The organism is Pseudomonas peradeniyensis, from assembly GCF_014268935.2.
GTDB classification, from domain to species: Bacteria; Pseudomonadota; Gammaproteobacteria; order Pseudomonadales; family Pseudomonadaceae; genus Aquipseudomonas; species Aquipseudomonas peradeniyensis.
Genome location: NZ_JABWRJ020000004.1, coordinates 230,687 through 461,372, shown reverse-complemented (window position 1 = coordinate 461,372; position 230,686 = coordinate 230,687). Strand labels below are relative to the sequence as shown.

Here is a 230,686-nt window from a genome sequence, read left to right as displayed (position 1 = left end):
CCCCGAATTCCACGAAGACTTCGACCCCGAGGCGGACGCCTACGGGGCGCTGGATGAAGTCGAGGAGGATGAAGAATCGCTCGACGACTTCGACGATGAGGACGACCATCCGGCCTGGCACGACGACTGCGACGATTGATGTCGCCGCCATCGCGCTCAGCGACGGTCGAGGGAGAAGCGCCCGGCGCCGGTGAGGGCCAATAGCAGCAAGCCGCCGACAATGGCGAGGTTCTTCAGGAACTGGGTCATGTTGGCGCTGCGCTCGGGCTCGACCATGTTCCAGAACGGGTGCCCGAGCAGCGCGGTGCCCAGCACGAACAGGGCGAACAGCAGGGCCAGCGGGCGGGTGTAGAAGCCCAGGATCAGCAGGATGCCGACCAGCAGCTCCATGATCACGGCAACGGCCGCCGCCAGCATGGGCGCCGGTGCGCCGAGGGAGGTCATGTAGCCGACCGTGCCTTCGAAACCGCTCAGCTTGCTCCAGCCGGAGAGCACGAACAGGATCATCAGCAGGATGCGGGCGAGCAGCAGGATGACGTCGCGTTGACCGTCGAGCAGGCTATAGCGCATGGCGGCGCTCCAGTGGACAGGGACAGGTTCCACTCTAGCAGCTGCGCGGCGGTTTTCCGGCGGGCATGAAAAAGGCGCCGCAAGGGCGCCTCGATCGACAGAAGATGGTGCGAGTGGCGGGACTCGAACCCGCAAGGCTCACGCCGACAGATTTTAAGTCTGCTGTGTATACCAATTCCACCACACTCGCACGATTGACCGGCATGCTACATAGCAGCAGGGCCAAGGCAATCAGGCGCGCTTTATAACCCATTGTTATAGAAGCGTCAACCGGCCCCAGGGTTCAGGGTTCGATGCTGCGGGCGATGTCGCGCATCTCGCAGGCCGAGTGGCGCAGGTCATCGACATGCCCGTCCATGGCCTTTGCATCGGCCTGGTGGATCGAGTGGCGCAGGTACCTGGCATGGCCATCCAGGGCCTGGCACAGTTCTTCGAGTTCGCCGGCGCTGCGCACCAGGTCGTCCTGCAACCCTTGCATGCGAAGGTTAGAAGTCATGGCGCTTCCTTGTAGGGTCGGGGCGGGGCCACTATAGGTCAATTGACAGGATGCCGCCATTACGCCACTGTTCAGGCATTGGATCCAACTGGTCGTGTCGCCATGTCATCGCGCTCCCCCGACCCAGAGGCAGTCCGGCGTGTACGGCCGAAGCTGTTCTGGCGTCTGCTGTTCCTGCTTGTCTGCCTGCTGGCGGCATTCCTGTACGCCGGTTTCATGAGCCTGGGCGGCTACCTGCTGATGCTCGGGCTCGATCAGGAACACCCCGAACCGCAGCGCTTGCTGGCATTGGGCGGCGGGGCGTCAATCCTGTTGCTGGGGCTGTGGTTGCTGAAGGTGGCGATGCCACGCCGGCTGGTGCCGACGGTGGTGGAGCGCGAGCACTGACGATCGTCGCCTGAAGGACGGTGTAGGCGGGACTTTTGACTACGCTCAATATGTCCTTTCGCGGTGCTTGTGGAGCTTGCATGGTGTCGACAGACCGCCCCACCCATTCGGTGATGCCCGAGGCGCGCTACGAGCAGTTGGTCCAGGCAGTGGTGGACTATGCCATCTACATGCTCGATCCGACCGGCCATGTGGTGTCGTGGAACGCGGGTGCGCAGCGGATCAAGGGCTATCGCGCCGACGAGGTGATCGGCCGGCATTTCTCGTTGTTCTTTACTGACCAGGACCGTGCCGAAGGCCGTCCGCAACAGCTGCTGCACCAGGCCTTGGAAGAGGGCAAGGTGCAGGACGAGGGCTGGCGCGTGCGCAAGGATGGCACGCAGTTCTGGGCGCTGGCGGCGCTGGATGTCATTCGTGACGAAACTGGCGAGGTCATCGGCCTGGCCAAGGTCACCCGTGACATCACCGACCGCCGCGAATCCGCCCTGCAACTGGACGCCATGCGCGCGCAGCTGTTCCAGGCGCAGAAGCTCGAGGCCCTGGGGCAACTGACCGGTGGCCTGGCCCATGACTTCAACAACCTGCTGACGATCATCCTCAGTTCCGCCCGGCTGGCCTGCGGCAGCCACGATCCGGCACGGGTGCGGCGCCTGCTCGAGCATATTCTCGACGCCGGCCAGCGCGGTACCCAACTCACCCAGCAACTGCTCAGTTTTGCCCGGCATCGGCAATTGAACGTCACCCGCATCGCCCCGGCCCAGGTGATCGACACCACCCGCGGGCTGGCGGAGCACGCGCTGCCCAGGGACATCGAACTGCTGCCGCAGGTGCAGCCGGACCTGCCATTGATCGAGGTGGACGCCGGTCAGTTGCAGATGGTCCTGCTCAACCTGGTGTTCAACGCCCGCGACGCCATCGCGGCGACCGGGCAGATCCACCTGGCGGTCGAAAGCGTTCGCCTGGCCGGCGAGGTGGAGGGCCTGCACGGGCACTTCGTGCGTTTCGATGTACGTGATGACGGGCAGGGCATCGACCCCCAGGTGTTGCCGCGCATCTTCGAGCCGTTCTTCACCACCAAGGCTTTCGGCAAGGGCACCGGCCTTGGGCTGAGCCAGGCCTATGGCTTCGCCCGCCAGAGTGAGGGCGCGATCAGCGTCTCCAGCCGCCCCGGCGAAGGCACCTGCATGAGCCTGTACCTACCCGCCCGAACGGGCACCGATACCCCAGCGAGCGACGGATAGACGACCATGGTAGAGCAACTCAAGCGGCTGGCCACCGGCATCGAAGGGCTCGATGCGCTGCTCAAGGGCGGGCTGGTGGTCGGTGCCTCCTACATCGTCCAGGGGCATCCGGGCTCGGGCAAGACCATCCTCGCCAACCAGCTGGCCTGCAACCATGTGCGCGACGGAGGCCGGGTGCTGGTGGCGACTTTGCTCAGCGAGTCCCATGAGCGCCTGTTCCAGTACCTGTCGACGCTGAGCTTTTTCGACCCGGCGCTGGTCGGCGACAGCATCCAGTTCGTCAGCGCCTTCGACACGCTCGAGCAGGATGGCCTGGACGCGGTGGTCAGGCTGTTGCGCCAGGAGATCGCCCGGCAGCAGGCCACCTTGCTGGTCGTCGATGGCCTGCTCAACGCCCGCTCGCGGGCGGAAACCAGCCTGGACACCAAGAAGTTCGTCTCCGAGCTGCAGGGGCATGCGGCGTTCGCCGGTTGCACGGTGTTGCTGCTGACCAGTGCCCGGCTGGAGGAGGGCAGCCCCGAGCACACCATGGTCGATGGCGTGATCGAGCTGGGTGAGCATCTGGTCGGCAGTACTGCGGTGCGGCATGTCCAGCTGCGCAAGACCCGTGGCAGCAGCGCGCTGTCCGGGCGCCACGAATGCCAGATCGATGAGTCGGGGTTGCAGGTCTATCCGCGCCTTGAAGCGCTCTACAGCCGGCCCAGCCAGCAGGATGCGCAAACCCTGGCGCGGGTCGCCACCGGGGTCGCCGATCTGGACGGCATGCTCGGTGGCGGGCTGGCCGAAGCCTCGGTGAGCCTGCTGATGGGGCCATCCGGCGTGGGCAAGACGGCCTTGGGCATCGCGTTTCTCGCTGCCTCGACGAAGGCCGCGCCGGGCCTGCATTTCGGTTTCTACGAGACGCCGGCGCGGCTGCGCCTGAAGGCGGCCGCGCTGGGCTACGATCTGTCGGCATTGGAGCGCGAGGGGGCGGTGCAACTGAGCTGGCAGCCGACCACCGAAGGCCTGCTGGACCAGCTCGGCGCCCGTCTGCTGGCGCAGGTCGAGGCATTGGGCGCGCGGCGCGTGGTGATCGACAGCCTGGGCGCCTTTGGCCGCCTGGCGCTGGAGCCCGCCCGCCTGAACGCGTTCTTCCGCGCGCTGACCGGCGAATTGCGCGCCCGCGGCGTCACGGTGCTGCTGACCTGGGAGATGCGCGATATCTTCGGTTCGGAAATCACTGCGCCGGCTCCGGACCTGTCGAGCATCGTCGACAACCTGATCCTCATGCGCTTCGCCGAGCTCGATGCACAACTGCACCGTGCCCTGTCGATCATCAAGGTACGCGACAGCGACCACGATCCGGCCCTGCAGGCGTTGAACCTGGGGCCCAAGGGCATCAGCCTGGCGCGGGCGTTCGATGGCGCCAGCGGCGTGCTCAGCGGCTCGGCGACGACGCCAGGAGATCGCTGATGGGATGAACAGCATCCTGATCGTCGACGACGAGTACCTGATCGCCGATATCCTGGGTTTTGCCCTGGAGGATGAGGGCTACCTGGTGGAAAAGGCCAGCAATGGGCGCAAGGCCCTGGAGGCCCTGAGAGAAAAGCGCGTGGACCTGGTGATCACCGACTACATGATGCCGGTGCTCAATGGCGAGGAATTGCTGAACGCGATTCGTGACGAGCTGCAGCTGGCGGATTTGCCGGTGATTCTCATGAGCGGCGCCCAGGCCAGCCAGGGTCGGGCCTGCCCCGGAAGGTTCGCGGCGGTGTTCGACAAACCCTTCGACATGGACCGGATGATCACCACGGTGCGCGAACTGCTCGGCACCTGAGGTTCGGGAGAGGCTCCCCGCATGGGCGGGCAATCGATCAGGCGCATCCGTGCGGCATGATGCGGTTGGCTTGGGGTTACTCGTCGTGGCTCTTCTCCGGTGCCGGGCTGCCGGCCTGGATCCGCTTGTAGATCTCTTCACGGTGCACCTGGACATCCTTCGGCGCATCGATACCGATCCTCACCTGCATCCCCTTGACGCCCAGAATGGTGACTTTGATGTCGTCGTCGATGACGATGCTTTCGCCAACCTTGCGTGTGAGTATCAGCATGTAGTTCTCCTTGGTGATGTAGAAAACCGCCGAGCCTGATGGTCTGCGGTGGGAGCCTGTCCCTCTTCCTTCTCATTAAAGACGCTTTCGGCGGATAGTAATTCCCCGACAGACAAATTCTGTTATCGATCTTTAGTTGCAGGTGCCAGTGGGGGTGCTACGCATTCCACTGGCCAAGGTGCTCGGTGGCAAGGATAGGGTGCTTGGCGCCATATGGGAAATTTCTCTGCTCGATGAACTAAATAGTGGGGCTCAATGATCGTTCTGGCGCTGCAGGGCCTGGAGGAAGCGCAGCAGTGACACTTCCTCGATTTCCAGGCCCTTGCGCGCATGGGCTGGAGCACAGTAGTAAGCATCACCAGCGTGGGAGCGGGCTAGCCCCGCGATCACCGGCGAAGCCGGTGCCATACACCCCATCGCGGGGCAAGCCCGCTCCCACGCTGTCCCAGTTAACGACGTAGTGCAGGGCGGCAGGCAGCGGGCAGTCGGGCATGGGTGCGGTCCATGGAGGGCACTGTTGCTGCAATGGACCGCGCCCGTTGCGGCATTGCTCAACCCAGCAGCGCCACCGACTTGATCTGCGCCCACAGCATCTGGCCCGGTTGCACTGCGAGCTGGTCTGCCGAATAGCGGGTGATGCGCGCCAGCAGGGCGTTGCCGGCGGCATCCAGGCTGACCAGTACATGGGCCGGGTTGTCTGCTGGGCGGCACTCGCGGACCCGCACCGGCAGGCGGTTGAGGATGCTCGAGGCGCCGTCTGCGGTCAGTGCCAGGCTGACATCCCGGGCCTGCACCTTGAGCCGCAGGGTGCTGCCCATGTGCAGCCCGGGGTGGGCGATGCGCAAGCGCTGGCCGTCACCGCCGGGCAGGCGCAGCTCGAACAGCTGGTAATGCGGATCGTGGCCCACCACCACGCCTTCGAGCACCACGCCGGCATCCTCGCCCTGTGCCAGGGGCAGGTCGAGGCGTGCCAGGGTCTGGCCGATCGGCCCGCTGGCCACGGCCTTGCCCTGTTCGAGCAGGACCAGGTGGTCGGCCAGGCGCGCCACTTCGTCCTGGGCATGGCTGACGTAGATCAGCGGGATATCCAGCTCGTCGTGCAGGCGCTCCAGATACGGCAGGATCTCGCGCTTGCGCGCGCTGTCGAGCGCAGCCAGCGGTTCGTCCATCAGCAGCAGCCGTGGGCTGCTGAGCAGGGCACGGGCGATACCGACCCGCTGCGCTTCGCCACCGGACAGGGTCGCCGGCTTGCGCGCCAGCAGGTGGCCGATGCCCAGCAGCTGACAGGCCTGCTCCTGGTTGATCTTGCGCGCCTCGGGGGCGATGCGGCGCCAGCCGAACTCGAGATTGCCGCGCACCGACAGGTGCGGGAACAGGCTGGGCTCCTGGAACACATAGCCGACCGGGCGCTGGTGCGGCGGGATGAAATGCCCACGCGCGCTGTCTTCCCAGACCTGGCCATTGACCTCGATGTAGGCGCTGGCGGCCCGCTCCAGGCCGGCCAGGCAGCGCAGGCACGAGGTCTTGCCCGAGCCGGAATGGCCGAACAGGGCGCTGATGCCGCGTCCGGGCAGGTCGAGGTCGACGTCCAGGGTGAAGTCGTCACGCGCCAGTTTCAGGCGCGCCTGTATCGATGCGCTCATGTCAGCTCCAGCCAGCCTTGCCACGGCGGCCGGCATAGAGCATCAGCAGCACCAGGAACGAGAACACCAGCATGGCCCCGGCCAGCCAGTGCGCCTGGCTGTATTCCATGGCCTCGACGTGATCGAAGATCTGCACCGAGACCACGCGGGTCTTGTCGGGAATGTTGCCGCCGATCATCAGCACCACGCCGAACTCGCCCACGGTGTGGGCGAAGCCGAGGATGCTGGCGGTGATGAAGCCGGGGCGCGCCAGCGGCAGCACCACGTGGATGAAGGTATCCCAGGGGCTGGCGCGCAGGGTGGCGGCCACCTCCAGCGGGCGCTGGCCGATGGCGCCGAAGGCATTCTGCAACGGCTGTACCACGAAGGGCATGGAGTACACCACCGAGCCGATCACCAGCCCGGTGAAGCTGAACACCACGCTGCCCAGGCCCAGGGCCTGGGTGGCCTGGCCGATCCAGCCATGGGGGCCGAGGGCCAACAGCAGGTAGAAACCGATCACCGTCGGTGGCAGCACCAGGGGCAGGGCCACCACCGCGCCGATCGGCCCGCGCAGCCAGGAGCGGGTGCGCGCCAACCACCAGGCGATGGGCGTGCCCAGCACCAGGAGGATGGCGGTGGTCAGGCTGGCCAGCTTGATGGTCAGCCAGATTGCGCCCAGGTCACTGGCGTCAAGCGGCATCAGAGCTCATAGCCGTAGGACTTGATCACCGCGGCGGCCTTCGGGCCCTTGAGGTAGTCGACCAGGGCCTTGGCGGCCGGGTTGTCCTTGCCTTTGTTGAGGATCACCGCGTCCTGGCGGATCGGGTCATGCAGCTCGGCGGGCACGATCCAGGCGGAGCCTTCGCTGACCTTGCCGTCCTTGTAGATCTGCGACAGGGCGACGAAGCCCAGCTCGGCATTGCCGGTAGACACGAACTGGAAGGCCTGGGTGATGTTCTGGCCTTCGACGATCTTCGCCTTGGTGGCTTCGGTCAGCTTCAGCTTGTCCAGCACCTGGGTGGCGGCCAGGCCGTAGGGCGCGGCCTTGGGGTTGGCGATGGACAGGTGCTTGTATTCGTTCTTCTTCAGCACCTCGCCCTTGGCGTCGACGTAGCCCGGCTTGGCCGACCACAGCGCCAGGGTGCCGATGGCGTAGGTGAAGCGCGAACCCGCGACGGTCTCTTTCTCCTGCTCGAGCTTGGCCGGGGTGCTGTCGTCGGCGGCGAGGAACACTTCGAACGGCGCGCCGTTCTTGATCTGTGCGTAGAACTGGCCGGTGGCGCCGTAGGCGGCGACCAGCTTGTGGCCGGTGTCCTTCTCGAAGTCCTTGGCGATGGCCTGGATGGGCGCTGTGAAGTTGGCCGCCACGGCGACCTGGACCTCGTCGGCCTGGGCGGCGTTGACGGTGATCAGGGTGGCAAGGGCGCTGAAGGCCAGGTGGGACAGGCGAATACGCATGCAAACGGCTCCTAGGGACGGCGGGTTATCGTTATGGCTTGGACTATATAGCGATACGCCATCTGTCGGGAAGAGGGGGTCTGAAAATTTCCTGATCTACGAGTCAGCTTTTGTTGTCTGCCCGGCAATCAGGCGGGTCAGGTCGCCAGCTGGCATATGCCGCCCGAGGCGCAGCGCCTGTCCAGACCACAGGTTGCTGAAGTCGGCGTTGCCCTGTGGATCGGTGATCGCCCGCAGTGGCATCAGCGCGCCGCCGGCCAGCGGGAAGCGTGGGGCGAGGGCGCTCATCGGCCCCAGTTCGCGCATCAGGCGGTTGTTGATGCCGCGGGCCGGGCGGCCGGTGAACAGGTTGGTCAGCGCGGTATCGCTGGCGGACGCGCTGTCCAGGGCGCGGCGGTGTGCCGCAGACACCTTGGCCTCGGGGCAGAACAAGTACGCGGTGCCGACCTGCACCGCCGAAGCCCCCAGGGCCAGGGCGGCGACCAGGCCGCGATGATCGCCGACACCGCCCGCCGCGATCACCGGCAGCTTCACGGCATCGACCACCTGGGGCACCAGGGCGAAGGTGCCGATCTGGCTGGTGATGTCGCTGCCGAGGAACATGCCGCGATGGCCGCCGGCCTCGTAGCCCATGGCGATGATCGCGTCGCAGCCGTTCTGTTCCAGCCACAGCGCTTCCTCCACCGTGGTGGCGCTGGACAGCACCTTGGCCCCGGTCGCCTTGACTCGACACAGCAACTCGGGCACCGGCAGGCCGAAGTGGAAACTGACCACTTCCGGGCGCAGTTCCTCCACCAGCTGGCAGCTCAGTTCGTCAAAGGGGGCGCGGTTGGACACTGGCGTCGTCGCCTCGAAATCCGCGCCGACTTCCTCGTAGTAGGGCTTGAGCGCCTGCTTCCAGCGGGCGTCGCGCTCGGGATCGGGCGTCGGCGGCTGGTGGCAGAAGAAGTTCAGGTTGAGCGGGCCCCGGCAGGCGGCACGGAAGGCCTCGATCTCTCCGCGCACCTGTTCGGCGCTGAGCATGGCGCAGGGCAGGGCGCCCAGGCCGCCGGCGTTGCCGACGGCAATGGCCATGGCCGAACCGCTGGCGCCGGCCATGGGGGCCTGGAGAATGGGCAGCTCGATACCCAGCAGGTCGAGGATGCGGCGGTCTTGCCAGGGGCTCATGGGCGACTCCTTGAGTGCGGGGCGTGCTGCGTGGTTACAGGGCCTTGCTGACCTGGATGTCGCTGATCTTGTCGGCGTCGTCGCCGTGGATCTTGCGTAGGGCCTGCTGCGCCTGCTCGAGGGAGGCGTCGGGCATCTGGGCGAAGTCCCAGCGGCGTTCGCCGTCGAGCTTGTACTTGATCACGTACTTGATGGTCTGGGTCATGCGGCTATCCGAGTGTTATCCAAGTTTCGACGACGAGCGACGGATGATCTTGATCTTGTGGCTGAGGGCCGGCTTGCGCGTCACCGAGATCGGGCGGGTGGTCACGGTGTCGATGGTGATGTTCCAGAAACCGGTGCTGGGCACGGTGATCTTCGCCGGGAAGCGCTCGAAGTGGCCGCCGTGGTAGGTGTGGCGCCCGCCATTCTTGAAACTGCGGAAGTTGGCGTCGTTCATCAGGCGGATGTTGCAGCGCTGGGAGCACTCGATGACGACGATGTCGTCCTCGTTCAGGTGCTCGCGCTGGTGTACGAATTTCATGGGGTGCTCCGCAAGGATTGTTTCAGCAAACGCGAAAGATACCACGATGTGAGGTTACACTTGCGCCCGGGCTGGCCAAGCCAAGGAGATTTCTGCCAGACGTGGGAGCAAAACCGCCTGGATGTGGTCAGAGGATGACTTTGCAGATGTTGGAGATGATGTAGATGAAATGGGTGGTAGCCGCGGTATCGCTGGCATTGGGTGGCTGTGTCAGCGTGACGGAACTTGAGCAGTCCCACGCGACGCTGGATGTGATCTCCGGCAAGACGCCGCGCGAGTATGCCGACTGCGTGAAGCGCAAGCTGGCCGATACGCGTGATCCCTTGCAGGAAGAGGTGCGCGGTGATGGCTTGCGCCTGACCGTGCCGCAGAAGGTGTCGGCCGGCGTCGGCCCGGCGGCGCTGCTTGATATCGACAAGCGTGGCAGCGGCAGTGCGATCAAGGTGTACGAGCGGTTGAACAACTTCCCGCTGCGCCTGGGCGATGTGCGCACCTCGGCGACCCAGTGCATCTCCGGTTCTTGATCCAGCTCAGTTAATCGGCAATTAGCTGGCGGTTTGCCACTTTCCTTCCCGGTGACGCGTTGTCGCACGTCGGGGAATAGGCCTAGTATTTCTGGGCTTATATCGTTTAAGCCTAAGCTTATAACAAGGAAATGGAGCCTCCGTGATGAAACCCCTGAGCCATGTCGTGATCGGCAGCCTGCTGATCTTGGCCTGGCCCTCGGCGCACGCTGCCGATGGCCAGAAAATCTTCAACCAGGGCGGGCAGAACCCCGCCGCCATGGCCTGCCTGGGCTGCCATGGGCCGGATGGCAAGGGTATTGCCGCCGCTGGTTTTCCCCGTCTTGCCGGCTTGCCTGCCGGCTATCTCAGCAAGCAATTGCATGACTTTCGCAACGGCAGCCGCAAGCAGGCGGTGATGGAACCCTTGGCCAAGGCCTTGGACGATGCCGAGATCGAGGCGGTCAGCGCCTACCTGGCCAAGCTGCCGGCCGATGCCGCGGCGGACACGCGTCGCCAGCAGATCGCCAACGATCCGGTGGCCCGCCTGGCCATCTATGGCGACTGGAACCGGTTGATCCCCGGTTGCGTGCAGTGTCACGGCCCGGGCGGCAGTGGCGTCGGTGAGCACTTCCCGCCGCTGGCCGGACAACCCGCCGGTTACCTGGTGGCGCAACTCAATGCCTGGCGCGATGGCAGTCGCAGCAATGATCCCAACCAGTTGATGGTCAACGTGGCCAAGGCGATGACCGATGCCGAGGTCAAGGCGGTCGCTGACTACTTCGCCCAACCGGCCAGCCAGGAGGTCAAGCCATGAAAGTCCTGATGCCAACCCTGCTGCTGGTGGCCATGGGCACTGCCCAGGCCGCGCCCATCGCCATGGAAGACCAGTCCCAGCTCAAGGTCCCGGGTGTGCAGGCCGCCCCGCAGTTCGTGCCGCCTGCGGAAAGCGCGATCCCGGACAACGCCTTCGGCAAGATGGTCCGTGAAGGTCACGCGCTGTTCGTCGATACCCGCCGGCTGATGCCCGACGCGGTCGGCAACGGCTTGAACTGCAGCAACTGCCACCTTGACCAGGGACGCCTGGCGCATTCCGCGCCGCTGTGGGGCGCCTACCCGATGTATCCGGCGTATCGCAAGAAGAACGACAAGGTCAACACCTTCGCCGAGCGTATCCAGGGCTGCTTTACCTTCAGCATGAACGGCAAGCCGCCGGCGGCCGACAGCCCGCAGATGACCGCCTTGAGCGTTTACGCCTACTGGCTGTCGACCCAGGCGCCGACCGGTGTGGAGATCGCTGGTCGCGGCTACCCGGAAGTGCCCAAGCCGGAGGGGGGCTACGACTTCAAGCGCGGCAAGCAGGTTTACGAAGAGCAATGCGCGATCTGCCACGGCGGCAATGGTGAAGGACAGAAGGTGGCCGGGGAATACGTGATGCCGCCGCTGTGGGGCAAGGATTCCTATAACTGGGGCGCCGGCATGCACCGGATCAATACTGCGGCGTCGTACATCAAGTACAACATGCCACTGGGCAAGCCCCGCAGCCTGAGCGATCAGCAGGCCTGGGACGTGGCGGCGTGGATCAACCGCCATGAGCGGCCGCAGGATCCGCGGCTGGTCGAAGGCTCGATCGAGAAGACCCGGCTGAAGTTCCATGCCAACGACGGGGTCAACCTGTATGGGCAGAAAGTTGATGGCGTGTTGATCGGGCAGGGGATCGGCGGTTGAGCTGAAACCCTCGCGGGGCAAGCCCGCTCCCACGCCCAGCAAGGGACGATCGTGGGGGTGGGCCCGTCCCGCGATGGTGTCGCCGGTCGCCTGAAATTCACGGTCTGGCGGAACTATCTACACTGGAATGTCTCTATGATGGCATCGGCCAGCGCGGGGGGCATTGTAAGGTGACCGCCGCCTGATTAGACTGCGCCGAATTTCGTACGCAAAGCCCTTGTTAAGGACGTATATGATCAAGAAATGCTTGTTCCCGGCAGCCGGTTACGGCACCCGCTTCCTGCCCGCTACCAAAGCCATGCCCAAGGAAATGCTGCCGGTGGTCAACAAGCCACTGATCCAGTATGGCGTTGAAGAAGCACTGGACGCCGGCCTCAACGAGATCTCCATCGTCACCGGCCGTGGCAAGCGTGCCCTGGAAGACCACTTCGACATCAGCTACGAGCTGGAAAACCAGATCAAGGGCACCGACAAGGAGAAATACCTGGTCGGCATCCGTCGTCTGCTCGACGAGTGCTCTTTCGCCTACACCCGCCAGACCGAAATGAAAGGCCTGGGCCACGCCATCCTGACCGGCCGCCCGCTGATTGGCGACGAGCCGTTCGCCGTGGTGCTGGCAGACGACCTGTGCGTCAACCTCGACGGTGACGGCGTGCTCGCGCAGATGGTCGCGCTGTACAAGAAGTACCGCTGCTCGATCGTCGCCATCCAGGAAGTCGATCCGCAGGAAACCAACAAGTACGGCGTCATCGCCGGTGAAGAGATCAAGGACGGCATCTTCCGTGTCGACGCCATGGTCGAGAAGCCCAAGCCAGAGGACGCACCGTCCAACCTGGCGATCATCGGCCGCTACATCCTGACCCCGGACATCTTCGAGAAGATCGAGCAGACCGAGCCGGGCAAAGGTGGCGAGATCCAGATCACCGACGCGCTGATGAAGCAGGCCGCCGAAGGTAACGTGATCGCCTACAAGTTCAAGGGCAAGCGTTTCGACTGCGGCGGCGCCGAAGGCTACATCGAGGCAACCAACTTCTGCTTCGAGAACTTCTACAAGACCGGCAAGGCTTACTGAGTCCCCGGCGTTGTCTGGAAAAGCCACCTTCGGGTGGCTTTTTTGTTTGCGGCGGCCAACGGCGCTATGCTGGGCGCCTGCCTAGGAGACTCAATGCATGGCTTACGATTTTGATCTGTTCGTGATTGGCGCCGGTTCTGGCGGTGTACGCGCGGCGCGTTTCGCCGCAGGCTTCGGCGCCAAGGTGGCGGTGGCTGAAAGCCGTTATCTGGGGGGCACCTGCGTCAACGTCGGGTGCGTGCCCAAAAAACTGCTGGTCTACGGCGCTCACGTCGCCGACGAACTGGAACAGGCTGCAGGCTTCGGCTGGACCCTGGAAGAGGGGCATTTCGACTGGGGCACGCTGATCGCCAACAAGAACCGCGAGATCGAGCGCCTCAACGGCATCTACCGCAACTTGCTGGTCAACAGCGGCGTCACCCTGTTGCAGGGCCACGCACGCATTACCGGCGCCAATGAGGTGGAGGTCGAGGGCCAGCGCTACAGTGCCGCCAACATCCTCATCGCTACCGGCGGCTGGCCGCAGGTGCCGGACATTCCGGGCAAGGAACTGGCCATCACTTCCAACGAGGCGTTCTACCTCAAGCAACTGCCGCGACGCGTGCTGGTGGTGGGCGGGGGTTACATTGCCGTGGAGTTCGCCGGGATCTTCCAGGGCCTGGGCGCCGACACCACGCTGCTGTATCGGGGCGATCTGTTCCTGCGTGGTTTCGACGGCTCGGTGCGCACGCACCTGAAGGAAGAGCTGGAAAAACGCGGCCTGAACCTGCAATTCAACGCCGACATCCAGCGCATCGACAAGCTCGACGACGGCAGCCTCAAGGCCACCCTCAAGGATGGTCGCGAGCTGGTCGCCGATTGCGTGTTCTACGCCACCGGTCGCCGGCCGATGCTGGACAACCTGGGCCTGGAGAACACCGGCGTGGAACTGGACGAGCGTGGGTACATCCGCGTGGACGAGCAGTACCAGACCACCGCCCCGTCGATCCTGGCCATCGGCGACGTGATCGGCCGCGTGCAACTGACCCCGGTGGCGCTGGCCGAAGGCATGGCCGTGGCCCGCCGCCTGTTCAAACCCGAGCAGTACCGCACGGTCGACTACCAGAACATCCCGACCGCGGTGTTCAGCCAGCCGCCAATCGGCACCGTGGGCCTGACCGAGGAACAGGCGCTGGCCGCCGGGCACAAGGTACAGGTCTTCGAGAGCCGCTTCCGGGCGATGAAGCTGACCCTGACCGATATCCAGGAAAAGACCCTGATGAAGCTGGTGGTCGATGCTGAAACCGACAAGGTGCTGGGCTGCCACATGGTCGGGCCGGATGCCGGCGAGATCATCCAGGGCCTGGGGATCGCCCTGAAGGCGGGGGCGACCAAGCAGCAGTTCGACGAGACCATCGGCGTGCACCCGACGGCCGCCGAAGAGTTCGTCACGATGCGCACCGTCACCCGCTGATAGGCGTTATCCCCGATCGCGGGGTAAGCTCGCTCCCACGCCTGACACCTTCCCGGCGTGGGAGCGGGCTTGCCCCGCGATGCATTTTGCCCTCGCAATCCTTTGCTCAGCCCAATCCCTTCTATTAATAATCCCGCCTTATAGCCAAAACCAATCACCAGCATGAGCTTTGCCAATGAGCCTTCATCGGGACCAGCGGTTAGGATTCTCTCCGTCAACCGAATTCAACCCATGAAGGAGCGTCTCTCATGCCAATCATCAACAGCCAGGTCAAACCGTTCAACGCCACTGCTTTCCACAATGGCGAATTCGTCCAGGTCAGCGAAGCCGACCTGAAAGGCAAGTGGTCCGTCGTGTTCTTCTACCCGGCCGACTTCACCTTCGTCTGCCCGACCGAACTGGGTGACCTTGCTGACAACTACGCCGAGTTCCAGAAGCTGGGCGTGGAAATCTACGGCGTGTCCACCGACACCCACTTCACCCACAAAGCCTGGCACGACACCTCGGACACCATCGGCAAGATCAAGTACCCGCTGATCGGTGACCCGACCCACGTCATCTCGCGCAACTTCGACGTGCTGATCGAAGAAGCCGGCCTGGCCGATCGCGGTACTTTCGTGATCAACCCGCAAGGTCAGATCAAGATCGTCGAAATCAACGACGGCGGTGTCGGCCGTGACGCCAGCGAACTGCTGCGCAAGGTCAAGGCTGCCCAGTACGTTGCCGCCCACCCAGGCGAAGTCTGCCCGGCCAAGTGGAAAGAAGGCGAAGCCACTCTCGCTCCGTCCCTGGACCTGGTCGGCAAGATCTGAGGCCATGCGTCAGATGCGGGCGGTGAGCAACCGCCACTTCTAAGTTGTCACCGCCCCGTAAAAACGCCCGGGCGATCTCGCCTGGGCGTTTTTGTATCCGAGTTTTGAAAAAGGAATCGCCCGTATGTTGGACGCCACGCTTAAATCGCAACTGAAAACCTACCTGGAGCGGGTCACCCAGCCGATCGAGATCGTTGCCTCCCTCGACGACGGCGCGAAGTCCCGCGAACTGCACGACCTGCTGGTGGAAATCGCCGGCCTGTCGAACCTCATTACCTTCAGCGCGGATGGCAACGATGCCCGTCGTCCTTCGTTCTCGCTGAACCGCCCGGGGGGCGATATCAGCCTGCGTTTCGCCGGCATCCCCATGGGCCACGAATTCACCTCGCTGGTGCTGGCGCTGCTGCAGGTCGGCGGCCACCCCTCCAAGGCCAGTGCCGAAGTGATCGAGCAGATCCAGGCGCTGGAGGGCGAGTTCACCTTCGAAACCTACTTCTCGCTGTCGTGCCAGAACTGCCCGGACGTGGTCCAGGCGCTGAACCTGATGGCGGTGCTCAACCCCAATGTGCGCCATGTGGCCATCGACGGCGCACTGTTCCAGGATGAAGTCGAAGCCCGCAAGGTCATGGCGGTACCGAGCATCTACCTGAACGGCGAAGTGTTCGGCCAGGGCCGCATGGGTCTGGAAGAGATCCTCGGCAAGATCGACACCAGCGCCGGTGCCCGTCAGGCCGAGAAGATCAACGCCAAGGACGCCTTCGACGTGCTGGTGGTCGGGGGTGGCCCGGCTGGCGCCGCCGCCGCGATCTATGCCGCCCGTAAAGGCATTCGCACCGGTGTCGCCGCCGAGCGCTTCGGTGGCCAGGTGCTCGACACCCTGGCGATCGAGAACTTCATCTCGGTGCAGGAGACCGAAGGGCCTAAGCTGGCCACGGCCCTGGAAGAGCACGTCAAGCAGTACGACGTCGACATCATGAACCTGCAGCGCGGCGAAGCGCTGATCCCGGCCACCGATGGCGGCCTGCATGAAGTACGCCTGGCCGGCGGCGCCTCGCTCAAGGCCAAGACCGTGATCCTCGCCACCGGCGCCCGCTGGCGCGAGATGAACGTGCCAGGTGAACAGGAATACCGTGCCCGTGGCGTGGCCTACTGCCCGCACTGCGACGGCCCGCTGTTCAAGGGCAAGCGCGTGGCGGTGATCGGTGGCGGCAACTCCGGCGTGGAAGCGGCCATCGACCTGGCCGGCGTGGTCGCCCAGGTGACCCTGATCGAGTTCGACAACCAGCTGCGCGCCGATGCCGTGTTGCAACGCAAGCTGCATAGCCTGCCGAACGTCAAGGTGATCACCAGCGCGCTGACGACTGAAGTGGTCGGCAATGGCGAGAAGGTTACCGGCCTGCGCTACAAGGACCGCACCAGCGACACGCTGCATGACCTGGCGCTGGAAGGCATCTTCGTGCAGATCGGCCTGCTGCCGAACACCGACTGGCTCAAGGGCACGGTCGAGCTGTCGCCGCGTGGCGAGATCATCGTCGATGCCAAGGGCCAGACCAGCATCCCCGGCGTGTTCGCCGCAGGCGATGTGACCACGGTGCCGTACAAGCAGATCGTTATCGCCGTGGGCGAGGGGGCCAAGGCGTCGCTGGCGGCCTTCGATCATCTGATCCGCACTTCGGCGCCGGCCTGACGGCAGCGGGGTGTAAACGTGAAAACGCCGCCATTCCTTCGGGGATGGCGGCGTTTTTGTGTTGGGGCTATCGCGGGCTAGCTCGCCCCATGTGGGTGATCCTGGTCAGGCTGGATTACTCAGCGCCTCGTCTGCGGCCTTGCCGCGCCCGCCCAGCCATACCAGCAGCAACCCGGTCGCCGCCAGCAGGCCACCGGCCATCGGCACCGCAGCATAGCCCAGGTCCAGGCTGATCACCGCGCCACCCAGGGCGGCGCCGACGGCATTGCCCAGGTTAAATGCACCCACGTTGATCGACGACGCCAGCCCCGGCGCCTCGGCCGCGGCGGTCATCACCCGCATCTGCAGCGGCGGCACCACGGCGAAGGTGAACACGCCCCATACCAGCAGCGCCAGGGCGGCGCCGACATGGCTGCCCAGCACCAGCGGCATCAGCAGCATGATTGCCGCCAGTGCGCCGAGGAAGATCCGTGCGGCACCGTCCAGCGACCAGTCGGCCAGCTTGCCGCCCAGGCTGTTGCCGAGGGTGAAGCCGACGCCGATCAGTACCAGGCCGAGGGTGACGAAACTGTCCGAGGCGCCGGTCAGTTCGGCGAGCACCGGGGCGACATAGGTGTACAGGGTGAACATGGCGCCGGCGCCCAGGACCGTGGTGGCCATGGCCAGCAGCACGTTGGGGCGGGCGATCACCGCCAGCTCCTTGCGCACATGGGGCACGCTGCCGCGCTCGCCCTTGGGCAGGGCGTACCACAGCGCCGCAATGGCCAGCACGCCGAGCGCCGCGGTGCCGGCAAAGGCCATGCGCCAGCCGACCTGCTGGCCGAGCCAGGTGGCGGCTGGCACGCCGCCGATGTTGGCGATGGTCAGGCCCATGAACATGGTAGCCACGGCGCTGGCCTGCTTGTCCCGGGGCACCACGCTGGCGGCCACCACCGCGCCAAGGCCGAAGAAGGCGCCGTGGTTGAGGCTGGTGATCAGGCGCGAGAGCAGCAGGGTGTAGTAGTCCGGCGACAGGGCCGAGAGCAGGTTGCCGACGGTGAAGATGCCCATCAGCATCATCAGCGCGGCGCGCTTGCCGAAGCGGCTGAACAGCAAGGTCATGATCGGCGCGCCGACCATCACGCCGATGGCATAGGCGGTGATCAGCATGCCCGCGCTGGGGATGCTGGCACCCACGCCATCGGCGATCACCGGCAACAGGCCCATGGGGGTGAACTCGGTGGTGCCGATGCCGAAGGCGCCGATGGCCAGGGCGAACAGCACCCGTTTGGGGGAAAGCGTGCTCATTGGGAGCTCCGAAAAAGCGGTTGAGAGCGGGGCGCTGGGCCTCCAGGCCCGAAGGATATCAGTCCCAGGCTGGCGCCAGGCCGTCCGGGCTGACTTCGCGGCCGTTGCGTTCCAGGGTGGCGATGCGCGCCATGTCGTCGGCGTCCAGGCGCAGGCTGCGGGCAAGCAGGTTGCTGGCCAGGTTCTCGCGTTTGGTGGACGACGGGATAACCGCATAGCCCAGCTGCAAGGCCCAGGCCAGGGCCACCTGGGCCACGGTGGCCTTGTGCTTGGCGGCGATCTCGGCCAGCAGCGGATCCTTCAGCACCTTGCCGTAGGCCAGGGTCATGTAGGAGGTAGTAGTGATGCCCTGTTCCTGGAGGAAGGCGGTCAACTTGCGGTTCTGCAGGTATGGGCTGAGTTCGATCTGGTTGGTGGCGATCTCGCCCTGGCCGACCACGGCGATGGCCTGGCGGGTCAGCTCGATATTGAAGTTGGAGATGCCGATCTCGCGGGTCAGGCCCTGGCGCTTGGCTTCGGCCAGCGCCTGCATGTATTCGGGCAGTTCGACACCGTTGCCCGGCGCCGGCCAGTGGATCAGCAGCAGGTCGACATGGTCGGTGCGCAGTTTGGCCAGGCTTTCGTGCAGGCTGGGGATCAGCTTGTCGGCGGCGTAGTGGTCGACCCAGATCTTGGTGGTGATGAATAGCTCGTCGCGTGGCACGCCGCTTTCGGCGATGGCCTGGCCGACCTCGGCCTCGTTCTTGTAGATCTGCGCGGTGTCGATGGCGCGGTAGCCCAGCTCCAGCGCCGACTTGACCGAATCGATGACGGCCTGGCCGGTGAGGCGGAAGGTACCCAGGCCAAAGGATGGAATGCTCATGCAACTGCTCCTGTCGAGTGAGGTGATCGAGGCCCGGGCAGTGGGGCACGGGTTCGAACGGGTAGGCGCAGTGTGCGGTGTTCGGCGGGATTGATTAAGGCGTCGACGCGCCAAGGTCCTTTGACCTGGAGTCATGAATACAGGGTTGGATTGTGAGCGGGGCGAGGCAATAGCGGCTATTGCCGCCATTGCGGGGCAAGCCGGCAGGGGCTGCGCTGACGGCTCTCAGCGACAGCGCAGCCCCGGAGCTCAGCAGTGCTGTCAGGCGACCGGAATCAGCGGGTCGGCCGCTGCCAGTGCGGTGGCCCGGTCCGCTGCCGGCGGGTAGATCCACACCGAGTTGATCTGCTGCTTGAGCTGCTTGGCCTCGAACTTGTCGGTCGGTGGCGAGACGGTGCGTTCCCAGCCTTCGGTGTACACCGCGCCCCAGGCGCCGAGGTCCAGGCAGGTGACGTACTTGGGCTGGCTGTAGGTCATCGGTGCCACGCCGATCAGCTCGGCGGCGGCGTTGTTGCCGGCGTAGCGCCCCAGGGGGATGGCGTGCTGGCAGGACATCACGGCAAAGTTGCCGGCCTCGTCGCAGGCCGCATAGGCCACATCGCCCGCGGCATACACATCCGGGTTGCCGATGACCTTGAGCTGGCCGTCCACATGCAGGCGGCCCTGGCGATCGCGCTCGCCGGTGATCTGCTCGGTCAGCGGGTTGGCCTTGAAACCGACGGTCCAGACCACCGTGTTGGCGGCGATGCGTTCGCCGTTGTCGAGCAGCACGCCGCCGGCATCCACCGAGGCCACCGTGGCGCCGCAGACCCACTCGATGCCCAGCGCCGCCGAGGCCTGCTCGATGGCCGGGCTGATACCTGCGCCCAGGGCGGCGCCGATCTTCGCCCCGCGGTCGACCACGACGATGCGCGGCGTGACCTTGTCGCCGAGGATCGCCCGTAGCCGGCTGGGCAGCTCGGTGGCAGTCTCGATGCCGGTGAAGCCGCCGCCGGCCACCACCACGGTATTGCGCGCCGGGCTGTCAGGGCGGGCGGCCAGGGACTTGAGGTGTTCTTCCAGGCGAGTGGCCGACTCGATCTTGTCGACGTCGAAGGCGTGGCGGTCGAAGCCTTCCAGCGCCGGGCGGTTGAGCAGGCTGCCGCAGGCCATGATCAGGCGGTCGTAGCCAAGCCTGGCCTCGATGCCGCCGGGCTGGCGGTACGCCACTTCACGGCTGGCCTGGTCGATGTGGTAGGCGCTGCCTTTGACGAAGCGCACGTTGACCGCGTCGAACAGCGCCTGCAGCGGCGCGCCCATGGTGTGCACGTCGGGTTCGTAGAAGCGTGGGCGGATGTGCAGTTCCGCCTGGGGCGCGAGTACGGTGATCAGCACGTCGTCGCGTTTGTGCAGGTCGAGCTGGCGGGCGGCGCCGAGGGCGCTCCACAGCCCGGCGAAGCCTGCGCCTATGATCAGGATCTGTTTCATGAGGGTGCTCCTGAATGCCGCGATTGTCGATGTTGTCGCTGCGGCAGTGGGAAAAGGGTACGCCTTGCGGGAGGACATGGACCGTGGCCCGACAGGCGTGCTGCAGATGCTAAGCGCGCCCCCGTTTTGCCTCTAGGCCAAAGAACCCTGGATTTCGGCCAGCGGCACGCTGCGGGCGAAGCGCGCCCGGTAGTCCCGCGGGGTCACCGCCAGGTGGCGCTGGAACGCCAGGCGCATGCGCTCCTCGCTGCCGAACCCGCAGTGGCGGGCGACCTGCTCGATATGCTGGTCGGAGTTCTCCAGCAAGCGCCGCGCCGCCTCCAGGCGGAACACCTCGATGGCCTTGGCCGGGGTGCGGCCGGTCTTGTGCTTGTACACCCGGGTGAAGTTGCGCAGGCTCATGCGCGCCTGCTCGGCCAGCCGCTCGACCGTCAGGCGCGGGTCGCCCAGGTGCTCGTTGAGCCACAGGTGCAGGGCCTCGAAGGCGGCGCTGTCCTCGCCCTGGGCCTTGAGCAGTTCGCTGAACTGCGCCTGGCCACCGGGGCGCTTGAGGAACACCACCAGCTCGCGGGCCACCTGCATCGCCACCTCGCGGCCACAGTCGGCCTCGACCAGGGCCAGCGCCAGGTCGATGCCGGCGCTGACCCCCGCCGAGGTCCATACCTGGTCCTGTTGCACGAAGATCGACTCGGCGTCCACTTCGATGGCCGGGAAGCGCCGGTGCAGCGCATCGCACATCGCCCAGCGGGTGGCTGCCCGGCGCCCGTCGAGCAGTCCGGCGGCGGCCAGCAGGAAAGTGCCGCTGCATACCGAGGCGGTGCGTCGGGCGCGTTGGGCGGCCTGGGCCAGCCAGGCGACCAGCTCGGCATGGTCGGGGAGGGTGCGGACGATCTCCGGCGCGCCCGGCACCACCAGGGTGTCGAACGGCTCGTGCAACCAGGGCTCCAGTGGCTCGGTACCTACCGCCAGGCCCTCGGCGGTGGGCACCAGGCCGCCTTCGAGGCTGGCAGTGACCAGGCGGTAGCCCGGCAGTCCGCGCGCGGCGCGGGCCTTGGTCGCCGCCCAGAACACCGTCTGCGCGCCGGTGAGGTCGAGCAGGCCCATCTGCGGGTAGGCGAGGAACAGCAGGGTGCGCGGCTGATCCAGGGCGTGCACGGGCGGGGTGGGGATCTGCGGGATGTCGGTCATGGCGCACTGCTTGTGACGGAGGCGTAGAACTAAGTCGAGCACCTGGCGCGGCGCCGATCAAGCACCGCGCGACAGGCGCGGGAATCGACGCCGGCCTCAGAAGCTGTAGTCGACCGTGGCGAAATACGAGCGCGGCGCGCCCAGCAGCCATTGCTCGCCGCTGTAGCTGGACTGGGCGTACTGGCGGTCAAACAGGTTGTTCAACTGCAGGCCGAGGCGCACGTCGGGCAGCACCTGCCAGCCCAGGTTGGCATCGACCACGGTGTAGCCCGGCACGCGCTCGTCGTTGGCCGCGCTGGAGTAGCGCTCATCCACGTAGCGCAGGCCGATGCCCGCATCCACAGCCTGGCCGAAGCCCTTGCTCAGCCACAGGTTGGCGGTGCGCCGCGGCACGTCCTGCGGGCGGTTGCCGGCGCGGTCGTGGACCGTGCCGTTGTTGCCTTCCTCGAGGAAGTCGTCGTACTTGGCCCGCACCAGCGCGGCATTGGCCGAGAGCTGCCACTGGGTGCCCAGCGCCAGTTCCAGGCTGGCCTCCAGGCCGTCGGAGGTTTGCTGGCCGGCCTGCTGGCTGTCGTGGGTGACCGGGTTGTACACCGGCAATTTCTTCTTGACGATGTGATAGGCCGCCAGTGTCCACTCGCCACGCGCATCCCAGAAACGCTGCTTCAGGCCGATCTCGGTCTGCTTCGCCTCGGTCAGGTCCAGGCGCTTGTTCGGGCGCTGGGTGAGCAGGTCGCCGACGCCGTCCTCGCTGGTGGAGTACTGCCCGTACAGCGACAGGTCGTCGGTGAGCGCGTACACCAGCCCGGCACGCCAGTTGCCGCCCTGCAGGCTGCGGTCGCTGCGGCTGTTGTTGACCAGGTCGTCGCGGTCGATGTGATTCTGGTCGCGGCGGATGCCGGTGACCAGCGCCAGTCGGTCGGTCAGCTGGGTGCGGTTCTCGGCGAACAGGGCGAAGGTGTCGACCTTGGACAGTGTCTGCGCCCGGGTCGGGCTGAGGCTGTGGAAGCCACCCGGCGCCGGATGCCACGGGTCGAGCGGATCGCTGCCGCCATCGCGGTAGGGCGAGTTGCTGTCGACGTTGAAGCGAATCCGGTTGTAGTCGGCGCCGACCACGGTCTTGCTGGCCAGGCCGAACAGCCCATGGTCGAAGGTGAAGCTCTGGCGGTCGCCGAGCTGCTCCTGGTTGTGGCGGATCTCGAGGAAGCTGCCGCGCTGGATCACGCCGTTGGCGGCGTCCCAGGCGTAGGACTCGGCATTGCGCCACTGACGGCGGCTCTTGATGTAGTACAGCTGGTTGCTGGCGCTGACACTGTCGCTGAGGGTCCAGTCGGTGGTCAGGCGCGTCCACTCGTCGTGGTAGCGCTGCTCGTCGTTGCTGACGTTGTAGTTCTTGCGGCGCACGCTGCTGCGCAGGTGCCCGTCGATCAACGGGGTGCCGTAGTAGTTGGCCGGTTGCGCATCGCCGCGTTCGTGGGCGAGGGTGAAGCTCAGGTCGTCGCTGGCATCGAAGCGCAGGGCGGCGCTGAGGGCCAGGCTGCGCGAGTCAGTGCGGTCGACCCAGCCGTTGCCGGCCTGCTGGTTCAGCGTGACGCGGTAGCTCAGGCGCTCGCTCAGGCTGCCGCCGCTGTCCAGGCCCAGCTGCTGGCGGTCCCAGGAGCCGTAGCCCAGGCGCAGGTGGTTGCGGATGTCGCCGGCGAACGGTTTCTTCGGCACCACGTTGACCACCGCGCCGGTGGCGCCTTCGCCGTACAGCACCGAGGCGGGGCCGCGGATCACGTCGATGCGCTCGACCATCCACGGATCGACCGGGAAGGTCAGGGTGCCGGCGCCGGCGTACAGGCGCGAGCCGTCGAACAGGGTCATCACCGAACTCTGCCCGGTGAAGCCCCGCGCCGACAGGCCGGTGCCGCCGTCGCCCGGGGTGCCGATGAAGGTGAGGCCCGGCGAGCGGGTCACGGCGTCCTGCACGGTGAGGTTGTTGCGCTGCTGGATCTGCGCCTCGGTCAGGCTGCTGGTGCTGGCCGGGGTGTCCAGGGCGCTGAGATTCAGGCGCGATCCGGCCGGGGTTGGCGTGGCCAGGTCGATGGCCTGCGGTTCTCGGGTGTCGGTGATCGCCGTGGAGGGCAGGGTGAGGGGCACCACTTCATGGTCGTCGGCCAGCGCCGGCAGGGACACGGCCAGGCAGGCCGCCAGGGTGTGAAGCTTGTTGAGTCGGGACATGTCGTTCCACTGCTGCAGGAAGGAATGGATCCCGGTGGAAAACACGCAACGGCGAAGCGCGCACGCAGGCGCGCACGCGGATACCGGCCTGCGCCCGCCCACCGCGGGTTGCCAAGTAGAGCCTCAGGCCGGTCTCCGGGCTTGCGAGGGGCGTGAAGCCTTCACCTTCCCATGCGTGCGCACAGTGGTCTGTCGAAGGATTCGCTCGCTTACCGTTGCGGGGGCAGCGCCGGACTTGTCGTGACAACGACGCACCGGCTTCCCGTTTCACCCTGCGCGCGGCGGCGCAGGACACCTGAAACTGGCGCGCATCTGACCATCGAATGGGGGGCGAGTCAATCGTCTGGGTGGTAGGGAAATATCTGCTGGGGCAATGGGTTAGCTGCAATTGCGTTGTCGCTGATCGCGGGGCAAGCCCGCTCCCACGGCGATACCCTGGCAGCTCCAGGTAATCGGATCGTGGGAGCGGGCTTGCCCCGCGATGGGGTCAGCGCCCGCGCCGACGCGACACCCGCGCCTCGATGTTCTTGCGCCCGATCAGCAGCGCCGGTTTTTCCACCACCGGCTCGTCTGCCAGCCACTTGTACATCACCAGGCAGTCCACCAGGCCCAGTTCGGCATGGCGGTAAGCCTTGGGCAGGCGCCCGACGGTCTCGAAGCCGAGCTTGTGCCACAGCGCCACGGCCACCTCGTTGCTGGCCACTACCGAGTTGAACTGCAGGGCCAGGAAGCCCTCCTGGCGCGCCAGCTTCTGCGAGTGGTCGCACATCAGCCTGGCCACGCCCCGGCCACGGGCCTGCTCGCAGACCATGTAGCCGCAGTTGCCGACATGTGCACCGGGGCCGGCGGCATTGGCCTTGAGAAAGTACGAGCCGAGCAGCACGCCATCGTCCTCGGCCACCAGGGTACGCAACGGGGTTTCCAGCCACAGCTGGCGCGCCTGGTCGATGTCCAGGGCCGGGTCGAAGGCGTAGGTCTGGCGGGCCTGGACGATGGACTGGAAGGTCGGCCAGAAGCGCTCGAAGTCTTCCGGGGTCATGGGGCGGATCTGGATCATGGCGGTTCCTGCACGGGCTGAGGCGCCAAGTCTGGGTGTCGCGGCGCCTGCGCGCAAGGGCGCCGGCGCCGCAACCTGCTCAGGCGCCGGCCTTGCCCACGGCGTCCAGCGCCCTGGCCGAGTAGACCAGCGCGGCGCCAGCATTCATTGCCACCGCCACGCCCAGGGCCTCGGCGATCTCCTCGCGGGTGGCGCCGTGCTTGACCGCCTGCTGCGAATGCACGGCGATGCAGCCGTCGCAGCGGGTGGTGACGGCCACGGCCAACGAGATCAGCTCACGGGTCTTGGCGTCCAGGTGGTTGGTCTTGGCCCCGGCGCCGCTGGCGGTCGCGTAGCCGGCCACGGTATCGGGAGAGAGTTGCTTGAGATCGCCGATGCCGGCCATCAACTGCTTACGGTAGGCGTCCCAGTCCATCATGCTCATCGTCTTCACCTTGTCAGGTTGGCAACAGGAGCATTCAGGCTAGTCGATATTTTGCCGCAGGGGCTGCCTCCAGAGAGGATGGATCAAGCCCAGGATCTGTTCGAAACACGGGTCAATCAGTCGGTAACCGGCGCAGCGCCGCCGCCAACGCGACGGTCAGTGCCACGGCCAGGCCCATGGCGAGGCCGATGGTCACGGCAACCCCCAATCGCTCCAGCAACCCCGCCATCGCCAGGTAGAATGCAATCACTCCCACCGCACCAATGGCATTGCCCCGCACCATCGCCGCCATCCCGGCCCGGCCACCCTGCACATGGGCGAACACCACCAGCGGCCAGGCAATCACCGGAATTGGCGCCAGCATGCCGCTGGTGGCTGGCCCCAGCCAGTTGGCCAGGCTGGTGGTGACCATCAGCAGCGAGGTGGCGGATACCATTCGCAAGGGAATCTCCCAATACCGCTGCCGGGGGCGGACGAGGGTGTCGGGCCTGGGCTCGCGGCCACTGACGCGGATCAGCACGCCGATCAGCAGCAGCGCCACGGTCACCGACAGGTACAGCCCACCCCAGTGGGTGAAGGCATAGGCCGCCAGGCCATAGAACAGGAGCGCCAGCAGCACGGCCGGAGCGATATCGACCCGGCGTGTGGCGAACAGGTAGAAGGTGTAGGTGGCCTGCACCGCCGCCAACCCACCCAGCGCGCCGGGTACCGCGCCCAGGGCGAAGCCCGTGCCTTGCTCCAGGCACAGGAAGGTCATCACCAGGGCCGAGGTGATCGGCAGGCCGGACAGCAGCCCGCCGAGCAGGCCGCCCCAGCGCCGCGAGGCGAGGGAGATGGCCCACATCAGCAGCGGGGTGACCAGGAGTTTCAGGTAGAAAAGGGTCATTGCGTGGGGTTCCGGTTCTACAGGGTACGCGCCCGCCGTCGGCATTGGGTGGGGCGCGGGTCGATCAGCCGCGACTGGCCTCCAGGGCCTGGGCGAGGTCGGCGATGATGTCGTCGCTGTGCTCGATGCCGATCGACAGGCGCACCATGTCTCGCGGCACGCCGGCCTTCTCCAGTTCTTCGTCGTTGAGCTGGCGGTGGGTGGTGGAGGCGGGATGGCAGGCCAGCGACTTGGCGTCGCCGATGTTGACCAGGCGCACCACCAGTTGCAACGCATCGATGAAGCGTGCCCCGGCGGCCTGGCCGCCCTTGATGCCGAACGACAGGATCGCCGCCGGTTTGCCGCCAGTGTAGCGCTGTGCCAGTTGGTGTTCGGGGTGGTCGGGCAGGCCGGCATATTTCACCCAGGCCACCTGGTCGTGTTCCTGCAGGTAGCGGGCGACCTTGAGCGCATTCTCGGTATGGCGCTCCATGCGCAGGGCCAGGGTCTCCAGGCCTTGCAGGATCAGGAAGGCATTGAACGGCGACAGCGCTGCACCGGTGTTGCGCAGCGGCACCACGCGGCAGCGGCCGATGAAGGCGGCGGGGCCGAAGGCCTCGGTGTAGGTAACGCCGTGGTAGGACGGGTCGGGAGTGTTGAGCAGGGCGAAACGTTCCTTGTGATCGGCCCAGGGGAACTTGCCCGAGTCGATGACGATGCCGCCGATGCTGGTGCCATGGCCGCCGATGTACTTGGTCAGCGAGTGCACGACGATATCGGCGCCGTGCTCGAACGGGCGGCAGAGAATCGGCGTGGCCACGGTGTTGTCGACGATCAGCGGCACGCCATGGCGGTGGGCCGCCTCGGCCAGCGCGGCGATATCGACGATGTTGCCGGCGGGGTTGCCGATCGACTCGCAGAACACTGCCTTGGTGCGCGCGTCGATCAGCGCCTCGAGGGCGGCGATGTCGTCGTGGGCGGCGAAGCGGGTGGTGATGCCCATGCGCGGCAGGGTGTGGGCCAGCAGGTTGTAGGTGCCGCCGTACAGCTTGGCCACCGAGACGATGTTGTCGCCGGCTTCGGCGACGGTCTGGATGGCGTAGGTGATGGCGGCCATGCCCGAGGCCACGGCCAGCGCGCCGACCCCGCCCTCGAGGGCGGCCATGCGTTGCTCGAGCACGTCGTTGGTGGGGTTCATGATGCGCGAGTAGATGTTGCCCGCGACCTTGAGGTCGAACAGGTCGGCGCCGTGCTGGGTGTCGTCGAAGGCGAACGAGGTGGTCTGGTATATCGGCACGGCCACCGCCTTGGTGGTCGGGTCGGGGCTGAAGCCCGCGTGGATGGCGAGTGTTTCCAGCTTCATGCGGTCGTTCCTTGAGCGTGGGATGGAAGCGGTCGAGCATGGGCCGGGGCAGCGCTGGTGGTCAAGGGTCGAGGTTCAACGTTGCGCCGAGGGCACCTGGCGCCGTTGTGTTTCTTCCTCGAGATAGCCGATCAGCGCGGTCACTTCGGTTTCGCCCAGGCGCATGTTGGGCATCGCCAGCTGGTTGTACTGCGCGTACAGCAGCATCGCCAGCGGGTCTTTCTCCGCCAGCATCCGGTCCGGCTCCATCAGCCAGCGTTTCAACCACTGTTCCTCGCGCTGGCGGGTCACCCCCAGCAGGTCCGGGCCGATGCCACGGGTGGCGCCGGGCTCGGCATCGCCCAGGGTATGGCACGACGAGCAACGGGTACGGAACAGTTGTTCGCCGGCGCTCGGCGGGCGGATATCCGGGGCCTGGGTGTAGTCGCGGCGCTGGGCGCTGGCGGTCCTCCAGTTGTGCAGGCTATTGGCCAGGCGGTCGGCGAGGATGTACGGGCTTTCGAAGGGCGAGGCCTTCATCCAGCGGCCGGTGGCTTGGTTGCCGATGATCAGGCTGAGGTTGTGGTCCTTGCTGCGGCCGTTCTCCAGGCCCTCGATGTACAGCCCGAGGCTGCGGCGCAGCTGCTCGATGTCGGCGGCTTCGCCGGTGAGCAGGGTCCAGCCGGGGCCGATGGCGAACTTCTCGGCGTAGCGTTTGAGGGTGGCGGGAGTGTCGTTGTAGGGGTCGATGCTGATCGAGTAGATGAAGATGTCCTGGCCGACGCGCTCGCCCAGCAGCTTCTGCACCTGGCGCAGGCGCGCGGTTTCCACCGGGCAGGAGTCGCCGCAGCCGGTGAAGATGAAGTTGATGGCCACCACCTTGTCCTTGATCAGGTCGTCGAAGAAGCGGACCTGTCGGCCGTCCTGGGTGAGCAGGGGGATGTTGGGGAAGTAGTCAGCGCCCCAGGGGGTGGAGGGCGTTGCGCGGGTGCCGGGGGGCAGCGACCAGGCGAGGCTGAGTGTGAGCAGCAGCAGGAGCAGCAGGTGGCAGAGGCGGGGCATGGTCTGACCCTCTTAGGTTGGTATGAAAGGGCCGCGTAGCGGCCCCTTGCACGACGTCACTTGATACTCAGCGGCACCGTCACGCTCTGTCCCAGTGCCGACTTCACCGTTACCGCCGGTGGCGAGGCCGGGCCGCTGCCGGTGGTGGTGACCGATAGCTTCCAGCGCGCGCCGCTGCCGCTGGTGGTCAGGGTCGCCAGGCCCAGGTCAAGCGGCCCGCTGGTGGTGTTGGTGGAGACCCGGATACTGTTGCCGGCGGCCACCGAGGTGGTCCCGGCGATTTCCCAGGTCCAGCGGCTGTTGCTGCGCAACTGCACCGTGGCGCTGCTGACCTGGATCTGGTCCATCGGTAGCGCCGGCGAGACCGCAATGCTCACCGTGGCCGGCGCCAGCGACTCGAGGCCCTTGGCGTCGCGCGCGGCGTAGGTGAAGCTGGCGGTGAACGCCGTGGCGACCGTGGCCGGCGGGGTGTAGGTCAGCTGGGTGCCGTTGCTGCTCACCGTGCCCTGGCCGGAGTCGGGCTGGGCCAGGCTGCTGATGCTCAGCGGCAGGTTGCCGTCGGGGTCGGTGTCGTTGGCCAGCACGTTGAGCACGATCGGCTTGCCGGCCGAGGTCGCGGCACTGTCGTTCACCGCCACCGGCGGCTTGTTGCCGTCGTTGCCGCTGCCACTGCTGGCGGTGCGGAAGGTCGGCAGGGCGGCGGAGTTGACGTACTCCACGCCATCCCAGCCGGGCAGCGGCGTCGGCATCATCTGGAACTGGCCGGGGTGTTCCAGGTCCCAGCGCAGCAGCATCGAGGTGTCCTCGTGCTGGGTGTTGTGGCAGTGCTCCATGTAGGTGCCGGCGAACTCGCGGAAGCGAATGGCCATTTCCACTTCTTCCGACGAATCAGCGTCCGGGCCGATGCGGTAGACGTCCTTGCGCGCCCATTTTTCCCATTCCGGCGGTGCCTTGCCGTCACGGCTGAGGATCACCCCTTCCTCGAAGTGCACATGCACCGGGTGGCTCCAGCCGTTGCCACCGTTCTTGATCTTCCACACTTCCAGGGTGCCGTCGCCGCTGAAGCCCGCGTCGGTGGCTTCGTTGGCCAGTTGCGGGGCGGCGCTGATGCGTCGCGGGTCCATGGTGAAGCCGAAGCCGCCGTCGGTCTTGATGGTCCAGGGCGTGCTGTCGGTGCCGTCGGAGCGGCCGAAGAGGAACTCGCGGTGGCGCGCGGCCTTGATCTTGACCTGATCGCTGGCGCTGTTGCGGTCGATGGGCAGGGGGATCATCACCAGGCCCGCGGCCTTGCCGGGCTTGGCCGGTTCATACAGGCTCGGGTCCATGCTGACGTCCTGGCCGGTGTAGGGCTGCACGATCAGTTGCATGAACTTGCCGACCACCGGGTCGCCGCCATCCCATTCCGGCCCGTTGCTGGTCTGCTTGATCACGGACTTGTACTTGCCCGACAGCACGTCGGCCAGGGCGATGGGTTGTTTCGGGCCCTTGCCGGTCTCGTGTTCCATGAGGTTGACGAAGTACAGCTTGTCGCCGACCTTGATCCCGTTCTTGGCGAAATTGATGATGATGTCGTAGCGCTCGGCAATGCCCTGCAGCGGCATGATGGCGTTGTTGTCCTGCAGGTTGCCGTCGCCGTTGAGGTCCAGGGTGCCGTCGAACGGTACGGCGTGTTCCATGATGTTGCCGTCGTTGGCGATCATGTGGAACGGCACCCGCGCGTAGGAAAGGTTGGAGCCGGTAGGGCCCTTGAACTCGCCGCTGGTGCCGGCGATTTCACGCACCACGGCGAACTTGAAGTAACGCGACACCGAGCCGTTGAGGATGCGGAAGCGGTAGCTGCGCGCGCGCACCTTGAGCTTGGGCTGGTACTGCCAGTTGACCAGGATCTGGTCGCCGAGGAAGCCGTCGGTGTTGAACGGGTTGAACCACAGCTGGCCGTTGGCGTCCCAGGCCTTGTCGGCGATCAACAGGTTGACGTCGTAGTCGCGGTTGCCCCAGGGCATCGCCGCGCCACTGGGGAAACGCAGGTTGACGCCGTCCTGCAGGGCTTCGTTGCCGCGGTCGATGGCCGAGTAGTAGTTCATCATCACCGCGTTGCCCTTGTAGACGTTCTGCGCGGTGAAATCGAGCATGTGGTCGTGGAACCAGTGGGTACTCATGGTTTCGCGCCAGTCGCCGCGGATCTTGATGCTGCCGTTCTCGCAGGTCTTGAGGCCTGGGGACGCATCGTTGACGAACAGGGTTTCGCCCGGCGCGCAGGGGAAGGCGGCGCGCGGGTCCTGGGCGCGGGTGTTGATGGTGTCGTAGCCGGCCAGCTGGATCGGCCAGCGGTAGTCGTAATACTGGCCGGGGAAGAAGTAGGCGTTGGCGAAACCGTCGCTCTCGGCCGGCGAGTGGCCGTTGTGCTCGTGGGTGGAGATAGTGTGCAGGCCGAAACCGTTGTTGGCCGACGGGTCGATCGGCAGGGCGTTGTAGTGGCGCATCAGTACCGGCTGGCCGTAGCGCACCATCAGCAGCTTGACCGGGAAGGTGCCGTCGAAGGTCCATAGCGCCTTGTGGCCCTGCAGGGGCATTTTCGGGTGGAAGCGGGTGTCGATGCCCTTGGTGGTGCCCAGGGTGGTGGGGATGTCGGAGGTCTGGTAGTACAGGCCGCCGGGGGCGAACTCACCCTTGGCGTAGTTGTGCAGCTGCTTGCGGTCGCGCAGGCCCTGGTTGATGCGCGCCCCGGCCTGGGCGGTCTTGAACGCGGCCTGGGGGTAGAACTCGTTCCAGCGCTGGTGCGACCAGCCCTTTCCTGGCGGACGGCCTTCGGCGGGCGAGCCGACCCCGCTGCGGTTGAGGAACATCTCGATCTGCGCCTTCCACGGGTTGCGGTCGAGCACGTTGGCGTACTGCGACGGGAACGGCGTCAGCCCCGGCTGGGTCAGGAACGCTTCCAGGGCATTGCCGTTGGGGCCGCTGCGGGCGGCGTAGTCGGGGTCTTGGGCGGGGGGCGCGCCGATCACGGGCGGCGGGAAGGTCATGGAGTAGGGCGGGGTGGCCGGGTCGAGTTTCTCCGGGCCGAATTCTTCGAACAACAGCAGTTGCTGAGTGAACGGCTCGGCGCCGAACAGCGGGCTGGGCTTGCCGTTGGTGGGGTACTTGCGCGAAGTCTGCAACGCGGGGGGCAGCGCGTTGTTGCTGGTCACCGTGGCGCGGGTGCCGTAGACGCCATTGGTCAGCTCCAGCGAGCCCTCATTGGCCTCGGGCATCGACTTCAGGGCCTCCAGCGCCGCCGCCTGGTCCGCTGGCGTGGCGGGCGGGTCGCTGTAGGCGGAAGGATCGGTGGGTGGTGGCTGGCTCACGTCGTCGAGCGACCCGGCGAACGCGCTGGCCAGCCCCAGGCTGAGCAGCAGTGCCGTGAGGGAGGACAACCTGAACACCTGGGTCGATGTTGCAGCTGGTTTCTTCATTGCCGTATGCCCCGTGTTGTGCAGATTGGCATCTGTTGCCGCTCGATAAGCGGCGATGTGCCTTGAACAGGGGTCAGCAACGGCTGTGCCAAGCGGTAAATGGCCAAACGCCAGTTGTTTCAAGATGTTGCAGTGTTGCGAACGAGAAACGCTCAAGGTGTTGCCGCAAACCTGGGGCTGGACACCCATTGCTGGGTGGGGAATGCTCCCCAGCCGATGTCATCGATCGTCGCAGGGAGCCCACATGGATCCGCTCTATCTCATCGCCCTTGGCGCCATCGTCGCCGGTTTCGTCCAGGGCCTGTCGGGCTTTGCCTTCGGCATGGTGGCCATGTCGTTCTGGGCCTGGGGACTGGAGCCGCGGGTAGCGGCGGTGTTGACCGTGTTCGGCAGCCTTACCGGGCAGCTGATCGCCGTGTTCAGCGTGCGTCGGGGCTTCAGCTGGACGCTGCTGTGGCCCTTCGTGCTGGGCGGGCTGGCGGGGATTCCGCTGGGTGTGTGGGTACTGCCTTACCTGGACATGCTGTGGTTCAAGGCGGTGTTCGGCACGCTGCTGGTGGTGTGGTGCCCGCTGATGCTGCTGGCGCCGCGCCTGCCGCGTCTGCAGGGCGGGCGCCTGGCCGATGGCGCGGTGGGCATGGTCGGCGGGGTGCTGGGCGGCATCGGCGGTTTTACCGGTACCGTGCCGACGCTCTGGTGCACCCTGCGCGGGTTCGAGCGCGATACCCAGCGGGCGGTGATCCAGAACTTCAACCTGTCGATGCTGGCGGTGACCATGCTCACCTACCTGGGCAGCGGGCTGGTGACCCCGGCGCTGCTGCCGGCGTTCGCGGTGGTGGCGTTGGCGATGGCAGTGCCGACACTGCTGGGTACGCGGTTGTACCTGGGGATCAGCGAACTGGCGTTTCGCCGGATCGTGCTGGGGCTGCTGACGCTGTCCGGGGTGGCGATGCTGGTGGTCGCGGTACCGGGGTTGCTGGCGCGGGGTTGATGCGGCCGTTCCTACAGGGACACGCGTACATGCCGGTCATCGTTCAAGTCCGCTTCATCACAGGCAGCCAACCCTTGCCCGAACCCGGTGTTCTTGGCACCCTTGCCTGCCTTGCCTCTCGTCACGCCCGTAAAACAAGGAACCCTCAAGGTGAATTGGGAAAAAGTCGGTAAATCCCTGGTGGGCCTGCTCGCCCTGGTCATCGTCGCTGCCACGCTCTACGCAGTACTGCGCGACGACGACCGCCTGCAGGCGCGCCTGACCTACGCCCATCTCACCTACCCGGGCCAGTTCAACGAGCGCATCAGCCAGGCCAACGATCTGCTCAAGTACGAGCGGCTGCACACGCAGATCAGCGAGATCGGCGCCGGCGCCCTCAGCCATCCGCAGATCGACAAGCTGGTCGACCTGGCCCAGGCTCCTTACCTGCAACTGTTTGCCAGACCGTTCGAGGCCGGGTTGGTGGATCACCGTACCGGCCTGCTCATCGAGCTGTACAACCCCGCCCAGGCGCCGCTCAAGGCCGTGCACATCCGCTTGCCGGCCAAGGGCCTGGTGCAGGTGCGCGACGCCGCCGGCAACGACACGCTGGTGCCGACGCCCACCAGCAGCATCGACCTGCCGGCCATCGACGGGGTGAGCGAAAGCAAGGTCTGGGTGTACTTCGACGCCGACTACTCGCAGATCCGCCAGGGCGGCATCAGCATCCGCGATGCCGACGGCAGCGCCGATATCCAGGTGACCCGCGAGGTGGTGGGGTTCCCGGCGCTGCTGGCGCGCTACAGCCAGGTGGTGGTGGCGGTGTTTGCTGCACTGGTGCTGGGGTTGCTGGCGTTGGCATATGTCTGGCTGGGGCGGAAAAGGCATGCGGGTCTTTCGCATTCCCTTTAACCGGCCAGGCTCGCTTGGGAATTCCCTGGTTGACACCAACACGAGATTAATGACGGGTCGAGTTGGATGGCTTGAAAGCTCGCTTTTCCATCCTTGCCGCTGGAGGACGCGTCAGTCGTTGGTGCTTTTGCGGATGGCATAGATCAATGGTAAGAAGAGGCCACTTTTCTTGCTTTGTAGTCGTTCGCTCAGATAGTTATCTGGCAAAAACGACGCTGGCTGGAAATTAAGCGAGTAGCCGACCTGATTCATTATGATTCCATATTCATGCGCTGGTTGGCTTTTGAGATCGGTGGCTCCCTCATTGGTGGGGTTGTAGAAGACCTCACCGAAAAAACCGATAGTGGGTTGATCGAGTTCATTGGCAAACGCGTGCGCGATAGAGGTCTGGCCGGGCTCAGTCGGCATGTCTGCGCTGTAGCAGAATGCTGCGATGCCTTTGAGTCCGAGCGCTTTGTGTTCTGGTCTGACGACCTTGCTGATTTCGCTGGACCAGATATACGTGTCATTGCTGTCGGGGCTTATCATTCCCTGCACGAATCCTGGACCACCATGTCCATTGTAGGCAATATGGGTCTGCATCCCTGCGTTTGCCGAGATGAAGCTGGTGAGCCCTGATACGATCCTGAAATCTGCTGCCAGGATGCTCTGCAACCTGTACATGTACTGCGTTGCATGTCCGCTGGGATCGCTGAAGTTGGTGGGGCTGTTAAGTGCGAAGCAATAACAGTTGATGCCCCCGCGGTCGAACGGAGAATAGCTGTCCGGGCTGTTGAACCGCATCAGCGCGGGATTATAGGCACGGTAACCATTACCCAGCAGGTAATGGCCGGTCGAGAGTTCTACCCGTTGGCCTTGAAAGCCATCGTTGTCCGTTGGCTGGTGCTGCGAGTAGCCAAAAGCTGTGTAGGCATGTGATCTGAACCCACAGCGTGAGCGTGCCATGAGCGTTGAACGCTGAGTATCCGTAAGCAGCAATGTGCAGGTCTGGTCTGGATACGGGCTCACGATATTGCTCCCTGCGAAGCCGATGCCGGAGCATCAAGCCTGGGACAGATCGCGCGCAACTGGCAAAAGTGCCAGGCAATCTTGCCCATGTTGTTTCTGTGCGCATCCGAATGCCATGGGATTGATGTCTGTCGATGGGCTGTCTATAGACCTCGACGAGGTGAGCGTGAACAAGGTGCATTTCGATGCCGGCTATTCGCAGGTCTGCCAGGCTGGGATCAGCATCCGCGATGCCGACTACAGCGCAGTGACAATCCAGATACAGACCCGCATCAGTAGCAAGTCGGGATTACGTCGAAACGACTATTGACACTGCCCCCTGTTGCGAACGTGCTTGACCAGCACCTTCTCCAACAACTCCCACATCGCCGGATCCGCACTGAACGCCACGTTGAAGCGCATCCACCCGGTGGCCTTGGCATCGACCATGAATAGCTGCCCGGGCCCGAGCATGATGCCTTTCTCCAACGCATCGTCCAGCAGCGCGGCGCTGTCGGGGATCGCCGGGTGGCGGGTCCAGATGTACATCCCCTCGTCCGATTCGATGAACAGCTCGAAGCCCAGCCGGTGCAAATGCCGGCCGACTTCCTGATGCGCCTCGGCCAGGCGCTGGCGCAGGCGCTTGAGGTGCTTGCGCCAGCGACCATCGATGATCGCGGCGTACACCACCCGCTCCATCACCTGCGAGGTGGTCAGGCCCGAGCGCATCTTCAGGTGCAGCAGTTGCTGGGTCAGCTCGGGGTTGGCCAGCAGGTAGCCGACCCGCACGTTGGGCGAGATGCTCTTGGAATAGCTGCCGACGTACACCACCTGCTGCAGGTGGTCGAGGCTGGCCAGGCAGGGTAGCGGGTCGGCGATCATGTCGGCGTAGAGGTTGTTCTCCACCAGGCGGAAACCATGCTGGCTGGCCAGTTGCAGCAAGCGGTGCAACTGCGCCAGCGGGGTGCGCGAGCAGGTCGGGCTGTGCAGGTGCGGCTGGGTGAAGAACGCCGTGGGTCGGTGGTGGGCCAACAGGCGCTCGAGCTGGTCGAGGTCGTAGCCCGCCGGGGTGCGCGGCACGCCCACCAGGGTGGCGCCCTGGGTGCGCAGGATGCTCATCAGGTTGGGGTAGCCGGGGTCGTCCACCAGCACCACGTCGCCGGGGCGTACCAGGGTGCGCACGGCCAGGTCCAGGGCCTGGCTGGCGCCGTGGGTGAGCATCAGCTGCGCCGGGTTGGCGACGATCGACAGTTCCTGCTGCAGGTTCTGCGCGGTCAGTGCGCGCAGCTCCGGCAGGCCCAGGGGGTCGCCGTAGCCGGACAGCTCAAGCGGGCTGCCTGCCACCTGGCGCAGGCCACGACGCAGGCCTTCCTCGTACATCCAGTCGTTGGGCAGCCAGCCGCAACCCGGCTTGAACGGCAACTGGCGGATCTCGAAGATCTGCTGCAGGTACCACTCGGAATTGAAGGTGGGGCGGCTGGTGTCGACCTCGACGTTGTGCTTGTCCAGCAGCTCGTTCGCCGCACGATTGACGAAGAACCCCGCATTGCCCTTGCTCACCAGCAGGCCTTGGGCCACCAGCCGGTCGTAGGCCTCGACCACGGTGAAGGTGCTCACCGAGTAGGTCGAGGCAAACGCCCGGATCGACGGGACCTTCGCCCCCGGCTTGAGCGTCTGGTCGTCGATCAGCGCGCGCAGCCCGTCGATGATCTGGTTGACCAGCGGGGTGGAGGAGTCCGGATGGAGCTGGAGCATTCGGGGGCCTTCAGGTGTGCGCGGCGACAGGCGCCTGCAGGGGTATCGCGGGTGTATTGCATCGGCGGCCTGTACAGTGCAGTGCGTTTTTCATGCCGCTGTGCATGGCTCTATGTGTTCGACATTTTTACATTACGTGTCAGATATAGCCAACACAGCACGTACCAGCGCCATGAATAATCACAACATCGCTGCTTTGCCGTCGGGGTTTGCCCCGCACCTTCCTTTCGCCTGGCCGGGCGCTTCTTGCCCGTCCCCAGCATGGTTCAGTTCGTCCAGAGGATTGCCTCTGGTCGCGTAAGCAGGCCGCCACGGATGGCCTGCGTGTGCTCCGCACACCTCCCTGCCCGCAGTAGCACTGATGTACAGGTGAGACCGATAACCATCGGGGTTTCACAGTTTTTCCTTGGATAAAAAGAAGCACGGGGTAAATAACTGATGGACGCAACATCCACATCCACCACCGCGAAGGATGGGCACGAGAGCAAGCTCAGTGCCTCGCTCAAGTCGCGCCACCTGACGATGATGTCCATCGCCGGGGTGATCGGCGGCGCCTTGTTCGTCGGTTCCGGCAGCGTGATCCACAGCGCCGGCCCGGCTGCTGTGCTGGCATACCTTGCCGGCGGCATCCTGGTGGTGCTGATCATGCGCATGCTCGGTGAGATGGCGACCTCCTCGCCGGACACCGGCTCGTTCTCCACCTACGCCGACCGCGCCATCGGCCGCTGGGCCGGCTTCACCATCGGCTGGCTGTACTGGTGGTACTGGGTGATCCTCATGGCCTGGGAGGCCTATGTCGCGGGCAAGATCCTGCACGGTTTCTTCCCCGACGTGAGCGTCAACGTGTTCGTGCTGGCCACCACGCTGGTGCTGATCACCGTCAACTTCTTCAACGTCAAGCACTACGGCGAGTTCGAGTTCTGGTTCGCGTTGATCAAGGTGGTGGCAATCGTCTGCTTCCTGGTGGTGTGTACCGCCGCGGTGATGAACATCTGGCAGTTCGGTGAAGTGCGCGGCATCACCCACCTGACCGCCGAAGGTTTCATGCCCAACGGCATCACCACGGTGATCGGGGCCTTGCTGGGGGTGATGTTCGCCTTCCTCGGCGCCGAGATCGTCACCATCGCCGCCTCCGAGGCGAAGGATCCGGCCACCCAGATCGTCAAGGCGACCAACTCGGTGGTGTGGCGGGTGTGCCTGTTCTATGTCGGCTCGATCTTCCTGATCGTCTGCCTGGTGCCGTGGAACGACCCGCAGCTGGGCGTCTCCGGCTATGGCGCCTACCGCCGTACCCTGGAACTGCTGGGCGTGCCGTATGCCGAGCTGCTGATGAACTTCGTGGTGCTGACCTCGGTGAGCAGCTGCCTGATCTCCGGCCACTACACCGCTTCGCGCATGCTGTTCTCCCTGGCCCAGCGTGGCGACGCGCCGCGCCTGTTCAAGTTCACCCGCACCGGTACCGGCGTCCCGGTGAACGCGATCATCGGCTCGTGCCTGGTGGCGGTGTTCTGCGCGCTGATCAACTTCAGCGAGACCCTGCGGCCGAAGGACGTGCTGGAAACCCTGATGAACACCACCGGCATGATCGCCCTGCTGGTGTACCTGGTGATCGCCTTCTCGCAGCTGCGCATGCGTCGCAAGCTGATCGCCGAGGGCAAGGAAGTGCGCCTGAAGATGTGGCTGTTCCCGTGGCTGACCTACCTGGTGATCCTGTTCATCGTGGCGGCCCTGGTGACCATGGCCTTCATGCCTGACTACCAGATCCTGGTGATCTCCACCGGCATCGCCGCGGCGATCGTGGTGGCCATGGGCGTGGTGCACCAGATCCGTAGCGCCAAGCGTCACTGATTGCGCTAGTGCCTCTGTCAACGGCCGGTCTCCTTTGAGGGATCGGCCGTTTTTGTTTGTGGGCAAAGCCTTGTTTGCCAGTCAGATCATCCTTACGTTGCAGCATGCCAACATGGCTTATGCTGCACACAATTGCCCCACGAGGAGTCGCCCATGGCCTGGTCCGCCACCCAGTATTCGTTGTTCGAAGACGAACGCACCCGCGCCGTGCGCGATCTGCTGGCCGCCGTGCCGGCGCGCCCGGTGCGTCACGCCACGGACCTGGGCTGCGGTCCGGGTAACTCCACCGAGGTGTTGCTGCAGCGCTGCCCCGATGCCCAGGTCCTGGCCCTGGACAGCGATCCAGACATGATCGACAAGGCCCGGCAACGGCCACGGCTGAGCATTCCGCGGGTGCGCTGCGAGATTGGCGAGATTGCCAGCTGGACGGCCCACGAGCCTCAGGACCTGATCCTTGCCAACGCGTCGCTGCAGTGGGTGCCGGACCACGCCAGCCTCTACCCGCACCTGGTGCGGCAACTGAGCGAGGGCGCCAGCCTGGCCGTGCAGACGCCCGACAACCTCGATGAGCCGGCGCACCGGCAACTGCGCGAGATTGCCAGCCAGGGGCCCTGGGCCGGGAAGTTCGCCGATTTCAGCCTGCCGCTGCGGCACAATGCCGGTTTCTACTACGACCTGCTCAGCCCGCTGTGCGCGCGGGTGGATGTGTGGCGCACCACCTACCACCACCCGCTGGTTGGTGGTGCCGAGGCGGTGGTGGAGTGGTTCAAGGGCTCGGCGTTGCGGCCTTACCTGGCGCGGCTGGATGAGCAGGAACAGGCGAGTTTCCTGCAGCTTTACTTGCAGGCCATGCAGCGTGATTACCCGCCGGCCAGTGATGGCAGGGTATTGTTGCCGTTCCCGCGGTTATTCGTGGTGGCGACGCGCTAGGCGCCAGATCACGCAGGCGTAGACGCCGAGGTTGAGCAGCAGTACGACGGTGCCCAGCCACAGTTGGATCTGTGGGGTCAGGCCGGCGGGGTAGATGACCGGCCAGATGTAGTGTTCGACGAAACCGCCGTGGTAGCCGGCGTCGCCGGCGGCATTGCGCAGGTGGTTTTCCCAGTCGGTCAGGGGGCACTCCAGGTGCAGGCCTTCCACGGCCAGGCCCCAGGCGAGGGCGGGGAGATGGATCAGCAGGGCGCGGCGGCGCCAGAGCACCAACAGGCCGCCGAACAGGACCAGCAGGATGAACGAGAGGTGGAACAGGACCAGGGTGTCGGCGGCCAGGCGGTAGAACATGGTGGGTGGGGCCTTGCTGTTGGAGATGGGTTAGTTTGTCATGGTTTTTTGTTTCTGAGTTTGGGCGATGATTGTTTTTATAGTTGTATGCGCATTCTTTTGCGATGTCGACGCTTATTCACCTTTCCGCCCTTACGTGAACTGACCCCCGAAAGTTGGACAGGGTACGCTATGGGTTCAGCGCTTGGGTCCGAAATTGTACCGGACTCAAGCCATTTAGTCTGAGACTGATGCGTTCTTGGTTGTAGTAAGCGATGTAATCCTCTAGCCCTGATGCCAGTTGTTCAACACTCTCAAACGATTCCAGATAAAAGAACTCGCTCTTGAGCGTGCCAAAAAAGCTTTCCATCGCGGCGTTGTCCAGGCAGTTTCCCTTTCGCGACATGCTCTGCTCGATATTCTTCCCGGCCAACATGTGCCGGTAAGCTGGCTGCTGATACTGCCAGCCTTGATCGGAGTGCAATATTGGTTTGTCATCTTGATTCAGCCGCTCGAAAGCTTGCTCCAGCATTGTCGAAACCATCCTGAACTCAGGGCGTCGGTTGATCTGATAAGCGAGGATCTCGCCGTTGTACAGGTCCATCACCGGCGAAAGAAATAGCTTCTGGCCCTTTACCTTGAACTCTGTCACGTCGGTTACCCATTTTTGATTAGGGGCCTGCGCCTTGAATTCACGCTTGAGCAAATCAGATGCAACAAGCCCCTCGGAGCCTCGATACGAGCGATATTTCTTCACTTTGACTAGCGATTTGAGGCCCATCAACTGCATCAGCCGCTGCACCTTCTTGTGATTGATCACCTCGGCATTGTGCCCAAGAACCGCAGTGATACGGCGGTAGCCATACCGCCCCTTATGCTGGTGATAGACCCTGTCGATGCGTTCCTTGAGGGCAGCATGCCTGTCGGTCTGCAACACTTTGCTTTGGTAGTAAAAGGTACTGCGTGCCAGGCCTGCAGCGCGCAACAGCAGAGCGAGTCGATGCTCACGCCTTAATCCTTGGACAGCTTGCGTTTTCTTGCCTGCGCAGTGCGTGGGTCCGCTTGGATCAAGGCATCGAGCTTTTTTAGATAGGCATTCTCCGCGCGCAGATATTCCAGCTCTTCGAGCATTTGCTCAGGCGTGAGCTCACGATCCGAAGGTGCAGAAGGTCCTGCGCTGGATTGCTTTGATGGCTTGCGGGGCATGTTTAACTCTCGGGCACGGTTCGGATGAAGGGCTTCTATTCCGCCTTCATCGTACAGCCTTTTCCATTGCCTGATGCTGCTCGGCCCACGGATATCAAACCTTACGCATGCTTGCTGAGCAGACAGCCCGTCTTGCTCGATGCATTGCAAAACCTTTAATTTGAACTGAGCATCGTAGTGACTGTACTTGGGAATCAAACCGGCTGCGCCGTGTTTCTCATAGCCCTTTACCCAGCGGCGCAGCAGCGAAGGGCTCAGCTCATGCTTCAGTGCCACTTCATGAACACTGCGGGCAGAAAGGCACTCTTCGATGAGTGCCTGCTTGAGCGCCAGGTTGTATTTCGTCATGGAACACCCTCCAAGGGATAAGGTGTCCAACTTTCGGGGGTCAGTTCAACGGCGGGTCACTTTTTGTCAAACGCGACAAAAAGTAACCAAAAAACGCTGCGCTCCATTCATCCGGCCCTCCGCTTCGCTCCGGGTTCCCTCACTCCGGCCTTGCTCCCGGGAGGACCGCGCTGCAGGGCCCATCCTGGGCCCCAGCGCTTGACGGGCATCCATGCCCGTCACCTCCCTCCGCAAGACCTCCGTTCGGCCTCCTGAAGTCGCGAAGTTACGGGCGGCGTCTGGACTGGCGTAGCTGTCGCTAGTTGGTTTTTAGTTAATCTCATGATCGTATCGCGGGGCAAGCCCGCTCCTACACGACAGTCGCTGTTATATAAATCCCTGTAGGAGCGGGCTTGTCCCGCGAAAGGGCCGGAATAACCAATACATAACTAATGGTCTCTAACTTCGCGCTTCTTGCTCTTGCTCTTGCTCTTGCTCTTGCTCTTGCTTCTAAGCGCGCAATAGCCCAGGCAACACCAATTGCGACTTCAGGAGGCCGAGCGGAGTTCTTGCGGAGGGAGGTGACGGCCATGGATGGCCGTCAAGCGCTGCGCCCCAGGATGGGGCGTTCAGCGCGGTCCTCCCGGGAGCAAGAACGGAGCGAGGGAACCCCGGAGCGCAGCGTAGGGGCCGGATGAACGGAGCGGAACGGTTTTGCCTACTTTTCCCTAGAGAAAAGTAGGTCGCCGTAAAGGCGAAAAGGTGACTAAATGTCGATATCGTCTACGAATGTGCATATAAAAACCAAAACAGTCACTATAGACCCAGACCCAGACCCAGCCCCAGCCCCAGCCCCCAGCCCTAAATCCCCTCCAAAACCATCTCCAAAAACGTAGCCACCACCCGCCGCGTCCTCTGCTCACTCAAACAAACCAACGTCTCAGTCAGATGCCGCCGACAATCCACAATCGGCAAAGCACAAACCCTCGCATCAGCCCCGAACTCCGCCGCCGAAACCACCCCAACGCCAATCCCCACCACCACCGCCTCCCGCGCCGCCTCCCGCCCCTCGACCTGGATCGCCGGCCGAATCCGCAACCCGGCCCGCTGCATTTCCTCCTCCAGCGTCTGCCGCGTCACCGACCCCGGCTCACGCAGCACCAACGGCGTGTCGTCCAGGTCCGCCAGGCTGATCTGCCCGCGGCTGGCCCACGGATGGTTGTGCGAAACGAACGCCACCATCGGGTCACGCCGCATCGGCACGCAGAACAACCGCTCGTCATCGACATCGCGCCCGAGCAGGGCCAGGTCCGCCTGGTAGCTGAACAGCCGGGCCAGCGACTCGTCGGTGTTGCCGGTCTCGATCTTCACCTGGATCCCCGGATAGCGCTGGCAGAACCGGGCGATCTGCGGCAGCACGTGCACCGGCGCGTCCACCGCCAGGGTCAGGCTGCCGGTGTGCAGGGCGCGGGAGTCCTGCAGCAGCTCCACGGCCTCGGCCTCGCAGGCGAACAGGCGCTGGGTCACGCCCAGCAGGCGCTCGCCAAGGTCGGTCAGTTGCACAGAACGCTTGTTGCGCTGGAACAGCAGCACGCCGAAGCGCTCCTCGAGCTTGCGCACCTGATCGGACACCGCCGGCTGGGTCAAAAACAGCTTCTGCGCCGCACGGGTGAAGCTGCCCTGTTCGGCGACTGCATGAAAGGCCTTGAGTTGAGCATGGGAGACCGACATCGAACACTCCGCTTACAAGCTGGGCTTATGTGTGAAATACGATAAATCGATTTTATTTATCAATCAGCAGCTGTTTCCATGTGTTTCAACCCGACCACGCCGCCACGAGCGGCGCCATGTCGGCCATGGCGACACCACCGCCATCTGACCAGGTGACGTCCCTCCGTCACGCAGTGCGCAACACAACAACAAGACAGGCGTTTCTTCACATTCTGCCGGCACACTCAAGCAAGAGGTCAGAGTCAATGAATCAATCCCTGGGCGCCATCAAGCGCTGGCGCGTGCAGATCTTCGCAATCACCTGGCTGGCCTATGCCGCCTTCTACTTCACCCGCAAGGCCTTCTCGGTGGCCAAGCTCGGCATCGGCGAGGATCCGAATTTCATGCTCGACAAGGCCGCCATGGCCAACCTCGACGCGATCTACCTGGCCGCCTACGCCGTGGGCCAGTTCACCTGGGGCATGCTCGCCGACCGTTTTGGCCCCCGCGTGGTGGTGCTGGGCGGGTTGCTGATCTCGGCGGCCGCCGCAGTGGTGATGGGCAGCTACGCGACCTTCCCGATCTTCGCCAGCTGCATGCTGATCCAGGGGCTGGCGCAGTCCACAGGCTGGGCGGGGCTGTGCAAGAACATCGGCAGTTTCTTCCCCGCCTCCCAGCGCGGACGGGTGCTGGGACTGTGGAGTTCGTGCTACGCCTTCGGTGGCCTGGTGGCCTCGCCGTTCGCCGGCTGGTGGGCCTACACCCTGGTCGGCACCTGGCATGCGGCGTTCTTCTCCAGCGCCGTGGTGGTGGCCGCGGTAGCGGTGCTGTTCTTCATTTTTCAGCGCAACAAGCCCGAGGACGTCGGCCTGCCGGCGGTGGAGCCCGAGCCGCAGAGTATGGCGCCGGGGGCGAACCTGTGCAGCGTCTGGGCACCGTTGCGCGAGATCCTGCGTAACCGCACGGTGCTGACCCTGGGCCTGGCCTACTTCATGCTCAAACCGGCGCGCTACGCCATCCTGCTATGGGGCCCGGTGATCGTCTTCGAGCAAATGCCGTCGGTGGGCAAGGTCGGCGCGGCGATCATCCCCACGGCCTTCGAACTGGCCGGGCTGCTCGGGCCGATCCTCATCGGCCTGGCCTCGGACAAGCTGTTCGGCGCCCGGCGCATGCCGGCCTGCGTGATCAGCCTGGTGCTGCTGACCCTGACCCTGGCCGGCTTCATGGCGGCGATGCACAGCGGCAGCGTGCTGCTGGTGGTGGCCCTGCTGTTCGTGATGGGCCTGACCCTGTACGGCCCGGACTCGATGATCAGCGGCGCCGCGGCCATCGACTTCGGCACGGCCAAGGCCGGCGCCACCGCGGCCGGTTTCGTCAACGGCTGCGGCTCGGTGGGTGCGGTGCTCGGCGGCCTGCTGCCTGGCTACTTCGACAGCGTCACGGTGTTCATCGTCTTCGCCGGCACCGCGCTGTTCTCCGCCCTGGTGCTGCTGCCGCACTGGAACAGCCGACCAGCGACCGCCGTGCAGGCCAATGACGTGGCACCCAATACCAGCATGGCGATCAAGCCACTGCGTACTTAAAGGAAAGCGAGTAGATGAGACCCTTCTGGCTGCAACAGGCCCTGGACCAGGAAGACGAGGCGCTGTGCCCGCCGCTCGCCGGTGACGTGCGCTGCGACGTGTGCATCGTCGGTGGTGGCTACACCGGTCTGTGGACCGCGCTGATGATCAAGGAACAGGCGCCGCAGCTGGAGGTGTTGCTGCTCGAGGCGGATATCTGCGGCGCCGGGGCCAGCGGGCGCAACGGAGGTTGCGCGCTGTCCTGGTCGGCCAAGTACTTTACCCTCGAGCGATTGTTCGGGGTGGCCGAGGCGGTGCGCCTGGTGCGCGAGTCCGAGCGCAGCATCGGCGCAATCGGCGAGTTCTGCGCGGCCAACGGCATCCGCTGCGACTACCGCATGGACGGCACGCTCTATACCGCCACCAACCAGGCCCAGCTCGGTGGCACCGATGCGGTGATCGCCGCGCTGGAGCAGCAGGGTATCAATTCGTTCCAGCGCCTGGCGCTGGAGCAGGTGCAGCGCCTGGCCGGCTCCGAACGGCACCTGGAGGGCTGGTACTCGCCGGCCGCGGCCACGGTGCAGCCGGGGCGGCTGGTGCGCGGCCTGCGCCGGGTGGCCTTGCAGCGCGGCGTGCGCATCCACGAGGGCACGGCGATGACCGGCCTGGAGCACGGCGCGCCGGTGCAGGTGCGTACCCGCGCCGGCACCGTCCGCGCCGACCGCGTGGTGCTGGGCCTCAATGCCTGGATGGCGCGGGCCTTCCCGCAGTTCGAACGCAGCGTGGCGATCGTCTCCAGCGACATGGTGATCACCGAGCCGTGCCCCGAGCTGCTGCGCCGGATCGGCCTGGACAGCGGCGTCAGCGTGCTCGACTCGCGGATCTTCGTGCACTACTACCACAACACTTCCGATGGCCGGCTGATGCTCGGCAAGGGCGGCAATACCTTCGCCTACGGCGGGCGCATGCTGCCGGTGTTCGACCAGCCTTCGCCGTACCAGCCACTGCTGCGCGAGAGCCTGGGCGAGTTCTTCCCGGCGCTGGCCGAGGTGCCGCTGGCGGCGAGCTGGAACGGGCCGTCGGACCGTTCGGTGACCGGGCTGCCGTTCTTCGGTCGGCTCGATGGGCAGGGCAATGTGTTCTATGGCTTCGGCTACTCCGGCAGCGGGGTGGGGCCGTGCCACATGGGCGGGCAGATCCTGTCGTCGCTGGCCTTGGGTCTGGACAACGCCTGGACCCGCTCGCCGCTGGTCAAGGGGCCGCTGGGACAGTTCCCGCCGGAGCCGGTGCGCTACCTGGGGTCGCTGCTGGTGCGCAACGCCATCCGCCGCAAGGAGCGCGCCGAGGACCGCGGCGTGCGACCGCGCAGGCTGGACGTGCGCCTGGCGAAGTTCGCGGCGGCGGCGGGGAAGGCGGACAAGGGCTGACCCGCTCTCACGCGGGATACGCGATTTCTTGTCGAACCCGGTGCGCAGGGCGTATAAACTCTCCCCACTTTAAGGCCGGTCGCTTCCTGAACCGGCCGCTGAAACAAAGAGAGTCGATATGGGCGCACAGTGGAAAGCCAAACATAGAGAAACAGCGGCCAATGCCAAAGGCAAGGTCATGGGCAAGCTGTCCAAGGAAATCCAGATCGCGGCCAAGTCGGGTGCCGACCCGGACATGAACCCGCGCCTGCGCCTGGCGATCATCCAGGCCAAGAAAGCCTCGATGACCCGTGAGACCCTGGAGCGCGCGATCAAGAAGGGCGCAGGCCTGGACGGCGAGGCCGTGCAGTACCATGCGGTCAGCTATGAAGGCTTCGCCCCGCACCAGGTGCCGCTGATCGTCGAGTGCCTGACCGACAACATCAACCGTACCGTGGCCCAGATTCGCGTGCTGTTCCGCAAGGGTCAACTGGGCGCCAGCGGTTCGGTGGCCTGGGACTTCAACCATGTCGGCCTGATCGAGGCCACCCCGGAAGGTGATGCCGACCCGGAAATGGCGGCCATCGAAGCCGGTGCCCAGGACTTCGAGGCCGGCGAGGAAGAGGGTTCGACCCTGTTCATCACCGACACCACCGACCTGGACGCCGTGCAGAAAGCCCTGCCGGAGCAGGGCTTCACCGTGACGTCGGCGAAGATCGGCTACACCCCGAAAAACCCGGTGAGCGCCGCCAGCCTGAGCGCCGAGGCCCTGGCCGAGGTCGAGGCGTTCCTCGAGGCGATCGACGAGAACGATGACGTGCAGAACGTCTATGTCGGCCTGACTGACTGAGCCGAGCGTCATCCTCGCGGGGCAAGCCCACTCCCAGCATATCTTTGGGAGCAGGCTTGCCCCGCGATCATTTCCGGACCTGTGCCATGCCCCCCACCTTCGCCTCCCTCAGCCTCGCCCACCTTCGTACCCTCGACTGCCTCCTGCAACTGAAGAACCTCAGCCACGCCGCTGAGCGTCTGGGCTGCAGCCAATCGGCCCTGAGCCGCCAGCTGGCCAGCCTGCGCGAGGCCTTCGACGACCCGCTGCTGGTGCGTCAGGGCCGCGGCTATGTGCTCAGCGAACACGCCGAGGCGCTGGTCGAGCCGTTGCGCCAGGTGCTGGAGGAGCTCAACGCCCTGCGCCAGCCCGCGGCGTTCGACCCGGCGCGCTGCGAGCGGCGCTTTTGCCTGGCGGCCTCCGACTACGTGGCCGAACACATGCTGCCGCAGCTGGTGAAGGTGCTGGAGCAGGAGGCGCCGGGGGTGTCGCTGGAGTACCGCACCTGGCAGGCCGGGCAGTACGCCTTGCTCGCCAGCGGCGAGATCGACCTGGCCACCACGCTGTTCGACGAGTCGCCGCCCAACCTGCATGGCCGGTTGCTGGGCGAGGACCGGGCGGTGTGCCTGATGCGCCATGACCATCCGCTGAGCGTCCGCGCCGAGCTGAGCCAGGACGACTACCTGGCCTTCAAGCACGTGCGGGTGTCCGGGGGCGGCGACAAGGACAGCTTCATCGACCGTCATCTGCGCGCCCAGGGGCTGCAGCGGCGCATCAGCCTGGAGGTGCCGTTCTTCAGCGCCATGGTCCAGGTGCTTGGTAATGGCCAGGCCCTGGCCACGGTGCCCGAGCACATCGCCCGGCAACTGGCGCGGCTGCATGGCCTGAGCTGGCGGCCGATGGGCTTCATTGACCACACCCAGCGCTACTGGGTGGTATGGCACCAGCGCCTGCAGGCCTCGGCCGAGCACCGCTGGTTGCGCAACCGGGTGTTCGAGGTGTGGCGCCAGTCGCAGTTCGGCGTGCAGGGTGGGCATGCGCCTTCGCCATAGCAGCTATGCGCGAAGCGGGGTTATTCGCGGGCCGGCAGGCGCCTAGACTGCGGGCATTGTGTTGCCTGTGCCGGCCTCATCGCGGGGCAAGCCCGCTCCTACAGGATTGCGCGGTCCCTGTAGGAGCGGGCTTGTCCCGCGAAAGGGCCTGCACAGGCAGCGGACAATCCACAGGAGAGCCCCCGTGACCCCAGAACAATTCCGCCAGTACGGCCACCAACTGATCGACCTGATCGCCGACTACCGCCAGACCGTCGGCGAGCGTCCGGTCATGGCCCAGGTCCAGCCGGGCTACCTCAAGGCCGCGTTGCCCGAGGGCGCGCCGCAGCAGGGTGAGCCGTTCGAAGCCATCCTCGCCGACGTCGACAAGCTGGTGATGCCCGGCCTGTCCCACTGGCAGCACCCGGACTTCTACGGCTACTTCCCCTCCAACGGCACCCTGTCGTCGGTGCTCGGCGACTTCCTCAGCACCGGCCTGGGCGTGCTCGGCCTGTCGTGGCAGTCCAGCCCGGCCCTGAGCGAGCTGGAGGAAACCACCCTCGACTGGCTGCGCCAGCTGCTGGGCCTGAGCGGGCAGTGGAGTGGGGTGATCCAGGACACCGCCTCGACCAGCACCCTGGTGGCGCTGATCAGCGCCCGCGAGCGCGCCACCGACCACGCCCAGGTACACGGCGGCCTGCAGGCCCAGGCCAAACCGTTGATCGTCTACGTCAGTGCCCACGCCCACAGCTCGGTGGACAAGGCCGCGCTACTGGCCGGATTCGGCCGCGACAACATCCGCCTGATCCCCACCGACGCGCGCTACGCCATGCGTCCTGAAGCGCTGCGCGACGCCATCGAGCAGGACCTGGCCGCCGGCAACCAGCCCTGCGCCGTGGTCGCCACCACCGGCACCACCACCACTACCGCGCTGGACCCGCTGCGGCCGATCGGCGAGATCGCCCAGGCCAAGCAGCTGTGGCTGCACGTGGACTCGGCCATGGCCGGCTCGGCGATGATCCTTCCTGAGTGCCGCTGGATGTGGGACGGCATCGAGCTGGCCGACTCGGTGGTGGTCAACGCCCACAAATGGCTGGGCGTGGCCTTCGACTGCTCGATCTACTACGTGCGCGATCCGCAGCACCTGATCCGGGTGATGAGCACCAACCCCAGCTACCTGCAGTCGGCGGTCGATGGCGAGGTAAAGAACCTGCGCGACTGGGGCATCCCCCTGGGTCGCCGGTTCCGTGCGCTGAAACTGTGGTTCATGCTGCGTAGCGAAGGGGTCGAGGCCCTGCAGCAACGCCTGCGTCGCGACCTTGAGAACGCGCAGTGGCTGGCCGGGCAGGTCGAGGCGTCGCCGCAGTGGGAGGTGCTGGCGCCGGTGCAATTGCAGACCCTGTGCATCCGTCATCGCCCGACGGGCCTCGAGGGCGAGGCGCTGGATGCCCACACCCGCGCCTGGGCCGAGCGCCTCAACGCCTCAGGCGATGCCTACGTGACCCCGGCGACCCTCGACGGGCGCTGGATGGTGCGGGTTTCGGTAGGGGCGCTGCCGACCGAGCGCAGGGATGTCGAGCGTTTGTGGCAGAGTTTGCAGTCGGTCGTAAACGCGTGAACTAGTGTCCTGTCTCGGATATAAGCTGTTCACCTTTGGCGGCATCTTGGGCGCCCGGCCGGCGTTGCCACTCCTCGCCATAGCCCTGCTATGACTCGTCGCGGCGCCTTGGCCGAATACCCAAGCCACTCGCCAAAAGAGAACGTATTTCCGAGGCAGGACACTTGCACTCAACTATCTTTGAGTACAGTTGGCAATTGGCTCAAGCAGTCTTGCGCCGGTTGGCGTCGATGGCAATAAGCTCGGTATGTTTGCTTTGTTCGGAAACGAGTGCTTCCCCCCGTTTGAGCTTGATGAAGTTACGTGCTGACTCTGCAGCTAGCAGACCAAACGACGGAAGGGTGAAAATGGCGAGTGGGAGAAGCTTGATAGTAAAACTGGTTAGCCAGAAAGGCAGGATGGCAAGCATCGCGAAAAAAACGTAACCCCCCATATACAGCAGTTTTCGCCAGCGTCGGCTGGAAGGTATCTGGTATTTTTTTCTAAAGCTGATTCGATCTCTTTTGTCGTCGTACTCTACAAAGCGGTAGGCGAGTGTATAATCCTTTATGCATCGGTCGGCGTTGCTCAGCTGTAGTAAGTATGTGATATCAGCAATGTTCATGCTGTCTGTGCCCGCAATGGCGTATAAGCCACGGTCTTTGGCTAAATTGTGAAGGTTTTTATCGTCCAAGTCTTTCAGGAATTCCCGGGCAAACCGGTAATCTTCCTTCAGGCGCGATTTGTTGCTTGTTGCCAAGTCGCGTACGATCTTGTAGGTCGTAAATAAGAGACTCACGAATCCTACGGCGGTGCCGATTAAAATTGCAATCGTTTTTATATTTTCGATGTCCATAGGGTAGCCCCGGGTGCTCTAGTTGTTTGGGGTGACGCCGCATCGTCCTCACGGAGATCAATCTGGATGCTGCTTAAAGCTTTTCCGATGATGGCCGATAATCCTTGGATCTACTGCGCCTGCAGGGTGAGTGGAATTACGCCGGAGGGCCGATAATGCCGCATCGAGGCAAGCAGCTCAAGGCCCGTTCAATCAATAAGGGAAAGTGGATAAGTAAGCGCCATGGATGAAGCATTAGAACTATTTTTCCGTGATCCGAAATTGACGGAACTCTGCGATGTCCTCAGGACCGGCGAGGACATCCTCGACGTGATTTCCTTGAGCGAGAATCAGCATTCCGATCTGCTGGCATGGTTGTTGGATCCTCGGGAAGGCCATGGCCAGGGTGACATGGTGATACGCGACTTGCTGCTAGGCGCTCAGGAGACTGCCGAAAATGCCTGGCCTTGGCTGGACGGTAGAAGCACGACGGCAAAGTTCTTCGAAGATTGGCCTCCGTCGCGTATTCGCACCGCAAACTTTGGCTCGGTATTTATCGCCCGTGAATTGGGGATGAGCGCAGCGGATCGTGTCGATCTGTTCGTTATCGACCCGGTTAACAATTTTGTATTGTTGATCGAGAACAAATCTCAAGCCACGCATACTTCGGAACAGCTTGAACGTTATCGGTCCAGCTGGAATAACCTGGTGGCGCGCACGCCTCACCTCAAGGACTACAGGAATGTCTTCATCGCGCTAGACCGAGAGTACGATGCCGAGGGTTTCGGTCGCCGGCCGTACCAGGGTTTTTGGCTCTATCTGGGTTATGGATGGCTAAAGGGGGCGGCGAATAGGGCCTTGCTGCAGTTTGAAAGAGGTAACGAGGCGGCCCGAATGGTCGTGAGTTATTGCAACCGGCAAACCGATTGGCAAAGTCCGGCGTTCACCAAGGCACTGACTATCGTTACCGCCCTTCAGGAGGAACATGGCGCCAGCATTCGACATTTGCTGGACATGTCAGCGGGCCGAATCGAGCGATACTGGCTTGAAAGCCGCTGCAGCGCTGAAATCATGTTCATGTTGCAGAACAAGTCCATTCTGTCACTGTTGCGTGAAACGCGCGGTATGGCCGCAGTAAAGGAAATCCTTGTCGCCAGGGTAGACGCCGTCCAGCGTGACAAGATCCGGGTCGGCAGGACAAACCTGTGGCTATGCCCCAGCGGCGCGGCGAGGTTCATTGCCGATGATTGCTGGCCCGTATTTCTCGAGATCAAATGCGTCGATGCCGGGCGCTCGAAGTATTCCGCCGCACTGGTATTCGAGACCGAATACATTGCCTTGGCCACCGAGATTGAATTACGCGAGCGTTTGCAGCGGTTCGACGAAAAGTTCTCGACACATTCCCACTGTGGCAGACGCAAGGTGATTCTGGACACGGAACTGTCGATCGCCGAACTGGTCGCCAAGGTCGCCAGTGTTTCCGAGCAGTTGAGGGATGCTCTGCACGCCTGATGGCGGCCTCAATGCCATGTCGACCCGGTCGGCATGGCGCTATGCTGACTGCTGCGACCAGCCTTTGAAATGTTTCGTCTATCACGTTCAGATAGTGCCTCTATTAGACCTCTGCCCAGGCTCGGCTAGTCTTTCTGCTGGTTCCGCGAAAAGCCGGTGCACAGGCGTGCCCGGCCACAACTGATGAGGAGTGGCGCGCTTTCGGGCGCACCTGTTCCAACACCTGGCAGCGAAAATACAAGAACGCCCGGAAATCTGAATTGAACCGACCCGAAAGGTAGAAGCAGATGGCGAACGAATCGAAATGCCCGTTCCATCAGACCGCCGGTGGCGGCACCAGCAACCGTGACTGGTGGCCTGACCAGCTCAACCTGAAGATCCTCCACCAGCACTCCAGCAAGTCCGACCCCATGGACCCGGACTTCGACTACGCCAAGGCGTTCAAGAGCCTTGACTTCAAGGCCCTGAAAAATGACCTGAGCGCCTTGATGACCGATTCACAGGACTGGTGGCCGGCCGACTTCGGCCACTATGGCCCGCTGTTCATTCGCATGGCCTGGCACAGCGCCGGCACCTACCGTATCGGCGACGGCCGTGGCGGCGCCGGCTCCGGCCAGCAGCGCTTCGCCCCGCTCAACAGCTGGCCGGACAACGTCAGCCTGGACAAGGCCCGGCGCCTGCTGTGGCCGATCAAGCAGAAGTACGGCAACAAGATCTCCTGGGCCGACCTGATCGTGCTCACCGGCAACGTCGCCCTCGAGTCCATGGGTTTCAAGACCTTCGGCTTCTCCGGTGGTCGCGCCGATGTGTGGGAACCCGACGAAGACGTGTACTGGGGTTCGGAGAAGGTCTGGCTGGGCGGTGATACCCGCTACGGCAAGGCCGAGGCCCCGGGCAAGGGCGACCTGGTGGCCGAGCCGGCCAAGCGCCCGGAAGAACAGGGGCGCGACCTGGCGGGCGAGCGCAACCTGGAGAACCCACTGGCCGCCGTGCAGATGGGCCTGATCTATGTGAACCCGGAAGGCCCGGAGGGCAACCCCGATCCGGTCGCCTCGGGCAAGGACATCCGCGAGACCTTTGGCCGCATGGCCATGAACGATGAAGAGACCGTGGCGCTGATCGCCGGTGGCCACGCCTTCGGCAAGACCCACGGTGCCGGCCCCGCCGACAATGTCGGCGCCGAGCCAGAAGCCGCGGGCCTGGAGCAGCAAGGCTTTGGCTGGCACAACAAATTCGGTACCGGCAAGGGCGGCGATACCATCACCAGTGGCCTGGAAGTGATCTGGACCTCGACTCCGACGAAGTGGAGCAACGAGTACCTCAACAACCTGTTCAACTTCGAGTGGGAGCTGACCAAGAGCCCGGCCGGTGCCCACCAGTGGCGGCCGAAGGACGGCAAGGGTGCAGGGACCGTGCCCGATGCCCACGATCCCGGCAAGACGCACGCGCCGTCGATGCTCACCTCCGACCTGGCGCTGCGTTTCGACCCCATCTACGAACCCATCGCCCGGCGTTTCAAGGATAACCCCGACCAGCTCGCCGACGCTTTCGCCCGCGCCTGGTACAAGCTGATCCACCGCGACATGGGCCCGCTGGCGCGCTACCTCGGGCCGGAAATGCCCAACGAGGAGCTGCTGTGGCAGGACCCGCTGCCCAAGGCCGGCCCTCAGCCGAGCGACGCCGATATCGCCGCGCTCAAGGCCAAGGTGCTGGCTTCGGGGCTGAGTGTCCCTGAACTGGTTTCCGCCGCCTGGGCCTCGGCCTCGACCTTCCGCGGTTCCGACAAGCGCGGTGGCGCCAACGGCGCGCGGTTGCGCCTGGCTCCGCAGAACGGCTGGACGGCGAACCAGGGCCTGGACAAGGTGCTGACGGAACTGGAGAAAATCCGCAGCGAGGGCGGTAACAAGATCTCCCTGGCCGACCTGATCGTGCTGGCCGGCAGCGCGGCGGTGGAGAAGGCGGCCAAGGATGCCGGGCACAACATCAGCGTGCCTTTCCATCCGGGGCGCGTGGATGCCTCGCAGGAGCAGACCGATGTCGAGTCGTTCGCCGTGCTCGAGCCGCTGGCCGACGGTTTCCGTAACTTCAGCAAGGCCCGCTACAGCGTCAAGGCCGAGAAGCTGCTGCTGGACAAGGCCCAGTTGCTGACCCTCACCGCCCCGGAGCTTACCGTGCTGATCGGCGGCCTGCGGGTGCTCGGCGCCAACCATGGCGGCAGCAAGGACGGCGTGTTCACCGACAAGGTCGGCGTGCTCAGCAACGACTTCTTCCGCAACCTGCTGGACATGGGCGTGGAGTGGAAACCGACCTCGGCGGACAACGAGGCGTTCGAAGGCCGTGACCGCAAGACCGGTCAGGTGAAATGGACTGCCAGCCGGGTCGACCTGGTGTTCGGCTCCCATGCGCAACTGCGTGCCTTGAGTGAGGTGTATGGCAGCAGTGACGCCAAGGACAAGTTCGTCAAGGACTTCGTGGCGGCGTGGGTGAAAGTCATGGAGCTGGACAGGTTCGACCTGGCCTGAGGAAAAGCGTGGGAGATGTTCGTGGGAGCGGGCTTGCCCCGCGATGATGGCCTGAACGGTTGATGGCCCATCGCGGGGCAAGCCCGCTCCCACGAGAAGCCGCAGGACAATCAGCTACAGGTCCTGCGACACCCCAGGCTGGTCGCTGCCTGGGGTGTCCTCATGCAATGAGGCCTGCGAGGTTTCCGGCAAGGCCAACCCACCCACCAATGCCAGCAAGGCAATCACCACCAGGTAGAACGCCGGTGCCAGGCGGCTGCCGCTCTGTTCGATCAGCCAGGTCGCCACCAGCGGCGCGGTGCCGCCGAACAGGGTGTAGGCGACGTTGTAGGTGATCGCCGAGGCCGTGTAGCGGCTGCGGGTGGGGAAGCATTCCGACAGTAGCGCGGCGGTGACCACGCCGCTCATCAGGGCGCCGATGGCCAGCAGGATCACCCCCAGCAATGCCCCCGACAGCGAACCGGAACTGGCCAGCCAGTAGGCGGGGAACACCGCGAGCATCACCCACAGGCAGGTGAAGCCGATGGTCCGGCGCCGGCCGACGCGGTCGCTGAAGGCACCCGCCAGCGGACAGCCGGCAGCGGCGAACAGCAGGGCCACGGTCGAGACCAGCAGCGCCTGGGCGCGACTGAGGTGGCCGACTGTCTGCAGGTAGGTGGCGAAGTAGGTGGTGAACATGTAGAACGACAACGCGGTCAGCGAGATGAACGCCCCCAGGTTGCGGATGGTGCGGCCGTGGTGGCGCAGGGTATCGCCCAGCGGCGAGTGCGCGTGTGCCTTGCCTTCGGCCAGCGCCTGGCGAAACGCCGGGGTCTCTTCCATGCGCCAGCGCAGGTACAGGCCCACCAGGCCCAGGGGCGCGGCCACCAGGAACGGCACGCGCCAGCCCCAGGCATTCATCGCCTCGGGCGTAAGGCTTGCCTCCAGGCCGTAGGCGATGACCGCCGCGCAGGCGAAGGCGCTGAATGTCGAGACCGGCACGAAGCTGCCGTAGAACGCCCGCCGACCTCGTGGCGCGTGCTCCATCAGGTAGGCGCATGCACCGGCATACTCACCACCTGCGGAAAACCCCTGCAGGCAGCGGGCGAGGGTGAGCAGTACCGGGGCCAGCACGCCGATGCTGGCGTAGGTCGGCAGCAGGCCGATCAGGGTGGTGGAACCGGCCATCAGCAGGATGGTCACCGACAGGATGCGCTTGCGTCCGAGCCGGTCGCCCAACGCACCGAACACAATACCGCCGAGCGGGCGCAGGGCGAAGGCCACGGCGAACACGGCGAAGGTCTTGAGCAGGGCGACACTGGCGTCTTCGCTGGCGAAGAACTGGCTGGCGATCAGCGTGGCGAGAAAACCGTAGACGGCGAAGTCGAACCATTCGACGAAATTGCCGATGGCCGAGGCGGCGATCACCCGCCGCAAGGTGGCGGGCGGGACCTCATGGGGGGTGGACATGGATGCTCTCCGTTGCGCTGGGCAGACTGGGCGGATGCGGCGCGCTCGGGGTGCGCCGTCGTTGTTCTCGGACCAGTAGACAAGCGGCAAGAGGTGGAGGCTTTGTCGTAGACGACATCGGGTTATCCGTTACGACCACACCTGGGGCACAACGGCCGGAGCACTTGCATCGGTTCTCGCCCGGAAGATCGAGGAAAGGGCCGTTCAGGGGGCGCGAGCGCTCTAGGGTGGCGAATTGCGGATACCTGATGGGTTTGGCTGGTGGCACTTTGATGGTAATTTGGCGGGCAATCAATTTCTGGTCTGCCTGACAGGTTTCTGGCGGGTGGCCACCTACTCATGGAAAGAGGTCGACATGGCATCGGTTCCCCATCAATTGATTCTGTTTGGCCCACCGGGCACCAGCAAGAGCCATCGCGCCCGAAAGTACAAGGCTCGTGAGCTGGGTGCCGACGACCAGAACATCATCCCTGTCACCTTTCATCCTGAGTACAGCTATGGCGAGTTCGTCGCCCGGGTGCTTCCCCTGACTAACGCTGACCATCGGATCGAGTACAGGGTGCATGCCGGCCCGCTGATCCAGGCACTGACGCGTGCGTATGCCGAGTTGGAAAAAGAAACGCCCGGGAAGGTGTTGTTGTTGATCGACGAGATCAACCGGGGCAACTGCGCTGAGATCTTCGGCGATATCTTCCAATTGCTGGACAGGGACGATGAGGGATGGTCGAGCTATTCGACCACCGTGTCCGAGGTGATCTGCTCGGCATTGAAGGCCTCAATGGGCGCCGCCACTACCACGCAAAGCAATCTGCAGCAGAAACTGCGCGAGGAGCTGGAGCACAACCGGCTCATGTTGCCGCCGAACCTGCATATGATCGGCACCATGAACACCAGTGACGAGTCGATCTTCTTCATGGACTCGGCATTCAAGCGCCGCTGGCATTTCGAGTTTTGTCGTGTGCATCTGGGCAAGTCGCCCGATGAGCGTATCCAGGCCGATGCCTTGATTCCGTCGGCCGACCCCGTTCGCTGGGAGGCATTTCTCGAGGCGTTGAATGACTATATCCGCAAGACCTGCACGGCCCCCCAACTGGATGACAAGCTGGTCGGGCCATGGTTCATCAAGGCGCGCCCGCCCCGCAAAGGCAAGGTACACGAGCTTCAGGACGCAGATGCCTGGAACAGGCTGCGATCACTTGCCAACAGAGTCACGGAGCCTGGGGCCGGAGGTGATAACAGTGCGTCGTTCGAAAACAACGTCTTGGCATTCACCAGAAACTGCAGCAAGGCGACGCAGGACAGGATCCTGAAACTGGCCGGCTACGATGAGGGCGCCACGCGCAAGTTCAAGTCCATTCTTTCCGAAGGCACCGGCGCCTATCCGTACTACCTGACCAAGGCGGAAGCTGGTAGTAAAGGGCTTACCATCCTGAAGTTCCTGGAGGCGTTGCAGGAGCTGGAGGCGGAAGTCGATGAGCCTTGTATTCAGCGAGCCGATATCGCCGGCAAGTTGTGCCTCTACCTTTGGGACAATGTCTACGCGCGCGACAAGACGCCTCTTGCGGAGTTGGTCGGCATGAATCGACAGACGTTGCGCACGTTCGACCAGTTCGTTGATCGGCTCGATACCTTCATCGGCAAACTGATGAAGCTTCCTTCAGCTGATGCCAAAGGCGAGGAGTCTTGAGCCAGGATGCTATGCGAAGCGCTTGAAATCGTCGAAGGCAAACAGGACATTGGTCTGTTCCTGAGCGCCGAAGGACGCCCTCTGCTCAAGGTGCCTCACGGTCTCGACTGCAGCGGGTTGTCACCTACCGCAGTCTTTTCGCTGCTTTACCGCATGTTTGCCGTGTTTCGCCGCACCGGGCATGGCGAGCGCATCATGGCGGCCAGGGATGGCGTGGAGCGGCATGGCAAAGGTGGTGCGCAGGCAGCGGGCAAGGGAGCGGGGTTTGTCGACATGCTGGCATTCGACGAGCTGTTCGATGAGGTGGACCCTCGCAGCATAGTGTCCTTGCATGCGCATCCTGGCATGACGTCTGCTCAGGACGTCCAGCGACTCGACCGGCACCTGTCCCGTGCGCTCTTCGACGAAGGCGACATCCCGTATCTGGACCGGGTACCAGGCATGCGTCGGACAATGGGCCTGGGCAAACAGGCAATCGTGGGGCTCTATTGTTTTCTGGCGCGGGACTTCTACCAGCACCTGCTGCAGGTGGATCTTCAGTGCGCCTGGGGCAGTTTCTTCCGTGATGGAATAGCCCTGGCGGAAGACTTCCAGCACCGCTACCTGGCGACGGACGACTCGCTCTACCTGGGTGATGCGGAGCAGATCAAGCACTGCCGCGAGCGGCTCAGCCACTTGTTGTGGCGCATCGACCGCCAGGCCACGCCAAGGGATGCCACCTACTGCCGGTTGCATGATGCCCTGGCGCGATACCTGCAGGGTGCGAGCAGCGTGGAGCAGGCTCCTGGCCTGGTTTGGGGCGTACAAGGATTCTGGGCGGTATGGGAGTCGATGTGCCTGTGCCATGCCTTGGCCGAAAATGCCGACACCACCGTCCACAACTGTGACTTCGAGCATCTGCCCCGCGGGGTTTGCGGTCCCAGGGACATGGCGCGCTGGCAAGGGGCGCAGCGCTTGGTGTTCTCGCGCAATCATCTGCATCGGCGCCCCGACCTGGTGGTGAACGCTGGCGAGCGGTGGCGTGTGGTCGACTTCAAGTATTACCCGCAACCCCTTTGGCAGCGGCCGAAGGAGAAGGAGGACGAGCCACCGACCAAGGAAGAACGGGATTTCACCAACCTGGAAATCTACGCTTTGCTGCTGCGCTGCCATCTATCCGCGACGGCGGCGGGCGAACCGCCCATTGCCCTGGAAATGTGGCTGCCGGGTCGTGCCTTTGAGGTGCATGCACTGGAGGCGACCCCAGCCTGGGACCCGCCGTTGTCCGTGCACTTGCTGCAAACCAGGGTCTTGCTGGAGCGCTACGCGAATCTTTACCAGTCGATGGCGCTGCGCAGCGAGGCCGCTGCGTTCAACCGTAGATCTCCCGCTCCAGTGCCTTGATCTGTTCGTGCAGGTCTTCGTTCACCGGGGCAGGTATGCCCTGGGCGTGGCTGATGGATTCGGACTCGAACTCATGGAGTTCGAAAAAGTCGTACATGTATTTGCCCATGGGGGTGAGCAGGTCGTAGTGAAATAAGGTGCTCCGTCCGACCAGGTGAACGTTTATGGTGAGATGCTTGTAGGCATCGGTCAGGTTCGGGTGAGCAATGCGGTAATAATCCGGGTTGAATAGTAGGCTCTTGTGCATTCTGGGGATGCGCAGCAATGCCGGGTCAATGAAGTCCAGTCGTGCGCGTTTGACCTTTCTGTTGCATTTGGCGCAGGCCACCGCCAGGTTCGGCAGGTCGAAGATGCAATGATTGAACTGGCTCTTTGGCAATACATGCTCTATATCCAGCACCATGTTGTACTCGCCGCCAATGGGTCGCTGGCAATAACAGCAGCGCTCGCCTTGCTCACGGCGCTTGTGCGCCTTGAGCCGTTGCTTGATCGGTGCTACATGGGCGGATTCCCAGATTTCTCTGGCTGAAGGGCGAGGTCTGGTGCCGACCTGTAGCGCCCTGGCGATACTCAGGTGCTCATCGATCGTGTAGGCGAATGTGGTCATGATACGAGCATCCTCGCCTTGCGAATCAGCTGCAGTTGCTTGCCGTCATGTGCGGCGGCGGCTTCCAATTCATCGAACTCACGGTGGAACAACTGTTCAGTCAGCATGCCCTGCTGCCGGCGGTGCAGCAGGGTGGTCATATGGTGGGACAGGAAAGCGCTGCGTGGCGTCAGCATCCTGAACACGTCCCATAGCACTTGCTCCATGCCTTCGTCACCACAGTCCAAGGGGCGGGGGGCATTGTCCTTGACGGCATAGGCCTGCCAGGGCATTTCGGCGTGGGGCGCGGTAGTGACCATGACCGGTGAGTGGGTTGCGATGACCACCCTGGGCCTGTGATAGTGAAAAAGATCGAACAGTCTCTTGATGTAGTCGCGCTGCCAACGTGGATGAAGACTGTTCTCCGGTTCGTCGATCAGGATTGCTGCATCTTTGTCGATGTGGGAAGCAATGAAGGCCAGGGTCGTGATCAACTGGATCTCACCAGAGCTCGCTTGCTCCATGGGGAATTGTTCGTTGCCCTTGTGCAGGAAGATTGCCGGCCAGTTGCGTAGTTCGTCCTTGTACAGATTGAGTGTCCAGGCACCTTCGTCCGAATACCGCGAGAGGCTCTCGGAAGACTGGCTGCTACTCAGGTCGAACCAGTCGATTCGAGCTTTGGCGTTCTCCTGGCAGATGCCCATGCGAGGCTGGTATCCCAGGCGCTCAAGTACCGTACCGATCAGGAAACGGGTATCGGAAGGTTCCTTGATCGACGCGATGACACGTTGCAGCGCGATCGAGAGGAAGGTTTGGCCATAGCGGCCACCCATGAAGAAGTAGCGTTTGCCCTTGTCACGGAACTTGTCGAATGGGCAGTTGGCAATGGCGATGACCGTGCGGTTCTTGCTGATGTAGGCCTCGGCAATATCCGCCAGGGCCTGGCTCTTGCCACTGCCGTTTTCGCCGATGAGGATCGAGAGGGGGCAATCGTAGTCGAAGTCGTGCAGTCGGGTACGCATGGAGAATCCTTTCCTGGGATCGGCAATCGGGGCCGTTCGCGAGCGGGCAGCATACGTTGAGTGATGGCTTTACGCCATTTATTGCCTCCCTCAAGCCTGTCCGTCGACCGGTTTATTGCCGATCACAGCCGGCCGGTATTGGCCAGGTCTGGACAGGGCGCTGGTCTTTCAGGGCCTCCGGCACCTCTATTGGTGCCTCGTCCGGGCCGAGCAACGCCTCGATTTCACGAACGCTGCGCAGGTACGGGTCGAGATCGGTGCCCAGCCCGGCCTGGTGCGGGATCCACCAGGCGATGACCCGGGGCTGGCCCTGGTCATCCTCGGTCAGCAGCACCTTCCAGAACACCTCGGGCGTGGCGATGCCATGGGACGTGACAAAGGCGTCGTTGTCCAGTGCAGCGCCGGCATGGCCGAACACCACGCCACCGATCACCGTCACCGGTTGCAGATCGCGGTAGCACTCGGTCAGCAGCTCGGTCTGGTACCAGGTACGGCTGTTGTGCGATGCCAGTTGCGGGACGATGTTGCTCATCAGGTTGGAGGCATCCATCGCCGCGCGGTCGTCGTCGAAATGATTGTTGGCCGCCAGGTGTCCGCGGTGGTAACCCTTGGGAATCGAGTAGGCCTTGGCCGAGAACTGACCCATGCAACCCTCGGGCAGGCTGCGGTCGATACGGAAGTTGTCGATGCGCTGCAAATGGCCCTGGTCTTTCCATAGGGTGAACGCGAAGCGGTGCGGCTCGCCGCGCTGACAGTCGTACCAGAGCCGGAAGCGGCCGTGATCGAGCAGGGTAAGCGGCGGGGCGGCGGGTTCGGGAGCTGGCGGGGAGGGCAGGCGCGGGGCGCAGGAGGTCAGGCTGAGGGCCAACAGCAGGAACAGCAAACGGCGCATGGCGCGTCTTCCTTGATCAAAGGCGCGCGATGGTACAACAGTCTGCGGATCGGTTGCCTGTGAAAGGGTTGGCCATCAGGCATGAAAAAGCCCGGCCTTTGCGGGCCGGGCTCAAGCAACGGTGGACTGCCGACGCATTCAGTTCAGCGAGTCGATCACCTTGATTGCCTGCCGCTCGCGGGCGCCAGGCCATTCTTGTTGCAGGGTCTGCAGTACGCGACCGACGAAGGTAGTGTCGGCGGCGGCCTTCCTGCCGACGTAGCCCTGGCCACGGCGGTAGACCTTGAAGCGGGCGCGCATGCTGGGCATGTGCGATTCGAATTCGGCTTCGACCGTGTTCGGCGGCAGGCGGTCCAGACGGACCTCGCCGGACTGGCTGACCCACAGCAGGTGGTCGTCGAGGCTGTCCTTGCGTGCGGCGAACAGCCGGGCCAATTGGTCGATGGTTGGATTGTTGTTCAAGTTCATCATAAAGCCCCCATTACTCTCATTCGTTGGTGAAGTTCGACTGAAGTTCACATTCGGCGCCACACCATGTAGCGCGCTAACCAAGGCTGCTACAGCAGCTTCGCAACAGGGGCTTTCTCACGCTGCCTTCTGGGCAGTTTCCCTCTCCACGGACGGCCTGCGTTACCGCGCAGGCCGTCTGGAACACCCTTGCCACCGCTCCCGATCGGGGAGACGGCCTCATCATGCACAAGGCGCGGGAAGGGCGTCAACCATTTTGTAGTGATTATTTTTGGTCACTACATCTTGTCGGACAATCCTGTTCGTTCTGTCTGGCGAGTCCGTTCGCCGTCATCAGGAATCAGCGTGTCACGGCTCCAGGCTGGAGAGGATGCGCTGCGCGGCGCGCACGCGTTCTTCGTTGGGGTAGTTGCGGTTGGCCAGCAGCACGATGCCGATTTGCCTGGACGGCACGAACGCCACGTAGGCACCGAAGCCGCCGGTGGCGCCGGTCTTGTTGTACCAGGCGGCAGGGTCGGCGGGCAGCGGCGGGTTCAGCGCCTGGATCGGGTTTTCTCCGCGGATGATCTTGGCGCCGTTGTATTCCAACAGGGTGTCGAGGCTGACCGGGTAGGGGTAGCGCTCCCAGCCCAGACCCTGGGTCATCGCGCCGACCTGGAAGTAACCGGACTGGGTGATGGTGATGGCCTTGCGCATGGCCGGGTCGAGGGTGTCCGGTTGCAGCTGCAACTGCACATAGCGCAGCAGGTCGCTGGCGCTGGTCTTGATGCCATAGGCCTGCTCGGCATAGGGGCCCGGGTTGACCCGCACCGGCTTGTCGTTGGCGTCGTAGCCTTGTGCGTAGAGCCCGCGGGCACTGGCTGGCACCTCCAGGTAGGTGTGCTTGAGCCCAAGGCGGGGCAGTACCTGTTGGGTCATCAGTTCGGTGAACGGCCGTTGCTGGGCGCGGGCCGCGAGGTCGCCGAACAGGCCCAGGCTGGGGTTCGAGTAGCAGCGGTGGGTGCCGGGCGCGAAGCGGCGTTGCCAGTGCTGGAGCCAGGCCAGGGTCTGGGATGGCGTCTGCACTTCATCAGGGAACTGCAAGGGCAGGCAGTCGCCGCTGTAGGCCCCCAGCTCCAGCACGCTGGCGCTGCCGATCGAGGCCTTGGCCAGGGCTGGCTGGTAGCGGCTGGCGGGGGCCTGCAGGTCGAGCTTGCCTTCGGCGCTGGCCAGGGCGGCGAGGGTGGCGGTGTAGGTCTTGCTCACCGAGCCGACTTCGAACAGCGTGTCGCGGCTCACCGCCTGGCGGCTGGCCTTGTCGGCCAGGCCGTAGTTGAAGAAATGCGATTGGCCGTTGGCGTAAACCGCCACGGCCATGCCGGCGATGCCTTGCTCGCGCATGAGCGGTGGGATGACGCCATCGACGGTGGCTTGCAGGTCGTTGGCCAGCAGCGGCGGCGCGGCCAGCGTCAGGGTGGCGGCCAGCAGCAGGTGTGGGGGGCGTTTCATGGTGGGGCGTTCCTTGTCGTGGATCAGGGGCGTGGCGAAGCGAGGTGTCCGTTGGGCGACACCGACAGGGGTTCCGGCGTTAGCGGCACAAAGGCCAAGACCTTATCGTCCAGGCTTGCACAAAGACAAGACGGAAACTGAGATGAGATATCTACGGATGCTGTTCGACAACTTCACCCTGGCCCTGCTCGGGGTGGTGTTCATCGCCACTGTGCTGCCGTGCTCCGGCGAGGGCGCGCTGCTGTTCGGCTGGCTGACCAACCTGGCCATTGGCCTGTTGTTCTTCCTGCACGGCGCCAAACTGTCCCGTGAGGCGATCATCGCCGGTGCCGGTCACTGGCGCCTGCATTTGCTGGTGTTCTCCTGCACCTTCGTGCTGTTCCCGTTGCTGGGGCTGGCGTTCAAGCCGCTGTTCGTGCCGCTGGTGGGTAACGAGCTGTACCTGGGCGTACTGTACCTGTGCGCCTTGCCGGCCACGGTGCAGTCGGCCATCGCCTTCACCTCGCTGGCCCGGGGCAACGTGCCGGCGGCGATCTGCAGCGCGGCGGCCTCGAGCCTGCTGGGGATCTTCCTGACGCCGCTGCTGGTGATGCTGCTGCTGGGCGCCTCGGGCGACACCGGCTCCGGGCTGGATGCGGTGCTGAAGATCACCCTGCAGTTGCTGGTGCCCTTCGTCGCCGGGCAGGTCGCCCGCCGCTGGATCGGCGCCTGGGTCAAGCGCAATGCGCGTTGGCTGAAGGTGGTGGACCAGGGCTCGATCCTGCTGGTGGTGTACACCGCGTTCAGCGAGGCGGTGGTCACCGGCCTGTGGCACACGGTGTCGCCGCAGCACCTGGCCGGGCTGTTCGCCGTGTGCGGGATCCTGCTGGCAGTGGTGTTGCTGGGCACGCGGTTGCTTGGGCGGCTGCTCGGGTTCAATGTCGAGGACCGCATCACCATCCTGTTCGCCGGCTCCAAGAAGAGCCTGGCGACGGGCGTGCCCATGGCGCAGGTGTTATTCGTCGGCGGCGGCATCGGGGCGATGATCCTGCCGTTGATGCTGTTCCATCAGATCCAGCTGATGGTCTGTGCGGTGCTGGCGCAGCGGTATGCGGCGCGGGTTGAGGCGGGGCATCCGGAGGCGAGCGTCACGCTGAAATGATGCGCTGCGCTCACTGACTCACCAATGTCTGCAATCGCGCCAGCGCCGGCCCTTCGCGCTGGCGGTCGAAAACCTGCAGCGACACTTCCAGCATCGTCCCCGGCGCACGCGACAGGCGTTGTTCACAGCGCAGGCGCAAACGGCCCTGGTCGCATTCGAACTGCCTGACGCCGGGCTTCGCGCCGCCCTCCAGGCGCAGCTCGGCCAGGCGCCCCTGGGCCGCCAGCAGGGCCAGCCCCTTGTCGCGCAACAGCCCGTTGCCCTGGGTCATCAAGCCGGTGGCGCGCACGGCGGCGGCCATGGCCACGGCGACGATGGTCAGCGCCACCAGCACTTCGATCAGGGTGAAACCGGCCTCGGTGGTGCGCACGGGAACTCCATTATTCGCGCAGGGCAAAGCGGCACTCTAGAGCGGCGCGATGACGGTTTGACGACGCCGACTCCCGAGCTTTTTCAATATCCGTGACATACCGGCTTGCCACAATCGGCCCCCGATTCGAACTCACGCAAGGAATGCCGAGATGCAGATCGCCCGCCGCAACATGCCCGCCCAGCGTATCCGCCAACAGGGTTTTACCCTGATCGAGATCATGGTGGTGGTGGTGATCCTCGGGATTCTCGCGGCGATGGTGGTGCCCAAGGTGCTCGATCGCCCAGACCAAGCCCGCGCCACTGCGGCGCGCCAGGACATCGGCGGGCTGATGCAGGCGCTCAAGCTGTACCGGCTGGACAACGGCGCCTACCCCAACCAGAACCAGGGCCTGAAGGTGCTGGTGGAAAAGCCGGCCCAGGCCAAGGACGGCCAATGGCGCGCCTACCTCGACCGCCTGCCCAACGACCCATGGGGGCGCCCGTACCAGTACCTGAACCCGGGCGCCAACGGCGAGATCGATGTGTTCTCCCTGGGCGCCGACGGCCAGGCCGGCGGCGACGGGGTGAATGCCGATCTCGGCTCCTGGCAGTTGTGACCGGCCATGGCGCGCCAAAAGGGCATGGCCGTGATCAGTGCGTTGCTGATCGCCACGGTGGTGGCGGTGATCGCCGCCGGCATGATCGAGCGTCAGGGCTTGCTGACCCGTCAGGTGGAGAATCGCCAGCTGGCATTGCAGGGCCAGTGGGCCCTGGAAGGCGGCTTGCAGCTTAGCCGCCAGGTGCTGTTCGAACAGCGCCTGCGCGATCCGCTGGTGCGTGGCGGCCAGCCCTGGTCCCGGCCGATGCGCGATGTGCCGTCCGGCAGCGTGCGTTTCGACGGGCAACTGGAGGATGAGCAGGGCAAGTTCAACCTGCGCAACCTGGTGGTTGATGGGCAGGTGGATGCCGAGGCGCTGGCGACCTTCCAGCGTCTGTGCGCGTTGATCGGGATCAATGAGCGACTGGCCACGGCCATTGCCGGGCAGGTGATCGACAGCTACCCACAGCGCCCGCTGGCCACACCCTCCAATCCCGGTCTGGGCCTGGACAGTGGCCGTGCGACTTCACCGTCCAGCACCGCCGAAACGTTGCCGGCCAGGCGCCCTATGCTGCGCAGCGTCGAGGCCCTGGCCGGGCTCAAGGGCATGGATGGCGAAGCCCTGGCGCGCCTGCGCCGCTTCGTCACGGTGCTGCCGGCGCTGACCTGGGTCAACGGCAACACCGCCAGTGCCGAGGTGTTGGCCGCCCAGGTACCGGGCCTGTCGCTGCAGCAGGCTGCAGCGTTGGTGGCCGAACGCGATGGCGGGCGCTGGTTCATCAATCGCGGCGATTTCGTCAATCGCCTGCACATGCCATCCCTGGTCGTGACCAATGTGCGGGTGGGGATCAACAGCGACTGGTTCCGCCTGCATGGCCTGGCGCGCCTGGGCAATCGCGAGCTTGCCCTGCAGGCGCTGCTGCGCCAGCGCGAGGGGCGGTTGCCGGATGTCATCTGGCGGCGGGTGGGGGCATGAGCACGGTCATGGAGGTCTGGTTGGCACCGCTGGCCGAACTAGGCGAGGCATCGGTTCTGGAGTATCGCCTAGCTGATCGGCACGGGCAGGCGAACCGTGGGCAACTGCTTCGGGAGGCCAAGGGCGCGCCCTGGCGTCTGCACCTTCACGAGCAGGATAGCCTGGCCCTGGAGATCGCCATGCCACCCTTGGCCGGCAAGCGCCTGACGTCGGCCGTGTGCTGCGCGGTGCAGGGGCTGGTACTGGGTGATGCCGGGCAGGTCCATGTGGCGCATGGGCCGCGTCGGGCCGATGGGCAGGTTGCGGTGGCCTGGCTCGGGGTGACGGAACTGGCACGGCTGCAGGCGTGGCTGCAGCTCGGTGGGATCAAGACGACCGGGTTGCACGCCCGCCAAGACGATGCACCGTCGGCAGCGGATCTGTCCGGCGGCCTGGCCGGGCCGGCAAAGCCGATGGCCTGGGGGCGCACGCTGGGGATCTGGGCGGCGGCAACGCTGGTCTGGTGCCTGGGCCTTAATCTTTACGCCGCACACCTGGCTCGCGAGGGCGAAGCATTGCGTACTCGCATGGTCGCCCAGGTGCGCCTGGCTTTCCCGCAGTTGCCGGTGGTGCTCAACCCGTTGCAGCAGGCGCGCCAGCAGTTGCAGGGCGGGCAGGGTAGCGCGGCGGCGGGGCTGACGGCATTGCTGGAGGGTGCCGGGCAGGTCATGCCGTTCCTGGCCGGTAATGTCGAGGCCATGGATTACCAGGATGGCCAGCTGCGTATTACCACCTTGCCCGACGGCGGCAAGGTCCCGGCGGACAGCGCCTGGCAGGCTGATCTTGCCGCCCGTGGCATCGATGGCCAAGCCAGCGGCCAAGATTGGACACTGCGCGCGACCAACCCGTCTGGCGAGGAGCTGGCCCATGTCGACTAAGGCGCGCCTGGCTACCCTGCGTGCACAGGGGCGGCAGCGCTGGCACGCCCTGGCCGCGCGAGAACGTCGTGCCGTCGCCCTTGGTGGCGGCTTGCTTGGTGTGCTGTTCTGCTGGCAGGTGCTGGTCCAGCCGGCCCTGGCCAAGATCGACCACTGGCAGGCCGAGACACCCAAGCTGCGCGGCCAGGCCCAGTCGCTTGACGCCCTGCTTGGCGAGCGTCTGGCGCAGCGCCCAGCAGACATCGCCCTGGCATTGCGCCAGAGCCTGGAACAGGCCGGTTTGCTGGCACAGACACAACTCGACGCTGACGGCGATGCCTGGCGCCTGAGCTGGCAGCGGGCCCCGGCCGAAGCGGCGATGGCCTGGCTACAGGGCGTGCCGCCGCGGCTGGGACTTGGCATCGGCCAACTGGCGCTACGCCGCGACCCGGCTACCGAACCGGGCAGCCCGGTGACCTTCTCAGGAACCCTTCGCATGGATCAGGCGCATGGCGCTAAGGACCCTTCATGATGTGCCTCCGTTCACCGCGACTGCCGTTCGCGCCCTTGCTCCTGGCCCTGGCGCTCAGCGCCTGCACCAGCGCGCCGAGCGTGCAACGCCCCTTGGCCAGCAGCGAGCTGGGTCGCCCGTTGGCCGAGGCCAGTACCTCGACGGGCGTGCTGGACCATCGTGCGCAGCCCGAGGCGCAGACCCGCCCGGCAACGCGACAGCCTGCCCCTCGGGTCGGCCAGCGCCACAGCCGCGCCGAGGCAACGCCGCCCCAGGCCAATCCACTGGGTGACCAGCCGGTACAGCTGAACTTCGTCGACGCCGATATCCAGGCCGTGGTGCGCGGCCTGTCCCGCGCCACAGGCCGGCAGTTCCTGGTCGATCCGCGGGTCAAGGGCCAGCTGACCTTGGTCTCCGAGGGCGAGGTGCCCGCCAGCAAAGCCTATGGCATGCTGTTGTCGGCCCTGCGCATGCAGGGTTTCAGCGTGGTCGACGTCGGCGGCGTGGCCCAGGTGGTGCCCCAGGCCGACGCCAAGCTGCTCGGCGGCGCACTGGTGACCGGGGACCGCGACGCCGGCAACGGCATGGTCACCCGTACCTTCCGCCTGCAGTACGAGAACGCCGTCAACCTGATCCCGGTGCTGCGCCCGATCGTCTCGCCCGACAACCCGATCAACGCCTACCCCGGCAACAACACCCTGGTCGTCACCGACTACGCCGAGAACCTCGAGCGGGTGGCGCAGATCCTCGACCGGGTCGACATACCCACGGCCATCGACACCGACGTGGTGGCGATCAACAACGGGATCGCCAGCGACATCGCCGGCATGGTCAACGAACTGCTCGACAGCCAGGGCAGCGACCCGACCCAGAAGATCAGCGTGCTGGGCGACCCGCGCTCGAACAGCGTGGTAATCCGCTCCGGCAGCCCCGAGCGCACCCAGCTGGCACGTGACCTGATCTACAAGCTCGACAACGCCCAGAACAGCGCCGGCAACCTGCATGTGGTGTACCTGCGCAATGCTCAGGCCGACAAGCTGGCGCAGAGCCTGCGCGGGCTGCTGACCGGCGAGAGCGACAGCACCGGCAACGACGCCACGCGCGCGCTGCTCAGCGGCGGCGGCATGCTCACCGGCGGCAGTGGCAACGGCACTAGCGGCAATGGCAGTAGCGCGCAGGGCAACAGCGCCAACAACAACGCCAATGCCAGCCGCAGTAGCAACCAGGGCGCCGGCACTACACCGAATGGTTATGGCAGCAGCACCCAGCAGAACGACCAGGGTACCGCGTTCTCCGCCGGTGGCGCGACCATCCAGGCCGACAAGACCACCAACACCCTGCTGATCTCCGCGCCCGAGCCGCTGTACCGCAGCCTGCGCGAAGTCATCGACCAGCTCGACCAGCGCCGCGCCCAGGTGGTGGTGGAAAGCCTGATCGTCGAGGTCGGCGAGGACGATGCCAACGAGTTCGGCATCCAGTGGCAGGCCGGCAACCTAGGCAAGAATGGAGTGTTTGGCGGCGCCAACCTCGGCGGCAGCGGCCTGGTCAAGGGACCCAGCAGCATCGACGTGCTGCCCAAGGGGCTGTCGGTAGGGGTGGTTGACGGCACGGTGAAGATCCCGGGCATCGGCGAAGTGCTTGACCTCAAGGTGCTGGCCCGGGCGCTGACGAGCAAGGGTGGCAGCAACGTGCTGTCGACACCCAACCTGCTGACCCTGGACAACGAGGCGGCGAGCATCTTCGTCGGCCAGACCATCCCCTTCGTCAGTGGTCAGTACGTCACCGACGGCGGCGGCAACAGCAACAACCCGTTCCAGACCATCCAGCGCGAAGAGGTGGGGCTGCGGCTGAACGTGCGTCCGCAGATCTCCGAGGGCGGCACGGTCAAGCTGGACGTCTACCAGGAGGTCAGCAGCGTTGACCAGCGTGCCTCCAGCGCGGCCGGCACGGTGACCAACAAGCGTGCCATCGACACCAGCATTCTGCTCGACGATGGCCAGATCATGGTCCTGGGCGGCCTGCTTCAGGACAACTACACCCAGAGCAACGAGGGCATTCCGTGGTTGTCCGGGCTGCCGGGGGTCGGCGCATTGTTTCGCAGCGAGCGCCGGGCCAGCACCAAGACCAACCTGATGGTATTCCTGCGTCCGTACATCGTGCGCGATGCCGCGGTCGGGCGCAGCATCACCCTGAACCGCTACGACTTCATCCGCCGCGCCCAGGGCAGCCTCAAGCCCGAGCACTCCTGGGCCTTGCCGGACATGGACATGCCGCTGCTGCCGCCGGTGGAGCAGGGCGTGCCCGACCAGGGCCGCGCCCAGCCGGCGGCGCTGCGTGCACCACGGGCCGCGATTCGCGCGGTGCCGGTGGACGAGGTGGCGCGTTGAGCCGCCTGCCATACGCCTGGGCCAAGGCCCAGCGCCTGGTGCTGCGGGTGGACGGTGAGGCCGGGGCGGTGTTGTCGCGCTGCCCGTCGAGCCCGGCCTGGGCAGTGGCCGAGGTGCGCAGACGCCATGGCCCGGCGCGGATCGAGGCGCTCGACGATGCGCAGATGGATACTCTGCTGGTCAGCGCCTACGCCGACACCGGCAGCGCGGCCGCGGTGGTGGGCGCGGCGGAGAACGAGGTGGACCTCGATCGCCTGCTGCAGGACATCCCGGAAGTCACCGACCTGCTCGAGGCCCAGGACGACGCGCCGGTGATCCGCATGATCAACGCCTTGCTCACCCAGGCCGCGCGCGACCAGGCCAGCGATATCCATATCGAGCCGTTCGAGAGCCACTGCCTGGTGCGCTACCGGGTCGACGGCACCCTGCGCGACGTGGTCTCGCCGCGCAAGGCGCTGCATGGCGCGCTGGTGTCGCGGATCAAGATCATGGCGCAGCTGGACATCGCCGAAAAGCGCCTGCCCCAGGACGGTCGCATCGCCCTGCGCGTGGCCGGGCGACCGATCGATATCCGCGTCTCCACCGTGCCCACCGGTCATGGCGAGCGGGTGGTGATGCGCCTGCTCGACAAGCAGGCCGGGCGCCTGCGCCTGGAGACGCTGGGCATGGACTCCAGCCTGCTGGAGCGGCTCGACCAGCTGATTCGCCAGCCCCACGGCATCGTGCTGGTTACCGGCCCCACCGGTTCGGGCAAGACCACCAGCCTGTATGCCGCACTGGCACGGCTGGACGCCAGCGTCAGTAACATCCTCACCGTGGAGGATCCGGTGGAATATGACTTGCCGGGCATCAGCCAGATCCAGGTCAACGCGCGCATCGACATGAGCTTCGCCGTGGCCCTGCGCGCCATCCTGCGCCAGGACCCGGACGTGATCATGATCGGCGAGATCCGCGACCTGGAGACCGCGCAGATCGCCGTGCAGGCCTCGCTGACCGGGCACCTGGTGCTGGCCACCCTGCACACCAACGATGCGGTGTCGGCGGTCAACCGCCTGATCGACATGGGCGTCGAGCCGTTCCTGCTGGCCTCGGCGCTGCTCGGGGTACTGGCCCAGCGCCTGGTGCGCCGATTGTGCCCGCACTGTCGCGAGCCCGACCCGACAACGCCCGGGCAGTACCGCGCGGTGGGCTGTGCGCATTGCAACCATTGCGGCTACAGCGGCCGTACCGGCATCCACGAGTTGTTCTGCGTGGACGACGAGGTGCGCAGCCTGGTGCACCAGGGCGCGGACGAACAGGCCCTGCGCGCCGCCGCCCGGCGCAATGGCATGCGCAGCATGCGTGAGGATGGCCAGCGCTGGGTCGACAGCGGCAGCACCTGCCTGGAAGAGATCCTGCGCGTGACACGGGACGCCTGATGAACCGCTATCGCTATGAAGCCGCCGACGCCCAGGGCCGCGTGGTCAAGGGCCTGCTCGAAGCCGACAGCCAGGCGGCGGCGATGGCCCAGCTGCGCGCCCTGGGCCTGACCACCCTGGAGGTCGAAGTCCAGGCTGCGGCCGGGCAGGGCAGTGGCCTGTTCGGCGCGAAACTGTCCGACGGCGACCTGGCCTGGGCCACGCGTCAGCTGGCCAGCCTGCTGGCCGCCGGCCTGCCGCTGGAGGCGGCGCTGGGGGCGACCCTGGAGCAGGCCGAGCGCAAGCATGTGGCGCAGTTGCTGGGCGCGGTGCGCGGCGACGTGCGCAGCGGCATGCACCTGGCCGATGCCCTGGCCGAGCGGCCGAGGGATTTCCCCGAGATCTACCGGGCACTGGTGGCGGCGGGCGAGGAATCCGGCGACCTGGCCCAGGTGATGGAGCGCCTGGCCGACTACATCGAGGACCGCAACACCCTGCGTGGCAAGATCCTCACGGCATTCATCTACCCCGGGGTGGTGGGACTGGTGTCGGTGGGTATCGTCATCTTCCTGCTCAGCTACGTGGTGCCGCAGGTGGTCAGCGCCTTCACCCAGGCGCGCCAGGACCTGCCCGGGCTGACCCTGGCCATGCTGGCGGCCAGTGACTTCGTGCGCGAATGGGGTGTGCTGTGCTTCGCCCTGATGGCCGGAGCATTCTGGGGCTGGCGGGTCTACCTGCGCGCCCCGGCGGCGCGCCTGGCGTGGCATGGGCGGATCCTGCGCCTGCCGTTGTTCGGGCGCTTCGTGCTGGGCCTGAACACGGCGCGTTTCGCCTCCACCCTGGCGATCCTCGGCAGCGCCGGGGTACCGTTGCTGCGGGCACTGCAGGCGGCGCGCCAGACCCTGGGCAACGACCGCCTCGACCAGTGCGTCAACGAGGCCACGGCGCGGGTGCGCGAGGGCGCCGGGCTGGCCTCGGCGCTGGCGGTGGAGAAGGTCTTTCCGCCGCTGCTCATCCACCTGATCGCCAGCGGCGAGAAGACCGGCAACCTGCCGCCGATGCTCGACCGCGCCGCCGACAGCCTGGCCAAGGACATCGAACGCCGCGCCATGGGCATGACCGCGCTGTTGGAGCCATTGATGATCGTGGTCATGGGCGCAGTGGTGCTGCTGATCGTCATGGCCGTGTTGATGCCGATCATCGAGATCAACCAGTTGGTGCAATGACCTGTTGCGCCGCCGTCCACGCCTGCTGGCGGAACCAGTGGCGCAAGGGATCGGCGCGGGAGGCGACAAGCGCTATGCCGAGGCCTGGCAGCCCCATGTGCTGGTTGATCACGAGTTGATCACCGGGTAGAACTCGTTCTCCGACAAGGCGTTGGCCGATGCGCTGCTGGAACGGTTGGAGGCAGGTGCGAAGAAGGATGGTTGAACAATGAAGCGAAGAGGCCCGCAGTGTTTGACGCGGGCCGTCTTCGTTCAGGCGGCAGATGGCTTGCGTGGCTTGTGCGGTCGGCCTGCATAAGCAGAGCTTTCGACCTTGGCAAAAGCGTCGATGGCATCATCCGACAGAAAATCATCGTATTGCGCCGATGCTCGAAAGCGAGCCATCTGCTTGTCGGCAATGGCCTTGAAACGGGCCACGTTGGCGTTGAAGTCGCCGGGATCATTCACCATTGGGAAGGCCCTCCAGAGTGGGGGAAGCATAGCCACGGGTCAATTCGTAGGCAAGGCCGATGCCTTTTACCTGGCGGAAACCATCCAGTTCGTAGGCAGCCCGCGCCTGAGGCAGAGGGTTGCGGATGACGACCCATTGCAAGCCCAGCATCAGTACGTAGTAGCGTACACCGCTCAGGCAGAGAGGTGCGACATAGCCTCTGGTCGGCAGGGCGCTGTCGGGGTTGCGCTGCAGATAGAGGACCATGATCTTCTCCTTGCTGGCCTGGGGCGATGCCCAGCACATGCCTGCCAGCTGATCGTCATGCCAGAGTGCGATATCGAGTGCGCGGGCATGAGCGGGGCGGGTTTTCCATTTCAGGATACGGTCCCAGCCGAAGTCGTAGTGATCCGGGTGCCAGGCTTCATGCGCCAGGATGGCGCGCTCATCGATCTCGTCGACTGTCAGCCGAATGGCCCGTGCGCCGTTCTTCTGCCAGGTGTCCTGGGTGATCTGCCCGCGTGCGGCCTGTTTGAGCCCGGCGAGCTCGGCCAGTTGCCATCCGTCCATGCGCTGCCCTCGAATGCAGGAAAACTGAGGTAGCGTGAAGTTAACTTGAGTTGTTCTCGGACTGGGCCTTGAGAGTTGAAGGAAGTTTCTTGGGCTTGTGTGGCCAGTATCTGGCCAAGCGATTTTGGAGGTCGGACGCTGTCTGGCGTTCGACCTCCTGGCAAGTGGGACTCAGATCCTGGCCGGTTTCTTCAAAGCACCCAACGCCAGCACCAGCGCACCCGCCATGATGGCGATGTCGGCAAGGTTGAACACGCCGGTATGCAGCGGCCCAAGGTTGAGCACGAGGTAGTCGACCACGTGCCCGTCGCGCAGCACCCGGTCGATCAGGTTGGCCAGTCCGCCCATGGCGATGAAGTAGGCCGCGCCGGCCTTCACCGGGGTCGCCTGCCAGTGCCTGAGCGCCCAGGTCACGGCCCAGCAGCAGGCCACGCCTACCGCGGCGACGAAGATCAGTTGCTTGAGGCCCTGGGACAAACTGGCGCCGAGGCTGAGGAACGCGCCCGGGTTCAGGCTCAGGACCAGGTCGAGCCAGACGAACTGGTTGCCGACCACATAGCTGTGGTTGTTCAGGGCGACCAGGGCGATCAGTTTCACCCACTGGTCGAGCATGATGAAGGCGACGCCCAGGATCAGGACGAGGGTACGGCTGGAGAACATGCAGGCAATTCCTTCGCTGCGCGGGCGCGGCCGTCCGGTATTGGCGGGGCTGCCGGCAGCGCGGCGAAGATAGCGCAGGCGGGTCTAGACTTAAAGTCCGGGTCGGTTGCAGACGCGGCCCGATCATCCATCCGACCACCGCCTCCCGGACCGGACGTCGCCGACGGTGGCCTTCTGGCAAGAGGAGGGCAGGTCATGGACGAGGCACGGCTTCAGGAATTCATGGGCAAGCTGGTGGGCGACATGGGCGCGGCGGCGACGCTGGCCAATGTCATTCTAGGGGATGAACTCGGGCTGTACCGGGCCATGGCCGACAGCCAGCCGGTCACCCCCGAGGTGCTGGCCGAACGCACCGGTTGCCAGCCAAGGCTGGTGCGCGAGTGGCTCAATGGCCAGGCCGCGGCGGGTTACCTGGCGCACCACGACGGGCAGTTCACCCTGCCGCAGGAGCAGGCCATGACATTGGCCCTGGAGGATTCCCCGGTCTATATGGCCGGCGGCGCCTCGGTGCTGGCGGCGCTGTTCCATGACAAGGACAAGCTGGTCGCGGCCATGCGCGGCGACGGCGCGCTTGCCTGGGGCGATCATCATCCGTGCATGTTCAGCGGTACCGAACGCTTCTTCAGACCGGGCTATCGGACCTTCCTGGTGGCCGACTGGCTACCGGCACTGGAAGGGGTGGTGGCCAAGCTGCAGGCTGGCGCCCAGGTGGCCGATGTCGGCTGTGGCCACGGCGCCTCGACCATCGTCATGGCCGAGGCATTTCCGGCCTCGCGCTTTACCGGCTACGACTACCATGCACCGTCGGTGCAAACTGCCAGCGAACGGGCCCGCGACGCGGGCGTGGCCGACCGGGTCAGCTTCCAGCAGGCCTCGGCCAAGGATTACCCCGGCCGCAACCTGGACCTGGTGTGCTTCTTCGATTGCCTGCATGACATGGGCGATCCGGTGGGGGCGGCACGGCATGCCTACCAAGCGCTCAAGGACGACGGCACGGTGATGCTGGTCGAGCCGTTCGCCGAGGATACGCTGGATGCCAACATCAACCCGGTCGGCAGGCTGTTCTATGCGGCGTCCACCTTCATCTGCACGCCCAACTCGCTGTCCCAGGAAGTGGGACTGGGACTGGGGGCCCAGGCGGGCGAGGCGCGCCTGCGGGCGGTGTTCGAAGAGGCCGGGTTCCGCCAGTTCCGCAGGGCGACGCAGACACCGTTCAACTTGATTCTGGAGGCCAGGAAGTAGAGATTCGTCGGTACTGTTCTCGGTGCGGGGCAGCCCGACTACCAAGGGGTGTTTGAGCAAATACAGCTAGGCGGGCCCAGGGGCGGATCGGCGAACCTGTGGCCTGCCGTGATTCCAGGAGCAACCGAGCTTGTCCGTCAATGCCCATTACAAGACCCGCTTCGACACTGTGCTCGCTTACATCCAGGACAACCTGGAAGGCGATCTGTCGGTGGAGGCCCTGAGTGTGGTGGCGCACTTTTCGGTGTTCCACTTCCATCGCCAGTTCAGCGCCTATGTGGGTGTACCGGTGGCCCGCTATGTGCAGCTGATGCGTTTGCGTCGTGCGGCGCATCGGCTGGTCGGCCAGCCCGGGCACTCGGTGCTGGAGGCAGCGCTGGAGGCGGGCTTTGAAAGCCCGGAAGCGTTCAGCCGGGCGTTCCGGCGGGCATTCGGGCACGCGCCCAGCGCGTTCCGCCGCCGGCCCGACTGGCAGGTATGGAACACGGTGTTTGCCATCCCTCATTTTTCCAGGAGCATCACCATGCAGGTACGAATCGTCGATTTCGCCGCCGTGCGCCTTGCGGCGCTGGAGCATTGCGGGCCGGCCAGCCAGGTCAGCGAGACCGTGCGCCGCTTCATCGACTGGCGCATGAGCAGCGGGCAATCGCCCGTGGCCAGCAGCCGCAGTTTCGGCATCCCCTTCAATAACCCGGATACCACCGCACCGGAAGACTTCCGCTTCGCCATCTGTGGGGAAATCCACGAGGCGGTGGCGCCCAACGCCCAGGGCGTGCAGGAGTCGGGCCTGCCCGCCGGGCGTTGCGCCGTGGTGCGGCATGTCGGCTCACCGGATCATATCGGCGAGACGATCTACCCGATCTACCGCGATTGGCTACCGGCCAGTGGCGAAGAGCTGCGCGATCATCCGCTGTTCTTCCATTACTTGAGCATCTACCCGCAGACGCCGCTGGAGCAGTGGCAGACGGACATCTACGTGCCGTTGCGCTGAGCGCCAGGGCCGAGCGCAGACAAGCCCGCCCCTGCAGTCCTTGCGGGGGCGGGCTTGTCTGCGCGGCGGCGCGGTCAGTCGCGGATCTTCGCCGGGTCGGTTTGCAACTGCCACAGCCCGGCATGGGCCGCCAGCTGCGCGTCGAGGTCGTACGGGCTGCCGTTGCGCCGGGCCTTTTCATCGGTCTTGAACAGATCGTCGAGCAGGTTCAGCAGGTTGCGCGAGCGGCTCACCGATTCGGGCGTACTGACATCCGACTCGAGCTTGCCACCCTCGTAGGTGAATACGCGCTTGTTGCTGGTGGCCTCCTGGGTGGCCTTGGCTTCCTTGAGCACGTTGTCGACGAACGACAGCTCGGTGGTGCTGCTCGCCGTTTCGCTGAGCGTGTGGTAGCGGTAGTTCTTCTCGTCGAAAGGATCTTCTGCGGTGAGCTTGGCCGCGGACGACAGGCTCGAATGCCAGGCGGCGTCCAGCTTGGCCTCCTGGCGTTGCTGACGGGCGATGGTGGTGCCCTGGCCACTGGTCGAGGTCGATTGCGACACCTGGTAGGCGAAGCGGTCTTCCTCGTCCAGGCGCCGTGCGTTCGGGCGGCTGGACGGTTGCACGATCGAGGCCTTGAAGTCGGCCAGGCCGCTGAGCAACGCACGGCTGTAGGTGTTCACCGCGTCGTTGTGGCCCGCCGGGCGTGGGCTGTTGTCGTCGATGCTGTTCAGTTGGCTGAAGGCATCCTTGAGCAGCGAGGTCAGTTGCGCATCGCCCTTGCCGCGTTTCTGCGCCTCGTCGAACTGGGTCAGGTAGTTGTCCAGGGCGGCCTGGCGCTGGGCCTTGCCGCCCAGCAGCGCGCCGCCTTGGCTATCGAGGTCCAGCTGCACCTGACCGCTCGGGCCATCGAGTTTCAGGCTGCGGGTGGAGCCGTCCAGACGCAGGTCGAAGGTCTGTTGCCCACCGCTGGGCAAATCCAGCTTGGCGTTCATCTGCAGGCCGCTGAACAGGCTCGGGTCGAGCTTGACCAGCGCGCCGAGCTGCAGGCTCGGCGGTTGCCGGGTCAGGCCATTGATCGCCGACTGGAAACCGTCGGCCAGGGCGGCCAGGCCCTTGAGCTCGTTGGCGTTCAACTCGCCGCCCTGGACTTCGGCGTCGACCGCCAGGCCCCGTTCACCGTTGTACAAGCCCAGTTTCACCGTGGCGCCGGAGGCGGTGGTGAGGCTGAGGGTGACGGTATTGCTGGCAAACTCGCGCAGGCGTGCCTGCTGCAGGCTCAGCGGGGTAGTGTCGGTCTCGTTGAGCTGCAAGGCTGATTGGGAGACGCGCTGGCCGCCATTGGCCGCCAGTTGTTCCACCAGGGCGCTGCCCAGGCCCTGGAAGCGGCCGGCGGTGGTGGACGACTTGACCGCGCTGAACATGTACATGCTCAGCTTGTCCAGCCCGTCCTGTTCCCAGGTGTAGCTGGGCTGCGCGCTGTCCAGCGTGCCTCGCGAGGTGTAGGTCTCGCTGTCGGGAATGCGGGTGTCCTGGCCCAGGCTGACCTTGGTGCCAGGGGCGCTGGCGACGCTCGCGGGCTGGCGAACGATCAGGTTCTGCGCGGGAGCGGGTGGCGTTTGGATCGGCGTCAGTCGCAATGCCGAAGTGATCGGGCTCATCGTCGCTTTCCTTGCGGAGTGAAAAGGATATGCCCTGATATCGGCATGCCATCAGAAAACCTGAGCGAGCGTTCGGATTTTTCCTCAGCCATGTTCGGACTGCTCGTCTTGCAGGCGCAGAAACGAATCGGCCCGCCAGAAGGCGGGCCGAGCGTACGGCAAGCGACGATCAGCGGCGACGGAACAGCGGCAGCGGCTCGTCGGTGGCGCCCTGGTAGGTCACCGAGAAGTCCTTCAGGCTCTGCAGCGCGTCTTCCGGGTCCTTGTCGGCACGGATGGCAAATGCATCGAAGCCGCAGCGGGCCATGTAGAACAGCTGGTCGCGCAGCACGTCGCCGATGGCGCGCAGCTCGCCCTTGAACTTGTAGCGGTCACGCAGCAGGCGCGCGTTGGAGTAGTTGCGCCCGTCGGTGAAGGCCGGGAAGTTCAGGGCGATGACCTGGAAGTGCTCGACGTCTTCGCCGATTTCCTCGGCTTCCTCGTCGCTGTCCAGCCAGATGCCCAGGCCGCCGTCGCGGGCCTTGAGCAGGCTCGGATGATCACGCCACAGCTGCAGCGGCACGATGTAGTCGTCGCAGTTGGTCAGCGCGTCGATCGAGACGTCCTTGGGCAGCAGGTGCCAGGTTTCGTCGACGATCTGGTTGTTCTTAATGATTCGCTGCATAGACGCGTTCCTTGAAGGGGTCGATGCCGATCCGCTGGTAGGTGTCGATGAAGCGCTCGTCTTCGGTGCGCTGCTCGACGTACACATTGATCAGCTTCTCGATCACGTCGGCCATGTCGTCCTGGGCGAAGGAGGGGCCGAGGATCTTGCCCAGGCTCGCGTCGCGGGCGGCATTGCCGCCCAGCGAGACCTGGTAGAACTCCTCGCCCTTCTTGTCCACGCCAAGGATGCCGATGTGGCCGACGTGGTGGTGGCCGCAGGCGTTCATGCAGCCGGAGATGTTCAGGTCGAGCTCGCCGATGTCGAACAGGTAGTCCAGGTCGTCGAAGCGGCGCTGGATGGATTCGGCGATCGGGATCGACTTGGCGTTGGCCAGCGAGCAGAAATCACCGCCCGGGCAGCAGATGATGTCGGTCAGCAGGCCGATGTTCGGGGTGGCGAAGCCTTGCTCGCGCAGTTCCAGCCACAGCGCGTGCAGCTGGCGCTGCTCGACGTCGGCGAGGATGATGTTCTGCTCGTGGGAGGTGCGCAGGTAGCCGAAGCTGTAGCGTTCGGCGAAGTCCGCGACGGCGTCGAGCTGCTTGTCGGTCAGGTCGCCCGGGGCGACGCCGGTGGGCTTGAGCGACAGGGTCACGGCAACATAACCCGGCTTCTTGTGCGCGCGGGTGTTGCGCGAACGCCAGCGGGCGAAGCCTGGGTGCTCGGCGTCCAGGGGGGCGTAGTCGACATTGTCGAGGGCCAGGTACTCGGGGTCGACGAAGTGACGGGCAACGCGCTGCACTTCGTCCTCGGTCAGGGTGGTGCTGCCGCCGCGCAGGTGGGCCATCTCGGCCTCGACCTTCTCGGCGAACACTTCCGGGGTGAGGGCCTTGACCAGGATCTTGATCCGCGCCTTGTACTTGTTGTCACGGCGGCCGTAACGGTTGTACACGCGCAGGATGGCGTCCAGGTAGCTGAGCAGGTCCTGCCAGGGCAGGAACTCGTTGATGAACGAGCCGATCACCGGAGTACGGCCCAGGCCGCCGCCGACCAGCACGCGGAAGCCCAGCTCACCGGCGGCGTTGCGCACCGGCTCCAGGCCGATGTCGTGCACTTCGATGGCGGCGCGGTCGTCGCTGGAGCCGTTGACGGCGATCTTGAACTTGCGCGGCAGGTAGGCGAATTCCGGGTGGAAGGTGGTCCACTGGCGGACGATCTCGCACCACGGGCGCGGGTCCACCAACTCGTCGGCGGCGACACCGGCGAACTGGTCGGTGGTGACGTTGCGCAGGCAGTTGCCGCTGGTCTGGATCGCGTGCATCTGCACGGTTGCCAGCTCGGCGAGGATCTCCGGGATGTCTTCCAGCGCCGGCCAGTTGTACTGCACGTTCTGGCGGGTGCTGATGTGCGCGTAGCCCTTGTCGTAGTCGCGGGCGATCTTCGCCAGCATGCGGGTCTGGCGGGCGTTCAGCTGGCCATAGGGCACGGCGACACGCAGCATCGGCGCGAAACGTTGGATATACAGGCCGTTCTGCAGGCGCAGAGGGCGGAATTCTTCTTCGCTCAGCTCACCGGCCAGGTAGCGGCGGGTCTGATCACGGAACTGCTTGACGCGGTCCTCGATGATCCGCTGATCGTACTCGTCGTATACGTACATATAAGTCCTGTCTCAGGCTAGCATGCAGCTAATCGCGCGCACGGCCGCGCACTCCAGGTCGGAGCCGAGGCACGATAGCAGAGTGGGTTTATGCGCTAAAGTGATGTTTTTGCATATGAAAAGAACCATTTGGACTAAGTGAGACTGACTGGCATTTGTCCGCGCCGGTACATCGCGGCGCTATAATCCGGGGTTTGCTCCGCAGGGAAGTAACAGCATGCTCAAGGCCTTGTGCCAGAGCCTGTGCCTGAGCCTGCCACTGGCAGCGAGCGCACAGGCCGCGTCCGTGGTGTTCCTCAACCCGGGCTATTCCAACGAGACGTTCTGGGTCGATTACTCGCGCTTCATGCAGGCCGCCGCCAACGACCTGGGCATGGCCTTGCGCGTGCGGTACAGCGAGCGCCGCGCCGACCTCGCGCTGACCCAGGCCCGCGAGGTGCTGCAAGGACCGCAGCGCCCGGACTACCTGGTGCTGGTCAACGAGCAGTATGTCGCCCCGGAGATCATCCGCCTGTCGCGGGGCACCGGGGTCAAGCTGTTCCTGGTCAACAACGGCCTCACCGACAGCCAGGCGCACAGCATCCAGGCGCAGCCGGACAAGTACCCCGAAGTGCTCGGTACCCTGGTCAGCAACGACGAGGAGGCCGGCTACCAGATGCTCAAGGCGATGGCGGTGCAGCTGCCGGCTGACGCGGGGCAGGTTGATTTGCTGGCCTTCGCCGGGGTCAAGACCACGCCGGCCTCGCAGTTGCGCGTGCAGGGCATGCGCCGGGCGCTGGCGGAGTTTCCCCAGGTGCGCCTGCGCCAGGTGGTGTATGGCGGCTGGAGCCGCCAGCGTGCTTTCGAGCAGGCGCAGATGCTGCTGGAGCGCTATCCCGACACGCGCCTGGTGTGGTCGGCCAACGACCAGATGGCGTTCGGCGCCATGCAGGCGTTCGAGGCGCTGGGCAAGGTGCCGGGGCGCGATGCCCTGTTCAGTGCGGTCAACAGCTCGCCCGAGGCCCTGCGGGCGCGGATCGACGGACGCCTGAGCGTGCTGATGGGCGGGCATTTCACCCTGGGCGGCTGGGCCATGGTCATGTTGCACGATGACGCCCAGGGGCTGGCGGTGGGGCGCGACGGCCAGCGTGAACATAGCGTGCCGGCCTTGCAGTTGATCGACGCGGACAAGGCTCGACGCTGGCTCAAGCTGCTGGAACAGGACAACCACGGCATCGACTTCCACCGTTTCAGTGCCGAGGGCAGGCCGACGGACTTTCGCTACCCCTTTCTCACGTCACCCGTCGACTACTGAAAGCCCCTGCTTGAGGGAAGGGCATTGCTGGACTTAACTGCTGCTTGTGAAGTGCATTCCCATAACCACTACAAGAGGCAATGCAATGGGAAACTCTACCAAGGTCCGCAAAGCTGACAGCAGTGTCGATGCCTGGGCGATCCTGTGTCTGATCGTGCTGGTGGTGGTCACTGCGGTGTACTGGGTCAGCCATCAGTAGCGGAAAACTGCTCGAGACCGTGAGTAACACCTGAACCGCCCGCGGAAGGGATATCCGCGGGCGGATTGCGTTTGGGTCGATGCATGCATCTCCATGCGATATCAGCTTGATGCACGAATCGTGGGGGGCTTCGCACCCCTTTCGCGACGCAAGGCCGCTCCCACAGAGGGGCGTGCATGGTCTGAAGAGGCGCAAGCCCTCGCGCGGCTAGCGCGCCGTCAGGTGCAGCGCCAGCTGCACCAGGCCAATCAGCACGAAGATGAAGATCAGCGTGAACAGCGTCCCCATCACGATGAAATGGCTGGCCTTGCCGTAGGTAAAGTCGCGGGCGCGGTTCTTGCCGCTCTGCACGCCGAAGGCGGCGGCGAGGATGCTCTGCAGCATCTGCCAGAAGGTCGGTGGCTTGCCATGTTGGTGATCGTCCATGAGTGGCTCCCTGGTTCAGAGGCAATCCCCCACAGTGTAGGCGACTCAGGCCGATGCCATGGCCGGATCCGCCTGTTCCTGCTCGTCCTGGGCCACCACCCGTTCGCACAGCTCGATGATCTGCTCGCGCATCCAGCGGTTGGCCGGGTCCTGGTCGGTGCTTTCGTGCCAGTACAGGTGGGTCTCCAGCGCCGGCACCTCCACCGGCAGCGGCTGGTGACGCAACTGATGGCGGCGGGCGAAACGCTCGGGCACGGTCATGACCATGTCGGTCTGCTGCAGCACCTGCGAAGCCATCAGGTAGTGCTGCGAGCGCAGCGCGACACGCCGCTGCACGCCCATCTTGCCCAGGGCCAGGTCCACATAGCCCAGGCCGTTGCGGCGGCTGGAGATATGGATGTGGGTCATGGCCAGGTAGCTGTCCAGGGTCAGCTTGCCGTCGGCCTGCGGATGGCCGGGGCGCATGGCGCAGACGTAGCGGTCCTGCATCAGCTTGACGTGGCGCACCTGCGGGTCGGTGTTCAGCGGCGCGTCGACGGCGAAGTCCAGGCGCCCGGCGGCCAGTTCCTTGGTGGTCTCGCGGCGTTTGCACAGGAAGCTCTCGATCACCAGCGCCGGGGCCAGGCGACGCAGGCGCTGGAACAGCGGCGGCAGGATCACCGCCTCGGTGAGGTCGGTCATGCTGATGCGGAAGGTCTTGCTGGCCTGCAGCGGGGTGAAGATGCGGCTTTCCTGCACCGAGGTGCGTAGCAGCGACAGCGCGTTGCGCACCGGGCCGATGATGTTCTGGGCCATGGGCGTGGGCACCATGCCCTGGGCGGTGCGCACGAACAGCGGGTCGTTGAAGGTCTCGCGCAGGCGCGACAGGGCGTTGGACACCGCCGGCTGGGTGATGCCGACGATCTGCCCGGCGCGGGTCAGGTTGGCTTCGGTATAGATGGCGTCGAAGACGATGAACAGGTTGAGGTCGACCTTGCTGAGGTTCATGGCGCCGCTCTTTGTTGGAGTTATCGGGTGATCATATATTGGTTATGAATGTTTATACACGTAGAAAATAGACTAGGTGGATGAAGGGTGGCTGTTCTAGGCTCAGGTCCATGTTCTTCATTGACTGAAGGTAGCCCCGATGGATTTCGCCTATTCGCCCAAGGTCCAGGCACTGCGCGAGCGCGTCAGCGCATTCATGGATGCATACGTCTACCCGGCCGAGCCGGTGTTCGAGCGCCAGGTCGCCGAGGGCGACCGCTGGCAGCCCACCGCGATCGTCGAGGAACTCAAGGCCAAGGCCCGCGCCGAGGGGCTGTGGAACCTGTTCCTGCCGGAGTCGGAGTACGGCGCGGGGCTGACCAACCTCGAATACGCGCCACTGGCCGAGATCATGGGGCGCTCGCTGCTGGGGCCCGAGCCGTTCAACTGCTCGGCGCCGGACACCGGCAACATGGAGGTGCTGGTGCGCTACGCCAGCGAGGCGCAGAAACGCCAGTGGCTCGAGCCGCTGCTGCGCGGCGAGATCCGTTCGGCGTTCGCCATGACCGAACCGGACGTGGCCTCCTCGGACGCCACCAACATGGCCGCCACCGCCGTGCGCGACGGTGACCAGTGGGTGATCAACGGCCGCAAGTGGTGGACTTCCGGCGCCTGCGACCCGCGCTGCAAGGTGATGATCTTCATGGGCCTGTCCAACCCGGACGGCCAGCGCCACCAGCAGCACTCGATGATCCTGGTGCCCACCGACGCACCTGGGGTGAAGATCGTCCGCCCGCTGCCGGTGTTCGGCTACGACGACGCGCCCCACGGTCATGCCGAGGTGCTGTTCGAGAATGTGCGCGTGCCTTATGAAAACGTGCTCCTGGGTGAGGGCCGCGGCTTCGAGATCGCCCAGGGCCGCCTTGGCCCGGGCCGCATCCACCACTGCATGCGCTCGATCGGCATGGCCGAACGCGCCCTGGAGCTGATGTGCAAGCGCTCGGTCGAGCGCACTGCCTTCGGCCGGCCCCTGGCGCGGCTGGGGGGCAACGTCGACAAGATCGCCGACTCGCGGATGGAGATCGACATGGCCCGCCTGCTGACCCTCAAGGCCGCCTACATGATGGACACCGTCGGCAACAAGGTAGCGCGCAGCGAGATCGCCCAGATCAAGGTGGTGGCGCCCAACGTTGCGCTGAAGGTGATCGACCGGGCCATCCAGATCCATGGCGGGGCCGGGGTGAGCGGTGATTTCCCGCTGGCGTACATGTATGCGATGCAGCGCACCCTGCGCCTGGCCGACGGACCGGATGAAGTGCACCGGGCGGCGATCGGCAAGTATGAGATTGGCAAGTATGTGCCGAAGGAAATGCTGCGTAGCGGGCACTGAAGAGCATCGTGACCAGCCCGCTCAGGTTCGGCTGCACGCCTGAACAGGCTGGTTACAGGGTTGGTTTTAAGACTTTTCTCTAGGCAGAGTAGGAAAGTTCTCTTTCGCTTTTTCTCGGGTAACAGGGCGAGCTTCATTTGTTAGGTTCTTGAGCTTTCAGCGCAAAAGGAACCTGCACATGTATCGCGTCAGTCTTGATGGGATAGGCCAGGCAGTAGATGGCGATGTCACCACCACGGGTGCAATCTGCATTGCCAGCGGTGAGGGTTACATCTGTGATGGGCGAAAGGTCCTGCGGGTCGGGGACTCGACTACCGAATGTCCGCTCTGCTGCCAACCTGGCGTTGTTGTAGAGGGCTACCTCGGGTGGATTTCCGACGGTCAGCCACTGGCGATGGATGGTTCCCTGGTTGCCTGTGGCTGCCCGAATGGCAGTAACAGGGTGGTTGCTCCTTTGGGTGGAATGGCGCCGTCCAGTCATACCATGCATGGCAGGCAGACAAACGCGGCGACGGTCCCCGGTGCTCGCACTCTCCCTGCCCCAGCCAACGCACAGATGCCTGGCGCCATCGCGTCTGCGCATGTCGGGTTGGAACCCGGTTTTCATATCGTTCCCCGCAGCATGTCCGGCCCCCAGGTACTGGCGCAATTGTTGGCGCAGGACAGCACACTGCCTATTGCACGCATCCAGCGCCTGAACCCTACCTTCGACCAAGGTTTCAAGGCGGGTGAAATCTTCGTCATCGGTGATCCCGACAACCACCACGCCTGTACCCGCGCGGAGGCCGACCTGATGGCTGCGGCGCAGCGGGCGCGGGAGGCACTGGCTGTGCTCGACGAGCAGGAAGCCAACTTCATGATGCAGCACATTGGCGAGGTTGCCGGAGTGCTCAATGGCGCGAGTCAATCCATGGGCGTGGGCAAGGACATGCTGTCGCGTGGGCTGGGGCAGGTTGGGGATACGCTCAAGGGGCTCGAGCGCCTGCATCAGCGCGAGTTCACCTTGCATGGGCATCTCAATAGCCGGCAATTCTTCGAATCGCGTCGAGCGCTCTATCAGCAACTGGATGCACAGCTGCGTAGTGCGTTTCTAGGCAAGTACCTGAACCTTGGTGGGCATGAAAGCCTGCGTAAGAGCTTGAATGTCTCTACTAAAAGCCTCGTGCATCACTGGTCAAAGGCAGGTGCACCGGGGGCGATACCGGGGTATGCGACGCATTTGGATGAAGTGGCGAAGATGTCGAAGTATTTAAAATACGGCGGGCATCTGGCGATAGGGCTTGGAGCTACCTCGTCCTACCTGAAAGTCCAGGATGTGTGCAGAGCTGGTGAGACTGAGGCTTGTAAGAAAATCCGCTTTACCGAAACAGGCAGCTTCTCAGGCGGTTTGGCAGGAGGAGTTGCAGGTGGTGGTGCCAGTGGCTTGGCGATAAAAGTAGTGTGTAATTTTGGTGTATGGGGTAAAGCCCTATGCGGTATCGCAGTCGTTGGTGCTGGTTCATTCGCAGGGGCCGAGGGCGGCGCGGATGCAGGGGAGTGGTTGGGTGAGCTGATCTACAAGGTTAATTATGATTGACCTCAGTGGATGGCCTGTCGGTTTGCGGATAGTACTGCTGATTGTTCCGTTTGTATTTTTGATCATCGGCGTCGCTATCAATGCCTATATTGCAGGGTCGCGTCACTTTAATGTTATGTGTCATGCCTTTCGACGTAGTAGTGGTCTTGACGACGAGGTCGCTGTATGGGGTACGAGAAATTTGAAGTCACGGATGTTGATCGTTAGCACCATGAGTCTTGGTGTGATATGGCCATCCTTTGGGCATCGTTGTGGGTGGTTGAGCATTAAAGATAGCGATGAATTTCCCAGTTACCTGAAATGGAGAATGAAGTTAAGCAGCTATTGTTTGCTGGCTGGCTTAGGGGGGGCTGTTTTTCCTAACGACATTTGTGAGGATCATAGAGTCATGAATGTTTAGGTGCTGTTTGCAAAACGCTACACTAGTGCGGTTCAAGTGCGTCTTATTCCTCTGATGGTTGCGGCGCAGCGGGCGCGGGAGGCACTGGCAAGGGAGGCGAGTGGTTGGGGGAATTCTTATATGAATGGCGGGCGAAATGAGTAGTTTCTGGTCTTCAGGTTGGGCTTTTGTATTCATGGGGGTGCCATTTGTATGCTGTTTGATCGGGCTAATCATGAGTATTTTTCTTGCTCGCGGTAAATGTTATCGCCAAGTGATTGGGGCGCTACCTAAAAGCGTGTGGGTTGAGCAGCAGAGGCGGTATTTTGATGAGGCGAGTTTCAAATGTAGATGGCATTTGGTGAATACGATAAGTGGAGCGTTTCTCTATCCGTCTTATGTGGTTAGGAAAGGGCTTTTCGAAGAGGAGGAAATTAAGAGGTTTCCTCATGATCTTCGGCGATTTATGGTGGTTTCCGCATGGCTATCTCTTGTTGGGTTTTTGTGGTTGGTGCTTGCGATTTGGCTGTTGACGTTCACACGAGCAGACTGATGGATTTACCTTTTTTGGACACCAAAAAAATAGATTTCATGAGGCTTGCCGTGCGGGTCAAACTGCGGAGCTACAGCGGTCGGGGATCTTCTTTCGAGAGAGTGAAAGCCGGGAGAGAAGGGGAGTGATCGATTTGAGTGACTGGCCGGCAGGGCTGAAAGTTGCTTCATTGCTGATACCTTTCTTCATCATGCTGTTAGGTATGGCGATCCATGTGCACATCGCTATCTCGCGGCACTTCGATGTTATGTGTGCAGCCCTTCAGCGAAGTAAATGTCTGCTAGAGGAGCTTAAGCGAGGTGGGGGGTTACTTTAAAATTTAGAGCCTTGACGGTTAGTGCAATAACAGGTGTCCTGATGTGGCCGGTGTTATCTATGCGGCAAGGTGATCTGGATCCGCAAGACTATCGCGAGTTTCCGATCTATCTCAAAAGACGCATGAGGGCAGCAATGTGTTGTATGGCGATTGGTATGGGGTGGATGTCACTTATTGTGATCTTTGTGGAGTTTAGACGTGCAGTGTAACTTTGGTGTATGGGGTAAAGCCCTATGTGGTATCGCAGTCGTTGGTGCTGGCTCATTTGGTGGTGCCGAGGGTGGCTCGGGTATAGGGGAGTGGATGGGTGAGTTGATCTATGAGGTTGATTATGATTGACCTTAGTGGATGGCCTGTCAGCTTAAGGCTTGTCTTGCTAATTGTCCCTTTTCTGTTGCTGGCTATTGGAGTCATTATTAATGTCTACATTGCGTGTTCAGGTCAATTCAATGTCATGTGTCGTGCATTTGGTCGGAGTCGAGGTCTAGAAGATGAGGCTCTTCTCTGGGGGCGACGAGGCTGAGGTCGCGCATGCTAATCGTGAGTGCGATGAGTCTCGCTTTTATATGGCCATCCCTAGGGCTTCGTCGCGGTTGGTTGGATCTCGAAGACAGTAATGAGTTTCCGAATGGCTTGAGATGCAGCATGAAGTTAAGTAGCTATTGCTTGCTTGTTGGCCTGGGCGTGCTGTTTTTTCTAACGTCGTTCGTCAAGGTTACAAGGTCATGATGATCTTCGAGGACCGAGAGGTAATGGTCTGAAAATCCGCCCCGCATTGGTAGAGCTTCAGGTACCAATGCGGGGCCCGGTGGCCAGGTGTTTACTCAAGGCGTCTTGAGGTCCAGTACCAGATCCTTCGCCGCCTTGGTCGCGAGCACGCTCATCAGTTTGCCCATCTCGTCCTGACGACCAAGCCCCGCGTCGGAGCCTCCCATCATCACGCTGGGCACCGGCGCCTGGGCTGCGGCGTTGGCCCAGGCGCGGTTGATCTGCACCAGGGCGTCGAGCTTGGTCTGCAGGGCGCCGTCGGCCTTGAGCGAGGCCTCGCGTGCGTAGGCTTCCGCGTCGGCCGTGATCTTGGTGGCCTCGGCGTTGACCTTGGCCTTGTCACGAAGCAACTCGGCGGTTTGCTTGTCGATTTCGGCGCGGCGTTTTTCCCGTTCGGCGTTGATCAGCGTGAGCTGCTTCTCGGTCTCGGCTTCCGTGGTGCGCTCGATCTGCTGGCGCAGGCTTTCCTGGCGCTTGGCCTCGACGTCCTTGGCGCCGCGGGCGGAGACCAGCTCTTTCTCTTCTTCTTCCTTGAGCCGGTTCTGCCGGGCCACGGCCAGCTCGGCCAGGGCCTGCTGCACCCTCACCATGCGCTCCTGGTACTGGGGGTTGGGGTCGATGTGCGTCACCCGGGCGTCGACGACCTCGACGCCGAACAGGCGGAACTGCTGTTGCTTGCGCAGTTCCTGGCCGTCCTTGTCGAGCTTCTTCTCGATGACGAAGCGGGTCGCGGAGTTGTCGCCGAAGCTGCCCTGGTCGGTGCCCGACTGGAGTATCGCGGTCTGTGCCGGCAGGTTGTCGCGCTGTACGCGAATCTCCTTGCGGCTGGTCAGGTACAGGCCGTTGCGCAGCTGGTTCTCGAATTCGGCGCCGAAGTGGCTGCGGTTGCCGGCGTAGTAGTCATCGGCGCTCATCAGCGAGGCGGTGGCCTGCAGGGTTTCCTTGACGGCGGGCAGCAGGGCGCGCTGCAGGAAGTTGTCAGGGGTGCGGTACTCCTGGGCAATCTTCAGGAAGGCATCGCCCGAGGGCAGGCGGAACTGGGTGCTGAACTCGGCCTTGGCATCGACGTTGCCGAGGAACACGATCGGCAGGTTTTCCAGGATCACCGAAGGTTGTCCGCTGCGGTTGTCCTCCTGGTTGTCCACCCGCAGGGCGGACTGGACGCCAATGGTGCGTCGCCAGACCGTGCTGCGGCCGAACCACTTGGTCGCGTAGCCGACATCCTCGACCACCTTTTCCTCGCCGAAGATCGTGCGCACGTGGGTCATCTGGCCCGCTTCGTTGTAGAAGAACACTTCGTTGAACACGGCGGCGATGGCGCCGAGGGCGAGCACCGGCAGGGCGATGGCGGCAATCAGCTTGCGTTTCTTGTGCAGGACCGTGAAGTCGGGGACTGGCAATTTTTGCATGGGACACTCCTTGTGCGGGAAGTGCGTATGCTCGCCAAGGTGTTTTGCCTGGAGTAGTCAGCTGGGTCCGCTTGCGATGTAGGATGTTTCTTGATGAGCCGTGAGCATGCCTGGCAATGGCAGAAGACCCGCTGCAGCGGGTCTTCCTGTCGATCATCAGCCCGGCGGATTCAAACCCCCGCCGCCAGCTTTGCACTCACCTGGCGACGGCGATACGCGCTGTCGCGACTGGCCAGCCACCAGTACAGCGGCGAGGTGATTGCCAGCCCCACCAGCCACGACAGGTCGGCGCCATTGATGTGTTCGGACACCGGCCCGACATACAGCGGTGTGTTCATGAACGGGATCTGCACCGCGATGCCCACCGCGTAGGCAATCAGCGCCTGAGGGTTGTAGCGGCCATAGATGCCGCCGTCGACCTTGAAGATCGAGTCGATGTCGTAGTCGCCCTTGTGAATGACATAGAAGTCGATCAGGTTGATCGCCGTCCACGGCACCAGCACCACCAGCAGCACCAGCACCATGTCGACGAAGTGACCGATGAAGTCCGCCGAGGCGAACACCGCCACCACACAGCAGGCGGCCAGGACGATCAGCGACAGCACGGCGCGGCTCTTGGCGGTGGGGATCCAGCGGTAGGCGAAAGTCTGCACCAGGGTGATGATCGACAGCACCGCGCCGTACAGGTTGAGGGCGTTGTGGCTGATCACGCTGAGCAGGAACAGCACCAGCATCAGCGGGCCAAGGGTGCCGGTGGCGAGCTTGACCGCGTCCATGGTGTCCATCCCGGCCGGGATCGCCAGCACCGCGACCGCGCCGAAGATGAACGACAGGCTTGAGCCCAGGGCCGAGCCCAGGTAGGTGGTCCAGAAGGTCGAGGACACCTTCACGTTGGCCGGCAGGTAGCGCGAGTAGTCCGACACGTAGGGGGCGAAGGCGATCTGCCACAGCGCCGCCAGCGACACGGTGGCCAGCCAGCCGGCCAGGTTGAAGCCGCCGCGGGTGAGGAAGTCGTCGCTCTGCACATGGCTGAAGATGTAGCCGAAGCCGACCACGATGCCGATGCCTAGCACCCAGGTGCCGATGCGGTTGAGCACGTGGATGAAGCGGTAGCCGATGATGCCGATGATGCCCGAGCCCAGGGCGCCGATGACGATGCCCACCGGCACCGGCACGCTGTCGACCACGCCGTGCAGCGACTTGCCGGCCAGGACGATGTTGGAGGCGAAGAAGCCGATGTACATGACCCCGGCGATCACCACCACCAGCAGGGCGCCGAGCGAGCCGAACTGGGCACGGCTCTGGATCATCTGCGGGATGCCCATCTGCGGGCCCTGGGCCGAGTGCAGGGCCATGAGCACGCCGCCGACCAGGTGGCCGACGAGGATCGCGACGATGCCCCAGACCAGGTTGAGGTGGAACAGCTGCACGCCCAGCGCGCCGGTGACGATGGGCAACGGTGCGATGTTGCCGCCGAACCACAGTGTGAACAGATCCCTTACCTTTCCATGGCGGTCTTGCGGCGGCACGTAGCCGATCGTGTGTTTCTCGATGAGGGGTGCCGAATTGGCTGCACTGGTCATGACTGACTCCAAGGCAAGGTGGGGCATCGGGGGAGGCCCGGGTGCGTGCCGGCAAGGGGCGACGCGTTCTTGTTGGAGCGATGATGCGGGGTGGGCGGGTATCGAGAAATTAGTAAATTTGTGCTCATGAACCTTAAAAAACCTAAGGCTGGCAAAAGGTTAAACGGGGGACGGGAGCAAGGACGGTGCCAGGTGGCGGGAGGCCCTGACGGGTGGGGACTGGGCGTTGTGCGAGGGTAGTGCGGAGGCCCCGTCGTGGTGCGTGATGCACGATAGCCGGGCATGCCGGTGGCGGGCAATTGCAGTGATGGCGGGGCAAGCCCGCTCCCACGCTGGTGATGTTTGCAGCATTGTTCCCTGCGCGATAGCGTGGCCCAACGGACTGGGCGGTCGGCTACATTGGCAACAACCGGTCCTGGATCACCTCCTTCATCACCAGCGTCGAACTCAGGCGTTTGACATTGGGAATGCTGGTCAGCTGTTCGTCGTACAGCTTCTGGAACGCCGGCAGGTCCCTGGCCACCACATGCAGCAGGTAGTCCGGATCGCCGAACAGGCGCTGGGCCTCGACGATCTGCGGGATTTCCCCGAGCGCCGCCTCGAAGTCCGCCACCGGCTGGCGGGTCACTTCGCGCAGGGTGACGAACACCAGCGCGGCGAAGTTCAGGCCCAGGGCCGCCGGGGCCAGTCGGGCGTGGTAACCGAGGATGGCGCCGGATTCCTCCAGCGCCTTGAGGCGGCGGTGGCAGGGCGACAGGCTCAGGCCCACGCGGTCGGCCAGTTCGGTGACCGACAGGCGCCCGTCTTTTTGCAGCTCGGCAAGGATCTTTCGATCAGTTCGGTCCATGGGGGAGAATCTTCCAGTCTATGGCGTGGTAGAGGGAATATACGAAAGAAAATCCCCGGGCGATATCCGTAGTCTTTCTTTCACCGAAACCTGCGTGAAAGGAAGGGTCGACATGACCATGAGTGTGTTGGCGGCGTTCTGGGCCGTTTCCCTGCTGTTCGTGATCACCCCCGGTGCCGACTGGGCCTATGCCATCTCGGCCGGCATGCGCGGGCGCTGGGTGGTGCCGGCGGTGGCCGGCATGTTGTCCGGGCATTTCCTCGTCACCCTGGTGGTGGCGGCCGGGGTCGGCAGCTTGCTCGCCGGGCATCCGCTGGCGCTGACCCTGCTCACCCTGGCCGGCTGCCTCTACCTGCTGTGGCTGGGCGGCAACCTGCTGTTGAGCCCGTCGGTGCCCGAGGCGGGCGAGGGCGGCGAGCGCGACTCGGGGTCGCGCTGGGCGTTCAAGGGCTTGTGCGTCAGCGGTCTCAACCCTAAGGTCTTCCTGCTTTTCCTGGCGTTGCTGCCGCAGTTCACCGACCCGCAGTCGAGCTGGCCGCTGCCGTTGCAGATCCTGCTGCTGGGGCTGGTGCACCTGGGCAGCTCGCTGGTGATCTACCTGATGGTCGGCTACGGCGCCAAGGCCGTGCTGCGCACCCGGCCTGCGGCGGCGCGGGTGGTGGGGCGGTTGTCCGGCGGCGTGATGATCCTGATCGCCGTGGGGCTGATTGCCGGGCAATTGCGCTGAACCTGTCAACGGCGGCGGCTTGGGCTATGCTGACGGCCCTCATGAATCGGAATCGCCAACCATGAAATACGCCGCCGCACTCCTGCTCAGCCTGCTTCCATTGCTGGCCCATGCCGTGCAGACCGGGGAAACCCTCGCGCCCTGGACCCTGCTCGACCAGTACGACCAGCCCTACACCCTGGTCAGCGACACCCGCGTCCTGCTGGTCGCCCGCGACATGGACGGCGCCAAGCTGGTGAAGGCGGCCCTGGCCGAGCAACCCAAGGGCTATCTGGAGGCGCGCAATGCGGTGTTCGTCGCGGATATCCAGCGTATGCCGGCGCTGATCAGCAAGCTGTTCGCCATCCCGGCCATGCGCGACTACAGCTACCGGGTGCTGCTGGACCGTGAAGGCCAGGTCGCCACTCGGTATGCCGGGGAGGAGGGCAAGGTGCTGTGGCTCTCGCTGGACAAAGGTGTGCTGGTCGGGCAGAAGACCTATGCCGCTGCCGATGACCTGAAAGCGGCGCTGGAGCAGGCCAGCCACTGAGCCGTTGGCCTTGTGGGGGGCGAGCCTCGTGGGAGCGAGCTTGCCCCGCGAAAGGGCCGTCAGCGGCAGGTTCAGGAAAACGCCTGGCGAATCAAATCAGGCAACACCTCGCCCGCCTTGCCGGCCAACGCGAACTCCTGCGGATGCCCCTCGCTCGCAGGCTGTGGATTGACATGCACCACCGTCGCCCCTGCCGCCAGCGCCAGCCGTGGAATCGAGGCCGCCGGCTGCACCACGCCGGACGTTCCTACCGACAACAGCACATCGCATTGCTGCGCGGCGTCGAACGCCTGCTCCAGTGTCTGCTCCGGCAACATCTCGCCGAACCACACCACCCCGGGCCGCAGCGGCCCGGCACAACGGCTGCAGCGTGGTGGCTCGATGCGCCGGCCTTGCAGGGCGTCCTCGGGCAGGACCACAGGCCCGTCCGCCGGACGTGCGCAGTCCAGGCAGCGGAACGCGTCCAGCCGCCCATGCAAATGCAGCACATCGTGGCTGCCGGCGCGCTCGTGCAGGTCGTCGACGTTCTGCGTCACCAGGGTCAGCTTCGGCACCCGCGCCGCCAGCGCGGCGATGGCCAGGTGGGCGGGGTTGGGCGTGGCCCGGGCGATCCCTGCTCGGCGCATCTGATACCAGCCCCAGACCAGCGCCGGGTCGGCGTGAAAGCCTTCGGCGCTGGCCAGCTGCGCCGGGTCGAAGCGCTCCCACAACCCGGTCAGCTTGTCGCGGAAGGTGGCGATGCCGCTTTCCGCTGAGACGCCGGCGCCGGTGAACACCACCACGTGGCGGGCTTGGGCGAGCAAGGTTGGATCGAACGGCATGGGGGCTCCAGGACGACGGTGCGAGGGCGCCACTGTGCCAGTGGGGCGAAAAGGCGACAAGCACTGGGGAATCGAGGGCTTGACCTCGACTTAACCTGAGGTCTGATACTCGGCCGCTCATTCCATCGACGGAGCGATACCATGACCCAGCCAGCCGCCTTCGCCCTGAGCAACCCCGAAGGCCTCTACGACCCCAGTGGCAACGCCTATTCCCATGTCGCCGAAGTGCGTGCCGGCAGCCGCCTGCTGTACATCGCCGGGCAGGGCGGCGAGGACCTGCTGGGCAACCTGTCGGCGCGTTTCGACGAGCAGGCGCGCCAGGCCCTGGTGAACCTGAAGATCGCCCTGGCCTCCCGCGGGGCCACCCTCGAGCACGTGTTCAAGCTCACCTTGCTGGTGGTCGACCATTCCGAGGCGCGCCTGAGCCAGTGGGTAGCCGAGGCCGAGCGCGCCTGGGGTGGCAGGATGACGCCGACCTGCACGCTGATTCCGGTCCCGCGTCTGGCGCTGGACGGGATGCTGGTGGAAGTGGATGCGGTGGCGGCGCTGCCTGAGGCGTGAGCGATCGCTGCGGTCATCAGGCCCTACAGGGGGTAGCCCAAACCATCGTGCAAGACCTTGGTCCACGATGGGCTGGTAGACTCACGATTTGAATCGAGCCTGCACCATGACCGTCCCTGTCGAACTGCACCAGACCGGCCCCGAGCACGCCGAACTGGTGCGCAACCTCTACCAGTTCTATGCCTACGAGTCCTCAGACTGGGAGCACGAGGACGTCGAGGTGGACGGGCGCTTCTACATCCACGAGCCGCACTTCGCCCGCTACTGGCAATCCCCCGGCTGGAGCGCCAGCCTGATCCTGGTGGACGGCTTCATCGCCGGCTTCATGCTTGTCGAGCGCAGCGAACTGCCCGGCATCGAGGCCTGCGAGCTGGCCGACCTGTTCATCCTCAAGAAGTACCGCCGTCAGGGCGTGGGCCTGGCGGTGGCACGGCAGACACTGTGTCAAGGCGACTGCGATTGGCTGGTGCGTTGCTATCCCGAGGATGCCCCGGCCCTGGCGTTCTGCCAGGCCGTGCTGGCGAACCTGCCGCGTCCGGTGCGGGAGATTACGCTGGATGACGAGCCGCAACTGCGCAACTTCCTGGTGACCCGGCAGCGGCACTGACGCGGCCACAGATTTTTTGTGATGCACTTCACAAAATTCCTGCGTCGAGCGGCATAATGCCAGCACTTGGTTATTTCGGACTGTTCCGACATACGGTCCGGAGGTTTCCTATTCCTGCTGTGAAGGAGTCAGGTCATTCCCATGCCGCTCGCCGCAAACCCCGACATGATGTACCGGTTGTTGATCCAGAGCGTGGCGGACTACGCCATCTACCAGCTCACCCCCGAGGGCATCGTCGCCAACTGGAACCCGGGCGCGCAGCGGGCCAAGGGCTACCAGGCCGAGGAGATCATCGGCCAGCACTTCTCGGTGTTCTATACCGACGAGGACCGCCATGCCGGCCTGCCGGCGCTCAGCCTGGACACCGCGCGCAACGAAGGACGCTTCCAGGCCGAAGGGCTGCGCCAGCGCAAGGACGGTTCGCACTTCTGGACCAGCGTGGTGATCGAGCCGATCAAGGATGAGCACAGCGGCCAGCTGATCGGCTACGCCAAGATCACCCGCGACATCTCCGAGCGCCGCCAGCATGAGCTGGAGCTGCTCAAGGCCAAGGAGCTGGCCGAACAGTACAGCCAGGAGATGACCACCTTGTCGCAGTTCCTCGACTCGGTGATCGCCAACATCCCTGCCAGCGTCATTGTCCAGGACCTGCACAGCCAGCAGATCCTCCTGGCCAACCAGCAGGCCGAGCGCCTGTTCGGCCGTCAGGGCACACGCATGGTTGGCCAGCTGCCGGACCAGTGCCTGGTGCCGGCGGCCGTCGATTACCTCGAACAGCAGCTGGCGCGCGGGGCGCGCAGCACCAAGGGCTACGCCGCCGAAACACGGGTCGACACCGCCATGGGGCCGCGTACCCTGCGCAGCCGGGCCACGCTCTGCGATAACCGCGAAGGGCAGGGGGACTACGTGCTGTTCGTCGCCGAGGACGCCACCGAGGAGCTGGCCGCCCACGCCCAGATCCACCACATGGCCCATCACGACGCGCTGACCGGGCTGCCCAACCGCACCCTGTTCCACGAGCGTCTCAAGCAGGCGTTGCTGCGCGGCGAGGACAGCGACAAGCTGACCGCCGCCCTGTGTCTGGACCTGGACAACTTCAAGAACATCAACGACACCCTCGGCCACGCCTTCGGCGACAAGCTGCTGCGCGCCCTGGGCAAGCGCCTGCGCCGCGAGCTGCGCGAGCACGACACCTTGGCCCGGCTCGGTGGTGACGAGTTCGCCGTGGTGCTGTCGGGCCTGGAGACCGGCGATGCGGCGCGCAACACCGCCCAGCGCCTGATCGAGGCGATCTGCCCGCCGTTCCATATCGAAGGGCACCAGTTCAGCGTGGGGGTGAGTATCGGCGTGGCGGTCGCGCCCGACGACCACGACCAGGCCGAGCAGCTGCTCGGCTACGCCGACATGGCCCTGTACGAGGCCAAGCGCAACGGTCGCAACCGCTACGAGTGCTTCCATGTCGAGTTGGATGTCGCGGCTCGTCAACGCCGCCTGGTCGAGACTGACTTGCGCACCGCGCTGCATCTGGGCCAGTTGCAGCTGCACTACCAGCCGGTAGTGGACCAGCAGAGCGCCAGCGTCACCGGCTACGAGGCCCTGCTGCGCTGGGAGCACCCGAGCCGCGGCATGATCATGCCCATGGACTTCATCCCCATCGCCGAGGAGACCGGCCTGATCCACGAGATCGGCGCCCGGGCGCTGAACCTGGCGTGCCAGGAAGCGGCCAGCTGGGGCACCGAGCAGACGGTGTCGGTCAACCTCTCGGCGGTGCAGTTCAAGAATGCCAACCTGGTGCATACCGTGGCCCTGGCCCTGGCCGACTCGGGCCTGCCGGCCACGCGCCTGGAGCTGGAGATCACCGAGTCGGTGCTGCTGGGCAACAGCGAGGAGAACGTGCGCACCCTACGGGCGCTGAAAGACTTGGGTGTGTCGATTTCCCTCGACGATTTCGGCACGGGGTATTCCTCGCTGGGCTACCTGCGCTCGTTCCCGTTTGACCGGATCAAGATCGACAAGTCGTTCGTCCACGACATGTGCGAAAGCCGCGAGGCGATGTCGATCATCCGCGCCATCACCGAGCTGTCCAACAGCCTGATGATCAAGACCACGGCCGAAGGGGTGGAGTCAGCCGAACAGATGGAGCGTCTGCTGGCCGAGGGGTGCTCGCATTTCCAGGGCTACCTGTACGGCCGACCGGCGCCAGCGAGCGAGCGCTTGACGCAGGTGTTGCCGCGAGCCTGACAGGCCGCTGCGCGGTCCTACAGAGGCCATGCAGCGCTTAGGCAAAAGTGGTCGATCAGCGAACAAAATGTACCAGTTGGACCACAAGGCTTTGTCGCGCCCACGGGATCTCTTCTAGAATCCGCCCATGCTCCGGCATCATGCCGGGGCCATCGCCCGAGAGCCTCATGAGTTCCAGTTCGCCGCTGTCCGGAGTCAACCAGCCGCTGCGCGGCATCGCCCTGGTGGTGGTGGCTACCTTCCTGTTCGCCAGCCACGACGCACTGTCGAAATTCCTCGGTGGGATCTACCCGATCATCATGGTGGTCTGGGTGCGTTACCTGGTGCACACCCTGCTGATGGCCGGGATCTTCCTGCCCAAGGCGGGCCTCGCGGTGCTGCGTACCCGCCGGCCGCTGCTGCAGACCCTGCGCGCGCTGAGCCTGCTCAGCACCAGCCTGCTGTTCACCGCCGGGTTGCAGTACCTGCCGCTGGCGGAGGCAACCTCGGTCAACTTCCTCGCGCCGGTGCTGGTCACCGCACTGTCGGTGCCGCTGCTCAAGGAACGGGTGACGCCGGGGCAGTGGCTGGCGGTGGTGATGGGCTTCATCGGCGTGCTGGTGGTGGTGCACCCGGGCGGGGCGATGTTCACCCCGGCCATCCTGTTCCCCTTCGGCTCGGCGCTGGGGTTCTGCTTCTACCAGTTGCTCACGCGCAAGCTGGCGGCCCACGACAGCCCGACCACCAGCAACTTCTATGCGGGGTTGTGCAACACCCTGATCATGACGGCGCTGGTGCCGTTCTTCTGGCAGGCACCGCAATGGTCCCATGTGCCGCTGATGCTGGCGCTGGGCGGCTGCGGGATGACCGCGCACCTGTTGCTGACCCAGGCGTTCCGCCATGCCGCGCCGGCGTTGCTGGCGCCGTTCAGCTATTGCCAGATCGTGTTCGCCGGGCTGCTGGGGCTGGTGGTGTTCGGCCAGGTGCCGGACGGCACCAGCCTGGTCGGCATCGCGGTGATCTGCCTCAGCGGACTGGGGGCGGCCTGGATGCAGCGGCGGGTCTGAGGGGCATGCCCTTTATCCGGCACGCCCTTCATGTTGTTTGCGATAGGCCCCCGGTTGCACGCCGACGGCCTTGGCAAACGCCCGGGTAAAGGCCGCCACCGACTGATACCCCACCTGCGCGCCCACTTGTTCGACGGTATTGCCCGCCTTGAGCAACTGGCAGGCATGGCGCATGCGCAGCGCCAGCAGCACCTGCCCCGGCGATTGCCCGGCCAGTTCGTTGAAGCGCTTGAAGAACGCCGAGCGCGACAGCCCCGTGGAGGCGGCCATGCTTTCCAGCGTCCAGGCCTGCCCCGGCTCTTCGATCAAGCGCTCCAGCAGGCCGGCGAAGGCCGGCTGGCGGGCGAGGGCGACCAAGCCGCCCAGTGACAGGCCAGCATGCACCTGCTGGCGCAGCACATACAGGAACAACAGGTGGGTGAGGCGCTCGAGCAGCGCCTGCGAAGGCTGTTGGCGCCGGCACTCCTCGAGGATCAGCCCGAACAACGCCCGGGCCGCGTTGCCGGCCGGGTCGCTGGCGCGCAGCAGGATCCAGTCCGCCAGGCCGTCGACGATCAGCGACGACAGCCCCGACTGGAAGTGGAAGAACCCGCAGACCAGCCCCACGCCATCGCCCGCTTCCAGGTCCAGCGTCTGCATGGTACGGCGCGGCTGGGCGCAGGCGTCGGCGGCATCCTGGTCGCCGGACAGCCGATAGGCCAGGTCTCGCAGCAGGAACACTGCATCGCCACTCTCCAGGCGCTGCGGCTGCGCCTGGCCATCGATGTGCAGCCAGCAATGGCCTTGCACCACCAGGTGAAAACTGGCCCGGCCCATGCCCTGGGTGCTGGCGTGCCAGCCGCCGCAGTATCGGCCTACATGGAACAGGCTGGCGTCGAGCTCCAGGCTTTCTAATAACCAATCGACGAGGGGGCTGGAAGAAATCATCTAATGCAAGGACTCTGGAGCAAGGAAAGGCGACTGATGAATATGGATGCTACTTCTTATAACCAACAGACTGTAGCGACCTACATCAAAGGAGACCACTCCATGTCCGCGCGCATCACTCTACACAGTCTGCAGACCGCTCCGGAAGCCGCCCGCCCGTTCCTCGAGAACGCGCAGAAAAACTCCGGCTTCATCCCCAACCTGCTGGGCATCCTGGCCAACGCCCCGGCGGCGCTGGAAACCTACGTCACCGTCTCGGCGCTCAACGGCAAGTCCGAGCTGACCCTGGCCGAGCGCGAAGTGGTGCAGCTGATCGCCGCCACCCAGCACGGCTGCGATTTCTGCGTTGCCGGCCACACCGCGGTGGCCCTGAACAAGGCCAAGCTGCCCCAGGAAGTGGTCGATGCCTTGCGCGCCCGCGGCGAGCTGCCGGACGCTCGCTACGAAACCCTGGCCGAATTCGCCCGTGAAGTGATCGCCACCCGCGGCAACGTCGGCGATGCCACCTATCAGGCGTTCCGTGACGCTGGTTTCAGCGAAGGCAACGCCCTGGAAGTGATTCTCGGTGTGAGCCTCGCAACCCTGTGCAACTTTGCTAATGTGTTCGCCCAGACGCCGCTCAATGACGAACTGAGCAAGTACCGTTGGCAGCCTTCGGCCTGATCGAGGCCTGATGCCGGCGCGCCCGGCGTTTCAACAGGAGTAGGGACATGCTTGACCATGCATTTCGACAATGGCTGGATGCCAATGCCGAGGCCATCGACCAGGGCCAGTGCGATCCACACCTGGTGCTGGCGCATATCGCCGAATCGCAACTGCTGCGCATCGGCGTCGACCCGGCCCTGGGCGGTTCGGGTGGCGACGTCAGCGCGGCGGTCGAGGCCATCGCCGCCATCGCCAGCCGTTCGCTGGCCGCGGCCTTTGTCTGCTGGGGCCAGCGCGCCTTCATCGAATACCTGCTGCAAAGCCCCAACCGGGCACTGTGCGAACGGCTGCTGCCCGACCTGCTCAAGGGCGAGCTGGCCGGGGCCACCGGCCTGTCCAACGCCATGAAGTTCCTCTCCGGGATCGAGGCCTTGCAGGTGCGGGGTCGCGCTGCGAGCGACGGCTGGAACCTGGAGGGGCGCCTGCACTGGGTGACCAACCTGCGCAAGCGCGGCTTCGTGGTGGCCGCGGCCATCGAGGATGACGCCGGTGGCGCGCCGTTCGTGGTCGCCATCCCGTCGAACGCACCTGGCCTGGAGCGCTCCGACGACCTGCAACTGATGGGCCTGCAGTCGAGCAACACCGCGGCGCTGGCCTTCCACCAGGTGCCCTTGGCCCGTGACTGGCTACTGCACGACAACGCCCGCGAGTTCCTGCCCAAGGTGCGCCCGGCATTCCTGGCGCTGCAGTGCGGCATGGCCATCGGCCTGGCGCGCCGAGCCCTGGATGAGGCACAGGCACACCTGCAGGGGCGTGGCGCGTTCCTCGAGGAGGCCCGCCAGGTGCTCGCCGAGCGCCTGGAGAACACCGTCGCCGAGCTCAAGCAGGGGCTGCTCGACGGCCGCTTCCAGAGCCAGCCGGCCGCCTTGTTCAAACTGCGCATCACCCTCGCCGAATGCGCCGCCGACGCCGTACAGCTGGAGTTGCAGGCCAGCGGTGGCAAGGCCTACCTGACGGCCTACGGCGAAGGCTTCGCCCGCCGCTGGCGCGAGTCGGCGTTCGTGCCGATCGTCACCCCGAGCCTGGTGCAGCTGCGCGCCGAGCTGCAACGCCAGGCGGCCTCTGCATGACCGACGTGCTACTCGAAGCCCGCGACATCAGCCTGGGCTACCCGCGCGAGGGTGGCTGGCAGGCGGTGCTGGAACAGTTCGACCTGACGCTGGCGCCGGGGGAGGTGGTCAGCATCCTGGGCCCCAGCGGGGTCGGCAAGTCCAGCCTGCTGCGCGTGCTGGCCGGCCTGCAGCAGGCCCGTGGCGGCAGCGTGCAGTTGCGCGGCGAGCCGCTGCAGGGACCGCATCCGCGCCTGGCGGTGGCGTTCCAGGACCCCAGCCTGCTGCCTTGGCTGAGCCTTGAGAAGAACGTCGCCTTCGGCCTCGACTTCGCCCGCCAGCCCAAGCTGCCGACGGCCGAGCGGCGCGCACGGATCGACCACGCCATCGACGCGGTGGGCCTGGCCCACGCCCGTGGCCAGTACCCGGCGCAGCTGTCCGGCGGCATGGCCCAGCGCACCGCACTGGCCCGCTGCCTGGCGCGCCAGCCCGAGGTGCTGTTGCTGGACGAACCCTTCGGCGCGCTGGACGAGGTGACCCGGGCCGACATGCAGCAACTGCTGCTGCAATTGATCGCCACCCACAACACCGCCGCCGTGCTGATCACCCACGACATCGACGAAGCCCTGCTGCTGTCCGATCGCGTGCTGCTACTGGGCAACCACCCGGCGCGCACCCTCGGCCAGTGGCACATCGACCTGCCGCAGCCGCGCGCGCAGCGGGTCGAGGAACTGGGCGCGCTGCGCATCGAGATCCTGAAAACCCTTCGGCGGGCAAGCCGCACAGCCGAACCCACTCCATCCCCCTTGCCCTCGGAGGCTGTCCATGTGCATGGATGACTGCTGTTCCACGACGTCCCGTCGCGATTTTCTCAAGCTGAGCGCCATGCTCACCGCCGCCGGCGCCGTGCCGCTGCTGTCGAGCCTGCAGGCCCGCGCCGCCGCCGAGCCGGACGCGCCGGTGCGCATCGGCTACCTGCCGATCACCGACGCCACGCCCTTGCTGGTGGCGCACAACAACGGCCTGTTCGAGGCCGAGGGCATCAAGGCCGAGCGCCCGGTGCTGCTGCGCAGCTGGGCGCAGGTGATCGAGGCGTTCATCTCCGGCCAGGTCAATGTCATCCACCTGCTGTCGCCGATGACCGTGTGGGCGCGCTATGGCAGCAAGGTGCCGGCCAAGGTCGTGGCCTGGAACCACGTTGGCGGCTCGGGCCTGACCGTGGCCCCGGACATCACCGAGATGAAGCAGCTCGGCGGCAAGACCGTGGCGATTCCGTTCTGGTACTCGATTCACAACGTGGTGCTGCAGCAGATGCTCGGCGACAACGGCCTCAAGCCCGTGTCCAAGCCGGCCGACGCGCAACTGGCGGATAACGAGGTCAACCTGCTGGTGCTGCCGCCGTCGGACATGCCGCCGGCCCTGGCCAGCAAGCGCATCGCCGGCTATATCGTCGCCGAACCGTTCAATGCCCTGGCCGAGAACCTCAAGGTCGGCCGCGTGCAGCGCTTCACCGGTGATGTCTGGCGCAACCATGCCTGCTGCGTGGTGTTCATGCACGAGCATGACCTGAATAATCGCCCGGAATGGTCGCAGAAAGTGGTCAACGCCATCGTCAAGGCCCAGCAGTGGACCCGCGAGCATCGTGCCGAGGCCGCAGCCCTGCTGTCCAAGGCCGGCCCCAACAAGTACACCCCGCACGAGTCGGCGGTGCTGACCAAGGTGCTGGCGCCTTCCGCCGAAGACCGCGCCGGCTACATCGCCAGCGGCGCGATCCAGCACCAGCAGTGGGACGAGAAGCGCATCGACTTCCAGCCTTACCCGTTCCCCAGCTATACCGAGGAACTGGTCAAGCGCCTGAAGAACACCCTGATCGTCGGCGAGAGCGATTTCCTCGCCGGCCTGGACCCGGCGCAGACTGCCCGCGACCTGGTGGACGAGCGCTTCGTGCGTAACGCCATCGCCGCCGTGGGCGGCCCGGCCGCGTTCGGCATCGCCGAGAACTTCCAGCGTAGCGAGGAGTTCGCGGTCTGATGCGCAGGCATGTCGTGCATGGTGCCCTGGGCCTGGCGGGCCTGGCGGCGCTGCTGTTGCTGTGGTGGGCGGGCGTGCGCCTGTTCGGCGCCGCCGATGGCCTGTCGGCGCGCTTCGCGCCCCAGGCCACGCTGCAAAGCCTGGTGGAGCTGCTGGGGCAGGGCGAGGTCTACGGGCATATCTGGGTGAGCTTGAAGCGCATCCTCGTCGGCCTGTTGCTGGCGCTGCTGATCGGTGTGCCGCTGGGCCTGCTGGTGGGCAGCTACCGGCATCTGGAGGCGGCGACCACGCCGGCGTTCCAGTTCCTGCGCATGATCTCACCGCTGTCGTGGATGCCGGTGGTGGTGATGCTGATGGGCGTGGGTGACCAGCCGATCTACTTCCTGCTGGCCTTCGCCGCGTTGTGGCCGATCCTGCTCAACACTGCCGCCGGGGTGCGCCAGCTCGACCCGCGCTGGCTGCAGTTGAGCCGCAGCCTCAGCGCCACGCGCTGGGAGACCTTGTGCAAGGTGATCATCCCCGGGGTGATCGGCCATGTGCTGACCGGCGTGCGGCTGGCCATCGGCATCCTGTGGATCGTGCTGGTGCCGTGCGAAATGCTTGGGGTCAGCGCCGGGTTGGGCTATTTCATCCTTGATACCCGTGATCGGCTGGCCTACTCGGAACTGATGGCGATGGTGCTGCTGATCGGTGTGCTGGGTTTCATGCTCGATGCCCTGGCGCGTGGGCTGCATCGGCGCTGGGTGCATGCGTGAGGCCTGGAGGCGCATCCCTGCGCCCTGGGATTCAGAAGCTGTACTTGGCCGTCAGCATCAGGTTGCGCGGATCGCCAAAGGTATCGCCGCCATAGTTCACCGACTTGGAGATCGACGAGTAGTACTTGCGGTCGAACACATTGTTGGCGTTGAGCTGCAGGTCCAGGTGCTGGTTGACCGCGTAGCCGGCCATCAGGTCGGTGACGGCGTAGGCGCCCTGCTCGAGACGGTAGCTGCTGCCGTCGGCCACGGTGAAGTCGTTGTACATGCGGCTCTGCCAGGTGACGCCACCACCGACCCGCAGTTTCTCTAGCGGGCCCTGGAAGTGGTAGGTGGTGAACAGCTTCAACTGGTGCTGCGGTGTGTCGGATTCGAACGGCTTGTTGACCTTCTGCGGATTCTTGGCGTCCTTGACCGTGTGCACGCGGGCATAGGTATAGCCGGCGCCGATCTGCCACTGCTCGGTCAACGCGCCCTGCAGCTCGAAGTCGATCCCCTGGCTGCGCACTTCGCCGGAGGCCTCGTAGCAGGCGAACTGGCCGGCCCGGCACAGGCTCTTGTCCACCTCGACCGCGCGGTTCTCCTGATCAATGCGGAACACCGCGAGGCTGGCGTTGAGCGCGCCGTCGAAGTACTCGCCCTTGATACCCACCTCGTAGTTCTTGCCTTCGATCGGCCGCACCGGCGTGCCGCTGGGATCCTTGTTGTCCTGGGGCTGGAAGATGTCGGTGTAGCTGGTGTACAGCGAGTGGTGCTCGTCCAGCTCGTAGATCAGGCCGGCGTAGCGGGTGACGTTGCGGGTCACCTTGTAGTCACCCTCGTTGCTGCCGCGCTGGTCGTAGTCGTACCAGTCCAGGCGCCCGCCGAGGATCAGCTTGAGCGGGTCGGCCAGGCTCAGGCGGGTGGTGGTGTACACGCCTTCCTGGTTGATCAGGTAGCGGCTGCTGCCTGTGTGCAGGAAGTTTGGCTTGCCGCCATCGATGGGATAGTCCAGATCGTAGGGGCTGTAGTTGCGCTCGGTCATGTCGTAGATGCGCTTGCTGGCACCGACCACCAGCTCGTGGGTGCGGCCGAAGGCCTCGAACGGGCCGCTGGCGAAGGTGTCCAGGCCCAGTTGGTTCTCGTCATAGGCCGATTGGTAGACCGTGCGGCTCAGCGGCTTGCTCAGGTCCCAGCGTGACTGGTAGGAACCGCGGAACAGCGCGTTCTGTTCGCTGTAGATGGCGTTGACCTGCAGCTTCCAGTCGTTGGCCAGGCGCTGGCGCAGCTCGGCGAACAGGGTGTTGATCTCCTGGTCCTTGACCTCCCAGTCGGTGGCCGGGTTGTACGAGCGCGGCAGGTCCTGGTGGTGGCCATTGAGGTCGGTGGGGATCGCGCCCCAGAACACGTTGGTCTTGTCCTTCTGGTGGGACAGGCCGAGGGTCAGGGTGGTGTCCTCGCCCAGGTCGGCCTCGGTGATCGCGTAGAACAGCCCGTGGTCTTCCTGCTGTCCGTCACGGAAACCGTTGGCGTCGCGGTACGAGGCCACCACGCGCCCGCGCAGGGTGCCGCTGTCGTTGAGCGGGCTGGAGGCGTCGAGTTCGCCGCGGTAGTTGTCCCAGCTGCCGGCGGCGCCGGTGAGGGTGACTTTCTGCTCTGCCAGCGGGCGCTTGCGCACCAGGTTGATGGCCGCCGACGGCGTGCCGGCGCCGGTGACCAGGCCGGTGGCGCCGCGCACCACCTCGACCCGGTCGAACATCGCCAGGTTGGGCTGGGCGCCGACCACCCAGCCGGTGTAGGCGCTGGGGATGCCGTCGTACATGATGTTGTCGACGTCGAAGCCGCGGGCCTTGTAGGTCTGCCGGCCCGGGCCGTTGGACTGATTGAGGAACAGCCCTGGCGTGTACCGGGCCACATCGTTGATGCTGGTCATGCCCTGGTCGTCCATGCGCTGGCGGGTGATCACGGTCACCGCCTGGGGCGTTTCGCGCATGGTCAGCGGCAGCTTGGTGGCGGTGGCCATGGAACCGGTGGTGTACGACTTCGACCCCTCGGTGGTGCTGCCCAGGCTGCTGTCGTTGATGGCCGTTGCGCCCAGCTCGATCACGGCCGCCGCTTGCTCCTCGGCCAGCGCGGGGGTGACGGTCGTCATGCAGATGGCCATGGCCAGCAGGTTGCGGGTGGGCGTGAAGCGGCGAGGGGGAAAGTGCGGTGACATGCCGGGCTTTATCCTTATTGCTAGTGCTTATGAGAATAATTAGCAATAAGTGTGTCGGATTGTCAGGCTTGCAACAATGCATTCAAAGCTGAAAATGATGAATTTTTCACAAATTCAATTCATTTGGATTGGTTGAGTGGCTCCCTGAGGCAATCCGTTTACCACGCTGGCGTCCGACCTCCAGCGCCTGCCCGTCGCGCTGTTTGCCATGTCGCGCCTGGCCGACCAGCTCGGGGATCAGCGGGCCCTCCGGCAGGTGACGCAAGAAGCGCCCGGGCAGGTGCTGGCGCAAGGCGCCGGGGTTGAGCCGGGCGGGGTTGAAGGCGTGCCGGTAGTAGGCCAGCCACAGCTCGGCATCGGGGTCCTCGGCGTTGCGCGCCCACTGCCGCCATTGCTCCGGGCATTGGCGTCGGTAGTCCAGGTGCTGGCCGTCGAAGCGCACGCCATCGAGGGGCGTGGCGATCAGCCAGCGCTGACGCCCCAGGCGATCGGCAAAATGCCCGCAGGCGCTGTCGAGGATGTCGTGGGCCGGTTCGTGGTAGGCCACCAGGTCCAGTTGCAACTGCTCGGCCAGTGCCTCGGGCAGTGGCACGAAGCGCACGAAGGCATGCAGGTGATGGGCTTCGCGGCCGACCTGGCGGATGCGCCGCTGCATCTCGCTGCCCAGGCGGTCGCCGGCGAGCATGGCGGTGCGATCGCCATGGGCGACGCGCCACAGCACTTCGTACAACAGGTTCCAGCGTTGCTCGCCGCGGTAGCGACCGGCCTGTTCCAACTGGGCCAGCAGCGCCGCCGGCACGCGGGCGCGGAACGGACCGGTGCCGGCGGGCAGGGGCGTGGGCACGGCCAGCAGGTCGTCCATTCGCGCCTGGCCCCAGGTCACCGTGGCCGGGTCGATGCCATGGCCGAGCAGTTGCCGCGCCTGGTCGCGCCACGTGGCGAAGTCATCGCCGCAGTCCAGCGCGATCATCCCCACAGGCCCATCTGCACCGGTGCCTGGGGTTCGCGCAGGCGGGCGCGCAGCAGGCCGCTGCGCAGCTCGGCCTGGGCCGGGCGGTAGTCGCTGGTGACGATGAACGGGCGGGCCTTGTCCAGCACGCAGCGCAACTGGATCAGGTCGTCGTAGCGGATGCGCCGCTCGCGACGCAGGGCCACCAGGCGCTGCACGCTGCGCAGGCCAATGCCGGGGATGCGCGCCAGCAGGGCTGGCTCGGCGCGGTTGACGTCGAGTGGGAATACTTCGCGGTTGGCCAGCGCCCAGGCCAGCTTGGGGTCGATGTCCAGGGCCAGGTTGCCGGTTTCGCCCAGCAGCTCGCCGGCCTTGTAGCCGTAGCCGCGCAGGAGGAAGTCGGCCTGGTACAGGCGGTGTTCGCGCAGCAGCGGCGGGGCGGCCAGGGGCACGCTGGACGGGCTGTCGGGGATCGGGCTGAAGGCGGAGTAGTAGACGCGCCTGAGGCCATAGCCCTGGTACAGCGACTCGGCGTTGCGCAGCAGGGCGCTGTCGTCGGTGGCGTCGGCGCCGACGATGACCTGGGTGCTCTGCCCGGCGGGGGTGAAGCGGGGTGCCCGTGGTTCACCGGCGACGGCCTGCTGGCCGTGGTGGATCACGCTCATGGCCTGGCGGATGGTGCTGGCGCGTTTTTCCGGGGCCAGGCGTTCGAGGCTGGCGTCGGTGGGCAGCTCGATGTTCACGCTCAGGCGGTCGGCCAGGCGCCCGGCTTCCTCGATCAGCAACGGATCGGCGTCGGGGATGGTCTTGAGGTGGATGTAGCCGCGAAAGCCATGCTCCTCGCGCAGCAGGCTGGCCACCCGGATCAACTGCTCCATGGTGTAGTCGGCCGAGCGGATGATGCCGGAGCTGAGAAAAAGGCCGCTGATGCAGTTGCGCCGGTAGAAGTCCAAGGTCAGGCGCACCACTTCCTCGGGGCTGAAGCGCGCCCGCGGCACGTTGCTGGAGCGGCGGTTGACGCAGTACTGGCAGTCGTACAGGCAGAAGTTGGTCAGCAGTACCTTGAGCAGCGACACGCAGCGCCCGTCGGGGGTGTAGCTGTGGCAGATGCCCATGCCGTCGGTGGCGCCGAGGCCGTCGCGACCACGGGAGCTGCGCTTGGGGGCGCCGCTGCTGGCGCAGGACGCGTCGTACTTGGCGGCGTCGGCGAGGATGCCGAGCTTGGCGATGAGCTGCATGGGGTGGTCCGATTTAACTGTTTATGCATACAGTATTTCGACATTGACCTGCTGGCAAGTGTTTGCAGGTGGCTTTCGAGGCGGGCAGCGGTACCCTCACAGGAGTAACTGGCCCGAAACAGATGTAGGAGCGGCCTTGCGCCGCGATGCGCCGCGCGGGCGGCGCTCGATCTCACAGGCGCTGCAACCCTGTCGCCGAACACCCTGAAAGACCCTCATTTCAAGGCGATCCACCCTCGGCATCCCTGATTACAAAATTGTAATCTTCCCGCCACCCCCCCGATAACCACCCCTGCCTAAAGTCCCTCGCCAAAGCATTCCGCCGCTTGTCGACGAGGACTTCCGCCGTGCCCATCCCCCGCAAGATCGCCTTGCTCTGCCTGTTGCTGGCCGGCCCCGCCGGTGCCCAGGGCCTGAGCCTGGACCAGGCGCTCGACGCCGCCTTCGCCCAGAACCCGGACTTCGCCGCCATCGGCCGCGAGATCGGCATCGCCGAGGGCGAGCGCCGCCAGGCCGGGCTGATCCCCAACCCAGAGCTGTCCTGGGAGGTCGAGGACACCCGCCGCGACACCAGCACCACCACCGTGACCCTCAGCCAGGCCCTGGAGCTGGGCGGCAAGCGCGGCGCGCGGATCGAAGTCGCCGAGGCCGGCCAGGCGATCGCCCGGCTGGAGCTCGAACGCCAGCGCAACAGCCTGCGCGCCGATGTGATCCAGGCCTTCCATGCCGCCTTGCGGGCACAGACCGCGCTGGATCTGGCACAACAGTCGCAGGCGCTGACCGAACGCGGCCTGCGGGTGGTGGAAGGGCGGGTGCGGGCCGGGCAGTCCTCGCCGGTGGAGGCCACCCGTGCCCAGGTCCAGCTGGCCCAGGCCGAGGCAGCGGTGCGTCGGGCGCGCACCGAACGTGGCGTCGCCAACCAGGCCCTGGCGCGCCTGACGGGCAGTGCCGAGGCCCGCTTCGAGCGGCTCGACGCGAGCAACCTCTCGCCCGGCCCGGCGCCGCAGAGCGAGCCCCTGCTGGCCAAGGTCGAGCAGACCGCCGAATGGCGCCTGGCCGCGGCGCAGATCGAGCGTGGCGATGCCAGCCTCGGCTCCGAGAAGGCCCAGCGCATTCCCAACCTGACCGTCAGCCTGGGCAGCCAGTACAGCCGCGAGGAGCGTGAGCGGGTCAACGTGGTCGGGCTGTCGATGCCGCTGCCGCTGTTCGACCGCAACCAGGGCAATGTGCTGGCCGCCGCCCGCCGCGCCGACCAGGCCCGCGACCTGCGCAACGCCGTGGATCTGCGCCTGCGCAGCGAAACCCGCAGCGCCCTGGAGCAGTGGGGCACGGCCATGGGTGAGGTCCAGGCCTACGACCGCACCATCCTGCCCGCCGCCCAGCAGGCGGTGGACACCGCCACCCGAGGCTTCGAGATGGGCAAGTTCGCCTTCCTCGATGTGCTCGATGCCCAGCGCACGCTGATCGAGGCACGCGGGCTGTACCTCGAGGCGCTGGCCCAGGCGACCGATGCCCGGGCGCAGGTGGAGCGGATCTACGGCGAGCTTTGAGCCTCGACCCATCGCGGGGCAAGCCCGCTTCCACGCATTCCCGTGGGAGCGGGCTTGCCCCGCGATGGGCCCTGAACTGCAACGACTTTTCCAGCAGGAGCAACAATGACCAACCCACGCAAGCTCGCCATCCTCGCCGCTGCCCTGGCCATTCTCGGCCTCGGTGGCGCGGCCTGGACCGGCACCCTCGGCAAGGCCGGTAGCGACCAGGCCCAGCACGACGACCATGGCGAGGAAGGCCATGGCCATGAAGAAGGAAAGGCAGAGGAACATGCCGACGAGGAGGGCCAGCTGCACCTCTCCGCCGAGCAGATCCAGGCCGCTGGCGTGCAGCTGGCCACCGCCGGCCCGCGCACCCTGGGCACCGCCATCAGCTTCCCCGGCGAGATCCGCTTCGACGAGGACCGCACCGCCCACGTGGTGCCCCGCGTTCCCGGCGTGGTCGAGTCGGTGCAGGCCGAGCTGGGCCAGGCGGTCAAGCGCGGCCAGGTGCTGGCGGTGATCGCCAGCCAGCAGATTTCCGAACTGCGCAGCGAGCAGCAGGCCGCCCAGCGCCGCCTGGAACTGGCGCGCCTGACCTTCGAGCGCGAGAAGCAGCTGTGGCAGGAGCGCATCAGCGCCGAACAGGACTACCTCCAGGCCCGCCAGGCGCTGCAGGAGGCCGAGATCGCCGCCGCCAACGCCGGGCAGAAAGTCGCCGCCGTGGCACCGGCCGGCAAGGGCAACCGTTACGAGTTGCGCGCGCCGTTTGACGCGGTGGTGGTTGAAAAGCACCTGACCGTGGGCGAGGTGGTGGACGAGACCAGCAACGCTTTCACGCTGTCTGACCTCAGTCGGGTCTGGGCCACCTTCGCCGTTGCTCCACGCGACCTGGACAAAGTAGTCAGCGGCCGTGGCGTCACCGTCAGCGCGCCGGACCTCGGTGCCCAGGTGGAAGGCAAGGTCAACTACGTCGGCAGCCTGCTCGGCGAGCAGAACCGCGCCGCCACCGTGCGCGCCACCCTGGCCAACCCCAATGGCGCCTGGCGCCCCGGGCTGTTTGTCAACATCGCGGTCACCGTCGAGCGTTTCGACGCCGCCGTGGTGGTGCCGGAAAGCGCCCTGCAGACCTGGGAAGAGCAGACCGTGGTGTTCGCCCGCACCGACGAGGGCTTTGAGGCCCGCCCGGTGAAGACCGGGCGTCGCGACGCCGGCCAGGTGGAAGTGCGCGAAGGGCTGGCCGCCGGCACCGTGGTTGCCGCCGCCGGCAGCTTCGTCCTCAAGTCCGAGCTGGGCAAAGGCTCGGCTGAACACAGCCACTGACCGGGGACGCCATTCATGTTCGAACGTCTTATCCAGTTCGCCATCGAGCAACGCCTGGTGGTGATGCTCGCCGTGGTGCTGATGGCCGCCGTGGGCATCCACAGCTACCAGAAGCTGCCCATCGACGCCGTGCCCGACATCACCAACGTGCAGGTGCAGATCAACACCGCCGCGCCCGGCTACTCGCCGCTGGAGACCGAGCAGCGCATCACCTTCGCCATCGAGACCGCCATGGCCGGCCTGCCGGGCCTCAAGCAGACCCGCTCGCTGTCGCGCTCGGGGTTGTCCCAGGTGACGGTGATCTTCGATGACGGCACCGACATCTTCTTTGCCCGCCAGCTGGTCAACGAGCGCCTGCAGGTGGCTCGCGAGCAGTTGCCCGAAGGCATCGAGGCGGCCATGGGGCCGATCTCCACCGGTCTTGGCGAGATCTTCCTGTGGACGGTCGAGGCCAAGGAGGGCGCGCTGAAGGACGATGGCACGGCCTATACCGCCACTGACCTGCGGGTGATCCAGGACTGGATCATCAAGCCGCAGCTGCGCAACGTGCCGGGCGTGGCCGAGGTGAACAGCATCGGCGGCCATGCCAAGCAGTACCTGATCGCCCCCGAGCCCAAGCGCCTGGCGGCCTACAAGCTGACCCTCAACGACCTGGTCGCGGCGCTCGAGCGCAACAACGCCAACGTCGGCGCCGGCTACATCGAGCGCAACGGCGAGCAGTTGCTGATCCGCGCCCCGGGCCAGGTGGCCTCGGCCGAGGACATCGCCAACATCGTCATCTCCAGCGTCGATGGCACGCCGATTCGCGTCAGCCATGTCGCCCAGGTCGGCCTGGGCCAGGAACTGCGCTCGGGCGCGGCCACCGAGAATGGTCGCGAGGTGGTGCTGGGCACGGTGTTCATGCTGATCGGCGAGAACAGCCGCACGGTATCCCAGGCGGTAGCGGCCAAGCTCGAGGAGATCAACCGCAGCCTGCCCAAGGGCGTGGTGGCGATCACCGTCTACGACCGCACCAACCTGGTGGAAAAAGCCATCGCCACGGTGAAGAAGAACCTCATCGAAGGCGCGATCCTGGTCATCGCCGTATTGTTCCTGTTCCTGGGCAACATCCGCGCGGCACTGATCACCGCCATGGTTATCCCGTTGTCGATGCTGTTCACCTTCACCGGCATGTTCAGCAACAAGGTCAGCGCCAACCTGATGAGCCTGGGCGCGCTGGACTTCGGCATCATCGTCGACGGCGCGGTGGTGATCGTCGAGAACGCCATCCGCCGCCTGGCCCATGCCCAGCAGCATCATGGGCGCATGCTGACCCGCTCCGAGCGCTTCCACGAAGTGTTCGCCGCCGCCCGCGAGGCACGTCGACCGCTGATCTACGGGCAGTTGATCATCATGGTGGTGTACCTGCCGATCTTTGCCCTGACCGGGGTCGAGGGCAAGATGTTCCACCCCATGGCGTTCACCGTGGTGATGGCGCTGCTGGGGGCGATGATCCTTTCGGTGACCTTCGTGCCGGCGGCCCTGGCGCTGTTCGTCACCGGCAAGGTGAAGGAGGAGGAGGGTGTGGTCATGCGCACCGCCCGCCGCCGCTACGCCCCGGTGCTGGACTGGGTGCTGGGCCGGCGCAACCTGGCCTTTGCCGGCGCCGCCACCCTTGTGCTGTTGTCCGGCGTGCTGGCCAGCCGCATGGGCAGCGAGTTCATCCCCAGCCTGAGCGAGGGTGATTTCGCCCTGCAGGCCCTGCGTGTACCGGGCACCAGCCTGTCGCAGTCGGTGGACATGCAGCAGCGCCTGGAGAAGACCATCATCGCCCAGGTGCCGGAAGTCGAGCGGGTGTTCGCCCGTACCGGCACCGCCGAGATCGCCTCCGACCCGATGCCACCGAACATCTCCGATGCCTATGTGATGCTCAAGCCCCGCGAGCAATGGCAGGACCCGGGCAAGCCGCGCGATGAGCTGATCGCCGAGGTGCAGCGCGCCGCCGCCAGCGTGCCGGGCAGCAACTACGAGCTGTCGCAGCCGATCCAGCTGCGCTTCAACGAGCTGATCTCCGGGGTGCGCAGCGATGTCGCGGTAAAGGTGTTCGGCGACGACATGGAGGTGCTCAACCGTACCGCCGCGCAGATCGCCGCCAGCCTGCAGCAGGTGCCGGGAGCCTCCGAGGTGAAGGTCGAGCAGACCACCGGCTTGCCGGTGCTGACCATCGATATCGACCGTGACAAGGCGGCCCGTTACGGCCTGAACGTGGGCGACGTGCAGGACGCCATCGCCATCGCCGTGGGGGGGCGCACTGCCGGCACCCTGTACGAAGGCGACCGCCGTTTCGACATGGTGGTGCGCCTGTCGGAGGCGCTGCGCACCGATGTCGACGGCTTGGCCAGCCTGCTCATCCCGGTGCCGGCCAGCGCCGCCGCCGGTGCCTCGCAGATCGGTTTCATCCCGCTGTCGCAGGTGGCCACCCTGAACCTGCAGCTGGGCCCCAACCAGATCAGCCGCGAGGATGGCAAGCGCGTGGTGGTGGTCAGTGCCAACGTGCGTGGGCGTGACCTGGGTTCGTTCGTCGAACAGGCTTCGCAGACGCTGATCGACCAGGTGCAGATCCCACCGGGTTACTGGACCCGCTGGGGTGGCCAGTTCGAGCAGCTGCAGTCGGCGGCCGAGCGCCTGCGGGTAGTGGTGCCGGTGTCGCTGCTGCTGGTCATGGCCTTGCTGCTGATGATGTTCAACAACCTCAAGGATGGCCTGCTGGTGTTCACCGGCATCCCCTTCGCCTTGACCGGCGGGGTGTTGGCGCTGTGGCTGCGGGATATCCCGCTGTCGATCTCGGCGGGGGTGGGCTTTATCGCGTTGTCGGGCGTGGCGGTGCTCAACGGCCTGGTGATGATTGCCTTCATTCGCAACCTGCGCGAGGAAGGCCGGGGCCTGCGCGCGGCAGTGGAAGAGGGCGCGTTGACCCGCCTGCGGCCGGTGCTGATGACCGCGCTGGTGGCGTCGCTGGGGTTCATTCCCATGGCCTTGGCCACCGGCACCGGCGCCGAGGTGCAGCGACCACTGGCGACGGTGGTGATCGGTGGGATCCTGTCGTCGACGGCGCTGACCTTGCTGGTGTTGCCGGCGTTGTATCAGTGGGCGCATCGGCGGGATGAACCAGGGGTAGCGTAGGGCCCTATCGCGGGGCAAGCCCGCTCCCACGAAGGTGTCGCTTCGTGGGAGCGGGCATGCCCCGCGATGGTTTTAGCGCCGCCGCCACAGCCAGTGATCCAGGCTCAATCTTCCAGCCCCCTTCAACAGCAACGGCAACAACGCCACCAGGTAGATCAGCGGCAGCTTGAAGTTGCCAAAGCCCTGGTCGGTGATCGCATACCCCCGTCCCAGTTCCGCCAGGCTCGACCACTGGCTCGGCCAGTGCACCGCGGCAATCGCCACCACCGTCACCACCATCAGCACCGCCGAGGCCAGCCGGGTACCGAGCCCCAACAGCAGGAGCAGCGGGCAGATCAATTCGGCCCACATCGACAGCTGCCAGTTGAGGTCCGCCGGCAGCAGGTTGAACGGGAACGGAAAACTGCCTTGCAGGTCGGCGAACCAGTTGGCGCCGTTGAACTTCTCCAGGCCCGATTCGAAGAACTCCCAGGCCAGGAACAGGCGCAGCGGCAGGTCGGCGCTCCAGTTGCCGGTGTGGTCGAGGGTGTTGAACAGCTTCCCGTCAGCGGACAGGGGCAGGACTTTCATGGGCAGGCTTCCCGGTGTAGGCGGCAACGGCGGGATGCCGTCGCGCTGTCGTGGCGGGAGTGTGCGCAGGTGGGGTATCGGCAGTGTGTCGGGAGCGATGGGTTTATGTATCGCTGTGTAGCGAGGCTTAGCGGTTGCTGGTCAGGCGCTGTTGCGCCGCCGCGCAGCCGTTGATCTCCACCGCCTTCTGCAGGAAGGCCTGGCGCTGGCGGGGGTCGAGCTCACCGAGCAGCCGGTAGATCTCGGCCTGGTAGTCGCGCTGGCGCCCCCACTGCATTTGCAGGCCTTGCGGGCGGGTGCGGCTGCACGCCAGGCGGGTGGCCGGCTGGGGGTAGTAGGCGGCGTACAGGGTGGCCATGCTGGGGACCGCCTCCAGGGCCTCGCGGTAGGCGGGGCTGGCATTGTACGGTGAACACCAGTGGGCGATGGCCAGTGCAGGCGGGGCGAAGCCTTGCTTGAGGCTGGCTTCCAGCAACGGGCAGGCGGCCTCGGCGATCTGTCCTGCCGGCAGATAGGTGGTGTAGTACAGCGCCAGGCGGTACTGCGCCACCGGGTGGCCGAGGGCCACGGACCTCTTCAGCAGCGCCACCGCCGTTGGCAGCGTGTGGGCCATCGCCTGGCCTTGGCGGCTGAGCTCGGGGTCGCCGCCGGCGGTGCGCAGCGGGCTGGCGCCGTCGTCCTGGCTGTCAGCCTGCTCGAGCAGCGGCAATGCCTGGCGATAGAGCAGGTCGGCATGGGGGTCGATGTTCACGTCCAGGGCCTGGGCGCCTGTGGCGGCCAGCAGCAACGGCAACGACGCGACCAGACAGGCGCGTGGACGGGCCAGAAGCGAGGGGACGGCGGGAATGGTCATGGCAGTTACACGGTGCCTCGGGCGAATCAGGAGCGACGACGGCCTATTCTATCCGTCCGCGTGCCTTCCCCGAAAGCCCGGTGTCCGCTCATCAGACCAGCTTTATCGGCGCGACCTTGCGCAGGGCCTGTCTTTCCTGGGCCAGCCCCAGCTTGGCGGTGATCACCTTGGCCAGTGCGTTGTTACCCAAATCATTGAAGTGCAGGCGGTCGACGAACAGGTGCTCGGCGAACACTGGCGAACTGCTGAGCATGCTGTTCATGTCGTAGCAGGGGACCGGGTCGGCCTGACTCTTGATGCGGCGGAAGAAGGCCATGTGCAGCTGGCTGTCGAAGGTGTCGCCGAGCAGGCGGTCGAAATTCGACGGCTGGCGCTCAAGCTTGCCGAGCATGGCCTGTTCCGCCCTGGGCAATGCCTCGCGGCACCAGGGCAGCAGCGGTTGCAGGATGAAGGTGAGGGTGGTGTGGCCGTCCGCCAGCAGGCGGTCCCACTGGCGCAGGGTGCGGCCCACGGCATCGGCGGCGCGGATCAGGCGCTTGTCCGGGCTCGATAGCGGTTCCACTGGCGGCCAGTGTGCCTCCCGGGCCGGCGCCAGGAGCTGGCCCAGGCGTTGCCAGAACGATTCGCGGCGCACCTCGCCGGGGGCCTGAACGCCTTCGTTGAAACGATTTAGGAAATCCTGGTAGGCCTGTGCCCGGTGCGGGTCCTGCGCGCCGGCGAGGACCTCGGCGAGGGCCTCCTGGGCCAGCGTGTTCAGGCCGCTGAGTACCACCACGTGACCGATCTGGCCGAAACGGTGCTGATGGGTGAGGAACATCAGCAATTCCTGGGTGGCGTTCAGGCCGCAACCGGCAAGGCTCAGCCAGATCTCGCCAGTCAGTACCGACAGGTAGGAGGCCACGGTGTGCTCGTCGGAGCTGGCGCCGATGCCCATGGCGGTTGAGCCGCCCACCAGCAGGTTGACCCGCGCCGCGCCACCGCGCTCGGCCACCGAGAAGCGCTTGCCGGCGCAATGGCTGTAGCGCATTCCCAGGGCATCGGTGTTGATGGTGCCGGAGCGATAGCCGCGCTCGTGCACGTACAGCGTGTGCGGCGCGCGGCGGCTGCCCAACTGCAGGAAACGCTGGTAATCCTGCGCCAGGGGGTCGGATGTGCCCATGCTGCCGGTGGCGGCGGGGTCGATCGGGGTCATGGGCGCTCCTTCTTTTCGGGATTGGCTCAGGCGGCCAGCTCCTTGAGGTTGTAGGCCAGGCCGACGGCGGCGATCAGCAGCAGGGCGACGCCCGAGGCCAGGCTGATCACACGGTTGCTGCGCGGCGAGGCGATCTTGCCGATGGCGAAGATGTACAGGCTGAGCACGGCGAAATCGATGGCGATCCACAACAGCGACAGCACCACCATGCTCTTGCCGAACGACTCGGTGATCTGGATGAACTGCGGGAAGAAGGCAATGAAGAAGATGATGTCCTTGGGGTTGGAGATGCCGACCATGAAGCCCTGCAGCAGGCCGCCACGGCCTGGTTGCGTGCTGGTCGGGGCCTTCGGGGCGCTGTCGACCGGGGCCTGCAGCGCCTCGCGCAGGGTGCCCAGGGCGATATAGCCGATGAACAGGCAGCCCAGCAGGCTCATGGCGCTGAGCCAGGTCTTGTCGATGGCCGCGCTGGTGAGAATGATCCAGGCGGCCGCGCCGATCAGCACCAGCGAAGCCCAGTTGGTGCCGACCGCGGTGAACAGGGCCTTGCGCGAGCCCGAGGCGGCGGCGGTGTTGACGATCAGGGCCACCACCGGACCGGGCGTGGCGATCAGCAGCAGGACGGTGAGGGCGTAGGTGGCGGTCAGTGCGGTATTCACGATCAGTTCTCGGTGAGGGTTGCAGCGGTTGCGTGGGCATGGAACGGGCAGCGCGCCGGGCTCGGCGAACCGGGCTCCTGCAGTTGGTACTGCTTCCATTCGAAGTTGTCGTCCTGGCCGAAGAAGCCCAGGGTGTCGGGCATGACGCCGTTGTTGTAGTGGCGCACCCGATCGCGGATGCGTGCACGGATGCGCTGGCCGCTTTCGGTGCTGGCGCTGGCGACCTCGTCGAAGCTTTCCCGCGGGTTGATGACGAAGGCGATGTGCCGGCCCAGGTTGCGGCTTTTCATCAAGCGGTGGGCGGGGAAGCTCATGTTGATGAACAGCGGCATGCCGGCGAAGCAGAACGACCAGCGCGTGTCGTGCGGGTCCTGCGGTACCTCTTCGGGCCAGGGCTGCGGGTCGCGTGCATGGACCTGGTTCAGCACATCCCACGCCAGTGCCTGCTGCGCCTGCAGCGTTGTGTCGGGCGCCGTTTCGAGGAACACCATCAGCGGGTTGCCGATGCGCTGCTTGAGCGGAATCGGTTCGATGGTGCGGATGTAGTCGCCCAGGCCCCGGGCGATATCGTCGGCCAGCCGATCGGCACGGGCGAAGACGATATGGCAGGTGCGCGCATTGACCGCCTTGCGCCCGAACAGGCACGGGAAGTCGGGGTTGGCGAGGGTTTCCTTGAAGTGTTCTATGGTCTTGTGCGTCCAGTGGTGGCGGTTCTGGACATGTTCATCGGCGAGCTCCAGCGCATCCAGGCGGTAGCAGTTTCCATAACCCGTAAACATGATTTCCCCAGGCATATCCGTATGCAGTGTTTAGTAGGACTTCTCGTTCAATAGATCGTTTTCGTTACATCTCAGCCGGTTTGCTATATTTAATTGTTATTTACCGGCATTTTCCGAGATGGTTCCCGCGTTGTAAAACGCCTGGATCTATGACCTACTATTAGCTTCACTCATGCTCTGGAAGGCGCCATGTCGGAACGGATTCAAGCCTTGCACGCCCTGCGCGCCTTCGAAGTGGCCTCGCGCTACGGCTCCTTTACCCGCGCGGCCCAGGAACTGGCCCTGACCCAGGGCGCGGTCAGCCACCACATCAAGACCCTCGAAGCCCTGTTCGGCTGCGATCTGTTCGAGCGCCGCGGCCCCAAGCTGCGCCTGACCGAGCACGGCCGGCTGCTGGCCCAGGAACTCAAGGTCGGCTTCAAGATCATCGAGAACGCCTGCGCGCTGTTGCGCCAGGACCGCTATGGCGTGCGCCTCAAGGCGCCGTCCACGCTCACCGTGCGCTGGCTGCTCAGGGCCCTGGACGGCTTCAAGCGGGTCGACAACAGCTGCTCGGTGCAACTGTCCAGCGTGTGGATGGACATCGACGCGGTGGACTTCTATTCCGAACCCTATGACTGCGCCATCCTGCTCGGCAACGGGCGCTTCCCGGCAGACGTGGAGAGCCTGAAGCTGTTCGATGAATGGCTGATCCCGGTGTGTCACCCGAGCTACCTCGAGCAGGCCCGGCCGGAGCTGTCGGTGCTCTCCGGCTGCGAGTTCCTCCACCCCTCGCCGGACCGCCGTGACTGGCGGCGTTGGCTGGCGCGCATGGACGCGCTGGACATCAGCATCGACCAGGGCCAGGTGTTCGATACCCTCGACCAGGGCATCTCGGCCGCCCAGCAGGGCCTGGGTATCTCGGTGGTCGACCTGGTGCTGGCCAGTGCCGACCTGGCCGCGGGCAACCTGGTCACGCCGTTCCCCCACGCGGTGGCCACCGGCGACGGCTACTACATGACCTGGCTCAAGGCCAGCCCCAAGGCCCACCAGATGCACAAGCTGCGCGACTACCTGGTGGCGCAGGTGCCGGTGTTGTCGCACAAGGACATCAGCTACCTGTACGGCTGAGGTCGGTGGCGGGCAGCACGCGTTCGAGCATGAAGTCGATGAACACTCGCAGCTTGGGTGGCATCTGCCGACCCGATGGCCACAGCAGGTAGAAGCTGCCGCGCCGCTCCATGAAGCTGTCGAGCACGCTCACCAGGCTGCCTGCCGCCAGTTCCTTGCGCACGCTGAAGTCCGGCAGGCAGGTGATGCCGCGGTGGTTGAGGGCGAAGCAGATGCGCGTCTCGACGTGGTTGCAGACCATCGAGATGGGAATCGCGTAGTCCTGCTCGGGGTGCTCCCGGCGCAGCGGCCAGGTTTCAAGCTTGCCGCTGCTGGGGAAACGGTAGTGCAGGCAGCTGTGCCCGGCCAGTTCGCGGGGATGCTGCGGCGTGCCGCGCTTGCGCAGGTATTCGGGGGACGCCACCAGGTGATGCTGGAAGTGCCCGAGGAACTTGGCGTTGAGCCGCGAGTCCAGCGGCTGGCCACCGCGCATCACCACGTCGAAACCTTCGCCGACGATGTCCACCATGCGGTCACTGAAGTCCAGGTCCAGTTCGATCTCGGGGTAGCGCGCCATGAACTCGGCCAGCGCCGGCATCACCAGCCCGGTCACCTGTGGCAGGCTCACCCGCAGACGGCCGCGAGGCGCGCCGCTGGCCTGGGACAGTTCCTGCTCGGTGGCTTCGATTTCGGCGAGGATGCGCCGGCTGCGTTCGAGGAACAGCGTGCCCTCGGCGGTCAGGGTGATGCTGCGCGTGCTGCGGTGGAACAGGCGCACGCCCAGGCGTTCCTCCAGCCGCGCCACGCGCTTGCCCACGGCGGAGGCGCTGATCCCCAGCGACTGGCCGGCGGCGACGAAACTGCGGGTCTCGGCGACCCGGTTGAAGACCATGAAGCCGCTGAGGCTGTCCATGTTGCGCTCCGATTGCGGACATTGATGTCCTGGCTGACTGGAATTGTACCCGGCTTTTTCCGTAATGCCCCAGCAGCGCACCATGCCTGCCTTGATCGATAGCCGGAGACAACCATGCATTCACCTTCCCCGACGGCGAGCGTCGCCGCATCCCCCGCCAGCGCCGCGCGCCTGCCCCTGAGTGGCCTGCTGGCCCTGGCCCTGACCGGCTTCATCGCCATCCTCAGCGAAACCCTGCCGGCCGGCCTGCTCGACCAGATCGCCGACGGCATGCAGGTCAGCCAGGCCATGGCCGGGCAGTGGGTCACGGCCTATGCCCTGGGTTCGTTGCTCACCGCCATTCCACTGGTAACCCTGACCCAGGGCTGGTGGCGCCGCCGCGCGCTGTTGCTGGCGATCGCCGGGTTCATCCTGTTCAACGGGCTGACCGCAGTATCGCCGGACAATACCCTCACCCTGTGCCTGCGCTTTCTCACCGGTGCCGCCGCCGGCCTGGCCTGGGGCCTGATCGCCGGCCATGCACGGCGCATGGTGATGCCGGCCCAACAGGGCAGGGCCATGGCGGTGGCGATGCTGGGCCAACCCATCGCGCTGTCGCTGGGCCTGCCCATCGGCACTTGGCTCGGCGCCTGGCTGGGCTGGCGCGCGGCCTTCGTGGTGGTCACGGTGGCGGCGTTGCTGCTGACCGTCTGGGTGGTGCGGGCGGTGCCGGATTTCCCCGGCCAGGCCGCCGGCAAGCGCCCCGCAGCGCTGGCGGTGCTGCGCACGCCGGGCGTGGCGCGGGTGTTGCTGGTGATCCTGGCGTGGATCCTCGGGCACAACATCCTCTACACCTACATCGTGCCGCTGCTGGCGGCGGCGGGCATGGCGGCCGAGGTGGGCCAGGTGCTGATGACCTTCGGCCTGGCCTCGCTGGCCGGCATCGTGCTGGTGGGCCTGGGTGTCGACCGTCACCTGCGCGGGCTGGTGTTGCTGTGCCTGGCCGGGTTCGCCCTGGCGACCCTGGCCTTGGGGCAGGCGCAGGGTACTGCCTGGCTGGTGCATGTCAGCGTGGCGCTGTGGGGGATGACCTATGGCGGTGCGCCGACGCTGTTGCAGACCGCCTGCGCCGATGCGGCGGGCGAGGGCGGGGATGTGGCGCAGTCGATGCTGGTGACGGTGTGGAACAGCGCGATCGCCCTGGGCGGGGTTGTTGGCGGGCTGCTGTTGGTCGGCGCCGGGGTCGGATCGTTTGGCGCGGTGGTGCTGGGGCTGCTGGCGTTGGCGTGGCTGCTGGTGTTCAGCGGGCGGCGGGCCGGCTTCGTGGCGGGCGCACGCTAGCCTGATCGGACGCAATCGCGGGGCAAGCCCGCTCCCACGTTCGAATCCTGGCTGGGCATGGGAGCGGGCTTGCCCCGCGATAGGGCCAGGCCTGGAAGCACCCCTTTATGCCAAGAGGAACGGTACAATCGGCCCATGTGAGAAAAGCAGCGATCCGAGGTTCCCGCAGTGCCGTTGCAACAAGGCTTCGTCCTGACCCGCCACTGGCATGACACGCCCGAAGGCACCTGCGTGGAGTTCTGGCTGGCCACCGACCAGGGCCCACGGCGCCTGCGCCTGGCCGCAAAGCCCTCGGTGGCGTTCATTGCGGCGGCCCAGGCTGCCCACGCCCAGGCGCTGCTGGCCGACGAACAGGGCGTCGAACTCAAGCCGTTGCAACTGCGCGACTTCGACCTGCGCCCGGTGATGGGCCTGTACTGCCGCCAGCACCGCCAGCTGATCGCCCTGGAAAAGCGCCTGCGCGCCGCCGGTGTCGAGGTGTTCGAAGCCGACATCCGCCCGCCGGAACGCTACCTGATGGAGCGCTTCATCACCGCCCCGGTGCGTTTCGATGGCCGCCCCGACAGCCAGGGCGTCCTGCACGATGCCCAGCTCAAGCCCGACCCGGACTACCGCCCGCCGTTGCGCCTGGTGTCGCTTGACATCGAGACCAGCGAACGCGGCGAGCTGTACAGCATCGCCCTGGAAGGCTGCGGCCAGCGCCAGGTCTACATGCTCGGCCCGGCCAACGGCGAGGCCGGCGAGCTGGACTTCGACCTGCACTACTGCGCCGACCGCGCCGAGCTGATCGTCTGCCTCAACCAGTGGCTGGCCCGCCACGACCCCGACGCGATCATCGGCTGGAACCTGGTGCAGTTCGACCTGCGCCTGCTGCACGAGCATGCCCAGCGCCTGAACGTGCCGCTGTGCCTGGGCCGTGACGGCGCGCCGATGCACCTGCGCGAGCACGGCAGCCGCAGCCACTTCTTTGCCGAGGCCCCGGGCCGGTTGCTGATCGACGGCATCGAGGCCTTGCGCTCGGCGACCTGGAGCTTTCCCTCGTTCAGCCTGGAGAGCGTCGCGCAGCAGTTGCTGGGCGAGGGCAAGGCCATCGACACGCCGTACCAGCGCATGGACGAGATCAACCGCCGCTTCGCCGAGGACAAGCCGGCCCTGGCCCGCTACAACCTCAAGGACTGCGAGCTGGTGACGCGGATCTTCGCCCATACCCGCTTGCTCGAGTTCCTCCTCGAACGGGCCTCGGTCACCGGCCTGGCGGTGGATCGCAGCGGCGGGTCGGTGGCCGCGTTCTGCCACCTGTACATCCCGCACATGCACCGCCTGGGCTATGTCGCGCCGAACCTCGTCGGCGGCGAGGGCGAGGCCAGCCCGGGCGGTTTCGTCATGGACTCGCGGCCCGGACTGTACGACTCGGTGCTGGTGCTCGACTACAAGAGCCTGTACCCCTCGATCATCCGCACCTTCCTCATCGACCCGGTGGGCCTGGTCGAAGGCCTGCGCCAGCCGGACGACGCGCACTCGGTGGAGGGTTTTCGCGGTGGCCGTTTCTCGCGCAGCCAGCATTGTCTGCCGGCCATCGTCGAGCGCGTCTGGCAGGGGCGCGAGGCGGCCAAGCGCGCGGGCAACGCGGCGCTTTCGCAGGCACTGAAGATCATCATGAACGCCTTCTACGGCGTGCTCGGCTCCAGTGGCTGCCGTTTCTTCGACCCGCGCCTGGCTTCTTCGATCACCATGCGCGGACACCAGATCATGCGCCAGACCCGGGCGCTGATCGAGGCACGGGGCTTTGATGTGATCTACGGCGACACCGACTCCACCTTCGTCTGGCTCAAGGGCGCCCACGACGAGGACGCCGCCGCGCGCATCGGCCGCGGGTTGGTGGCCGAGGTCAACCAATGGTGGCAGCAGCACCTGGCCGATACCCTCGGCCTGGAGAGTGCCCTGGAGTTGCAGTACGAAACCCACTACCGGCGTTTTCTCATGCCGACCATCCGTGGTACCGACGAGGGCAGCAAGAAACGCTATGCCGGCCTGGTGCGCCGTGCCGACGGCAGCGAGGAGATGGTCTACAAGGGCCTGGAATCGGTGCGCACCGACTGGTCGCCGCTGGCCCGCCAGTTCCAGCAGGAACTCTATGGCCGTGTGTTCCGGGGCCAGCCTTACCGCGACTATGTGCGCGGCTACGTCGAACGCACCCTCGCCGGTGAACAGGATGAACTGCTGATCTACCGCAAGCGCCTGCGCAGGCCGTTGGCCGACTACCAGCGTAACATCCCGCCGCATGTGCGTGCGGCAAGGCTGGCGGACGAGTACAACAGCCGTCTCGGTCGGCCCTTGCAGTACCAGCGCGGCGGCTGGATCAGCTACCTGATCACCACCGCCGGCCCGCAACCGCTGGAAGATCTGCAGGCACCGATCGACTACCAGCATTACCTGAGCCGCCAGTTGCAGCCGGTGGCCGACGCCATCCTGCCGTTCGTCAACGATGATTTCACCCGTCTGACTGATCGACAACTGCTGCTGTTCTGAGCGGGTGGTAGCTATCTAATCATTGCTATCGCCTCGCTTTGCCTAGCCTCGGGCCTCCACGCACTACGGAGGTCAGCATGCAGAGCAGTAACCAGCAGCCATCGGTTGCAGTCGATACCCTTGCGGTGGCCCAGGCCTACCAGGACCAACTGATCGTCAAGCGCCTGCCCGAGTGGGTCACGCGGTTGAGCGAGGCCGAGTTCATGCTGCTCGGTGATGCCTTGCGCAAGCTCTTGAACTGCGAGCAGAAGCTATCAGCGGTGTTTGCCCGGATCAGCAACATCGACGACTTCGCCAGGCCATTGCTGGAGCAGACGCTCGATACGCTGCAGCATGCGCTCCAGGCGCTGCTGCGGCGTCCTGGTACCCAAAGCTCTTCGGATCTCGGGAACCTGTACTTTCGCCGTTGGTATGTCTACGAGTCGCCCACCGTCAGCTATTGGTCCGGGCGTGTGCCTGCTCTGGACAGCGACTACTACGACGTACCGTTGCTCGAGGCAGCATTGCGTAATTTCACCGAGCAGGAATGCCTCCGGCAGCCACGGCGCAATGCCGTGGTCAACGGCAAGGGCGAGCGACAGGCCGGCCTATCTGCGTTGTCCTTCGCTTCGGTGTGTCGAACGCTGGACCTGGGGCAGCAGTACCAGCAACACCTGGACTCGGTACTCCTCGACGGTAGCGATGACCAGAGTGTCAAGATGCGGCTGGCCCAGCTCCTGCGCAGCAGCATGCTTGCCGATGCCTTGCAGGCCAAGGCGCAGGGCGTACTGAGCGATGCCGAGCTGCAACTGGTGATCGGGCTGTGTCGTGATGACCAGATCGGCAGGCTCGATGGTGCTCCGGTTCATGTCAGGCAACTGAAAATCTTCGGTTGCCCGGTGCAGCGCGTCGTTGTGCTCGATGTCATTGATGAAGGGTGGATCTTCAATACCAGCAAGCGAGTGCTGGTGTACGTGCGTGGTGATCCGCAGGGCGCCTGGAGTGCCAGTGACGACCTGGAGGATTACGCGCGCCACGTGCTTGGCCAGCGGCTGCGCAAGGATGACTACCGTCGGTTCTTCAGCCGTTTCGTGCGCCGTCGCGACAGCCACCAGGTGTTTAAGGCGCTCAGCGAGCGCTTGGACGACGTGGCGGACTGGGCGACCCGCGATCTCGATGAGCAGACCACAGGCTATCCGCTGCCGCTGTTCGAGCATCTGGCGCAGGCGTGGATTGCACAGATAAAGGACGATGCTGCAATGATCGCCCCACCCGTGGCGCAGCTGGACCGTCAGGTGCAGGCCGAGCACGACAGGCGTCTGCGGGCCGAAGGCTGGATGTTGCTGACCGTGGCCGGACTGTTCGTGCCATTGCTTGGCTCGGCGCTGGCGGCGCTGATGGTCTACGAGTTGTTGCGCGAGTCCTTTCAAGCCATTGACGACTGGCGCGACGACGAGCGTGATGCCGCGCTCGAACACTGGCTGAACGTTGGCAAGGGCGTGGTGACGCTGGCTGCGACTGCGGCAACCGTCACCGTGGCTCGCCGCGGCTGGAGCAAAGTGGACCGCTTGGTCTCGGCGCGGCTGGACGATGGCAGTGAAAAACTGTGGAACGGTGATCTGCAGCCTTACCGCGACGAAGGGCCGCCGAGTGACGCCGTCATCGACGAGCAAGGAATCCACCGGCATCGAACGAATTGCTGGATCGAGATGCAGGGGCACTGGTACCAGGTCGATCAGGATCGTGCTGACGAGCGTTGGCGGCTATTGTCTTATAGGGGGCACCGCCCGCAACTGCGTCACAATGGCGCGGGGGCCTGGCGGCTCTGGCATGAGCAACCGGCCGAGTGGAGCGGCTCGCACATGATGATGCGTCGGTTGGGCCGGCCGTTCAGCGCGCTCGATGAGCAGCAGGTCAAGCATGTCATGGCCATTCACGACTTGAACGAGGACCACCTGCGGGCCTGGCATGTCTATGGTCGGCGCCCGGATGCGGCAGTGACCGACACGGCCAGTCGCCTTTTGCTGAGCAGTCGCATCGGTGATCTGGTTCAGCAGCTGCGCAGTGGCGCGGCCATTGCCGACTCGGCACTGTTGCAGCGCGCCCGCAGCCTGCCTGATGCAGCGGGTCAGGACGGTCAGCCACTGGCCGATGTGGTGTGGGCCCAGCGCCGCGTCCTGTTGCGGCAATTGTATGACTCGGACTTTCCCGATACCGAAGCCAGTTCGATCCTGCGCGGCAGTTTTACCAGCCTGCACCGCCTCGCGGCAGATGAGGTCTGGCGCACAGCCAGCGCCGATGACCAGACGGCGCTGCTGCAAACACGACGGGTGCCGTTGTCCATGGCCCAGGCCGCCAGGACCCAGGTCATGGGCATCCGCCTGACTCGGGTGTACGAAGCGCTGGCAATCGACACGCCGCAGACACTCGATCTCGGGCGGGTCGTCCTGCACCTGCTCGCACGCCTGCCGGGCGCCGCGACCAGACCTGGCTGGCGATTGTTCGATGGCGATGCCGACCAGCCCTTGTTGACCACAGCGGGGCGTGGAACACCTTTCGACCTGATCCATCGCCATGGCGCGTTCAGTTGCCGTACCGCTGCTGTTGAACTCCGCTCGGGTGAGTTGTTCGACACCCTGGCCCAAGCCTGCGGTGCCGAGCAGTGGTCAACGCTTGGTCTTGACGAACCCCATGCCCCTGCCTTGCGCGCACGCTTGGCGGCGGATGCCGGCAGTCTGCGGAGCATGATCACCACGTGGCTTGGAGGGGATCAGTCAGGCGGCACGTTCCTGGTCCCGTTGCAGCTAGGCGACGGCAGGATAGGTTATCCGTTGAGTGGTGGCCGCTTCTGGGCAACCATGGGCCGGCGCCCGCCGCGGGCCCTGCAGGCGAGGCTGCGAGATCTCTATCCGGCGTTCAGTGACGAGCAGATCGGCCGCTGGCTCGAGAGTGGCGACGCTCAGGCGCGCCTGGAAGCCCTTGAGCAACAGTACCGGGCGCTGAGCAACCACCTGGATCAGTGGGTCCGAGGTGCCTTTCCCACGTTCGAGTTGATGGCCAGGCGTGCCTTTCGCAAGGGCCTGATCGACTGCTGGCGATGGCTGGTCCCGGAGCTGGAAGGTGGTCTGGAGGAACCGCAGCGCTACATGCTGTTCCAGGTCCGCAGCCGACTGCAGCACTTGCCGAGCATACCGCCGTCCGTCAGCTTCCCCCATATCTCGATCCTCGGGTTGCACGCCATGCGCCTGGAGACAGTTCCGGATGATTTCCTGCGTGCATTCCCCAACTTGCGCAGCCTCGAGATCAGCCACTGCAGGCTCACCCGTCTGCCCCTGCCGGAAACCCTCACCGGCCAGCTGGAAGTGCTCGACCTGTCGGGTAACCAGATCGCCCTGGATGAAGGGCAGGCCCTGGTCCTGGCCAGCTGTCAGTCGCTGGTGTACCTCAACCTGTCGTTCAACCCTTTGGGCAGGAGTTTCTCGGTTTTCGGCATGCCCAGGCTCAATGCCTTGCACCTTCAAGCCAGCCAGCTGGACACCTTTCCCTACGGCATCATGGACAGCCCGGAGCTGCACACACTGGATCTCAGGGACAACGCCCTGTACGAGCTACCCGAAGACTTTCACCAGTCGGAGCTGTGGCGTGTGGGCAGGGTGAACCTGCGCGGCAACCTGTTCGCCGCGTCCCCGGAAACGCTGAGTCGATGGCATTGGCTGGAGGCCAGCCGCGTGCCTTACCGTCTGCGCTGGCTGGATGTGGTGCCGACCGACAGGCGTGACGACATGTCCGCCCTGTGGACTCAACTGGAAACGGAGCAGGGATCTGCCGATCTTTTCAATACGCTGGCGGCATTGACCTCGGCGGGCAACTTCAAGTCAGCGCCATTGGCCAGGAACTTCGCGATCCGCCTGCTGGACATGTTCGAGTTCATGGCCCGGGACCCTGTACTCAAGCGGGAGCTGTTCGACAACGCGGCCGTGACCGATTGCCAGGACAACGCAACCATTCGCTTCACCGACCTCGAACTGCGTGTCATGGTGTGGCGTGCGCGCCACAGTGAACTGGCGCGCCACCCCGAACGCGCACTGCTGCATCTGGGCGGGCAGCTTTGGCGGATGAACGTGCTGGACCAGGTCGCGGCGGAGCATGCGCTCCGGGCGGGCGCGAGCAGCGAGTCGATCGAGTTCGCGCTGGCCTATCGCATCGCGCTGCGCAGCAAGCTCGACCTGCCGATCCAGCAGGACGACATGCTCTATTTTGGCATTCCCAACCTCAAACCCTGGGACCTGCACAAGGCCACGCACGCCGTCATGGCCGCGCAGTCGGCGGACAGCCTGGCCCAGTACCTGGCCAGGCAGCCGTTCTGGCAGGACTACCTGCGAGCCAACCATGCCAATCGGCTCAAGGTCCCTTCACGCATGCACGAGGAGCTGCAACGGCTCATGGACCTGGGCGACCGGGAGCAGGAAATCGCCCGCCTGCATATCGACAACCAGCAACGCGAGCATGAGGTGATGCTGCAGTTGACCCGCGAGGCCATGGGCAGGGCCAGGACGGTATCGCTGGACGCACCGTGAGCAGATGGTTTGCGGGAGGGTGGTATTTAGCTAGCGGTAGCGCAGTCCAGATGCCCGTTAGGCTCGTAGACCTTTCCGAGCCGGAGTAACGACATGGGCACCGTGGTCAAAGGGGCAGCAACGCAGATCGATACGCTGGCCATCGAACAGGACTATCAGGATCGCCTGGTCGCCCGGCGCCTGCCGTCATGGCTGCGAGGGCTGAACCAGGCGCAGTTTGCCGTGCTGGGCGAAGCGCTCAAGACCAGCCTGCGCTGCCGACAGGGCTTGAGCAAGGCGCTTGCCCGAATCCAGGGCATCGATCACTTCGCCAGGCCTTTGCTGCAACAGGCGCTGCGCGACCGGCAGGGTGTCGTGCAGGATGTCGATAACTTGTTCTTTCGCCGACAGTATTTCCACTTTGCCAATGAAGGCGGCCTGATTGCCGGGCGTTACCCGTTGCAGGGCACGAGTGACTACGAGACTCCCTTGCTGGAAGCGGCCTTGTGCAACTTCACCGCACGGGAAGCTGGCGTCAACGGGCAGCCGCGGCGCAATGCGGTGGTCGACGACGCGGGAACGGTTCTGGCTGCTCCAGACGCCAGGGGGTTTGCCGCCTTGTGCCGCGCGCTCGACCTGGGTGCGCAGTATCAACGCCATCTCGCCGGAGTACTGGATTCGACTGCCGCCGGGCAGAACGTCAAGGCGCTGCTCAGGCAATCGCAGCAGGCCAACCTGCTGGTAGATGCCTGCAAGGCCAGGGCCGAGGGTGTGCTCACCGAGGCCGAGCTGACGTTGATCATCGGCCTCTATCACGATGACAAGCCGGGCACGCTCGCCGGTGCTTCGGTGGTCGCCAAACAGATGAGGGCATTCGGTTGCGACCTGCAGCAGATCGTCGTGCTGGATGTGATCGACAAGGGTTGGCTGCGCGATACCAGCAAGCGCGTGCTGGTGTATATCCCGGGCGACCCTCACGGTCCCTGGAGCGCCCGTGGGGACCTGGAGGATTTTGCCCGGCGAGTGCTCGGCAAGCGCCTGCGTGAAGTCGAATACCAACGCTTTTTCCGACGCTTCGTGCGCAGGCGCGATAGCCAGGCCTTCTTCACCAAGGTCCAGGAGCGACTGGGGGACCTGGCCGACTGGGCGACCCGGGACCTGGACGAGCACATGCAGGCCTACCCCGGTGCATTGTTCGAGCACCTGGCCAGCGCCCGTATCGCCCAGATCAAGGACGACGCCGCGATGATCGCGCCGCCCGTGGCCCAGCTTGACCGTGCGATGCAGGTCGAGCATGACAAGCGCCTGGCGGCCGAAGGCTGGACCTTGCTTGGGCTGGCCGGGTTGTTCATACCCCAGGTCGGTATCGCGCTGCTGGCGGTGATGGCCTGGGACCTGCTGAAAGAGACCTTCCAGTCCGTCGAGGACTGGCGTGAAGGCGATACCAGCGCCGCCTTGGAGCACCTGTTGACGGTGGGCAGGAGCATGGCACTGGTGGGGGCGACAGTGGCCGGCGTGGTGGCGGTGCGGCGGGCCTGGAGCTGGGTGGACGAACTGGTGCCGGCACGGCTGGAGGATGGCAGCGAGAAACTGTGGAACGGCGAGCTTGCGCCTTTTCGCAGTAAAGCACCCCCCGCAGCGGCGCAAATGGACGAACAGGGCGTCTTGCGGCTGGGCGAGCACTGCTGGATCCGCATGGAGCGGCACTACTATCCGGTGCGCTGGCGGGCGAGCGACGAGCAATGGCAGTTGCGCCCGCGCCAGGGCCATGGACCCTTGCTGCGTCATAACGGCGCGGGTGCCTGGCGGCTGTGGAGTGAGTCACCGGGCGAGTGGGAGAACCGGCACCGGATGTTTCGCCGACTTGGCGGTGTATTCGAGCGTCTGGACGATGCGCGGATCGACCAGGCCTTGGCGATTCATGGCCTGGATAGCAGTCATCTGCGAGGCGTGCATGTCTATGGCAGGGCACCGCAGGCGGAACTGGTCGATACGGTGGAGCGCATGGTGCTTGCCGAGCGGATTCAGGATGTGGTCGCTCAATTGCGCACGGGCGCTCAGGTTGTCGATACAAGCATGCTGGAAAAAGCCAGAGGCCTGCCGGGCGCCGGCCAAATGAGCCAACAGGAGTTGGCGGAGCATCTCTGGAGGGGACGCCGGATCGTGTTCCGGCAGTTGTACGACGAATCGCATCTCGGCACTGAAACCACGCGGCTTTTGCGCCGGGACTTCGCAAGCCTGCATCAATCTGCCGCGCAGACGTTGCTGCGTGAGGCGAGCGACAGCGACCGGCAACGGCTGCTCGCTGATCGCCAGGTGCCCCTGGCGATGGCCCAGGCGGCCAGCACGCGGGTTCGGCGCATTCGCCTGGCCAGGGTGCTGGAGGCGTTGACCTTCGATACGCCGCAGAATCTCGACCTGGCAAAGGTTGTCCTGATGCTGCTCGACAAGATGCCCGGCTCGGTCATGGCACCGGCCTGGCGGCTTTACGATGGTGCTGCCGGTGAGCCCTTGCTTGGCACCCAGGGCACGGGACGGGCGTGGCAACTGGTGCATCGCGACGGCGACTTCCAGCTCGCGGACCACAACGGTGCCGCCATTGGCCAGCCGGGTGAGCTGTTCGCGGTGCTGGCTCAGGGTTACGACGTCGATCAGCGGGCGGCGATGGGCATGGCCGAACCGTTCGCCGAATCCCTGCGGGCGGCGCTGGTCCGGCAGGCGTTGCAGCAACGCCAGGCCGTTGCGGGCGCGCTGGGTCTGGATCGCACACCGGCCTCGTTCCTGGCCCCGCAGCGGCTCGAAGATGGCCGCATCGGTTACCCACTCAGCGGCTGGCGACGCTGGTTCGGCATCAGCAACAACCGGCCGCGGGCATTGACGGCCAGGTTGCGCGATCTGTATCCGGCGTACAGCGATACGCAGATCCAGCAATGGCTCGAGCAATTGCAGCAGACCGGCCAGAATGCCGATGCCGCGCTGGGTGAGCTGGAGCAGCAGCATGCCCTGCTGAAGAAGACGCTGACCACCTGGAAACGCAAGGCGTTCGCCACCACCGAGTGGGAAGCGCGACGCGACCTGGGGCGCGGGTTGATGGATTGCTGGCGGTTCCTGATTCCCGAACAGGCCAATGCCGCGCAGCCGACGGGAGGCTACCTGCTGACCCAGACCCGCAGTCGCCTGCAGCAACTGCCGACACTCCCAGCCCAGGTCAGTTTTCCCCATGTCTCGAGCCTGGCGCTGCGGGCCATGCGGCTGCGGGAGGTCCCCGACACGTTCCTGCACGCCTTTCCCAACTTGCGCACACTGGAGATCACCAATTGCAAGCTGAAGCAGTTGCCATCGTCGCTGAACGAGCGCCTGGAGGTGCTCGACCTGTCCGGCAACCGGATCACCCTGGATGCCGAGCAGGAGCGGATCCTGGCCAACTGCAGGGCGCTGACCTACCTGAACCTGTCGCGCAACCCACTGCGCAGGTCGTTCTCCGTCCATGGCATGCCGCGGCTCAATGCCTTGCTGCTCAGCCAGACGGAGGCGACCGCGTTGCCCGACGGTGTCCTCGAGGCTCCGCGCCTGCACACCCTGGACCTCAGCGACAATGGCATCGAGATGCTGCCCGAGGACTTCTACCCATCACACCTGTGGCGCGAGGGCAGGGTAAGTCTGTTCGGCAATCTCCTGGCCGCGAGCGCGGAGGCGACGAACACCTGGAACCCTGTCTCGCAGAGTCGGGTGCCCTATCAGTTGCGCTGGCTCGACCTGGTGGACAACGACGTGCGCGATGACATGGCGGCGGTCTGGGTCCAGTTGGAGGGTGAGGCGAACTCCGCCGAGTTCTTCAACCTGCTGGCCGAACTCACCGAATCCGCGGACTTCCACCGCGAGTTCTCTGCCCGCTACCTGGCCGCGCGGTTGTTGCGCATGCTGCAGGCGATGCAAGAGAACCCGGCATTGCGCGAGGAACTGTTCGACAACTCGGTGGTGACCCGCTGCGAGGACAGCGCGACGTTTCGCTTCAGTGACCTGGAGGTGCGCCTGAAGGTCTGGCAGGCCGAGCAGGGCACGCTGCCGGGCCAGCGCGAACAGGCCCTGCTGCATCTGGGCGGCCAGCTCTGGCGCCTGCAGCGACTCGACGAACTGGCCTGGACCCACGCCGAACTCATGCCCACCGCAGGCGTGGAGTCGGTGGAAGTGGCGCTGGCCTATCGAGTCGACCTGCGCGATGAGCTGGACCTGCCGGTCGAGCTCAGTGACATGCTCTACCGCGGCGTGGCCAACCTCACGCCGGCGGATCTCGCCTGGGCGCGCAACTGGATCCGGGCGGCGCAGACCGAGAATGCGATCAGCGAGTGGATGGTGGGTCTGCGCTTCTGGCGGCAATACCTGGAAACGACCTTTGCCGAACGCCTGCGGGTTCCCCAGGCCGACCACGACACCCTGGACGACCTGCTGGCCCTGGATGCCCCGGAGGAGGCCATCGACCGCCTGCATGCGCGGATCCTGCGGCGCGAGCACGACACCCTGGTGGCGCTGACCCGCGAGGCCCTGGCCAGGAACGCGCGGACCTGGCAGGTGCCGCTGCATTGAAGCGCCTCACGGGTGCGGGCATTGAACTATGCTCAGCTCAGCCGTAGACGGTTTCCGGGAGGCAACGGCCAGTCAGGAAGGATCCGGTAATGGCAAGTTACCTTTAGCCCAAGCACCGGCCTGCCCGGGTGGTTTAGGCTCCCGCGCGTCGGATCTTTCTCCCTGATCCGCAGTCTTTGGTTTTATCGAGAGAATAAGGAGATGCCCATGCTGGTCCGGTCACTGACCCTCGCTACCCTGCTCGCCGTCGTCGGCCCCCTGCACGCCGCCGACAGCGACGCGCCCCTGGCCAAGGAACTGGGCAAGGCCAGGCCCCTGGTGGTCATTGCCCCGAGTTCCGCCGACCCGACCCTGCGCGGCCTGGAAGAGGCGCTGAAAGACTCCGCCACCCAGGCCGGCTTCAAGGAGCGCAACCTGGTGCTGTACAGCGTCGCCAACATGATGGGCAAGCGCGAGGACAAGAACCTCGAGCAGCAGACCACCATGGCCCTTATCCGCGAGCTCAAGCTGGGCGCGAGCAAGGGCACCAAGGTGATCCTGGTGGGCAAGGACGGCGAGCGCCATGTGCTCAAGGACGACGACAGCGGCGCGAAGCTCGACCCGCAGGTGATCTTCAAGGCGGTCGACGAACTGCCGGCCAGCGAGAAGGCAGTCACCGCGCCCGAGCCCGTCGCCGCCGCACCCGAGGAGCCCAAGACCAAGGACAGTAAAGCCAAGGACAGCAAGGCCAAGCCCGCCAAGCCGGCCGCACCGCCCAAGCCGCTGGAGGACTGACCGCTCTATCACGGCCCTCTGCGCAATCAGGGGGTCGTTCATGTATCACTGTGTATCTGCGCTTCGCCGCGACCCATTGGCATACAAAACATCGCCTGCCTCGATACATCCGCGACACACCGCTGCGGCTCAATGGCTCCACTTTCCAACCACAGTGGAGCAACACCATGAAAACGACCCGTCAAACCCTCGGCCTGCTCGGCGCCACCCTGCTCGGCGGCATGGTATTGGGCAACAGCGCTTTCGCCGTAGAACCCCTGGCCCAAGGCTACCAGCTGGCCGCCGCCAAGACCCCGGGCGAAGGCAAGTGCGGCGAGGGCAAGTGCGGTGCCGGCGGCAAGGCCACGCAGAGCGAAGGCAAGTGCGGCGAAGGCAAGTGTGGCACCAGCGCCAAGGCCGGCGCCGAGGGCAAGTGCGGTGAGGGCAAGTGCGGCGACGCCTCGTTCGCCCGCACTGACAGCAATCACGACGGCAAGGTCTCCCGCGAGGAATTCCTGGCCGTGGCCAAGGACCGCGCGGCTGACTTCGACAAGATCGACCGCAATCACGACGGCTTCATCTCCGAGCAGGAGGCCCACGATCACCTGGCGGCGATCTACAAGGCCAACGGCAAGGCCATGCCTGATGGGCTGTTCAGCCATCTGACCAGCAAGTCCTGAAGCTTATCGCGGGGCCAGCCCGCTTCCACACTGCCATGCGTGGGAGCGGGTTGGCCCCGCGATGCCGCTCAACACCTCACGGAGCCTTGCGATCATGCCCCATCCCCAATTGCACACCGGCCTCGGCCTGCGCCGTGGCCTGCTGCCCGACCTGCTGACGATGGAGGCGGGCGCGGTGGATTTTCTCGAGTGCGCCCCGGAAAACTGGATCGGCGTCGGCGGTGCCTTCGGCCAGGGCCTGGCGCGCCTGGCGGAGCGATTTCCCATCGCCTGCCATGGCCTGTCGTTGTCACTGGGCGGTACCGCGCCGCTGGACCAGGGGTTTCTCGAACGCACCCGACAGTTCCTCGACCGCCACCAGGTGCGGATGTACAGCGAGCACCTGAGCTACTGCAGCGACGACGGCCACCTCTACGACCTGATGCCGATCCCGTTCACCGAAGAAGCCGTCCACCATGTGTCCGCACGCATCCGCCAGGCCCAGGACGTGCTTGGCCGGCGTATCGCGGTGGAGAACATCAGCTACTACGCCGCGCCGTACCAGGCGATGCCCGAACTGGACTTCGTCCGTGCCGTGCTCGACGAGGCCGACTGCGACCTGCTGCTGGACGTGAACAATGTCTTCGTCAATGCCTGCAACCACCGCTACGACGCCCGAACCTTCCTCGCCGGCATCCCCCGTGAGCGGGTGGTGGGCATGCATGTGGCCGGTCATTACGACGAGTCGCCGGACCTGAAGGTCGATACCCACGGCGCGCCGGTCAAGGAGGACGTCTGGGCGCTGTTCGCCGACGCCTGCCGGCGCTTCGGGGCACAGCCCACCGTGCTCGAGCGCGACTTCAACTACCCGCCGCTGGCCGAGCTGCTGGCCGAGACGGCGCGGATCCGTAGCCTGCAACGTGCCCATGGAGCACCAGGCCATGACTGAGACCCTGCGCACCCAGCAGTTCACCCTGGCGCGCCACCTGCGCGACCCAGGCGCCAACCCGCCGCCGCCCGACATCGAGGCACGGCGCCTGAAGGTCTATCGCGAGCTGTTCTACGGCGCTATCGAAGGGCTGCTGGCCGGCAGCTTCCCGGTGCTGCGACGGACCTTGGGCGATCAGCGCTGGCATGCGCGGGTGCGTGATTTCTACGCCCATTTCCGCAGCCAGACACCGCTGTTCACCGAAGTCGCCGAGGCGTTCATCGACTACCTGCAGGGTATCGAGCCCGATACGCCCTGGCAGCTGGAACTGGCGCACTATGAATGGATCGAGGCGCAGCTGTACCTGAGCGATGCCGAGGATCCGCCGCACGATCCTGAGGGTGACCTGCTCGAAGGCGAGCCATTGTTGTCATGCGTGGCACGGGTGCTGGCCTACCGTTGGCCAGTGGAGCGCATCGGCCCGGACCACCAGCCGAGCGAGGCAGAGGAACAACCCACCCTGTTGCTGGTGTACCGCGACGCCGGCCTGCAGGTGCGTTTCGCCCGCCTGGCGCCGCTGGCCTGGCAGCTGCTGATGGGGCTGCCCGGCACTGGCCGCGAGCGCTTGCGCGCGCTGGGCGATCAGCATCTGCAGGAGGGGCTGCTCTTGCTGCGACAACTGCGCGAGCAGGGCATCATTGTCGGGACCGTGCAGCGCGCGGTGCCGTAAAAACAGAAGGGGCGCCATCTGGCGCCCCTTCGTCGTGCAGCTTAGGCTTCAGCGTCCCACGGACGATCGCCTTTTTCATCCTTGACGCGGGTCGGCAGGCCCATCACGTCCAGCGCCTTGAGGAACGGCTCGGCCGGCAGCTCCTCGACGTTGACCATGCGCCCTGCATCCCACTCGCCACGGGCAACCAGCAGCGCGGCGGCCACCGGCGGCACGCCGGCGGTGTAGGAGATGCCCTGGCTGTCGGTTTCGGCGTAGGCTTCCTCGTGGTCGGCCACGTTGTAGATGAACACCTCGCGCGGCTGACCGTCCTTGGTGCCCTTGACCAGGTCACCGATGCAGGTCTTGCCGGTGTAGCCCGGGGCCAGCGAAGCCGGATCCGGCAGCACGGCCTTGACCACTTTCAGCGGTACCACTTCCAGGCCTTCGGCGGTCTTGACCGGCTGCTCGGAAAGCAGGCCGAGGTTCTTCAGCACGGTGAACACGTTGATGTAGTGCTCGCCGAAGCTCATCCAGAAACGCACGTTTGGCACGTTCAGGTTCTTCGAGATCGAGTGCACTTCGTCGTGGCCGGTCAGGTACAGGTTCTGCGAACCCACCACCGGCAGATCGTCGGTGCGCTTGACCTCGAACATGGTGTTGCTGGTCCACTGGCTGTTCTGCCAGCTCCAGACTTGCCCGGTGAACTCGCGGAAGTTGATTTCCGGGTCGAAGTTGGTGGCGAAGTACTTGCCGTGGGAACCGGCATTGACGTCGAGGATGTCGATCGAATCAATGCGGTCGAAATACTGCTGCTGCGCGAGTTTCGCGTAGCTGTTCACCACACCCGGGTCGAAGCCGACACCGAGAATGGCGGTAATGTTCTTCTGCTGGCACTCTTCGAGATGCTTCCACTCGTAGTTGCCATACCAGGGCGGGGTTTCGCAGATCTTGCCCGGTTCTTCGTGAATCGCGGTGTCAAGATAAGCGACACCGGTATCGATGCAGGCACGCAGCACCGACATGTTGAGGAAGGCGGAACCAACGTTGATCACGATCTGCGATTCGGTCTCGCGGATCAGTGCCTTGGTTGCCTCGACATCGAGGGCGTTGAGCGAGAAGGCCTGGATGTCGGCGGGTACCTTGAGGCTACCCTTGGCCTTGACGCTGTCGATGATGGCCTGGCATTTGGAGATGTTCCGTGACGCAATCGCAATACGACCCAGTTCGTCGTTATGCTGTGCGCACTTGTGGGCCACCACCTTGGCGACACCTCCTGCACCAATGATAAGAACGTTCTTCTTCAATTCAGCTTTTCTCCTTCATGAAAGCCTGTCTTACGACAGGCTCGAAACGTAGTCTTCGAACCCGAACTCGCGTACCACCTCGACGCTGCCGTCGAGTTGCTTGACCGCGATGGACGGCATTTTCAGACCGTTGAACCAGTTTTTCTTGACCATGGTGTAACCGGCGGTGTCAACGAACGACAGGCGGTCACCGATCTGCAGCGGTTTGTCGAACTGATACTCGCCGAAGATATCGCCGGCCAGGCACGACTTGCCGCAGACCATGTAGGTATGCGCGCCGTCGTTGGGCGCCATCTTGGCGTTGAGGCGGTAGATCAGCAGGTCGAGCAGGTGTGCCTCGATCGAGCTGTCGACCACGGCCAGGTGCTTGCCGTTGTACAGGGTGTCGAGCACGGTCACTTCCAGCGAGGCGCTGTTGGTGATGGCCGCTTCGCCCGGCTCCAGGTAGACCTGCACGCCGTACTGTTGCGAGAAGGCTTTCAGGCGCGCGCAGAACGCGTCCACCGCGTAGTCTTCGCCGGTGAAATGGATGCCGCCACCGAGGCTGACCCACTCGACCTTGTGCAGCAGGTGGCCGAAGCGCTCCTCGATGTGCGTGAGCATCTTGTCGAACAAGCCGAAGTCGCCGTTCTCGCAGTTGTTGTGGAACATGAAACCGGAGATCTTCTCGATCACCTTCTCGATCTTCTCAGGGTCCCACTCACCGAGGCGGCTGAACGGGCGTGCCGGGTCGGCCAGCAGGTAGTCGGAGCTGCTCACCTGCGGGTTGACGCGCAGGCCGCGCACCTTGCCCTCGGACTGCTCGGCGAAGCGCTCGAGCTGGCCGATGGAGTTGAAGATGATCTTGTCGCAGTTCTCGAGCATCTCTTCGACTTCATCGTCGGCCCAGGCCACGCTGTAGGCGTGGGTTTCGCCGGCGAACTTCTGGCGGCCGAGCTTGAGCTCGTACAGCGAGGACGAGGTGGTGCCGTCCATGTACTGCTGCATCAGGTCGAATACCGACCAGGTGGCGAAGCACTTGAGGGCGAGCAGGGCCTTGGCCCCGGACTGCTGGCGCACGTAGGCAATCTTTTCCATGTTGCCCAGCAGTTTCTGTTTGTCGATGAGGTAGTACGGCGTCTTGATCATTTAAAGGCCCCCGGCCAGGCCGGCCAAAAAAAGGACACGCATTGTGCCTTCACTTGCCGCGCTACGAAAGGGCGCGAGGCGCATTTCGTCCGAGTTGCGCGCGCACTTCGTTGGCGAAGCGCCATCAGGCCCGTGGCTGTGCCGTCCCTGGTGCCGGACCGGTCCATGCCGCGATGGCCGACCGACAGCCTTTTCCTGCTGGGGCATCGGCAAGTCGAACAAACAAATGTGACTATCGTAATCGGCTGTTCCCGGGCGCAGGGAGAATCCGATGAGCGCGGGAAGAGCGCGATCATTCAATGCTTGGCGGGCAGGATTATCGTTATATTTTAAGCAATATAGCGTTCAGGCGATCCTGCCCAGTGGCCAGGGTTCCGGGCGCAGGCTGCGCAGCAGCAGGTCGGCCTGGGTCTGGGTGGATGCGTGGGTCGGCTTGATCTGGCCCGAACTGCCGGGGGCCATGCCGAAGCGGAAGGTCGCCAGCGACGTGGACCAGAGGAACAGCAGCAGATGCTCCGGCGCGGTCCGCACGATCAGCCCCCGGTCCATCCACTGCGCCAGGCAGGCCAGGGTCTGCCGGGCACTCTGCTGCAGCAGCTCGGCGCGCTCGCCTGGCAGTTGCCGGGCGCCATGCAGCATTTCCTTGAGCCAGACCCGCACGGCACCGGGATGACGCCGCGCCACCTCGGCCTTGGCCTTGAAGTAGCGGGGCAGGGCCTGCTCGGGGTGGGCGTCCGGCACCAGGCTGCGCGCGGCGCGCAGCAGGGGCTCCATCACCAGGTCGAGCACGGCCGCGTAGAGCAGGCGCTTGTTGCGAAAGTAATAGAACACATTGGCCCGGGGCAGGCCGGCGCGGGCGGCGATGTCATCGACCCGGGCGGCGGCGAAGCCGTGGTGGGCGAACTCTTCGCTGGCGGCGGCGAGGATCAGTTGCAGGTTGCGGTCACGGATACTGGGCATGGCAAACACGTACTTCTGAATCGATATGTTCAAAAGTATATAGCGATAACGTGTTCGCCGACAGCTGCGCAGATTCGGCCTGGATCAGCAGGCCGCTCGCCAGGCGCGGATCTGTTCCAGCGTGGCGGTGGCGCCGCCGCAGACGATCACCAGCACATTGCCGTAGGCCGCCATGGCCTCGGGGCGTTCAAGCAGGGCCAGCGCGGCGCCGCAGGCCGGCTCCACTAGCAGGCGATGATCGCGCAGCAGTCGCTCGCAGGCATCGAGGGCTTCGCGGTCACTGACCAGGTGGCTGAGCACCGGGTGCTGGCGGGTGCAGGCCAGCGCCTGCTCGGCGACCCGCTTGGCGCCCAGCGAAGTGGCCACTGAAGCGATGCGCGGCAGTTCCACGGTATGTCCGGCGGCCATGGCGGCATGCAGCGACGCCGCGCCATCGGTCTCCACCGCCAGTACCGGCAGGTCGTGCCAGCCGTTGCGCTGCAAGCCCTCGACCACCCCGCGGAGCAGGCCGCCGCCGCCAACCGAAAGCACCACCGCGTCGGGCCTGAAACCTGCTGCGGCGACTTCGTCGATCATGCTGGCGTGGCCGGTCCACAGTAGCGGATCGTCGAACGGGTGGATGAAGGCGTCGTCCGCGCCGACCAGGGTCTGGGCGTGTTCATTGGCTTCCTGCCAGGAACTGCCGCGCACGACCACGCTGGCGTCTTCCAGGCGCAGCAGTTCCCTGGCCCGTTCGGTGGTGGTCTCGGGCACCACCACGGTCACCGGCACGCCGAGCTTGCGGCCGGCATAGGCCACCGCCAACCCAGCGTTGCCGCCGGATGACGAGACGAAATGCCGGGCCCCCCGGGCATGGTGGACCTCGCAGGCATGGCCGACGCCGCGCAGCTTGAACGAGCCGCACGGTTGCAGGGCTTCGAGCTTGAGCCACACCGGGCGGCCGGCGCTCAGGGACAGCGGGCGGGATTCGATCAGCGGGGTAGGAATGTGCAGCGGCATGATGGGCTCCGGGGTTCAGTCGCGGGCAGCCGTGGCGGGCTCGCCGCGCAGCTGCTCCAGGTAGTTGTAGACGGTATAGCGGGTCACGCCGAGGGCCTCGGCGGCTTTCTCCACGCCACCCTTGACGATGAACAGGCCGCGCTCCTGCATGATGCGCACGGCCTCGACCTTGGCCTGCTTGTTCATCCGCCCCTGGCCGCTACCTTGCAGCGCGTCCTGGATGATCCCGGCCATCAGCGCGGTCATGTCGGCCGCCTCGTCGACCGCCGCCGGCGTGGCGCCCAGTGGCTGGAAGTGCTGGAGAAAGGCCATGGCCGCGTCCAGGCCGGTGACGTCGGTGTTCACGCACAGGCTGGCGAAGGGTTGGCCATCGCGATCACGGAAGATCGCCGTGGCGCTGCGCAGGCTGCGACCCTTGAGGGTGGTGGGGTAGTCGGGCAGCACCACTGGCGCAGAGCCCTGCTGGTCGGCCGAGGCCTGCATCAGCGCCTTGAAGCCCTGGTCCTGCTCGGGGGCGGCGAGAATCGGACTGCCGACCTGGCGGCCGGAGAGATGACCGTTGACGATCGCCACCACCGAGCGCTCCGGGTGCTCGAGGTTATGCAGAAGGATTTCGACGTTGCGTGGGACGACACTACCCAGGGCCTGCAGGGTGGCCTGGAGGACAGTCAGGGTGAGTTGGCGTTCTTGGGAAGGCGTCATGGTGGCATCGCATTATCAACATTTAGTTGATTTTTGCATGCCTTGTTGAAAAATTCCACTGGCGTAGAAAGCATCGCGGGGCAATCCCGCTCCCACGCAATTGTGCGTTTGGGAGCGGGATTGCCCCGCTATGTCCAGCGATCAGGCCAGCTTTGGTGTGCGCGGCGGGATCATGCGGCGCGAGCCGGTCGACTCGAAGGCGGCAGCGAATTTCAACAGATTGTTGTCACTGTACGCCTTGCCGGCGAAGGTCAGCCCCACCGGCATGCCGATATCGGCCATCACGCCCATCGGCACGGTCACGGTCGGCACGCCCAGGTGACGGATCGCCAGGTTGCCGTTGGCCACCCAGATACCGTTGCTCCAGGCGATGTCCGCCGACGCGGGGTTCACATCGGCGTCCGCCGGGCCGACGTCGGCCACGGTGGGGAACAGCACCGCGTCCAGGCCCTGGGCGTCCATCCAGTCTTCCAGGTCGAGCTTGCGGGTGGCTTCCAGGCCGCGCAGGCCATCGGGCACGGTGGCGATCTGGTCCCAGGTCTTCAGGCCGCGCTTGGCCATGTTGACGTATTCGTCCATGCCGGCAGCCAGGTCGTCCTCACGGTTGGGCAGGGTGCCCGGGTCGTGGGGGAAGATCTGCGGGCCGTCGACATCGGCCAGGCGGTTGAGCTTGGGATCGTCGTTGGCGCGCAGGAAGTCGTCGAAGGCCCAGCCGGACAGCTCCCACAGTTCGTCATGGAGGAATTCCTTGCTGACGATGCCGCGGGTGAACACGGTCGGCGCGCCCGGGCGGTCGCCCTCGCAGTTGGAGACCAGCGGGAAGTCGGTCTCGACCACTTCGGCGCCGGCCGCTTCCAGGGCCTGGCGGGCCTGTTGCCACAGTTCGATCACGCTGGCGCGGGTGTTGATGCGCTGGCCGGTCGGGCCGCCGATGCCGGGCTTCTGCGAGGTACCGGCTTCGGTGTCGGCGTTGATGTACATGCGTGGCACGGCGAAGCGCTTGCCCTTGAGCGACTCGGCGCCCACGGCGAGGTCCAGGTACGACTGCGGACGCACGCTGGAGGCGGCCGGGATCGGCACCCACGGCTGCAGGCGCCACAGGTCGCCGCGGCTGTCGGCGTCGTCGGCCACCACCACGTCGAGGATTTCCAGCAGGTCGGCCATGGTCCGGGCGTAGGGCACGACCACGTCCATGGTCGGCGTCAGCGGCCAGTTGCCGCGCACCGAGATCACCCCGCGCGACGGGGTGTAGGCGCACAGGCCGTTGTTCGAGGCCGGGCCACGGCCACTGGACCAGGTTTCCTCGGCCAGGCCGAAGGCGCTGTAGCTGGCGGCGGTGGCGGTGCCGGCGCCGTTGGACGAGCCGGAGGCGAAGGGCGCGGTCAGGTAGGCGGCGTTGTACGGGCTCTCGGCGCGGCCGTAGACGCCGCGCTGCATACCGCCGTTGGCCATGGGCGGCATGTTGGTCTTGCCCAGGCAGATGGCGCCGCCGGCGCGCAGGCGCTCGACGGTGAAGGCGTCACGCTGGGCGACCAGGTCCTTGAACGCCGGGCTGCCGGAGGCGGCGGTCAGGCCCTTGACCAGGTAGCTGTCCTTGGCGGTGTAGGGAATGCCGTCCAGCGGGCCGAGGGTCTCGCCACGGGCGCGGCGGGCGTCGGAGGCTTCGGCCTCCTTGAGCGCGTCAGGGTTGCGGACGACCACGGCATTGAGTGCGGTGGCGCTGTCCTTGCCATCGTAGGCGTCGATGCGCGCCAGGTAGGCCTTGACCAGCTCGACGGCGGTCGTGCGGCCGGACTCGAGCGCGTCGCGCAGCTCGGCAATGGAAACCTCGGTTACCTCGATCATGCTGTCACCACAGTTGTGCAGGTGGAAAAATCATGGCGCGAGTGTAGCAAGAAGGTCCTGATGGGCGCAGGCATGCAGTGGGGAAATGCTTCGTTGCAGCGCGGCATTCAGGCGCTTGCGGGGCAGGGCTGAATAACGGGGAAGCGGCGAACCGCCGCTCCCCCGTTATTGATGGACTTTGGTGATTACAGCAACTTGCGCTGTACCGCCTCGTCCAGGGTGCTGCGGGCCAGTTCGCGGACCACGTCGCGGGTATCGGCCTGGAATGGCAGGCCGACGATCAGCACCAGTTGCATCCAGGTGCGCACCGACTCGCTCTTGCTGACGCGGCCGATTTCCTTGCCGTCCTTGTCCTTGAACACGGTCTCCAGGGTGAAGGTGTTCTTGGCGGTCGACGGCACGATGAAGAAGGTGAAGCCGGTGATGAACGCCGAGGCCACGACGAACTGCTCATGGTTGGTCAGGGTCGATTCGGCGTACAGGTCGGCCGCGCCTTTCTGCGTGGTCACCTGGGTGAAGCGTCCGGACTCCTGGTAAGTCTCGGTGAGGGTCTTTTCCCACATCTGCGCTTGCGCGCCGGCGGCGGCGGTAGCCGGGTTGTTGTTGGCCTTGAAGAGCGACGTGTTGCGCAGGTAGGCATTGGGCTTGACCGCCTCGACGCTGGCCTTTGGCGGCCAGGTGCCGACCGGGGCGAGGTCGCCGGTGGAGTAGGAGACGCAGCCGCCGAGCAGCAGTGCGCCGAGCAGCAGCAGGTGTTTGAAGCCGTTCATGGGGCGATCCCTTCTTTCAACGTTTGGCCAGTTGCACGGTGGCGGTATCCATCAGCTCGGTCACCAGCTGGTTGAGCTGTTTCGAACCCATGGTCGGTGCCCAGTATTCGCGGCCATACAGGCCGACATTGCGCTCGAGCTTGACCTGGTCCTTGGCCCTGGCCAGCTCGGTACCGTTGCGGTCGACGATGACCAGGTCGCCGGCGACATCGAAACTGTCGACATAGATCGGGCCATTGACCCAGATCCACAGCGTCAGCGTCAGCAAGGCGCCGGGGAAATAGCCCGGATGCGGGGCGCGACGGCCCTTGAGGGAGGTCATGTCGAACTTCAGCAGCACGTCCTGCTCGTCGAGGCGGGTGGGGTACTCGCTGATTGCCTTGAAGTAGCCGCCTTTTTCCACGTACTGGCCGAGCTGGCTGGTCAGCGAGCGGCTGATGGTGGTGCGCGTGGCCTCGTCGATGCCGGGGGCGGACACCACCACGTCGGCAATCTGCGCGGTGCGTGGGCTGGTGACGGTGGCAGGGTGTGGCGGGGTGCCGACGGGGCCGGTGACGTTATAGGAAATGCAACCGGTCATGGACAGCAGAGCCGCCAGGGTGGCGGCTCGCAGCAGTGTGTTCAACGTGGGACTTCCTTGCGCAGGTTTGAAATCTGAGCAGGATGACGGCCGCGTTGCAGGGAACTTTAGGATGCGATGCCATTAAATTGATATCACCCTGGAAGCAGGGCCGGCAACCGACCCTCATTCGATATCAGGCAAGGTCCGTCGCCGAATGGCGCTCCGCCACCTGGCTGGCTTCGTCGCCCCAGGTTCGATTGACCCGGGTGCCGCGTTGTACGGCCGGGCGCTGGGCAATGGCTTCGGCCCAGCGCTGCACGTTCGGGTATTCGTGCACCGCGAGGAACTCCGCCGCACCGTACAGGTTGCCGCGCACCAGCTGGCCATACCAGGGCCATACGGCGATGTCGGCGATGCTGTACTCGGGTCCGCCCAGGTAGGCGCTTTCGCCCAGGCGGCGGTCGAGTACGTCGAGCTGGCGCTTGGCTTCCATGGTGAAGCGGTTGATGGCGTATTCGAACTTTTCCGGCGCATAGACGTAGAAATGGCCGAAACCACCGCCCAGGTAAGGCGCCGAGCCCATCTGCCAGAACAACCAGTTGAGGGTTTCGGTACGCGTGGCCAGGTCCTTGGGCAGGAAGGCGCCGAACTTTTCCGCCAGGTACAGCAGGATCGAACCGGACTCGAACACCCGCACCGGCGGTTCGACGCCGCGGTCGAGCAGGGCGGGGATCTTCGAGTTGGGATTGACCTGCACGAAGCCGCTGCCGAACTGATCGCCCTCGCCGATGCGGATCAGCCAGGCGTCGTATTCGGCGCCGCCGTGGCCGAGGGCCAGCAGTTCTTCCAGGAGGATGGTGACCTTGACGCCGTTGGGCGTGGCCAGGGAGTACAGCTGCAGCGGGTGCTTGCCGGTGGGCAGCGGCTTGTCGTGGGTGGGGCCGGCCACCGGGCGGTTGATGCTGGCGAACTGGCCGCCGGAGGGCGCCTCGAAGGTCCAGACCTTGGGCGGAACGTAGGGCTTGCTCATGGGGAGTCTCCAGGATGGCGCGATACGGGTGGATAGCCTTCTATGCCATGGATTCGCCAATAGTCACAAGCGCGACATGCTCTTTGTAGGAGCGGCCTTGCCGAGGCGTCGGACCGGTCGGACGCCTCGGCAAGGCCGCTCCTACAGGGACCGTGCAGGGGCTGCTGCCTGGGGCTCGGGCTTTTTCGCAGGCTTGAGCCGCGACACCCCGAACAGCACCAGGACCAGCCCGGCCACCTGGTACAGCGAAACCGCCTCGCTGAGGATCAGCCACGACGCCAGCATGGTCAGCACCGGCCCCAGGTTGCCCACCGCCGCCGTGTGCGTGGGGCCCATGCGCTGGATCGCCAGCGCCACCCAGTAGATCGGCAATACCGTGGAGAACAACGCCATCAGCGCCGCGTTGAGCCACACCGCGCTGGGCAGCTGCAGCAACGGCGCGACATCCGCCACCAGCAGGTAATGGGCCAGCACCATCAGCGACGAGGCGCTGCCGCACAGCCCGGCCAGGCGCATCGAGTTCATGCGCTTGAGCATCATCCCGGTGCCGGAATAGTAAAGGGCATAGGTCACCGCGCTGGCGAACACCCACAGCGAGCCGACCAGCACCTGGTTGCCGGCGCCCGCGCTGCCGATGTCATGCACGAAGGCAATGCCCAACCCCAGGTAGCACAGGCCCATGGCCGCCAACGTACGCAGGGTGGGGCGTTCGCGTTGAACAACGGCCTGGATCACCAGCACCAGGGTCGGGTAGGTGAACAGGATCAGGCGCTCGAGACCGGCGCTGATGAACTGCAGCCCGTAGAAGTCGAACAGGCTGGCCAGGTAGTAGCCGAACAGGCCGAGCAGGGCCACTCGCAGGCCATCGCCGGCACTCAGTGGCGCACCGCCCTGGCCGCGACTGGCCCACACCAGCCAGGCGAACAGCGGCAGCGACAGGGCCATGCGCAACGCCAGCAGGCTGATGGCGTCCACGGGGCCGGCGGCATAGGCGAGCTTGACGAAGATGGCCTTGAAGCTGAAACCCAGGGCCGCGAGCACGGCATACAGGCTGCCGTTGGCAAGGGCGCGGTGGAGCGGGGCGGGCAGGCGGGTCATGACAGGTCCGTGACGGCAAGGGGGCGTGGCTTATTCTGCGCAGAACGCAGGCAGGCTAGAATCGCTTTTTCTCGAACATGGCGTTCTGATTTGGAGAAATCTCGATGCACTTTGATCTGGCGGACCTGCGCCTGCTCGCGGCCATCGCCGCGACCGGCAGCTTGAGCAAGGCGGCGGCGACCTTTCCGGTAGCGGTCTCGGCCGCCAGCACCCGGCTGCGCCTGTTCGAGGCGCGCTGTGGCTTGACCCTGTTCCAGCGCAAGGCCGACGGCATGCAGCTGACCCCCGCCGGGCGCCTGGTACTGGAGTCGGCACGCGGCGTGCTGGGCGAGGCGCAGAAACTGCACGACACCCTCGGCGAGTTGGCCGGCCAGCGACGCATCACCCTGCACCTGGCAGCCTCCACGGTGACCAACAGCACCTTGCTGCCGGCGGTGCTCGGGCCGTTCCTGGCCGACTACCCGGAAGTGGACCTGCAACTGGTCGAGCACAAGAGCATCGATGTGCTGCGGGTGGTGCTGGCCGGGGAGTGCGAGATCGGCGTGTACGACGGCAACCTGGTCAACGATGGCCTGGTGTCGCTGCCGTTTCGCACCGAGCGCCTGGTGCTGCTGGTGCCGCTCGATCACCCGTTGGCCGGGCGTGGCCAGCTGCGCCTGGCGGATGCCCTGGGGTTTCCCTTCGTCTGCCTGCCGGCCGAGCGCGCCATGCAGCGTTTCGTCGAGGAGCTGGCGATGAACCTGGCCATGCCGCTGAAGGTGCGGGTGCGCGCCCCCAGCTTCGAAGCCATCGCGCAGTTGGTGGCCCATCACGCCGGCATCGCGATGCTGCCCGAGACCGCCGCGGTGCGCGCCGAGCAGGAACTGGCGGTGCGCCGGGTGGCGCTGGAGGAGCGTTGGGCGACCCTGGAACTGCGCATCTGCTTCCGTGGCTGGGAGGCGCTGAGCTCCCATGGGCGGCAGCTGGTGAGCTTCCTTTCCGGGCAATAGTGCGGACGGATGGGGTGTTCGTCAGAATGCCATCATTTGGATATCAAATGTGCCTGTGCAAACGCCGTCGAGCGCATACAATCAGCGCTCTGAACGGTAATACACAGGCCACCCCCACCCATGGCGTTCGACGCTTCCACCCTGCTGACCCTCTCCATCGCCCTGGCCGCGGTCGCCGCCTTGTACCTGGCCGTGGAATGGATCAGCGTGCGCGAGTCCTCCTTGCTGTGCTGGAGCGCCAGCTTCGCCACCATCAGCGTCGGCTCCTCGCTTGCCCTGCTGCGTGGCAGCGGTTATCTGTTCGTCGGCATCTGGTTTGCCAACGGCATGCTGGTCGCCGCCCACTGGCTGTTTTTGCTGGGGGTGTCGCGCTTCACCGAAACGCGGCTGTCACGGGCCTGCTACCTGGCGCCGCTGCTCTGGTCGGGCCTGTTGCTGCTGCCGCAATGGCCAATGTGGTCGAAGACCTTCCTGGTGCTCAACTCGCTGCTGGTCGCCGGCTTCACCCTGTACGCCAGCGCGTTGCTGCGCCCGCACGGCAAGTCCCTGAGCGTGGGGGCGGTGCAGTTGCGCTACATCCTGCTGCTGCACGGCCTGTTCTACCTGGCCAAGACCTTGCCGGCGCTGCTGCCGGGGACGCTGATCGACCTCACGGCGTTCCGTGGGCAGATCATCCAGGCGTCGCTGGTGGAAGGCGCCATGGCGATCATGCTGATCGCCCTGTCGATGACCGGCACCGTGCGCTACCGCCGCGAGGAGCGCATCGAGCGCCTGGCCGCGCGCGATCCGCTGACTGCGCTGTACAACCGTCGCGCCCTGGAGGTGCGGGCGGCGAACCTGCTGAAGGAGGTCTCGCCGCAACGTCCGGGCGCCCTGTTGCTGATCGACATCGACCATTTCAAGCTGGTCAACGACCTGCACGGGCACGCCGCCGGCGACCGCTTGCTGGTGGCCCTGAGCGAGATGATCCGGGCATTGCTGCCGGAGCGGGCGATCGCCGCGCGCCTGGGCGGTGACGAGTTCGTCATCCTGCTGGGTGATGCTTCGCGCCAGGCCATTGAACAGCTCGCCGATACCTTGCGCCGGCAGTTCCAGGCGACAGCCGAGCAATCGTTCCGCACCCCCGAGGCGGTGACCCTGAGCATCGGTGCCAACCTGTTCGACCGGCCACCGGCCAGCCTGGCGGCCCTGATCGAGCAGGGTGACGTGCTGCTGTACGCCTCCAAGCGCGGCGGGCGCAACAGCCTGCAGCTGGTGGACGGGCTGCGCGGCTGAGCTACTTGTTGTTGATGCATTGCGACTGCACCGAGTAACGCACGGTGCGCAGGGTGCCCTGGCTGTCCTCGAAGGTCATCAGCCGAGGCACTACTTCGCAGGTGCGCGGGTCGCCCGACTGGCGCACGAGGCGGGCGACGTCGAGCTTCATGCCATAGCGATAGTCGACGATCTCCGGCATCGGCTTGGCGCGTTGCGCCGCGTAGGCCGCCACGGCCTGCTGGTGGTCCTCGAGCAGCTGCTCGTTGTCCAGCCTGGAAAAGCCCGTGGCCTGGGCCGAAAGAGAAAGCGCCAGCAGGGCGGCTATCAGGGTCGGTCGTAGCATGGTGCGTATCTCCGAAAGGTTCGTTTCGCAGTCCACGCTAGCGACGGGCAGCCGACAGCGGCATGACGCCCGGGTTACAGATATGAAAGGTGGCCGGGGATGCCGATTCCACGGCCGCGAATGACACGATTGTAATCCTCTCATCACCTTCCCGTTATCCGCCAGCGGCGAGCATCAGGCTCGGCCAACGGGGCTGGGTGCGCACGCATCTGGCCAGACCAGGGACGCTCCAGCGCCAAGGCCCGACAACAAGAACAGCCGCAATCGAAGGAGCAACGGATGACAAGCAATCCAACACTTTCCCTGGCCGCCCTGGTGGCGCTGGCCGGCTTCGGCCCCTCGGCCTGGGCCGCGCAAGAGCAGCAGGAAGGGTTCATCGAGGGCAGCCGCCTGAGCGTGCTCAACCGCAATTACTACTTCAACCGTGACCATCGCGACGGTCGCGCGCCCACCTACAACCCCGCCAAGGCCAGCGACAACGGCTACTCCGAAGCCTGGGCCCACGCCATCATCACCCGCTTCGAATCCGGCTTCACCCAGGGCACGGTGGGTGTCGGCGTGGATGCCTTCGCCATGCTCGGGCTCAAGCTCGACACCGGTGGCGGGCGCAACGGCGGGCGCAGTTCGTTCGACGTGCTGCCGGTGGACCGTGATGGCCAGGCCCGCGACGAATACAGCAAGGTCGGCGGCGCGGCCAAGGTGCGCCTGTTCGACACCGTGCTGCGGGTGGGCGATGTGTTCCCGGTCAACCCGGTGGTCGCTGCCGGCGACTCGCGGCTGCTGCCGGAAAGCTTTCGCGGGGTGACCCTGGAGAACACCAGCCTGCAAGGCCTGACGCTGCAAGCCGGGCGCCTGCACGCCATGAGCCAGCCGGTGTCCAGCGACCTGCGCGAGAACTTCGTGACCTTCTACGGCGGCGCGGTGGACTCGCCATGGATCGCCTACGGCGGCGGCGACTACGCGATCAACGAAAACGTCAGCGTGAGCCTGTTCGGCAGTCGCCTGAAGGATGTGTGGAACCAGTACTACGCCGGCACCAGCGTGACCTGGCCGTTGTCGGATGAGCTGGCGCTGATCGGCGGGTTCAATTTCTACAACGCCAAGGATGAAGGGCGTCAGCGCCTGGGGCAGTTCGACAACGACATCTGGAGCGCCAAGCTCGGCGTGCGCTACGGCGCCCACACCCTCGCGCTGACCCACCAGCGCAACAACGGCGACGACGATTTCGACTACCTGCGCCAGTCCGACTCGATCTTCCTCGACAACTCCATCCAGTACAGCGACTTCAACTCGCCGAAGGAGCGCTCGTGGATGCTGCGCTACGACCTGAACATGGCCGCCTACGGTGTGCCGGGGCTGTCGTTCATGACCCGCTACGGCCGTGGCAGCGACGCCGACTACAGCCACGCCAACGCCTACTACATGCGCCGTGACGACAACGGTGACCCGCTCACCGACCAGAAGCGCTGGGAGCGCGACATCGAGGTCAAGTACGTGGTGCAGACCGGCGCGGCCAAGGACCTGTCGCTGCGCGTGCGCCAGGCCACCACCCGGGCCACGGCCTTCGAATCGGACCTGGACGAGGTGCGGGTGATCGTCGAGTACCCACTGTCGATCCTCTGAGCATTTCCCGAGTTCACCTTGAGAAGCCCACGTGCTCCTTTGGTTACAGGTGAATGTCTTGGCGCCTCTGATGAGGCGTCTTTTTTGCCCGTTATTACGCCCCCCCACCTGTAGGCGCGGGCTTGTCCCGCGATCACGGGCAACGCCCGTGCCAAGCAGTAGCGATGCCTCGGTTGCCCTCGCCATGGGCCCTATCCAATCGAAGGTCCCACCCCGCGACAAGTTGTCTGCTTGACTTGCAGAGGCACCCTACGATCGTTAACTTGACTTCGTAGTCAGTTTTTGTGATCGTGCGCGCCCTCCCAGTTTCTCAAGCACCAGAAAAAGCATGGGCAGCCCAAGAGCTACCCAGAGGATCAACCATGTCCAACCGTGATATTTCCCGGCGCTCGTTCCTGCAAGGCGGGCTGATCGCCGGTGTCGGCGTGACCCTGGCGCCGCTCGGCAGCCAGGCCTTCGCCGCCCTGATGGAAAACAAGGTCACCACCTCGCCGCAGAAGTGGATGAACCACGACGGCAAGGCGCGCTTCCGTAACGACGCGCTGTCCAAGGTCTGTGGCAACAAGGTGTTCGCCCGCGACATCCGCGCCAAGGACATGCCCGGCTGGCCGCAGCAGCAGGGCCACGCCATGCTGCTCAAGGCCACCAAGGCCGACCGCATCTACGCAGGCCATGATCTGTCGCTGCTGGGCGCCGAACTGCAGCCGGACCGCATCGTCACCGCCGACGACCTGAAGAAGGACGGCATCGCCTGGCCCGAAGCCCATTCGCCGGACCCGCTGCTGCCCCCGGGCCAGGTGCCGATGTTCATCGGCCACCCGGTGGCGATCCTGATCTGGAACGACTTCGAGCGTTTCCGCAAGGCCAAGCTCAAGCTGCAATTCAACGACCAGGCGATCCGCTACGGCGCCCAGGCCCCGCTGTACCAGCGCGACCCCTACGGCAGCTTCCGTTTCGTGCGCGTGGGCGGCAAGACGCCGTTCGACGAGGACGAATACTCGAGCCTGAAGAACACCATGCTGTTTCCCACCATCCTGGCGCGCAAGCCGGTATGGACCGCCGAGCCCAAGCAGCACGGCACCCTCACCGAGCAGGGGATGTTCTACGCCCAGCGCATCGACGAGCAGCTCAAGCAGCCGCCGGAAGACTGGCTGCTGTTCGACGAGCGCTACAAGACTCCGTCGATCGAGCCCGCGGCCCTCGAGCCGGACAACGGCAACGGCTGGTTCGACCCGGCCACCGGCACCCTGCATTTCGTCGTGGCCACCCAGTGCCCGTTCGAAGTGGCGCAGGAATGCGTGCACATGATCAAGCCGTCGCGCTTCGGCCTGAAGCACCTGAACATGCACCCGGGCTATACCGTCGGCTACGGCTCCAAGGACAACAACATCTTCGTGTTCTACGCCGCCGTCGCCGCGCTGTACGGCGCGGGCGTGCCGATTCGCCTGGCCAACGACCGCTACGAGCAGTTCCAGAGCGGCATCAAGCGCCACCCGTTCGACATCCGCTACCAGCTGGCCGTCGACAAGAAGGACATGAGCTTCAAGATCTTCCGCGCCGACATGAGCGTCGACGGCGGCGGGCGCATCAACTACAGCCCGTCGGTGGCCGCCGTGGGCGCCACCGCGGCGCAGTCGATCTACTACATGCCGCAGAACGACCTGTCGGTGACCGCCTACCATTCCCGTGGCGTCGAGGCAGGCTCCATGCGCGGCTACGGCACCCTGCAGAGCATGGCCGCCACCGAGATGATGGTCGACGAGATTGCTGACCGCCTGGGTGTGGACGCCATCGAGCTGCGCCGCAAGAACGCGCTCAAGTCGGGCATGAAGAACACCCAGGGCGCGGTGCCCGCCGGTGCCCTGCGCCTGCACGAGATCCTCGACAAGGCCGCCGCGCACGACTGGTGGAAGAATCGCAACGCGCGCAAGCAGGCCGAGGACGCCAAGGACCACGACAACTGGTACGGCGTGGGCTTTGCCATCACCCAGAAAGACTTCGGCACCGGCTCCGAGGCGCCGATGGCGGCGGTCGAGTTCACTGCCGATGGCCGTATCAGCCTGCGCCATATCGGCACCGAGCTGGGCACTGGCATGTCCACCTCCCAGGCCCTGGTGGTCAGCGACTTCCTCGGCCGTGTCGCCGACGAGGTCATGACCGCCCAGACCGAATGGCCGGAGCTGGCGCTGAGCACCAGCGGCAACCCCTACCTGATCAGCCAGGCCGAGCAGGACGCCGCGCTGCGCAACCCGCGCTGGGTCGGCAAGCTGGCTTCGCCGTCGTCGGCGACCAACTCGGCGTTCTACTTCAGCCACGCCACCCGCGAAGCGGCCCGCGTGCTGTTCAACCACGGCCTGTGGCCGGCGGCCATGGCCCTGTGGAGCCAGGGCCCGTATGGCGGCCAGGCCAACCCTCTGGTGGTGCGTCGCGAGAACGCGGTGTGGGTCAACGGTGAACTGACCGGCAACGGCCTGGCGCCGATCCCGTTCGCCACGCTGGCCAAGAAAGCCCACGAAATGGGCCTGGTCACTGGTGTCAGCGTGCACGGCTTCAACCGCTGGAGCTGGGCCGAGGCCGACTTCGTCATCGATGGCGTGCGCGAGCGCCTGCCGCTCGATGCCGTGGCGGTGAAATACGGCGACGGTGCGGTGAACGCGAAGAAGGCGCAGATGAACAGCGCCGGCTTCCACCTGCTCGACCGGCAGAACGCCGAATACCCGGCCACCCAGCTGAACAACGCCATGGTCACCTACTACAGCCCGGTGGCGACCATCGTCGAGGTCAAGGTCAACAAGGGCAGCGGCGAGGTGACGGTGCTCAATCACCACAGCTGGGTCGAGTGCGGCCGGGTGCTGGTGCCGGAGCTGGTCAAGGGCCAGCTCGAGGGCGGTATCGCCATGGGCATCGGCCATGCGCTGCTGGAGGAAATGCCGCTGTACGAGGGTGGCCCGGGTGAGGGCGACTGGAACTTCAACCGTTATCGCCTGCCGATGGCCAAACATGTGGCGGTGTGGAAGCAGACCTCGGAGATCCTGCCGCCGCTGTCGCCGACCGACCCGTCCAAGGGTATCGCCGAAGTGGTGATGATCCCGGTGGTCGGCGCCATCGGCAACGCCGTGGCCCACGCCATCGGCAAGCGCGTACGCGACCTGCCCATCACCCCCGCCCGAGTCAAGGAGGCCCTCAATGGCTGACCGCAAGCTGCAACTGACCCTCAACGGTCAACCTGTCGTCACCGAAGTGGTCCCCGATGACCTGGCGATGATCGACTTCCTGCACGAATACCAGAACCTCACAGGCTCCCGCCTGGGCTGCGGCCAGGGCATCTGCCATGCCTGCGTGGTGATCGTCGACAACCCCGACGGCACCAGCGAGGAAGTTCGCACCTGCATCACCGGCGCGCATTACTTCGAGGGCAAGAAAGTCCGCACCATCGAAGGCCACGCCAAGCTCGACGAAGCCGGCAACCCCGGCGAGCTGAACCCGATCCAGCAGAAGTTCGTCGACCGCTTCGCCTTCCAGTGCAGCTACTGCGCGCCGGGCTTCGTCAACGCCGCCACGGTGCTGGTGGAAAAGGCCCAGCGCAAGCCGTTGAAGCAGAGCGAGCTGGAGGGCGCCATCGAGGCCAGCCTCGGCCACCATGTGTGCCGTTGCACCGGTTACGTACGCTACTACGAGGCGACCCGCGAAGTGCTGGGTGACCTCGGCCTGGTCAAGGAGGGTTGAGCATGACGCGTGTTCTGAGCAGCCTGGCCCTGGCCATCGGCGCCCTGGTCGCCTGCAACGCCCAGGCGGCGGACGAGGCCTTGATCAAGCGCGGCGAATACCTCGCCCGCGCCGCCGACTGCATGGCCTGCCACACCGCCGAAGGCGGCGCGCCCTATGCCGGCGGCCTGCCGATCCATTCGCCGTTCGGCACCATCTACGGCACCAACATCACCCCGGACAAGCAGTACGGTATCGGCAACTACAGCAGCGACGAGTTCTTCGCCGCCCTCACCGAGGGCAAGCGCAAGGACGGTGCCAACCTGTACCCGGCCATGCCGTACACCTCGTACCACCTGGTCAAGCGCGAGGACTCCGACGCCATCCATGCCTACCTGATGAGCGTGGCGCCGATCAACCGTCCGGCCCCGGAAACCAGCCTGAGCTTCCCGTTCAACGTGCGCACCGGCCTGATCGGCTGGAACCTGCTGTATGGCAAGAGCGTGCAGCTGGAGGAGGGCAAGGGCAACAGCGAGGCGTGGAAGCGCGGCCAGTACATGGTCGAGGTGCTCGGCCACTGCGGCGAGTGCCACACCCCGCGCAACCCGATTGGCGCGCTGCAGCAGGACAAGCGCCTGACCGGCGGCCTGCTGCTGGGCTACCTGGCGCCGAGCCTGCTGGCCCAGGACCTGGCCGACCGTGGCTGGAACCAGGCGGACCTGGCGACCTTCCTCAAGCACGGTGTCAGCGCCCAGGGCAGCATGTTCAACGAGATGTACCCGGTGGTGCACCACAGCACCCAGCATCTGGAAGACAGCGACCTGTCGGCCATGGCCACCTACCTGCTTGGCGACCAGCCACCGGCGGCCAAGGTGGTACAGACAGTCGCCCACGAGACCCTGGGCGAGAGCGCCAAGCGCGGCCGCCAGCAGTACCTCAACGTCTGCGCCGGCTGCCACGGTGTCGAGGGCGAGGGCAAGCCGCACATCGCCGTGGCCATGCGCGGCAACACCGTGCTGCGCCAGGCCGACTCGCGCAACCTGGTCAAGGCCATCGTCGACGGCATCCGCGAGCAGCAGTTCACTGGCTTCGAGCGCATGCAGCCGATGCCGGGCTTCGCCGACAAGCTCGACGACCGGCAGCTGACCGACATGGTCAACTACCTGCGCGAAGCCTGGGGCGGCCTGCCGGGCGACCTGACCACCCAGCAGCTGGCCCAGCTGAAGGTGGACTGACCGGTGCAGCATCTCGACCTGCAGGTGGTGCGCCAGGCGGCGCAGTGGTCGCGTGACGGCTTGCGCGTGTGGCTGTGCACGGTGCTCTGCACTTATGGCTCGGCGCCGCGCGCACCGGGCTCGCTGCTGGCGGTCAACGAGCAGGGGCACTGGGTCGGCTCGCTGTCCGGTGGTTGCGTTGAGGAGGACTTCCTCGAACGCGTCGCCGCCGGCGAGTTCGCCGGGGCCGTCGCCGTGGTGCGCTACGGCGACGGCAGCGACACCCGCGGCAACATCCGACTGCCCTGCGGTGGCATCCTCGATGTGCTGGTGGAGAACCTGCCGGGCGACTGCGCGACCCAGGCGCACCTCGGTGAGCTGGAGGCGGCCTTGCTCGGCCGTCGCCGGCTGCTGCGCGAGGTCAACCTGCGCACGGGCGAACGTCGCGTGCTGGATGACCACAGCCAGGGGCCACGGGTGGAGCAGGGCGGCGAATCCGTACGCTTGCGCGTCGGCGCCGCCCAACGCCTGTTGCTGGCCGGCTACTCGAGCGTCGCGCACTTCTGCGCCGAGTTCGGCAAGGGCCTGGGCTTCGAGGTGGTGCTGTGCGACCCTCGCGACGAGGTGATGGACAACGTGGTGCTCGACGGGATAGAAATCCGTCGGGAACTGCCCTCGCTGTTCATCGCCAACGGTGGTTGCCACCGCGACACGGCGGTGGTGGCGCTCACCCACGACCCGAAGATCGACGACCTGGCCATGCTCGAAGCGGTACACACCGAAGCGTTCTACATTGGCGTGATGGGCTCGCGAGCCACCTCGGACAAGCGCCGTGAACGCCTGCGCCGCATCGGCGGGCTCGGCGATGCCGAGATGGCGCGCATCCATGCCCCCATCGGCCTCAACCTGGGCAGCAAGACGCCGGCGGAGATCGCCCTGGCGGTGCTCGCCGATATCTTGCGCACCCGCAGCGGCATCGCCCGCGAGGCCTTGTGAGCGTCGTCGCGCTGGTGCTGGCGGCCGGCCAGGGTTCGCGCTTCGGCGCGGACAAGCGCTGGGCCGCACTGGGCGATGGTCGCAGTCTGTTGCAGCACAGCGTCGAGCGCGCCCAGGCGGCATTCGACGAGGTGCGCGTGGTGCTGCGTGCTGGCGAGCGGGGCGAGGATCTGGGGTTACCGCCAGGCTGTCGGGTTGTCCATAGTCTCGATGCCGGGCTGGGCATGGGCCATAGCCTGGCGGCGGGCGCCGCATCGCTGGAGGACAGCGAGGCACAGGCGGTCGCCATCCTGTTGGGGGATATGCCGTGGATTCTGCCCACGACTTTCCAGCGTCTGATCGCAACTGCTGGCCCTTCGGTCATCGTGGTGCCGCGTCATCAGGCTCAGAATGGGCACCCGGTGCTGTTTGGGCGGGAGTTCTGGGCCGAGCTCGGCGGGTTGTCCGGTGATGAAGGGGCGCGCGCCGTGTTGCGGCAGCATGCCGATCGCGTTGTTGTTCTGGACCTGGACGATGGCGGGGTCGTGCGCGACGTCGATACGCCGTCTGCGCTCGACTAGACTGTCCCGGGCCATTTTGCGGTCGCTCCTACACAAGGACCGCGCGGTCTGATGTACCGATGCCACAGGCAGCCATTGAGGGAAAACCCTCATTGCCGCTCATCCGGTGGCCTCCTAGCATGGATCCGGTTACCCCCCCAGGCACAGGAGCACAGCCATGACCAGCAACAACGACGACAAACGCCCGACCCCCGATCCGGCCGAGGACAACGCCTTCTTCCCCTCGCCGTATTCCCTCAGCCAGTTCACCTCACCCAAGTCCGACCTCAGCGGCGCCGACTACCCCGACGCCTACAAGGGCGGACGCTGGAAAATCCTCCTGATCGGCGCCGACGAGCGCTACCTGCTCACCGACAACGGCACGCTGTTCTCCACCGGCAACCATCCCGTGGAAACCCTGCTGCCCATGTACCACCTGGACAAGGCCGGCTTCGCCTTCGACGTCGCGACCTTGTCGGGCAACCCGGTCAAGTTCGAATACTGGGCCATGCCGCGCGAGGACCAGCAGGTGCTCGGCCTGTTCGAGCGCTACAAGCCCGCCTTCAAGCAGCCGCGCAAGCTCGCCGAGGTGATCGACAGTGCCCTGGGTGACGACTCGGACTACATCGGCGTGTTCATTCCCGGTGGCCACGGCGCGTTGATCGGCCTGCCGGAAAGCCAAGAGGTTGCCCAGGTGCTGAAATGGGCGGCGGATCACGACAAGTTCGTCATCACCCTGTGCCACGGTCCGGCGGCGCTGCTGGCTGGCGGCAAACTGTTCGATGGCTACAAGATCTGCGCCTTCCCCGATGAGCTGGATGCCAAGACCCCGGACATCGGCTACATGCCCGGTCACCTGACCTGGAAGTTCGGCGAGCGTCTGCAGGCCCAGGGCGTCGAGATCGTCAACGACGGCATCTCCGGCGCCGTCCACCAGGACCGTCGGTTGCTCACCGGCGACAGCCCGCTGGCCGGCAACGCCTTGGGCAAGCTGGCCGCCGCGGCCTTGCTCAAGGCGGCCAACGGCGGGTGAGGGGTATGCCGTTCGACGAGGTGGTTCAGGCGGTCCGGCAGATCGAGCAGGCCACCGCCCTGGCGACGATCCAGACAGCCGTGCGCAACGTCGCCCGGCCACTGGGTTATGACCGTTTCGTGCTGTTCAGCGCCAGCGCCGCGCGGGACGAAGTGGTCGAGCGCATCCACTGGGTGGAAGGGGACTGGTTCGGTGACGACCAGGCGGTCGATGCCCGGACCTACGTGCGCCATTGCCCGGTGACCCGCCATCTGCTGGCAGCCCGTGAAGCGTTCTTCTGGAGCAAGCAGCCGAGCGACGAAGGTGAACGCTATCGGCTGGTGCGGGTACCCTGCGGGCCGGGTATCCATGGCCTGCAGGTGCCGGTGTTCGGCCCGGCAGGCCTGGAGGGGGCGATGAGCCTGGGCGGTGTGCGCATCGACGCTTCGGCGCCGGCGCGCCTGGCCCTGAGCCTGCTGGCCAACGCAGCGTTCCTCGGTGCACGGCGGCTACTGGAGGCACCGCCCGGCGAGGGTCAGCTGTCGGCGCGTGAGCGCCAGGTGCTGGCCTGGACCGCCGCCGGGCAGCGCCAGGCGGATATCGCCGCCACCCTGGGCCTGTCGGTGCGCACCGTGGAAAACCACCTGCGCGCCGCCCGTAGGCGCCTGGGGGTGAGCACCACCGCCCAGGCGATCAGGATCGCCCTGGGCAGCGGCGCGCTCGACTGACTCAGCCGTTGTGCGCAACCTTCAACACCACCTTGCCGATATGCCGGCCAGACTCCATCAGGGCATGGGCCTGGCTGGCCGCCGCCAGTGGGAAGGTCGCGTGGACCAGCGGCTTGACCGCGCCGCTGCGCACATGGGGCCAGGCCTTGGCTTGCAGTTCCGCGAGGATCGCCGCCTTGTCGTCGGCGCTGCGCGCGCGCAGAGTCGAGCCGATATGGGTCAGGCGCTTGGTCAACAGGGGAAACAGGTCGACCTCGGTGGCCGGGCCCTTGACCACGCCGATCTGCACGATACGTCCATCCATGGCCGCGGCCTTGAAATTGCGGGCCACATAGTCACCGGCGATGATGTCGACGATCACGTCCACGCCCTTGCCCTCGGTGTGCAGCATGACCTGTTCGACGAAGTCCTCGCGGGTGTAGTCGATGGCCACGTCGGCGCCCAGCTCGAAGCTGGCGGCCTGTTGCCCGGCGCCATTGACCGTGGTGAGGATCTTCGCCGCGCCCAGGGCCCGGGCCAGTTGCGTGGCGGTGGTGCCGATGCCGGACGCGCCGCCGTGGATCAACACGCTTTCACCGGCCTTGAAGCCGCCACGCTGGAACAGGTTGACCCAGACGGTCATGAAGGTTTCCGGCAAGGCGGCGCCCTCGACCATCGACAGGTTATCCGGCAGGTGCGCGGTGGTGCGCTCGTCGGCCACGGCGTATTCGGCGTAGCCGCCGCCCTGGACCAGGGCGATCACCGCATCGCCCACGGCAAAGTGGCGGACCTGCTCACCGGTGGCCACGACCTTGCCGGCGATCTCCAGCCCCGGAATGTCCGGCGCGCCGGCGGGCGGGTCGTACAGGCCCTTGCGCTGCAGCAGGTCGGGGCCGTTGACGCCGGCGGCATGGACCTGGATCAGCACCTCCCGGGGGCCTGGTCGAGGCGTGGCATGGGTGGCGGCCTGCAGGACCTCGGGGCCCCCAGGTTGGGTAATATCGATGGCGGCCATGTGAGTGGGGATGTGACGCATGAAGACCTCTGTCATTCTGAGGAAAGGCCGTTTTGGCCCGGTGCGTCACAGGGTATGAAACCCACGCTGCGCGGTCGCGCGGCGATTTTGCGACGCACCTTTGCAGATTTTCTTCAGGTGAGATTTCTGTCGCGGTACCTGTCCTGTGGGAGCGGGTTTACCCGACGAGTGATGGAGTGAGCGAATGAACTGGGATGACGCCCGCATGCTGCTGGCCTTGAGCCGCGAACAGACCCTGCGCCGCGCCGCCCGGGTGCTGCGCGTCGACCAGGCCACCGTGGGCCGGCGGGTGGCGGCGCTGGAGGCCGACCTTGGCGCGACCCTGTTCCTGCGCACCCCCGCCGGTTACCAGTTGACCGCCACCGGCGAAGTGGCCGTGGAGCTGGCGCAGAAGATGGAGCAGGCCGCCCTGGAGCTGGCCCGTCGCACCCGGGGCAGCGATAACGAACAGGCCGGCGAGGTGCGGATCGCCACCACCGATTCCCTGGCGCTGGAGTTCGTCATCCCGGCGCTGCGCCGGTTGCACGACGACCACCCCGAGGTGCGCATCGTGCTCAGCGGCAGCTCGGAGATCGTCAACCTGTCGCAACGCGAAACCGACATCGCCATCCGCAACCAGCGCCCGGACAACCCCGACCTGGTGCTGCGCAAGCTGGCCAGCTGGCAGATGGGGCTGTTCGCCTCGGCGGACTATCTGGCGCGTCGCGGCATGCCGCAGGAGGGCAGTTTCGCCGGACACGACCTGGTGGTGTACGAGCCGTACTGGCGTGATCGCGGGGTACCGACCCTGGTGGACGTGCCCATGGGCGAGGGCAGGGTGGTGATGGCGGCCAATGCCAGCATGATGCTGCGTCGGGGCATCGCCGAAGGGTTGGGCCTGGGCGAGATTCCCGTGGAGCTGGGGCAGCGCGACGGCTTGCTGCGGGTCTGGCCGCAGCGCGCGCGCAGCCAGCCCTACGAGGTATGGATGGTCACCCATCGCGACCTGCGCCACACGGCGCGGGTGCGGGCAGTGATCGAGCATCTGGTGCGGGCGTTTGCCGATTGAAGGGGCGGTTCTGTCCGGAGGCCTTCAGCTGGCGGGCAGCTTCAGCGGATGCAAGGCGCGGAAACCCTGGGCCTCTTCCACCAGCCAGTCATGCACTGCACGCGCTCCCGGCTGGCTCAGCCCGCCCGGCGGATACAGCAGCACATAACGCTTGTGGTTGGCGATCGGCACCCCGAACGGCACGATCAACGCGCCGCGTTCCAGCTCGTCGTTGAGCAGGGTGCGCCGGGCGATGGCCACGCCGACCCCTGCGATGGCGGCCTCGATGGTCAGGTGGTTGCGGTTGAAGGTGTGCCCGCGGCGCACGTCCAGCCCGCCGGCGCCGATACCGTCGAGGTAGAACTCCCATTCGGCGTATTCCGAGCTGCCGCGCCAGGCGGTGATGTCGTGCAGCAGCGGGTAGTGGGCCAGGTCCGCCGGGCCGTGCAGCGGCGGGCGGCCGCGCAGCAGGGCCGGCGAGCAGACCGGAAAGATCTGCTCGTCCAGCAGCGGGGTGGAAAGCATGCCCGGGTAGCTGCCGTCGTTGAGGTCGATGGCCAGGTCGAAGTCTTCCGGGTGCAGCGCCTGGTTGCTGTCCTCGGCCACCAGGCGCAGCTCGATGTCCGGGTAGCGCTGCTGGAAGCGCGGCAGGCGCGGGGTCAGCCACTTGGCCAGGAACGAGGGGATCGAGCGCAGGCGCAGGGTGCCGCGGATTTCGCCGGCATCCAGGCGCAGCAGCTCGGCCTCGATGCCGCCGTAGGCCTCGGCCACGGTCTGTGCCAGGCGCTGGCCTTCAGCGGACAACTCGACGCCGCGGGCGCGGCGCAGGAACAGGCGAAAGCCCAGGCGTTCCTCGAGTTGGCGCATCTGCTGGCTGACGGCCCCAGGGGTGATGTGCAGCTCCTCGGCGCAGCGGGTGAACGACAGGTGCCGTGCCGCACAGGAGAACACGTGCAGCCAGACGAACACCTGGCCGTTGAGTGGACCTTTCATCGTTTAGTCCTGCTAAAGGCTTATGTAGGAAGTTTCGTTGGTCAAGCTGGCCTGAGCGCGGCAGTATCGCGCAACTTGGCAATACCGCTCAAATTTTCCAGAGAGCCGTGACACATCGTAAAGGGTTGTCACGGTCAGGCATTAGCATGGCTATCAGTGTTTTCGACCTTTTCAAGATTGGCATCGGCCCGTCCAGCTCCCACACCGTCGGCCCCATGCGCGCCGCGGCGACCTTCGCCCAGGCCCTGCGTGAACGCGGCCTGCTGGCGCAGGTGCGGCGAGTCGAGGTGCGCCTCTATGGCTCGCTGTCGGCCACCGGTGTCGGTCACGCCACGGACCGCGCCTGTCTACTGGGGTTGATGGGCCAGTGGCCGGACCGCATCGACCCGCACAGCATCGAGCCACGCATCGACCAGCTGATGCAGGAGCAGTGCCTGATGCTCGATGGCAGCCAGCCGGTCGAGTTCCAGTACAGCCGTGACATGCGCCTGCTCGACGAGAGCCTGGCCTATCACCCCAACGCGATGACCCTGGAGAGCTTCGACGGGCAGGGCAGCCAGTTCAGCCAGACCTACTACTCCGTGGGTGGCGGCTTCATCGTCGAGCAAGATGAGATCGACGCGCCACAAGGCAGCGAAGGCCAGGTCGAGTTGCCCTACGAGTTCTCCAGTGGCGCTGAGCTGCTGGCCCTGTGCAAGGCCCATAGCCTGAGCGTCAGCCAGCTGATGCTGGCCAACGAATGCGCCTGGCGCCCGGAAAGCGAGGTGCGCGAAGGCCTGCTGAAGATCTGGGCGGCGATGGGCGAGTGCGTCGACAACGGCCTGCGCAACGAAGGCATCCTGCCCGGCGGGCTGAAGGTCAAGCGCCGGGCGGCGCGCCTGCACCGCAGCCTGCAGGAGGTTGGCAAGCCCAACGTGATCGGCTCGACACTCAGCGCCATGGAGTGGGTCAACCTGTTCGCCCTGGCGGTCAACGAAGAGAACGCCGCCGGTGGGCGCATGGTCACCGCGCCCACCAACGGCGCGGCCGGGATCATTCCGGCGGTGCTGCATTACTACATGAAGTTCAACCCCGGTGCCTGCGACGACGACGTGGTGGCGTTCCTCCTGGCCGCAGCAGCAGTGGGTATCCTTTGCAAGAAGAACGCCTCGATCTCCGGTGCCGAAGTGGGCTGCCAGGGCGAGGTGGGCTCGGCCTGCTCGATGGCCGCCGCAGGCCTGGCCGAGGTACTTGGCGCCACGCCGCCGCAGCTGGAAAACGCTGCCGAGATTGCCCTTGAGCACAACCTCGGGCTGACCTGCGACCCGGTCGGTGGCCTGGTACAGATCCCCTGCATCGAGCGCAACGCGATCGCCGCGGTGAAGGCCATCAACGCCGTGCAGATGGCCTTGCGCGGCGACGGCGAACACTTCATCTCCCTCGACCGGGTGATCCGCACCATGCGCGACACGGGTGCGGACATGCACGCCAACTACAAGGAAACCTCCCGCGGCGGCCTGGCTGTCGCGTTCGTCGAGTGCTGAAAATCCAGTCTTTGGCTTCGTGGGAGCGGCGGTGCGCCGATGCGCCGATGCGACTTGCCCCGCGATGGCGTTGGTCATCGCGGGGCAAGCCCGCTCCCACGAAGTGCCCGACAAACCTGATTGAACCTGCAACACCCGCTGTACCTGCGACAAAAACAACTACAAGGCGATACCCATGACTGATGTACAAAGCACCACGAGCGTTCGTGCGGATTCGGCTGCCCTGGCTTCGGCCAGCGGCTCGACCACCTGGAACCGCCACGACACCACCTGGGCCCTGGGCCTGTATGGCACGGCGATCGGCGCCGGCACCCTGTTCCTGCCGATCAACGCAGGGGTCGGCGGCTTTTGGCCGCTGCTGATCCTGGCGCTGCTGGCATTCCCCATGACCTTCTTCGCCCACCGGGCGCTGACCCGCTTCGTGCTGTCCGGGCGCAAGGGCGGCAACGAGGACATCACCGAGGTGGTGGAAGAGCACTTCGGCGTCGGCGCCGGCAAGCTCATCACCTTGCTGTACTTCTTCGCCATTTTCCCGATCCTGCTGGTCTACAGCGTGGCATTGACCAACACCCTGACCAGCTTCTTCGAGCACCAACTGCACATCGGCGCGCCGCCACGGGCGCTGCTGGCCCTGCTGCTGATCTGCGGGCTGATGATCGTGGTGCGCTGTGGCCAGCAGATCATCGTCAAGGCCATGAGCGTGCTGGTCTATCCCTTCGTTGCCTCGTTGCTGTTGCTGGCCCTGAGCCTGATCCCGAACTGGAACGGCGCGTTCTTCGCCCAGGCCAACGAGGGCATCAGCGCCTCCAAGCTGCTGCTGACCCTGTGGCTGGCGATTCCGGTGATGGTGTTCTCGTTCAACCACTCGCCGATCATCTCGGCGTTCGCCGTCGACCAGAAACACCGCTATGGTGTTGACGCCGACCGCAAGAGCGGCCGCACCCTGGCCACCGCCCATGTGATGATGGTGCTGACGGTGATGTTCTTCTGCTTCAGCTGCGTGCTGGCCCTGAGCCCGGCCGACCTGGCCGCGGCCAAGGCGCAGAACATCTCGATCCTGTCGTACCTGGCCAACCACTTCCAGACCCCGGTGATCGCCTTCGTCGCGCCGCTGATCGCGCTGGTGGCGATCACCAAGTCGTTCCTCGGTCACTACATCGGTGCCAGCGAAGGCTTCCAGGGCATGATCGTCAAGAGCCTGCGCGGACGCGGCAAGACCTGGCCGGCCAAGCGTCTGGAGCGCGCCACGGCGTTGTTCATGCTGGTGACCTGCTGGGCGGTGGCAACCCTCAACCCGAGTATTCTCGGGCTGATCGAAAGCCTGGGTGGGCCGGTGATCGCCTGCTTGCTGTTCCTGATGCCGATGTATGCGGTGCAGAAGGTACCGGCGTTGCGTCAGTACTCGGGCAAGCTGTCGAATGTGTTCGTGGTTTTGATCGGCCTGATCACGCTGTCGGCGATCGCCTATAGCTTCATGGCCTGACCGATGATCGCAGGGCCAACCCGCTTCCACACCTTGATGTGGCAGCGGGCTGGCCCCGCGACGGTTCAGATCAGGCGTTTTCCAGGTGCTTGATCACAGCCTTCAGGCGTTCCGCTGGTTGCGGTTGGTCCTGGTGGGTGATGTCCGGCGCCTTGCGCACGCGGCCATGCTGGTCGACCCAGTGGCCGTTGCTGAAGTAGCGGTAGCTGGCGGTGCCGAGGTTCCAGCCCTGGTCGAGCAGACCCTGCAGATGGAAAGTCTGGGCGATCTGGCTGAGCGGGCCGCTTGGGCTGCCATCCAGGTGCAGGACGATCGACGGGCTGCCTGAAGGCGCGAACGGCAGCTCGCTGTAGCCACCCCACACCTTGGCGTGGAATGCCTGGACCGGATGCGTGGCCTGGATGATGGAGGCCCTGCCGGTGACCTTCTTCTGCACGGTATTCACCAGCAGGTCGAGGGTCAGGATCGGTGCGCCGAGCAGCCCGTTGCTGACGTTCAGGCGGGTATGAAAAAGTCCGAAGGACATGCTGATTCTCCTTGTCTGCTCAGGCTTTCTTGGCGGCCTTGGCGGCCGGACTCTTGGTCGAGGCGAGGGCCTGGTCCAGGGCTTTGCCCACGGCACCGCTGGCCAGTTGCTTGAGTTGCGCGAGGTCGCCGGTGGCGATCACGGCTTCCAGGGTGGCGTTGTGCAGTTCGGTCGTCAGGTCGACATTCGCCAGCGTCTGGATGCGCTTGAGCTCAAGCACGACGGGTACGTTGTCCACCTCGATCCAATGCTGGCCGTTGTAGTAGCGGTAGCTGGCCGTGCCTTTCTGCCAGTCCTGGTCGAGCAGTGCGCGCAACTCGAACTGCTCCGCCGAATTGGCATGTGGTCCGCCATGGTTGCCACGTACCGTCAGCAGGATCTTGCCTTCGCTTGGCGGCTGCACGGTGAGGTAGCTGTAGGTCCCCCAGTCATCAAAATCAAGCTTCTGTGATTTTTCGGTGGTCTGGGTGATCTGCGCGTGGCCGTTGACACTGCGGTCTGGCGTGTAGACCAGCAGGTCAAGCTGCAGGCGCGGGGCGCCCGGGGCATTGTTACCAATGAGGTAGGACACCGGGAACAGGCCTTCCGACGGTGCGGTCAGCGATACAGACATGATTGCCTCCGTTGCATTCAATGAATGAAACACCGTAACCAACGCTTGCGCAGGCGGACGGGGGAGAGAAGGGGAGAGGCAGGTAGACGGGCGGATGTACTGGCGTGCCCGGTGCGAGCGGCTGTTGGCAGCCGGCTTGTGCAGCCATCCCTGAAGTGCGGTGCCGCCTGCCTGGCAGCCCGCTTGAGTTAAGCAGGCAAAAAGTGCAGTGATGGCCTTTTTGCAGTATGTCCGACGAGTGGTGTCAATCAAGCCTGCAAGCCGGCTCCCGATCCGTGGGAGCGGGCTTGCCCCGCGATGAGATCTACAGGCTGGACGGCCTCACTTCGACTTCTTCTGTAATGCCACGAAGCTGCGGCGCATGTCGCTGGCCCAGCCATCGAGCACCGGCTTGACGTCGTTCAGGGTCAGTTGCGTGCTGTCGTTCTCCAGCTCCTTGCCGCTGCCCTTGCGCACCACCTGGGCCAGCACGTTCTGGTTGCCGCCGTCGAGGAATGCAGCCTCCACGGCAATGTCCACGGCCTGGTCGCGGCCACCGGCGGCTGTGTTGACTGCTGCGGCCACCAGGGCGATGGGGATCACTTCGTAGGGCTTGAGGCCTTCGGTGCTGGTGGACACCGCAGTGATCGCCGGGCGCACCACGATGGTGTTCGGGCCAGGCTCCTTGACCAGGGTGAGCACGCTACCCAGTTCGCGGCGCATCGCTTCGTTGAAGTAGCGGGTGATCTCCTGCAGGGTCTGCGCCGAGATCACGTTGGTCGGCTGTGGCTTGGGATAGAACTGGCTCGGTTCGATGAACACCTTGGTGTACTGGCTGGCCTTCACATCCGGGTCGATCCAGCGCATCACCGGCGCACCGGAGACGCTCTCGGCGGGTTTCAGGCGGCTGTAGTCCTTGAGAAAGCCGGAATAGTCCTTGGGATCGACTCGGTTGCTGGAGCAGGCAACCAGGGCCAGCAGAGCAGCGCACAGCAGGGTGGTGCGAGGCAGGTGCTTCATGATGACGAGGTCCATGAGGGAAGTGGCCAGAACAACGCTAGCAGGTGGTTGGCCGAAGGCCAGTGTTCGGATGGCGACGGTTGCCGTTTCCTACTGTATTGCCGGAATACGCTGACTATCGATGGGGCTCTGACACTGTGAAGGTATGCCCTCCACGGGTATGTTTATTCTGGAGGTCCACTGTGACCAGCAAACTCATTGAATCACTGCGTGCCGACCTCTCGGCCCTCGAGCAGGCAGGTGCCGTCGGCAAGGTCACGTTGCGTGACTTCGAGGCGATCTGCCCGGCCCCGGTGCGGGCATTCAGCGCCCAGGACATCCGCCACCTGCGCGAAGCGCTGAACTTCAGCCAACCGGTGTTCGCCCTCCACCTGCATACCAGCGCATCGACGGTGCGCAAGTGGGAGCAGGGCGAAACACGCCCGGCCGGGCCTGCCTTGAAGCTACTGAACATCATCGCCGACAAGGGGCTGCAGGCCATCCTCTGAAGCAGGGTTGTCAGCCCAGCGCCTCGCGCAGCCGGTACCACAGCATGCCTAGCGCCAGCAGCGGCGAACGCAGTGCCTTGCCGCCGGGGAAGGTCAGGTGCGGCACCGCGCTGAACACGTCGAACTCTTGGCTGTGCTCGGTGGCGATGGCCTCGGCCAGCAGCTTCGCGGTCCAGTGGGTGACGTTCAGGCCATGCCCGGAGTAGCCCTGGGCATAGAACACGTTGGGGTGCTGGCCGAGCCGACCGACCTGGGGGAAACGGTTGGCGGTGATGCCGATCATGCCGCCCCACTGGTAGTCCAGGCGCACCTCGGCCAGTTGCGGGAATACCTTGAGCACCTTGGGCCGCATGTAGGCGCCGATGTCCTTGGGGTCGCGCCCGGAATAGTGACAGGCGCCGCCGAACAGCAGGCGGCGGTCGGCGGTCAGGCGGTAGTAGTCCAGCCCCACCTTCTGGTCGCACAGCGCCATGTTCTGCGGGATCAGCGTGCGCGCCAGGGCCTCGGGCAAGGGCTCGGTGGCCACCACATAGCTGCCGGCCGGCAGCACCTTGCCGCTCAGGCGCGGTTCCAGTTCGTCGAGGTGGGCGTTGCAACCCAGTATCAGGCTTTGAGCGCGGACCTTGCTCCGGGCGGTGTGCAGGGTCACCGTGCTGCCATGCTCGATGCGCAGCACCGGGCTGTGCTCGAAGATCCGCACACCCAGTCCGAAGGCGGCGCGGGCCTCGCCCTGGACCAGGTCGAGCGGGTGCAGGTGGCCCGAGCCCATGTCCACCAGGCCGCCGGCGTACAGGTCGCTGGCGACGATCTCGCGCATGCGTTCAGGGTTGACCAGACGGGTCTCGTGGCGATAGCCCAGTTCAGCCAGGTCGCGCTGCTCGTCTTCGAAGGCGGCGAACTGGGCGGGGGTGTTGGCCAGCTCGCAGAAGCCCCAGCGCAGGTCGCATTCGATGCCGTACTGCTCGATGCGATTGGCCACCAGGGCCACCGAATCGATGCCGGCCTGCTTGAGGTAGCGTACGCCGTCCTGGCCGACATGGCGGGCAAAGCCGGAAACGTCATGGCCGATGCCGCGGATCAGTTGGCCGCCGTTGCGCCCGCTGGCGCCCCAGCCGATGCGGCGGGCTTCCAGCAGGACCACCGAGAGGCCGCGCTCGGCCAGTTCCAGGGCGGCGTTGACCCCGGTCAGGCCGCCGCCGACCACGCAGACATCGGCCTGCAGGTCCTGGTCGAGCGCAGGATAGGTGGCCGCCAGGCGCGCCGAGGCGGCATAGTAGGAGGCGGTGTGTTCGTTCATCTGTGGCATGGGCGGGCTCGGCTCAGCGGTTGGACTTGATCTTGCTCCAGGAGCGGGTCATCTGCCGCAGGATCCCGGGGCTCTGCATGGTCGAGACATACAGGTTGTCCAGCACGTCCTGGGGCGGGTAGATCTCGGGGTTGTTCACCAGCGCCGGGTCCATGTCGGCCTTGGCATCCGGGTTGGCGTTGGCATAGCCGACCGTGGCGCTGACCTTGGCGATCACCTTGGGGTCGAGCAGGTAGTTGATGAAGGCCAGGGCCTGCTCGGGGTTCTTGGCGTCCTTGGGGATGGCCAGCAGGTCGAACCACAGGTTGCTGCCTTCCTTGGGAATGCTGTACAAGACCTTGACGCCATTGCCGGCCTCTTCAGCGCGGTGGGCGGCCTGCAGCACGTCGCCGGAATAGCCGAAGGCGATGCAGACATCGCCGTTGGCCAGGTCCGAGACGTACTTGGAGGAGTGGAAGTAAGTGATGTAGGGGCGCAGCTCCAGCAGGCGGGCCTCGGCCTTGCGGTAGTCGTCGGCCTTCTCGCTGCGCGGGTTCATGCCCAGGTAGTTGAGCATGGCCGGGAACAGTTCGTCCGGCGAGTCCATGAACGCCACGCCACACTGCTTGAGCTTCTTCAGGTTCTCGGCTTCGAACAGCACCGCCCAGGAATCGATCTTGTCGATGCCCAGCACCGCCTTGACCTTGTCGACGTTATAGCCGATGCCATTGGTGCCCCAAAGGTACGGCACGGCGTACTGGTTGCCCGGGTCGTTCTGCTCCAACTGCTTGAGCAGTTGCGGGTCCAGGTGCTGCCAGTTCGGCAGCTTGCTGCGGTCCAGCGGCAGGAACGCGCCGGCCTGGGCCTGGCGCGCGAGGAAATGGTTGGAGGGCACGACCACATCGTAGCCGGTGCGCCCGGCCAGCAGCTTGCCCTCCAGGGTCTCGTTGGAGTCGAACACGTCATAGACCACCTTGATCCCGCTGCTGGCCTGGAAATCGGCCAGGGTGGTGTCGCCGATGTAGTCGGTCCAGTTGTACACGCTGACCGTCGGCTGGGCCTGGACGGCGGCGCCGAACAGCAGGGCGAAGGTTGCGGGGATCAAAGCTTGCGGATGACGCATGTCGACACCTCGTTGGTCTTGTTCTTCGAATTCGGTGGTGTAGGGGCTGCTTTGCAGCCCATCGCCGGCAAGCCGGCTCCCGCAGAAATTGTGTTTCCGATGTGGGAGCTGGCTTGCCAGCGAAAGGGGTGCACAGCACCCCCAAGGCGGATCACACGCTGAGCAGCAGGAACTCCCGCTCCCACGAGCTGATCACCCGCTTGAAGTTCTCATGCTCGGCGCGCTTGACCGCGACGTAGCCCTGGACGAACTGCTGCCCCAGGTACTGCTGCACCTTCTCGCAGTCTTCCATGTGCTGCAGCGCATCTTCGATGGTGATCGGCAGGCGCAGGTTGCGTCGTTCGTAGGCGCGGCCTTGCACCGGGGCACTGGGTTCGAGCTTCTCGACCATGCCGATATAGCCGCACAACAGGCTTGCGGCGATGGCCAGGTAGGGGTTGGCGTCGGCGCCCGGCAGGCGGTTCTCCACGCGCATCGCCTCGGGGCTGGAGGTCGGCACGCGCAGCCCGGCGGTGCGGTTCTCCTCGCCCCACTCGACGTTCACCGGCGCCGAGGTGTCGGGCAGGAAACGACGGAACGAGTTGACGTTCGGGGCGAACATCGGCAGCAGCTTGGGGATGTATTTTTGCAGGCCGCCGATATGGTGCAGGAACAGCTCGCTCATGCTGCCGTCGTCATTGGCGAAGATCGGCTTGCCGGTGGCGATGTCGACCACGCTCTGGTGCAGGTGCATGGCGCTGCCCGGCTCGTCGGTGATCGGCTTGGCCATGAAGGTGGCGGTGACGTTGTGCTTGAGTGCCGCCTCGCGCAGGGTGCGCTTGAACACGGTGATCTGGTCGGCCAGGTCCAGGGCGTCGCCGTGGCGGAAGTTGATTTCCATCTGTGCCGGGCCGTCCTCGTGGATCAGCGTGTCCAGGTCCAGGCCCTGGATCTCGCACCAGTCGTAGACGTCCTCGAACAACGGGTCGAATTCGTTGGCGGCGTCGATGGAGAACGACTGACGGCCACTCTCGGCGCGGCCGGAACGGCCCAGTGGCACCTGCAAGGGCAGGTCCGGGTCTTCACAGCGTTGGGTCAGGTAGAACTCCATCTCCGGCGCGACGATCGGCTGCCAGCCCTTGTCGGCATACAGCTTCAGAACCTTCTTCAGCACGTTGCGCGGCGACAGCTCGATGGGGTTGCCCTGCTTGTCGAAGGTGTCGTGGATGACGATCGCGGTCGGTTCGATGGCCCAGGGAATCTGGTACACCGCCGTGGGGTCGGGGCGGCAGACCATGTCGATGTCGGCGGCGTCGAGCAGGCTGTAGTAGATGTCGTCATCGACGTAGTCGCCGGTGACGGTCTGCAGCAGCACGCTCTCGGGCAGGCGCATGCCGCGCTCGTGGAGAAACTTGGCGGTCGGGGCGATCTTGCCACGGGCGATGCCGGTCAGATCGCTGATCACGCATTCGACTTCGGTGATCCGGTGTTCTTTCAGCCAGGTGGATAGCTGATCGAAGGGGGCGTTCATACAAACCTCTTGGTTGGGTAGTTGTGGTGGGACGCAAGGCGTTCATCGCCGCAGGGCACTTCCCACAGGTGACGCTGAGGACTATCTTGGTCGCTGCCCCCCGGGGCGATCTATCCACTTTCTTCGGCAATCAATGCACCAAAAGAGTGCAACTAGGACAGCGCGTGACAACGCCAACCGCCTTGCAGGTCCAGGACTTCCGTACCACCGATGTGACCGAGCAGACCCGCGCCACCCCGGGCTGGCAGCAGCAGTACCGGCAGATGTCCCCCGGGCATTTCAACGGCCAGCTGCGCTGGCTGGGGCTCGATGGCGTCGAGGTGTACGAGGAGCGCCTGAACACCCGGGTCGAGCAGTTCTTCCGCGCCCCCAGCGGCGCCCTGGCGTTCTGCTTCGATCGCAGCGAGAACAGCCTGTACCTGCTCAACGAAGACAGTCGCAACATCTGGATTACCCCGGAGAACTACCAGGAAGTGGCGGTGGTGTTCGAGCAGCCGTTCCTGGCCAGCCATGGCCTCGACCTGGAGCGTCTGCGCGGCCTGTTCATGGTGCCGCTGACCTGCCAGCAGAATGCCCTGTTCGGCAACTGGCTGAGCGCCACCCTGACCCGGCTGGGCCAGGCCGATTGCCCGCTGGAGGGCAGGGCGTTGGCCGAGCAGCTGCTGGAGGACTGCCTGTTCATCCTCGACAACGCCGGGCAGCGCCTGCAGGGCGAGGCGCTCGGACGGCGCGACGAGGAGCGGGCGATCATGCGTCGGGTCAGCGAATGGGCCGCCGACTGCCCTGACGAAACCCTCAACCTGGTGGAGCTGGCCAAGGTCGCCGGGGTTTCCGTGCGCCAGTTGCAGCAGGCCTTCAAGGGCTTCACCAACCTGCCGCCGGCGCACTGGTTGCGCCTGCGGCGGCTGAACGGCGCGCGGCGCGACCTGCTGGCAGGTGACGCGACCGTGGCCGAGGTGGCCATGCGCTGGTCGTTCTGGCATTTGGGGCGGTTTTCCGAAAGCTACCGCCAGCTGTTCCGCGAGCTGCCCAGCGAGACGCTCAGGCGAGGCCGGGGAAACTAGGAGAGTGCGGCAAAACTTGCTAGGGTGCCCGCCGCAGTCCTTGGGAGCATCGGCATGGATACCGAGCGGGCACCACGTTTCACCTACCAGAAAGTCCACCGCTACCTGAGTGACTGGCTCGACGCCCGCACACCGGAGCTGGAGCATCGGTTGCCCTCGCTGCGCGATGTCGCCCGGCATCTGCAGGTCTCGCTGTCGACCAGTAAACAGGCGTTCGCCTTGCTGGAGGCCCAGGGCCGCATCCAGGCCCGGCCCAAGGTCGGCTACTTCAGCGTGATCCTGGCCTCGGTCGGGCAATTGCCCCCTTCGTTGAACCTGATCGACCGCCTGTACGCCAGTGCCCGGCAGCCGGGCATGCTGGCCCTTAGCAGCGACTCGCCGACCATGCTCGCGTCCCTCGAAGCGCCGCTGCTGGCAGTGGAGCGCGAGCTGCTGCGCCAGTTGCCCCGCGCCGATGCGCCACCGTTCTCGCCCTGTGGCGAACCGGCGCTGCGTGAGGCCCTGGCACGCTACTACAGCCGGAGCGTCGATGATCACTGGCAGGCCGACCAAGTGTTCATCGGCGCCGACTGGCGTAGCGTGTTCGAACTGGCCGTGCGCACGCTTTTGCCACCAGGCGCCTGGGTGTTGGTCGAGTCGCCTTGCTCCTGGCTGGTCCTGCGCCTGCTGCAAACGGCAGGGCTGAATATTGTCGAGGCGCCACTCGGCGCGGACGGCCGCTTCGATCTGGAGGCGATGGCGCGGCTGCTGGCAGGGAAGCCCGTGCAGGCAGTGGTGTTGTCATCGACCGTGAACATTCCCCAGGGCGGCGTTATGCCGGTCGAGGACAAGCAGCGTTTGTGCGCGCTGCTGGCCGAACATCAGGTGTGGCTGTTCGAAAATGACAGCTACGGCGCGTTGTGCGACGACCCGGCGCGCTCATGCTATCGCGAGCATGCCGATCCCCAGCGTCTGTTGGTGCTGGCCGGTTTCGACAAGTGCATTGGCGCCGAGGCGCCGTTCGGCTACCTGTTGTGCCGTGGCGCTGCGGGTAACCTGGCGGCGGCGTTTCTGGCCCAGGGCTTTCGCCTGCCCAGCTATCGTCAGCAGGCCGTCGCCCGCCTGCTGGTTTCCGGGCGCCTGGCGCGACACCAGGCGCAACTGATCCGGCACCTGGCGCATAGCCGACAGCGCATGGCGCAGTTGCTGCAGCGCCACGCCGCCGATTGCCTGCGCCTGAGCATGCCGGTGGCGGGCGCCACGTTCTGGCTGCAGGCCATGCGCCCCGTGGACATTCAGGCCGTCTGCGAGCAGTTGCTGGAGCAGGGCATCGTCATCGTGCCGGGCACGGTGTTCAGCCAGGCCGGACACTGGCGCGATCACCTGCGGCTGAGTTTCACCGTCGACTGGCAGCAGGATATCGAGGGAGCGCTGGTATCGCTGGCCCAGGCGATCCGTCGGGCGCCTCAGCAGCCATAGCAATGCTCGCGCTCGGGGAACTCGCCCTGGCGCACTTCGTTGGCGTAGCGCGCGCAGGCAGCCCGAACCACCGCCGTCACGTCGGCATACTGCTTGACGAACCTCGGCTTGCGCGGCCCACCCAGCCCCAGCAAGTCTTCGGTCACCAGGATCTGGCCATCGCAGGCCGGGGAGGCGCCGATGCCGATGCACGGTTGCCGGCTTTTCTCGCTGATACGCCGGGCCAGCGGCTCGGCCACGCCTTCGAGCAGCAGGCCGAAAGCACCGGCGGCCAGGTTGGCGCGGGCGTCCTCAAGAATGATCGCGGCGCTGTGCTCGGTGAGTCCCTGGGCCTTGTAGCCACCCAGCACATTGACGAACTGCGGCATCAGGCCGATGTGGGCCATGACCGGGATGCCCCGGTCGACCAGAAACGCCACGGTGGCGGCCAACGTCCGGTTGCTCTCCAGCTTCACGGCGTCACAGCCGGTGGCGGACAGGACCTGGGCGCAGTTGCGCAACGCCTGCTCGGGGGATTCCTGGTAGCTGCCGAACGGCATGTCGGCGATCACGCAGGCATGTTGGGTGCAGTCGACCACGGCGCGGGTATGGCTGATGGTCTCCTCCAGGCGCATGGCCAGGGTGGAGCGCCGGCCGTAGGCGACCATGGCGGTCGAATCACCGACCAGGATGAAGTCCACCAGAGGGTCTATCAGGCGCGCGATCGGAGCGCTGTAGGCGGTCAGGGCGACGATCTTCTGCCGGCCCTTCATGGCGGCAAGATCAGGGACGGTCAGGCGGTGGCTGGTGGTTTGGGAGCTCATTGGTACCTCCGGAGTGCTGGGGAGGTGCTCGATTATTCGTTCGCGTGGCGGGGATTCAAGATACAGACTCGGGCTGATTTGCAGCCCAGCCCTGTGTAGGAGCGACCTTGCCGAGGCGTCGGACCGGCCGCTCCTACACAGGGATTGCGCAGGGTTTGAGGCAGAGGATCAGTTGCGATCCAGCCACACCGTCTGGGCGTTGGTGAACTCGCGCACGCCGAAGTGCGACAGTTCACGGCCGAACCCGCTCTTCTTCACGCCGCCGAAGGCCACGCGAGGGTCGGAGGCGCAGTAGCCGTTGATGAACACGCCGCCAGTGTCCAAGGCTGCGGTCATGCGCTCGGCCAGGGCGTAGTCGGCGGTGTAGATGGTCGCGGCCAGGCCGAACTCGCTGTCGTTGGCCAGCTCCACCGCGTGCTCGGCGTCACGAGCGCTGATGATCGCCGCCACCGGGCCGAACAGTTCCTGCTTGAAGGCGGTCATGTCCGGAGTGACGTTGGCGAACACCGTCGGCGCGTAGAAGTTGCCCACGCCTTCGATCTTGTTGCCGCCCAGCAGCAAGGTGGCGCCTTCGGCCAGGGTCGCCTGGACCTGGCCGTCGAGCTCATCGCGCAGGTCGTAGCGGGCCATCGGGCCGATATAGGTGGCGTCGTCCAGCGGGTTGCCCACGGTCAGCGCGCGGGTGGCCGCGACGAACTTCTCGGTGAACGCCTCGACGATGCTTTGCTCGACGATCAGGCGCTTGGCGGCGGCGCAGACCTGTCCGGTGTTCTGGTAGCGGCCGATCACGGCGGCCTTGACCGCTGCATCGAGGTCGGCGTCGGCCAGCACGATGAACGGGTCGGAACCGCCCAGTTCGAGCACGCACTTCTTCAGCGCGGCGCCGGCCTGCGCGCCGATGGCCATGCCGGCGCGCACGCTGCCGGTAAGGGTGATGGCGGCGATGCGCGGGTCGTTGATGGCGCGGGTGACGCCTTCGGGGGTGACGTTGAGCACCTCGAACACGCCTTCAGGCAGGCCGGCGCGCTTGAACAGGTCGGCCAGCAGGTAGGCGCTGCCCATCACGTTGGGTGCATGCTTGAGCACATAGGTGTTGCCCGCCAGCAGTGCCGGCACGGCGCCGCGCAGCACCTGCCAGACCGGGAAGTTCCACGGCATCACGGCGAGGATCGGGCCCAGCGGGCGGTATTCGATACGGGCCTTTTCAATCTGGGTCGGCTCTGGCGCCAGCATGGCCGGGCCGTGTTCGGCGTACCACTGGCACAGGCCGACACACTTGCTGACTTCGCCGCGGGCCTGGCTGATCGGCTTGCCGATTTCGCGGGCGATCATCTGGGCAAAGGCTTCGGCGTTGGCCTGCAGGGCCTGCCCGAGCGCGACCAGGTACTCGCTGCGCTGACCCAGCGACACTTTGCGCCACTGGTTGTAGCCCGCCTTGGCGCGTTGCAGCGCCGCGTCCAGTGCGGCGTCGGTGTCGAAGGCGTAGTGGCCGATCCGTTCGCCGCTGTAGGGGTCGACGGAGATGGCGTGGGTCAGGCTGCTGATCTCGCTCATGGCAGGACTCTCATTGTTTTGATCGGGTAAGCCCAGACTAGGGGTAGCGTGCTTTAATGAAAACTGAATAATAATGAGTGAAATATTCACGTTTGGAGAATGACCGTGGACCTGGTGCAACTCGAGATGTTCAAGGCCGTGGCCGAGCACGGCAGCATCAGCGCCGCCGCCCAGCAGATCCATCGGGTGCCGTCGAACCTGACCACCCGCATCAAGCAGCTGGAGGAGGACCTGGGCGTCGAGCTGTTCATCCGCGAGAAAAGCCGCCTGCGCCTGTCGCCGGCCGGCTGGAATTTTCTCGAGTACACCCGGCGCATCCTCGACCTGGTGCACGAGGCGCGGCTGACCGTGGCGGGCGAGGATCCCCAGGGCACCTTCGCCCTGGGTTCGCTGGAAAGCACGGCGGCGGTGCGCATCCCGGCCTTGCTGGCGGCGTACAACCAGCGCTACCCCAAGGTCGACCTGGACCTCTCCACCGGCCCGTCGGGGACCATGCTCGAAGGGGTATTGTCTGGACGCTTGGTGGCGGCCTTCGTCGATGGTCCGGTGCTGCACCCGACGCTCGAGGGCATGCCGGTGTTCGAAGAGGAGATGATGGTCATCGCGCCGCTCAACCATCCGCCGGTCACCCGCGCGCGCGATGTGAACGGTTCGAGCATCTACGCGTTTCGCGCCAACTGCTCGTACCGCCACCATTTCGAGAGCTGGTTCGTGCATGACCAGGCGGTTCCGGGCAAGATCCACGAGATGGAGTCGTACCACGGCATGCTCGCCTGCGTCAGCGCTGGCGCGGGCCTGGCAATGATGCCGCGCAGCATGCTCGACAACATGCCGGGGTGCAGCACGGTAAGCGCCTGGCCGATGGCCGAGGACTTCCGCTACCTGAAGACCTGGCTGGTGTGGCGGCGGGGCACGGTGTCGCGCAGCCTGAGCATGTTCATCAAGCTGCTGGAGGAGCGTCGTGAGCTGCCCACGCCCTGACGGACTAACGGTGCGCCGGAATGCGAACCCCAGCCTCGGAAAATCCTCCAAATGGTGTAGACCATCCCCCAAGTGGGAGGAATGCACCATGCGTACCCATCATTACGGCCTGTGCGCGGCGCTGTTGCTGGCCTTGGCCATGCCCTGGACATTGGCGGCGGCCGCCGACCTGAACGCGCCCATTGATCCGCAGGGCGTGCAGCTGCAACCCCAGGAGCAGAACGGCATCCGCTACCTGCAAGGCGGTATCGGCCAGGACGAGGCCAATGCCCTGCGCCGCACGCCCGGCTATGACCTGCATATCACCCTGTCGACGGGAGCGGACGGCAAGTTCCAGAGCGGCGCCGCGCTGGACATCCAGTCGGCCCAGGGCCAATCGGTGCTGGCGCTGCAGGACGTCGGGCCGCTGATCTTCGTGCAGTTGCCTGCGGGGCACTACCGGGTGATCGGCAATGCCGATGGCCGGACCGTGCAGCAGCAGGTGACGGTGGACGGCAAGGCGCCGGCGCGGGTCGATCTCAACTGGCGCTGAGGGCGCGATCGCGGGGCAAGCCCGCTCCCACGAGGGCGGTGGAGGGGCGTCATGCATCTTCAGGACGGCCTGCAGGCTCTGGATGAGCTGGGTTACGCCGTCATACCCAAGGTGCTCGATCCCGTGCAGATCGCGCTGCTACGCTGCGCCATTGACGACCTGCAGCCAATCCACTGGGACTACCAGGGCCTGTTGGAGCACTACAAGTGTGTTTTCAACCGTGATCCGCTGTGGCTGCCGTTTCTCGACCTGCCGGCGCTGATCGAACTGGCCGAGGCGGCACTGGGCAGCGATTGCCACATCATCGGCCAGACCGCCTGGCGCAGTCACCCCGGCTATCCGGGCATGGGCCTGCACCTCGATCACCTGTCATTCGAACTGCCAGGCGACGCGGGCTTCACGCAGCCCGCGCAGATCCTCACGGCGCAGCTATACCTCTGCGATATCGACGAGGCGATAGGGCCGACCTGGATCGTGCCCGGCAGCCATCGCTCCGGGCGCCACCCCGGCGAGGGTGAACAGGCCTGGCAAGGGCAGGGCGCGGTGGCAGTGCTGTGCCGGGCCGGTGATGCGCTGGTGTTTCGCAGCGATGTCTGGCACCGCGGCGGCGCCAACCGCAGCGTCGGGCAGGTGCGCGACATGCTCCAGGTGCACTATGGCCGGCGTATGGTGGCGCAGAAGTTCTCGCCCTACCTGCACTGGCAGTTCAACCCGCAGGTGCTGGCCCAGGCCACGCCCCGCCAGCGCCGGTTGCTGGGCGAGCACGAGGAGGCGGAATACGACTGAACCCTTGAATGGAACGCAGTGTCCTTAGCCAATAGTGGCAAATCACTTTCCACTATCGGAATATTCGGACAATAATCGAGGAAGTATTACCACTTGTAACCCGGTTGGATGTGCCGGGTTGCTGGTGCAGAACGAGGGGCGCAGCCCCCACTTGCCCGCAGGTACGCGCCAGGTCGCGGGCCTGCCCGTGAAGACCATCAGGAGAAGTCATTTGATGAAGACCCGTCTCGCCACTACGTTGGCTGCCGCCGTGCTGGCATTCGCCGGCGCCAACCTGGCCCAGGCCGCCCAGGTATCCGGTGCCGTGGGCGCCACTGGCCAGGGCGACATGACCTACCGTATCGGGATGTCATTCGACTGGGACAAGAAATGGCTGGAAAGCAGCACCGGCCACCTGACCGGTTACTGGGACGCGGCCTACACCTACTGGGAAGGTGGCGAGGCCAGTGGCGCCCACTCGCTGTCGTTCAGCCCGGTGTTCGTCTACGAGTTCAGTGGTTTCACCTACACCCCGTTCATCGAGGCCGGCATTGGCCTGGCGGCATTTTCCAAGACCGACGTGGGCGACCAGCGCATGGGCTCGGCGCTGAACTTTGAGGACCGGATCGGCTTCGGCCTGAAGTTGCCAGCGGAGCAGAAGATCGGCATTCGCGCCATGCACTATTCCAACGCCGGGCTTAAGCAGCCCAACGACGGGATCGAGTCGTACTCGCTGTTCTACAGCAAAGGCTTCTGAACCGGGCAAGCCCGCTCCCGCAGCGTGGGGGCGGGCTTTAGTCGTTTAACGCACGGCCTTGATCGCCAGTACATTGCACAGCGGGTGCTCCAGCACATGCGCCGTGGTACCACCGAGAAACGCCTGCAAGGCATCGTGCCGGTGGTTGCCCATGACGATCACATCGACCCGGTGGGCGGCGATGTACTGGGTGATCGCCTTGACCGCCGGCCCTTCGAGGAAGTGGCGACGCTCCAGGTCGATCTGGTAGTGGTCGCCCAGGCGGTTGAACGCCGTGCGCTGGGCCGTGCGCACGCTGGTGTCGAACCCTGGCATGGTCACGGTGCCAGCGCCGAAGTCGGCGATATGGGTCCTGGCCGCATCGCATACATGCAACAGGTGCAGCTCGGCGTTGCACTGCAGGGCCAGGGCGTGGGCGCTGCGGATCACCTGGTCGTCCAGGTGCTCGCCGCTGCCATGGCTGTTGAGGTCGACCGCCGCGGCGATCTGCCGGGGCAGGGGCAGGCGGATGTCGCTGACCAGGTGCACCGCCACCGGGCTGTCCTTGAGCAGTTGCCAGTCCAGCGGGGTGACCAGCAGGCGCTTGAGGATGGGTTCGTGCTGCACGTCCTTGACCAGCAGGTCGCAGCCCAGGCGCTCGGCCTGCTCCAGCACGCTGCCCAGCGGGTCGCGGGTCAGCAGCAGTTCGGTGGAGACATCCAGGCCGGCCGTGCGCAACTGTTCGGCCTCGTCGGCCAGCCACTGGCGGTTGTCCTCGAGCAGGCGCTCGCGTTCGCGGCCGTCGCTCATCAGGCCGAAGGTGTCGATATCGTCGACGAAGACATTGAGATCCAGCAGGGCCCCGCTGGATTCGGCCAGCGCTGCGGCGCGCTGCAGGGCAGGCGTGTGGCGCATCTGCGGGCCGAGCATGACCAACAATCGCTTGAACTGGCTCATCTCACACCTCCACGTGTGGCAGCCCCCTGTTCAGTCTAGACCCGCCGCCGGTGAAATCCCGTGGAGCGACGGCGGGTCGTCTTTCAGTGCGGCGCGCGCGGGATGGTCTTGAGCAGGTCTTCCGGGCTGATGTGCCCGACCACCTGGGCCACCGCGCTGCCCGGGGTCGGCAGGTCGATGATATGGCTCTTCATCTTGCCGATCACATGCATCTCGCAAGGCTTGCAGTCGAACTTCAGGGTCAGCACCTCGTCACCCTGGATCAGCTGCATCGGCGCCACCTTGGTGCGCACGCCGGTCACGCCCTTGGCCTGCTTGGGGCACAGGTTGAAGGAGAAGCGCAGGCAGTGCTTGGTGATCATCACCGGCACTTCGCCGTGCTCTTCATGGGCCTCGTAGGCGGCGTCGATCAGTTGCACGCCGTGGCGGTGGTAGAAGTCGCGGGCCTTCTGGTTGTAGACGTTGGCCAGGAACGACAGGTGCGACTCGGGGTACACCGGCGGTGGCGTGGTCTCGGCCTTGCGTCCGCCCCGTGGGTGCGCCTTGACCCGTGCTGCGGTCAGCGCCTCGATGGCTTCGCGGCGCAGGGCCTTGAGCTGCGAGTTGGGGATGAAGTACGCCTGCGGGGCATCGAGCTCGATGGCCGTGGCGTGGTACATCGTGGTGCCCAGCTGGCCAAGCAGGTCGTGCAGTTGGTCCAGGGCCTGCTGTGGCTTGTTGGCGGCACCGAACGGCCCGTCGAGGGCCACCTGCACACTGACACCCTCTTCACTGCTGAGGGTGAGCATCAGGCGTTGTTCGCGCAGCACCGCATGCCACTCGACACCGACCCGGCGCTCGGCGGAGGTGCGCTGCAGTGCCTGCTGCCAGTTGTGGTCGAGGTTGCGCGACAGCGGGTGGTTGGGGCGCAGCTTGTACAGGCCCTCGGGCATCTCGTTGGGTTCGACGCGGTAGCGGTAGCGCTTCTGGCCGTCCTCTTCGGATTCGCTTTTCAGCTCGGCGATGTTGGCACGGAAACCCACGACTTCACGCTTGACCAGCACATTGAGGCCGTCGCCGTTGGTCAGCGGGACATCGGTGGCCACCAGCAGGTCGCGCTTGCCGACTTTCTCCACCACGCCCACCGGCAGGCCGGTGAAGGTGGGGGAGTCGAAGGCGCCGATGTCGATCTTGCGATCGCTGACGAAGTAGTCGGTGCTGCCGCGGTGGAAGGTCTTGTCCGGATCCGGCACGAAGAAGTGCTCGGTACGACCGCTGGAGGCGCGGGCCAGTTCGGGACGATCCTCGAGGATGGCATCGAGTTCCTTGCGGTAGTGGGCGGTGATGTTCTTCACATAGCCCACGTCCTTGTAGCGGCCCTCGATCTTGAACGAGCGCACACCGGCATCGACCAGGTCGCGCAGGTTGGCGGTCTGGTTGTTGTCCTTCATCGACAGCAGGTGCTTCTCGAAAGCCACCACGCGGCCCTGGTCGTCCTTGAGGGTGTACGGCAGGCGGCAGGCCTGGGAGCAGTCGCCGCGGTTGGCGCTGCGCCCGGTCTGGGCGTGGGAAATGTTGCACTGGCCGGAGAAGGCCACGCACAGCGCGCCGTGGATGAAGAACTCGATGGCTGCGTCGGTCTCGGCGGCAATGCTGCGGATCTGCTGCAGGTTCAGCTCGCGGGCCAGCACCAGCTGGGAGAACCCGGCCTGGTCGAGGAACTTGGCCCGCTCCAGGGTGCGGATGTCGGTCTGGGTGCTGGCGTGCAGCTCGATCGGCGGGATATCCAGCTCCATCACCCCCAGGTCCTGCACGATCAGCGCATCGACACCGGCGTCGTACAGCTGGTGGATCAGCTTGCGCGCAGGCTCCAGCTCGTTGTCGTGGAGGATGGTGTTGATGGTGGTGAAGACGCGGGCGTGGTAGCGGCGGGCGAACTCCACCAGCTCGGCGATATCGCTGACTTCGTTGCAGGCGTTGTGGCGCGCGCCGAAGCTCGGGCCGCCGATGTAGATGGCGTCGGCGCCGTGCAGGATCGCCTCGCGGGCGATGCTCACGTCACGGGCAGGGCTGAGCAGTTCCAGGTGGTGCTTTGGAAGGGACATGTCGTTATAGGTTCGGGCTGTCACGGTAAGGCGGGCATTGTAGCGGTGAAATGGGGTGGCGGCACCTTTAACTGATGAAGCTGCGTGGCCAGGGGGCGTGTTGCAGGGGGCACCTGGCAATTCTGTCAGTGTTGCCCACTGCGGGTCGCTGGTAACGTCAAGCGATATTGATCAGCTAGGAGGACGCCATGGCTCACACACATCTGAGCAGGACCGACAGACAGCAGTCAGTCCTTGGCGAAACCAGGGCCTACCCACCCTATGGGGCATCGAGCCTGTTAACCGGGGCTCGGCTGGCCTATTGCGGGCAGTTGCGCGAGCCCGTGACAGGTACCTATCACCTGGGAAACGGGCATCGGGTTTTCAATCCGCTGATCATGCGCTTCTCCTCACCCGACCGCTTGAGTCCGTTCGGCAAGGGGGGTATGAATACGTACGTCTATTGCCAAGGGGATCCTATCAATTATCAAGATCCCAGCGGGCGAACCCTCAGCAGGAGTGAATACAAGTCGGCAACTAACACCCTGAGTGCATTTGCGGCGGGGGTAGGGGCAGCCGACCTCTTCGGCCATATTAAACAACGAGCTGCGATGTCCGAGTACATCGACCTTCGTGAGGAATTAATAAAACTCGGTGTGCCTGAGCGTGAGCTAGGGGCGCCTGTCAGGTTTTGGGATAAGAGGAAGCAAGAAGCCACGATAGTTACCGATGGTGCTGCTGCAGGGGTTGTTGTAGCTGCTCTGTTTTTTCAAGATTTGGACAGCCGGCCAGAAGCAGTTCACGAACCCGATTTACTCAGGGCTCGAGACATTTTGATACCGCTCGCCGCGCTCGCGACGATGGTCGCTTCCAAAATCACCAACAATGTCCTTGGCGTTAACAAAAGGGATTTCGTTGCGCTGGCAGAAGGTTTGCAAAAGAAAAAGGACGATTATTACAACCCTTCTCTTTTAGGAAGGGCTGGAAATCTTGAGTTGAGTGAGCTTGGCAGGGGGGTTCGAGAAGCGTAGTGATAAAGTATGTCGCCACGGCCCTGGCGTCAGACGACCCATTGGCCGTGGACACATTAGGCCTTCTCAGCCCTTGGCCGCCATCGCGGTCACTTCCACGCGCATCCCCTCGAACGCCAGCGAAGCCACGCCCACCGCCGCGCGCACTGGCCACGGTTTTTTGAAAAACCGCTGGTACACCGCGTTGAACGCCGCCCGGTCGGCCATGTCGGTCAGGTAGATGGTCAGGTGCAGCACCCGGTCCATCGAGCTGCCGGCGCGTTCCAGGGCGACCTTGAGCGCCTGCAGGGTGCATTCGCACTGGGTGGTGATGTCGCCCAGCTCGAGGCTGCCGTCGGCCTGCACGGGGACCTGGGTGCTGACCAGGATGCCGTTGTATTCGGCAACGTCCGAGGAGATCGAGTCGGCGTCCGGGTCGGGGGTGTAGATGATGTCGCTGTTAGCCATGGGTTTTCGCCTTGCAACGGAAGGAAACCGCCAAGCCTACGCGAGCGGGTCGGGCAGGTCGAGGCGGGCGGCCGGTCGCGGGCATTTGAAATGCGCGGCGCGGGCGGTCAGAATCGCGCCCCGACCCGGCCACAGGCGCCGGGCCCAGGTTGTCAGAAGAGGCTTGCGTTGAACGAACACACATTGTCCATGCGTCTGGAGCGGGTGGCCGCCCATGTGCCGGCCGGGGCGTGCCTGGCCGACATCGGCTCGGACCATGGCTACCTGCCGGTGGCGCTGGTGCGCCGCGGTGCGATTGTCGCGGCGGTGGCCGGCGAGGTGGCGCTCACGCCCTGCGAGGCTGCACGGCGCACCGTGCGCGAGAACGGCCTGGAGGATCGCATCACGGTGCGTCATGCCAGTGGCCTGGCGGCCATCGAGCCGGGTGATGGCGTCACCGCGATCAGTATCTGCGGCATGGGCGGCGAGACCATTCGCGACATTCTCGAGGCCGGCAAGCAGCACCTGGGCGGCCATGAGCGCCTGGTCCTGCAACCCAACGGCGGCGAGCCTGCAGTGCGCCAGTGGTTGATGGACAACGGCTACCGGATCGTCGGCGAGGAAGTGCTGCGGGAAAACCGCTTCGACTACGAGATCATCGTCGCCGAACGTGCCGAGGCGGTAGCCTACACAGCCGAGCAGCTGTACTTCGGCCCGCTGCTGATGCAGGTACGCAGCCCGGCTTTCCTGTTCAAGTGGCAGCGAATGCTGCGCCAGAAGCAGCAGAGCCTGGACAACTTCGCCCGGGCACGCCAGCCGGTGCCCGAGGACAAGGTGCGCGACATCACCCGCCAGGCCGGTTGGATCCGCGAGCTGCTGGCCTGAGCCCATTCATTTCGGGTTGACCACGCTGGCGGGCACCTTCAGCACCAACATGCCACCGAAGACAATGGCCACGGCCAGCACCTGCAGGGCCAGCCCCGGGTTGGCGGTGCTGTCGCGCATCCAGCCGATCAGGTAGGGCGCGGCGAACGAGGCGATGCTGCCGAACGAGCTGATCATGGCGATGCCGGCGGCCTGGGTGTCACTTGCGAGGAACGCCGGCGGCAGTTGCCAGAACATCGGCAGGGCGGCGCTGGCGCCCATGCCGGCGATCACCAGCCCAGTCATCACCAGCAGGGCATTGCCCGGCGCCGAGCCAGCCAGGGCGATGCCGGCGGCGGCCATCAACAGCGGCACGCACAGGTGCCAGCGGCGTTCGCGCTGGCGGTCCGAGGAGCGCCCGCAACCGAGCATGAACAGACACCCGGCCAGATAGGGAATGGCGCTGAGCAGGCCGACCTGGCCATCGCTGCCGATGCCGGCGCCATGGATCAGGCTGGGCATCCAGAAGGCCAGGGTGTTGACCGCCAGCATCACCGCGCAATACACCGCCACCAGCAGCCAGACCTGCGCGTTGCCGAGCAGACCGGCCAGCGAACTGATGGGTTTGTGTCGCTCCTCGCCGTCGATCTCCTCGCGCAGCGCCCGTTTTTGCCCGGCATCGAGCCAGGCGACCTGTTCGAAGCTGTCCGGCAGGCACTTGAGCACCACCAGTCCGAGCAGCACCACCGGCAGGCCCTCGATCAGGAACATCCATTGCCAGCCGCGCAGGCCGCCCTGGTCGTGGAAGGCCTGGAGAATGCCGCCGGACAACGGCCCGCCGACCACGCCAGCCAAAGGCACGGCAATGGCGAACAGCGCGGTGATCTGGGCGCGGCGGCGCGCCGGGTACCAGCGGTTGAGCACCACGAGGATGCCGGGGAAGAAACCCGCTTCGGCCACCCCCAGCAGAAACCGCAGGGCATAGAAGCCGGCGGCGTCCTGCACCCACATCATGCCGGTGGACAGCAGCCCCCAGACCACCATCAGGGTGGCGATCCAGCGCCGCGGCCCGACCCGTTCCAGGGCCAGGTTGCTGGGCACGCCGAACAGCGCGTAGGCGATGAAGAACAGGCCGGCGCCCAGGCCGTAGACCGTGTCGGAAAAGCCCAGGTCGGCGCTCATCTGCATCTTGGCGAAGCCGATATTGATGCGATCCAGATGGGCGAACAGATAGCACACCAGCAGCAGCGGCATCAGCCGCCAGGTGATGCGGACATGGGTGGCGTCGCAGGCGCGCACGGGCGTGGCCGTGGAGGTATCGATCGTATTCATGGTCCGGGACGTTCTTGTTGTTGTCCCGGCAGATCATGCGGCGGTGTCGTGGGCGGGCAAATGCACTTTCAGCAAGATGGCTGGTATTTTTCCCAGGGTTTACAGCTGCGAGCAATTGCCCATCTGGCGGTAGTCGACTTCGCGGGTCTGGCCCTGGTGGTCGACGTAGACCATGTGCGCGGTGCCCACCTGGCAGTCGGCGTCGTTGCTGGCCGGGGTGATCGAGATGACCTTGGCGATGTCCAGCGGCATGCCGTATTCGTAGGTGCTGGCGGTGGTGTCGGCCAGTGCGCCAAACGAGGCGAGGGTGGCGCTCAGGGCGAGCAGGGCGATCGAACGTTTCATGACAGGCTCCTCATTCATTGCGGATAGCTAATGATCCATTCATTTGTGTTTCACAATAAATGGGCTATCCCGTGATAGATTGCTGCCTTTCATGTATGAATGAGGCTGCCTGCCCATGGACATGCTGCATGCGATGCGAACCTTCGCCCGAGTAGTGGAGTGCGGCAGCTTCGCCGCGGCGGCCCAGGCCCTGGACATCTCTGCGGCGCAGGTGTCGCGGATCGTCGCGGAGCTGGAGAACCAGCTGCAGACCCGCCTGCTGCACCGCACCACCCGGCGCCTGCGCATGAGCGAGGCGGGGGAGCGGTTTCTAGAGCGCACCCGGCAGATCATGCTGCTTACCGAGGAGGCGGTGGACGAGGCCCGTGGCGCCCATCTCACGCCCCGCGGCCACCTGCGTTTTCATTGCACCCATGGCCTGGGATTGCTGATGATGCCGCTGGTGGCCCGCTACAACGCCACCTGCCCGGAAGTGGTGATGGAACTGACCCTGTCGCAGCGCAACCCCGACCCGCTGGCCGAGGGGCACGATGTGGTGATCACCATCGGCCAGGGGCTGCCGGACTCGCAACTGATCGCCATCCCGCTGGGCAGCATCCACAGCATCCTCTGTGCCTCCCCGGAGTACCTGGCCCGCCACGGCGTGCCCGAGCGACCTGAGGATTTGCACCAGCACATCTGCCTGCGCACGGTCGACCCGCTGTTCGAGGAGGACTGGTCGTTCGAGGGCCAGCCCGACAGCTGTGTGATCGTGCCCCAGGACACCTTCCTCACCAACGTCGCCGACGCCATGCTCAAGGCTACCGAACTGGGCATGGGCGTGGGATTGCTGCCGTACTACTCGGCGAGCCAGGCCATGGAGGAAGGGCGCCTGTGCCGGCTGCTGGCGCCGCACCGGCTGCGCCAGCGGGAGATCTACGCGATCTACCCGTCGCGGCATTACCTGGACGCCAAGGTGCGCACCTGGCTGGATTTTCTCAAGGAACAACTGCCGCTGCTGTTTGCCGAGCATCAACGGGTGGCGGATGACTGTCGGTACTGGCGATAAGCTACCTATGACGCAACTGCGTTCGTAGCGCCTGGAGCAAACGGTCAGGTCGGCTTCTTGTGGACCTCAACAGTAGAACGGGCACCTGGTATTTTTGTCAGTTCGATTTTCGGCAGGACAGTGATAGCGTCGGATTGAGCGTTTCACTGCCAAAGGAACTGCGATGATTGCCACTCACCTGGCTGTTACCGATGGCCAACGATCCGAGCTGGGTGGTATCGGCCTGGCTCGGGCCTATACCCCTTATGGGGCTATCAGGGTGTCGTCCGCGACGAGGCTGGCTTATTGCGGGCAGGTATGTGACTTGCTGACGGGGGCTTATCCTCTGGGAAATGGGCATCGAACCTACAATCCTTTGTTGATGCGCTTTCACTCAGCTGACCTATTGAGCCCTTTTGGGGCAGGCGGGATCAATGCGTATGCATACTGCCAGGGAGATCCGATGAACTTCCAGGATCTGCAAGGTAGAGCGCCCATTCGTAATGGAACCTCCAGTATTTCCGGTTCTACTGAGAGTTCTGTGGACGGTATTACGTCCGTAGTGATGGCGGCTGTGGGGGTGGCGGGTGCGGCCAGGACGAAAGATCATATCGACCAGATACTCAGCGCCAGCACCGTTGAAGAAAAACGCCAGACCTTGATTGAACAGGGGCATGCATCTCTGGCGGATGAGCCCGTCTCAGCAAAGGAAATAACCGCACACGCGGTCGGCGCTGGAACCAGTGTGCTGTCGGCTGCTTATGGCGTGGTCGCAGGTGCTTACCTCAATACCTCGGATGCCGGGCGTGACCCGTTCATGGGGGTGTACCTTCTTGGGGGTGCCATTTTTGTCACCGTGATGTCCGTGATGATTGATCGTAGGTTCTACAACCAGAGGAAAAACCTGGTGATTCGGGCGGACAAGTTGCAGAAACGAATAGATAATCCGTCAAAATACCTGCGTAAACAAAGATCCAAAAACGCAATGGCAGGGGTGGCTGATGGCATGGTGAGTGCTGCCGCAGATGCAGTGAGGCAGCAGGATCAGACCAGACCACGTAGCGCGTCTTTTTGACGCGGGAAGTTTCACCCATTCATACCTGCGTAGCCCGTGCAATACCTGGTGGCACGATAAACCTTACAGTTCCGCTCTCATACGAGATCGCTGAAGGCGACTCATCGGCTGTCCTGATCCTCGGCACTCCCGCCAGACGCCCCGGCCCCGGAGCCTGTGGCTTCACCCGTACTGTTGGAGCCTCCGGCAGCGCCGTCGGCGGCATCGGAATCGCTGCCGGTGTCACTGCTGTCGTTGTCCTTGCTGCCACCGGGGTTGTTGACGCTGCCGCCGTCACCAGCGGTCTTGCCCTGGTCTGTTGAGCGTTTGGTGTGACTGCCGTCACCATTCATGTCGGTCGCGGCAAGGCTGAGGGTGGCGCCGCCACCGAGCAGCAGGGCCAGCATCAAGGCGAGGGGGCGTGGATAGACCATGATGAATCTCCTGTAGGATGACCTGTCATGGTTGGGCCGCCACGGTGATGCCAAGGTGCCCGTCAAGCGACGGGCGGTCCTTGGCGCGGGCCTTCAGTGGGCGTCGGTGCGCGGGGCCTGCTGGCCGTGCGTGGTGTCCATCGCTTCCAGCGTCGGGTGCTCCTGGGCCGCGTGCATCAGGTCCTCGGTGACCCGCAGTTCCGCGCCGGTCGGCGAGAAAGTCGCGGTCGGCGCGAACGGCGCCGGGTGCTCCGGTGCCGGGCGCTTGCCACGACGCCAGAGGAAGAATCCGACCATGACCAGGTTGATCACCGCGAAGGCCCAGAACAGCCCAGCCTCGCCGTAAGCGGTCATCATCGGCGAAATGGCCAGCGGCGCCATGGCCGAGCCCAGCGAGTTGATCAGCAGCAGCCCCTGGATCATTGGTACCAGCGCATCGGCGGGGGCGCGGTCGGCGGCGCTGCTGACGGCCACCGGATACAGCGCGAACACGCCGCCACCGAGCAGGAACAGCAGCGCCGGCAGCAGTACGGTGTCGACCGGCAGCAGCACGATCAGCACCGACAGCACGGTGCACAGGGCGGCCAGGGCGATCAGCACGTCCTGGCGGTCCTTGCGGTCCGACCAGCGCCCGACCGGGTACTGCAGCAGCATGGCGCCGAGAATGACCCAGGCCATCATGTCGCCGACCTTGCCCACATCCAGGCCGATGCGCTGCAGGTACAGCGGCAGCAGGGCGTAGATGCCAGCGATGGCGACCCCCGAGCCGAAGCAGCCGACCAGCCCGGTCGGCGCCACGCCCAGCAGTTGCCGCGGCTTGAGCGGCTCGACCTGGTCCAGCAGCGGCGATACCCGCGGCAGGATCACGATCGGCAGCACCGACAGCGTGGCGAGCATGCCGGCGACCATGAACGGCGCGGTCTCGCCCCAGCCGGTAACCTCGCCCAGGCCGGCCTGGGCGATCACCCCGGCGCCGTAGAAGGCGATCATGTACAGCGCCAGCAGGCGCCCGCGGATCTTGGCGTCACCGGCCAGCAGCAGCCAGCTTTCGATCACCAGGAACACCCCGACCGCGGCCCAGCCGTTGATCAGCCGCAGCACGAACCACCAGGTGGTGTCGTAGAACAGGCCCTGCAGCAGGATGGTCGCGCCGATCAGCGCGGCGAAGCTGCTGTAGGCGCGGATATGGCCAATGCGCAGGATCAGGCGGTCATTGAAGATCGCCCCCAGGGTCAGGCCGATGAAGTAGGCCGAGGACACCACGCCGATAGTGGTCGCCGATTCGCCGGCGGCGCCCAGGCGCAGGGTGGTCAGGGAAGACAGCACGCCATTGCCCAGGGCAATGATGAACAGGCCGAGCAGGGGTGCCAGCGCCATCGCCAGCAAACGCACAGACATAGTTACCTCAAGGTTGAAAAGAGCTCAGATGCGCCTTTTCGGCTGCACGGGCCGGGTCGTGGCGGCGTGCAGTGCGGCCTGGGCGGGCTGCGACCTTGGCAAGACTCAACCGCAGACCTGATAGAGGCAGGTCGGGCGGGGGCGGTTGAGCCTGTGGCACATGCGCGATGTGATGAGGCACGGACGCTGTCTTTGCGGGCGGTTGCCACCGGCTGGGGCGACGGGCGAAAAGGAGGCGGGATTTTAAGGCCTGTGCAGGATTTGCCAAGTAGGAAAAGGCTGCGACGAGTGGCCGCAGGGGCGTCAGCCCGCCTTGTGCGCCGCCAGCAGCAGGGATTGTGGCACCTGGCTCTGCGGATGTTGCGGTTCCTGCAATTCCAGCAGGCTGAACCCGGCCAGTTCCAGCGCCTTCAGCCAACTGCCCAGGGTGCGGAAGTACCAGGGCATGGGGCGCCAGTCACCGGCGAAACCGGCAAATGATTCCTCGCGCCAGCCATCCTGGTAGTGGCCGGCCGCCGCCGTCCAGGGGTGCAGGGTCTGGATCAGCAGCGTGCCGCCGGGCAGCAGCGAGGTCCGCATGGCGCATAGCAGGGGGATGATGTCCTGTTGCAACAGGGCGAAGTTGGCGCACACCAGGTCATAGTTCTGGCCGATGTCCACCGCGCCTTCGGCCAGTTGCTGGTAGCTGGCCAGGTGTACCTGCGATGAGCCTGCCGAGTGCGCGGCGGCGATCAGCGTCGCATCGCCATCCACGCCGACCGCGTCGATGCCCCGTGCCGCCAGGGCCCGCAGCAACCAACCCTCGCCGCAGCCCAGGTCAAGCACCCGCGCAGGCTGACGGCCCAGTACGGCCAACAGTATCGCCTGGTCGGTGACCTCGCGTCGGGAGGCGATTGCTCCGGAGCGTACGGCTTCGATCCAGGCCTGGGCGTTGTGCTGCCAGCTGTCCAGCAGGGGATCGGTGGTGGGCATGCTTGGGTCCGATAAGGGCGGGTGGTTCCAGCATAGGTCAGTCTTGTGTCCGGGGCCCTTTGCTCTGCACACTGGCGCACCTGCGAAGGAGCATGGCATGGCACTTGCGAAAGCGGATTTCACCACGCGCCTGCTGGTCGATGCCGGTATCGGCCCTGGCATGCGCGTGCTCGACGTTGGATGCGGCAGCGGCGATGTGAGCTGGCTGCTGGCCCGGCTGGTGGATGGCGATGGCGCGGTGGTAGGCGTTGACCAGGCGGCTGATGCCCTGGAGCTTGCACGTAAGCGTGAGACACCCAAGGGCGCGGCGATACCTGAGTTCGTCCAGGCTGACCTGCAGGCACTGCCCGAGTCCCTGGGGTTGTTCGACGCCATCGTCGGGCGTCGGGTGCTGATGTACCAGGCGGAGCCGGTCAAGGCCCTGCGCCTGTTGGCCCGGCACCTGCTGCCCGGTGGACTGATGGTGTTCCAGGAGCACGACGGCAGTCTCACCCCGGCCAGCCTGGAACCCTTCCCGCTGCATCGCAAGGCCCAGCAGTGGCTGCAACGCATGCTGGCCCATGAGGGGGCCGACCTGCACATCGGTTTCAACCTGCATCGGCTGTTCAGCGAGGCGGGACTGGCGGTCGAGGACCTGCGGGCCGAAGGCCTGGTGCAGACGCCCGACAGCGCCTATCCCCTGGCCGATATCATTCGCGCCTGCCTGCCGCGGATCATCGGCCATGGCGTGGCTACGGCCAGGCAGGTCGGGATCGATACGCTGCACGCGCGGCTGGAGGCCGAGCGGCTTCAGTCGCGGGGCATCTACATAGGCGACATGGCCTTTGGCATCTGTGCGCGCAAGCGCTGAACAACGTGTTTTTTTGATCAAGGAGGTATCGGATGGCGCAGTACACCGCACAAGTGACCTGGAATCGTGACGGGCAGGATTTTCTCGGTAACCGCTACAGCAGGCGGCATTTGTGGCGTTTTGATGGTGGGGTGGAGGTGCCGGGCTCGTCCTCGCCCCATGTGGTGCCTTTGCCGATGTCGGATGCCTCGGCGGTGGACCCGGAGGAGGCGTTTGTCGCGGCGTTGTCGAGTTGCCATATGCTGTGGTTCCTTTCCCTGGCGGCCAAGCAGCGGTTTTGTGTCGAGCGGTATGTTGATGATGCCCTGGGGGAAATGGCGCTTGATGGGGCTGGGCGGATGGCCATGACCGTGGTGACCTTGCGGCCTTTGGTTGAATTTTCCGGGGAGCGGCGGCCTAGTTTTGAGCAACTGGAGCGGTTGCATCATCTGGCGCATGAAGAGTGTTTTATTGCTAATTCGGTGAAGACTGAAGTGCGGTGTGAGCCGGTGGTTTCTGGGTGAGGTTTTGTTGGTGTGGTTTATGTGTTGGCGTTGATTGTTGATTGTTGATTGTTGATTGTTGATTGTTGATTGTTGATTGTTTTGATAGATGTATGCGCATTCATTTGCGATGTCGACGCTTATTCACCTTTCCGCCCTTACGTGAACTGACCCCCGAAAGTTGGACACCTTATCCCTTGGAGGGTGTTCCATGACGAAATACAACCTGGCGCTCAAGCAGGCACTCATCGAAGAGTGCCTTTCTGCCCGCAGTGTTCATGAAGTGGCACTGAAGCATGAGCTGAGCCCTTCGCTGCTGCGCCGCTGGGTAAAGGGCTATGAGAAACACGGCGCAGCCGGTTTGATTCCCAAGTACAGTCACTACGATGCTCAGTTCAAATTAAAGGTTTTGCAATGCATCGAGCAAGACGGGCTGTCTGCTCAGCAAGCATGCGTAAGGTTTGATATCCGTGGGCCGAGCAGCATCAGGCAATGGAAAAGGCTGTACGATGAAGGCGGAATAGAAGCCCTTCATCCGAACCGTGCCCGAGAGTTAAACATGCCCCGCAAGCCATCAAAGCAATCCAGCGCAGGACCTTCTGCACCTTCGGATCGTGAGCTCACGCCTGAGCAAATGCTCGAAGAGCTGGAATATCTGCGCGCGGAGAATGCCTATCTAAAAAAGCTCGATGCCTTGATCCAAGCGGACCCACGCACTGCGCAGGCAAGAAAACGCAAGCTGTCCAAGGATTAAGGCGTGAGCATCGACTCGCTCTGCTGTTGCGCGCTGCAGGCCTGGCACGCAGTACCTTTTACTACCAAAGCAAAGTGTTGCAGACCGACAGGCATGCTGCCCTCAAGGAACGCATCGACAGGGTCTATCACCAGCATAAGGGGCGGTATGGCTACCGCCGTATCACTGCGGTTCTTGGGCACAATGCCGAGGTGATCAATCACAAGAAGGTGCAGCGGCTGATGCAGTTGATGGGCCTCAAATCGCTAGTCAAAGTGAAGAAATATCGCTCGTATCGAGGCTCCGAGGGGCTTGTTGCATCTGATTTGCTCAAGCGTGAATTCAAGGCGCAGGCCCCTAATCAAAAATGGGTAACCGACGTGACAGAGTTCAAGGTAAAGGGCCAGAAGCTATTTCTTTCGCCGGTGATGGACCTGTACAACGGCGAGATCCTCGCTTATCAGATCAACCGACGCCCTGAGTTCAGGATGGTTTCGACAATGCTGGAGCAAGCTTTCGAGCGGCTGAATCAAGATGACAAACCAATATTGCACTCCGATCAAGGCTGGCAGTATCAGCAGCCAGCTTACCGGCACATGTTGGCCGGGAAGAATATCGAGCAGAGCATGTCGCGAAAGGGAAACTGCCTGGACAACGCCGCGATGGAAAGCTTTTTTGGCACGCTCAAGAGCGAGTTCTTTTATCTGGAATCGTTTGAGAGTGTTGAACAACTGGCATCAGGGCTAGAGGATTACATCGCTTACTACAACCAAGAACGCATCAGTCTCAGACTAAATGGCTTGAGTCCGGTACAATTTCGGACCCAAGCGCTGAACCCATAGCGTACCCTGTCCAACTTTCGGGGGTCAGTTCAACGGCGGGTAACTTTTTGAAGGATCAAAAAGTCACCAAAAAATCCTCGCTCCATTCATCCGGCCCCTACGCTTCGCTCCGGGGTTCCCTCACTCCGGCCTTGCTCCCGGGAGGACCGCGCTGCAGGGCCCATCCTGGGCCCCAGCGCTTGACGGGCATCCATGCCCGTCACCTCCCTCCGCAAGACCTCCGTTCGGCCTCCTGAAGTCGCGAAGTTACGGGCGGCGCCTAGACTGGCGCAGCTGTCGCTAGTTGAAAGCTTAGTTGATCTCTCGACCGTATCGCGGGGCAAGCCCGCTCCCACGCGATAGTCGCCGTTATATATAATCCTGTAGGAGCGGGCTTGCCCAGCGAAAGGGCCGGAACAGCCAATACATAATTAACTGTAAAATAAGTAATTTCACATTTCTTGCTCTTGCTCTTGCTCTTGCTCTTGCTTCTAAACGCGCGATAGTCCAGGCGCCGCCAATTGCGACTTCAGGAGGCCGAGCGGAGTTCTTGCGGAGGGAGGTGACGGCCATGGATGGCCGTCAAGCGCTGCGCCCCAGGATGGGGCGTTCAGCGCGGTCCTCCCGGGAGCAAGAACGGAGCGAGGGGACCCCGGAGCGAAGCGCAGGGGCCGGATGAACGGAGCGAGGATTTTTTGGTTCCTTTTTGATCCTTCAAAAAGGAACTCGCCGTAAGGGCGAAAAGGTGACTATGCGTCGACATCGCAAATGAATGCACATACAACTATCAAAACAACCGGCCTCAGCTACACGCCCAACGCATAATCCACCTGCAAAACCGGCAGCCCCGATTGACGCCACCCCCCGCCTGGGTAAGGCTACCCCTTCCCCCAAACCATGAGACCACCAATGCTGATCGATCCCCGCAAGGCCACGCTGCTGGTCATCGACATCCAGGAAAAACTCATCGGCGCCATGAGCGACCCCGAAGGCACCGCGGCCCGCGCCCGCTGGTTGCTCGCGGCAACCGCCGAGCTAAAACTCCCAACGGTAATCTCCGAGCAATACCCCAAGGGCCTGGGCCACACCCTGGCCGCCCTCAGGGCCGCGGCACCGGCCGCCGAAATCGTCGAGAAACTGCACTTCTCCTGCGTCGCCGCCGAATGCCTGCCCCCCAGCCTGCTCGACCGCGAACAGGTAATCGTCTGCGGTATGGAGACCCACGTCTGCGTGCTGCAGACCGTGCTCGGCCTGCGCGCCCTGGGCAAGCAGGTGTTCGTGGTCGAGGACGCCTGCGACAGCCGCACCCCACAGAGCAAGGCAGCGGGCCTGACGCGCATGCGCGATGCCGGGGCGCAGGTGGTCACTCGTGAGATGGTACTGTTCGAGTTGCTGGGCAGCTCCAGCCACCCGCTGTTCCGCCAGATCAGCAAGACCTACCTGGTCGGTGAACAGCCCTGAACGCCCGCCTGCTGACCACCGCGCTGCTGGCCCTGGGCCTGCTCCAGGGTTGCGCCGGGCGACGTGAGGAAGCCGCCGAATCCGACCCGGCCAAGGTCCGCGCCCAGCTCGTGCGCCTGCTCCCAGCCCAGGTCAAGGACCGCCAGGGCTGGGCCGAGGATATCCAGGTGGCGTTCCAGGCCCAGGGCATCAGCCCGAGCAAGAGCAACCTGTGCGCGGTGCTGGCGGTGACCGAGCAGGAGTCCACCTTCAACGCCGACCCGCAGGTGCCGAACCTGGGACGCATCGCCCGGGAGGAGATCGACCGCCGGGCGTCGCGCCTGCATGTGCCCAGGCTGCTGGTCGATGGCGCGCTGGACACGCCCTCGGCCAACGGCAAGACCTACCAGCAACGGCTGCTCGCCGTGCGCAGCGAAAAACAGCTCAGCGCCCTGTACGACGAGGTGATCGGCGGCCTGCCGTTGGGACGCTCGCTGCTGGGCGGGTTGAACCCGGTGCGCACCGGCGGGCCGATGCAGGTCAGCGTGGACTTCGCCGAGCGGCACGCCAAGGGCTATCCCTACGACCATCCGGGCAGCATCCGCCAGGAGGTGTTCAGCCGCCGCGGCGGGATGTACTTTGGCATCGCCCACCTGCTCGGCTACCCCACCCACTACGAGCGCCAGCTATACCGCTTCGCCGATTTCAACGCGGGTTGGTACGCCAGCCGCAACGCGGCGTTCCAGGCCGCATTGAGCCGGGCGAGCGGGGTGTCGCTGGCGCTCGATGGCGACCTGATCGCCCCCGGCGCCATCCTGCCCGGCACCACCGAGCAGGCGGCGCGCAAGCTGGGGACGAAGCTGGGGCTGCGCAATCCGCAGATCAGGGCTCAGCTGGAGAAGGAGAATGGCCTGGAACTGGAGGACACCGCGTTGTATCGCGGGGTGTTCGCCCTGGCCGAAGCGAAGGCGGGCAAGGCGCTGCCACGGGCGGTTTTGCCGGGGATCGAGCTGAAGAGCCCGAAGATCACCCGCAAGCTGACCACCGCGTGGTTTGCCGGCAGGGTGGATGAGCGGTATCAGCGGTGCATGAAGCATTGAGATGGTCCCTGTAGGAGCGGGCTTGTCCCGCGATGGCGCCAGTCGAGCCAACATCGTCGCCTGCTCTGACGCCATCGCGGGGCACGCCCGCTCCTACAAAGGCATTCAACTGTCGCCGAGGGCCTTGACCACCTGATCGACACTGGCCTTGAGCCCCGCCACGGTGTCGTCAGGATCGGCGTCCACCACCAGCAACTTCGCCCCGGAAGCGGTAATCACCTCGGCCACCTTTGCGTCCGGCTGGCGATGGTGCAGCACCAGCGCCACATCCTGCGCCTTGAGGTTCTCCCCCAGTGCCATGAGCGTCGCCTCGTCCCACTTGTCGTCGGCCGGCAGCTGTTGCTCGACCACATCCAGGTTCAACCCGCTGGCCAAGTAGCCCAGACGCTCGGACAGGCTGACCACGGTCAGGTTGTCGACTTCGGCCAGGCGTGTCTGGCTGCTGGCGGTCAGCTCAAGCATCTGCCGCTTGAGGCCGGCCAGGTTGCCCTGGATCTTCGCCTTGTCGGCTGGCGAGAGGCGTTCGAGATCGTTGGCCACTACATCGGCCATGCGCCCCAGGTTGGTCGGGTTCAGCCAGGGATAGGCGGCGAAGGCCTCGTCACCCTTGACCGCGATACCGGGCAGGGCGCCATCCACCGGGCGCGCGGCGTCGATCTCGACGATGCGGATGTTGCTGCGCCGGGCCATGGGGTAGAGCGGGTCGTCGCGCCAGATCGAACGCACGCCGATCACCGCGTCGGCTTTCGATGCCGCTTTTTGCAGGCTGACGCCGCCACGACCGCTGAAGTACGAGGGCTGGCGGCTGGCCGGCAGGTTGGCCGGGGCGGCGCGCTGGAGTTGCACCGAGGTGCCGTCGAGCAAGGCGCTGGCCAGGCTGTGGGTCACCGGCAGGGTGGTCAGTACCTGGGTGGCGCCGGCCATCAGCGGCAGGCCGCTCAGGGCCAGGGCCAGGGTGAGTTTCTTCAGGGTCATGCCGGGTTTCCTTGCAGGCGGGGGACGAGGGCGCGGGCCAGGGCGGCGAGGGCGAAGCAGACACCGGCGACCAGGATGATCGCCGCGCCCGAGGGCACCGGCAGGTCGAAGACGATCGGCAGCAGGATGCCGAGCAGGGTGCTCAGGGTGGCGATGATCACCGAGACGAAGAAGAAGCCCTTGAGCGACTGGCTGACCAGCCGCGCCGCCGCCGCCGGGATCACCAGCAGGGCGCCGACCAGGATCGCGCCGATCACCTTGACCGAGGCCACGGTGACCAGGGTCACCAGCACCACGAACAGGTAGTCCAGGGTCTTCACCGCCACCCCGCGTACCGCCGCCAGCTGCGGGTTGAAACTGGCCAGCATGATGCGGTTGTACAGCGGCAGGGCCAGGGCCAGCACCAGCACGGCGACGATGGCCAGCACCAGCAGGTCGTGGGCGCTGACGGTGAGCACCGAACCGAACAGCACGTTCTCGAGGATGTGCACGTTGATCTTGCCGGCCAGCATCAGCAACAGGCTCGCGCCCAGGGCCAGCGACACCGAGAGGAACACGCCGATCAGGGTATCCGGGGACAATCCGGTGCGGTTGCGCAGGAAGTTGAGCAGGATGCCGAACAGCAGGCAGTAGCCGAACAGGCTGCCGTACGGGCCGGTGTAGGGCTCGCCGAGCAGGATGCCGATGGCCACGCCGGTCAGTGCGGCATGGCCGACCGCCTCGGAGAAGAAGGCGAAGCGCTTGACCACCACCAGGGTGCCCAGCCCGCCCAGCACCGGGCCGATCATCAGGCCTGCCAGCAGGGCGTTGACCACGAAGCCGTAGGCCAGCGCCTCCGGCAGGTAACCAGCGGTGGCCCAGTCCTGGACCAGCTGGCGGAACGATTCGAAACTCATCAGGCAAGGCTCTCGCTGCGCGGGTGGACGGAGAACAGCCCGAGCAGGCGCTCGGGGGTCAGGGCCTGGGCCGGCGGGGCGTCGAACAGCACCTGGCGGCTCAGCCCGGTGACCCGGTCGGCCAGGCGCAGCACCGCTTCCAGGTCGTGCTCGATCCACAGCACGGTGGTGCCGGCCTGGCGCCAGCCGTGCAGCAGTTGCTCGAACACCTGGATGCCGGCCTCGTCGAGGGCCGACATCGGCTCGTCCAGCACCAGCAGCTGTGGCTCGGGGATCAGCCCCTGAGCCAGCAGCACGCGCTGGCGCTCGCCGCCGGACAGCGCGCCCATGCGCCGTTTGCGCTTGTCGAGCATGCCCACCCGCGCCAGCGCCGCGTCGATCGCCGGGCGCACGCGCCGGGACAGGCCGAGGAACGCCGGGCGGCGCTGGCACATGGCGGCCATGAAGTCGTCCACGGTCATTGGCAGGCCGCGGTCGAATTCCAGGGCCTGTGGCACGTAGCCGATCACTTCACGCTCACCGGGCCAGTGCAGGGTCAGCTGGCCCTGGTGCGGCATCTGCCCGAGCAGGGTCTTGATCAGCGAGCTCTTGCCGCCGCCGTTGGGGCCGACGATGGCGTGCACGCTGCCGGGGGCGACGCTGAAGCGCACGTTCTCGAGAATGCGCGTGCGGCCGAGGGTGAGGTCGATGCCGTCGAACTCGATGCGCGGTCCGCAGGCGCTGGTGAGGTTGGCGGCGGCGGTCACGTGCGGTTCTCCTGGATGGCCTGGACCACCGTGTCGAGGTTGCGCTTCATCTCCACTTCGTACTTTTCCTTGGTGTACTCGCCGTAGGAGATGTGCGTGAGCGGGTAGATGCGCACGCCGGACTCGCGGTGGATGGTGTCGACGTAGGCCGAGGGGAAGTCCATCTCCGAGAAGATCACCTTCACATCCAGGGCCTTGAGCTGGTCGATGGTCTTCTTCAACTGTGCCGGGCTCGGTTCGATGCCGTGGGCTGGTTCCACCACGGCGGTGACCTCCAGGCCGAAGTCGCGCACCAGGTAGTCGTAGGCGGCATGGATGGTGGCGACGGGGAAGGTCGCGTCAGGCGCCTGGGTGACCTTGGCCAGGGCCTCGGCGCGCAGGGCTCGCAGGCGCTTGGCGTAGGCCCGGGCGTTCTGCGTGTAGAGCTTGGCGTTGTCCGGGTCGAGCTTGCCCAGTTCGCGGGCGATGTTGTTGACCTGGGCGATGGTGGCGCTGATCGACAGGAAGGTGTGCGGGTTGACCACCTTGCCGGCGCCGCGGGCGGCAATGCCGGTGGCCGCCAGCAGCGGCACGTTGGCGTTGGACTCGATGGTCTTGATGTCGGGTTTCTCGCTGGCCGCGATCATGCGGTCGGCGAAGTCATCGTGGCCGACGCCGTTGAGCACGATCACGTCGAGACTGCCGATGCGCTTGATGTCCTCGGCGCGGGGCTCGTAGGCGTGGGGGTTGAAGCCGGCCGGGATCAGCGGCACCACCTCGGCCTTGTCGCCGACGATGTTGCTCACGTAGCTGTAGTAGGGGTGCAGGGTGATGCCGATGCGCAGCGGCTTGCCGTTGTCGGCGAGGGCCACGGCGGGCAGGGCGCAGGCCAGGAGCAGCGCCAGGGTGCGGCGGGCGAAGCGAAGCATGGGCAGGTCCTTAGTGACGGTGTTGGCGGGTGACCCCGGCGTCGTAGTGGGTGACGATCTGCTGCCAGCCGGAGGCGATCAGCGCATCGCTGTCCAGCGCGTCCGGGGGCAGGGCGGTGCTGTCGCGGCGCAGCCAGACATCCGGCTGGGCATCGTTGGCAGCGGGCAGGATCACCAGGAAGCTGCCGGCCAGTTGGGCGTCCTGGCTGCGGCCCAGGTAGGCGCCATTGGCCAGCAGCGACCACTGGTGGCTGCCGCGGCTCTGGCTGCTGGCGTCGCTGACGAACGGCGGCAGCCCCTCGTCGGCCAAGACCTGGGCGTCCGGGGCGACGCCGTTGTCCTCGCGCAGGGCACGGATCTCCTCGACGGCCACCCACAGGTCGGTGTGGATGCCCTGTTCGGCGGCATTGAGGTCGCGGCGGGCGTCGAGCTGGTGGGCGGCGATGGCCTGTTCATCCTCGCGCTCGCCGCGCACGGCCACCACACTGGCGGCCAGCACCATGATCAGCAGCGCGGCCAGCAGCACGTAGAGGGTCTCGTGCCCGGCACCGGCCGGGCGCACCACCTGGGCGCGGCTCATGGCGCACCGATATCGGCGTGGTCCACTTCCACCACGTGGCCGGGGCCGGCATCGAACAGCACGTAGAACTCACCCTCGGGGCGCTTGAAGGTCAAGGTCGAGTCGTCGCCGAGCTTGCTCGCCACCAGCACCTGCTCGTCGTAGCCGATCACGTCCAGGGTCACCCCGGGGGCGCCGCTGCCGTCGGAGAAGCCGCCCTTGCAGGTGATCTGCTCGCCGTGCTCGGTGCACTCGCACATCGGGTTGTGCGCCAGCGCCGGGGTGGCGGCCAGGGCCAAGAGGGGCAGGGCGAGCCTGCGCATCAGCTGTTTCATTTGTTGCCTCCTTGTTTCTCGAGCCAGGCCGCAGTGGCGGGGGATGCCTTGGCCAGCGGCACCGAGGCCTGGTACATCTTGCCGTCCCAGCCTTCGATGGTGATCCAGATGTCGGCGTCGGGCCGGGTGCGTGGCGGGATTGGCAGCGAGGTGCCCATGCGCGCCGGCGCGCCGAAGAAGATCGTGCCGGCGGCGCGCAGGCTGCGCGGCTTGCCCACCCGCAGGTAGGTGGCCTTGACGCCTTCGTCGCAGCTTGTGCAGGCGGCGTTGAAGGCCTTGAAGTAGCCGGCCGGGCCTTCGGCGCGCGGGGCCTCGTCGCGCAATTCGGCCAGGTCCAGGGTCCAGCGCCCGACCTGGATATTCTCGACGATGTTGGCGCCCAGGCCGCTGTCGCCACGGAACAAGCTGGCGTCGGCGAAGTACTTGGGCATGAAGCCCAGCGGCACGAGGATCAACAGGATGTTCAGGTGGAAGCGCCATTTCAGCCACAGCTGCTTCAGGCCGCTGGGCGGCAGGGTATCGGTCTGGCTCAAGGTTGGGCCTCCAGGGTGGTTGGGCTGGCCGCGGCGCGCTTGCGTGCCGGACGCTCGCCGCGCTTGAGGGCGGCGAGGGTGGCCTGGGTGGTGCGCTTGGTCCAGATCAGCAGGCCACTGAACACCATCAGGGTCAGCACCAGGCCAAAGAAGAACCAGATCAGCTTGATCGCCAGGCCACCGAAATCACCGGTGTGCAGCGGGCGCATGGATTCGGTGACGAACTCGAGGGCCGAACGGTCGCCAAGCAGGAACTGGCTGTCGACGTTGCGCGTGTAGGGGTTGACCTCGGCGGTCTGGAACATCAGCGGGTACCAGCCACGCCCGCCCATGCTGTAGTGGCTGTAGGCGGTGGCCGGCAGCGAGATGAAGCTGATGTCCAGGCCGGGAATCTTCTGGCTGGCGATGCGTGCCGCCTGGTCCAGGTCAATGCGTGGTGCGGGGCCGCCGTCGGCGGTCTGTGGCACCTGTTCGCGGGCGATCACTGGCACGATCGGCTCGCTGGAGATCGTCACGTGGTTGTCGGCGAGAATCGCCTGGATCAGGAACCAGGTGCCGGTAATGGCGATCACCGCGATGAACCAGATCGACCACACGCCGGCCAACCGATGCACGTCGCCCCAGAAGATCCGTGGGCCGTGGCCGGTACGCACCGGCTTGAAGAAACCGCGCCAGAACTTCTTGTACACCACCAGCCCCGTGACCAGCGAGGCGAGCATCGGCAGCCCGAGCAGCGACACCAGGTACCAGCCCCAACTGTAGCCGTTGGTGAAGGGCACCAGCCACCAGCCATGCAGGGCACGGGTGAAGGCCTCGAAGTCGAAATCCGGGCGCTGGCCCTGGATGGCCCCGGTGTAGGGGTTGACGTAGAGCAGCGCGTTGGTGCCATCGGCGCGGGTCACCGAGGCCTGCAGGGCGAAGTGCGAACCGTCCGGCTGGCTGAAGAAACGCACCGCCAGCTCAGGTTCGGCCTTGTGCATGGCGTCGAGCACCTGCTGGTAGCTCAGGCGCTGGCTGTCGTCGTCGGGCTTGCTGGCGCGCACGTCGGCGTTGGCCAGCCAGACGATCTCCTGGCTGACCACCGCGAGCATGCCGGTGAAGCAGACGATCAGGACGAAGAACCAGATCGGCAGGGCAAGCCAGCTGTGGACCAGGAACCACAGCTTGGAATTGGATTTCTTTCTCGATTGTCGGGCCATCGCTCGGTCTTCTGCATATAAAAATACGGTCGAGTCTGTGCTCAACCTGGAAGGCTGCATAAGTAAGGACGAATGAGAATCAGAAAGCTGCCAAAGCAAATGAAAGAAAATGTTTCAAGAACTGGACGTGACCTCCGTCGAAACCGCTGCCTTGGCCGTGCGCGCCTGCTTCTGGCTGCGCTTGAGCGCGTTGGCGGTGGCCAGGGCGGTGCGCTTGCTCCAGATCAGCAGGCCGCTGAGCACCATCATGCTCAGCAGCAGGCCGAAGAAGAACCAGATCAGCTTGCTCGTCAGGCCGGCGAACTCGCCGGTGTGCAACGGGCGCATGGATTCGGTGAAGATCTCCACGGCCTTGCGGTCGCCGAGCAGGCGGCTGGCCTCCATCGCCCCGGTATAGGGGTTGATCTCGGCCTTCTGGTACACCAGCGGATACCAGCTCATGCCGCCGATGCTCAGGTGGGCGTAGGCATTGCTGGGAAAACCGACATAGTCGACGGTGAAACCGGGGATCTCGCGCTGGGTGATCCTCACCGCTTCGTCCGGGCTGATCATCGGCGCGGGGGTGCCGTCGGCGGTCAGTGGCACCGTCTCGCGGGCTACCACCGGAATGATGGGTTGGCTGGAGATGGCGATATGGTTGTCGGCGAGCAGCGCCTTGACCAGGAACCAGGTGCCGGTGATGGAAATCACCGCGATGAACCAGATCGACCAGATGCCGCTCAGGCGGTGGAAATCGCCCCAGAAGATCCGCGCGCCCTGGTTGAAGCGCAGGGTCGGCTTGAAGAAACCTTTCCAGAAGCGCTTGTAGATCACCAGGCCGGTGACCAGTGACGCAAGCATCGGCAGCCCGAGCAGCGACACCAGGTACCAGCCCCAGCTGTAGCCGTTGGTGTGGGGCACCAGCCACCAGCCGTGCAGGGCGCGGGTGAACTCTTCGAAGTTGAACTGCGGCGGGACGCCCTGGATGTGCCCGGTGTAGGGGTTGACGTAGACCCTCAGGGTGCGGCCGTCGGGGTAGGTGACGTCCGACAGCATGGCGAAGTGCGATTCGCTCAAGGTCATCAGGCTGGCCACGGCGATGCCGGGCTGGTCGCGTTGCATGGCCACCAGCAGCTCGTCGTAGTTCAGCCGCCGGGCCTCGTCCGAAGGCGGGTTGGCGCGGGTTTCCGGGTTGGCCAGCCAGACGATCTCACGGCTGATCACCGCCAGGGTGCCGGTGACGCAGACGATCAGCACGAAGAACCAGATGGGCAGGGCCAGCCAGCTGTGCACGAGGAACCAGATTTTCGAGCGGGACTTTTTCGACATGGGGTACGCAGTGTCAATGGCGAAGTTCAGGGGCAAAAGCCCGGCCGTATCAGAAAGAGACGCATGAGCAGGGCAAAACCTGATGGATCATTTGCAAGCAAGTGTTTCCAAGGCGTCCTGCGGGTTGTGGGAGCGGTCGACTAATTTGCCTGCCCCTCGAAACGTCCTCCTATCACCGGACACGAGCGTGCCCATGGGTCGCCGGTCCCTTTATCGAATGTGTACAGGAGGCCCGTCATGGGTGTTGCTGTGGGATTTACAGTGCGTCCGCTGTTGCCGGAGCAGGGACGTTTGCCGTTGCTGGTGGAGGCGGGTGACGACGACACCAGCCTGTTGGAGGTGTTCGACGAGCTCAAGGCGCTGGTGGATGAACACCTGCCGCGCGACGGCGGCATCCTGTTCCGCGGGTTCCGCCTGGAGGGCGCCGAGCAGTTCCGCCAGTTCGCCGCCAGCTTCGGTCACCCGCTGCTCAACTACGAGTTCGGCTCGACGCCGCGCACCAATGTTACCCAGGGGGTCTACACCTCCACCGAGTACCCGGCGCACCAGCATATTCCGCTGCACAACGAGCAGGCCTACTCCCGCGACTGGCCGATGAAGATCTGGTTCTACAGCATGATCGCCGCGCGCAGTGGTGGCGAGACGCCGATCGCCGACAGCCGCGAGGTCTATCGCCGCGTGCCGGCGCACGTCCGCGAGCGTTTCGTCAGCAAGGGTCTGATGTACGTGCGCAACTTCGGCAACGGGCTGGATGTGTCGTGGGAGGATGTATTCAATACCGATGACCCGCAGGAAGTCGAAGCCTACTGCAAGGATCACGGCATCACCTGCGAATGGAAAGATGACGGCGAGCTGCGTACCCGCCAGGTGTGCCAGGCGGTGGCCCGGCACCCTGTGACCGGCGACATGGTCTGGTTCAACCAGGCGCACCTGTTCCATATTTCCAACCTGCCGCCCGAGGTGCGGGAAAGTCTGCTGGATATCGTCGACGAGGAAGACCTGCCGCGTAACGTCTACTACGGCGACGGTTCACCCATCGAGGACGAGGTCCTCGACGAGATCCGCCAGGTGCTGGAAGACTGCAAGATCAGCTTCCCCTGGCAGGAGGGCGACGTGATGATGCTCGACAATATGCTCGCCGCCCATGCCCGTGCGCCGTTCGAAGGCCCGCGCAAGGTGATCGTGGCAATGGCCGAGGGGCACTCGCTGGACCAGGCCTGACCTGCCGATCGTTCCTGCAGGCCGGCGCGACCTCCTGTAGGAGCGGCCTTGTGCCGCGAAAGGGGCGCACAGCGCCCCCCATCGCTCCCGCGCCGAGCGCCTGCCGCTAAATCATCCCCCCGCCCATTCGTTCTTGTTGATGCGCCCGGACCTTCCGGTCGCGCCGCCGATCAGCAAGGACCTCACACATGAATGCCGCAGACGCCCAGAAACTTTCCCGTCGTTTCATCGAGTTGCCCCTGGACAAGCGCCGCTTGTTCCTCGAAGGGATGCGACGCGAGGGCATCGATTTCGCGCAACTGCCCATGTCGTCCTGTGTTGGCCTGAGCGAGCGCGACGGCCTGTCCTACGCCCAGCAGCGCATGTGGTTCCTCTGGCAGCTGGAACCCCACAGTGCTGCCTACAACCTGCCGATGGCCGTGCGCCTCGACGGCGAGCTGCAGGTCGAGGCGCTGGAGCGGGCGTTCAGCCTGCTGGTCGCCCGCCACGAATGCCTGCGCACCACCTTCGCCCAGGACGGCGAGCGGGCGTTGCAGCGGGTGGCGGAGCCTGCGCCGGTGAGCATCCAGCTGTTCGACCTTGCCGACCTGCCTGAAACCACGCGCTGGGAACGCGCGCACCAGCAGATGGCGGCCCAGGCCACCCAGGCCTTCGATCTTGAGCGCGGGCCGCTTTTCGGCATCGCCCTGTTGCGCCTGGCGCCCCAGGAGCACGTGTTGCTGCTGACCCTGCACCACATCATCGCCGACGGCTGGTCGATGAACATCTTGATCGATGAATTCATGCGCAGCTACGACGCCCTGGTGGCGGGGCGCGAGCCGCAGTTGGCGGAGCTCAAGGTGCATTATCGCGACTATGCGCTGTGGCAGCGCAGCTGGCTGGAGGCCGGCGAGCGCGAGCGTCAGCTGGGCTACTGGCGCGAGCAGCTGGGTGACGAGCACCCGTTGCTTGAGCTGCCGACCGACCGGCCGTACCCGGCCCAGCCCAGCCATCTCGGCGAGCGCCTGGAGCTGACGCTCGACGCGGGCCTGCGCGAGGACCTGAAGCAGCTGGCCCAGCAGCACGGCGTGACCCTGTCCACGGTGCTGCTGGCCGTGTTCAAGACCCTGCTGTACCGCTACAGCGGGCAGACCGACATCCGTGTCGGCGGCCTGATCGCCAACCGCAACCGCAGCGAGACCGAAGGGCTGGTCGGCTTCTTCGTCAATACCCAGGTGCTGCGCAGCCAGTTCACCGCGCAGACGCCGTTCAGCGACCTGCTGCGCAGCCTGCACCAGGCCTCGGTCGGCGCCCAGGCGCACCAGGACCTGCCGTTCGACGCGCTGATCGAGGCCCTGCAGCCCCAGCGCAGCCAGAGCCATACGCCGTTGTTCCAGGTGATGTTCAATCACCAGCCGCTGGTCACCGACCTCAATGACGTGCGTCTGGACTGCGGCCTGCGCGTGGGCTACCTGAGCGCCGAGCAGCTGGCCGGCAGCCGTCGCCAGCATGCCGCCACCAGCGACCTGATGCTCGATACCCGGGAGGAGGGCGAACAACTGTTCGCCGCCTTCACCTATGCCACCGACCTCTTCGACGAAGCCACCATCACCGCCCTGGCCGGGCACTGGCGCAACCTGCTGCGCGCGGTCTGCCAGGCGCCGCGCCAGCGCCTGGGCGAGTTGCCGCTGCTGGCCGAGGCCGAGCGCCAGGCGCTGCTGTGTCCGGTGCCCGAGGTGCCGCCGCTGGTGCCGGTGCAGCGCCTGTTCGAAGCCCGGGCCGCCCGCAGCGGCGAGGCATTGGCGCTGATCCTGGCCGACGGTGCCGCGGCGCCGTCGATGAGTTACGCCGAACTCAATGTCCGCAGCAATCGCCTGGCCCATCACCTGCGCCGCCAGGGCGTCGGCCCAGATGTGCTGGTGGGCGTGGCCCTGGATCGCTCGCTGGACCTGGCCGTGGCCCTGCTGGCCGTGCTCAAGGCCGGCGGCGCCTATGTGCCGCTGGACCTGCAGGCCCCGGCTGAACGCCTGGGCCATGTCTTCGAGGACAGCGGCCTGCAATGGCTGCTGACCACCACCACCCAGTTGCCCGGCCTGCCGGCGCAGGATGGGCTGCGCTGCCTGTGCCTGGATCAGCTGGCGCTGGACGATGAGTCGGCGGACGACCTGGCGCTGACCGTCACGCACGACAACCTGGCCTATGTGATCTACACCTCCGGCTCCACCGGCCGGCCCAAGGGCGTGGCCATCAGTCACGGCGCCCTGAGTGAGTTCATCGCTCGCGCCATTGACTACAGCGACCTGCGCGAAGGCGACCGCGTCCTGCAGTTCGCCACCAGCAGCTTCGACGGTTTCGTCGAGCAGTTCTTCCCGCCGCTGTGCCATGGCGCCTGTGTGGTACTGCGCGATACCCGCCTGTGGGACAGCGCCGCCCTGCACGAGGTACTGATCACCCACGGCGTGACCCTGGCCGACCTGCCGGCCGCCTACTGGTACTGGCTGGTGCAGGACTTCGCGGCGCGTCCTCCGGCCAGCTACGGCGCGCTGCGGCAGATCCACGTCGGCGGCGAGGCGATGGCGGTGGACGGCCTGCGCCTGTGGCAACTGGCCGGGCTGGGCCATGTACGCCTGCTCAACACCTATGGCCCGACCGAGGCTACGGTGGTCTCGACCATCCACGACTGCACCGGGCTCGGCCACGAGGCCGTGTCCTGGCGCGGCATCCCCATCGGCCAGGGCCTGGCGCAGCGCCGGCTGTACATCCTCGATGATGACCTCGAACTGCTGCCGCAGGGCGCCGTGGGCGAGCTGTACATCGGCGGCCCGGGCCTGGCCCGCGGCTACCATGGCCAGCCGGCGCTGAGCGCCCAGCGCTTCGTCGCCGACCCGTTCGCCGATGGCGAGCGCCTGTACCGCACCGGCGACCGTGCGCGCCTGGGCGCTGACGGCGCCATCGAGTACATCGGCCGGGTCGATCATCAGGTCAAGGTGCGGGGCTTCCGCATCGAACTTGGCGAGATCGAGGCGCGCCTGCAGCAGTGCCCGGGCGTGCGTGAGGCGGTGGTGCTGGCCCTGCCGATGACCGGCGGCCTGCAACTGGTGGCCTATGTGGTGCCCGACGCCGCCGAACAGGATGCCGCCGAACAGGCGCGTTTCCGCCAGCAGGTGCGCAGCCTGCTCAAGGCGCGCCTGCCCGAATACATGGTGCCCGGCCACCTGTTGCTGTTGCCGCGCCTGCCCCTGACGCCCAGCGGCAAGCTGGACCGCAAGGCCCTGCCGGCGCCGGACCCCAGTGCACTACAGGCTGAGTATCGGGCGCCGCAGAGCGCCACCGAGCAGCAGCTGGCGCAGATCTGGATGCAGGTGCTGGGCGTGGCCAAGGTCGGCCTGGACGATCACTTCTTCGAGCTGGGCGGGCATTCGTTGCTGGCCGCCCAGGTGCTGGCGCGGATCAAGGACCAGCTGGGCCTGGTGCTGCCGCTGCGCAGCCTGTTCGAACACCCGGCGCTGGGCGATCTGGCCGCCGAGCTGGGCCGCCTGGAGGGCGGCGATAAGGATGACGACTGGTCGGATATGGATGCGTTCATGAGTTCGTTGGAAGGGGTTGAGGCATGAGTGGCAACATGGCGGTACGCATTGCGAAACGGTTCGTCAGCCTGCCCCTGGAGCAGCGTCGGCAGTTCCTCGCCAAGCTGCGCGAGGACGGCAAGGACTTCAGCCTGTTGCCGGTGGTCGAGTCGCGTCACGACTTCGCCAGCATCCCCCTGTCCTTCGCCCAGCAGCGCCTGCTGTTCCTCTGGCAGCTGGAGCCGCACAGCGCGGCCTACAACATGGCGGCCGGCCTGCGCCTTAGCGGCCGGCTCGACGTGGCGGCCCTGCAGTGCTCGTTCGAGCACCTGGTGGCGCGCCACGAGGCGCTGCGCACGGTGTTCCAGGTCGATGGCGAACAGCCGCGCCAGGTGATCCTCGAAACCCAGGCCGTGCCGTTGGAACAGGTCGATCTCACCTCTGTCGCCAGCGAGCGGCGCGAGGCCGAGCTGGCCGCGCAGGTGCGCGAGGCCAGCCACCAACCCTTTGACCTGCTGCACGGGCCGCTGCTGCGCGCCAGCCTGTACCGGCTGGCGGCCGAGGACTATGTGCTGCTGGTGAGCATGCACCACATCGTCTCCGATGGCTGGTCGATGGATGTGATGGTCAAGGAGTTCGTGCACAGCTACCAGGCCTTCAGCCAGGGCCAGGCGCCGCAGTTGCCGGCGCTGGAGGTGCAGTACGCCGACTATGCGATCTGGCAGCGCAGCTGGCTGGAGGCCGGGGAGGGCGAACGCCAGCTCGACTACTGGCGCCAGCAGCTGGGCCAGGAGCAGCCGCTGCTGGAGGTGGCCGCTGATTTTGCCCGCCCGCTGACCCAGAGCTTCGACGGCCAGACCCTGGGCTTCGACTTCGGCGCCGAGCTGTCCCGACGCCTGGGCGGCTACGCCCGCGCCCAGGGCATGACCCTGTTCATGCTGGTGCTGGCGGGCTTCTCGCTGTTCCTCTCGCGCCAGGCCGGGCAGCGCGATATCCGCATCGGCGTGCCCAACGCCAACCGTGGCCGCGCCGAGGTCGAGGGGCTGATCGGCTTCTTCGTCAATACCCAGGTGCTGCGCTGCCAGGTGGACGAGCGCCTGAGCTTCGACGACCTGCTGGCCCAGGTGCGCGAGGCGGTGCTCGGCGCCCAGGCGCACCAGGAGCTACCGTTCGAGCAACTGGTGGACGCACTGGTGCCGGAGCGCAACCTGGGTCACAACCCGCTGTTCCAGGTCAAGTTCAACCAGAACGTCGGCATGCAGCGCCAGCGCTCGCTGGCCCTGCCGGGCCTGAGCGTCGCCGAGTACCCGCTGGACAAGGTCGGCACCCACTTCGACCTGGCGCTGGACATCACCGACGACGGCCAACTGATCCATGGCGAGATAACCTTCGCCAGCGACCTCTACCAGCGTTCCACGGTGGAGGCGTTCATTCCGGCGTTCATCGAGTTGCTGGGTCAGTTGCTCGACGCGCCGCAACTGCCGCTGCACCGCCTGGCCGCGCCGCTGCGTGTCGGGCAGGTGCCGGAGCGCGAGGCGCCGGCACTGGTGCTGGAACAGTGGCAGCAGCAGGTGCAACGCCAGCCCGAGGCGCTCGCCGCCCGCAGCCTGGAGCACAGCCTGAGTTTCGCCGCCCTCGATCAGGCCGCCAACCGCCTGGCTCACCACCTGCAACGTCAGGGTGTGACCCGTGGACAGCCGGTCGCGGTGCTGATGGAGCGTTCGCTGGACTGGCTGACCGGCATGCTCGGCATTCTCAAGGCCGGCGCCGTGTACATGCCGCTGGATACCAAGGCGCCTAAAGCGCGTCTGCGGCAGATGCTCGAGGCGGCGCAGGCCAAGGTGCTGTTGTGCGCCGCCGGTGATGCGCGACTGACCAGCCTGGCCAGCGCCGAGCGTCAGGCGCTGGCCTACGTGCCAGCGCAGTGGCAGGACCTGCCGGCCAGCGCACCGGCCATCACCCTGTGGGCCGAATCGCCGGCCTATGTGATCCACACCTCCGGCTCCACCGGCCAGCCCAAGGGCGTGCTGGTCAGCCATGGCGCCCTGGCCAGCTACGTCGCCGGCCTGCTCGAGCGTCTGGCGCCGGCGCCGGAGGCGAGCATGGCGCTGGTCTCGACCATCGCCGCCGACCTGGGCCACACCGTGCTGTTCGGCGCCTTGTGCGCCGGGCGCCTGCTGCATGTGCTGCCCGAGGCGCTGGGCTTCGACCCGGACGCCTTCGCCCGCTACATGGCCGAACACCGGGTCGGTGTGCTGAAGATCGTCCCTGGCCACCTGGCGGCGCTGCTACAGGCCGGCAACCCCGCTGATGTGCTGCCCGAGCAGGCGCTGATCGTCGGTGGCGAGGCCTGCACGCCAGCCCTGGTGGAGCAGGTGCGCCGGCTCAAGCCGGGCTGCCGCCTGATCAACCACTATGGCCCGAGCGAGACCACGGTCGGCGTGCTGACCCATGAGGTCTCGACCCTGGCCGCCGAGGCCCGTGCCGTGCCAGTGGGCACGGCCCTGCCGGGCGCCCATGTGCTGCTGCTCGACGATGTGCTCAACCCGGTGGCCGACCAGGTCGCGGGCGAGCTGTATATCGGCGGTGCCAGCGTGGCCCAGGGTTACCTCGGCCAGCCGGGCCTGACCGCCGAACGCTTCGTGCCGGACCCAACGCAGCCGGGCCAGCGCCTGTACCGCAGCGGCGACCGCGTGCGGCGCAACCGTTCGGGCCAGGTGGAATTCATCGGCCGCGCCGACGATCAGGTCAAGGTGCGCGGTTATCGCGTTGAGCCGGCCGAAGTGGCGCGGGTGCTGCTGGGGCTGGACGGGGTCGCCGAAGCGGTGGTCCTGGCCCAGCCGGTGGACGGCGACGAGAGCCGCCTGCAACTGGTGGGCTGGTGCGTGGGGCAGGGGCTGCAGGGTGAAGCCTTGCGCCAGCAACTGCAGGACCGCCTGCCGGACTACATGGTGCCGGCGCAGATCCTGGTCCTGGAGCGCCTGCCGCTGACCGCCAACGGCAAGCTCGACAAGCGCGCCCTGCCGGCACCGGGTGTCGCCCGGCGCCAGTACACCGCGCCGGTCGGCGAGATCGAGCAGGCCCTGGCGGCGATCTGGGCCGAGGTGCTCAAGCTCGACCAGGTCGGCAGCACCGATAACTTCTTCGAACTGGGCGGCGACTCGATCCTCAGTCTGCAGATCATTGCCCGGGCCAAGCGCCAGGGCATCAAGCTCAGCCCCAAGCAGCTGTTCGAGAAACAGACCATCGGCCAGCTGGCGGCGGTGGCCAAGCGCATCGAGAAAAAGGCCGCGGCGGTCGAGCAGGTCAGCGGCACGCTGGCGTTGCTGCCGATCCAGGCGCGTTTCTTCGAAACCGCTATCCCCGAGCGCCAGCACTGGAACCAGGCGCTGCTGCTCAAGCCGACCCAGGCGCTGCGCGTCGACTGCCTGACGGGCGCGCTGCAGGCGCTGGTCGACCAGCACGACGCCCTGCGCCTGCGCTTCACCCAGCGCGATACCTGGCAGGCCGAGTTCCAGGCCGGCAAGGCCGAGGACATTCTTTGGGTTCGCGCGTTGAATGATGTGGCTGAGCTACCGGCCCTGGCCGAGCAGGCCCAGCGCAGCCTCGACCTGGCCAAGGGGCCGCTGCTGCGGGCGTTGCTGGTCGACCTGCCCGAAGGCCAGCAGCGTTTGCTGCTGGTGATCCACCACCTGGTGGTCGACGGGGTGTCCTGGCGGGTGCTGCTGGAAGATCTGCAACTGGCCTACACGGCCCTGGCCGCGGACAAACCGCTGACGCTGGCGGCCAAGAGCAGTTCGCTCAAGGCCTGGGCCGAGCGCCTTGGCACCCATGCCCGCAGCCCTGAACTGCTGTCTGAGGCCGACTACTGGCTGGACGGCCTCGCAGCTGCTGGCGATGAATTGCCACGGGACAATCCGGCGGGCGCCCAGACCAACCGTCACGTCGCCCATGCCTCGTCGCGCCTGGACACCGCGCTGACCCGCAAACTGCTGCAAGTGGCGCCCGCCGCCTACCGCACCCAGGTCAACGATCTGCTGCTGGCGGCCCTGGCGCGGGTGCTGTGCGACTGGACCGAAGAGGAATCGGTACTGATCCAGCTCGAAGGCCATGGCCGCGAGGACCTGTTCCCGGAACTGGACCTCAGCCGCACCCTGGGTTGGTTCAGCAGCCTGTTCCCGGTGCGCCTGACGCCGGCCCATGGGCTGTGCGCGGGGCTGTGCGCGATCAAGGAGCAACTGCGTGCGGTGCCGAACAAAGGCATCGGCTACGGCGTGCTGCGCTACCTCGGCGAGCCCGACCTGCGCGCGCGCCTGGCGGCATTGCCGCAGCCGCGGGTGACCTTCAACTACCTGGGCCAGTTCGACGGCAGTTTCGCCGAGGCCGAGGGTGCCTTGTTCACCCCGGCCAGCGAGGGCAGCGGCGCCACCCAGGACCTGGACAGCCCGCTGGGCAACTGGCTCGGCATCACCGGGCAGGTCTACCAGGGCGAGCTGGAGCTGGACTGGAGCTTCAGCCGCGAGGTGTTCCACCCCGAAACCATCGAAGCCCTGGCGCGCCGCTACGAGCAGGTGCTCACCGAGCTGGTCGAGCACTGCGCCCAGGCGCCGCACCAGGGCGTCACCCCATCGGACTTCCCGCTGGCCGAGCTGACCCAGGCGCAACTGGACGGCCTGCCGCTGGCGGCCGGGGAGATCGAAGATCTCTATCCGCTGTCGCCGATGCAGCAGGGCATGCTGTTCCACAGCCTCTACGAGCAGGCGGCGGGCAACTACATCAACCAGCTGCGCGTGGATGTGCGCGGGCTGGACATGGCGCGTTTCCGGGCGGCCTGGCAGGCGGTGGTGGACAACCACGAAGTGCTGCGCAGCTGCTTCCCGCAGGATCTGCCGGCACCGGTGCAGGTGGTACGCCGTCAGGTACAGGTGCCTTTCGTCGAGCTCGACCAGCCCCAGGATGCGGATGCCGTGGCCCAGGCCGAACGCCAGGCCGGTTTCGACCTGGCCAGCGGCCCGCTGCTGCGCCTGACGCTGATCCGCACGGGTGATGACAGCCATCACCTGATCTACACCAGCCATCACATCCTGATGGACGGCTGGAGCAGCTCTCGCCTACTGGGCGAGGTGCTGCAGCGCTACAGCGGCGTGACGCCGAGCGCCAAGACCAGCCGTTACCGCGACTATATCCAGTGGCTGCAAGGCCAGGACCAGCAGGCCAGCGAAACCTTCTGGCGCGGGCAGGTGGCCGAGCTGCAAGAGCCGACCCGGTTGGTCCAGGCGTTCAAGTCTTCGGGCCAGGCCCAGGGGCAGGGCCATGGCGGCCTGGCGTTGCGTTTCGAGGCGCAGCAGACCCGCCAGCTGGCGGACTTCGCCCGGGACCAGCGCGTCACCCTCAACACCCTGGTCCAGGCCGCCTGGCTGCTGCTGTTGCAGCGCTACACCGGCCAGGCCAGCGTGACCTTCGGTGCCACCGTGGCCGGTCGTCCGGCCGAATTGCCGGGCGTCGAGGAGCAACTGGGGCTGTTCATCAACACCTTGCCGGTGGTCGCCAGCCCGCGCCCGGAACAGACCGTGGGCGACTGGGTGCAGCAGGTCCAGGCGCTGAACCTGGCCTTGCGCGAACACGAACACACGCCGCTGTACGAGATCCAGCGCTGGGCCGGCTGGAGCGGCGAGGCGCTGTTCGACAACATTCTGGTCTTCGAGAACTACCCGGTCGCCGAGGCGCTGCAACAGGGCGCGCCGCAGGGGCTGCAGTTCGGCGAGGTGCTCAACCAGGAGCAGACCAACTACCCGCTGACCCTGGTGGTGCAAGTGGGTGAGCGCCTGGAGGCAGGTTTCAGCTTTGATCGCCAGTGCTTCAGCGAACAGGCCATCGACCAGTTGGCGGGGCACTTCCAGCACCTGCTTGCGCAGTTGGCGGCTGACGGTGAGCGTGCACTGGGTGCGCTTAGCCTGCCGGTGGAAGACCTGCAGGAGGTGGCCAGCTATCCGAGCACGGCTTGCACTCATGAGCTGATCGAGGCGCAGGCGGCAAGTACGCCTAGTGCAATCGCTGTGACCTTCGCCGGGCAGTCGCTGAGCTACGACCAGCTCAACCGCCGCGCCAACCGCCTGGCGCACAAGCTGCGCGAGCAGGGCGTGGGGCCGGATGTGCTGGTGGGCATCGCGGTGGAGCGCGGGTTCGAGATGATCGTTGGCCTGCTGGCGATCCTCAAGGCGGGTGGCGCTTACGTGCCGCTGGATCCGGAGTACCCGCAGGACCGCCTGAGCTACATGATGGAAGACAGCGGTATTCAACTGCTGCTGACTCAAGGTCATCTGCTGGCCGACCTGCCCGTGCCGGCGCAGGTTCGCAGCCTGAAGCTGGAAGACGATCTGGCCGGCTACAGCGACGAAAATCCCGCGCACCTGACTCAGCCGGACAACCTGGCTTACGTGATCTACACCTCGGGCTCTACCGGCAAGCCGAAAGGCACGCTGCTGCCGCACCACAACCTGCTGCGCCTGTTCAAGGCGACCGATGCCTGGTTCGGCTTTGGCCCGCAGGATGTATGGACGCTGTTCCACTCGTACGCCTTCGACTTCTCGGTGTGGGAGATCTTCGGCGCGCTGCTGCACGGCGGTCGTCTGGTGATCGTGCCGCGTGAAACCACGCGTTCGCCGGAAGACTTCCATCAGTTGCTGGTGGAGCAGGGCATCACCGTGCTGAACCAGACCCCGTCGGCATTCAAGCCGCTGATGCGAGTGGCCTGTGACAGTGCGTCCGACCTTTCGCTGCGCTACGTGATCTTCGGCGGCGAAGCCCTGGATGTGGCCGCGCTGCAACCGTGGTTCGAGCGCTTCGGCGAAGACTGCGACAACCTCATCAACATGTACGGCATCACCGAGACCACGGTCCACGTGACCTACCGGCCGATCCGCTTCGCCGACACGCAGCAGCCGGGCAGCCCGATCGGTGCGGCGATTCCGGACCTGTCGATGTATGTACTGGATGCCGATTTCAACCCGGTGGCCAAGGGTTGCACGGGCGAGCTGCACGTCGGTCATGCCGGCCTGGCGCGCGGTTACCACAACCGTGCCTCGCTGACGGCCGAACGTTTCGTGCCGGATCCGTTCTCCAGCGAAGGCGGACGCCTGTACCGCACCGGCGACCTGGCGCGTTATCGCGGCCAGGAGGTGATCGAGTACGTGGGCCGGATCGACCATCAGGTGAAGATCCGTGGCTTCCGTATCGAGCTGGGCGAAATCGAAGCACGTCTGCAAGAGCACTCTGCCGTGCGCGAAGTGCTGGTGCTGGATATCGACGGGGCAGGGGGCAAGCAACTGGCGGCCTACCTGATCGCCCAAGACGAAAATGCAGACCACGCAGCGCTGCGTGACACGCTGAGACAGCACCTGAAAGCCAACTTGCCGGACTACATGGTCCCGACCCACTTCCTGGTATTGGACCAGTGGCCGCTGACGGCCAACGGCAAGCTGGACCGCAAGGCTCTGCCGAAACCGGATGCCAGTCAGCTGCAACAGGGCTACGTGGCCCCGCGTACGGCGCTGGAACAACAGCTGGCCGCGATCTGGAGCGAAGTGCTGAAAGTCGAGCAGGTTGGCCTGCACGACAACTTCTTCGAGCTCGGTGGCCACTCGTTGCTGGCCACCCAGGTGACCTCGCGCATCCGCCAGCGCCTGGAGCTGGAAGTCCCACTGCGCAGCCTGTTCGAGTCCGCCGACCTGCAGGCCTTCGCCCAGGCCACCGGTCAAGGCTCTGCCAGCCAAGCACCGGCCTTCAGCGTGGTAGATCGCAGCCAGCCGCTGCCGCTGTCCTATGCCCAGCAACGCCAGTGGTTCCTCTGGCAGCTGGAGCCGGACAGCGCCGCCTACAACATCCCATCGGCCTTGCGCCTGAAGGGCGAGCTGAACATCGAGGCACTGCGTAGCAGCTTCGCCGCGCTGATCGCCCGCCACGAAACCCTGCGCACCACCTTCAGGCAGCAGGGCGACAGCGCCGAGCAGGTGGTTCACCCGACGCTCGATGTACCGCTGCAGGTCGCGTCGGCTGCCCTGGATGAAACGGCGCTGCAGGCCTGGGTCGAGGCCCAGGTGCGCGAGCCGTTCAACCTCGAGCACGGCCCGCTGCTGCGCGCCCGCCTGCTGCGCCTGGCCGCCGACGACCACGTGCTGGTGCTGACCCTGCACCATATCGTCGCCGATGGCTGGTCGATGCCGATCATGGTCGACGAACTGGTGCGCGGCTATGAAAGCCATCTGCACGGCCAGGCCCCGCAGCTGCCGGCCCTGGCGTTCCAGTACGCCGACTACGCCGCCTGGCAGCGCCAGTGGATGGAGGCCGGCGAGCAACAGCGCCAGTTGGACTACTGGCAAGCGCGCCTGGGCAGCACCCAGCCGATCCTCGAACTGGCCACTGACCGTCCGCGTCCGGCCGTGCAGCAATACGACGGTGCCCGCCTGCAGGTGAGCCTGGAGCCGGGCCTGGTTGCCCAGCTCAAGTCGTTGGCCGGGCAACAGGACGTGACCCTGTTCATGCTCCTGCTGGCGTCGTTCCAGGCCTTGCTGCATCGCCATTCCGGTCAGGCCGACATCCGCGTCGGCGTGCCGGTGGCCAACCGCACCCGGGCCGAGACCGAAGGGCTGATCGGCTTCTTCGTCAACACCCAGGTACTGGATGCCCGCTTCCAGCCGCAACTGCGCTTCGACGAACTGCTGCAACAGGTCAAGCACACCGCCCTGGGCGCCCAGGCGCATCAGGAGCTGCCCTTCGAGCAACTGGTCGAGGCCCTGCAGCCGGAGCGCAGCCTGAGCCACAGCCCGCTGTTCCAGGTGATGTTCAACCACCAGACCCAGGTGCTGGGCGAATCCCGTGAGCTGGCGGGCCTCAGCCTGCAGGGGCTGGTCTCGGACAAGCAGACCGCGCAGTTCGACCTGACCCTGGACACCGCCGAGCATGAAGGTGGCCTGAGCGCGACCCTGACCTACGCCACCAGCCTGTTCGAGGCCGCCAGCGTGGCGCGCATGGCCGAGCACTGGCGCAACCTGTTGCAGGGCATCTGCCAGGACGCGGCTCAGCGGGTTGCCGACTTGCCGCTGCTGAGGCGCGAGGAGCGCGAGCGCACCCTGCACGCCTGGAATGACAGCGCCACCGACTATCCACGTGGGCAGACCGTCCAGCAATTGATCGAAGAGCAGGCCGCGCGCACGCCGCAGGCCATCGCCGCGGTGCTGGGCGAGCAGTCGCTGAGCTACGAGCAACTGAACCGTCGCGCCAATGCCCTGGCCCATCACCTGCGCAGCCTGGGCGTCGGCCCCGATGTGCTGGTGGGCATCGCCGTGGAGCGCAGCCTGGAAATGCTGGTCGGCCTGCTGGCGGTGCTCAAGGCCGGCGGCGCCTATGTGCCGCTGGACCCGCAGTTCCCCGAGGACCGCCTGGCCTACATGATGGAGGACAGCGGCATCGCGCTGCTGCTGACCCAGGCCAGCCTGCTGCAGCGCCTGCCGATTCCGCCGCAGGTGCACAGCCTGTGCCTGGACCAGCCGCTGCCGGTCGAGTGCAGCGAGGACAATCCGCGCCAGCTGGCGCATCCGGAAAACCTCGCCTACGTGATCTACACCTCCGGCTCCACCGGCAAGCCCAAGGGCGTGACCATCCGCCACGACGCGCTGGTCAACTTCCTGTGCAGCATGGCCCGCCAGCCGGGCATCGACGCCTCGGACAAGGTGCTGTCGCTGACCTCGCTGTCGTTCGACATCGCCGGGCTTGAGCTGTACCTGCCGTTGCTGTGCGGCGCCAGCGTGGTGGTGCTGGGCGAGCAGGTGAACAAGGACCCGCAGGCCTTGCTGGCGGTGATCCAGACCCAGGCGGTCAGTGTCGTCCAGGCCACGCCATCGACCTGGCGCATGCTGCTGGATGCCGCCACGCCCGGGGCCTTCGCCGGCAAGAAGGTGCTGTGCGGCGGCGAGGCGCTGAGCGCCGAGCTGGCCCAGCGCCTGATTGCCCAGGCCGGGCATGTGTGGAACGTCTACGGCCCGACCGAGACCACCATCTGGTCGGCCTGCCACTACCTGACCGCCAGCGACGACGTGTGGCTGGGCCGTCCGCTGGCCAACACCCGCCTGCATGTGCTCGGCGCCGAGCTGGACCTGTTGCCGCAAGGTGCGCGCGGCGAGCTGCTGATCGGCGGCGATGGCCTGGCGCGCGGCTACCACAAGCGTCCGGGCCTGACCGCCGAGCGTTTCGTGCCGGATCCGTTCGCCAGCGAGCCGGGCGCGCGCCTGTACCGCACCGGCGACCTGACCCGCTACCGCGATGACGGCGTGATCGAGTATGTCGGGCGCCTGGACCATCAGGTGAAGATCCGTGGCTTCCGTATCGAGCTGGGCGAAATCGAGGAGCGCCTGCTGCTGCATCCGGCGATCCGCGAGGCCGCGGTGATCGATATCGACGGCCCGGCCGGCAAGCAGCTGGCGGCCTACCTGGTGCTGCACGACGCGCAGCAAGGCGTGGAAGCGCTGCGCGGCGAGCTGCGCGCGCACCTGAAGGCCGGGCTGCCGGACTACATGGTGCCGAGCCACCTGGTGGGCCTGGCGCGCATGCCGCAGACCCCCAACGGCAAGCTGGACCGCAAGGCCCTGCCGCTGCCGGATGCCAGCCAGCTGCAGCTGGCCCATGTGGTGCCGGTCACGGAGCTGGAGCGCAAGCTGGCGGCGATCTGGGCCGAGGTGCTGCACGTCGAGCGGGTGGGCCTGCAGGACAATTTCTTCGACCTGGGTGGGCACTCGCTGCTGATTGTCCAGGTGATCGGCCGGGTGCGTGAGCAACTGGGCGTCGACCTGAGCCTGAACGAGCTGTTCGAGCAGGCCACCCTGGCCGATTTCAGCCAGGTGGTCGAGCGCAAGTCGGGGCAGGTCGCCAACGCCCATGACGAACTGACTAAATCCCTGGAGGCCTTGAAACGTCTTACTGCACAGGAAATAGATAATCTGATCGCTTAGCGGGAGACATTCAAAGTGCAAGAGCTGCTCGACTCCGTAAAGTCGCTGTCCACCAGGGAGCGCAAGGCATTGGCAGCCTTGCTCAAGCGCCAGGGTGTCAACCTCTACGGGGTCACCCCGATCTTCAGAAGGGAATCTGCGGACGGGGCAGCGCTTTCATACGCACAGCAGCGCCAGTGGTTCCTCTGGCAGCTCGATCCGCACAGCGCCGCCTACAACATTCCGGCGGCGCTGCGACTCAAGGGCACACTGGATATCGAGGCGTTGCAGCGCAGCTTCGACAGCCTGGTGGCGCGCCACGAGACCCTGCGCACCACCTTCCGCCAGGAGGGTGACGGCGCGGTGCAGATCGTCCATCCGCCGATGTCATTGGCATTGGCGGTGGAGCCGTTCGCGGTTGCCGATCCGGCGAATCTGGAAGCGGCCATCCGCGCGCGGGTGGAAGCCGAGGTGCAGCAACCCTTCGACCTGCAACAGGGCCCGCTGCTGCGGGTCAGGCTGCTGGTGCTGGGGCCTGATGAGCATGTGCTGATCCTCACCGTGCACCATATCGTCTCCGATGGCTGGTCCACGCCGATCCTGGTGGACGAGCTGATCCGTCTTTACCAAGGCTTGCGTCAGGGCTCGCCGGTGACCCTGGCCGAGCTGCCGATCCAGTATGCCGACTACGCGCTGTGGCAGCGCGACTGGATGGAGGCGGGCGAGCAGGAGCGTCAGCTCGGTTACTGGCGCCAGCAACTGGCCGGCGAGCAACCGCTGCTGGAACTGCCCGTCGACCGTCCGCGACCGTCGGTGCAGAACTTCCACGGCGCGCGCCTGGCCATCGATATCGATGCTTCCCTGGCCCAGGCACTCAAGGCCTTGGCGCGCCAGCAGGGGGTGACCCTGTTCATGCTGTTGCTGGCGTCGTTCCAGACGCTGTTGCACCGCTACAGCGGCCAGGCCGATATCCGTGTCGGCGTGCCGGTGGCCAACCGTGCCCGGGCCGAAACCCAGGGGCTGATCGGTTTCTTCGTCAACACCCAGGTGCTCAAGGCCGAGTTCGCGCCGCAGACTACCTTCACCGCGTTGCTGCAGCAGGTCCGCGAGGCCGCGCTGCAGGCCCAGGCGCACCAGGACCTGCCGTTCGAGCAACTGGTCGAGGCGCTGCAGCCTGAGCGCAGCATGAGCCACAACCCGCTGTTCCAGGTGCTGTTCAACCATCAGGCCGAAAGCCCGGGCATGGCCCGTCAGCTGGGTGAGCTGCAGGTCGAGGGCTTGAGCTGGGAAGGGCAGACCACCCAGTTCGACCTGATCCTCAACACCGCCGAGAAGGACGGCGGGCTGATCGCGGCACTGACCTACGCCACCTCGCTATTCGACCCGGCCACGGTCGAGCGCATCGGCCGGCATTGGCGCAACCTGTTGCAGAGCATCTGCCAGGACCACGCGCAGCGTGTGGCGCAATTGCCGTTGCTCGATACGGCTGAGCAGGGCGAGTGGAAAACCGAAGTGCAGCGCTACCCAAGCACGCTGTGCGCCCATGAGCTGATCGAGGCGCAGGCGGCGCGTACACCTGAAGCAATTGCCGTGACTTTCGCCGGGCAGGCGTTGAGCTACGATCAGCTTAACCGCCGCGCCAACCGTCTGGCCCACAAGCTGCGCGAGCAGGGCGTGGGGCCGGATGTGCTGGTGGGCATCGCCGTGGAGCGCGGGTTCGAGATGATCGTTGGCCTGCTGGCGATCCTCAAGGCGGGTGGTGCTTACGTGCCGCTGGATCCGGAGTACCCGCAGGACCGCCTGAGCTACATGATGGAAGACAGCGGTATTCAATTGCTGCTGACGCAAGATCATCTGCTGGCCGATCTGCCTGTGCCGGCGCAGGTTCGCAGCCTGAAGCTGGAAGACGATCTGGCCGGTTACAGCGAGGAAAACCCCGCGCACCTGACTCAGCCGGACAACCTGGCCTACGTGATCTACACCTCGGGCTCGACTGGCAAGCCGAAAGGCACGCTGTTGCCGCACCACAACCTGCTGCGCCTGTTCAAGGCGACCGATGCCTGGTTCGGCTTTGGTCCGCAGGATGTGTGGACGCTGTTCCACTCGTACGCGTTTGACTTCTCGGTGTGGGAGATCTTCGGTGCGCTGCTGCACGGCGGTCGTCTGGTGATCGTGCCGCGTGAGGTGACCCGTTCGCCGGAAGACTTCCACCAGCTGCTGGTGGAGCAGGGCGTGACCGTGCTGAACCAGACCCCATCGGCGTTCAAGCCGCTGATGCGAGTGGCCTGTGACAGTGCTGATGATCTGGCACTGCGCTACGTGATCTTCGGCGGTGAAGCCCTGGATGTGGCGGCGCTGCAACCATGGTTCGAGCGCTTCGGTGAAGACTGCGACAACCTGATCAACATGTATGGCATCACCGAGACCACGGTCCACGTGACCTACCGGCCAATCGGCTTTGCCGACACCCAGCAGCCGGGCAGCCCGATCGGTGCGGCGATCCCGGACCTGTCGATGTACGTGCTGGATGCCGATTTCAATCCGGTGGCCAAGGGCTGCACGGGTGAACTGCACGTCGGCCATGCTGGCTTGGCGCGTGGTTATCACAACCGTGCCTCGCTGACCGCCGAACGCTTCGTGCCGGATCCGTTCTCCAGCGAAGGTGGGCGTTTGTACCGCACTGGCGACCTGGCCCGCTATCGCGGCCAGGAAGTAATCGAATACGTGGGCCGGATCGACCACCAGGTGAAGATCCGTGGCTTCCGTATCGAACTAGGTGAAATCGAAGCACGTCTGCAAGAGCACGCCGCCGTGCGCGAAGTGCTGGTGCTGGACATTGATGGGGCAGGGGGCAAGCAGCTGGCGGCCTACCTGATCGCTCAAGACCCATCCGCCGATCATGCAGTTCTGCGCGATACGCTGAAACAGCACCTGAAAGCCAATCTGCCGGACTACATGGTCCCGACCCACTTCCTGGTGCTGGAGCAGTGGCCGCTGACAGCCAATGGCAAGCTGGACCGCAAGGCGCTGCCGAAACCGGATGCCAGCCAGCTGCAACAAGGCTACGTGGCGCCACGCACGGAGCTGGAGCAGCAACTGGCCGCGATCTGGAGCGAAGTGCTGAAGGTCGAGCAGGTTGGCTTGCACGACAACTTCTTCGAACTCGGTGGCCACTCGCTGCTGGCCACCCAGGTGACCTCGCGCATCCGTCAGCGCCTGGAGCTGGAAGTCCCGCTGCGCAGCCTGTTCGAGTCCGCCGACCTGCAGGCCTTCGCCCAGGCCGCAGGCCAAGGTTCGGCCAGCCAGGCGCCGGCATTCACTGTCGTGGACCGCAACCAGCCGCTACCGCTGTCCTACGCCCAGCAACGCCAGTGGTTCCTCTGGCAGCTGGAGCCGGACAGCGCCGCCTACAACATCCCTTCGGCCCTGCGCCTGAAGGGCGAGCTGAACATCGAGGCCCTGCGCAGCAGCTTCGCCGCGCTGATCGCCCGTCATGAAACCCTGCGCACCACCTTCCATCAGGAAGGTGACCAAGCCTGGCAGCGCATCCACCCGGCCAGCGACTTCGACCTGGCCGTCGAAACGGTCAACGCCGAAGCCCTGCAGGCACGTATTGTCGAGGAAGCCGCCCAGCCATTCGACCTGGAGCACGGCCCGCTGCTGCGCGCCCGCCTACTGCGCCTGGCCGCCGACGACTATGTGCTGGTGCTGACCCTGCACCATATCGTCGCCGATGGCTGGTCGATGCCGGTCATGGTCGATGAAGTGGTGCGCCTGTATGCCGCTCATTGCCAGGGCATCGCCCCGCAACTGCCGGCCCTGGCGTTCCAGTACGCCGACTATGCGGCCTGGCAGCGCCAGTGGATGGAGGCCGGCGAGCAGGCTCGCCAGCTCGACTACTGGCGCCGGCGGCTGGGTGACGAGCAACCGCTGCTGGAGCTGCCGACCGACCGTCCGCGACCCTTGCAGCAGAGCCACGCCGGTGCACGCCTGGACATCCGCCTGGAGCACGAGCTGGTCGAGGCCCTCAAGGCTACCGCGCGGCAACAGGGCGTGACCCTGTTCATGCTGCTGCTGGCTTCGTTCCAGACGCTGCTGCACCGCCTCAGCGGTCAATCGCAGGTGCGCGTCGGCGTGCCGGTGGCCAACCGCACCCGGGCCGAGACCGAGGACCTGATCGGCTTCTTCGTCAACACCCAGGTGCTCGACGCCCGCTTCGACCTGCGCACCACTTTCGCCGAGCTGCTGCAACAGGTCCGCCAGACCGCCGTGCAGGCCCAGGCGCACCAGGACCTGCCGTTCGAGCAACTGGTCGAGGCGCTGCAGCCCGAGCGCAGCATGAGCCACAGCCCGCTGTTCCAGGTGTTGTTCAACCACAAGGCGGAAAATCCCGGCATGGCCCAGGAGCTGGCCGGGCTGCGGATCGAGGGGCTGGACTGGGAAGACCGTACTACACAGTTCGACCTGGTGCTCAACACGGTCGAACACAGCACCGGGTTGAACGCCATCCTGACCTATGCCACCGCGTTGTTCGACCCGGCCACGGCCGAGCGTCTGGGCGGATACTGGCGCAATCTGCTGCAGGGCATCTGCCAGGACAGCGGCCAGCGCGTGGCGCAGTTGCCGTTGCTCGACGCGGCCGAACTGGTCGAGTTGCAAGCGGATGTGCAGCGTTATCCAAGTGCCGAGTGCGCCCATGTGCTGATCGAGGCGCAGGCGGCGCGCATGCCTGAGGCAATCGCCGTGACCTTCGCCGGGCAGTCGCTGAGCTACGACCAGCTCAACCGCCGTGCCAACCGCCTGGCTCACAAGCTGCGCGAGCAGGGCGTGGGGCCGGATGTGCTGGTCGGTATTGCGGTGGAGCGCGGCTTCGAGATGATCGTTGGCCTGCTGGCGATCCTCAAGGCGGGTGGCGCTTACGTGCCGCTGGATCCGGAATACCCGCAGGACCGCCTGAGCTACATGATGGAAGACAGCGGTATTCAACTGCTGCTGACGCAAGACCATCTGCTGGCCGATCTGCCCGTGCCGGCGCAGGTTCGCAGCCTGAAGCTGGAAGACGACCTGGCCGGCTACAGCGACGAAAACCCCGAGCATGTTACTCAGCCGGACAACCTGGCCTATGTGATCTACACCTCGGGTTCGACCGGCAAGCCGAAAGGTACGCTGCTGCCGCACGACAACCTGCTGCGCCTGTTCAAGGCCACTGATGCCTGGTTCGGCTTCGGCCCGCAGGATGTGTGGACGCTGTTCCACTCGTACGCGTTTGACTTCTCGGTGTGGGAGATCTTCGGCGCGCTGCTGCACGGCGGTCGTCTGGTGATCGTGCCGCGTGAAACCACGCGTTCGCCGGAAGACTTCCATCAGTTGCTGGTGGAGCAGGGCGTCACCGTGCTGAACCAGACCCCGTCGGCATTCAAGCCGCTGATGCGAGTGGCCTGTGACAGTGCGTCCGACCTTTCGCTGCGCTACGTGATCTTCGGCGGCGAAGCCCTGGATGTGGCCGCGCTGCAACCATGGTTCGAGCGCTTCGGCGAAGACTGCGACAACCTCATCAACATGTACGGCATCACCGAGACCACGGTCCACGTGACCTACCGGCCGATCGGCTTTGCCGATACGCAACAGCCGGGCAGCCCGATTGGTGCCGCCATCCCAGACCTGTCGATGTACGTGCTGGATGCCGATTTCAACCCGGTGGCCAAGGGCTGCACAGGTGAGCTGCACGTCGGCCATGCCGGCCTGGCACGCGGTTACCACAACCGTGCGTCGCTGACTGCCGAACGTTTCGTGCCGGATCCGTTCTCCAGCGAGGGCGGACGCCTGTACCGGACCGGCGACCTGGCGCGTTATCGCAGTCAGGACGTGATCGAATACGTGGGCCGGATCGACCATCAGGTGAAGATCCGTGGCTTCCGTATCGAACTGGGCGAGATCGAAGCGCGCCTGCAAGAGCATGCGTCGGTGCGCGAAGTGCTGGTGCTGGATATCGACGGGGCAGGGGGCAAGCAACTGGCCGCTTACCTGATCGCACACGACACTAACGCCGATCACGCAGCGCTGCGCGACACGCTGAAACAACACCTGAAAGCCAATCTGCCGGACTACATGGTCCCGACGCATTTCCTGGTGCTGGAGCAGTGGCCACTGACCGCCAACGGCAAGCTGGACCGCAAGGCGCTGCCGAAACCGGATGCCAGCCAACTGCAACAAGGCTACGTGGCGCCACGCACGCAGCTGGAGCAGCAACTGGCCGCGATCTGGAGCGAAGTGCTGAAGGTCGAGCAGGTCGGCCTGCACGACAACTTCTTCGAACTCGGTGGCCACTCGCTGCTGGCCACCCAGGTGACCTCGCGCATCCGCCAGCGCCTGGAACTGGAAGTCCCGCTGCGCAGCCTGTTCGAGTCCGCTGACCTTCTGGCCTTCGCCCAGGCCGCAGGCCAAGGTTCGGCCAGCCAGGCGCCGGCGTTCACTGTCGTGGACCGCAGCCAACCGTTGCCGCTGTCCTACGCCCAGCAACGCCAGTGGTTCCTCTGGCAGCTGGAGCCTGAAAGCGCCGCCTACCATATCCCCGCAGCCCTGCAACTGAAGGGCCGGATCAACCTGGAGGCGCTGCGCCAGGCCTTCGAGGCGCTGGTCACGCGGCATGAGAGCCTGCGCACGACCTTCGAGCAACAGGGGGGCGAGGCACGGCAGCGCATCCAGGCGCCCGCGACCTTTACCCTGGTCATGGAGTCGCTGCAGGACACCTCCACCGAGGCCGTCCGCGAGCGCGTGGCCCGCGAGATCCAGCGCCCATTCGACCTGACCCAGGGGCCGCTGCTGCGGGTACGCCTGCTGCGCCTGGCCGAAGACGAGCATGTGCTGGTGCTGACCCTGCACCATATCGTCGCCGACGGCTGGTCGATGCCGATCATGGTCGATGAGGTGGTGAACGCCTACCTGGCCTTGAGCCAGGGCCGCCAACCAGAGCTGCCGGCCCTGGCCGTGCAGTACGCCGACTATGCGGCCTGGCAGCGCCAGTGGATGGCAGCCGGCGAGCAGGCCCGCCAGCTCGATTACTGGCTGGCCCAGCTGGGCGGCGAGCACTATGTGCTGCAACTGCCCACCGACCACCCGCGTCCCACCGTGCAGAGCCACGCCGGACGCAGCCTCGCCATCGAGGTGCCGGCGCCGCTGGTCCAGGCCCTCAAGGCCCAGGCGCGCCAGCAAGGGGTGACGCTGTTCATGCTGCTGCTGGCCTCGTTCCAGAGCCTGCTGCACCGCCAGACCGGGCAGGCCGACATCCGCGTCGGCGTGCCGATCGCCAACCGCACCCGGGCCGAGACCGAAGGCCTGATCGGCTTCTTCGTCAACACCCAGGTGCTCAAGGCACAGTTCGAACTGCACACGACCTTCAGCGAGCTGCTGCAGCAGGTCAAGCACAACGCGCTGCAGGCCCAGGCCCACCAGGACCTGCCGTTCGAGCAACTGGTCGAGGCTTTGCAGCCCGAACGCAGCCTGAGCCACAACCCGCTGTTCCAGGTGATGTTCAACCACCAGGCCCAGCGCTCGGATCAGGCGCGCGAGTTGCCGGGCTTGAGCATCGAAGGCCTGAGCTGGGGCAATCCAACGGCACACCTGGACCTGGCCCTGGACACCTTCGAAAGCGCGGATGGCCTGGGCGCGACCCTGACCTACGTCAGCGACCTGTTCGAGCACGCCACCATCGAGCGCATGGCCGCGCACTGGCTCAACCTGTTGCAGGCGGTCAGCATCCAGCCGGCCCAGCGCATCGTCGAGCTGCCGCTGCTGGACGCCGCGCAGCGCCAGAACATCCTTGAGCAGTGGAGCCGACACGAGGCGGTCTACCCCGACCAGCGCACCGTGCAGCAGCTGATCGCCGACCAGGCCGCGCGCACGCCGCAGGCCACGGCGCTGATCTGCGAAGGGCAGCAGCTCACCTACCAGGCCCTGGACCAGCGCGCCAACCAGCTGGCCCACCGCCTGCGCGAGGAAGGCATTGGCCCGGACGTGCGCGTCGGCATCGCCCTGCCGCGCAGCCTGGACATGGTGGTCGGCCTGCTGGCGGTGCTCAAGGCCGGTGGCGCCTATGTCCCGCTGGACCCCGACTACCCGCACGAGCGCCTGGCCTACATGATGGAGGACAGCGGCATCGTCCTGCTGCTTGGCCACAGCGCGCAGCTGCAAGGCCTGGCGGTGGCGCCGCAGGTACGCTGCCTGTGCCTGGACAGCGAACCCCTTGATGCCTGGCCGAACCATGCGCTGGCTGAACAGGGCGACCCCGACAACCTGGCGTACATCATGTACACCTCCGGCTCCACCGGTCGCCCCAAGGGCGTGGGCATCAGCGCCGCCGCCCTGAGCCGGCACGCCCATGTCGCCAAGGGCTTCTGCGGGCTGTCGGCGGCCGACCGGGTGCTGCAGTTCTCCACCTTCAACTTCGACGCCTTCGTCGAGCAGCTGTACCCGGCGTTGATCTGCGGCGCCAGCGTGGTGGTGCGCGGCCCGACGCTGTGGGACAGCGAGACCTTCTACCGCGAAGTGGTGACCCAAGGCATCACCTTCGCCGACCTGCCGACCGCCTACTGGCACCTGCTGGCCAAGGACTTCGCGGCCAAGGGGCCGCGTGACTACGGCGTGCTGCGCCAGATCCACATGGGTGGCGAGGCCATGGCCGCCGACGCCGTGCTGGCCTGGCAACAGGCCGGGCTCGGCCATGTGCGCCTGCTCAACACCTACGGGCCGACCGAGGCCACCGTCAGCGTCATGAGCCATGACTGCAGCGCCTATGTCACCGGTGAGCAGCCCCTGCCGGTGCAGATCCCGATCGGCAAGGCCCTGGCCGGCCGCTCGATCCACCTGGTGGATGCCGACGGCGACTTGGCCGTGCCTGGGGCCATCGGCGAACTGCTGGTGGGTGGCGAGCTGCTCGCACGCGGTTATCACAACCGCCCGGGGCTGACTGCCGAGCGTTTCATCCCCGATCCGTTCGCCACCACGCCGGGTGCTCGCCTGTATCGCACCGGCGACCTGGCGCGCTACCGCGAGCAGGGTGTGGTCGAGTACGCCGGGCGCATCGACCACCAGGTGAAGATCCGCGGCTTCCGTATCGAGCTGGGCGAGATCGAGGCGCGCTTGCGCGAGCATCCGGCGGTGCGTGAAGTGCTGGTGGTCGATATCGACGGCCCGGGCGGCAAGCAGCTGGCCGCCTACCTGGTGCCCGACGCGATGCCCGAGGAGGACGGCGGCCTGCGCGCCGAACTCAAGGCGCACCTGGGCGCCAGCCTGCCGGACTACATGGTGCCGATGTACCTGGTGCTGCTCGAGCGCATGCCGCTGCTGCCCAACGGCAAGCTCGACCGCAAGGCGCTTCCGGCCCCCGATACCCGCCAGGCGCAGTCGGCCTACGTGGCCCCGGTCAGCGAGCTGGAACAGCAACTGGCGGCGCTCTGGGCCGAGGTGCTGGAGGTCGAGCGGGTGGGCCTGATGGATGACTTCTTCGAGCTGGGCGGGCATTCGCTGCTGGCGGCCCAGCTGATTTCCAAGATCAACTCGGGCCTGGGGATCGACATCCCGCTGCGCCTGCTATTCGAGAAACCGCAATTGAATGATTTTGCCCAGGCCTGTGCCTCCACCGGCCTGTCGTTGAGCGACGACGGCTTGTCCGATATCGAAAGAATGATGAATGAAATGGCGGGCGTCTGAGATGGACAAGAGCACAGCAGAACGTATCGCCAAGCGCTTTGTCGGCCTTGCCCTGGAGCAGCGTCGGCAGATCCTCGACAAGATGCGCGAGACCGGGCAGAGCTTCCGCCTGCTGCCGATCGCCGTCACCCGCCACGACAGCCCGCGCATCCCGCTGTCCTATGCCCAGCAGCGCATGCTGTTCCTCTGGCAGCTGGAGCCGCAGAGCAGTTTCTACAACGTGCCGATGGCGGTGCGCCTGAGCGGCTCGCTGAACCAGCAGGCCCTGGCCGAGGCCCTGGATGCGCTGGTGCAGCGTCACGAAAGCCTGCGCACGCGTTTCGTCTCCGAAGAGGGTGAGTTCCACCAGCAGGTCCTTGAGCAGTCGGGTGTGAGCCTGGAAGT

The 230,686-nt window shown here is 65.5% G+C and carries 190 protein-coding genes, 1 tRNA gene, 1 pseudogene and 1 riboswitch (2 of these 193 cut by a window edge); of the genes and pseudogenes, 97 read left to right on the top strand and 95 right to left on the bottom strand.

Features of this window, described 5'->3' with window-relative positions:
- Positions 1-139, top strand: partial view of a hypothetical protein gene (locus HU751_RS22300; protein ID WP_050706261.1) — the 3' portion only. 50 nt of this gene lie to the left of the window's left edge; 139 of the gene's 189 nt are visible here — the last part of the coding sequence; its start codon lies off the left edge, out of view; its stop codon occupies positions 137-139.
- Positions 140-156: 17 nt separating this feature from the next.
- Here HU751_RS22300 and HU751_RS22295 read toward each other — a convergent pair whose 3' ends face one another.
- The 3 genes from HU751_RS22295 to HU751_RS22285 form a co-directional block, all read right to left on the bottom strand.
- Positions 157-570 (bottom strand): DoxX family protein, encoded by a 414-nt coding sequence (locus HU751_RS22295; RefSeq protein WP_028692439.1) that lies wholly within the window; start codon positions 568-570, stop codon positions 157-159.
- Positions 571-675: 105 nt separating this feature from the next.
- Positions 676-760: transfer RNA gene (locus HU751_RS22290), tRNA-Leu, on the bottom strand.
- A gap of 93 nt (positions 761-853) precedes the next feature.
- Positions 854-1,066 carry a hypothetical protein gene (locus HU751_RS22285; RefSeq protein WP_186734274.1) on the bottom strand — a complete coding sequence of 71 codons (213 nt, stop codon included), beginning with the start codon at positions 1,064-1,066 and terminating at the stop codon, positions 854-856.
- A 102-nt stretch (positions 1,067-1,168) separates the two neighbouring features.
- Between HU751_RS22285 and HU751_RS22280 the strand changes: the two genes are divergently transcribed.
- From HU751_RS22280 to HU751_RS22265, 4 genes are all read left to right on the top strand, one after another.
- Positions 1,169-1,453 (top strand): hypothetical protein, encoded by a 285-nt coding sequence (locus tag HU751_RS22280; RefSeq protein ID WP_050706258.1) that lies wholly within the window; start codon positions 1,169-1,171, stop codon positions 1,451-1,453.
- Positions 1,454-1,533: 80 nt separating this feature from the next.
- Positions 1,534-2,694, top strand: a complete 1,161-nt coding sequence (locus tag HU751_RS22275; protein WP_186734275.1) for a two-component system sensor histidine kinase NtrB — start codon at positions 1,534-1,536, stop codon at positions 2,692-2,694.
- Positions 2,695-2,700: 6 nt separating this feature from the next.
- Positions 2,701-4,146, top strand: a complete 1,446-nt coding sequence (locus HU751_RS22270) for an ATPase domain-containing protein (protein WP_186734276.1) — start codon at positions 2,701-2,703, stop codon at positions 4,144-4,146.
- Positions 4,147-4,150: 4 nt separating this feature from the next.
- Positions 4,151-4,510 carry a response regulator gene (locus tag HU751_RS22265; protein ID WP_186734277.1) on the top strand — a complete coding sequence of 120 codons (360 nt, stop codon included), beginning with the start codon at positions 4,151-4,153 and terminating at the stop codon, positions 4,508-4,510.
- Between the two features lie 76 nt (positions 4,511-4,586).
- On the opposite strand, the gene csrA is transcribed toward HU751_RS22265, so the two are convergent.
- From csrA to HU751_RS22225, 8 genes are all read right to left on the bottom strand, one after another.
- Positions 4,587-4,781 (bottom strand): carbon storage regulator CsrA, encoded by a 195-nt coding sequence (gene csrA, locus HU751_RS22260; RefSeq protein ID WP_186734278.1) that lies wholly within the window; start codon positions 4,779-4,781, stop codon positions 4,587-4,589.
- A 252-nt stretch (positions 4,782-5,033) separates the two neighbouring features.
- Positions 5,034-5,189 carry a hypothetical protein gene (locus HU751_RS22255; RefSeq protein ID WP_186734279.1) on the bottom strand — a complete coding sequence of 52 codons (156 nt, stop codon included), beginning with the start codon at positions 5,187-5,189 and terminating at the stop codon, positions 5,034-5,036.
- A gap of 143 nt (positions 5,190-5,332) precedes the next feature.
- On the bottom strand, positions 5,333-6,424 hold the full coding sequence (gene modC, locus HU751_RS22250) for a molybdenum ABC transporter ATP-binding protein (protein ID WP_186734280.1): 1,092 nt from the start codon (positions 6,422-6,424) through the stop codon (positions 5,333-5,335).
- A gap of 1 nt (position 6,425) precedes the next feature.
- Complete coding sequence (gene modB / locus HU751_RS22245; protein WP_046856204.1) at positions 6,426-7,106, bottom strand: molybdate ABC transporter permease subunit; 681 nt, start codon at positions 7,104-7,106, stop codon at positions 6,426-6,428.
- Positions 7,106-7,864: a molybdate ABC transporter substrate-binding protein gene (modA, locus tag HU751_RS22240; RefSeq protein ID WP_186734281.1), complete on the bottom strand. Its 759-nt coding sequence runs from the start codon at positions 7,862-7,864 to the stop codon at positions 7,106-7,108. Before modA ends, modB begins: the two co-directional genes overlap by 1 nt.
- Before the next feature lie 96 nt (positions 7,865-7,960).
- Positions 7,961-9,031 carry an NAD(P)H-dependent flavin oxidoreductase gene (locus HU751_RS22235; protein ID WP_186734282.1) on the bottom strand — a complete coding sequence of 357 codons (1,071 nt, stop codon included), beginning with the start codon at positions 9,029-9,031 and terminating at the stop codon, positions 7,961-7,963.
- Positions 9,032-9,065: 34 nt separating this feature from the next.
- Positions 9,066-9,236, bottom strand: coding sequence for a hypothetical protein (locus tag HU751_RS22230; RefSeq protein ID WP_177330847.1), 171 nt, complete (start codon positions 9,234-9,236; stop codon positions 9,066-9,068).
- Positions 9,237-9,251: 15 nt separating this feature from the next.
- Positions 9,252-9,554 carry a DUF1883 domain-containing protein gene (locus HU751_RS22225; protein WP_050706249.1) on the bottom strand — a complete coding sequence of 101 codons (303 nt, stop codon included), beginning with the start codon at positions 9,552-9,554 and terminating at the stop codon, positions 9,252-9,254.
- 164 nt (positions 9,555-9,718) lie between these two features.
- Between HU751_RS22225 and HU751_RS22220 the strand changes: the two genes are divergently transcribed.
- From HU751_RS22220 to ahpF, 7 genes are all read left to right on the top strand, one after another.
- Positions 9,719-10,078 carry a hypothetical protein gene (locus HU751_RS22220; RefSeq protein ID WP_186734283.1) on the top strand — a complete coding sequence of 120 codons (360 nt, stop codon included), beginning with the start codon at positions 9,719-9,721 and terminating at the stop codon, positions 10,076-10,078.
- 145 nt (positions 10,079-10,223) lie between these two features.
- A complete protein-coding gene (locus HU751_RS22215) occupies positions 10,224-10,874 on the top strand; it encodes a c-type cytochrome (RefSeq protein ID WP_186734284.1) in 651 nt (216 codons plus the stop codon).
- The gene (locus HU751_RS22210; protein WP_186734285.1) at positions 10,871-11,785 is read left to right on the top strand and encodes a c-type cytochrome; all 915 of its coding nucleotides are present in this window, start codon (positions 10,871-10,873) and stop codon (positions 11,783-11,785) included. Before HU751_RS22215 ends, HU751_RS22210 begins: the two co-directional genes overlap by 4 nt.
- Positions 11,786-12,017: 232 nt before the next feature.
- Positions 12,018-12,857 carry a UTP--glucose-1-phosphate uridylyltransferase GalU gene (gene galU, locus HU751_RS22205; protein ID WP_050706245.1) on the top strand — a complete coding sequence of 280 codons (840 nt, stop codon included), beginning with the start codon at positions 12,018-12,020 and terminating at the stop codon, positions 12,855-12,857.
- Between the two features lie 97 nt (positions 12,858-12,954).
- Complete coding sequence (gene gorA / locus HU751_RS22200; protein WP_186734286.1) at positions 12,955-14,310, top strand: glutathione-disulfide reductase; 1,356 nt, start codon at positions 12,955-12,957, stop codon at positions 14,308-14,310.
- A 248-nt stretch (positions 14,311-14,558) separates the two neighbouring features.
- Positions 14,559-15,122 carry an alkyl hydroperoxide reductase subunit C gene (gene ahpC, locus HU751_RS22195; RefSeq protein ID WP_186715212.1) on the top strand — a complete coding sequence of 188 codons (564 nt, stop codon included), beginning with the start codon at positions 14,559-14,561 and terminating at the stop codon, positions 15,120-15,122.
- Positions 15,123-15,246: 124 nt separating this feature from the next.
- Positions 15,247-16,809 carry an alkyl hydroperoxide reductase subunit F gene (gene ahpF / locus HU751_RS22190; RefSeq protein WP_186734287.1) on the top strand — a complete coding sequence of 521 codons (1,563 nt, stop codon included), beginning with the start codon at positions 15,247-15,249 and terminating at the stop codon, positions 16,807-16,809.
- Positions 16,810-16,914: 105 nt separating this feature from the next.
- Here the strand turns inward: ahpF and HU751_RS22185 are convergent, their stop codons facing one another.
- The 11 genes from HU751_RS22185 to HU751_RS22135 form a co-directional block, all read right to left on the bottom strand.
- Complete coding sequence (locus HU751_RS22185; RefSeq protein ID WP_186734288.1) at positions 16,915-18,096, bottom strand: MFS transporter; 1,182 nt, start codon at positions 18,094-18,096, stop codon at positions 16,915-16,917.
- A gap of 58 nt (positions 18,097-18,154) precedes the next feature.
- Positions 18,155-18,958, bottom strand: a complete 804-nt coding sequence (gene dkgB / locus HU751_RS22180; RefSeq protein WP_186734289.1) for a 2,5-didehydrogluconate reductase DkgB — start codon at positions 18,956-18,958, stop codon at positions 18,155-18,157.
- Positions 18,959-19,219: 261 nt separating this feature from the next.
- The gene (locus tag HU751_RS22175) at positions 19,220-20,425 is read right to left on the bottom strand and encodes an NAD(P)/FAD-dependent oxidoreductase (protein ID WP_186734290.1); all 1,206 of its coding nucleotides are present in this window, start codon (positions 20,423-20,425) and stop codon (positions 19,220-19,222) included.
- Positions 20,426-20,557: 132 nt separating this feature from the next.
- A complete protein-coding gene (locus HU751_RS22170; protein WP_186734291.1) occupies positions 20,558-21,613 on the bottom strand; it encodes a GlxA family transcriptional regulator in 1,056 nt (351 codons plus the stop codon).
- A gap of 96 nt (positions 21,614-21,709) precedes the next feature.
- Positions 21,710-23,836 carry a TonB-dependent receptor gene (locus tag HU751_RS22165; protein WP_186734292.1) on the bottom strand — a complete coding sequence of 709 codons (2,127 nt, stop codon included), beginning with the start codon at positions 23,834-23,836 and terminating at the stop codon, positions 21,710-21,712.
- A 109-nt stretch (positions 23,837-23,945) separates the two neighbouring features.
- Positions 23,946-24,150, bottom strand: a riboswitch (cobalamin riboswitch).
- Between the two features lie 173 nt (positions 24,151-24,323).
- Positions 24,324-24,893, bottom strand: coding sequence for a GNAT family N-acetyltransferase (locus HU751_RS22160; RefSeq protein WP_186734293.1), 570 nt, complete (start codon positions 24,891-24,893; stop codon positions 24,324-24,326).
- 79 nt (positions 24,894-24,972) lie between these two features.
- On the bottom strand, positions 24,973-25,317 hold the full coding sequence (locus HU751_RS22155) for a carboxymuconolactone decarboxylase family protein (RefSeq protein WP_186734294.1): 345 nt from the start codon (positions 25,315-25,317) through the stop codon (positions 24,973-24,975).
- Positions 25,318-25,429: 112 nt separating this feature from the next.
- The gene (locus tag HU751_RS22150) at positions 25,430-26,203 is read right to left on the bottom strand and encodes a hypothetical protein (RefSeq protein ID WP_186734295.1); all 774 of its coding nucleotides are present in this window, start codon (positions 26,201-26,203) and stop codon (positions 25,430-25,432) included.
- Between the two features lie 64 nt (positions 26,204-26,267).
- Entirely contained in the window at positions 26,268-27,545 is a 1,278-nt protein-coding gene (locus tag HU751_RS22145) for a bifunctional O-acetylhomoserine aminocarboxypropyltransferase/cysteine synthase (RefSeq protein ID WP_186734296.1), read from the bottom strand.
- Positions 27,546-27,620: 75 nt separating this feature from the next.
- Positions 27,621-28,586, bottom strand: a complete 966-nt coding sequence (locus HU751_RS22140; protein ID WP_186734297.1) for an SCO family protein — start codon at positions 28,584-28,586, stop codon at positions 27,621-27,623.
- Between the two features lie 56 nt (positions 28,587-28,642).
- The gene (locus HU751_RS22135; protein ID WP_186734298.1) at positions 28,643-32,038 is read right to left on the bottom strand and encodes an Ig-like domain-containing protein; all 3,396 of its coding nucleotides are present in this window, start codon (positions 32,036-32,038) and stop codon (positions 28,643-28,645) included.
- A 244-nt stretch (positions 32,039-32,282) separates the two neighbouring features.
- Here HU751_RS22135 and HU751_RS22130 point away from each other — a divergent pair, with 244 nt between their 5' ends.
- The gene (locus tag HU751_RS22130; protein ID WP_186734299.1) at positions 32,283-33,029 is read left to right on the top strand and encodes a sulfite exporter TauE/SafE family protein; all 747 of its coding nucleotides are present in this window, start codon (positions 32,283-32,285) and stop codon (positions 33,027-33,029) included.
- 150 nt (positions 33,030-33,179) lie between these two features.
- On the top strand, positions 33,180-33,920 hold the full coding sequence (locus HU751_RS22125; protein WP_186734300.1) for a hypothetical protein: 741 nt from the start codon (positions 33,180-33,182) through the stop codon (positions 33,918-33,920).
- A gap of 111 nt (positions 33,921-34,031) precedes the next feature.
- On the opposite strand, the gene HU751_RS22120 is transcribed toward HU751_RS22125, so the two are convergent.
- The gene (locus HU751_RS22120; RefSeq protein ID WP_367616984.1) at positions 34,032-34,928 is read right to left on the bottom strand and encodes an RHS repeat-associated core domain-containing protein; all 897 of its coding nucleotides are present in this window, start codon (positions 34,926-34,928) and stop codon (positions 34,032-34,034) included.
- A 166-nt stretch (positions 34,929-35,094) separates the two neighbouring features.
- Here HU751_RS22120 and HU751_RS22115 point away from each other — a divergent pair, with 166 nt between their 5' ends.
- Positions 35,095-35,238: a hypothetical protein gene (locus tag HU751_RS22115; protein WP_186734301.1), complete on the top strand. Its 144-nt coding sequence runs from the start codon at positions 35,095-35,097 to the stop codon at positions 35,236-35,238.
- Here HU751_RS22115 and HU751_RS22110 read toward each other — a convergent pair.
- Positions 35,232-36,662 (bottom strand): aminotransferase-like domain-containing protein, encoded by a 1,431-nt coding sequence (locus tag HU751_RS22110; RefSeq protein WP_186734302.1) that lies wholly within the window; start codon positions 36,660-36,662, stop codon positions 35,232-35,234. The two genes, HU751_RS22115 and HU751_RS22110, sit on opposite strands and share 7 nt — an antisense overlap.
- 438 nt (positions 36,663-37,100) lie before the next feature.
- On the opposite strand from HU751_RS22110, the gene HU751_RS22105 reads away from it, so the two are divergent.
- Both HU751_RS22105 and tam read left to right on the top strand, forming a co-directional pair.
- Positions 37,101-38,510, top strand: a complete 1,410-nt coding sequence (locus HU751_RS22105; RefSeq protein ID WP_186734303.1) for an amino acid permease — start codon at positions 37,101-37,103, stop codon at positions 38,508-38,510.
- A gap of 153 nt (positions 38,511-38,663) precedes the next feature.
- Positions 38,664-39,440: a trans-aconitate 2-methyltransferase gene (gene tam, locus HU751_RS22100; RefSeq protein ID WP_186734304.1), complete on the top strand. Its 777-nt coding sequence runs from the start codon at positions 38,664-38,666 to the stop codon at positions 39,438-39,440.
- Here the strand turns inward: tam and HU751_RS22095 are convergent.
- The 3 genes from HU751_RS22095 to HU751_RS22085 all read right to left on the bottom strand — a co-directional run bounded on the left by HU751_RS22095 (position 39,417) and on the right by HU751_RS22085 (position 43,034).
- Complete coding sequence (locus tag HU751_RS22095; RefSeq protein ID WP_186734305.1) at positions 39,417-39,791, bottom strand: DUF2784 domain-containing protein; 375 nt, start codon at positions 39,789-39,791, stop codon at positions 39,417-39,419. The genes tam and HU751_RS22095 overlap by 24 nt on opposite strands.
- Positions 39,792-39,960: 169 nt before the next feature.
- A protein-coding gene (locus HU751_RS22090; protein WP_437181031.1) for an IS3 family transposase occupies positions 39,961-41,324 on the bottom strand; the annotation gives its coding sequence in 2 pieces (ribosomal slippage) (positions 39,961-40,809 and positions 40,812-41,324; 1,362 coding nt in all).
- Between the two features lie 840 nt (positions 41,325-42,164).
- Positions 42,165-43,034, bottom strand: a complete 870-nt coding sequence (locus HU751_RS22085) for a LysR substrate-binding domain-containing protein (protein WP_186733062.1) — start codon at positions 43,032-43,034, stop codon at positions 42,165-42,167.
- Positions 43,035-43,279: 245 nt separating this feature from the next.
- Here HU751_RS22085 and HU751_RS22080 point away from each other — a divergent pair, with 245 nt between their 5' ends.
- From HU751_RS22080 to HU751_RS22060, 5 genes are all read left to right on the top strand, one after another.
- Positions 43,280-44,596: an MFS transporter gene (locus tag HU751_RS22080; protein ID WP_186733064.1), complete on the top strand. Its 1,317-nt coding sequence runs from the start codon at positions 43,280-43,282 to the stop codon at positions 44,594-44,596.
- 14 nt (positions 44,597-44,610) lie between these two features.
- Entirely contained in the window at positions 44,611-46,002 is a 1,392-nt protein-coding gene (locus HU751_RS22075) for an FAD-dependent oxidoreductase (RefSeq protein ID WP_186733065.1), read from the top strand.
- A gap of 118 nt (positions 46,003-46,120) precedes the next feature.
- Positions 46,121-46,831 (top strand): YebC/PmpR family DNA-binding transcriptional regulator, encoded by a 711-nt coding sequence (locus HU751_RS22070; RefSeq protein ID WP_186733067.1) that lies wholly within the window; start codon positions 46,121-46,123, stop codon positions 46,829-46,831.
- 86 nt (positions 46,832-46,917) lie between these two features.
- Positions 46,918-47,862, top strand: a complete 945-nt coding sequence (locus tag HU751_RS22065) for a LysR family transcriptional regulator (protein ID WP_186733069.1) — start codon at positions 46,918-46,920, stop codon at positions 47,860-47,862.
- Positions 47,863-48,046: 184 nt separating this feature from the next.
- The gene (locus tag HU751_RS22060) at positions 48,047-49,459 is read left to right on the top strand and encodes a DOPA decarboxylase (protein WP_186733071.1); all 1,413 of its coding nucleotides are present in this window, start codon (positions 48,047-48,049) and stop codon (positions 49,457-49,459) included.
- Between the two features lie 202 nt (positions 49,460-49,661).
- Here the strand turns inward: HU751_RS22060 and HU751_RS22055 are convergent, their stop codons facing one another.
- Positions 49,662-50,294 (bottom strand): hypothetical protein, encoded by a 633-nt coding sequence (locus HU751_RS22055; protein WP_186733073.1) that lies wholly within the window; start codon positions 50,292-50,294, stop codon positions 49,662-49,664.
- Positions 50,295-50,516: 222 nt separating this feature from the next.
- Between HU751_RS22055 and HU751_RS22050 the strand changes: the two genes are divergently transcribed.
- A complete protein-coding gene (locus HU751_RS22050; protein ID WP_186733074.1) occupies positions 50,517-51,785 on the top strand; it encodes a PDDEXK-like family protein in 1,269 nt (422 codons plus the stop codon).
- 287 nt (positions 51,786-52,072) lie between these two features.
- The gene (gene katG, locus HU751_RS22045; protein ID WP_186733076.1) at positions 52,073-54,307 is read left to right on the top strand and encodes a catalase/peroxidase HPI; all 2,235 of its coding nucleotides are present in this window, start codon (positions 52,073-52,075) and stop codon (positions 54,305-54,307) included.
- Between the two features lie 114 nt (positions 54,308-54,421).
- Here the strand turns inward: katG and HU751_RS22040 are convergent, their stop codons facing one another.
- Complete coding sequence (locus HU751_RS22040) at positions 54,422-55,756, bottom strand: MFS transporter (RefSeq protein ID WP_186733077.1); 1,335 nt, start codon at positions 55,754-55,756, stop codon at positions 54,422-54,424.
- 355 nt (positions 55,757-56,111) lie between these two features.
- On the opposite strand from HU751_RS22040, the gene HU751_RS22035 reads away from it, so the two are divergent.
- Positions 56,112-57,443, top strand: a complete 1,332-nt coding sequence (locus HU751_RS22035) for an McrB family protein (RefSeq protein WP_186733079.1) — start codon at positions 56,112-56,114, stop codon at positions 57,441-57,443.
- Between the two features lie 6 nt (positions 57,444-57,449).
- The gene (locus tag HU751_RS22030) at positions 57,450-58,826 is read left to right on the top strand and encodes a hypothetical protein (RefSeq protein ID WP_186733081.1); all 1,377 of its coding nucleotides are present in this window, start codon (positions 57,450-57,452) and stop codon (positions 58,824-58,826) included.
- Here the strand turns inward: HU751_RS22030 and HU751_RS22025 are convergent.
- The 5 genes from HU751_RS22025 to ampC form a co-directional block, all read right to left on the bottom strand.
- Positions 58,795-59,433, bottom strand: a complete 639-nt coding sequence (locus tag HU751_RS22025) for an HNH endonuclease (RefSeq protein WP_186733083.1) — start codon at positions 59,431-59,433, stop codon at positions 58,795-58,797. The two genes, HU751_RS22030 and HU751_RS22025, sit on opposite strands and share 32 nt — an antisense overlap.
- Positions 59,430-60,434 carry an AAA family ATPase gene (locus tag HU751_RS22020; RefSeq protein ID WP_186733085.1) on the bottom strand — a complete coding sequence of 335 codons (1,005 nt, stop codon included), beginning with the start codon at positions 60,432-60,434 and terminating at the stop codon, positions 59,430-59,432. The genes HU751_RS22025 and HU751_RS22020 overlap by 4 nt, the downstream gene beginning before the upstream one ends.
- Before the next feature lie 112 nt (positions 60,435-60,546).
- A complete protein-coding gene (locus HU751_RS22015; protein WP_186733086.1) occupies positions 60,547-61,326 on the bottom strand; it encodes a DNA/RNA non-specific endonuclease in 780 nt (259 codons plus the stop codon).
- A gap of 138 nt (positions 61,327-61,464) precedes the next feature.
- The gene (locus HU751_RS22010; RefSeq protein ID WP_186733088.1) at positions 61,465-61,797 is read right to left on the bottom strand and encodes a hypothetical protein; all 333 of its coding nucleotides are present in this window, start codon (positions 61,795-61,797) and stop codon (positions 61,465-61,467) included.
- A gap of 345 nt (positions 61,798-62,142) precedes the next feature.
- On the bottom strand, positions 62,143-63,282 hold the full coding sequence (ampC, locus tag HU751_RS22005) for a class C beta-lactamase (RefSeq protein WP_186733090.1): 1,140 nt from the start codon (positions 63,280-63,282) through the stop codon (positions 62,143-62,145).
- Positions 63,283-63,424: 142 nt separating this feature from the next.
- On the opposite strand from ampC, the gene HU751_RS22000 reads away from it, so the two are divergent.
- Positions 63,425-64,423, top strand: coding sequence for a bile acid:sodium symporter family protein (locus HU751_RS22000; RefSeq protein WP_186714053.1), 999 nt, complete (start codon positions 63,425-63,427; stop codon positions 64,421-64,423).
- A 10-nt stretch (positions 64,424-64,433) separates the two neighbouring features.
- Here HU751_RS22000 and gspI read toward each other — a convergent pair whose 3' ends face one another.
- Positions 64,434-64,793, bottom strand: coding sequence for a type II secretion system minor pseudopilin GspI (gspI, locus tag HU751_RS21995; protein ID WP_186733091.1), 360 nt, complete (start codon positions 64,791-64,793; stop codon positions 64,434-64,436).
- Positions 64,794-64,944: 151 nt separating this feature from the next.
- On the opposite strand from gspI, the gene gspG reads away from it, so the two are divergent.
- Genes gspG through HU751_RS27055 form a run of 8 tightly spaced genes read left to right on the top strand, consistent with a single transcriptional unit; the run spans position 64,945 to position 72,895 of the window.
- Entirely contained in the window at positions 64,945-65,391 is a 447-nt protein-coding gene (gene gspG, locus HU751_RS21990) for a type II secretion system major pseudopilin GspG (protein ID WP_050706125.1), read from the top strand.
- A 6-nt stretch (positions 65,392-65,397) separates the two neighbouring features.
- A complete protein-coding gene (gene gspK / locus HU751_RS21985; protein WP_186733092.1) occupies positions 65,398-66,348 on the top strand; it encodes a type II secretion system minor pseudopilin GspK in 951 nt (316 codons plus the stop codon).
- Entirely contained in the window at positions 66,345-67,265 is a 921-nt protein-coding gene (gene gspL, locus HU751_RS21980; RefSeq protein WP_186733095.1) for a type II secretion system protein GspL, read from the top strand. Before gspK ends, gspL begins: the two co-directional genes overlap by 4 nt.
- Positions 67,255-67,776 (top strand): type II secretion system protein M, encoded by a 522-nt coding sequence (locus HU751_RS21975; protein WP_186733097.1) that lies wholly within the window; start codon positions 67,255-67,257, stop codon positions 67,774-67,776. Before gspL ends, HU751_RS21975 begins: the two co-directional genes overlap by 11 nt.
- Positions 67,773-70,142 carry a type II secretion system secretin GspD gene (gene gspD / locus HU751_RS21970; RefSeq protein ID WP_186733098.1) on the top strand — a complete coding sequence of 790 codons (2,370 nt, stop codon included), beginning with the start codon at positions 67,773-67,775 and terminating at the stop codon, positions 70,140-70,142. Before HU751_RS21975 ends, gspD begins: the two co-directional genes overlap by 4 nt.
- Positions 70,139-71,560, top strand: coding sequence for a type II secretion system ATPase GspE (gene gspE / locus HU751_RS21965; protein WP_186733100.1), 1,422 nt, complete (start codon positions 70,139-70,141; stop codon positions 71,558-71,560). The genes gspD and gspE overlap by 4 nt, the downstream gene beginning before the upstream one ends.
- Positions 71,560-72,765, top strand: coding sequence for a type II secretion system inner membrane protein GspF (gspF, locus tag HU751_RS21960; protein WP_186733102.1), 1,206 nt, complete (start codon positions 71,560-71,562; stop codon positions 72,763-72,765). Before gspE ends, gspF begins: the two co-directional genes overlap by 1 nt.
- Positions 72,766-72,769: 4 nt before the next feature.
- Positions 72,770-72,895 carry a hypothetical protein gene (locus HU751_RS27055; protein WP_264082623.1) on the top strand — a complete coding sequence of 42 codons (126 nt, stop codon included), beginning with the start codon at positions 72,770-72,772 and terminating at the stop codon, positions 72,893-72,895.
- Positions 72,896-73,017: 122 nt separating this feature from the next.
- On the opposite strand, the gene HU751_RS21955 is transcribed toward HU751_RS27055, so the two are convergent.
- The 3 genes from HU751_RS21955 to HU751_RS21945 form a co-directional block, all read right to left on the bottom strand.
- Positions 73,018-73,215, bottom strand: a complete 198-nt coding sequence (locus HU751_RS21955) for a hypothetical protein (protein WP_050706115.1) — start codon at positions 73,213-73,215, stop codon at positions 73,018-73,020.
- Positions 73,205-73,765: a hypothetical protein gene (locus HU751_RS21950; RefSeq protein WP_186733104.1), complete on the bottom strand. Its 561-nt coding sequence runs from the start codon at positions 73,763-73,765 to the stop codon at positions 73,205-73,207. Before HU751_RS21950 ends, HU751_RS21955 begins: the two co-directional genes overlap by 11 nt.
- Positions 73,766-73,936: 171 nt before the next feature.
- On the bottom strand, positions 73,937-74,425 hold the full coding sequence (locus tag HU751_RS21945; protein WP_186733105.1) for a signal peptidase II: 489 nt from the start codon (positions 74,423-74,425) through the stop codon (positions 73,937-73,939).
- 195 nt (positions 74,426-74,620) lie between these two features.
- On the opposite strand from HU751_RS21945, the gene HU751_RS21940 reads away from it, so the two are divergent.
- Both HU751_RS21940 and HU751_RS21935 read left to right on the top strand, forming a co-directional pair.
- Positions 74,621-75,667 (top strand): class I SAM-dependent methyltransferase, encoded by a 1,047-nt coding sequence (locus HU751_RS21940; protein ID WP_186733107.1) that lies wholly within the window; start codon positions 74,621-74,623, stop codon positions 75,665-75,667.
- A 130-nt stretch (positions 75,668-75,797) separates the two neighbouring features.
- Positions 75,798-76,658, top strand: a complete 861-nt coding sequence (locus tag HU751_RS21935) for an AraC family transcriptional regulator (protein ID WP_186733109.1) — start codon at positions 75,798-75,800, stop codon at positions 76,656-76,658.
- A 74-nt stretch (positions 76,659-76,732) separates the two neighbouring features.
- Here HU751_RS21935 and HU751_RS21930 read toward each other — a convergent pair whose 3' ends face one another.
- The 3 genes from HU751_RS21930 to HU751_RS21920 all read right to left on the bottom strand — a co-directional run bounded on the left by HU751_RS21930 (position 76,733) and on the right by HU751_RS21920 (position 80,598).
- The gene (locus HU751_RS21930) at positions 76,733-78,298 is read right to left on the bottom strand and encodes a hypothetical protein (protein WP_186733111.1); all 1,566 of its coding nucleotides are present in this window, start codon (positions 78,296-78,298) and stop codon (positions 76,733-76,735) included.
- A gap of 169 nt (positions 78,299-78,467) precedes the next feature.
- Positions 78,468-78,962: a DUF934 domain-containing protein gene (locus HU751_RS21925; RefSeq protein ID WP_186733113.1), complete on the bottom strand. Its 495-nt coding sequence runs from the start codon at positions 78,960-78,962 to the stop codon at positions 78,468-78,470.
- Entirely contained in the window at positions 78,946-80,598 is a 1,653-nt protein-coding gene (locus HU751_RS21920; protein WP_186733115.1) for a nitrite/sulfite reductase, read from the bottom strand. The genes HU751_RS21925 and HU751_RS21920 overlap by 17 nt, the downstream gene beginning before the upstream one ends.
- Before the next feature lie 217 nt (positions 80,599-80,815).
- On the opposite strand from HU751_RS21920, the gene HU751_RS21915 reads away from it, so the two are divergent.
- The gene (locus HU751_RS21915) at positions 80,816-81,892 is read left to right on the top strand and encodes an ABC transporter substrate-binding protein (protein WP_186733117.1); all 1,077 of its coding nucleotides are present in this window, start codon (positions 80,816-80,818) and stop codon (positions 81,890-81,892) included.
- A gap of 406 nt (positions 81,893-82,298) precedes the next feature.
- On the opposite strand, the gene HU751_RS21910 is transcribed toward HU751_RS21915, so the two are convergent.
- Together HU751_RS21910 and HU751_RS21905 are read right to left on the bottom strand one after the other, a co-directional pair.
- Positions 82,299-82,517, bottom strand: coding sequence for a DUF2970 domain-containing protein (locus tag HU751_RS21910; RefSeq protein ID WP_028691446.1), 219 nt, complete (start codon positions 82,515-82,517; stop codon positions 82,299-82,301).
- A gap of 45 nt (positions 82,518-82,562) precedes the next feature.
- A complete protein-coding gene (locus HU751_RS21905; RefSeq protein ID WP_050706105.1) occupies positions 82,563-83,504 on the bottom strand; it encodes a LysR family transcriptional regulator in 942 nt (313 codons plus the stop codon).
- A 139-nt stretch (positions 83,505-83,643) separates the two neighbouring features.
- On the opposite strand from HU751_RS21905, the gene HU751_RS21900 reads away from it, so the two are divergent.
- Together HU751_RS21900 and HU751_RS21895 are read left to right on the top strand one after the other, a co-directional pair.
- Complete coding sequence (locus tag HU751_RS21900; RefSeq protein WP_186733118.1) at positions 83,644-84,873, top strand: acyl-CoA dehydrogenase; 1,230 nt, start codon at positions 83,644-83,646, stop codon at positions 84,871-84,873.
- A gap of 178 nt (positions 84,874-85,051) precedes the next feature.
- Positions 85,052-86,449, top strand: coding sequence for a PAAR domain-containing protein (locus HU751_RS21895; RefSeq protein WP_186733120.1), 1,398 nt, complete (start codon positions 85,052-85,054; stop codon positions 86,447-86,449).
- Positions 86,450-88,521: 2,072 nt separating this feature from the next.
- Here the strand turns inward: HU751_RS21895 and HU751_RS21890 are convergent.
- From HU751_RS21890 to HU751_RS21880, 3 genes are all read right to left on the bottom strand, one after another.
- Complete coding sequence (locus HU751_RS21890; RefSeq protein WP_186733121.1) at positions 88,522-89,874, bottom strand: SPFH domain-containing protein; 1,353 nt, start codon at positions 89,872-89,874, stop codon at positions 88,522-88,524.
- A gap of 170 nt (positions 89,875-90,044) precedes the next feature.
- Positions 90,045-91,457, bottom strand: a complete 1,413-nt coding sequence (locus tag HU751_RS21885; protein ID WP_186733122.1) for a purine-cytosine permease family protein — start codon at positions 91,455-91,457, stop codon at positions 90,045-90,047.
- A gap of 394 nt (positions 91,458-91,851) precedes the next feature.
- Positions 91,852-92,304, bottom strand: a complete 453-nt coding sequence (locus HU751_RS21880) for an Lrp/AsnC family transcriptional regulator (RefSeq protein WP_186733124.1) — start codon at positions 92,302-92,304, stop codon at positions 91,852-91,854.
- Positions 92,305-92,416: 112 nt separating this feature from the next.
- Here HU751_RS21880 and HU751_RS21875 point away from each other — a divergent pair, with 112 nt between their 5' ends.
- A complete protein-coding gene (locus HU751_RS21875) occupies positions 92,417-93,031 on the top strand; it encodes a LysE family translocator (RefSeq protein WP_186733125.1) in 615 nt (204 codons plus the stop codon).
- A gap of 61 nt (positions 93,032-93,092) precedes the next feature.
- Entirely contained in the window at positions 93,093-93,560 is a 468-nt protein-coding gene (locus HU751_RS21870; RefSeq protein ID WP_186733127.1) for an FAD/FMN-containing dehydrogenase, read from the top strand.
- Between the two features lie 71 nt (positions 93,561-93,631).
- On the opposite strand, the gene HU751_RS21865 is transcribed toward HU751_RS21870, so the two are convergent.
- Positions 93,632-94,381, bottom strand: coding sequence for an SIR2 family NAD-dependent protein deacylase (locus HU751_RS21865; protein WP_186733128.1), 750 nt, complete (start codon positions 94,379-94,381; stop codon positions 93,632-93,634).
- Between the two features lie 141 nt (positions 94,382-94,522).
- On the opposite strand from HU751_RS21865, the gene HU751_RS21860 reads away from it, so the two are divergent.
- The 4 genes from HU751_RS21860 (at position 94,523) to HU751_RS21845 (ending at position 98,836) form a co-directional block, all read left to right on the top strand.
- Positions 94,523-94,942 (top strand): RidA family protein, encoded by a 420-nt coding sequence (locus tag HU751_RS21860; RefSeq protein WP_186733129.1) that lies wholly within the window; start codon positions 94,523-94,525, stop codon positions 94,940-94,942.
- 106 nt (positions 94,943-95,048) lie between these two features.
- Positions 95,049-95,549 (top strand): GNAT family N-acetyltransferase, encoded by a 501-nt coding sequence (locus tag HU751_RS21855; RefSeq protein ID WP_186733131.1) that lies wholly within the window; start codon positions 95,049-95,051, stop codon positions 95,547-95,549.
- A 141-nt stretch (positions 95,550-95,690) separates the two neighbouring features.
- Positions 95,691-97,790 (top strand): putative bifunctional diguanylate cyclase/phosphodiesterase, encoded by a 2,100-nt coding sequence (locus HU751_RS21850; RefSeq protein ID WP_186733133.1) that lies wholly within the window; start codon positions 95,691-95,693, stop codon positions 97,788-97,790.
- Positions 97,791-97,957: 167 nt separating this feature from the next.
- Positions 97,958-98,836, top strand: a complete 879-nt coding sequence (locus HU751_RS21845; protein ID WP_186733135.1) for a DMT family transporter — start codon at positions 97,958-97,960, stop codon at positions 98,834-98,836.
- Positions 98,837-98,848: 12 nt separating this feature from the next.
- On the opposite strand, the gene HU751_RS21840 is transcribed toward HU751_RS21845, so the two are convergent.
- Positions 98,849-99,763, bottom strand: a complete 915-nt coding sequence (locus tag HU751_RS21840) for an AraC family transcriptional regulator (RefSeq protein ID WP_186733137.1) — start codon at positions 99,761-99,763, stop codon at positions 98,849-98,851.
- A 102-nt stretch (positions 99,764-99,865) separates the two neighbouring features.
- Between HU751_RS21840 and HU751_RS21835 the strand changes: the two genes are divergently transcribed.
- From HU751_RS21835 to HU751_RS21815, 5 genes are read left to right on the top strand one after another with little or no spacing between them, the layout of a single operon-like run.
- A complete protein-coding gene (locus HU751_RS21835) occupies positions 99,866-100,426 on the top strand; it encodes a carboxymuconolactone decarboxylase family protein (RefSeq protein WP_186733139.1) in 561 nt (186 codons plus the stop codon).
- Between the two features lie 47 nt (positions 100,427-100,473).
- Positions 100,474-101,538 carry an acyl-CoA dehydrogenase family protein gene (locus tag HU751_RS21830; RefSeq protein WP_186733140.1) on the top strand — a complete coding sequence of 355 codons (1,065 nt, stop codon included), beginning with the start codon at positions 100,474-100,476 and terminating at the stop codon, positions 101,536-101,538.
- Complete coding sequence (locus HU751_RS21825) at positions 101,535-102,356, top strand: ABC transporter ATP-binding protein (RefSeq protein WP_186733141.1); 822 nt, start codon at positions 101,535-101,537, stop codon at positions 102,354-102,356. The genes HU751_RS21830 and HU751_RS21825 overlap by 4 nt, the downstream gene beginning before the upstream one ends.
- On the top strand, positions 102,343-103,548 hold the full coding sequence (locus HU751_RS21820; RefSeq protein WP_186733143.1) for an ABC transporter substrate-binding protein: 1,206 nt from the start codon (positions 102,343-102,345) through the stop codon (positions 103,546-103,548). Before HU751_RS21825 ends, HU751_RS21820 begins: the two co-directional genes overlap by 14 nt.
- Positions 103,548-104,303, top strand: a complete 756-nt coding sequence (locus tag HU751_RS21815; protein WP_110733787.1) for an ABC transporter permease — start codon at positions 103,548-103,550, stop codon at positions 104,301-104,303. The genes HU751_RS21820 and HU751_RS21815 overlap by 1 nt, the downstream gene beginning before the upstream one ends.
- Before the next feature lie 31 nt (positions 104,304-104,334).
- On the opposite strand, the gene HU751_RS21810 is transcribed toward HU751_RS21815, so the two are convergent.
- The 3 genes from HU751_RS21810 to HU751_RS21800 all read right to left on the bottom strand — a co-directional run bounded on the left by HU751_RS21810 (position 104,335) and on the right by HU751_RS21800 (position 108,687).
- Entirely contained in the window at positions 104,335-106,500 is a 2,166-nt protein-coding gene (locus HU751_RS21810) for a TonB-dependent siderophore receptor (protein ID WP_186733145.1), read from the bottom strand.
- A gap of 106 nt (positions 106,501-106,606) precedes the next feature.
- A complete protein-coding gene (locus tag HU751_RS21805) occupies positions 106,607-107,470 on the bottom strand; it encodes a TIGR03915 family putative DNA repair protein (protein ID WP_186733147.1) in 864 nt (287 codons plus the stop codon).
- Positions 107,467-108,687, bottom strand: coding sequence for a putative DNA modification/repair radical SAM protein (locus HU751_RS21800; protein WP_186733149.1), 1,221 nt, complete (start codon positions 108,685-108,687; stop codon positions 107,467-107,469). The genes HU751_RS21805 and HU751_RS21800 overlap by 4 nt, the downstream gene beginning before the upstream one ends.
- A gap of 347 nt (positions 108,688-109,034) precedes the next feature.
- Between HU751_RS21800 and HU751_RS21795 the strand changes: the two genes are divergently transcribed.
- The 3 genes from HU751_RS21795 (at position 109,035) to HU751_RS21785 (ending at position 114,701) form a co-directional block, all read left to right on the top strand.
- Positions 109,035-110,237: a TolC family protein gene (locus HU751_RS21795; RefSeq protein ID WP_186733151.1), complete on the top strand. Its 1,203-nt coding sequence runs from the start codon at positions 109,035-109,037 to the stop codon at positions 110,235-110,237.
- Between the two features lie 105 nt (positions 110,238-110,342).
- Positions 110,343-111,539, top strand: a complete 1,197-nt coding sequence (locus HU751_RS21790; RefSeq protein WP_186733152.1) for an efflux RND transporter periplasmic adaptor subunit — start codon at positions 110,343-110,345, stop codon at positions 111,537-111,539.
- Positions 111,540-111,554: 15 nt separating this feature from the next.
- Positions 111,555-114,701, top strand: coding sequence for an efflux RND transporter permease subunit (locus HU751_RS21785; protein ID WP_186733154.1), 3,147 nt, complete (start codon positions 111,555-111,557; stop codon positions 114,699-114,701).
- A 72-nt stretch (positions 114,702-114,773) separates the two neighbouring features.
- Here the strand turns inward: HU751_RS21785 and HU751_RS21780 are convergent, their stop codons facing one another.
- From HU751_RS21780 to HU751_RS21760, 5 genes are all read right to left on the bottom strand, one after another.
- Positions 114,774-115,271: an HvfX family Cu-binding RiPP maturation protein gene (locus tag HU751_RS21780; protein ID WP_186733155.1), complete on the bottom strand. Its 498-nt coding sequence runs from the start codon at positions 115,269-115,271 to the stop codon at positions 114,774-114,776.
- Between the two features lie 127 nt (positions 115,272-115,398).
- The gene (locus tag HU751_RS21775; RefSeq protein ID WP_186733156.1) at positions 115,399-116,124 is read right to left on the bottom strand and encodes a sel1 repeat family protein; all 726 of its coding nucleotides are present in this window, start codon (positions 116,122-116,124) and stop codon (positions 115,399-115,401) included.
- 91 nt (positions 116,125-116,215) lie between these two features.
- A complete protein-coding gene (locus HU751_RS21770; protein WP_225933366.1) occupies positions 116,216-117,316 on the bottom strand; it encodes a hypothetical protein in 1,101 nt (366 codons plus the stop codon).
- 26 nt (positions 117,317-117,342) lie between these two features.
- Positions 117,343-117,975 (bottom strand): LysE family translocator, encoded by a 633-nt coding sequence (locus HU751_RS21765; RefSeq protein ID WP_186733158.1) that lies wholly within the window; start codon positions 117,973-117,975, stop codon positions 117,343-117,345.
- A gap of 2 nt (positions 117,976-117,977) precedes the next feature.
- Positions 117,978-118,754, bottom strand: coding sequence for a YqcI/YcgG family protein (locus tag HU751_RS21760; protein WP_186733159.1), 777 nt, complete (start codon positions 118,752-118,754; stop codon positions 117,978-117,980).
- Between the two features lie 189 nt (positions 118,755-118,943).
- Here HU751_RS21760 and HU751_RS21755 point away from each other — a divergent pair, with 189 nt between their 5' ends.
- On the top strand, positions 118,944-119,864 hold the full coding sequence (locus HU751_RS21755; RefSeq protein WP_186733161.1) for a LysR substrate-binding domain-containing protein: 921 nt from the start codon (positions 118,944-118,946) through the stop codon (positions 119,862-119,864).
- Here the strand turns inward: HU751_RS21755 and HU751_RS21750 are convergent.
- Positions 119,845-120,756 (bottom strand): LysR family transcriptional regulator, encoded by a 912-nt coding sequence (locus HU751_RS21750; protein WP_186733163.1) that lies wholly within the window; start codon positions 120,754-120,756, stop codon positions 119,845-119,847. The genes HU751_RS21755 and HU751_RS21750 overlap by 20 nt on opposite strands.
- A gap of 114 nt (positions 120,757-120,870) precedes the next feature.
- On the opposite strand from HU751_RS21750, the gene HU751_RS21745 reads away from it, so the two are divergent.
- The 8 genes from HU751_RS21745 (at position 120,871) to HU751_RS21710 (ending at position 136,794) form a co-directional block, all read left to right on the top strand.
- On the top strand, positions 120,871-122,076 hold the full coding sequence (locus HU751_RS21745) for an MFS transporter (protein WP_186733165.1): 1,206 nt from the start codon (positions 120,871-120,873) through the stop codon (positions 122,074-122,076).
- Between the two features lie 168 nt (positions 122,077-122,244).
- Positions 122,245-124,605, top strand: coding sequence for a DNA polymerase II (locus HU751_RS21740; RefSeq protein WP_186733166.1), 2,361 nt, complete (start codon positions 122,245-122,247; stop codon positions 124,603-124,605).
- Positions 124,606-124,682: 77 nt separating this feature from the next.
- Positions 124,683-129,161 carry an NEL-type E3 ubiquitin ligase domain-containing protein gene (locus tag HU751_RS21735; protein ID WP_186733167.1) on the top strand — a complete coding sequence of 1,493 codons (4,479 nt, stop codon included), beginning with the start codon at positions 124,683-124,685 and terminating at the stop codon, positions 129,159-129,161.
- A gap of 93 nt (positions 129,162-129,254) precedes the next feature.
- A complete protein-coding gene (locus HU751_RS21730) occupies positions 129,255-133,724 on the top strand; it encodes an NEL-type E3 ubiquitin ligase domain-containing protein (protein WP_186733168.1) in 4,470 nt (1,489 codons plus the stop codon).
- A 207-nt stretch (positions 133,725-133,931) separates the two neighbouring features.
- Positions 133,932-134,498 carry a DUF4174 domain-containing protein gene (locus HU751_RS21725; protein ID WP_186733169.1) on the top strand — a complete coding sequence of 189 codons (567 nt, stop codon included), beginning with the start codon at positions 133,932-133,934 and terminating at the stop codon, positions 134,496-134,498.
- Positions 134,499-134,665: 167 nt separating this feature from the next.
- Positions 134,666-135,157 (top strand): HvfA family oxazolone/thioamide-modified RiPP metallophore, encoded by a 492-nt coding sequence (locus HU751_RS21720; protein WP_186733170.1) that lies wholly within the window; start codon positions 134,666-134,668, stop codon positions 135,155-135,157.
- 94 nt (positions 135,158-135,251) lie between these two features.
- Positions 135,252-136,085, top strand: coding sequence for an HvfB family MNIO-type RiPP peptide maturase (locus HU751_RS21715; RefSeq protein ID WP_186733171.1), 834 nt, complete (start codon positions 135,252-135,254; stop codon positions 136,083-136,085).
- Positions 136,078-136,794, top strand: coding sequence for an HvfC family RiPP maturation protein (locus tag HU751_RS21710; protein ID WP_186733172.1), 717 nt, complete (start codon positions 136,078-136,080; stop codon positions 136,792-136,794). The genes HU751_RS21715 and HU751_RS21710 overlap by 8 nt, the downstream gene beginning before the upstream one ends.
- Positions 136,795-136,835: 41 nt before the next feature.
- Here HU751_RS21710 and HU751_RS21705 read toward each other — a convergent pair whose 3' ends face one another.
- From HU751_RS21705 to HU751_RS21660, 10 genes are all read right to left on the bottom strand, one after another.
- Positions 136,836-138,080, bottom strand: coding sequence for a saccharopine dehydrogenase family protein (locus tag HU751_RS21705; RefSeq protein ID WP_028691662.1), 1,245 nt, complete (start codon positions 138,078-138,080; stop codon positions 136,836-136,838).
- Between the two features lie 30 nt (positions 138,081-138,110).
- Positions 138,111-139,208, bottom strand: coding sequence for a carboxynorspermidine decarboxylase (gene nspC, locus HU751_RS21700; RefSeq protein WP_186714104.1), 1,098 nt, complete (start codon positions 139,206-139,208; stop codon positions 138,111-138,113).
- Positions 139,209-139,553: 345 nt separating this feature from the next.
- On the bottom strand, positions 139,554-140,168 hold the full coding sequence (locus HU751_RS21695) for a TetR family transcriptional regulator C-terminal domain-containing protein (RefSeq protein ID WP_186733173.1): 615 nt from the start codon (positions 140,166-140,168) through the stop codon (positions 139,554-139,556).
- Between the two features lie 84 nt (positions 140,169-140,252).
- Positions 140,253-141,167, bottom strand: coding sequence for a pyridoxal-phosphate dependent enzyme (locus HU751_RS21690; RefSeq protein WP_186733174.1), 915 nt, complete (start codon positions 141,165-141,167; stop codon positions 140,253-140,255).
- 15 nt (positions 141,168-141,182) lie between these two features.
- Positions 141,183-141,869, bottom strand: coding sequence for a helix-turn-helix transcriptional regulator (locus HU751_RS21685; RefSeq protein ID WP_186733175.1), 687 nt, complete (start codon positions 141,867-141,869; stop codon positions 141,183-141,185).
- Positions 141,870-142,010: 141 nt separating this feature from the next.
- Positions 142,011-143,714, bottom strand: coding sequence for an amidase (locus HU751_RS21680; protein WP_186733176.1), 1,704 nt, complete (start codon positions 143,712-143,714; stop codon positions 142,011-142,013).
- 185 nt (positions 143,715-143,899) lie between these two features.
- Complete coding sequence (locus HU751_RS21675; protein ID WP_186733177.1) at positions 143,900-144,484, bottom strand: hypothetical protein; 585 nt, start codon at positions 144,482-144,484, stop codon at positions 143,900-143,902.
- A 16-nt stretch (positions 144,485-144,500) separates the two neighbouring features.
- A complete protein-coding gene (locus tag HU751_RS21670) occupies positions 144,501-145,064 on the bottom strand; it encodes a hypothetical protein (protein ID WP_186733217.1) in 564 nt (187 codons plus the stop codon).
- A gap of 175 nt (positions 145,065-145,239) precedes the next feature.
- Positions 145,240-146,076 carry a glutathione-dependent disulfide-bond oxidoreductase gene (yghU, locus tag HU751_RS21665; RefSeq protein WP_186733178.1) on the bottom strand — a complete coding sequence of 279 codons (837 nt, stop codon included), beginning with the start codon at positions 146,074-146,076 and terminating at the stop codon, positions 145,240-145,242.
- A 141-nt stretch (positions 146,077-146,217) separates the two neighbouring features.
- Positions 146,218-147,174 (bottom strand): DMT family transporter, encoded by a 957-nt coding sequence (locus tag HU751_RS21660; RefSeq protein ID WP_186733179.1) that lies wholly within the window; start codon positions 147,172-147,174, stop codon positions 146,218-146,220.
- 104 nt (positions 147,175-147,278) lie between these two features.
- Between HU751_RS21660 and HU751_RS21655 the strand changes: the two genes are divergently transcribed.
- Together HU751_RS21655 and HU751_RS21650 are read left to right on the top strand one after the other, a co-directional pair.
- Complete coding sequence (locus tag HU751_RS21655; RefSeq protein ID WP_186733180.1) at positions 147,279-148,163, top strand: LysR substrate-binding domain-containing protein; 885 nt, start codon at positions 147,279-147,281, stop codon at positions 148,161-148,163.
- Positions 148,164-148,283: 120 nt separating this feature from the next.
- A complete protein-coding gene (locus HU751_RS21650) occupies positions 148,284-149,438 on the top strand; it encodes a GGDEF domain-containing protein (protein ID WP_186733181.1) in 1,155 nt (384 codons plus the stop codon).
- Position 149,439: 1 nt separating this feature from the next.
- Here HU751_RS21650 and HU751_RS21645 read toward each other — a convergent pair whose 3' ends face one another.
- The gene (locus HU751_RS21645) at positions 149,440-149,763 is read right to left on the bottom strand and encodes a DUF2790 domain-containing protein (protein WP_186733182.1); all 324 of its coding nucleotides are present in this window, start codon (positions 149,761-149,763) and stop codon (positions 149,440-149,442) included.
- Between the two features lie 279 nt (positions 149,764-150,042).
- On the opposite strand from HU751_RS21645, the gene HU751_RS21640 reads away from it, so the two are divergent.
- From HU751_RS21640 to HU751_RS21605, 8 genes are all read left to right on the top strand, one after another.
- A complete protein-coding gene (locus HU751_RS21640; protein WP_186733183.1) occupies positions 150,043-151,386 on the top strand; it encodes an OprD family porin in 1,344 nt (447 codons plus the stop codon).
- Between the two features lie 362 nt (positions 151,387-151,748).
- Positions 151,749-154,580, top strand: coding sequence for a xanthine dehydrogenase family protein molybdopterin-binding subunit (locus HU751_RS21635; protein WP_186733184.1), 2,832 nt, complete (start codon positions 151,749-151,751; stop codon positions 154,578-154,580).
- The gene (locus tag HU751_RS21630; protein ID WP_110738705.1) at positions 154,573-155,112 is read left to right on the top strand and encodes a (2Fe-2S)-binding protein; all 540 of its coding nucleotides are present in this window, start codon (positions 154,573-154,575) and stop codon (positions 155,110-155,112) included. The genes HU751_RS21635 and HU751_RS21630 overlap by 8 nt, the downstream gene beginning before the upstream one ends.
- 2 nt (positions 155,113-155,114) lie before the next feature.
- Positions 155,115-156,326, top strand: a complete 1,212-nt coding sequence (locus HU751_RS21625; protein ID WP_186733185.1) for a cytochrome c — start codon at positions 155,115-155,117, stop codon at positions 156,324-156,326.
- A gap of 3 nt (positions 156,327-156,329) precedes the next feature.
- On the top strand, positions 156,330-157,301 hold the full coding sequence (locus HU751_RS21620) for an XdhC family protein (protein ID WP_186733186.1): 972 nt from the start codon (positions 156,330-156,332) through the stop codon (positions 157,299-157,301).
- Positions 157,298-157,861 carry a nucleotidyltransferase family protein gene (locus HU751_RS21615; protein ID WP_186733187.1) on the top strand — a complete coding sequence of 188 codons (564 nt, stop codon included), beginning with the start codon at positions 157,298-157,300 and terminating at the stop codon, positions 157,859-157,861. Before HU751_RS21620 ends, HU751_RS21615 begins: the two co-directional genes overlap by 4 nt.
- A gap of 157 nt (positions 157,862-158,018) precedes the next feature.
- Positions 158,019-158,873, top strand: a complete 855-nt coding sequence (gene hchA / locus HU751_RS21610; RefSeq protein WP_186733188.1) for a glyoxalase III HchA — start codon at positions 158,019-158,021, stop codon at positions 158,871-158,873.
- 5 nt (positions 158,874-158,878) lie between these two features.
- Entirely contained in the window at positions 158,879-159,580 is a 702-nt protein-coding gene (locus HU751_RS21605) for a PA1136 family autoinducer-binding transcriptional regulator (RefSeq protein WP_186733189.1), read from the top strand.
- A 1-nt stretch (position 159,581) separates the two neighbouring features.
- Here the strand turns inward: HU751_RS21605 and HU751_RS21600 are convergent, their stop codons facing one another.
- Positions 159,582-160,574, bottom strand: coding sequence for an NAD(P)H-quinone oxidoreductase (locus tag HU751_RS21600; protein ID WP_186733218.1), 993 nt, complete (start codon positions 160,572-160,574; stop codon positions 159,582-159,584).
- A gap of 205 nt (positions 160,575-160,779) precedes the next feature.
- On the opposite strand from HU751_RS21600, the gene HU751_RS21595 reads away from it, so the two are divergent.
- The gene (locus tag HU751_RS21595; RefSeq protein ID WP_186733190.1) at positions 160,780-161,643 is read left to right on the top strand and encodes a LysR family transcriptional regulator; all 864 of its coding nucleotides are present in this window, start codon (positions 160,780-160,782) and stop codon (positions 161,641-161,643) included.
- A gap of 24 nt (positions 161,644-161,667) precedes the next feature.
- Here the strand turns inward: HU751_RS21595 and HU751_RS21590 are convergent, their stop codons facing one another.
- The gene (locus tag HU751_RS21590) at positions 161,668-162,615 is read right to left on the bottom strand and encodes a LysR substrate-binding domain-containing protein (protein WP_186733191.1); all 948 of its coding nucleotides are present in this window, start codon (positions 162,613-162,615) and stop codon (positions 161,668-161,670) included.
- A gap of 146 nt (positions 162,616-162,761) precedes the next feature.
- On the opposite strand from HU751_RS21590, the gene HU751_RS21585 reads away from it, so the two are divergent.
- Complete coding sequence (locus HU751_RS21585; RefSeq protein WP_186733192.1) at positions 162,762-164,138, top strand: L-serine ammonia-lyase; 1,377 nt, start codon at positions 162,762-162,764, stop codon at positions 164,136-164,138.
- A 175-nt stretch (positions 164,139-164,313) separates the two neighbouring features.
- A complete protein-coding gene (locus tag HU751_RS21580; protein WP_186733193.1) occupies positions 164,314-165,621 on the top strand; it encodes a serine/threonine transporter in 1,308 nt (435 codons plus the stop codon).
- Positions 165,622-165,691: 70 nt separating this feature from the next.
- On the opposite strand, the gene HU751_RS21575 is transcribed toward HU751_RS21580, so the two are convergent.
- The 3 genes from HU751_RS21575 to HU751_RS21565 all read right to left on the bottom strand — a co-directional run bounded on the left by HU751_RS21575 (position 165,692) and on the right by HU751_RS21565 (position 167,759).
- A complete protein-coding gene (locus HU751_RS21575; RefSeq protein ID WP_186733194.1) occupies positions 165,692-166,147 on the bottom strand; it encodes a DUF1842 domain-containing protein in 456 nt (151 codons plus the stop codon).
- Positions 166,148-166,166: 19 nt separating this feature from the next.
- Entirely contained in the window at positions 166,167-166,760 is a 594-nt protein-coding gene (locus tag HU751_RS21570; RefSeq protein WP_186733195.1) for a DUF1842 domain-containing protein, read from the bottom strand.
- 321 nt (positions 166,761-167,081) lie between these two features.
- Positions 167,082-167,759 carry a DUF3313 domain-containing protein gene (locus tag HU751_RS21565; RefSeq protein WP_186714126.1) on the bottom strand — a complete coding sequence of 226 codons (678 nt, stop codon included), beginning with the start codon at positions 167,757-167,759 and terminating at the stop codon, positions 167,082-167,084.
- Between the two features lie 182 nt (positions 167,760-167,941).
- Between HU751_RS21565 and HU751_RS21560 the strand changes: the two genes are divergently transcribed.
- Positions 167,942-168,247 (top strand): helix-turn-helix domain-containing protein, encoded by a 306-nt coding sequence (locus tag HU751_RS21560; RefSeq protein WP_186714127.1) that lies wholly within the window; start codon positions 167,942-167,944, stop codon positions 168,245-168,247.
- Between the two features lie 10 nt (positions 168,248-168,257).
- On the opposite strand, the gene HU751_RS21555 is transcribed toward HU751_RS21560, so the two are convergent.
- The 3 genes from HU751_RS21555 to HU751_RS21545 all read right to left on the bottom strand — a co-directional run bounded on the left by HU751_RS21555 (position 168,258) and on the right by HU751_RS21545 (position 172,165).
- The gene (locus tag HU751_RS21555; RefSeq protein ID WP_186733196.1) at positions 168,258-169,553 is read right to left on the bottom strand and encodes an NAD(P)/FAD-dependent oxidoreductase; all 1,296 of its coding nucleotides are present in this window, start codon (positions 169,551-169,553) and stop codon (positions 168,258-168,260) included.
- Positions 169,554-169,566: 13 nt separating this feature from the next.
- Positions 169,567-170,655 carry a polyamine ABC transporter substrate-binding protein gene (locus tag HU751_RS21550; RefSeq protein WP_186733197.1) on the bottom strand — a complete coding sequence of 363 codons (1,089 nt, stop codon included), beginning with the start codon at positions 170,653-170,655 and terminating at the stop codon, positions 169,567-169,569.
- A 151-nt stretch (positions 170,656-170,806) separates the two neighbouring features.
- Positions 170,807-172,165, bottom strand: coding sequence for a glutamine synthetase family protein (locus tag HU751_RS21545; protein ID WP_186714130.1), 1,359 nt, complete (start codon positions 172,163-172,165; stop codon positions 170,807-170,809).
- Positions 172,166-172,329: 164 nt separating this feature from the next.
- Between HU751_RS21545 and HU751_RS21540 the strand changes: the two genes are divergently transcribed.
- A complete protein-coding gene (locus HU751_RS21540) occupies positions 172,330-173,229 on the top strand; it encodes a helix-turn-helix domain-containing protein (protein ID WP_186714131.1) in 900 nt (299 codons plus the stop codon).
- Positions 173,230-173,283: 54 nt separating this feature from the next.
- The gene (locus HU751_RS21535) at positions 173,284-174,687 is read left to right on the top strand and encodes an aminotransferase-like domain-containing protein (RefSeq protein WP_186733198.1); all 1,404 of its coding nucleotides are present in this window, start codon (positions 173,284-173,286) and stop codon (positions 174,685-174,687) included.
- On the opposite strand, the gene panB is transcribed toward HU751_RS21535, so the two are convergent.
- Both panB and HU751_RS21525 read right to left on the bottom strand, forming a co-directional pair.
- Entirely contained in the window at positions 174,675-175,490 is an 816-nt protein-coding gene (panB, locus tag HU751_RS21530; protein ID WP_186733199.1) for a 3-methyl-2-oxobutanoate hydroxymethyltransferase, read from the bottom strand. The two genes, HU751_RS21535 and panB, sit on opposite strands and share 13 nt — an antisense overlap.
- Positions 175,491-175,658: 168 nt before the next feature.
- Positions 175,659-177,044, bottom strand: a complete 1,386-nt coding sequence (locus tag HU751_RS21525; protein WP_186733200.1) for an aldehyde dehydrogenase family protein — start codon at positions 177,042-177,044, stop codon at positions 175,659-175,661.
- Positions 177,045-177,149: 105 nt separating this feature from the next.
- Between HU751_RS21525 and ptrR the strand changes: the two genes are divergently transcribed.
- The 4 genes from ptrR (at position 177,150) to HU751_RS21505 (ending at position 180,079) form a co-directional block, all read left to right on the top strand.
- Positions 177,150-178,025 carry a putrescine utilization regulator PtrR gene (gene ptrR, locus HU751_RS21520; protein ID WP_186733201.1) on the top strand — a complete coding sequence of 292 codons (876 nt, stop codon included), beginning with the start codon at positions 177,150-177,152 and terminating at the stop codon, positions 178,023-178,025.
- An 88-nt stretch (positions 178,026-178,113) separates the two neighbouring features.
- A complete protein-coding gene (locus HU751_RS21515; RefSeq protein WP_050705600.1) occupies positions 178,114-178,557 on the top strand; it encodes a hypothetical protein in 444 nt (147 codons plus the stop codon).
- A gap of 51 nt (positions 178,558-178,608) precedes the next feature.
- On the top strand, positions 178,609-179,343 hold the full coding sequence (locus HU751_RS21510) for a phytanoyl-CoA dioxygenase family protein (protein WP_186733202.1): 735 nt from the start codon (positions 178,609-178,611) through the stop codon (positions 179,341-179,343).
- Positions 179,344-179,557: 214 nt separating this feature from the next.
- Positions 179,558-180,079, top strand: a complete 522-nt coding sequence (locus HU751_RS21505; protein ID WP_186733203.1) for an acyloxyacyl hydrolase — start codon at positions 179,558-179,560, stop codon at positions 180,077-180,079.
- Positions 180,080-180,124: 45 nt separating this feature from the next.
- On the opposite strand, the gene HU751_RS21500 is transcribed toward HU751_RS21505, so the two are convergent.
- Both HU751_RS21500 and HU751_RS21495 read right to left on the bottom strand, forming a co-directional pair.
- The gene (locus HU751_RS21500; RefSeq protein ID WP_186733204.1) at positions 180,125-181,015 is read right to left on the bottom strand and encodes a universal stress protein; all 891 of its coding nucleotides are present in this window, start codon (positions 181,013-181,015) and stop codon (positions 180,125-180,127) included.
- A gap of 83 nt (positions 181,016-181,098) precedes the next feature.
- Entirely contained in the window at positions 181,099-183,099 is a 2,001-nt protein-coding gene (locus tag HU751_RS21495) for a peptidase U32 family protein (protein ID WP_186714138.1), read from the bottom strand.
- A gap of 188 nt (positions 183,100-183,287) precedes the next feature.
- On the opposite strand from HU751_RS21495, the gene HU751_RS21490 reads away from it, so the two are divergent.
- Positions 183,288-184,109, top strand: a complete 822-nt coding sequence (locus tag HU751_RS21490; RefSeq protein WP_186733205.1) for an RHS repeat-associated core domain-containing protein — start codon at positions 183,288-183,290, stop codon at positions 184,107-184,109.
- A 66-nt stretch (positions 184,110-184,175) separates the two neighbouring features.
- Here HU751_RS21490 and HU751_RS21485 read toward each other — a convergent pair whose 3' ends face one another.
- Positions 184,176-184,556, bottom strand: coding sequence for a RidA family protein (locus HU751_RS21485; protein WP_186733206.1), 381 nt, complete (start codon positions 184,554-184,556; stop codon positions 184,176-184,178).
- A 168-nt stretch (positions 184,557-184,724) separates the two neighbouring features.
- Here HU751_RS21485 and HU751_RS21480 point away from each other — a divergent pair, with 168 nt between their 5' ends.
- Complete coding sequence (locus HU751_RS21480) at positions 184,725-185,420, top strand: tRNA (adenine(22)-N(1))-methyltransferase (protein ID WP_302469094.1); 696 nt, start codon at positions 184,725-184,727, stop codon at positions 185,418-185,420.
- 6 nt (positions 185,421-185,426) lie between these two features.
- On the opposite strand, the gene HU751_RS21475 is transcribed toward HU751_RS21480, so the two are convergent.
- A complete protein-coding gene (locus HU751_RS21475) occupies positions 185,427-186,731 on the bottom strand; it encodes an MFS transporter (RefSeq protein WP_186733208.1) in 1,305 nt (434 codons plus the stop codon).
- Between the two features lie 99 nt (positions 186,732-186,830).
- Positions 186,831-187,076 (bottom strand): DUF2790 domain-containing protein, encoded by a 246-nt coding sequence (locus tag HU751_RS21470; RefSeq protein ID WP_110738166.1) that lies wholly within the window; start codon positions 187,074-187,076, stop codon positions 186,831-186,833.
- A 115-nt stretch (positions 187,077-187,191) separates the two neighbouring features.
- Here HU751_RS21470 and HU751_RS21465 point away from each other — a divergent pair, with 115 nt between their 5' ends.
- Positions 187,192-188,124 (top strand): LysR family transcriptional regulator, encoded by a 933-nt coding sequence (locus HU751_RS21465; protein ID WP_186733209.1) that lies wholly within the window; start codon positions 187,192-187,194, stop codon positions 188,122-188,124.
- A 163-nt stretch (positions 188,125-188,287) separates the two neighbouring features.
- A complete protein-coding gene (locus tag HU751_RS21460) occupies positions 188,288-189,178 on the top strand; it encodes an RHS repeat-associated core domain-containing protein (RefSeq protein ID WP_186733210.1) in 891 nt (296 codons plus the stop codon).
- A 101-nt stretch (positions 189,179-189,279) separates the two neighbouring features.
- On the opposite strand, the gene HU751_RS21455 is transcribed toward HU751_RS21460, so the two are convergent.
- The 3 genes from HU751_RS21455 to HU751_RS21445 all read right to left on the bottom strand — a co-directional run bounded on the left by HU751_RS21455 (position 189,280) and on the right by HU751_RS21445 (position 191,961).
- Entirely contained in the window at positions 189,280-189,591 is a 312-nt protein-coding gene (locus tag HU751_RS21455) for a hypothetical protein (protein ID WP_186733211.1), read from the bottom strand.
- A gap of 93 nt (positions 189,592-189,684) precedes the next feature.
- Positions 189,685-190,989 carry an MFS transporter gene (locus HU751_RS21450; RefSeq protein ID WP_186733212.1) on the bottom strand — a complete coding sequence of 435 codons (1,305 nt, stop codon included), beginning with the start codon at positions 190,987-190,989 and terminating at the stop codon, positions 189,685-189,687.
- 303 nt (positions 190,990-191,292) lie between these two features.
- Positions 191,293-191,961 (bottom strand): class I SAM-dependent methyltransferase, encoded by a 669-nt coding sequence (locus tag HU751_RS21445; protein ID WP_186733213.1) that lies wholly within the window; start codon positions 191,959-191,961, stop codon positions 191,293-191,295.
- Positions 191,962-192,058: 97 nt separating this feature from the next.
- Between HU751_RS21445 and HU751_RS21440 the strand changes: the two genes are divergently transcribed.
- The 5 genes from HU751_RS21440 to HU751_RS21420 all read left to right on the top strand — a co-directional run bounded on the left by HU751_RS21440 (position 192,059) and on the right by HU751_RS21420 (position 197,387).
- Entirely contained in the window at positions 192,059-192,811 is a 753-nt protein-coding gene (locus tag HU751_RS21440) for a methyltransferase domain-containing protein (RefSeq protein WP_186733214.1), read from the top strand.
- 32 nt (positions 192,812-192,843) lie between these two features.
- Positions 192,844-193,314 carry an OsmC family protein gene (locus HU751_RS21435; protein WP_186733215.1) on the top strand — a complete coding sequence of 157 codons (471 nt, stop codon included), beginning with the start codon at positions 192,844-192,846 and terminating at the stop codon, positions 193,312-193,314.
- A 190-nt stretch (positions 193,315-193,504) separates the two neighbouring features.
- A protein-coding gene (locus HU751_RS21430; protein WP_437181031.1) for an IS3 family transposase occupies positions 193,505-194,868 on the top strand; the annotation gives its coding sequence in 2 pieces (ribosomal slippage) (positions 193,505-194,017 and positions 194,020-194,868; 1,362 coding nt in all).
- An 888-nt stretch (positions 194,869-195,756) separates the two neighbouring features.
- A complete protein-coding gene (locus HU751_RS21425; RefSeq protein WP_186732216.1) occupies positions 195,757-196,308 on the top strand; it encodes an isochorismatase family protein in 552 nt (183 codons plus the stop codon).
- The gene (locus HU751_RS21420; RefSeq protein ID WP_302469095.1) at positions 196,305-197,387 is read left to right on the top strand and encodes a DUF1615 domain-containing protein; all 1,083 of its coding nucleotides are present in this window, start codon (positions 196,305-196,307) and stop codon (positions 197,385-197,387) included. The genes HU751_RS21425 and HU751_RS21420 overlap by 4 nt, the downstream gene beginning before the upstream one ends.
- A 105-nt stretch (positions 197,388-197,492) precedes the next feature.
- Here the strand turns inward: HU751_RS21420 and HU751_RS21415 are convergent, their stop codons facing one another.
- From HU751_RS21415 to HU751_RS21375, 9 genes are all read right to left on the bottom strand, one after another.
- Positions 197,493-198,362, bottom strand: a complete 870-nt coding sequence (locus tag HU751_RS21415) for a metal ABC transporter solute-binding protein, Zn/Mn family (protein WP_186732217.1) — start codon at positions 198,360-198,362, stop codon at positions 197,493-197,495.
- The gene (locus HU751_RS21410) at positions 198,359-199,258 is read right to left on the bottom strand and encodes a metal ABC transporter permease (protein ID WP_050706538.1); all 900 of its coding nucleotides are present in this window, start codon (positions 199,256-199,258) and stop codon (positions 198,359-198,361) included. Before HU751_RS21410 ends, HU751_RS21415 begins: the two co-directional genes overlap by 4 nt.
- Positions 199,258-200,004 carry a metal ABC transporter ATP-binding protein gene (locus HU751_RS21405; protein WP_050706537.1) on the bottom strand — a complete coding sequence of 249 codons (747 nt, stop codon included), beginning with the start codon at positions 200,002-200,004 and terminating at the stop codon, positions 199,258-199,260. Before HU751_RS21405 ends, HU751_RS21410 begins: the two co-directional genes overlap by 1 nt.
- Positions 200,001-200,912, bottom strand: coding sequence for a metal ABC transporter substrate-binding protein (locus HU751_RS21400; RefSeq protein ID WP_186732218.1), 912 nt, complete (start codon positions 200,910-200,912; stop codon positions 200,001-200,003). Before HU751_RS21400 ends, HU751_RS21405 begins: the two co-directional genes overlap by 4 nt.
- 10 nt (positions 200,913-200,922) lie before the next feature.
- Entirely contained in the window at positions 200,923-201,492 is a 570-nt protein-coding gene (locus tag HU751_RS21395; protein ID WP_186732219.1) for a DUF6162 family protein, read from the bottom strand.
- Positions 201,489-201,806, bottom strand: coding sequence for a hypothetical protein (locus tag HU751_RS21390; protein WP_050706534.1), 318 nt, complete (start codon positions 201,804-201,806; stop codon positions 201,489-201,491). The genes HU751_RS21395 and HU751_RS21390 overlap by 4 nt, the downstream gene beginning before the upstream one ends.
- Positions 201,803-202,339, bottom strand: a complete 537-nt coding sequence (locus HU751_RS21385; RefSeq protein ID WP_186732220.1) for a PA2404 family protein — start codon at positions 202,337-202,339, stop codon at positions 201,803-201,805. The genes HU751_RS21390 and HU751_RS21385 overlap by 4 nt, the downstream gene beginning before the upstream one ends.
- The gene (locus tag HU751_RS21380) at positions 202,336-203,538 is read right to left on the bottom strand and encodes a PepSY-associated TM helix domain-containing protein (RefSeq protein WP_186732221.1); all 1,203 of its coding nucleotides are present in this window, start codon (positions 203,536-203,538) and stop codon (positions 202,336-202,338) included. The genes HU751_RS21385 and HU751_RS21380 overlap by 4 nt, the downstream gene beginning before the upstream one ends.
- A 114-nt stretch (positions 203,539-203,652) precedes the next feature.
- Positions 203,653-204,846 (bottom strand): PepSY-associated TM helix domain-containing protein, encoded by a 1,194-nt coding sequence (locus tag HU751_RS21375; protein ID WP_186732222.1) that lies wholly within the window; start codon positions 204,844-204,846, stop codon positions 203,653-203,655.
- A 237-nt stretch (positions 204,847-205,083) separates the two neighbouring features.
- On the opposite strand from HU751_RS21375, the gene HU751_RS21370 reads away from it, so the two are divergent.
- From HU751_RS21370 to HU751_RS21350, 5 genes and pseudogenes are all read left to right on the top strand, one after another.
- Positions 205,084-206,067, top strand: coding sequence for a TauD/TfdA family dioxygenase (locus tag HU751_RS21370; protein WP_186732223.1), 984 nt, complete (start codon positions 205,084-205,086; stop codon positions 206,065-206,067).
- A gap of 188 nt (positions 206,068-206,255) precedes the next feature.
- Entirely contained in the window at positions 206,256-209,660 is a 3,405-nt protein-coding gene (locus HU751_RS21365; RefSeq protein WP_186732224.1) for a non-ribosomal peptide synthetase, read from the top strand.
- The gene (locus HU751_RS21360) at positions 209,657-220,615 is read left to right on the top strand and encodes a non-ribosomal peptide synthetase (RefSeq protein WP_217862546.1); all 10,959 of its coding nucleotides are present in this window, start codon (positions 209,657-209,659) and stop codon (positions 220,613-220,615) included. Before HU751_RS21365 ends, HU751_RS21360 begins: the two co-directional genes overlap by 4 nt.
- Before the next feature lie 15 nt (positions 220,616-220,630).
- A pseudogene (locus HU751_RS26905) lies at positions 220,631-230,302 on the top strand (amino acid adenylation domain-containing protein); the annotation flags it as partial.
- Between the two features lies 1 nt (position 230,303).
- Positions 230,304-230,686, top strand: partial view of a non-ribosomal peptide synthetase gene (locus HU751_RS21350; RefSeq protein ID WP_186732227.1) — the start only. The gene runs 8,260 nt beyond the window's last position; 383 of the gene's 8,643 nt are visible here — the first part of the coding sequence; its start codon is at positions 230,304-230,306; its stop codon lies off the right edge, out of view.

Excerpts from the sequence above, each read along its gene's own strand:
- HU751_RS22295 (WP_028692439.1), bottom strand. The coding sequence starts at position 570 with ATGCGCTATAGCCTGCTCGACGGTCAACGCGACGTCATCCTGCTGCTC.
- HU751_RS22285 (WP_186734274.1), bottom strand. The coding sequence starts at position 1,066 with ATGACTTCTAACCTTCGCATGCAAGGGTTGCAGGACGACCTGGTGCGC.
- HU751_RS22280 (WP_050706258.1), top strand. The coding sequence starts at position 1,169 with ATGTCATCGCGCTCCCCCGACCCAGAGGCAGTCCGGCGTGTACGGCCG.
- HU751_RS22275 (WP_186734275.1), top strand. The coding sequence starts at position 1,534 with ATGGTGTCGACAGACCGCCCCACCCATTCGGTGATGCCCGAGGCGCGC.
- HU751_RS22270 (WP_186734276.1), top strand. The coding sequence starts at position 2,701 with ATGGTAGAGCAACTCAAGCGGCTGGCCACCGGCATCGAAGGGCTCGAT.
- HU751_RS22265 (WP_186734277.1), top strand. The coding sequence starts at position 4,151 with ATGAACAGCATCCTGATCGTCGACGACGAGTACCTGATCGCCGATATC.
- csrA (WP_186734278.1), bottom strand. The coding sequence starts at position 4,781 with ATGCTGATACTCACACGCAAGGTTGGCGAAAGCATCGTCATCGACGAC.
- HU751_RS22255 (WP_186734279.1), bottom strand. The coding sequence starts at position 5,189 with ATGGCACCGGCTTCGCCGGTGATCGCGGGGCTAGCCCGCTCCCACGCT.
- modC (WP_186734280.1), bottom strand. The coding sequence starts at position 6,424 with ATGAGCGCATCGATACAGGCGCGCCTGAAACTGGCGCGTGACGACTTC.
- modB (WP_046856204.1), bottom strand. The coding sequence starts at position 7,106 with ATGCCGCTTGACGCCAGTGACCTGGGCGCAATCTGGCTGACCATCAAG.
- modA (WP_186734281.1), bottom strand. The coding sequence starts at position 7,864 with ATGCGTATTCGCCTGTCCCACCTGGCCTTCAGCGCCCTTGCCACCCTG.
- HU751_RS22235 (WP_186734282.1), bottom strand. The coding sequence starts at position 9,031 with ATGAGCCCCTGGCAAGACCGCCGCATCCTCGACCTGCTGGGTATCGAG.
- HU751_RS22230 (WP_177330847.1), bottom strand. The coding sequence starts at position 9,236 with ATGACCCAGACCATCAAGTACGTGATCAAGTACAAGCTCGACGGCGAA.
- HU751_RS22225 (WP_050706249.1), bottom strand. The coding sequence starts at position 9,554 with ATGAAATTCGTACACCAGCGCGAGCACCTGAACGAGGACGACATCGTC.
- HU751_RS22220 (WP_186734283.1), top strand. The coding sequence starts at position 9,719 with ATGAAATGGGTGGTAGCCGCGGTATCGCTGGCATTGGGTGGCTGTGTC.
- HU751_RS22215 (WP_186734284.1), top strand. The coding sequence starts at position 10,224 with ATGAAACCCCTGAGCCATGTCGTGATCGGCAGCCTGCTGATCTTGGCC.
- HU751_RS22210 (WP_186734285.1), top strand. The coding sequence starts at position 10,871 with ATGAAAGTCCTGATGCCAACCCTGCTGCTGGTGGCCATGGGCACTGCC.
- galU (WP_050706245.1), top strand. The coding sequence starts at position 12,018 with ATGATCAAGAAATGCTTGTTCCCGGCAGCCGGTTACGGCACCCGCTTC.
- gorA (WP_186734286.1), top strand. The coding sequence starts at position 12,955 with ATGGCTTACGATTTTGATCTGTTCGTGATTGGCGCCGGTTCTGGCGGT.
- ahpC (WP_186715212.1), top strand. The coding sequence starts at position 14,559 with ATGCCAATCATCAACAGCCAGGTCAAACCGTTCAACGCCACTGCTTTC.
- ahpF (WP_186734287.1), top strand. The coding sequence starts at position 15,247 with ATGTTGGACGCCACGCTTAAATCGCAACTGAAAACCTACCTGGAGCGG.
- HU751_RS22185 (WP_186734288.1), bottom strand. The coding sequence starts at position 18,096 with ATGAGCACGCTTTCCCCCAAACGGGTGCTGTTCGCCCTGGCCATCGGC.
- dkgB (WP_186734289.1), bottom strand. The coding sequence starts at position 18,958 with ATGAGCATTCCATCCTTTGGCCTGGGTACCTTCCGCCTCACCGGCCAG.
- HU751_RS22175 (WP_186734290.1), bottom strand. The coding sequence starts at position 20,425 with ATGAAACAGATCCTGATCATAGGCGCAGGCTTCGCCGGGCTGTGGAGC.
- HU751_RS22170 (WP_186734291.1), bottom strand. The coding sequence starts at position 21,613 with ATGACCGACATCCCGCAGATCCCCACCCCGCCCGTGCACGCCCTGGAT.
- HU751_RS22165 (WP_186734292.1), bottom strand. The coding sequence starts at position 23,836 with ATGTCCCGACTCAACAAGCTTCACACCCTGGCGGCCTGCCTGGCCGTG.
- HU751_RS22160 (WP_186734293.1), bottom strand. The coding sequence starts at position 24,893 with ATGATCCAGATCCGCCCCATGACCCCGGAAGACTTCGAGCGCTTCTGG.
- HU751_RS22155 (WP_186734294.1), bottom strand. The coding sequence starts at position 25,317 with ATGAGCATGATGGACTGGGACGCCTACCGTAAGCAGTTGATGGCCGGC.
- HU751_RS22150 (WP_186734295.1), bottom strand. The coding sequence starts at position 26,203 with ATGACCCTTTTCTACCTGAAACTCCTGGTCACCCCGCTGCTGATGTGG.
- HU751_RS22145 (WP_186734296.1), bottom strand. The coding sequence starts at position 27,545 with ATGAAGCTGGAAACACTCGCCATCCACGCGGGCTTCAGCCCCGACCCG.
- HU751_RS22140 (WP_186734297.1), bottom strand. The coding sequence starts at position 28,586 with ATGCCCCGCCTCTGCCACCTGCTGCTCCTGCTGCTGCTCACACTCAGC.
- HU751_RS22135 (WP_186734298.1), bottom strand. The coding sequence starts at position 32,038 with ATGAAGAAACCAGCTGCAACATCGACCCAGGTGTTCAGGTTGTCCTCC.
- HU751_RS22130 (WP_186734299.1), top strand. The coding sequence starts at position 32,283 with ATGGATCCGCTCTATCTCATCGCCCTTGGCGCCATCGTCGCCGGTTTC.
- HU751_RS22110 (WP_186734302.1), bottom strand. The coding sequence starts at position 36,662 with ATGCTCCAGCTCCATCCGGACTCCTCCACCCCGCTGGTCAACCAGATC.
- HU751_RS22105 (WP_186734303.1), top strand. The coding sequence starts at position 37,101 with ATGGACGCAACATCCACATCCACCACCGCGAAGGATGGGCACGAGAGC.
- tam (WP_186734304.1), top strand. The coding sequence starts at position 38,664 with ATGGCCTGGTCCGCCACCCAGTATTCGTTGTTCGAAGACGAACGCACC.
- HU751_RS22095 (WP_186734305.1), bottom strand. The coding sequence starts at position 39,791 with ATGTTCTACCGCCTGGCCGCCGACACCCTGGTCCTGTTCCACCTCTCG.
- HU751_RS22085 (WP_186733062.1), bottom strand. The coding sequence starts at position 43,034 with ATGTCGGTCTCCCATGCTCAACTCAAGGCCTTTCATGCAGTCGCCGAA.
- HU751_RS22080 (WP_186733064.1), top strand. The coding sequence starts at position 43,280 with ATGAATCAATCCCTGGGCGCCATCAAGCGCTGGCGCGTGCAGATCTTC.
- HU751_RS22075 (WP_186733065.1), top strand. The coding sequence starts at position 44,611 with ATGAGACCCTTCTGGCTGCAACAGGCCCTGGACCAGGAAGACGAGGCG.
- HU751_RS22070 (WP_186733067.1), top strand. The coding sequence starts at position 46,121 with ATGGGCGCACAGTGGAAAGCCAAACATAGAGAAACAGCGGCCAATGCC.
- HU751_RS22065 (WP_186733069.1), top strand. The coding sequence starts at position 46,918 with ATGCCCCCCACCTTCGCCTCCCTCAGCCTCGCCCACCTTCGTACCCTC.
- HU751_RS22055 (WP_186733073.1), bottom strand. The coding sequence starts at position 50,294 with ATGGACATCGAAAATATAAAAACGATTGCAATTTTAATCGGCACCGCC.
- HU751_RS22050 (WP_186733074.1), top strand. The coding sequence starts at position 50,517 with ATGGATGAAGCATTAGAACTATTTTTCCGTGATCCGAAATTGACGGAA.
- katG (WP_186733076.1), top strand. The coding sequence starts at position 52,073 with ATGGCGAACGAATCGAAATGCCCGTTCCATCAGACCGCCGGTGGCGGC.
- HU751_RS22040 (WP_186733077.1), bottom strand. The coding sequence starts at position 55,756 with ATGTCCACCCCCCATGAGGTCCCGCCCGCCACCTTGCGGCGGGTGATC.
- HU751_RS22035 (WP_186733079.1), top strand. The coding sequence starts at position 56,112 with ATGGCATCGGTTCCCCATCAATTGATTCTGTTTGGCCCACCGGGCACC.
- HU751_RS22030 (WP_186733081.1), top strand. The coding sequence starts at position 57,450 with ATGCTATGCGAAGCGCTTGAAATCGTCGAAGGCAAACAGGACATTGGT.
- HU751_RS22025 (WP_186733083.1), bottom strand. The coding sequence starts at position 59,433 with ATGACCACATTCGCCTACACGATCGATGAGCACCTGAGTATCGCCAGG.
- HU751_RS22020 (WP_186733085.1), bottom strand. The coding sequence starts at position 60,434 with ATGCGTACCCGACTGCACGACTTCGACTACGATTGCCCCCTCTCGATC.
- HU751_RS22015 (WP_186733086.1), bottom strand. The coding sequence starts at position 61,326 with ATGCGCCGTTTGCTGTTCCTGCTGTTGGCCCTCAGCCTGACCTCCTGC.
- HU751_RS22010 (WP_186733088.1), bottom strand. The coding sequence starts at position 61,797 with ATGATGAACTTGAACAACAATCCAACCATCGACCAATTGGCCCGGCTG.
- ampC (WP_186733090.1), bottom strand. The coding sequence starts at position 63,282 with ATGAAACGCCCCCCACACCTGCTGCTGGCCGCCACCCTGACGCTGGCC.
- HU751_RS22000 (WP_186714053.1), top strand. The coding sequence starts at position 63,425 with ATGAGATATCTACGGATGCTGTTCGACAACTTCACCCTGGCCCTGCTC.
- gspG (WP_050706125.1), top strand. The coding sequence starts at position 64,945 with ATGCAGATCGCCCGCCGCAACATGCCCGCCCAGCGTATCCGCCAACAG.
- gspK (WP_186733092.1), top strand. The coding sequence starts at position 65,398 with ATGGCGCGCCAAAAGGGCATGGCCGTGATCAGTGCGTTGCTGATCGCC.
- gspL (WP_186733095.1), top strand. The coding sequence starts at position 66,345 with ATGAGCACGGTCATGGAGGTCTGGTTGGCACCGCTGGCCGAACTAGGC.
- HU751_RS21975 (WP_186733097.1), top strand. The coding sequence starts at position 67,255 with ATGTCGACTAAGGCGCGCCTGGCTACCCTGCGTGCACAGGGGCGGCAG.
- gspD (WP_186733098.1), top strand. The coding sequence starts at position 67,773 with ATGATGTGCCTCCGTTCACCGCGACTGCCGTTCGCGCCCTTGCTCCTG.
- gspF (WP_186733102.1), top strand. The coding sequence starts at position 71,560 with ATGAACCGCTATCGCTATGAAGCCGCCGACGCCCAGGGCCGCGTGGTC.
- HU751_RS21955 (WP_050706115.1), bottom strand. The coding sequence starts at position 73,215 with ATGGTGAATGATCCCGGCGACTTCAACGCCAACGTGGCCCGTTTCAAG.
- HU751_RS21950 (WP_186733104.1), bottom strand. The coding sequence starts at position 73,765 with ATGGACGGATGGCAACTGGCCGAGCTCGCCGGGCTCAAACAGGCCGCA.
- HU751_RS21945 (WP_186733105.1), bottom strand. The coding sequence starts at position 74,425 with ATGTTCTCCAGCCGTACCCTCGTCCTGATCCTGGGCGTCGCCTTCATC.
- HU751_RS21940 (WP_186733107.1), top strand. The coding sequence starts at position 74,621 with ATGGACGAGGCACGGCTTCAGGAATTCATGGGCAAGCTGGTGGGCGAC.
- HU751_RS21930 (WP_186733111.1), bottom strand. The coding sequence starts at position 78,298 with ATGAGCCCGATCACTTCGGCATTGCGACTGACGCCGATCCAAACGCCA.
- HU751_RS21925 (WP_186733113.1), bottom strand. The coding sequence starts at position 78,962 with ATGCAGCGAATCATTAAGAACAACCAGATCGTCGACGAAACCTGGCAC.
- HU751_RS21920 (WP_186733115.1), bottom strand. The coding sequence starts at position 80,598 with ATGTACGTATACGACGAGTACGATCAGCGGATCATCGAGGACCGCGTC.
- HU751_RS21915 (WP_186733117.1), top strand. The coding sequence starts at position 80,816 with ATGCTCAAGGCCTTGTGCCAGAGCCTGTGCCTGAGCCTGCCACTGGCA.
- HU751_RS21910 (WP_028691446.1), bottom strand. The coding sequence starts at position 82,517 with ATGGACGATCACCAACATGGCAAGCCACCGACCTTCTGGCAGATGCTG.
- HU751_RS21905 (WP_050706105.1), bottom strand. The coding sequence starts at position 83,504 with ATGAACCTCAGCAAGGTCGACCTCAACCTGTTCATCGTCTTCGACGCC.
- HU751_RS21900 (WP_186733118.1), top strand. The coding sequence starts at position 83,644 with ATGGATTTCGCCTATTCGCCCAAGGTCCAGGCACTGCGCGAGCGCGTC.
- HU751_RS21895 (WP_186733120.1), top strand. The coding sequence starts at position 85,052 with ATGTATCGCGTCAGTCTTGATGGGATAGGCCAGGCAGTAGATGGCGAT.
- HU751_RS21890 (WP_186733121.1), bottom strand. The coding sequence starts at position 89,874 with ATGCAAAAATTGCCAGTCCCCGACTTCACGGTCCTGCACAAGAAACGC.
- HU751_RS21885 (WP_186733122.1), bottom strand. The coding sequence starts at position 91,457 with ATGACCAGTGCAGCCAATTCGGCACCCCTCATCGAGAAACACACGATC.
- HU751_RS21880 (WP_186733124.1), bottom strand. The coding sequence starts at position 92,304 with ATGGACCGAACTGATCGAAAGATCCTTGCCGAGCTGCAAAAAGACGGG.
- HU751_RS21875 (WP_186733125.1), top strand. The coding sequence starts at position 92,417 with ATGACCATGAGTGTGTTGGCGGCGTTCTGGGCCGTTTCCCTGCTGTTC.
- HU751_RS21870 (WP_186733127.1), top strand. The coding sequence starts at position 93,093 with ATGAAATACGCCGCCGCACTCCTGCTCAGCCTGCTTCCATTGCTGGCC.
- HU751_RS21865 (WP_186733128.1), bottom strand. The coding sequence starts at position 94,381 with ATGCCGTTCGATCCAACCTTGCTCGCCCAAGCCCGCCACGTGGTGGTG.
- HU751_RS21860 (WP_186733129.1), top strand. The coding sequence starts at position 94,523 with ATGACCCAGCCAGCCGCCTTCGCCCTGAGCAACCCCGAAGGCCTCTAC.
- HU751_RS21855 (WP_186733131.1), top strand. The coding sequence starts at position 95,049 with ATGACCGTCCCTGTCGAACTGCACCAGACCGGCCCCGAGCACGCCGAA.
- HU751_RS21850 (WP_186733133.1), top strand. The coding sequence starts at position 95,691 with ATGCCGCTCGCCGCAAACCCCGACATGATGTACCGGTTGTTGATCCAG.
- HU751_RS21845 (WP_186733135.1), top strand. The coding sequence starts at position 97,958 with ATGAGTTCCAGTTCGCCGCTGTCCGGAGTCAACCAGCCGCTGCGCGGC.
- HU751_RS21840 (WP_186733137.1), bottom strand. The coding sequence starts at position 99,763 with ATGATTTCTTCCAGCCCCCTCGTCGATTGGTTATTAGAAAGCCTGGAG.
- HU751_RS21835 (WP_186733139.1), top strand. The coding sequence starts at position 99,866 with ATGTCCGCGCGCATCACTCTACACAGTCTGCAGACCGCTCCGGAAGCC.
- HU751_RS21830 (WP_186733140.1), top strand. The coding sequence starts at position 100,474 with ATGCTTGACCATGCATTTCGACAATGGCTGGATGCCAATGCCGAGGCC.
- HU751_RS21825 (WP_186733141.1), top strand. The coding sequence starts at position 101,535 with ATGACCGACGTGCTACTCGAAGCCCGCGACATCAGCCTGGGCTACCCG.
- HU751_RS21820 (WP_186733143.1), top strand. The coding sequence starts at position 102,343 with ATGTGCATGGATGACTGCTGTTCCACGACGTCCCGTCGCGATTTTCTC.
- HU751_RS21815 (WP_110733787.1), top strand. The coding sequence starts at position 103,548 with ATGCGCAGGCATGTCGTGCATGGTGCCCTGGGCCTGGCGGGCCTGGCG.
- HU751_RS21810 (WP_186733145.1), bottom strand. The coding sequence starts at position 106,500 with ATGTCACCGCACTTTCCCCCTCGCCGCTTCACGCCCACCCGCAACCTG.
- HU751_RS21805 (WP_186733147.1), bottom strand. The coding sequence starts at position 107,470 with ATGATCGCGCTGGACTGCGGCGATGACTTCGCCACGTGGCGCGACCAG.
- HU751_RS21800 (WP_186733149.1), bottom strand. The coding sequence starts at position 108,687 with ATGCAGCTCATCGCCAAGCTCGGCATCCTCGCCGACGCCGCCAAGTAC.
- HU751_RS21790 (WP_186733152.1), top strand. The coding sequence starts at position 110,343 with ATGACCAACCCACGCAAGCTCGCCATCCTCGCCGCTGCCCTGGCCATT.
- HU751_RS21785 (WP_186733154.1), top strand. The coding sequence starts at position 111,555 with ATGTTCGAACGTCTTATCCAGTTCGCCATCGAGCAACGCCTGGTGGTG.
- HU751_RS21780 (WP_186733155.1), bottom strand. The coding sequence starts at position 115,271 with ATGAAAGTCCTGCCCCTGTCCGCTGACGGGAAGCTGTTCAACACCCTC.
- HU751_RS21775 (WP_186733156.1), bottom strand. The coding sequence starts at position 116,124 with ATGACCATTCCCGCCGTCCCCTCGCTTCTGGCCCGTCCACGCGCCTGT.
- HU751_RS21770 (WP_225933366.1), bottom strand. The coding sequence starts at position 117,316 with ATGACCCCGATCGACCCCGCCGCCACCGGCAGCATGGGCACATCCGAC.
- HU751_RS21760 (WP_186733159.1), bottom strand. The coding sequence starts at position 118,754 with ATGTTTACGGGTTATGGAAACTGCTACCGCCTGGATGCGCTGGAGCTC.
- HU751_RS21755 (WP_186733161.1), top strand. The coding sequence starts at position 118,944 with ATGTCGGAACGGATTCAAGCCTTGCACGCCCTGCGCGCCTTCGAAGTG.
- HU751_RS21750 (WP_186733163.1), bottom strand. The coding sequence starts at position 120,756 with ATGGACAGCCTCAGCGGCTTCATGGTCTTCAACCGGGTCGCCGAGACC.
- HU751_RS21745 (WP_186733165.1), top strand. The coding sequence starts at position 120,871 with ATGCATTCACCTTCCCCGACGGCGAGCGTCGCCGCATCCCCCGCCAGC.
- HU751_RS21735 (WP_186733167.1), top strand. The coding sequence starts at position 124,683 with ATGCAGAGCAGTAACCAGCAGCCATCGGTTGCAGTCGATACCCTTGCG.
- HU751_RS21730 (WP_186733168.1), top strand. The coding sequence starts at position 129,255 with ATGGGCACCGTGGTCAAAGGGGCAGCAACGCAGATCGATACGCTGGCC.
- HU751_RS21725 (WP_186733169.1), top strand. The coding sequence starts at position 133,932 with ATGCTGGTCCGGTCACTGACCCTCGCTACCCTGCTCGCCGTCGTCGGC.
- HU751_RS21720 (WP_186733170.1), top strand. The coding sequence starts at position 134,666 with ATGAAAACGACCCGTCAAACCCTCGGCCTGCTCGGCGCCACCCTGCTC.
- HU751_RS21715 (WP_186733171.1), top strand. The coding sequence starts at position 135,252 with ATGCCCCATCCCCAATTGCACACCGGCCTCGGCCTGCGCCGTGGCCTG.
- HU751_RS21710 (WP_186733172.1), top strand. The coding sequence starts at position 136,078 with ATGACTGAGACCCTGCGCACCCAGCAGTTCACCCTGGCGCGCCACCTG.
- nspC (WP_186714104.1), bottom strand. The coding sequence starts at position 139,208 with ATGATCAAGACGCCGTACTACCTCATCGACAAACAGAAACTGCTGGGC.
- HU751_RS21695 (WP_186733173.1), bottom strand. The coding sequence starts at position 140,168 with ATGCCCAGTATCCGTGACCGCAACCTGCAACTGATCCTCGCCGCCGCC.
- HU751_RS21690 (WP_186733174.1), bottom strand. The coding sequence starts at position 141,167 with ATGCCGCTGCACATTCCTACCCCGCTGATCGAATCCCGCCCGCTGTCC.
- HU751_RS21685 (WP_186733175.1), bottom strand. The coding sequence starts at position 141,869 with ATGACGCCTTCCCAAGAACGCCAACTCACCCTGACTGTCCTCCAGGCC.
- HU751_RS21680 (WP_186733176.1), bottom strand. The coding sequence starts at position 143,714 with ATGATCGAGGTAACCGAGGTTTCCATTGCCGAGCTGCGCGACGCGCTC.
- HU751_RS21675 (WP_186733177.1), bottom strand. The coding sequence starts at position 144,484 with ATGAACGGCTTCAAACACCTGCTGCTGCTCGGCGCACTGCTGCTCGGC.
- HU751_RS21670 (WP_186733217.1), bottom strand. The coding sequence starts at position 145,064 with ATGACCGGTTGCATTTCCTATAACGTCACCGGCCCCGTCGGCACCCCG.
- yghU (WP_186733178.1), bottom strand. The coding sequence starts at position 146,076 with ATGAGCAAGCCCTACGTTCCGCCCAAGGTCTGGACCTTCGAGGCGCCC.
- HU751_RS21660 (WP_186733179.1), bottom strand. The coding sequence starts at position 147,174 with ATGACCCGCCTGCCCGCCCCGCTCCACCGCGCCCTTGCCAACGGCAGC.
- HU751_RS21655 (WP_186733180.1), top strand. The coding sequence starts at position 147,279 with ATGCACTTTGATCTGGCGGACCTGCGCCTGCTCGCGGCCATCGCCGCG.
- HU751_RS21650 (WP_186733181.1), top strand. The coding sequence starts at position 148,284 with ATGGCGTTCGACGCTTCCACCCTGCTGACCCTCTCCATCGCCCTGGCC.
- HU751_RS21645 (WP_186733182.1), bottom strand. The coding sequence starts at position 149,763 with ATGCTACGACCGACCCTGATAGCCGCCCTGCTGGCGCTTTCTCTTTCG.
- HU751_RS21640 (WP_186733183.1), top strand. The coding sequence starts at position 150,043 with ATGACAAGCAATCCAACACTTTCCCTGGCCGCCCTGGTGGCGCTGGCC.
- HU751_RS21635 (WP_186733184.1), top strand. The coding sequence starts at position 151,749 with ATGTCCAACCGTGATATTTCCCGGCGCTCGTTCCTGCAAGGCGGGCTG.
- HU751_RS21630 (WP_110738705.1), top strand. The coding sequence starts at position 154,573 with ATGGCTGACCGCAAGCTGCAACTGACCCTCAACGGTCAACCTGTCGTC.
- HU751_RS21625 (WP_186733185.1), top strand. The coding sequence starts at position 155,115 with ATGACGCGTGTTCTGAGCAGCCTGGCCCTGGCCATCGGCGCCCTGGTC.
- hchA (WP_186733188.1), top strand. The coding sequence starts at position 158,019 with ATGACCAGCAACAACGACGACAAACGCCCGACCCCCGATCCGGCCGAG.
- HU751_RS21605 (WP_186733189.1), top strand. The coding sequence starts at position 158,879 with ATGCCGTTCGACGAGGTGGTTCAGGCGGTCCGGCAGATCGAGCAGGCC.
- HU751_RS21600 (WP_186733218.1), bottom strand. The coding sequence starts at position 160,574 with ATGGCCGCCATCGATATTACCCAACCTGGGGGCCCCGAGGTCCTGCAG.
- HU751_RS21595 (WP_186733190.1), top strand. The coding sequence starts at position 160,780 with ATGAACTGGGATGACGCCCGCATGCTGCTGGCCTTGAGCCGCGAACAG.
- HU751_RS21590 (WP_186733191.1), bottom strand. The coding sequence starts at position 162,615 with ATGAAAGGTCCACTCAACGGCCAGGTGTTCGTCTGGCTGCACGTGTTC.
- HU751_RS21585 (WP_186733192.1), top strand. The coding sequence starts at position 162,762 with ATGGCTATCAGTGTTTTCGACCTTTTCAAGATTGGCATCGGCCCGTCC.
- HU751_RS21580 (WP_186733193.1), top strand. The coding sequence starts at position 164,314 with ATGACTGATGTACAAAGCACCACGAGCGTTCGTGCGGATTCGGCTGCC.
- HU751_RS21575 (WP_186733194.1), bottom strand. The coding sequence starts at position 166,147 with ATGTCCTTCGGACTTTTTCATACCCGCCTGAACGTCAGCAACGGGCTG.
- HU751_RS21570 (WP_186733195.1), bottom strand. The coding sequence starts at position 166,760 with ATGTCTGTATCGCTGACCGCACCGTCGGAAGGCCTGTTCCCGGTGTCC.
- HU751_RS21565 (WP_186714126.1), bottom strand. The coding sequence starts at position 167,759 with ATGAAGCACCTGCCTCGCACCACCCTGCTGTGCGCTGCTCTGCTGGCC.
- HU751_RS21555 (WP_186733196.1), bottom strand. The coding sequence starts at position 169,553 with ATGCCACAGATGAACGAACACACCGCCTCCTACTATGCCGCCTCGGCG.
- HU751_RS21550 (WP_186733197.1), bottom strand. The coding sequence starts at position 170,655 with ATGCGTCATCCGCAAGCTTTGATCCCCGCAACCTTCGCCCTGCTGTTC.
- HU751_RS21545 (WP_186714130.1), bottom strand. The coding sequence starts at position 172,165 with ATGAACGCCCCCTTCGATCAGCTATCCACCTGGCTGAAAGAACACCGG.
- HU751_RS21535 (WP_186733198.1), top strand. The coding sequence starts at position 173,284 with ATGGATACCGAGCGGGCACCACGTTTCACCTACCAGAAAGTCCACCGC.
- panB (WP_186733199.1), bottom strand. The coding sequence starts at position 175,490 with ATGAGCTCCCAAACCACCAGCCACCGCCTGACCGTCCCTGATCTTGCC.
- HU751_RS21525 (WP_186733200.1), bottom strand. The coding sequence starts at position 177,044 with ATGAGCGAGATCAGCAGCCTGACCCACGCCATCTCCGTCGACCCCTAC.
- HU751_RS21515 (WP_050705600.1), top strand. The coding sequence starts at position 178,114 with ATGCGTACCCATCATTACGGCCTGTGCGCGGCGCTGTTGCTGGCCTTG.
- HU751_RS21510 (WP_186733202.1), top strand. The coding sequence starts at position 178,609 with ATGCATCTTCAGGACGGCCTGCAGGCTCTGGATGAGCTGGGTTACGCC.
- HU751_RS21505 (WP_186733203.1), top strand. The coding sequence starts at position 179,558 with ATGAAGACCCGTCTCGCCACTACGTTGGCTGCCGCCGTGCTGGCATTC.
- HU751_RS21500 (WP_186733204.1), bottom strand. The coding sequence starts at position 181,015 with ATGAGCCAGTTCAAGCGATTGTTGGTCATGCTCGGCCCGCAGATGCGC.
- HU751_RS21495 (WP_186714138.1), bottom strand. The coding sequence starts at position 183,099 with ATGTCCCTTCCAAAGCACCACCTGGAACTGCTCAGCCCTGCCCGTGAC.
- HU751_RS21490 (WP_186733205.1), top strand. The coding sequence starts at position 183,288 with ATGGCTCACACACATCTGAGCAGGACCGACAGACAGCAGTCAGTCCTT.
- HU751_RS21485 (WP_186733206.1), bottom strand. The coding sequence starts at position 184,556 with ATGGCTAACAGCGACATCATCTACACCCCCGACCCGGACGCCGACTCG.
- HU751_RS21475 (WP_186733208.1), bottom strand. The coding sequence starts at position 186,731 with ATGAATACGATCGATACCTCCACGGCCACGCCCGTGCGCGCCTGCGAC.
- HU751_RS21470 (WP_110738166.1), bottom strand. The coding sequence starts at position 187,076 with ATGAAACGTTCGATCGCCCTGCTCGCCCTGAGCGCCACCCTCGCCTCG.
- HU751_RS21465 (WP_186733209.1), top strand. The coding sequence starts at position 187,192 with ATGGACATGCTGCATGCGATGCGAACCTTCGCCCGAGTAGTGGAGTGC.
- HU751_RS21460 (WP_186733210.1), top strand. The coding sequence starts at position 188,288 with ATGATTGCCACTCACCTGGCTGTTACCGATGGCCAACGATCCGAGCTG.
- HU751_RS21455 (WP_186733211.1), bottom strand. The coding sequence starts at position 189,591 with ATGGTCTATCCACGCCCCCTCGCCTTGATGCTGGCCCTGCTGCTCGGT.
- HU751_RS21450 (WP_186733212.1), bottom strand. The coding sequence starts at position 190,989 with ATGTCTGTGCGTTTGCTGGCGATGGCGCTGGCACCCCTGCTCGGCCTG.
- HU751_RS21445 (WP_186733213.1), bottom strand. The coding sequence starts at position 191,961 with ATGCCCACCACCGATCCCCTGCTGGACAGCTGGCAGCACAACGCCCAG.
- HU751_RS21440 (WP_186733214.1), top strand. The coding sequence starts at position 192,059 with ATGGCACTTGCGAAAGCGGATTTCACCACGCGCCTGCTGGTCGATGCC.
- HU751_RS21435 (WP_186733215.1), top strand. The coding sequence starts at position 192,844 with ATGGCGCAGTACACCGCACAAGTGACCTGGAATCGTGACGGGCAGGAT.
- HU751_RS21425 (WP_186732216.1), top strand. The coding sequence starts at position 195,757 with ATGCTGATCGATCCCCGCAAGGCCACGCTGCTGGTCATCGACATCCAG.
- HU751_RS21415 (WP_186732217.1), bottom strand. The coding sequence starts at position 198,362 with ATGACCCTGAAGAAACTCACCCTGGCCCTGGCCCTGAGCGGCCTGCCG.
- HU751_RS21410 (WP_050706538.1), bottom strand. The coding sequence starts at position 199,258 with ATGAGTTTCGAATCGTTCCGCCAGCTGGTCCAGGACTGGGCCACCGCT.
- HU751_RS21400 (WP_186732218.1), bottom strand. The coding sequence starts at position 200,912 with ATGCTTCGCTTCGCCCGCCGCACCCTGGCGCTGCTCCTGGCCTGCGCC.
- HU751_RS21395 (WP_186732219.1), bottom strand. The coding sequence starts at position 201,492 with ATGAGCCGCGCCCAGGTGGTGCGCCCGGCCGGTGCCGGGCACGAGACC.
- HU751_RS21390 (WP_050706534.1), bottom strand. The coding sequence starts at position 201,806 with ATGAAACAGCTGATGCGCAGGCTCGCCCTGCCCCTCTTGGCCCTGGCC.
- HU751_RS21380 (WP_186732221.1), bottom strand. The coding sequence starts at position 203,538 with ATGGCCCGACAATCGAGAAAGAAATCCAATTCCAAGCTGTGGTTCCTG.
- HU751_RS21375 (WP_186732222.1), bottom strand. The coding sequence starts at position 204,846 with ATGTCGAAAAAGTCCCGCTCGAAAATCTGGTTCCTCGTGCACAGCTGG.
- HU751_RS21370 (WP_186732223.1), top strand. The coding sequence starts at position 205,084 with ATGGGTGTTGCTGTGGGATTTACAGTGCGTCCGCTGTTGCCGGAGCAG.
- HU751_RS21365 (WP_186732224.1), top strand. The coding sequence starts at position 206,256 with ATGAATGCCGCAGACGCCCAGAAACTTTCCCGTCGTTTCATCGAGTTG.
- HU751_RS21360 (WP_217862546.1), top strand. The coding sequence starts at position 209,657 with ATGAGTGGCAACATGGCGGTACGCATTGCGAAACGGTTCGTCAGCCTG.